This window comes from Streptomyces griseosporeus, assembly GCF_014656055.1.
In the GTDB taxonomy this organism is placed as follows: Bacteria; Actinomycetota; Actinomycetes; order Streptomycetales; family Streptomycetaceae; genus Streptomyces; species Streptomyces griseosporeus.
Genome location: NZ_BNBR01000010.1, coordinates 1 through 227515 on the forward strand (window position 1 = coordinate 1; position 227515 = coordinate 227515).

Annotated in this window: 205 protein-coding genes, 1 pseudogene and 1 riboswitch (1 of these 207 cut by a window edge); of the genes and pseudogenes, 114 read left to right on the forward strand and 92 right to left on the reverse strand. The window is 72.5% G+C overall.

Going from position 1 to position 227515, the window contains the following annotated elements; genetic code table 11:
- From IE308_RS37530 to IE308_RS35185, 7 genes are all read left to right on the forward strand, one after another.
- Window positions 1–67 (forward strand): adenosylhomocysteinase (locus IE308_RS37530; protein WP_190221139.1); only part of this gene is annotated, 67 nt, incomplete at its 5' end.
- Window positions 68–364: 297 nt separating this feature from the next.
- The gene (locus tag IE308_RS35160; protein WP_110627842.1) at window positions 365–1573 is read left to right on the forward strand and encodes a sensor histidine kinase; all 1209 of its coding nucleotides are present in this window, start codon (window positions 365–367) and stop codon (window positions 1571–1573) included.
- Window positions 1570–1971 carry a roadblock/LC7 domain-containing protein gene (locus IE308_RS35165; protein ID WP_110627841.1) on the forward strand — a complete coding sequence of 134 codons (402 nt, stop codon included), beginning with the start codon at window positions 1570–1572 and terminating at the stop codon, window positions 1969–1971. The genes IE308_RS35160 and IE308_RS35165 overlap by 4 nt, the downstream gene beginning before the upstream one ends.
- Window positions 1968–2345, forward strand: coding sequence for a DUF742 domain-containing protein (locus IE308_RS35170; protein ID WP_110627840.1), 378 nt, complete (start codon window positions 1968–1970; stop codon window positions 2343–2345). The genes IE308_RS35165 and IE308_RS35170 overlap by 4 nt, the downstream gene beginning before the upstream one ends.
- Window positions 2320–3033, forward strand: coding sequence for a GTP-binding protein (locus IE308_RS35175; RefSeq protein ID WP_229909367.1), 714 nt, complete (start codon window positions 2320–2322; stop codon window positions 3031–3033). The genes IE308_RS35170 and IE308_RS35175 overlap by 26 nt, the downstream gene beginning before the upstream one ends.
- Before the next feature lie 82 nt (window positions 3034–3115).
- Entirely contained in the window at window positions 3116–4468 is a 1353-nt protein-coding gene (locus tag IE308_RS35180) for a cytochrome P450 (RefSeq protein WP_190220996.1), read from the forward strand.
- 121 nt (window positions 4469–4589) lie between these two features.
- Window positions 4590–5843 (forward strand): tryptophan dimethylallyltransferase family protein, encoded by a 1254-nt coding sequence (locus tag IE308_RS35185; RefSeq protein WP_268256500.1) that lies wholly within the window; start codon window positions 4590–4592, stop codon window positions 5841–5843.
- A 72-nt stretch (window positions 5844–5915) separates the two neighbouring features.
- On the opposite strand, the gene IE308_RS35190 is transcribed toward IE308_RS35185, so the two are convergent.
- From IE308_RS35190 to IE308_RS35200, 3 genes are all read right to left on the reverse strand, one after another.
- On the reverse strand, window positions 5916–7205 hold the full coding sequence (locus tag IE308_RS35190) for a flavin-containing monooxygenase (protein WP_190220997.1): 1290 nt from the start codon (window positions 7203–7205) through the stop codon (window positions 5916–5918).
- 133 nt (window positions 7206–7338) lie between these two features.
- The gene (locus IE308_RS35195; protein WP_229909369.1) at window positions 7339–7746 is read right to left on the reverse strand and encodes a MazG-like family protein; all 408 of its coding nucleotides are present in this window, start codon (window positions 7744–7746) and stop codon (window positions 7339–7341) included.
- Window positions 7747–7814: 68 nt separating this feature from the next.
- Complete coding sequence (locus IE308_RS35200; protein WP_110627836.1) at window positions 7815–8372, reverse strand: DoxX family membrane protein; 558 nt, start codon at window positions 8370–8372, stop codon at window positions 7815–7817.
- Between the two features lie 160 nt (window positions 8373–8532).
- Here IE308_RS35200 and IE308_RS35205 point away from each other — a divergent pair.
- A pseudogene (locus tag IE308_RS35205) lies at window positions 8533–8700 on the forward strand (nuclear transport factor 2 family protein); the annotation flags it as partial.
- 252 nt (window positions 8701–8952) lie between these two features.
- Here IE308_RS35205 and IE308_RS35210 read toward each other — a convergent pair.
- On the reverse strand, window positions 8953–9732 hold the full coding sequence (locus IE308_RS35210; RefSeq protein WP_190220998.1) for an SDR family oxidoreductase: 780 nt from the start codon (window positions 9730–9732) through the stop codon (window positions 8953–8955).
- Between the two features lie 73 nt (window positions 9733–9805).
- Window positions 9806–10858 carry a Gfo/Idh/MocA family protein gene (locus IE308_RS35215; protein WP_190220999.1) on the reverse strand — a complete coding sequence of 351 codons (1053 nt, stop codon included), beginning with the start codon at window positions 10856–10858 and terminating at the stop codon, window positions 9806–9808.
- 85 nt (window positions 10859–10943) lie between these two features.
- Here IE308_RS35215 and IE308_RS35220 point away from each other — a divergent pair, with 85 nt between their 5' ends.
- The 6 genes from IE308_RS35220 to IE308_RS35245 all read left to right on the forward strand — a co-directional run bounded on the left by IE308_RS35220 (window position 10944) and on the right by IE308_RS35245 (window position 16661).
- Window positions 10944–12293, forward strand: coding sequence for a multidrug effflux MFS transporter (locus tag IE308_RS35220; RefSeq protein ID WP_190221000.1), 1350 nt, complete (start codon window positions 10944–10946; stop codon window positions 12291–12293).
- Window positions 12290–13429, forward strand: a complete 1140-nt coding sequence (locus tag IE308_RS35225) for a serine hydrolase domain-containing protein (protein WP_229909388.1) — start codon at window positions 12290–12292, stop codon at window positions 13427–13429. The genes IE308_RS35220 and IE308_RS35225 overlap by 4 nt, the downstream gene beginning before the upstream one ends.
- Before the next feature lie 107 nt (window positions 13430–13536).
- Window positions 13537–14529, forward strand: coding sequence for a small ribosomal subunit Rsm22 family protein (locus tag IE308_RS35230; RefSeq protein ID WP_190221001.1), 993 nt, complete (start codon window positions 13537–13539; stop codon window positions 14527–14529).
- 99 nt (window positions 14530–14628) lie between these two features.
- Entirely contained in the window at window positions 14629–15048 is a 420-nt protein-coding gene (locus IE308_RS35235) for a hypothetical protein (RefSeq protein ID WP_190221002.1), read from the forward strand.
- 46 nt (window positions 15049–15094) lie between these two features.
- Window positions 15095–15733 (forward strand): TetR/AcrR family transcriptional regulator, encoded by a 639-nt coding sequence (locus tag IE308_RS35240; protein WP_190221003.1) that lies wholly within the window; start codon window positions 15095–15097, stop codon window positions 15731–15733.
- A 190-nt stretch (window positions 15734–15923) separates the two neighbouring features.
- Window positions 15924–16661 (forward strand): bifunctional DNA primase/polymerase, encoded by a 738-nt coding sequence (locus tag IE308_RS35245; RefSeq protein WP_110627829.1) that lies wholly within the window; start codon window positions 15924–15926, stop codon window positions 16659–16661.
- A 15-nt stretch (window positions 16662–16676) separates the two neighbouring features.
- On the opposite strand, the gene IE308_RS35250 is transcribed toward IE308_RS35245, so the two are convergent.
- From IE308_RS35250 to efeO, 4 genes are all read right to left on the reverse strand, one after another.
- Window positions 16677–17681, reverse strand: a complete 1005-nt coding sequence (locus IE308_RS35250; protein WP_110627828.1) for an SCO2278 family lipoprotein — start codon at window positions 17679–17681, stop codon at window positions 16677–16679.
- A gap of 74 nt (window positions 17682–17755) precedes the next feature.
- On the reverse strand, window positions 17756–18613 hold the full coding sequence (efeU, locus tag IE308_RS35255) for an iron uptake transporter permease EfeU (RefSeq protein ID WP_229909370.1): 858 nt from the start codon (window positions 18611–18613) through the stop codon (window positions 17756–17758).
- A 4-nt stretch (window positions 18614–18617) separates the two neighbouring features.
- Window positions 18618–19904, reverse strand: a complete 1287-nt coding sequence (efeB, locus tag IE308_RS35260; protein WP_190221004.1) for an iron uptake transporter deferrochelatase/peroxidase subunit — start codon at window positions 19902–19904, stop codon at window positions 18618–18620.
- A 20-nt stretch (window positions 19905–19924) separates the two neighbouring features.
- Entirely contained in the window at window positions 19925–21067 is a 1143-nt protein-coding gene (gene efeO / locus IE308_RS35265) for an iron uptake system protein EfeO (RefSeq protein ID WP_110627826.1), read from the reverse strand.
- 230 nt (window positions 21068–21297) lie between these two features.
- Here efeO and IE308_RS35270 point away from each other — a divergent pair, with 230 nt between their 5' ends.
- Complete coding sequence (locus IE308_RS35270; protein ID WP_190221005.1) at window positions 21298–21942, forward strand: PhzF family phenazine biosynthesis protein; 645 nt, start codon at window positions 21298–21300, stop codon at window positions 21940–21942.
- Between the two features lie 21 nt (window positions 21943–21963).
- Here IE308_RS35270 and IE308_RS35275 read toward each other — a convergent pair whose 3' ends face one another.
- Together IE308_RS35275 and map are read right to left on the reverse strand one after the other, a co-directional pair.
- Complete coding sequence (locus IE308_RS35275) at window positions 21964–22611, reverse strand: biliverdin-producing heme oxygenase (protein ID WP_110627824.1); 648 nt, start codon at window positions 22609–22611, stop codon at window positions 21964–21966.
- 22 nt (window positions 22612–22633) lie between these two features.
- On the reverse strand, window positions 22634–23491 hold the full coding sequence (gene map, locus IE308_RS35280; RefSeq protein WP_190221006.1) for a type I methionyl aminopeptidase: 858 nt from the start codon (window positions 23489–23491) through the stop codon (window positions 22634–22636).
- A 58-nt stretch (window positions 23492–23549) separates the two neighbouring features.
- On the opposite strand from map, the gene IE308_RS35285 reads away from it, so the two are divergent.
- Window positions 23550–23783: a hypothetical protein gene (locus IE308_RS35285; RefSeq protein ID WP_110627822.1), complete on the forward strand. Its 234-nt coding sequence runs from the start codon at window positions 23550–23552 to the stop codon at window positions 23781–23783.
- Here IE308_RS35285 and IE308_RS35290 read toward each other — a convergent pair whose 3' ends face one another.
- Both IE308_RS35290 and IE308_RS35295 read right to left on the reverse strand, forming a co-directional pair.
- Window positions 23784–25112: an MFS transporter gene (locus tag IE308_RS35290; protein ID WP_190221007.1), complete on the reverse strand. Its 1329-nt coding sequence runs from the start codon at window positions 25110–25112 to the stop codon at window positions 23784–23786. It lies immediately after the preceding gene.
- Window positions 25113–25186: 74 nt separating this feature from the next.
- A complete protein-coding gene (locus IE308_RS35295) occupies window positions 25187–25792 on the reverse strand; it encodes a hypothetical protein (RefSeq protein WP_110627820.1) in 606 nt (201 codons plus the stop codon).
- A 117-nt stretch (window positions 25793–25909) separates the two neighbouring features.
- On the opposite strand from IE308_RS35295, the gene npdG reads away from it, so the two are divergent.
- Both npdG and IE308_RS35305 read left to right on the forward strand, forming a co-directional pair.
- Entirely contained in the window at window positions 25910–26623 is a 714-nt protein-coding gene (gene npdG, locus IE308_RS35300) for an NADPH-dependent F420 reductase (RefSeq protein WP_190221008.1), read from the forward strand.
- Window positions 26624–26627: 4 nt separating this feature from the next.
- Window positions 26628–26888: a hypothetical protein gene (locus tag IE308_RS35305; RefSeq protein ID WP_190221009.1), complete on the forward strand. Its 261-nt coding sequence runs from the start codon at window positions 26628–26630 to the stop codon at window positions 26886–26888.
- 4 nt (window positions 26889–26892) lie between these two features.
- Here IE308_RS35305 and IE308_RS35310 read toward each other — a convergent pair whose 3' ends face one another.
- Window positions 26893–27693, reverse strand: a complete 801-nt coding sequence (locus IE308_RS35310; RefSeq protein ID WP_110627817.1) for a site-2 protease family protein — start codon at window positions 27691–27693, stop codon at window positions 26893–26895.
- A gap of 168 nt (window positions 27694–27861) precedes the next feature.
- On the opposite strand from IE308_RS35310, the gene IE308_RS35315 reads away from it, so the two are divergent.
- Window positions 27862–31299 carry an AfsR/SARP family transcriptional regulator gene (locus IE308_RS35315; protein ID WP_190221010.1) on the forward strand — a complete coding sequence of 1146 codons (3438 nt, stop codon included), beginning with the start codon at window positions 27862–27864 and terminating at the stop codon, window positions 31297–31299.
- Between the two features lie 17 nt (window positions 31300–31316).
- Here the strand turns inward: IE308_RS35315 and IE308_RS35320 are convergent, their stop codons facing one another.
- Window positions 31317–32156 (reverse strand): ABC transporter permease, encoded by an 840-nt coding sequence (locus tag IE308_RS35320; protein WP_110627816.1) that lies wholly within the window; start codon window positions 32154–32156, stop codon window positions 31317–31319.
- Window positions 32153–33178 carry an ATP-binding cassette domain-containing protein gene (locus tag IE308_RS35325; protein ID WP_110627815.1) on the reverse strand — a complete coding sequence of 342 codons (1026 nt, stop codon included), beginning with the start codon at window positions 33176–33178 and terminating at the stop codon, window positions 32153–32155. Before IE308_RS35325 ends, IE308_RS35320 begins: the two co-directional genes overlap by 4 nt.
- A gap of 178 nt (window positions 33179–33356) precedes the next feature.
- Here IE308_RS35325 and IE308_RS35330 point away from each other — a divergent pair, with 178 nt between their 5' ends.
- A complete protein-coding gene (locus IE308_RS35330) occupies window positions 33357–33800 on the forward strand; it encodes an ester cyclase (RefSeq protein WP_190221011.1) in 444 nt (147 codons plus the stop codon).
- A 35-nt stretch (window positions 33801–33835) separates the two neighbouring features.
- Here IE308_RS35330 and IE308_RS35335 read toward each other — a convergent pair whose 3' ends face one another.
- A complete protein-coding gene (locus tag IE308_RS35335; protein ID WP_190221012.1) occupies window positions 33836–34735 on the reverse strand; it encodes an alpha/beta hydrolase in 900 nt (299 codons plus the stop codon).
- A gap of 117 nt (window positions 34736–34852) precedes the next feature.
- Between IE308_RS35335 and IE308_RS35340 the strand changes: the two genes are divergently transcribed.
- Genes IE308_RS35340 through IE308_RS35350 form a run of 3 tightly spaced genes read left to right on the forward strand, consistent with a single transcriptional unit; the run spans window position 34853 to window position 37030 of the window.
- Entirely contained in the window at window positions 34853–35905 is a 1053-nt protein-coding gene (locus IE308_RS35340) for a helix-turn-helix domain-containing protein (protein ID WP_190221013.1), read from the forward strand.
- Between the two features lie 18 nt (window positions 35906–35923).
- On the forward strand, window positions 35924–36493 hold the full coding sequence (locus IE308_RS35345; RefSeq protein ID WP_190221014.1) for a hypothetical protein: 570 nt from the start codon (window positions 35924–35926) through the stop codon (window positions 36491–36493).
- A 3-nt stretch (window positions 36494–36496) separates the two neighbouring features.
- A complete protein-coding gene (locus tag IE308_RS35350) occupies window positions 36497–37030 on the forward strand; it encodes a GNAT family N-acetyltransferase (protein ID WP_190221015.1) in 534 nt (177 codons plus the stop codon).
- 122 nt (window positions 37031–37152) lie between these two features.
- Here the strand turns inward: IE308_RS35350 and panB are convergent, their stop codons facing one another.
- Entirely contained in the window at window positions 37153–38028 is an 876-nt protein-coding gene (gene panB / locus IE308_RS35355; RefSeq protein ID WP_110627809.1) for a 3-methyl-2-oxobutanoate hydroxymethyltransferase, read from the reverse strand.
- A gap of 179 nt (window positions 38029–38207) precedes the next feature.
- Between panB and IE308_RS35360 the strand changes: the two genes are divergently transcribed.
- The 7 genes from IE308_RS35360 (at window position 38208) to IE308_RS35390 (ending at window position 47758) form a co-directional block, all read left to right on the forward strand.
- Window positions 38208–39797 (forward strand): MFS transporter, encoded by a 1590-nt coding sequence (locus tag IE308_RS35360; RefSeq protein ID WP_190221016.1) that lies wholly within the window; start codon window positions 38208–38210, stop codon window positions 39795–39797.
- A gap of 52 nt (window positions 39798–39849) precedes the next feature.
- Window positions 39850–40485 carry a TetR/AcrR family transcriptional regulator gene (locus tag IE308_RS35365; RefSeq protein WP_229909372.1) on the forward strand — a complete coding sequence of 212 codons (636 nt, stop codon included), beginning with the start codon at window positions 39850–39852 and terminating at the stop codon, window positions 40483–40485.
- Between the two features lie 182 nt (window positions 40486–40667).
- On the forward strand, window positions 40668–41714 hold the full coding sequence (locus tag IE308_RS35370; protein WP_110627807.1) for an endonuclease/exonuclease/phosphatase family protein: 1047 nt from the start codon (window positions 40668–40670) through the stop codon (window positions 41712–41714).
- 116 nt (window positions 41715–41830) lie between these two features.
- A complete protein-coding gene (locus IE308_RS35375; RefSeq protein WP_190221017.1) occupies window positions 41831–43054 on the forward strand; it encodes an MFS transporter in 1224 nt (407 codons plus the stop codon).
- A gap of 221 nt (window positions 43055–43275) precedes the next feature.
- On the forward strand, window positions 43276–43767 hold the full coding sequence (locus IE308_RS37135; protein ID WP_229909374.1) for a hypothetical protein: 492 nt from the start codon (window positions 43276–43278) through the stop codon (window positions 43765–43767).
- Window positions 43768–43974: 207 nt separating this feature from the next.
- Window positions 43975–45915, forward strand: a complete 1941-nt coding sequence (locus IE308_RS35385) for a S53 family peptidase (protein WP_190221018.1) — start codon at window positions 43975–43977, stop codon at window positions 45913–45915.
- Between the two features lie 88 nt (window positions 45916–46003).
- Entirely contained in the window at window positions 46004–47758 is a 1755-nt protein-coding gene (locus IE308_RS35390) for an NAD+ synthase (RefSeq protein WP_110627804.1), read from the forward strand.
- 9 nt (window positions 47759–47767) lie between these two features.
- Here the strand turns inward: IE308_RS35390 and IE308_RS35395 are convergent, their stop codons facing one another.
- The gene (locus tag IE308_RS35395; protein ID WP_190221019.1) at window positions 47768–48394 is read right to left on the reverse strand and encodes a DUF305 domain-containing protein; all 627 of its coding nucleotides are present in this window, start codon (window positions 48392–48394) and stop codon (window positions 47768–47770) included.
- Window positions 48391–49071 carry a thioredoxin-like domain-containing protein gene (locus IE308_RS35400; protein ID WP_190221020.1) on the reverse strand — a complete coding sequence of 227 codons (681 nt, stop codon included), beginning with the start codon at window positions 49069–49071 and terminating at the stop codon, window positions 48391–48393. The genes IE308_RS35395 and IE308_RS35400 overlap by 4 nt, the downstream gene beginning before the upstream one ends.
- A 146-nt stretch (window positions 49072–49217) precedes the next feature.
- On the opposite strand from IE308_RS35400, the gene IE308_RS35405 reads away from it, so the two are divergent.
- The gene (locus tag IE308_RS35405; protein ID WP_110627801.1) at window positions 49218–49652 is read left to right on the forward strand and encodes an RrF2 family transcriptional regulator; all 435 of its coding nucleotides are present in this window, start codon (window positions 49218–49220) and stop codon (window positions 49650–49652) included.
- Here IE308_RS35405 and IE308_RS35410 read toward each other — a convergent pair whose 3' ends face one another.
- Window positions 49653–50840 (reverse strand): globin domain-containing protein, encoded by a 1188-nt coding sequence (locus IE308_RS35410; RefSeq protein WP_190221021.1) that lies wholly within the window; start codon window positions 50838–50840, stop codon window positions 49653–49655. It abuts the gene before it with no gap.
- Window positions 50841–51149: 309 nt separating this feature from the next.
- Between IE308_RS35410 and glnA2 the strand changes: the two genes are divergently transcribed.
- Window positions 51150–52511, forward strand: a complete 1362-nt coding sequence (gene glnA2, locus IE308_RS35415) for a gamma-glutamylpolyamine synthetase GlnA2 (RefSeq protein ID WP_110627799.1) — start codon at window positions 51150–51152, stop codon at window positions 52509–52511.
- Window positions 52512–52535: 24 nt separating this feature from the next.
- Here the strand turns inward: glnA2 and IE308_RS35420 are convergent, their stop codons facing one another.
- Entirely contained in the window at window positions 52536–53612 is a 1077-nt protein-coding gene (locus IE308_RS35420; protein ID WP_190221022.1) for a hypothetical protein, read from the reverse strand.
- A 245-nt stretch (window positions 53613–53857) separates the two neighbouring features.
- On the opposite strand from IE308_RS35420, the gene IE308_RS35425 reads away from it, so the two are divergent.
- Entirely contained in the window at window positions 53858–54100 is a 243-nt protein-coding gene (locus IE308_RS35425) for a hypothetical protein (RefSeq protein WP_190221023.1), read from the forward strand.
- Window positions 54101–54106: 6 nt separating this feature from the next.
- On the opposite strand, the gene IE308_RS35430 is transcribed toward IE308_RS35425, so the two are convergent.
- From IE308_RS35430 to IE308_RS35455, 6 genes are all read right to left on the reverse strand, one after another.
- Window positions 54107–55126, reverse strand: a complete 1020-nt coding sequence (locus IE308_RS35430; RefSeq protein ID WP_190221024.1) for a TolB family protein — start codon at window positions 55124–55126, stop codon at window positions 54107–54109.
- Window positions 55123–56403 carry an MFS transporter gene (locus IE308_RS35435; RefSeq protein WP_190221025.1) on the reverse strand — a complete coding sequence of 427 codons (1281 nt, stop codon included), beginning with the start codon at window positions 56401–56403 and terminating at the stop codon, window positions 55123–55125. The genes IE308_RS35430 and IE308_RS35435 overlap by 4 nt, the downstream gene beginning before the upstream one ends.
- Window position 56404: 1 nt before the next feature.
- Window positions 56405–57295, reverse strand: coding sequence for an alkaline phosphatase family protein (locus tag IE308_RS35440; RefSeq protein WP_190221026.1), 891 nt, complete (start codon window positions 57293–57295; stop codon window positions 56405–56407).
- A gap of 110 nt (window positions 57296–57405) precedes the next feature.
- Complete coding sequence (locus tag IE308_RS35445; protein WP_190221027.1) at window positions 57406–57858, reverse strand: VOC family protein; 453 nt, start codon at window positions 57856–57858, stop codon at window positions 57406–57408.
- Window positions 57859–57950: 92 nt separating this feature from the next.
- Window positions 57951–58427, reverse strand: a complete 477-nt coding sequence (locus IE308_RS35450; RefSeq protein ID WP_110627792.1) for a carboxymuconolactone decarboxylase family protein — start codon at window positions 58425–58427, stop codon at window positions 57951–57953.
- An 89-nt stretch (window positions 58428–58516) separates the two neighbouring features.
- Window positions 58517–59917, reverse strand: coding sequence for an aminopeptidase P family protein (locus IE308_RS35455; protein ID WP_190221028.1), 1401 nt, complete (start codon window positions 59915–59917; stop codon window positions 58517–58519).
- Between the two features lie 150 nt (window positions 59918–60067).
- On the opposite strand from IE308_RS35455, the gene IE308_RS35460 reads away from it, so the two are divergent.
- The 8 genes from IE308_RS35460 to IE308_RS35495 all read left to right on the forward strand — a co-directional run bounded on the left by IE308_RS35460 (window position 60068) and on the right by IE308_RS35495 (window position 71732).
- Window positions 60068–62389, forward strand: a complete 2322-nt coding sequence (locus IE308_RS35460) for a collagenase (protein WP_373314676.1) — start codon at window positions 60068–60070, stop codon at window positions 62387–62389.
- A gap of 68 nt (window positions 62390–62457) precedes the next feature.
- Window positions 62458–63690: an NAD(P)/FAD-dependent oxidoreductase gene (locus IE308_RS35465; RefSeq protein WP_190221145.1), complete on the forward strand. Its 1233-nt coding sequence runs from the start codon at window positions 62458–62460 to the stop codon at window positions 63688–63690.
- Window positions 63687–63998 (forward strand): (2Fe-2S)-binding protein, encoded by a 312-nt coding sequence (locus IE308_RS35470; protein WP_190221030.1) that lies wholly within the window; start codon window positions 63687–63689, stop codon window positions 63996–63998. The genes IE308_RS35465 and IE308_RS35470 overlap by 4 nt, the downstream gene beginning before the upstream one ends.
- Window positions 63982–65394: an NAD(P)/FAD-dependent oxidoreductase gene (locus tag IE308_RS35475; RefSeq protein WP_190221031.1), complete on the forward strand. Its 1413-nt coding sequence runs from the start codon at window positions 63982–63984 to the stop codon at window positions 65392–65394. Before IE308_RS35470 ends, IE308_RS35475 begins: the two co-directional genes overlap by 17 nt.
- Complete coding sequence (locus IE308_RS35480) at window positions 65391–66335, forward strand: dihydrodipicolinate synthase family protein (protein ID WP_190221032.1); 945 nt, start codon at window positions 65391–65393, stop codon at window positions 66333–66335. Before IE308_RS35475 ends, IE308_RS35480 begins: the two co-directional genes overlap by 4 nt.
- Complete coding sequence (locus tag IE308_RS35485; RefSeq protein ID WP_190221033.1) at window positions 66335–67339, forward strand: proline racemase family protein; 1005 nt, start codon at window positions 66335–66337, stop codon at window positions 67337–67339. Before IE308_RS35480 ends, IE308_RS35485 begins: the two co-directional genes overlap by 1 nt.
- A gap of 81 nt (window positions 67340–67420) precedes the next feature.
- A complete protein-coding gene (locus tag IE308_RS35490; RefSeq protein WP_190221034.1) occupies window positions 67421–68089 on the forward strand; it encodes a GntR family transcriptional regulator in 669 nt (222 codons plus the stop codon).
- A 631-nt stretch (window positions 68090–68720) separates the two neighbouring features.
- On the forward strand, window positions 68721–71732 hold the full coding sequence (locus IE308_RS35495) for a bifunctional [glutamine synthetase] adenylyltransferase/[glutamine synthetase]-adenylyl-L-tyrosine phosphorylase (RefSeq protein ID WP_190221035.1): 3012 nt from the start codon (window positions 68721–68723) through the stop codon (window positions 71730–71732).
- On the opposite strand, the gene IE308_RS35500 is transcribed toward IE308_RS35495, so the two are convergent.
- On the reverse strand, window positions 71729–72628 hold the full coding sequence (locus IE308_RS35500; protein WP_190221036.1) for a phosphatase PAP2 family protein: 900 nt from the start codon (window positions 72626–72628) through the stop codon (window positions 71729–71731). The two genes, IE308_RS35495 and IE308_RS35500, sit on opposite strands and share 4 nt — an antisense overlap.
- Before the next feature lie 86 nt (window positions 72629–72714).
- On the reverse strand, window positions 72715–73749 hold the full coding sequence (locus IE308_RS35505) for a LacI family DNA-binding transcriptional regulator (RefSeq protein ID WP_110627780.1): 1035 nt from the start codon (window positions 73747–73749) through the stop codon (window positions 72715–72717).
- 382 nt (window positions 73750–74131) lie between these two features.
- Between IE308_RS35505 and IE308_RS35510 the strand changes: the two genes are divergently transcribed.
- From IE308_RS35510 to IE308_RS35525, 4 genes are all read left to right on the forward strand, one after another.
- The gene (locus tag IE308_RS35510; protein WP_190221037.1) at window positions 74132–75403 is read left to right on the forward strand and encodes an extracellular solute-binding protein; all 1272 of its coding nucleotides are present in this window, start codon (window positions 74132–74134) and stop codon (window positions 75401–75403) included.
- A gap of 103 nt (window positions 75404–75506) precedes the next feature.
- Window positions 75507–76460, forward strand: coding sequence for a carbohydrate ABC transporter permease (locus IE308_RS35515; protein ID WP_110627778.1), 954 nt, complete (start codon window positions 75507–75509; stop codon window positions 76458–76460).
- Window positions 76461–76475: 15 nt separating this feature from the next.
- A complete protein-coding gene (locus IE308_RS35520; RefSeq protein WP_190221038.1) occupies window positions 76476–77384 on the forward strand; it encodes a sugar ABC transporter permease in 909 nt (302 codons plus the stop codon).
- Between the two features lie 157 nt (window positions 77385–77541).
- Window positions 77542–79221, forward strand: coding sequence for a glycoside hydrolase family 13 protein (locus tag IE308_RS35525; protein WP_190221039.1), 1680 nt, complete (start codon window positions 77542–77544; stop codon window positions 79219–79221).
- Window positions 79222–79302: 81 nt separating this feature from the next.
- Here IE308_RS35525 and IE308_RS35530 read toward each other — a convergent pair whose 3' ends face one another.
- Window positions 79303–79833, reverse strand: a complete 531-nt coding sequence (locus tag IE308_RS35530) for a hypothetical protein (protein WP_229909376.1) — start codon at window positions 79831–79833, stop codon at window positions 79303–79305.
- A gap of 248 nt (window positions 79834–80081) precedes the next feature.
- On the opposite strand from IE308_RS35530, the gene IE308_RS35535 reads away from it, so the two are divergent.
- Together IE308_RS35535 and IE308_RS35540 are read left to right on the forward strand one after the other, a co-directional pair.
- Window positions 80082–81455, forward strand: coding sequence for an alpha-amylase (locus tag IE308_RS35535; RefSeq protein ID WP_190221040.1), 1374 nt, complete (start codon window positions 80082–80084; stop codon window positions 81453–81455).
- Window positions 81456–81587: 132 nt separating this feature from the next.
- Entirely contained in the window at window positions 81588–83066 is a 1479-nt protein-coding gene (locus IE308_RS35540; RefSeq protein WP_190221041.1) for a hypothetical protein, read from the forward strand.
- Here IE308_RS35540 and IE308_RS35545 read toward each other — a convergent pair.
- The gene (locus tag IE308_RS35545; protein WP_190221042.1) at window positions 83044–84117 is read right to left on the reverse strand and encodes a hypothetical protein; all 1074 of its coding nucleotides are present in this window, start codon (window positions 84115–84117) and stop codon (window positions 83044–83046) included. The genes IE308_RS35540 and IE308_RS35545 overlap by 23 nt on opposite strands.
- Window positions 84118–84657: 540 nt before the next feature.
- Here IE308_RS35545 and pulA point away from each other — a divergent pair.
- Window positions 84658–90054 carry a pullulanase-type alpha-1,6-glucosidase gene (pulA, locus tag IE308_RS35550; RefSeq protein WP_190221043.1) on the forward strand — a complete coding sequence of 1799 codons (5397 nt, stop codon included), beginning with the start codon at window positions 84658–84660 and terminating at the stop codon, window positions 90052–90054.
- A 55-nt stretch (window positions 90055–90109) separates the two neighbouring features.
- Window positions 90110–90466, forward strand: a complete 357-nt coding sequence (locus tag IE308_RS35555; RefSeq protein ID WP_190221044.1) for a 5-carboxymethyl-2-hydroxymuconate Delta-isomerase — start codon at window positions 90110–90112, stop codon at window positions 90464–90466.
- Between the two features lie 4 nt (window positions 90467–90470).
- Here IE308_RS35555 and IE308_RS35560 read toward each other — a convergent pair whose 3' ends face one another.
- The 5 genes from IE308_RS35560 to IE308_RS35580 form a co-directional block, all read right to left on the reverse strand.
- The gene (locus IE308_RS35560; protein ID WP_110627770.1) at window positions 90471–91160 is read right to left on the reverse strand and encodes a TetR/AcrR family transcriptional regulator; all 690 of its coding nucleotides are present in this window, start codon (window positions 91158–91160) and stop codon (window positions 90471–90473) included.
- Window positions 91161–91216: 56 nt separating this feature from the next.
- Window positions 91217–92260, reverse strand: coding sequence for a PDR/VanB family oxidoreductase (locus tag IE308_RS35565; RefSeq protein WP_190221045.1), 1044 nt, complete (start codon window positions 92258–92260; stop codon window positions 91217–91219).
- Entirely contained in the window at window positions 92260–93168 is a 909-nt protein-coding gene (locus IE308_RS35570; RefSeq protein ID WP_190221046.1) for a metal-dependent hydrolase, read from the reverse strand. Before IE308_RS35570 ends, IE308_RS35565 begins: the two co-directional genes overlap by 1 nt.
- A 92-nt stretch (window positions 93169–93260) precedes the next feature.
- Window positions 93261–95171 carry a hypothetical protein gene (locus IE308_RS35575; RefSeq protein WP_190221047.1) on the reverse strand — a complete coding sequence of 637 codons (1911 nt, stop codon included), beginning with the start codon at window positions 95169–95171 and terminating at the stop codon, window positions 93261–93263.
- A 50-nt stretch (window positions 95172–95221) separates the two neighbouring features.
- Entirely contained in the window at window positions 95222–95722 is a 501-nt protein-coding gene (locus IE308_RS35580) for a tetratricopeptide repeat protein (RefSeq protein WP_190221048.1), read from the reverse strand.
- A 99-nt stretch (window positions 95723–95821) separates the two neighbouring features.
- On the opposite strand from IE308_RS35580, the gene IE308_RS35585 reads away from it, so the two are divergent.
- Window positions 95822–96223: a hypothetical protein gene (locus IE308_RS35585; RefSeq protein WP_190221049.1), complete on the forward strand. Its 402-nt coding sequence runs from the start codon at window positions 95822–95824 to the stop codon at window positions 96221–96223.
- Window positions 96224–96301: 78 nt separating this feature from the next.
- On the opposite strand, the gene IE308_RS35590 is transcribed toward IE308_RS35585, so the two are convergent.
- The 7 genes from IE308_RS35590 to IE308_RS35620 form a co-directional block, all read right to left on the reverse strand.
- Entirely contained in the window at window positions 96302–97870 is a 1569-nt protein-coding gene (locus tag IE308_RS35590) for a DUF1996 domain-containing protein (protein ID WP_110627764.1), read from the reverse strand.
- Window positions 97871–98002: 132 nt separating this feature from the next.
- The gene (locus IE308_RS35595; RefSeq protein ID WP_190221050.1) at window positions 98003–98656 is read right to left on the reverse strand and encodes a LuxR C-terminal-related transcriptional regulator; all 654 of its coding nucleotides are present in this window, start codon (window positions 98654–98656) and stop codon (window positions 98003–98005) included.
- Window positions 98641–99918, reverse strand: coding sequence for a sensor histidine kinase (locus tag IE308_RS35600; protein ID WP_190221051.1), 1278 nt, complete (start codon window positions 99916–99918; stop codon window positions 98641–98643). Before IE308_RS35600 ends, IE308_RS35595 begins: the two co-directional genes overlap by 16 nt.
- A gap of 53 nt (window positions 99919–99971) precedes the next feature.
- Entirely contained in the window at window positions 99972–100994 is a 1023-nt protein-coding gene (locus tag IE308_RS35605) for an SDR family oxidoreductase (RefSeq protein WP_190221052.1), read from the reverse strand.
- Between the two features lie 74 nt (window positions 100995–101068).
- Complete coding sequence (locus IE308_RS35610; RefSeq protein ID WP_110627761.1) at window positions 101069–101626, reverse strand: winged helix-turn-helix domain-containing protein; 558 nt, start codon at window positions 101624–101626, stop codon at window positions 101069–101071.
- A 359-nt stretch (window positions 101627–101985) separates the two neighbouring features.
- Window positions 101986–103017: a glutamine synthetase gene (glnII, locus tag IE308_RS35615; protein ID WP_110627760.1), complete on the reverse strand. Its 1032-nt coding sequence runs from the start codon at window positions 103015–103017 to the stop codon at window positions 101986–101988.
- 157 nt (window positions 103018–103174) lie between these two features.
- On the reverse strand, window positions 103175–103678 hold the full coding sequence (locus IE308_RS35620; RefSeq protein WP_190221053.1) for a MarR family winged helix-turn-helix transcriptional regulator: 504 nt from the start codon (window positions 103676–103678) through the stop codon (window positions 103175–103177).
- A 76-nt stretch (window positions 103679–103754) separates the two neighbouring features.
- Here IE308_RS35620 and IE308_RS35625 point away from each other — a divergent pair, with 76 nt between their 5' ends.
- The gene (locus IE308_RS35625; RefSeq protein WP_190221054.1) at window positions 103755–104609 is read left to right on the forward strand and encodes an alpha/beta fold hydrolase; all 855 of its coding nucleotides are present in this window, start codon (window positions 103755–103757) and stop codon (window positions 104607–104609) included.
- A 24-nt stretch (window positions 104610–104633) separates the two neighbouring features.
- Here IE308_RS35625 and IE308_RS35630 read toward each other — a convergent pair whose 3' ends face one another.
- The 3 genes from IE308_RS35630 to IE308_RS35640 all read right to left on the reverse strand — a co-directional run bounded on the left by IE308_RS35630 (window position 104634) and on the right by IE308_RS35640 (window position 106762).
- Window positions 104634–105368, reverse strand: coding sequence for an SCO2207 family protein (locus IE308_RS35630; RefSeq protein ID WP_190221055.1), 735 nt, complete (start codon window positions 105366–105368; stop codon window positions 104634–104636).
- 120 nt (window positions 105369–105488) lie between these two features.
- The gene (locus tag IE308_RS35635; RefSeq protein ID WP_190221056.1) at window positions 105489–106325 is read right to left on the reverse strand and encodes a hypothetical protein; all 837 of its coding nucleotides are present in this window, start codon (window positions 106323–106325) and stop codon (window positions 105489–105491) included.
- A 74-nt stretch (window positions 106326–106399) separates the two neighbouring features.
- A complete protein-coding gene (locus IE308_RS35640) occupies window positions 106400–106762 on the reverse strand; it encodes an arsenate reductase family protein (RefSeq protein ID WP_110627755.1) in 363 nt (120 codons plus the stop codon).
- Window positions 106763–106990: 228 nt separating this feature from the next.
- On the opposite strand from IE308_RS35640, the gene IE308_RS35645 reads away from it, so the two are divergent.
- Window positions 106991–107281, forward strand: coding sequence for a hypothetical protein (locus IE308_RS35645; protein WP_110636351.1), 291 nt, complete (start codon window positions 106991–106993; stop codon window positions 107279–107281).
- Window positions 107282–107362: 81 nt separating this feature from the next.
- Here IE308_RS35645 and IE308_RS35650 read toward each other — a convergent pair whose 3' ends face one another.
- The 6 genes from IE308_RS35650 to glnA all read right to left on the reverse strand — a co-directional run bounded on the left by IE308_RS35650 (window position 107363) and on the right by glnA (window position 113495).
- The gene (locus IE308_RS35650) at window positions 107363–108556 is read right to left on the reverse strand and encodes a winged helix DNA-binding domain-containing protein (protein ID WP_190221057.1); all 1194 of its coding nucleotides are present in this window, start codon (window positions 108554–108556) and stop codon (window positions 107363–107365) included.
- Between the two features lie 110 nt (window positions 108557–108666).
- Window positions 108667–109251, reverse strand: coding sequence for a PspA-associated protein PspAB (gene pspAB, locus IE308_RS35655; RefSeq protein WP_190221058.1), 585 nt, complete (start codon window positions 109249–109251; stop codon window positions 108667–108669).
- 1 nt (window position 109252) lies between these two features.
- Entirely contained in the window at window positions 109253–110167 is a 915-nt protein-coding gene (gene htpX, locus IE308_RS35660; protein ID WP_110636348.1) for a zinc metalloprotease HtpX, read from the reverse strand.
- A gap of 107 nt (window positions 110168–110274) precedes the next feature.
- Window positions 110275–111726 (reverse strand): hypothetical protein, encoded by a 1452-nt coding sequence (locus tag IE308_RS35665; RefSeq protein WP_190221059.1) that lies wholly within the window; start codon window positions 111724–111726, stop codon window positions 110275–110277.
- Window positions 111727–111972: an SCO2583/SCO2584 N-terminal domain-containing protein gene (locus IE308_RS35670; protein ID WP_190221060.1), complete on the reverse strand. Its 246-nt coding sequence runs from the start codon at window positions 111970–111972 to the stop codon at window positions 111727–111729.
- 113 nt (window positions 111973–112085) lie between these two features.
- The gene (gene glnA / locus IE308_RS35675; protein ID WP_110627730.1) at window positions 112086–113495 is read right to left on the reverse strand and encodes a type I glutamate--ammonia ligase; all 1410 of its coding nucleotides are present in this window, start codon (window positions 113493–113495) and stop codon (window positions 112086–112088) included.
- Window positions 113496–113703: 208 nt separating this feature from the next.
- Between glnA and IE308_RS35680 the strand changes: the two genes are divergently transcribed.
- On the forward strand, window positions 113704–114171 hold the full coding sequence (locus IE308_RS35680) for an RDD family protein (RefSeq protein WP_190221061.1): 468 nt from the start codon (window positions 113704–113706) through the stop codon (window positions 114169–114171).
- A 72-nt stretch (window positions 114172–114243) separates the two neighbouring features.
- Here IE308_RS35680 and IE308_RS35685 read toward each other — a convergent pair whose 3' ends face one another.
- From IE308_RS35685 to lipB, 4 genes are all read right to left on the reverse strand, one after another.
- Window positions 114244–114945, reverse strand: coding sequence for a DUF4191 domain-containing protein (locus tag IE308_RS35685; RefSeq protein WP_110627728.1), 702 nt, complete (start codon window positions 114943–114945; stop codon window positions 114244–114246).
- A gap of 104 nt (window positions 114946–115049) precedes the next feature.
- Window positions 115050–115250, reverse strand: a complete 201-nt coding sequence (locus tag IE308_RS35690; RefSeq protein ID WP_110627727.1) for an SCO2195 family GlnR-regulated protein — start codon at window positions 115248–115250, stop codon at window positions 115050–115052.
- A 257-nt stretch (window positions 115251–115507) separates the two neighbouring features.
- Window positions 115508–116473 (reverse strand): lipoyl synthase, encoded by a 966-nt coding sequence (gene lipA, locus IE308_RS35695; RefSeq protein ID WP_110627726.1) that lies wholly within the window; start codon window positions 116471–116473, stop codon window positions 115508–115510.
- A gap of 73 nt (window positions 116474–116546) precedes the next feature.
- On the reverse strand, window positions 116547–117347 hold the full coding sequence (gene lipB, locus IE308_RS35700) for a lipoyl(octanoyl) transferase LipB (RefSeq protein ID WP_110627725.1): 801 nt from the start codon (window positions 117345–117347) through the stop codon (window positions 116547–116549).
- Window positions 117348–117600: 253 nt separating this feature from the next.
- Here lipB and IE308_RS35705 point away from each other — a divergent pair, with 253 nt between their 5' ends.
- Entirely contained in the window at window positions 117601–119061 is a 1461-nt protein-coding gene (locus IE308_RS35705) for an NsdA family TPR-like regulatory protein (RefSeq protein WP_190221062.1), read from the forward strand.
- Between the two features lie 82 nt (window positions 119062–119143).
- Here the strand turns inward: IE308_RS35705 and IE308_RS35710 are convergent, their stop codons facing one another.
- Both IE308_RS35710 and IE308_RS35715 read right to left on the reverse strand, forming a co-directional pair.
- Window positions 119144–120541, reverse strand: coding sequence for an NAD(P)/FAD-dependent oxidoreductase (locus tag IE308_RS35710; RefSeq protein ID WP_190221063.1), 1398 nt, complete (start codon window positions 120539–120541; stop codon window positions 119144–119146).
- A 204-nt stretch (window positions 120542–120745) separates the two neighbouring features.
- Complete coding sequence (locus IE308_RS35715) at window positions 120746–121639, reverse strand: TIGR01777 family oxidoreductase (RefSeq protein WP_190221064.1); 894 nt, start codon at window positions 121637–121639, stop codon at window positions 120746–120748.
- A gap of 69 nt (window positions 121640–121708) precedes the next feature.
- Between IE308_RS35715 and IE308_RS35720 the strand changes: the two genes are divergently transcribed.
- Complete coding sequence (locus tag IE308_RS35720) at window positions 121709–122197, forward strand: GNAT family N-acetyltransferase (RefSeq protein WP_190221065.1); 489 nt, start codon at window positions 121709–121711, stop codon at window positions 122195–122197.
- A 22-nt stretch (window positions 122198–122219) separates the two neighbouring features.
- Here IE308_RS35720 and IE308_RS35725 read toward each other — a convergent pair whose 3' ends face one another.
- Window positions 122220–123404 carry a MarP family serine protease gene (locus IE308_RS35725; protein ID WP_190221066.1) on the reverse strand — a complete coding sequence of 395 codons (1185 nt, stop codon included), beginning with the start codon at window positions 123402–123404 and terminating at the stop codon, window positions 122220–122222.
- A 187-nt stretch (window positions 123405–123591) separates the two neighbouring features.
- On the opposite strand from IE308_RS35725, the gene IE308_RS35730 reads away from it, so the two are divergent.
- A complete protein-coding gene (locus IE308_RS35730) occupies window positions 123592–124503 on the forward strand; it encodes a peptidoglycan recognition protein family protein (RefSeq protein WP_229909378.1) in 912 nt (303 codons plus the stop codon).
- Window positions 124504–124509: 6 nt separating this feature from the next.
- Here the strand turns inward: IE308_RS35730 and IE308_RS35735 are convergent, their stop codons facing one another.
- From IE308_RS35735 to IE308_RS35750, 4 genes are all read right to left on the reverse strand, one after another.
- Window positions 124510–125031: a DUF4240 domain-containing protein gene (locus tag IE308_RS35735; protein WP_162655711.1), complete on the reverse strand. Its 522-nt coding sequence runs from the start codon at window positions 125029–125031 to the stop codon at window positions 124510–124512.
- Window positions 125032–125106: 75 nt separating this feature from the next.
- Entirely contained in the window at window positions 125107–126081 is a 975-nt protein-coding gene (locus tag IE308_RS35740; protein ID WP_190221068.1) for a helix-turn-helix transcriptional regulator, read from the reverse strand.
- A 239-nt stretch (window positions 126082–126320) separates the two neighbouring features.
- Window positions 126321–129023, reverse strand: a complete 2703-nt coding sequence (gene aceE, locus IE308_RS35745; protein ID WP_190221069.1) for a pyruvate dehydrogenase (acetyl-transferring), homodimeric type — start codon at window positions 129021–129023, stop codon at window positions 126321–126323.
- A 284-nt stretch (window positions 129024–129307) separates the two neighbouring features.
- Window positions 129308–129937 carry a GntR family transcriptional regulator gene (locus IE308_RS35750; RefSeq protein ID WP_110627715.1) on the reverse strand — a complete coding sequence of 210 codons (630 nt, stop codon included), beginning with the start codon at window positions 129935–129937 and terminating at the stop codon, window positions 129308–129310.
- 246 nt (window positions 129938–130183) lie between these two features.
- Between IE308_RS35750 and IE308_RS35755 the strand changes: the two genes are divergently transcribed.
- From IE308_RS35755 to IE308_RS35780, 6 genes are all read left to right on the forward strand, one after another.
- Window positions 130184–130555, forward strand: coding sequence for a WXG100 family type VII secretion target (locus IE308_RS35755; RefSeq protein ID WP_268256501.1), 372 nt, complete (start codon window positions 130184–130186; stop codon window positions 130553–130555).
- Window positions 130556–130636: 81 nt separating this feature from the next.
- Complete coding sequence (locus tag IE308_RS35760) at window positions 130637–130951, forward strand: WXG100 family type VII secretion target (RefSeq protein WP_190221070.1); 315 nt, start codon at window positions 130637–130639, stop codon at window positions 130949–130951.
- Window positions 130951–132696 carry an RNase A-like domain-containing protein gene (locus IE308_RS35765; protein ID WP_190221071.1) on the forward strand — a complete coding sequence of 582 codons (1746 nt, stop codon included), beginning with the start codon at window positions 130951–130953 and terminating at the stop codon, window positions 132694–132696. The genes IE308_RS35760 and IE308_RS35765 overlap by 1 nt, the downstream gene beginning before the upstream one ends.
- 17 nt (window positions 132697–132713) lie before the next feature.
- Window positions 132714–133277: a hypothetical protein gene (locus IE308_RS35770; protein WP_190221072.1), complete on the forward strand. Its 564-nt coding sequence runs from the start codon at window positions 132714–132716 to the stop codon at window positions 133275–133277.
- A gap of 40 nt (window positions 133278–133317) precedes the next feature.
- On the forward strand, window positions 133318–133617 hold the full coding sequence (locus tag IE308_RS35775) for an RNase A-like domain-containing protein (protein WP_190221073.1): 300 nt from the start codon (window positions 133318–133320) through the stop codon (window positions 133615–133617).
- Window positions 133618–133633: 16 nt separating this feature from the next.
- The gene (locus IE308_RS35780) at window positions 133634–134284 is read left to right on the forward strand and encodes a contact-dependent growth inhibition system immunity protein (protein WP_190221074.1); all 651 of its coding nucleotides are present in this window, start codon (window positions 133634–133636) and stop codon (window positions 134282–134284) included.
- A gap of 81 nt (window positions 134285–134365) precedes the next feature.
- Here IE308_RS35780 and sucB read toward each other — a convergent pair whose 3' ends face one another.
- From sucB to IE308_RS35795, 3 genes are all read right to left on the reverse strand, one after another.
- Window positions 134366–136177, reverse strand: a complete 1812-nt coding sequence (sucB, locus tag IE308_RS35785) for a 2-oxoglutarate dehydrogenase, E2 component, dihydrolipoamide succinyltransferase (protein WP_190221075.1) — start codon at window positions 136175–136177, stop codon at window positions 134366–134368.
- Window positions 136178–136237: 60 nt separating this feature from the next.
- On the reverse strand, window positions 136238–137626 hold the full coding sequence (gene lpdA, locus IE308_RS35790; RefSeq protein WP_162655493.1) for a dihydrolipoyl dehydrogenase: 1389 nt from the start codon (window positions 137624–137626) through the stop codon (window positions 136238–136240).
- A gap of 284 nt (window positions 137627–137910) precedes the next feature.
- A complete protein-coding gene (locus tag IE308_RS35795; protein WP_110627712.1) occupies window positions 137911–139437 on the reverse strand; it encodes a leucyl aminopeptidase in 1527 nt (508 codons plus the stop codon).
- A 375-nt stretch (window positions 139438–139812) separates the two neighbouring features.
- Between IE308_RS35795 and IE308_RS35800 the strand changes: the two genes are divergently transcribed.
- From IE308_RS35800 to IE308_RS35820, 5 genes are all read left to right on the forward strand, one after another.
- Window positions 139813–141855, forward strand: coding sequence for a hypothetical protein (locus IE308_RS35800; RefSeq protein ID WP_190221076.1), 2043 nt, complete (start codon window positions 139813–139815; stop codon window positions 141853–141855).
- Window positions 141856–141948: 93 nt separating this feature from the next.
- Window positions 141949–143472 carry a GT4 family glycosyltransferase PelF gene (pelF, locus tag IE308_RS35805; RefSeq protein ID WP_110627710.1) on the forward strand — a complete coding sequence of 508 codons (1524 nt, stop codon included), beginning with the start codon at window positions 141949–141951 and terminating at the stop codon, window positions 143470–143472.
- Complete coding sequence (locus IE308_RS35810) at window positions 143469–144983, forward strand: hypothetical protein (protein ID WP_190221077.1); 1515 nt, start codon at window positions 143469–143471, stop codon at window positions 144981–144983. The genes pelF and IE308_RS35810 overlap by 4 nt, the downstream gene beginning before the upstream one ends.
- A complete protein-coding gene (locus IE308_RS35815; protein WP_190221078.1) occupies window positions 144980–145630 on the forward strand; it encodes a spherulation-specific family 4 protein in 651 nt (216 codons plus the stop codon). Before IE308_RS35810 ends, IE308_RS35815 begins: the two co-directional genes overlap by 4 nt.
- Window positions 145627–146475, forward strand: a complete 849-nt coding sequence (locus tag IE308_RS35820; protein WP_190221079.1) for an endo alpha-1,4 polygalactosaminidase — start codon at window positions 145627–145629, stop codon at window positions 146473–146475. The genes IE308_RS35815 and IE308_RS35820 overlap by 4 nt, the downstream gene beginning before the upstream one ends.
- Here IE308_RS35820 and IE308_RS35825 read toward each other — a convergent pair.
- Together IE308_RS35825 and IE308_RS35830 are read right to left on the reverse strand one after the other, a co-directional pair.
- Window positions 146435–147049 carry an RDD family protein gene (locus IE308_RS35825; RefSeq protein WP_190221080.1) on the reverse strand — a complete coding sequence of 205 codons (615 nt, stop codon included), beginning with the start codon at window positions 147047–147049 and terminating at the stop codon, window positions 146435–146437. The two genes, IE308_RS35820 and IE308_RS35825, sit on opposite strands and share 41 nt — an antisense overlap.
- Before the next feature lie 64 nt (window positions 147050–147113).
- On the reverse strand, window positions 147114–147908 hold the full coding sequence (locus IE308_RS35830) for an adenosylcobinamide-GDP ribazoletransferase (RefSeq protein ID WP_110627706.1): 795 nt from the start codon (window positions 147906–147908) through the stop codon (window positions 147114–147116).
- Between the two features lie 71 nt (window positions 147909–147979).
- On the opposite strand from IE308_RS35830, the gene IE308_RS35835 reads away from it, so the two are divergent.
- Window positions 147980–148747 (forward strand): hypothetical protein, encoded by a 768-nt coding sequence (locus IE308_RS35835; protein WP_190221081.1) that lies wholly within the window; start codon window positions 147980–147982, stop codon window positions 148745–148747.
- Here the strand turns inward: IE308_RS35835 and IE308_RS35840 are convergent.
- The 3 genes from IE308_RS35840 to cobT form a co-directional block, all read right to left on the reverse strand.
- Window positions 148645–149388, reverse strand: coding sequence for a hypothetical protein (locus IE308_RS35840; RefSeq protein WP_190221082.1), 744 nt, complete (start codon window positions 149386–149388; stop codon window positions 148645–148647). The genes IE308_RS35835 and IE308_RS35840 overlap by 103 nt on opposite strands.
- The gene (locus tag IE308_RS35845) at window positions 149385–151103 is read right to left on the reverse strand and encodes a phosphatidylglycerol lysyltransferase domain-containing protein (RefSeq protein WP_190221083.1); all 1719 of its coding nucleotides are present in this window, start codon (window positions 151101–151103) and stop codon (window positions 149385–149387) included. The genes IE308_RS35840 and IE308_RS35845 overlap by 4 nt, the downstream gene beginning before the upstream one ends.
- A gap of 69 nt (window positions 151104–151172) precedes the next feature.
- Entirely contained in the window at window positions 151173–152237 is a 1065-nt protein-coding gene (gene cobT / locus IE308_RS35850) for a nicotinate-nucleotide--dimethylbenzimidazole phosphoribosyltransferase (RefSeq protein ID WP_190221084.1), read from the reverse strand.
- Window positions 152238–152399: 162 nt separating this feature from the next.
- On the opposite strand from cobT, the gene IE308_RS35855 reads away from it, so the two are divergent.
- A complete protein-coding gene (locus tag IE308_RS35855; RefSeq protein WP_190221085.1) occupies window positions 152400–153305 on the forward strand; it encodes a class I SAM-dependent methyltransferase in 906 nt (301 codons plus the stop codon).
- Between the two features lie 117 nt (window positions 153306–153422).
- Here IE308_RS35855 and IE308_RS35860 read toward each other — a convergent pair whose 3' ends face one another.
- The gene (locus tag IE308_RS35860) at window positions 153423–154631 is read right to left on the reverse strand and encodes a bifunctional adenosylcobinamide kinase/adenosylcobinamide-phosphate guanylyltransferase (RefSeq protein ID WP_190221086.1); all 1209 of its coding nucleotides are present in this window, start codon (window positions 154629–154631) and stop codon (window positions 153423–153425) included.
- 112 nt (window positions 154632–154743) lie between these two features.
- Between IE308_RS35860 and IE308_RS35865 the strand changes: the two genes are divergently transcribed.
- Window positions 154744–154956 carry a hypothetical protein gene (locus IE308_RS35865; RefSeq protein ID WP_110627700.1) on the forward strand — a complete coding sequence of 71 codons (213 nt, stop codon included), beginning with the start codon at window positions 154744–154746 and terminating at the stop codon, window positions 154954–154956.
- Between the two features lie 93 nt (window positions 154957–155049).
- Here IE308_RS35865 and IE308_RS35870 read toward each other — a convergent pair whose 3' ends face one another.
- The 3 genes from IE308_RS35870 to IE308_RS35880 form a co-directional block, all read right to left on the reverse strand.
- Window positions 155050–156138 (reverse strand): S1C family serine protease, encoded by a 1089-nt coding sequence (locus tag IE308_RS35870; RefSeq protein WP_190221087.1) that lies wholly within the window; start codon window positions 156136–156138, stop codon window positions 155050–155052.
- Between the two features lie 74 nt (window positions 156139–156212).
- Window positions 156213–156953: a class I SAM-dependent methyltransferase gene (locus tag IE308_RS35875; RefSeq protein WP_190221148.1), complete on the reverse strand. Its 741-nt coding sequence runs from the start codon at window positions 156951–156953 to the stop codon at window positions 156213–156215.
- Window positions 156954–157033: 80 nt separating this feature from the next.
- Window positions 157034–157663: a DUF3043 domain-containing protein gene (locus IE308_RS35880; RefSeq protein WP_162655491.1), complete on the reverse strand. Its 630-nt coding sequence runs from the start codon at window positions 157661–157663 to the stop codon at window positions 157034–157036.
- A gap of 282 nt (window positions 157664–157945) precedes the next feature.
- On the opposite strand from IE308_RS35880, the gene IE308_RS35885 reads away from it, so the two are divergent.
- From IE308_RS35885 to IE308_RS35910, 6 genes are all read left to right on the forward strand, one after another.
- On the forward strand, window positions 157946–158740 hold the full coding sequence (locus IE308_RS35885) for a PspA/IM30 family protein (protein ID WP_190221088.1): 795 nt from the start codon (window positions 157946–157948) through the stop codon (window positions 158738–158740).
- Window positions 158741–158762: 22 nt separating this feature from the next.
- Window positions 158763–159047: a PspA-associated protein PspAA gene (gene pspAA / locus IE308_RS35890; protein ID WP_190221089.1), complete on the forward strand. Its 285-nt coding sequence runs from the start codon at window positions 158763–158765 to the stop codon at window positions 159045–159047.
- Window positions 159048–159224: 177 nt separating this feature from the next.
- On the forward strand, window positions 159225–160505 hold the full coding sequence (locus tag IE308_RS35895; protein ID WP_190221090.1) for a sensor histidine kinase: 1281 nt from the start codon (window positions 159225–159227) through the stop codon (window positions 160503–160505).
- Window positions 160502–161185, forward strand: coding sequence for a response regulator (locus IE308_RS35900; RefSeq protein WP_190221091.1), 684 nt, complete (start codon window positions 160502–160504; stop codon window positions 161183–161185). The genes IE308_RS35895 and IE308_RS35900 overlap by 4 nt, the downstream gene beginning before the upstream one ends.
- Before the next feature lie 141 nt (window positions 161186–161326).
- Window positions 161327–164422: an efflux RND transporter permease subunit gene (locus IE308_RS35905; RefSeq protein ID WP_190221092.1), complete on the forward strand. Its 3096-nt coding sequence runs from the start codon at window positions 161327–161329 to the stop codon at window positions 164420–164422.
- A gap of 107 nt (window positions 164423–164529) precedes the next feature.
- Entirely contained in the window at window positions 164530–166749 is a 2220-nt protein-coding gene (locus IE308_RS35910; protein ID WP_229909380.1) for a protein kinase domain-containing protein, read from the forward strand.
- Window positions 166750–166771: 22 nt separating this feature from the next.
- Here the strand turns inward: IE308_RS35910 and nadA are convergent, their stop codons facing one another.
- A complete protein-coding gene (nadA, locus tag IE308_RS35915) occupies window positions 166772–167956 on the reverse strand; it encodes a quinolinate synthase NadA (protein ID WP_190221093.1) in 1185 nt (394 codons plus the stop codon).
- Window positions 167957–168199: 243 nt separating this feature from the next.
- Between nadA and erpA the strand changes: the two genes are divergently transcribed.
- A complete protein-coding gene (gene erpA / locus IE308_RS35920) occupies window positions 168200–168556 on the forward strand; it encodes an iron-sulfur cluster insertion protein ErpA (protein WP_009337669.1) in 357 nt (118 codons plus the stop codon).
- An 89-nt stretch (window positions 168557–168645) separates the two neighbouring features.
- Here the strand turns inward: erpA and IE308_RS35925 are convergent, their stop codons facing one another.
- Window positions 168646–170394, reverse strand: coding sequence for a hypothetical protein (locus IE308_RS35925; RefSeq protein WP_229909382.1), 1749 nt, complete (start codon window positions 170392–170394; stop codon window positions 168646–168648).
- Between the two features lie 156 nt (window positions 170395–170550).
- Window positions 170551–170760, reverse strand: coding sequence for a hypothetical protein (locus tag IE308_RS35930; protein WP_190221094.1), 210 nt, complete (start codon window positions 170758–170760; stop codon window positions 170551–170553).
- Between the two features lie 130 nt (window positions 170761–170890).
- On the opposite strand from IE308_RS35930, the gene IE308_RS35935 reads away from it, so the two are divergent.
- A complete protein-coding gene (locus IE308_RS35935; protein ID WP_110627689.1) occupies window positions 170891–171865 on the forward strand; it encodes a carbohydrate kinase family protein in 975 nt (324 codons plus the stop codon).
- Window positions 171866–171931: 66 nt separating this feature from the next.
- On the opposite strand, the gene IE308_RS35940 is transcribed toward IE308_RS35935, so the two are convergent.
- Window positions 171932–173314 carry a cysteine desulfurase/sulfurtransferase TusA family protein gene (locus tag IE308_RS35940; RefSeq protein ID WP_190221095.1) on the reverse strand — a complete coding sequence of 461 codons (1383 nt, stop codon included), beginning with the start codon at window positions 173312–173314 and terminating at the stop codon, window positions 171932–171934.
- Between the two features lie 260 nt (window positions 173315–173574).
- On the opposite strand from IE308_RS35940, the gene ctaC reads away from it, so the two are divergent.
- The 4 genes from ctaC (at window position 173575) to IE308_RS35960 (ending at window position 178037) form a co-directional block, all read left to right on the forward strand.
- Window positions 173575–174534, forward strand: coding sequence for an aa3-type cytochrome oxidase subunit II (gene ctaC / locus IE308_RS35945; protein WP_190221096.1), 960 nt, complete (start codon window positions 173575–173577; stop codon window positions 174532–174534).
- Complete coding sequence (ctaD, locus tag IE308_RS35950; RefSeq protein WP_190221097.1) at window positions 174531–176270, forward strand: aa3-type cytochrome oxidase subunit I; 1740 nt, start codon at window positions 174531–174533, stop codon at window positions 176268–176270. Before ctaC ends, ctaD begins: the two co-directional genes overlap by 4 nt.
- On the forward strand, window positions 176267–176665 hold the full coding sequence (locus IE308_RS35955) for a cytochrome c oxidase subunit 4 (RefSeq protein WP_110627685.1): 399 nt from the start codon (window positions 176267–176269) through the stop codon (window positions 176663–176665). Before ctaD ends, IE308_RS35955 begins: the two co-directional genes overlap by 4 nt.
- A 109-nt stretch (window positions 176666–176774) precedes the next feature.
- Window positions 176775–178037: a L,D-transpeptidase gene (locus tag IE308_RS35960; protein ID WP_190221098.1), complete on the forward strand. Its 1263-nt coding sequence runs from the start codon at window positions 176775–176777 to the stop codon at window positions 178035–178037.
- A gap of 97 nt (window positions 178038–178134) precedes the next feature.
- Here IE308_RS35960 and IE308_RS35965 read toward each other — a convergent pair whose 3' ends face one another.
- Window positions 178135–178536, reverse strand: a complete 402-nt coding sequence (locus IE308_RS35965; protein ID WP_110627683.1) for a response regulator — start codon at window positions 178534–178536, stop codon at window positions 178135–178137.
- 145 nt (window positions 178537–178681) lie between these two features.
- Here IE308_RS35965 and ctaE point away from each other — a divergent pair, with 145 nt between their 5' ends.
- The 7 genes from ctaE (at window position 178682) to IE308_RS36000 (ending at window position 188811) form a co-directional block, all read left to right on the forward strand.
- A complete protein-coding gene (ctaE, locus tag IE308_RS35970) occupies window positions 178682–179302 on the forward strand; it encodes an aa3-type cytochrome oxidase subunit III (protein WP_110627682.1) in 621 nt (206 codons plus the stop codon).
- An 80-nt stretch (window positions 179303–179382) separates the two neighbouring features.
- On the forward strand, window positions 179383–180195 hold the full coding sequence (qcrC, locus tag IE308_RS35975) for a cytochrome bc1 complex diheme cytochrome c subunit (protein WP_190221099.1): 813 nt from the start codon (window positions 179383–179385) through the stop codon (window positions 180193–180195).
- The gene (gene qcrA / locus IE308_RS35980; RefSeq protein ID WP_110627680.1) at window positions 180192–181250 is read left to right on the forward strand and encodes a cytochrome bc1 complex Rieske iron-sulfur subunit; all 1059 of its coding nucleotides are present in this window, start codon (window positions 180192–180194) and stop codon (window positions 181248–181250) included. The genes qcrC and qcrA overlap by 4 nt, the downstream gene beginning before the upstream one ends.
- Complete coding sequence (gene qcrB / locus IE308_RS35985; RefSeq protein ID WP_190221100.1) at window positions 181247–182884, forward strand: cytochrome bc1 complex cytochrome b subunit; 1638 nt, start codon at window positions 181247–181249, stop codon at window positions 182882–182884. Before qcrA ends, qcrB begins: the two co-directional genes overlap by 4 nt.
- Before the next feature lie 180 nt (window positions 182885–183064).
- Window positions 183065–184129 carry an anthranilate phosphoribosyltransferase gene (trpD, locus tag IE308_RS35990; RefSeq protein ID WP_190221101.1) on the forward strand — a complete coding sequence of 355 codons (1065 nt, stop codon included), beginning with the start codon at window positions 183065–183067 and terminating at the stop codon, window positions 184127–184129.
- Between the two features lie 75 nt (window positions 184130–184204).
- Window positions 184205–184322: riboswitch (SAM riboswitch) on the forward strand.
- Window positions 184323–184467: 145 nt separating this feature from the next.
- Window positions 184468–185829 carry an aminotransferase class V-fold PLP-dependent enzyme gene (locus IE308_RS35995; protein WP_190221102.1) on the forward strand — a complete coding sequence of 454 codons (1362 nt, stop codon included), beginning with the start codon at window positions 184468–184470 and terminating at the stop codon, window positions 185827–185829.
- A 66-nt stretch (window positions 185830–185895) separates the two neighbouring features.
- On the forward strand, window positions 185896–188811 hold the full coding sequence (locus IE308_RS36000) for a protein kinase domain-containing protein (RefSeq protein ID WP_190221103.1): 2916 nt from the start codon (window positions 185896–185898) through the stop codon (window positions 188809–188811).
- Window positions 188812–188814: 3 nt separating this feature from the next.
- Here the strand turns inward: IE308_RS36000 and IE308_RS36005 are convergent, their stop codons facing one another.
- Both IE308_RS36005 and IE308_RS36010 read right to left on the reverse strand, forming a co-directional pair.
- The gene (locus IE308_RS36005) at window positions 188815–189096 is read right to left on the reverse strand and encodes an Lrp/AsnC family transcriptional regulator (protein WP_190221104.1); all 282 of its coding nucleotides are present in this window, start codon (window positions 189094–189096) and stop codon (window positions 188815–188817) included.
- On the reverse strand, window positions 189093–189836 hold the full coding sequence (locus IE308_RS36010) for a rhomboid family intramembrane serine protease (protein WP_190221105.1): 744 nt from the start codon (window positions 189834–189836) through the stop codon (window positions 189093–189095). Before IE308_RS36010 ends, IE308_RS36005 begins: the two co-directional genes overlap by 4 nt.
- Before the next feature lie 156 nt (window positions 189837–189992).
- Here IE308_RS36010 and IE308_RS36015 point away from each other — a divergent pair, with 156 nt between their 5' ends.
- The 5 genes from IE308_RS36015 to IE308_RS36035 all read left to right on the forward strand — a co-directional run bounded on the left by IE308_RS36015 (window position 189993) and on the right by IE308_RS36035 (window position 195453).
- Window positions 189993–190256 carry a hypothetical protein gene (locus IE308_RS36015; protein WP_110627674.1) on the forward strand — a complete coding sequence of 88 codons (264 nt, stop codon included), beginning with the start codon at window positions 189993–189995 and terminating at the stop codon, window positions 190254–190256.
- A 72-nt stretch (window positions 190257–190328) separates the two neighbouring features.
- A complete protein-coding gene (locus IE308_RS36020; protein ID WP_190221106.1) occupies window positions 190329–191672 on the forward strand; it encodes an NYN domain-containing protein in 1344 nt (447 codons plus the stop codon).
- Between the two features lie 212 nt (window positions 191673–191884).
- Entirely contained in the window at window positions 191885–192919 is a 1035-nt protein-coding gene (locus IE308_RS36025) for a C40 family peptidase (protein WP_190221107.1), read from the forward strand.
- Window positions 192920–193162: 243 nt separating this feature from the next.
- A complete protein-coding gene (locus tag IE308_RS36030) occupies window positions 193163–194185 on the forward strand; it encodes a C40 family peptidase (protein ID WP_190221108.1) in 1023 nt (340 codons plus the stop codon).
- Window positions 194186–194262: 77 nt separating this feature from the next.
- A complete protein-coding gene (locus IE308_RS36035; RefSeq protein WP_190221109.1) occupies window positions 194263–195453 on the forward strand; it encodes a hypothetical protein in 1191 nt (396 codons plus the stop codon).
- A gap of 30 nt (window positions 195454–195483) precedes the next feature.
- Here the strand turns inward: IE308_RS36035 and IE308_RS36040 are convergent, their stop codons facing one another.
- Together IE308_RS36040 and IE308_RS36045 are read right to left on the reverse strand one after the other, a co-directional pair.
- A complete protein-coding gene (locus tag IE308_RS36040; protein ID WP_190221110.1) occupies window positions 195484–196863 on the reverse strand; it encodes a glycoside hydrolase family 10 protein in 1380 nt (459 codons plus the stop codon).
- A gap of 158 nt (window positions 196864–197021) precedes the next feature.
- Entirely contained in the window at window positions 197022–198059 is a 1038-nt protein-coding gene (locus IE308_RS36045; RefSeq protein ID WP_110627668.1) for a LacI family DNA-binding transcriptional regulator, read from the reverse strand.
- A gap of 146 nt (window positions 198060–198205) precedes the next feature.
- On the opposite strand from IE308_RS36045, the gene IE308_RS36050 reads away from it, so the two are divergent.
- From IE308_RS36050 to IE308_RS36065, 4 genes are read left to right on the forward strand one after another with little or no spacing between them, the layout of a single operon-like run.
- On the forward strand, window positions 198206–199507 hold the full coding sequence (locus IE308_RS36050; protein ID WP_190221111.1) for an ABC transporter substrate-binding protein: 1302 nt from the start codon (window positions 198206–198208) through the stop codon (window positions 199505–199507).
- Window positions 199508–199514: 7 nt separating this feature from the next.
- Window positions 199515–200468: a carbohydrate ABC transporter permease gene (locus IE308_RS36055; RefSeq protein WP_110627667.1), complete on the forward strand. Its 954-nt coding sequence runs from the start codon at window positions 199515–199517 to the stop codon at window positions 200466–200468.
- Window positions 200465–201283, forward strand: coding sequence for a carbohydrate ABC transporter permease (locus tag IE308_RS36060; protein WP_110627666.1), 819 nt, complete (start codon window positions 200465–200467; stop codon window positions 201281–201283). Before IE308_RS36055 ends, IE308_RS36060 begins: the two co-directional genes overlap by 4 nt.
- Window positions 201284–201290: 7 nt before the next feature.
- Complete coding sequence (locus IE308_RS36065) at window positions 201291–203642, forward strand: beta-xylosidase/alpha-l-arabinosidase (RefSeq protein WP_190221112.1); 2352 nt, start codon at window positions 201291–201293, stop codon at window positions 203640–203642.
- Between the two features lie 45 nt (window positions 203643–203687).
- Here IE308_RS36065 and IE308_RS36070 read toward each other — a convergent pair whose 3' ends face one another.
- Window positions 203688–204218 (reverse strand): PadR family transcriptional regulator, encoded by a 531-nt coding sequence (locus IE308_RS36070; protein ID WP_110627664.1) that lies wholly within the window; start codon window positions 204216–204218, stop codon window positions 203688–203690.
- 92 nt (window positions 204219–204310) lie between these two features.
- Here IE308_RS36070 and IE308_RS36075 point away from each other — a divergent pair, with 92 nt between their 5' ends.
- Window positions 204311–205645 carry an MATE family efflux transporter gene (locus IE308_RS36075; protein WP_190221113.1) on the forward strand — a complete coding sequence of 445 codons (1335 nt, stop codon included), beginning with the start codon at window positions 204311–204313 and terminating at the stop codon, window positions 205643–205645.
- On the opposite strand, the gene IE308_RS36080 is transcribed toward IE308_RS36075, so the two are convergent.
- Entirely contained in the window at window positions 205606–206847 is a 1242-nt protein-coding gene (locus IE308_RS36080; RefSeq protein WP_190221114.1) for a glycosyltransferase 87 family protein, read from the reverse strand. The genes IE308_RS36075 and IE308_RS36080 overlap by 40 nt on opposite strands.
- 114 nt (window positions 206848–206961) lie before the next feature.
- On the opposite strand from IE308_RS36080, the gene IE308_RS36085 reads away from it, so the two are divergent.
- Window positions 206962–208104 carry a glycosyltransferase family 4 protein gene (locus IE308_RS36085; RefSeq protein ID WP_190221115.1) on the forward strand — a complete coding sequence of 381 codons (1143 nt, stop codon included), beginning with the start codon at window positions 206962–206964 and terminating at the stop codon, window positions 208102–208104.
- Window positions 208105–208203: 99 nt separating this feature from the next.
- On the opposite strand, the gene IE308_RS36090 is transcribed toward IE308_RS36085, so the two are convergent.
- Window positions 208204–210000, reverse strand: coding sequence for an AMP-dependent synthetase/ligase (locus tag IE308_RS36090; protein ID WP_190221116.1), 1797 nt, complete (start codon window positions 209998–210000; stop codon window positions 208204–208206).
- A gap of 317 nt (window positions 210001–210317) precedes the next feature.
- On the opposite strand from IE308_RS36090, the gene IE308_RS36095 reads away from it, so the two are divergent.
- The 6 genes from IE308_RS36095 (at window position 210318) to IE308_RS36120 (ending at window position 215618) form a co-directional block, all read left to right on the forward strand.
- On the forward strand, window positions 210318–211136 hold the full coding sequence (locus IE308_RS36095; protein WP_110627659.1) for a metallophosphoesterase family protein: 819 nt from the start codon (window positions 210318–210320) through the stop codon (window positions 211134–211136).
- A gap of 112 nt (window positions 211137–211248) precedes the next feature.
- The gene (locus IE308_RS36100; protein ID WP_190221117.1) at window positions 211249–211695 is read left to right on the forward strand and encodes an SRPBCC family protein; all 447 of its coding nucleotides are present in this window, start codon (window positions 211249–211251) and stop codon (window positions 211693–211695) included.
- A 179-nt stretch (window positions 211696–211874) separates the two neighbouring features.
- Complete coding sequence (locus IE308_RS36105; protein WP_190221118.1) at window positions 211875–213047, forward strand: ArsA family ATPase; 1173 nt, start codon at window positions 211875–211877, stop codon at window positions 213045–213047.
- Between the two features lie 87 nt (window positions 213048–213134).
- Window positions 213135–213656, forward strand: a complete 522-nt coding sequence (locus IE308_RS36110) for a DUF5304 domain-containing protein (protein WP_190221119.1) — start codon at window positions 213135–213137, stop codon at window positions 213654–213656.
- Between the two features lie 122 nt (window positions 213657–213778).
- A complete protein-coding gene (locus tag IE308_RS36115) occupies window positions 213779–214732 on the forward strand; it encodes an ROK family glucokinase (protein WP_110627655.1) in 954 nt (317 codons plus the stop codon).
- A gap of 133 nt (window positions 214733–214865) precedes the next feature.
- A complete protein-coding gene (locus IE308_RS36120) occupies window positions 214866–215618 on the forward strand; it encodes an endonuclease/exonuclease/phosphatase family protein (RefSeq protein WP_110627654.1) in 753 nt (250 codons plus the stop codon).
- A gap of 33 nt (window positions 215619–215651) precedes the next feature.
- Here IE308_RS36120 and IE308_RS36125 read toward each other — a convergent pair whose 3' ends face one another.
- Together IE308_RS36125 and IE308_RS36130 are read right to left on the reverse strand one after the other, a co-directional pair.
- Complete coding sequence (locus tag IE308_RS36125; protein WP_190221120.1) at window positions 215652–216251, reverse strand: hypothetical protein; 600 nt, start codon at window positions 216249–216251, stop codon at window positions 215652–215654.
- Window positions 216244–217023 carry an alpha/beta hydrolase gene (locus tag IE308_RS36130; protein ID WP_110627652.1) on the reverse strand — a complete coding sequence of 260 codons (780 nt, stop codon included), beginning with the start codon at window positions 217021–217023 and terminating at the stop codon, window positions 216244–216246. Before IE308_RS36130 ends, IE308_RS36125 begins: the two co-directional genes overlap by 8 nt.
- A 161-nt stretch (window positions 217024–217184) precedes the next feature.
- On the opposite strand from IE308_RS36130, the gene IE308_RS36135 reads away from it, so the two are divergent.
- The 5 genes from IE308_RS36135 to IE308_RS36155 all read left to right on the forward strand — a co-directional run bounded on the left by IE308_RS36135 (window position 217185) and on the right by IE308_RS36155 (window position 222148).
- Window positions 217185–217931: a lysophospholipid acyltransferase family protein gene (locus IE308_RS36135; RefSeq protein ID WP_162655710.1), complete on the forward strand. Its 747-nt coding sequence runs from the start codon at window positions 217185–217187 to the stop codon at window positions 217929–217931.
- Window positions 217932–217979: 48 nt separating this feature from the next.
- Complete coding sequence (macS, locus tag IE308_RS36140) at window positions 217980–219209, forward strand: MacS family sensor histidine kinase (protein ID WP_190221121.1); 1230 nt, start codon at window positions 217980–217982, stop codon at window positions 219207–219209.
- Window positions 219210–219256: 47 nt separating this feature from the next.
- On the forward strand, window positions 219257–219910 hold the full coding sequence (locus tag IE308_RS36145) for a response regulator (RefSeq protein ID WP_190221151.1): 654 nt from the start codon (window positions 219257–219259) through the stop codon (window positions 219908–219910).
- A 95-nt stretch (window positions 219911–220005) separates the two neighbouring features.
- Window positions 220006–221019, forward strand: a complete 1014-nt coding sequence (locus tag IE308_RS36150; RefSeq protein WP_110627648.1) for a 6-phosphofructokinase — start codon at window positions 220006–220008, stop codon at window positions 221017–221019.
- Window positions 221020–221152: 133 nt separating this feature from the next.
- Entirely contained in the window at window positions 221153–222148 is a 996-nt protein-coding gene (locus IE308_RS36155) for a 2-hydroxyacid dehydrogenase (RefSeq protein ID WP_190221122.1), read from the forward strand.
- On the opposite strand, the gene IE308_RS36160 is transcribed toward IE308_RS36155, so the two are convergent.
- The gene (locus IE308_RS36160; protein ID WP_190221123.1) at window positions 222100–223980 is read right to left on the reverse strand and encodes an anthranilate synthase family protein; all 1881 of its coding nucleotides are present in this window, start codon (window positions 223978–223980) and stop codon (window positions 222100–222102) included. The genes IE308_RS36155 and IE308_RS36160 overlap by 49 nt on opposite strands.
- Window positions 223981–224075: 95 nt before the next feature.
- Window positions 224076–224132 carry a trp operon leader peptide gene (locus IE308_RS37535; protein WP_078912442.1) on the reverse strand — a complete coding sequence of 19 codons (57 nt, stop codon included), beginning with the start codon at window positions 224130–224132 and terminating at the stop codon, window positions 224076–224078.
- A gap of 99 nt (window positions 224133–224231) precedes the next feature.
- On the opposite strand from IE308_RS37535, the gene IE308_RS37140 reads away from it, so the two are divergent.
- The 3 genes from IE308_RS37140 to IE308_RS36180 all read left to right on the forward strand — a co-directional run.
- Complete coding sequence (locus IE308_RS37140) at window positions 224232–225710, forward strand: hypothetical protein (protein WP_229909384.1); 1479 nt, start codon at window positions 224232–224234, stop codon at window positions 225708–225710.
- Window positions 225711–225818: 108 nt separating this feature from the next.
- Window positions 225819–227171 carry a class II 3-deoxy-7-phosphoheptulonate synthase gene (locus tag IE308_RS36175; RefSeq protein ID WP_110627644.1) on the forward strand — a complete coding sequence of 451 codons (1353 nt, stop codon included), beginning with the start codon at window positions 225819–225821 and terminating at the stop codon, window positions 227169–227171.
- 128 nt (window positions 227172–227299) lie between these two features.
- Window positions 227300–227515, forward strand: partial view of a (2Fe-2S)-binding protein gene (locus tag IE308_RS36180; RefSeq protein ID WP_110627643.1) — the 5' portion only. It continues 33 nt past the right edge of the window; the window shows 216 of its 249 coding nt (coding positions 1–216); its start codon is at window positions 227300–227302; its stop codon lies beyond the right edge, outside the window.

A 227515-nucleotide genomic window follows, 5' to 3' on the forward strand; every position in this document is an offset into this window, starting at 1 on the left:
GGAGCAGGCCGCGTACATCGGTGTCGACGTCGACGGCCCGTACAAGCCCGACCACTACCGCTACTGACCGGCCCACCCCACCCGACGACGAGAGCACCACGGTCTGACGGCCCCGGCCCGCCGGCACTCCCCTTGTTGCCCTCGCCGCCCTCGCTGCCCCCGCACCGGACAGGTTCCGGCGCGGGGGCCTTTTTTGCGTGCCCGCCGGCGGAAGAGTTCACTCAACTTTTCGCCCAGCGCGCCTCGTTGACGGTCGGTCACATGTTCCCCCAGTGATACGATCACCGCACTCGCGGCGCGGGCGGACGCATGCGTTCCCGTGGTGGATTCCCCCAGCTGCCGTCAGTCGCCTGAAGAGAGTCTTATGACGGAATACATACAGAACCCTGTGCTCTGGGCTGTTGTCGTCGTCCTCGTCGCCGCCATCGCCGTCATCGTCCGCCAGCGCAAGTCGGCGCAGGCCCTGCGGCACGAGATCGACGGACTGCGCAGTCACTACTCCGATCTGGAGAACCACTACGCGCAGTCCGTCGCAGCGGCCCAGGAGCAGGCCGAGGACGCCACCAAGACCGTGCTGAAGTCCGCCATGCGGACCCTGCAGGGCCTCGCCGCCGAGCAGCAGCTCGTCGTGTCGCGGCTGCAGACCAAGTACGGCGACTCGACGATCCTCCAGGACCTGCTGGAGATCGACCACACGAACTCGCAGTTCGGGCGGCGGGCGCAGTCCATCGCCGTGCTGTGCGACGGGTGGCTCGGGCGGCACCGGGACGCCGCGTCCGTGTACGACGTGGTCAGGAGCGCGCAGGGGCGGATCCGGCACTACCGGCGCGTGGAGATCCTGTCGCAGGTCGACTTCGGGATCACCAGCCGGGCCGTCGAACCCGTCGCGCTCGCCCTCGCCGAGCTGCTCGACAACGCCACCAGCTACTCGAGCCCGGACAGCGTTGTCGAGATCAACATCCGTACCGTGCCCAAGGGCATCTGCATTGTCGTCGACGACGCCGGCGTCGGGATGAACGACGAGGAGCGGGCGCGGGCCGAGAAGTTGCTGTCCAGCGAGCGGGTGTCCGGTGTGTCGGGCCTCGGCAACCCCCCGCAGTTCGGGTTCGCCGTGATCGGTGTGCTCGCCGAGCGGTTCGGCTTCGAGGTGTCCGTCGACTCGTCCTCCCCCTACGGAGGCGTGCGCGCGGTCGTCCTGCTGCCGCACGATCTGCTCACCGCCATGCCCGAGCAGAAGGTGCAGGCCCCTGCCGTGTCCGCTGCCGCCGTACCCCACCCTGCCGGACCCGAGCCGTCGCTCACCGCGGCCACCACCGCCGACGGGCTGCCGCGCCGCCGCCGCAAGCGGCCGATGGCGATCGTCCCCGGAAGCGCCGGAGGCGCGGGAGGCACCGGAGGCGGCACCGCCGGGCGTGGCTCCGGCTCCCGCTCCGGGGCCGAGACCGCCGCGATCATGGGTGCCTTCCAGCGGGGCACGCAGTCCGGGCGGGCCGCGCACGACGACCGCGCGGGCCGCACGGACCAGACGAGCGGCACCACCGGTGCCAGCAGTGAAGGACATGAGGTCTCGTGAACGACGATCTGTCATGGATGCTCGACAGCGCCCTGGAGATTCCCGGGGCCCTGCACGCGGTCCTGATCTCCGCCGACGGGCTGCTGATGGCCCGTACCAAGGACTTCGACAAGGACAACGCCGACCGGGTCGCCGCCGCGATGAGCGGGGTGCAGTCGCTCAGCCGTTCCCTGGGCTTCTTCTGCGAGGACCCGCGGCAGGCCTGGCGGCAGACCCTGGTGGAGTTCGACGGCGGCTGGGTCTTCCTGATCTCCGCCGGTGAGGGCGCCTACCTCGGCGTCTCCGCCAGCCCGGACGTCGACATGCAGGACATCACCTTCCGGATGCAGCAGCTGGTCGGCCAGCTCGGCAAGGCGCTCGCCGCGCCGCCGCGCGAGAACCTCGGCGCGCGCTCATGACCGGGCCGGGGGAGTGGGAGCCCGAGGCCGCCGAGTTAGTACGGCCCTACGTCATCACCAAGGGCCGCGGCCTGCCCGACGAGGCGGAGCTGTCCCTGATCACGCTCGTCACGGCGGCACCCGAGGGACCGCGGCGGCCCACCCGGCTGTCCCCCGAGGAACAGCGGCTGCTGGACATCTGCTCCGCCGGCTACCTGTCGGTCGCCGAGATCGCGGGGCACACCCGGCTGCCGCTGGGCGTGGTGAAGATCCTCCTCGCCGCGCTCACCGAGGGCGGCTACCTCATCACCCGCCCGCCCGTCGCCCGCGCCCCCCTCGCCGACCGGGAGATCCTGGAGGAGGTACTGAATGGCCTTCGCGCCAAATTCGGTTGAGCCGCCACACGCGGTCGAGCCGCCGCACGCGGTCGAGCCACCGCATGCGGTCGAGCCGGACACCGCCGGGGATCCGCCCGCTCCGCACGCCGGGCCGGGCACCTCGCCCCGGCTCGGCGCGCAGGCCTACGTCCGCGGCGGCGCCACCCAGACCGCCGTCAAGATCCTCGTCGTCGGACACTTCGCGGTGGGCAAGACCACCTTCATCGGCACGATCTCCGAGATCGAGCCGCTGTCCACCGAAGAGACCATGACCCGGGCCGGCGAGGAGATCGACGACCTCAAGGGCGTCACGGGCAAGACCACCACCACGGTCGCCATGGACTTCGGCCGCCTCACCATCAGCGACCGGGTCGTCCTCTACCTCTTCGGCACGCCCGGCCAGCAGCGGTTCGTGCAGATGTGGGAGGACATGGCCCGCGGCGCGCTCGGCGCGCTGGTCCTCGTCGACCCCGAGCGGCTCGCGGACTCCTTCCAGGTCATCGACCTGATCGAGCAGTACAGCCTCGACTACGCCATCGCCGTCAACCACTTCGACGGCGCCCCGCTGCGCGACGAGGCCGCCCTGCGCGAGGCCCTGGACCTGCTCGACGACACCCCCGTCGTCACCTGCGACGCCCGCGACGAGAAGTCGTCGGCCGCCGCCCTGACCACCCTGGTCCGCTACCTGCTGGACCGCGTCCGCTAGGACACGCCCCAGAGGCCCCCAGGACGATCAGAGACACCCGAGGACGACGGTCCTCCGGCTCCCCCGAGAACTGAGAGCAGACATGGACGCTCACACCCCCGCCCCGGTCCCCCCGCCGGGGTGCCCGGCCCATGGTTCCGGCGGCCGGGTGCCGCTGTACGGGCCGGAGTTCGCGGCCGACCCGCAGGCGTACTACGCCTTCATGCGGCACTACGGCCCCACCGCCCCCGTGGAGATCGCCCCCGGCGTCGAGGCGACCCTGGTCACCGACTACCAGGCCGCGCTCCAGCTCCTGCAGGACTCCGGCACCTTCCGCAAGGACGCCCGCCGCTGGCGCGACTTCAACGAGGGTCGCATCCCCGCCGACAGCCCGGTCGCGCCTGTGCTCGCCTACCGGCCGAACTGCATGTTCGCCGACGGCGCCGAGCACCTCAGGCTGCGTCAGGCCGTCACCGACAGCATGGCCCGCGTCGACTCGCGCCGCCTCAGCCACACCGCCGAGCAGGTCTCCGACTACCTCATCGAGCAGTTCGCCGCCCGCGGCTCGGCCGACCTGCTCGGCGACTACGCCAAGCAGCTGCCGCTGTTCGTCTTCAACGAACTCTTCGGCTGCCCCGCCGACATCGGCGACCGGGTGCTGTTCGGCATCTCCGGGATGTTCGACGGTGTCAACGCCGAGAAGGCCATGGGCGTGATGTTCGGCGCCCTCGGCGAACTCGTCGCGCAGAAGCGGGCCCGGCCCGGCGAGGACGTTACGTCCTGGCTGATGGCCCATCAGGCACGCCTCACCGATGAGGAGATGGTCCACCAGCTGGCCCTGCTGATGGTGGCCGGCAACGAACCGCTGCGGAACCTCATCGGCAACACCCTGCACCGGCTGCTCACCCACGACGCGTACGCCCACCGCGGCGGACTCATCGACGAGGCGCTCGACGACACGCTGTGGGAGAACCCGCCCATGCAGAACCTCGCCGCGCACTACCCGGCCGCCGACATGGAGTTCGCCGGGACCAAGCTCCAGGCCGGCGACCTGGTCCTGGTGAGCTTCGCCGCCGCCAACACGGGCCCCACGCTCACCGCTGCCCGGCAAGCCGGCAGCAACCGCGCCCACCTCGCGTGGAGCGCCGGCCCGCACGCCTGCCCCTCCAAGGATCCCGCCCGGCAGATCACCGTCACCGCGGTCGAGAACCTGCTCAACCGGCTCCCGGACGTCGAACTCGCCGTCCCCGAGGACACCCTGGCCTGGCGCCCCGGCCCCTTCAACCGCGGCCTGACCACCCTGCCGGCCCGGTTCACCCCGGTGGAGTCCGTCCGCCGCGCGGCCCCCGAGCCGCGTCCGGCGGCGCCCGCGCACCCCGGCCCGGCCCCGGCCGCCGCCCGCAAGGGCGAACGCGGCGGCCTGTGGAGCCAGTTCCTGAACTGGCTCATCAAGTGAGACGACCTGTCAAGTGATTCACACAACACCCACCAACCCCCCTTGATCGCATGACGGTTCAATCACAGGGGTAGTCAGGAACGCGGCGTTCCGTGTTGCTGACGAGGCAAGGGAGGGTGTCGTGGACCACATATCCGCGTACTCCACTACCAGACCGCACCCCTGGCACCCCCCGATACCCGCCCCCGCAGGCGGGTATCTTCATGCGGGCCCCGAGACGTCCGGCATCGCAGACCACATCGGGAACCCAGGCACCCTGGGCTCGCTCACCGCCGGTCAGCTGCGGCGGCTGTGCGCCGTCGCGGGACTGGGCCCGGCCGCCGCCGACGGCTACGCCCGTACCCTCGTCGGGGCGCTGGGCCCGGTCGCCGACCGCCCGCTGGACCTGCCGCCGGTCACCCCGACGTTCCTCTCCGACGACCACACCCCGGTGGAGTACTCCCTCTCCTTCACCCCGGGCGCGGCCCCCGCTCTGCGCGTGCTGCTGGAACCGGGCTGCGGCGCAGGCAGCCTGGCTCGCAGCGGTCGCGCGGGACTCGCGGCCGTCCGGGAGATGGCTCGGCGCTGGAACTTCTCCACCGCCGTGCTCGACGAGCTGGAGGACCTCTTCCTGCCGCCCGCGCCCGAGGGTCCGCTCGCCCTGTGGTGCGCGCTGGAGCTGCGGCCCGGCGGCGTACCGAAGGTGAAGGTCTACCTCAATCCGGCGGCCCGGGGCGCGGGCCGCGCCGCCGCGACCGTGCGGGAGGCCCTGCGGCGGCTCGGTCACCGGCGGGCGTTCGACGCGCTGCCTGCGGCCGACGGACATCTGTTCTTCGCGCTGGACCTCGGCGACTGGGACGAACCCCGGCTCAAGGTCTACCTCGCCCACCAGGACCTGACCGCCCGTGCGGCGGGCGGGCTGAGCCGGATGGACCCCGGCCCCGGTGAGGCGGAGATCCGCGCGTTCTTCCACCTGGCCACCGGCACCGGCACCGGTCCCGACCTCGGTGCCGGCACGGTCGGCGGAACCGGCGCCGTACGGCTCGACCGGCGGCCCGGCCAGTCCTGCCACGCCTTCACCGAGACCGCGAGCGGCCGGCCGAGCGGCTTCACCCTCTACATCCCGGTACGGGACTACGCCCGCGACGACGAGGAGGCGCTGGCACGGGCGGAGGCCGTCCTGGACCGCTACGGCATGGACCCCGTTCCGCTGCTCGCCGCCGTGCCGGCCCTCACCGCCCGCCGCCCGGCGGACGGCGTCGGGCTCGTCGCCTACCTCGGCCTTGCCCACCAGCAGGGCCGCCCGCCGCGCGTGACCGTCTACCTGTCGGCGGAGGCCTACGCGGTCCGGCCGCCCGCGGGCACGCCCACCGCCTGTCCCGAACCCGTGTCCTGAGCCGCGCCCCGAACCGGTGTTCTGGGCCGCCGCGCGGCTCCCGGTGGGACCGGGAGCCTCAGCGGCCGGGCCTCACGCGTCCTGCAACTCCCGCAGATACGCGCCGACGTCGACCTGGATCGACGTACCCTCCGTCCTGCCGTACCGCTCCTCGATCCCGCTGAGATACGCCGCTATCTCCTTGCGCATGACGTCCGCGGAGGGCAGGGACGCCTCCCCGGCGACGAGCCGCGCCACCCAGCGGGCCTGGGCCTCGACGAGGCGGGTGATGGAGCCGTGCGGGCGGATCAGGCCGAGGAAGTACAGGCCGGGACGGTCCGGGGCGACGACACGGCGGTACAGCTCGACCGGGCCGCCGTCACCCGCCGGGCAGCCGGCCGGCAGGAACGGGAAGGACATGCGGAAGCCGGTGCAGTAGACCACCGCGTCGGCCTCCTCCGCGGTCCCGTCCGCGAAGAGGACCCGGCCGCCGTCGAAAGCCTCGATCGCGGGCTTGGGGACGACCGCGCCGTGCCGGATCCGGCTGAGGATCTCGTCGGAGATGGTCACGGCCGAGGAGAAGACGGGGTGGTCGGGCTCGGGCAGCCCGTAGTCTGACAGCCTGCCGCGCGCCACCAGCAGCGCCTTCTCCACCCAGGCGCGTTGCTCGGGGAAGGACATCGCGGTGAACCACGGGGCGTCCGCGATCAGGTCCACGGGTATGCCGAAGAGCTGCTTGGGGATGATGTGCAGTCCCCGGCGCACCGACAGCAGGGTCCGCGCGGCGTGCCGCGACAGGTCCGCGGCGATGTCCACCGCGGAGGCGCCGAGCCCTACGACGACCACGCGCTGTCCGGCGAAGTCGGCGCCGTCCTGGTAGTCCATCGAGTGCAGGATCGTTCCGGCAGAGGTGTCGGCACCCGGCGGCAGCGGGTCGGGCAGGGCCGGTCGGGTGTTGTGTCCGGAGGCGACGATCACGTGCTCGAAACTCCGCGTCCGCTGCGCGCCTTCGGCATCCCGGCTGACCACGGTCCATGAACCGTCCACTTGCTGACGTACCGTCAACACCTTGGTGCGCAGCTCGATCCGGTCCAGCAGCGTCGCCCACTCGGCGAACGACCGCAGGTAAGCGGCGACATCGCTGTGCCGTGGGTAGAGGGGCAGGGAATCCGGCATCGGAAAGTCGGTGTAACCCGTCAGCTGCCGGGCGCTGTTGAGATGCAGGGCCCGGTAGGCCGGGCCGCGCTCACCCGCTTCCGGCTGCCGCCAGATGCCGCCGACGTCCGGCGCCTTCTCCAGGCAGACCACGTCGACACCCCTCGCCTTGAGCGCGTGTGCGGCCGCCAGTCCGGACAGGCCTGCACCGATCACGCACACGCTCACGCCGCCCCCCACACTTCGAACACGGTTTCTCTATGCACGGCCATTGACTGCCCAACGCGCTCACGGCTCACACCGGCACCAGGGGCCACCGGCTGAGGCGTACGCCACGCCCGAGAAGGACAGTTGGGGCGTGCTACGACGCTTCGGGCGGCGCCGGCTGCGGGGGCGCCGTCGGCCCCAGGGTGCGCCGGGCCACCCGGTCCAGATGCCGGGCGAAGACCTTGCGGGCGTCGGGGGTGAGGGTACGCAGCGCGATCAGGGCCGTGAACACCACGTCGCACAGCTCGGCCTGCACGTCGTCCCAGCTGTGCGTGGTGCCCTTGCGCGGGTTCTGCCCGGTCGCGCCGATCACGGCCTGCGCGGTCTCGCCGACCTCCTCCGACAGCTTCAGCACGGCCAGCAGCAGTCCTTCCCGGCCGCCGATGGGCTGCCGTGCCTCCAGCGAGGCCCACAGGGCGTCGACGGTGTCCCACAGACCGGCTGCGGCGTCGGCTGCCGCTGGGGTGGTGGCGGTGGCATTGGCGGTGTCGTCGTGACTCATGCGGGGCAGCCTGCCACGAGCGGTCCAGTGGCCGGCCGGCTGCCGGCCCCCGGTCGCCCGTCCCCGGCCTACTCCGCCAAGTCCTCCTCGAACAGCGCCTCCTGCTCGCCCTGCTTCTGCCGGCGCACCCGCTGGACGCGCAGGCCCACGGCCACCGCGGTGGCCAGCCCGGTCGCCGCGAAGGCGAACGGCACCATCCAGCCCCGGTCGACGGTGTGGCCGAGGGCGTGGTCCAGGGAGAGCCGGCCGGGTCCGGTGACGGCGAGACCGGCCGCGGTCAGGCCGAGGGAGGCGGCGTACTCGTATCCGCCCTCCTGGTTGAAGAAGCCGTTCGGGGCGTGCACGGAGGCCGCGCCCGCCATCGCGCCGGCCGCCGCCGCACCGGCCGCCGGGGTGGCCAGGCCCAGCGCGAGCAGCGTGCCGCCGCCCGCCTCCGCCAGGCCCGCGGCCATCGCGCTGACCTTGCCCGGGCGATAGCCGACGGACTCCATGAACTGGCCCGTGCCCTCGATGCCGTGGCCGCCGAACCAGCCGAACAGCTTCTGCGCGCCGTGCGCGGCCAGCACGCCGCCGGTGCCCAGCCGGAGCAGCAGCAGGCCCAGATCACGTCGGTCGTACAAGGTCATGGTGGCTCTCCCAGGCAGACGGCCGGCCGTGCGGCGCGCTCGACAGCAGGAACAGGTCCCCTCCGGTGGCTCCCTCCCCTGCTCCACCGTCGCACCGGGGGCGGCCGGCCACCCCGCGCGGAGGGCCGTTCGGGTGGGAGAGGCCCCGGCCGGGCCCGGAGAGATCTTCACGACCCGCGGTCATCTGGAGGTCGACAGCGAGTCCGACGGGGGCCGCGCGCTGCCGGCCCGCTACGGCAACGACGCCTGGGGCGAGATGCGTACCCGCCGGCGCTTCACCGTCGAGGACGACGGCCGTATCTCCCGCTTCGAGACGGGCCAGGCCTGACGCCGGTCCGTGGTGTCCGGCAGCCGTCCCGCCCCCCGGTGCGCACCTCGCGGTCCCTCGCGAGGTCCACCCCCACCCGGTACGGCGGGACGGCTGCCGCTTCCCCCCCTCGGTATGGCTTGCGGAATACCAGTGCTCCAAGTGTGAAGTTCTGGTGGAGGAGAGTTGAGCATAAGTCCTCTACCGGCCGCAATACCTCGGAAGTTCACATTCCGCTTGTGCAGATCGTGGCGGTTGTGGAAGGCGCCCTGATCAGCCGCGCCCCACGTACGGCATCGTCGTCGCGAGCACCGTCGCGAACTGCACGTTCGCCTCCAGCGGCAGCTCGGCCATGTGCCGCACCGTCCGCGCCACGTCGGCCACGTCCATCACCGGCTCCGGCGCGATCTCCCCGTTGGCCTGGAGCACGCCCTTCTGCATACGGGCCGTCATGTCGGTCGCCGCGTTGCCGATGTCGATCTGCCCGACGGCGATCCGGTACGGCCGCCCGTCCAGCGCCAGCGACTTGGTCAGCCCCGTCAGCGCGTGCTTGGTCGCGGTGTACGGCGCCGAGTGCGGGCGGGGCGTGTGGGCGGAGATGGAGCCGTTGTTGATGATCCGGCCGCCCTGCGGATCCTGCTCCTTCATCTGCCGGTAGGCCGCCTGCGCGCACAGGAACGCCCCGTTGAGGTTGGTGTCCACCACGTGCCGCCACGCGTCGAAGGACAGCTCCTCCACCGGCACCCCGCCCGGCCCGAACGTGCCCGCGTTGTTGAAGAGCAGGTCGACGCGGCCGAACCGCTCGACGGTCGCCGCGAAGAGCGCGGCCACGTCCTCGGGCCGCGCCACATCGGTGCGTACGACGAGACAGGTGCCCTCCGGCACCAGCGCCGCCGTCTCCTCCAGCGTCTCGGTACGGCGCCCGGCCAGGGCCACCGACCAGCCGGCGCGCAGCAGCTCCACGGCGACCGCGCGGCCGATGCCGGAGCCGGCGCCGGTCACCACCGCGATCCGGGAGCGCGGGGGGCGTTCGGGGTTTCGCTCGGTGTTCATGGCCTGGCAGCGTAGGCGAAGGTCCACAGTGTGAAACCCGGCATTCCGCCATCCGGGCACCCCCGGCGTCGGCTCAGAGGGAGAGCAGTGCCCCGGCGCCGTCCTCCTCCGGGCTCTCCGGGTTCTCCGGGTTCTCGCCCGGATAGCGCACCCCGACCCGCTCGCGGATCGCGTCCAGCGTGCGCATCACCGCCAGCGTGCCGTCCAGCGGCACCAGCGGCGACTCCGTCTCCCCGGCCCGCAGCGCCCGCATGACCTCCCGCGCCTCGTGCCGGAACGTGCCGCGCGGCCCGTCGGCCGGGTCCGCCGTGAACTCCTCGGGGTCACGGCCGTCCCGGTGCAGCACGAACCGCTCCGGGTGGAAGAACCCGTCCGGCACGTCGATCCGCCCGTGCGAGCCGGTCACCGACGCCGTCACCCCCGTACCGCCGACGATCGAGCAGTGCACCGACGCCAGCGCCCCGCTGTCGAACGACAGCAGCGCCCCCGTCTGCAGGTCGACGCCCTCCGGGGACAGCACGGCCCGCGCCGCCACGTCGGCCGGCTCGCCGAGCAGCAGCTGGGCGAAGGAGACCGGGTAGACCCCCAGGTCGAGCAGGGCGCCGCCGCCCTGGTGCGGGTCGCGCAGCCGGTGCGCGGGCGGGAACGGGCCGGCCAGGCCGAAGTCGGCCTGCACGGTGCGCACCTCGCCGATGGCCCCGTCGTCCACGAGCGCCTTCAGCCGCCGTACCAGCGGATGGCAGTACATCCACATGGCCTCCATCAGGAAGCTGCCGTGCTCGCGGGCGAGGGCGACCAGCTCCTCCGCCTGGCGGACGTTCAGCGTGAACGGCTTCTCGCACAGCACGTTGCGCCCGGCCTCCAGCAGCAGCCCGGCCGCCGCGCGGTGCGCCGCGTGCGGGGTGGCGACGTACACCACGTCGACGTCGTCGTCCGCCGCGAGGGAGGCCCAGTCGCCGTAGGCGCGCGGGATGCCGAAGCGGTCCGCGAACGTCTTCGCCGAGGCCTCGCTGCGCGACGCCACCGCCACGACCTCGGCGTCCGGCAGATCCACCAGATCCGCGGTGAACGCGGCGGCGATCCCGCCCGTCGCCAGCACGCCCCACCGCACCGTGTCCGCCGTCATACCCGCCCCACCCTCTGTTGCGTCTTCAAGCAGCCTGTACGAGCTGAGAGCATAGGGGCCGCATCTGTCGAAGAGGGAGGGCCGCATGCCCGAGGGTGGGGCACACAGACCGCAGACGACGCGGAGGGGGCGGGCCGAGCCGGCGGCCGGGACGCGGCCGGCCGCCCCGGGACCGCACCGCCGAACCGGACTGCTCGTCACCCTCGTCCTCGGCGGACTGACCGCCACACCCCCGCTGGCGATGGACATGTACCTGCCGTCGCTGCCGGAGGTGACCCGCACCCTGCAGGCCCCCGCCGCCACCGTCCAGCTCACCCTCACCGCCTGCCTTCTCGGCATGGCACTCGGGCAGCTGGTCGTCGGACCCATGAGCGACCGCTGGGGCCGCCGCCGCCCGCTGCTGGCCGGCCTCGCCGTGTACGTCCTCGCCACCGCCCTGTGCGCCTTCGCCCCGACCGTCGGGACGCTGGTCGCCTTCCGGCTCGCGCAGGGCCTCGCCGGGGCGGCCGGGATCGTCATCGCCCGCGCGGTCGTCCGCGACCTGTACGACGGTGTGGCCATGGCCCGCTTCTTCTCCACCCTCATGCTCATCTCCGGCGTCGCCCCCGTCGTCGCCCCGCTCATCGGCGGGCAGATCCTGCGGGTGACGGACTGGCGGGGCGTCTTCGTCGTGCTCACCGTGGTGGGGGCGCTGCTCGGCACGCTGGTGTGGTTCCGGCTGCCGGAGACGCTGCCGCCCGCGGACCGGCACTCCGGCGGCGTCGGCGAGGCCCTGCACTCGATGCGCCGGCTCCTCACCGACCTGCCCTTCACCGGCTACCTCCTCGCGGGCGGCTTCGCCTTCGCCGCCCTGTTCGCCTACATCTCCGCCTCGCCCTTCGTCGTCCAGGAGATCTACGGCGCCTCCCCGCAGACCTTCAGCCTGCTCTTCGGGCTGAACTCCGTCGGACTGGTCGTCGTCGGCCAGATCAACGGCAAGGTCCTCGTCGGCCGGGTCCGCCTGGACCGGGTCCTCGGCGCGGGCCTCGCCGTGGTGATCCTCGCGGCGACGGCCCTGCTGCTCATGGCGACCGGCGCCTTCGGCGACGTGGGCCTCGCCCCCGTGGCCGCCGCCCTGTTCGTGCTGATGTCCGCGATGGGCGTCACGCTGCCCAACACCCAGTCCCTCGCGCTGCTGCGCACCCGGCACTCCGCGGGGTCGGCGTCCGCGCTGCTCGGCACGTCGTCCTTCCTCATCGGCGCGATCGCCTCCCCGCTCGTCGGCGTCGCCGGGGAGCACACGGCCGTGCCCATGGCCGTGGTCCAGCTGACGGCGGGGGTGGTGGCACTGGCCTGCTTCCTGGGCCTGTGCCGCCCCTGGCGGACGGGTACGGACGGCGGGGACCGGGGCGCCCCGGGCGCCGTCGGGGCCGAGAACGCGGGAGCGGGACACTGAGCGCGCCGAGACTGCGCCGGGACACCCCCGAGCGGGCCGGACTCGACCCCGACGAGCTGGGACACCTGGTGCGCGAGGTCCGCGACCTCACCACCGGGCCCCGCCCCTGGGCGGCGGGCGCCGTCGTCGTCGCCGGACGCGGCCCCGTCGTGGCGGTCCACGAGGCGGCGGGCCACGCCGTCCGGTACGCCGCCTACGACCCCGCCACCGACACCGGCGTCGAACTCCCCCCGGCCGACCGGGTGCCCATGACCGTCGACACCCCCTTCGATCTGGCCTCCCTCACCAAGCTGTGCACCGCGGTCGCCGCCGTGCAGCAGATCGAGCGGGGCACGCTCGGCATCGACGCCCTGGTCGGCGCGTACCTGCCGGAGTTCCGCGGGGCCGCCGGCGCGGGCGTCACCGTACGGCAGCTGCTCACCCACACCTCCGGGCTGCGGCCGGAGCTGCCCCTGTACGACTGCGCGGACGACGCGGAACGCCTGGCGCTCCTGCGCGCGGAGGCCCCGTCCGCACCCCCCGGCACCTACCTCTACTCCGACCTCAACCTGCTGCTCCTCCAGCACCTCCTGGAGCGCCTCACCGGCCGCCCCCTGGACGTGCTGGTCCACGACGGCATCACCCGCCCCCTCGGCATGACCGCCACCCGCTTCGGGCCGTGCCCCGGCGCGGCCGCCACCGAGGACCAGCGCAGGCCCTGGGCCAAGGCCGACCGGGGCATGCTGCGCGGCGAGGTGCACGACGAGAACGCCTGGGCGCTCGGCGGGGTCGCCGGGCACGCGGGCCTGTTCTCCACCGCGTGGGACCTGGCGGTGTTCTGCCGGACCCTGCTCGCGGGCGGCTCCTACGGCCCGGCCCGCATCCTCGGCCCCGACTTCGTGGAGCTGCTGCTCACCCCGCCGGGCCTGGGCTTCGCCGTGGACCAGCGCTGGTTCATGGGCGACCTGGCAGGCCGGGGCGCGGCGGGCCACACGGGCTTCACGGGCACGTCGCTGGTCCTGGACCCGGCGACGGACACCTTCCTCGTCCTGCTCGCCAACACGGTCCACCCACGCCGCCGCACCCCCGACAGCGGCCCCAGGGCAGCGGCGGCGACGCGACTGGCGCGGGCGGTGCGGGGGGTGGGTGCGGCCTGAGGGACCCGGAGGGGACGGCCTGCGGGAGCGAGGCTGTGACCGGCTGATGAAACCAGGGTCTGACCGCCTGATGAAACCAGGGTCGGACCGCCTGAGAGAATCGTCCGGTGAACGTCCCCGTGTCCTCCTCGCCCGCCGACACCCTGCGCACCGCGCTCTCCGGCCTGCTCGACGGCCTGCCGCCCCGGCAGGCCGCGCAGGCCGTGGAGCGGCTGATCGGCCACTACCGGGGGGCCACCCCGACCGACGCGCCGATCCTGCGTGACCGGGCGGACGTCGCCGCGTACGCCGCCTACCGGATGCCGGCGACCTTCGAGGCGGTGCGCTCGGCGCTGGCGGCGCTCGCCGGCGCCGCGCCGGAGTGGACGCCCTCCGGGCACGTGGACGTGGGCGGCGGCACGGGCGCCGCGACCTGGGCGGTCACCGCGGTCTGGGACGGCACCCGGCCCACCACCGTCCTCGACTGGGCCGAGCCCGCGCTCGCCCTCGGCCGGGAGATCGCCGCGGCCAACCCGGCCCTGCGGGACGCCCGCTGGCAGCGCTCGCGCATCGGCACGGCGCTCACCCTGGCCCCCACGGACCTGGTGACCGTCTCCTACGTCCTCAACGAACTCACCGCCGCCGACCGGGCCGCCCTCGTCGACGCCGCCGCGACCGCCGCGCAGGCCGTCGTGATCGTCGAACCCGGCACCCCCGACGGCTACACCCGCGTCCTGGAGGCCCGCGACCGCCTGATCGCGGCCGGCTTCCAGGTGGCCGCCCCCTGCCCGCACAGCGCGGCCTGCCCGATCGCCCCCGGCACGGACTGGTGCCACTTCTCGGCGCGCGTCAGCCGGTCCTCCCTGCACCGCCAGGTGAAGGGCGGCTCCCTGCCCTACGAGGACGAGAAGTTCGCCTACGTCGCCGCGACCCGCTTCCCGGCCACCCCGGCCCCGACCCGCATCATCCGCAAGCCCCAGATCCGCAAGGGCCAGGTCCTGTTGGACCTGTGCGAGCCGGCGGAACGGCTGGACCGGGTGACGGTGACGAAGCGGCACGGGGATCTGTACAAGGCGGCCCGGGACGCGGAGTGGGGGGACGGCTGGCCGGCGGCCGACTGACCCGGTGCCGCCGTGGGCCTCTCGCCGCATCCCGCGTCCACGGCCCGCCCGGACCGCTACCGTCGCCCTGCACACGACAGCGACGAGGGGCGGTGGGCGATGGCGCCGGTGGGTGCGGCTCAGGTGTGGGTGTGGGTGACGGCGGTGGCGGCCGGGGTGGTGACGGTCGGGCTGGTCCTCGTCATGGTGCTGGTGGACATGGACACGGCCGGGCAGGTCGCCACCGTGACCGGCACCGTCCTCAGCGCGGCGGCGCTGCTGGTGTCGGTCCTCGCCCTGGCGGGCGGCGGCGGGAGCGGGCGGACCGTACGGGCCGGCCGGGACGGCATCGCCGTCGGCGGCCATGTGACGGGCTCGGCACTCGGCAGGGACGCGAAGGTCTCCGGCGCGGCGACACCCCCCGCGGCCACCGCGCCCGCCCCGGACGCCGACGTCCGCTCGGCCCGGGGCGGCGTGGCCACGGGCGGCGACGTCACGGACGGCGCGCTGGGGCCGGGCAGCCGGCGGGACATCACCTGACGTCCTCGCGAGACGACGCGTCTTGTGGGGCTGGTATGTTCGGGACATGCCCGACCCGCAGCCCCGCAAGCAGGCCCCGGACGCCACTCGCCGCAGCCAGCGGTCCCGGCAGGCGATCTACGACGCCGCCCTCGCGCTCGTCGCCGAGGTGGGGTATCCGAAGACCACCGTCGAGGGCATCGCCGCCCGGGCCGGGGTCGGCAAGCAGACCATCTACCGGTGGTGGCCCTCCAAGGCGGACGTCCTGCTGGAGGCCTTCCTCGACCTCTCCGCGCAGGCCGCCGAGCAGGCCGGGGCGCAGCCCGGGGAGCCGTACGCCCTCCCCGACACCGGTGACCTCGCCGCCGATCTCAAGGGCGTGCTCCGCGCCACCGTCGACGAGCTGCTCGACCCCCGCTTCGAGACCCCCGCCCGCGCGCTCGCCGCCGAGGGACTGGTCAACGAGCAGGTCGGCCGGGAGTTCGTGGCCAAGCTCCTCGAACCGCAGCTCCAGCTCTACGTCGACCGGCTGCGCGCCGCGCAGGACGCCGGGCAGGTCCGCCCCGAGGTCGATCCGCGCATCGCGCTGGAGCTGTTCGTCTCACCCCTCGCCCAGCGCTGGCTCCAGCACACCGGCCCGATCTCCTACGACTACACGGACACCCTCGTCGACTACGCCCTGTACGGCCTCGCCCCGCGCGTCTAGGGGGTGCCTCGCCGATCAGGCCGGATCAGCGAGCGGTGCCAGACACCGGGAGCCCGGCATGATCGGCGAGGCACCCCCTAGGGGGCGTCTCGTCCCACCTGCCCGGAATTGAGCACTCCGGACCCCCGATGGCCCGGAAGGTGCGACCATAGGGCATGCTGTTCCGCACGACAGCGAGGCGAGGGGATAGATGAGCCAGGAGTTCGGTGGCCGGACCGGCCTGCGGGGCAAACTCACCCAGTGGCTGCGCGGAGGCGGGCCGAAGGAGGCTGCCGGTGACGGCGGCCGTGAGGCCCTGCTGCTCGCCGCCGCCAAGGCCGGACTGCCGCTCGCGCCCGCCGCCCACCCGGCGCCCGGCTACCGCTGCTCCTGCGACCGCGTCGGCTGTCCCACCCCGGCCCGGCACCCGGTGTCGTTCGCCTGGCAGACGCAGTCCACCACCGACCGCGGCCAGATCGAGCGCTGGGCCCGCCACCAGCCGCTGGCCAACTTCATCACCGCCACCGGCATGGTCCACGACGTCCTCGACGTCCCGCTGGAGGCCGGACGCGAGGCGCTGGAGCGTCTGCTCGCCGCCGGGATCGACGTCGGGCCGGTCGCCGAGAGCGACGACGGCCGCATGCTGTTCTTCACCCTCACCCGCGGCACCCCCGAGGACGAGGACGAGTGGTGGCCGTGCGAGCTGGACTGCCATCCGGAGACCATGGACGAGCATCCCGGCCTGCGCTGGCACTGCCGGGGCTCCTACGTCCTCGTCCCGCCCGCCCGGCTCCCCGGCGACGACGGACAGGCCGTGCACTGGGTACGCGGCCCCGAGCATCCGCTGCCCGACCCGCTGACCCTGCTGGAGGTCCTCACCGACGCCTGCGCGCGGTACGTCGGCGAGGAGCCCGACCACGCGAACGCGGCCTGGCCCCTGCGCCACTGAGATCCGGCGGCCCGCTCAGCTGCCCTGCGCCGACGTGAGGCCCTGCACCCGGCCCAGCACGTCCACCTGCCCCTGTCCCGAGCCCTTCTTCGGGTCCAGGGCCACCTCGTTGGAGACGAACTCCATCAGCAGCGACTGCTTGATCTCACCCTTGGTCAGCGCCAGCACGGCCTCGTTCGGGGTGGGGACGGTCGCGCCCGCCGCCGCGGTCTGCTTGCGGTAGTGGCGGCTGGCGAAGAACACCAGCGCGCCGCCGTCCGCGGTGCGCAGCGCCAGCGGCGCGTAGTCGCCGGCCGTCGCCGCCTCGTCGATGTACTGGGTGACCAAGCCCGGCTTCTTCGCGTTCTTCTCCCGCTGAGCGCGCCACACGCTGGTGTGGGTGCCGTCCGCGAAGGACGTGCCGCCGCTGCGCAGGTAGTCGGTGTAGCCCTTGCTCAGGTCCTCGGGCGCGGCGGCGAGGTCCGGCGAGTCGGCGGGGACGGCCTCGGCGAACCCGTCGGCGTCCTTCTTGAACCGCGGTACGTCGGACGGCTCGACCAGCGTCAGATACGCCACCTGCCACGGCTCGTCGAGGTCGTGCCGCAGGAACACCAGCAGCCAGCGGGCCGAGGTGCTCTTGTTCGACTTGGTGTCGGCGACGAACCAGCGCGGCCAGCCGGCCTTCTTGGGGATGGTGTACTTCGCGTCCGACAGTTCCAGCGGCGCGTGCTCGGGGTTGCCGCCCGGGTTGTTGGCGTGCCCCGCCGTCAGCCGGGCCGCGTCGATGTCGCCCAGCGGGCCGGTGGTGTAGTCGGCGTCCAGGGAGTTGTCGTAGGCCTTGTCGGCCCGGTTGTACGCGCTCGTGAACTGCTCCAGCGCCTTGGCCGCCTCGGCGGGCGTCGCCGCAGGCAGCACCTCGCGCTCGCCGTGCACCACCACGCACCCGCCGGCCGTCAGCGACAGGGCGGTCACCACCGCCGCCGCCATGAGTGCGTTCCGCTCACGCCTACGAAGCCAGCGCCGGCTGCGTTCCCTGGTCATCGGGCTCCTTCACCTTCCCCTTCCCGGAGGCGAACCCTACCGGGAGGCGAGGAGCCGCCGACGCCGGGTCCCCGTCAGGCCTTCTCCCGTACCGCGGGGGAGGGTTGGGCGGGCTTCTGGGGGCCCGAGCCGAAGCCCAGCGGGGACAGGAACAGCGCCAGCGTCGGCACCAGGTACAGCAGCCAGACCGTGACCTGCAGGACCGTCGGGTCGGGCTGGAAGTTGAAGACGCCCTTGAGCAGGGTGCCGTACCAGCTGTCCGGCGGGATGGTGTCGCTGATGTCGAAGGCCTGGTTCGTCAGGCCCGGCACCCAGTCGGCCTCCTGCAGGTCGTGGAAGCCGTACGCCAGCACGCCCGCCGCGACGACGACCAGCATGCCGCCGGTCCACGTGAAGAACTTCGCCAGGTTGATCTTCAGCGCGCCCCGGTAGAACAGCCAGCCCAGGAGAACGGCCGTGGCCAGGCCGAGCGCCACGCCGATCAGCGGGCGCGGCGTGCCGTCGGAGGCCGCGTGCACCGACGCCCACACAAACAGGGCGGTCTCCAGCCCCTCCCGGCCCACCGCGAGGAACGCGGTCGCCACCAGCGCGGCCGTGCCCATCTGCAGGGCCGCGTCCAGCTTGCCGTGCAGCTCGGACTTCAGGTGCCGGGCGGTGCGCCGCATCCAGAACACCATCCACGTCACCAGGCCGACCGCGACGATCGACAGCGACCCGCCGAGCGCCTCCTGCGCCTCGAACGTCAGCTCCTGCGAGCCGAACTCCAGCGCGCAGCCGAAGGCGAGGGCGATCGCCACCGCGATGCCGATGCCCACCCAGATCGGGCGGATGGCGTCCCGGCGGCCCGTCTTGACCAGGTAGGCGATGAGGATGCAGACGACGAGCGAGGCCTCCAGGCCCTCCCGCAAACCGATCAGGTAGTTGGAGAACACGGCCCTACGCCTCCTCGGAGAACAGCGTCCGCCCCCACCAGTCGCCGGAGTCCCGGACGCCCGGCGGGACGGCGAAGACGGCCGAACCCACGTGCTGGATGTACTCGTTCAGCGCGTCCATGCGCGCCAGGTTGCGCTGGATGGGGATGAAGCCCTTGCGGACGTCCCGCTGGTAGGCGAGGAAGAACAGCCCCGCGTCGAGCCGGCCCAGTCCGTCCGTGCCGTCGGTGAAGCTGTAGCCGCGGCGCAGGATCGTCGCCCCGTTGTTGGAGTCGGGGTGCGCGAGCCGGACGTGCGCGTCGGGCTTCATCGCCTTCAGGAACGGCTCGTCGCGCTCCTTGGCCTTGCCGACGGGCGCGCCCTCGCCCTTGTCCCGGCCGAAGACGTCCTCCTGCTCCTGCAGCGAGGTGCGGTCCCAGGTCTCGATGTGCATCCGGATGCGGCGGGCGACGAGATACGAGCCGCCGGTCATCCAGGTGGGCCCGTCCTTCTCGCCGACCCACACGAACTTGGCGAGCCGGTCGGTCTCGGTGCCCGCGATGTTGCGGGTGCCGTCCTTGAAGCCCATCAGGTTGCGCGGGGTCTGCGCGTCCGGCGTGGTGGAGGAGGTCTTGCCGAAGCCGAGCTGGGACCAGCGGATGGAGACCTTGCCGAAGCCGATGCGGGCGAGGTTGCGCACGGCGTGCACCGCGACCTGCGGGTCGTCGGCGCAGGCCTGGATGCACAGGTCGCCGCCGCTGCGGTTCTTGTCGAGGTTGTCGCCGGGGAACTGCGGCAGGTCGACCAGGGCGGCCGGCCGCTTGTCCTTCAGGCCGAACTTCTCGAAGAGGGACGGGCCGAAGCCGATCGTCAGCGTCAGCCGGGACGGCTTGAGCCCCAGCGCCTCGCCGGTGTCGTCCGGCGGCGCCTCGGCCAGTCCGCCGTAGGCGCCCTCGCCGACCGCCCTGCCCGCGGTCATCCGCCGGGCCGCCTCGGTCCAGTCCTTCAGCAGCTGCACGAACGCGGCGCGGTCGTCGGTGTCCACGTCGAACGCGGCGAAGTGCAGCCGGTCCTGCACGGGCGTGGCGATGCCCGCCTGGTGGGCGCCGTGGAACTCCACGGCGCCGCCCACCTCGGCGGCGGCCGGGTCGACGTCGTTGCCGGTGCGGGTCATGGCGACGGCACCGCCGGCCGCGGCGGCGCCGAGCGCGAGGCCGGCCCCGCCCCAGCCGATCAGCGCGCGCCGGCTGGGCGCGGCGGCCGTGGCGCGGGCCGTCTCGGTGCCCTCGGTGGCGTCCTGGGGGTCGGTCATGGGTGCGTCCCTTGCTTCCCTTACTTCGCTACGGCGGCGGCGAGCTTGGACAGCGGCTCGGCGAGCGCGTTCACCGCGTCGGAGAGCTTCTTGCGGTCGGCGTCGGCCACCTTGTCGTAGGAGGTGAAGTCGTAGGAGTTCTTGTCCGCGCGGTAGTCGTCGAGCAGCGTGTTCAGCGCGGCGAACTGCTTGTCCAGCTCGGCGGTGAGCGCCTTGTCGTTCTCCTGCGCGACCGGCTTCAGCAGGTCGTAGGACTGCTGGGCGCCCTCGACGTTGGCCTTGAAGTCGACCAGGTCGGTGTGCGAGTAGCGCTCCTCCTCGCCGGTGACCTTGCCGGTGGCGACCTCGTCGAGCAGCTCCTTGGCGCCGTTGGCCATGGAGGTGGGGGTGATCTCGGCCTTGCCGACCCGGCTCTGCCAGTCCTTGAGGTCGGTGATCAGCTGGTCGGCGAGGGCCTTCTCGGCGGTGCCGATCTTGCCGTCCTTCCACAGGGCCTTCTCCAGCCGGTGCCAGCCGGTCCACTTCTGGCCGGGCTCCAGGCCGTCCTCGCGGACGTCGACCTTGGGGTCGATGTCGCCGAAGGACTCGGCGACCGGCTCGGTGCGCTCCCAGCCGATGCGGGAGGGGGCGTAGGCCTTCTTGGCGGCGGCGACGTCGCCGGCCTTGACCGCCTTCACGAACGTCTCGACCTTGGGCAGCGTCTCGTCCGCCTGCGCCTGCGCGTACGCCCGGTAGGCGGCGACGGCCTTGTCCAGGCGCGGGTCGCGCTGGGCGGCGGCGCCGGCGCCGGTGACCTTCAGGGCCTGGCGGATGCCGGCGCCCTTCATGCCGGGCTTGCAGGCGATCTTGTAGTCGCCGGCCTTCACCTCGGCGGTGACCTTCTGCTTGGTGCCGGGGCCGATGTTCTCGCGCTCGGTGACCACCCGGTCGTCCGGGAAGAGGACGTAGACCTCGGTGACCTTGGAGCCCTTGTTCTCGATGGCCAGCTCGACGTGGCCCGCGGAGATCTCCTTCTTGGAGGTCTCGCACGCGGTGTCCGTGGCCGTCACCTCGATGACGCGGTCGTCGCCCTCGGCGCTGCTCTTCTCCGTGCAGCCGGTGACGGCGGTCAGAGCCGCGGCGGTGGCTACGGCGGTGACGACGGACAGTCTGGCGGCTCGCATGCGGGCTCCTGGCGGATGGCTGAAAAACGTCGTGACGGGCCTCACAGGGATTGGTGAGGCTCGCCTAACTTATCTAAGCCTTGCCTGCCTGAGACCCCGGTGTGCCGTGATTCAGCTCTCATAGACGGCGTATGGGAACGGTGCGATCTCAATGACCTAAAAGCCACGCAAAGAACAGACCAAGAGAAGTCCAAGGATGACCAGGTGGACCGGGATGTTTCAATGCCCGCGTGACTGACTACGACGTACTGCGCGTCTTCTGTGCGCCGAACGGCGGATACGGCAATGAGCTGGGCGTCGTCCGCGACGGATCCGTCCTGCCCCGGCAGGACGACCGGCAGGCCCTCGCCGCGAAGCTCGGCTTCAGCGAGACGGTGTTCGTGGACGACCCCGAGCGCGGGGTCGTCGACATCTACACGCCCACCCTGCGCCTGCCGTTCGCCGGTCACCCCTGCGTCGGCACGGCCTGGCTGCTGGACGTGCCCGAACTGGTCACGCCCGCCGGGGTGGTGGGCGCCCGGCAGGACGGGGAGTTCTGCTGGATCGAGGCCCGCCCGGAGTGGGCGCCGCCGCGCACCCTGCGGCAGTACGCGAGCGCGGCCGAGGTCGACGACCTGGCCGTGCCGCCGCCGGGGGAGTGGATCTACGCCTGGGCCTGGGAGGACGAGCCGGCCGGCCGGGTCCGCGCCCGCGCCTTCCCCGGCCGCGACGACGGCATCGAGGAGGACGAGGCCACCGGCGCCGCGGCCCTGCTCCTCACGGCCCGCCTCGGCCGCGCCCTCAACATCACCCAGGGCTCCGGCTCCCAGATCCTCACGGCCCCCCAGCCGCACGGCTGGGTGGAGATCGGCGGCCGGGTCGTCCTCGAACGCTGAAAGCCTGTGTGCCCGCGGGGTTCACGCGGTCACCCGGAACTCCTCGCCCAGCGCCCGGAACACCGCCGTGTTCAGCGCGAACGCCCGCTCGCACTCCGCCACCACCCGCCGCCTCTCCACCGCGTCCGCCCGGAGGCCGTCCAGCAGCGCCCGGTAACGCCGCTTGAAGGCGGCCGGGTTGGGGATCTCCTCGAACACGTAGAAGCGGACCCCGTCGCCCTTGCGGGCGAAGCCCCAGGTCCGCTCCGCCGAGTCGCGGATGATCTGGCCGCCGGACAGGTCGCCCAGACAGCGGGTGTAGTGGTGCGCCACATATCCGGCGGGCCAGCGCTCGGCGCACTCCCGCACCCGCGCCGCGTACGCCCGCGTCTGAGGCAGCGCCTCCAGCCCCGCCCGCCAGCCGGGGCCCCGCAGATGCGCCAGGTCCCGCGCCAGCGCGGGCAGCCGGAACAGCTCCGGCCGGACGAACGGACCCGCCACGGGATCCGCCGCCAGCCGCTCGGCGCCGGCCTCCAGCGCCTCGTACACGAACCACAGCTGCTCCGTGTACCGCGCGTACGCGTCCACGCCGAGCCGTCCGCCGAGCAGGCCGCTCATGAACGCCGAGGACTCCGCCTCCGTGTGCCGCGCGCGGGACGCGGTGCGGAGGACGGCCGAGAAGGACTCCATGGCGCCCATCCTGCGCAACGGATCACGGCAGGGTGAGGATCTCCGCGCCCGTGTCCGTCACGACCAGCGTGTGCTCGAACTGCGCCGTGCGCTTGCGGTCCTTCGTCACGACCGTCCAGCCGTCGTCCCACATGTCGTACTCGTGCGTCCCGAGCGTCAGCATCGGCTCGATCGTGAACGTCATCCCGGGCTGCATGACCGTCGTCGCGTGCGGGCTGTCGTAGTGCGGGATGATCAGGCCCGAGTGGAAGGAGGAGTTGATGCCGTGGCCCGTGAAGTCACGGACCACGCCGTAGCCGAAGCGCTTGGCGTACGACTCGATGACCCGGCCGATGACATTGATCTGCCGGCCCGGCCGGACCGCCTTGATCGCCCGGTTCAGCGCCTCCCGCGTGCGCTCGACGAGCAGCCGGCTCTCCTCGTCCACGTCACCCACCAGATAGGTGGCGTTGTTGTCGCCGTGCACCCCGCCGATGTACGCCGTCACGTCCAGGTTGACGATGTCGCCGTCGCGCAGGACCGTCGAGTCCGGGATGCCGTGGCAGATCACCTCGTTGACCGAGGTGCACAGCGACTTGGGGAAGCCGCGGTAGCCCAGCGTGGAGGGGTAGGCGCCGTGGTCGCACATGTACTCGTGCGCCACCTTGTCCAGCTCGTCCGTGGTCACGCCCGGCGCGATCAGCTTCGCCGCCTCCTCCATCGCCTGCGCCGCGATCCGGCCGGCGACCCGCATCGCCTCGATCGTCTCGGGCGTCTGCACCTCCGGTCCGGTGTACGGCGTCGGCGCCGGCTTGCCGACGTACTCGGGGCGGCGGATGTTTCCGGGCACGGAACGGGTGGGGGACAGCTCCCCGGGCACAAGCAGCGACTGGCCAGACATGCCAGCGAGTCTAACCAGCGGGCATGCGGGAATATGTTCGTGGCGAGAGGAGCTGGTCATGGCCCTGTTCAAGAAGCGCACGGCCGGAAAGCCGGGCGAGTGGTACTACTGCCTGGAGCACAAGAAGGTCGAGGAAGGCCCCGACTGCCCGGGCAAGGACCGGTTCGGGCCGTACGCCTCCCGGCAGGAGGCCCAGCACGCGATGGACACCGCCCGCGAGCGCAACCTCCAGTGGGAGAACGACCCGCGCTGGCACGACGCGCCGGCCGGCCCCGCGGCCGACGACGACTGATCAGGCGCCGCCCGCCGCAGCCGTGGACGCGGACGGGGCCGCGGCTGCGCGCCGCTCGCGCAGCCGCGCCGCGTGCTCGCTGGTCCGCACGTCGTACGTCATCAGCTTCGGCAGGCACAGCGCCAGCACCCCCACCGCGCCCGCGCAGGCCAGCCCGCCCGACCACACCGACGCCCGCACGCCCCACCACGCGGCGAAGGAGCCCGAGCGGACCTGACCGAGCGTCGGCCCCACCGAGTACGACAGCAGCTCGATCCCGGCGAGCCGGCCGCGCAGCTCGTCCGGGATCGTCTGGTTCCACATCGCCCCGCGGAAGATCCCGCTGACCATGTCGCAGCCGCCGGCCACGGTCAGGAACAGCAGGACGAGCCACACGTTCCCCACGACCCCGGCCGCCGCGATCGCCAGCCCCCACAACGCCGCCGCCAGCACCACCATCCGGCCGTGCCGGTGCACCCGCGAGGCCCAGCCGCTCGTCACGCTCACCAGCAGCGACCCCAGCGGCACCGTCGCGTACATCAGGCCCAGCGCCCACTCGGCGTCCAGCTCGTCCGCGAGGAACGGCAGCACGGTCAGCGGCATCGCCAGGAACATCGCCGCCAGGTCGACGGCGTACGTCCCCAGCAGCTCCTTGCGGCGCCAGGCGTACCGGGCGCCCTCGGCGACGGCCCTGAGCGACGGCTTCGCCGCCTCGTGGGACGCGGGGGAGGAGGCGATGCGCGCGATGTACGCCAGCGACACCGCGAACGTCGCCGCGTCCGCCGCGTACGCCCAGCCCAGGCCCGCGTACGCCACCACCACGCCCGCCAGCGCCGGTCCGGCGACACCGCCGACCGTCCAGCGCAGCGAGTTCAGCGCGGTCGCCGCCGGCATCTGCTCATGGGCGACGATCCGCGGCCACAGCGAGTCCAGCGCGGGCCGCTGCACCGACGTCAGGGCGGAGGACAGCGCGGCCACCGCGTACAGCGGCCAGACCGCCGGGTCCGGCAGCAGCGCGTTCACCAGCAGCGCCACGCTGAGCAGCCCGAGCCCCGCCTCCGTCCACACGATCAGCGTCCGCTTGTCGAAGGCGTCGGCGAGCGCCCCGCCGTACAGCCCGAACACCACCAGCGGCACCAGCTCGACGGCCCCGATCGCACCGACCGCGGCGGCCGACCCGGTCAGCTCCTTCGCCTGCACCGGCAGCGCCACGAACGTCAGGAACGTCCCGAAGTTCGACACCAGCCCCGCCATCCACAGCCGCCGGAAGTCGGCGGACGCCCGCCAGGGGGAGAGGTCGGGCAGGAGGGAGCGGAGGCGCGAGGAGGGGGCGGGGGCGTCGTCGGTCACGAAGGGGAATGGTCGGCGCCCGGCTCAGCGCGGAGCAACCGGTTTTCCGCCCGCCGTTCCCGCCTGTCCCGCCGTCACCAGGGCGCGGGCGGCGGCGCGGTCAGGGACTCCGCCAGCCGGGCCAGCCGGTCCCGGAACCGGCGCCGCCCCCGGGGCGCGCCCGGCACCGGGTTCTCCCCGGCCGCCGCGCTCACCAGGTGCTGCACGGTGTCCAGGTCCAGCTCGGCGCCCTCCGGCACGGCCAGCGACTCGTGCGCCATGCCCGCCAGCTCCCCGGACGTGCCGCTCAGCGACAGCACCGTCACCCCCGCGCGCCGGGCGTCGTGCACCCGTTCCAGCAGCGGAGCGGCCGGCTCCTCGGGTGCCACGACCAGCAGGGTCTCCCCGCGCCGCGCCGCCTCGATCCGCCCCGGCCCGACCGCGAGGTGCGCCGGGTCCGAGGGGCGCGCGGCATGCCGTACCAGCGTCGGCGCCAGCTCCGGCGTACCCGACCAGGCGGCCTCGTCCGCCAGGTGCGCCGCCAGATGCCACGGCTCGTACGCCGGAGTCCCCACGAGCAGCAGCCCGCCCCCGTGCGACACGACCGACCCCCGCAGCACCCCGGCGAACCTGCGCGTGGCCCCCAGCCACTCGGTCCCGGCGAGCACTTCCCGCAACAGCGCGACCCGTACGGCGTCCATGGCGCCGCATCCTGCCGCACCACGCCCCCGCCGGCGCCGCGTTCCCCCCGAATTCGCCCGACGTGGGGAACCACCCGCGGCCGCGGCGGCACGGCGGCGCGGACGTAAAGTCGGCGCATGACCTCTTCCGACAGTGCACAGACCCCCGCCAAGGCACCCGCCAAGGACCCCTGGGACCTGCCCGACGTCTCCGGGTACGTCGTCGGCGTGCTCGGCGGGACCGGGCCGCAGGGCAAGGGCCTCGCCTACCGGCTCGCCAAGGCCGGACAGAAGGTGATCATCGGCTCGCGCGCCGCCGAGCGCGCCGAGGCCGCCGCCGCGGAACTCGGCCACGGCGTCGAGGGCGCCGACAACGCCGAGTGCGCCCGGCGCAGCGACATCGTGATCGTCGCCGTGCCGTGGGACGGCCACGGCAAGACCCTGGAATCCCTGCGCGAGGAACTGGCCGGCAAGCTCGTCGTCGACTGCGTCAACCCGCTCGGTTTCGACAAGAAGGGCGCCTACGCGCTGAAGCCGGAGGAGGGCAGCGCGGCGGAGCAGGCCGCGGCCCTGCTGCCCGGGTCGCGGGTGACCGCCGCCTTCCACCATCTGTCCGCCGTCCTCCTGCAGGACCCGGAGATCGACGAGATCGACACCGATGTGATGGTCCTCGGCGAGGAGCGCGCCGACGTCGAGATCGTCCAGGCCCTCGCCGGCCGCATCCCCGGCATGCGGGGCATCTTCGCGGGACGGCTGCGCAACGCCCACCAGGTGGAGTCGCTCGTCGCCAACCTGATCTCCGTCAACCGGCGCTACAAGGCGCACGCGGGGCTCCGCATCACCGACGTATGAGCCCATGGGGGACACTGGGGGCGACAGCAGTACCCGCAGTGTCCCCCGACAGGAGCCGACCCCCATGCCCCGCCTCGCCGTCTACCCGCTGATCGTCTGCGTCCTCGCCGTCGCCGCGGCCGTGGTCTCCTTCGTCCAGGGCAACTGGCTGGGGATCGTGTGGGTGCTGCTCGCGGGGCTCGCGTCCAACATGACCTGGTACTACGTGAAGCGGGACAAGGCCGCGAAGGCCGCCCGGGCCGGTGGGGCAGCGAAGACCGTCTGACGCGTCAGGGGCCGACGGAGCAGAACTCGTTCGTGCCGCGCCAGAAGCGGAACAGTTCGTAGCCGCAGGACCTGTCGAAGCCGCTGATGCCGAGGCCCTTCAGGATCGCGTCGATCACATCGAAGAACGCGCCGTTGATCGCCGGCACCCACAGCACCGCGAACACGAACAGCAGACCGAACGGGGCGAACGGCTCCACCTGCCGGCGCACGTTGTACGACAGCCACGGCTCGATCACGCCGTAGCCGTCCAGGCCCGGCACCGGCAGGAAGTTCAGGATCGCCGCCGTGACCTGGAGCAGCGCGAGGAACGCGAGCGCGTACCGGAAGTCGGCCGGGACGCCGTCCAGCGCGTCCAGCCAGAACGGAGCCGTGCACACCACCGCGAACAGCACGTTCGTCAGCGGGCCCGCCGCCGAGATGAGGCTGTGCCGCCAGCGGCCCCGGATCCGGCCGCGCTCGATGAAGACCGCGCCGCCGGGCAGACCGATCCCGCCCATGATCATGAACAGCACCGGCAGCACGATGCTCAGCAGCGCGTGCGTGTACTTCATGGGGTTGAGCGTCAGATAGCCCTTGGCGCCGACCGTGATGTCGCCGCTGTGCAGGGCCGTGCGCGCGTGCGCGTACTCGTGCAGGCACAGGGAGACGATCCAGGCCGCCGTCACGAACAGGAACACCGCGACGCCGGGCTGCTCCGCGAACCCGGTCCAGGTGGCCCAGCCCGTCACCGCCGTCACGGCCAGGATCCCGACGAAGACGGGACTGATCCTTCGGTCGCTGTGGCGGGCGGCGGTGGTGGTCATGGGGCTCCCTGACTCGTCGTACACGTGTCGGACACGCGGGGACTGCCCGACCGTACCGGGCGCGCACGGAAAACGTCTCGCCAAGGGGTGCGGGTTCCCGGAAGGCTGGGGGGCTTGCGTGCCCGCTGCACGTGACCCGGCCCCCGTCCCGCCCGATCACCGGAGACAATGAACCCCGTGCGCTACCGCATCCTCGGCACCACGCAGGCGTTCCGCCCCGACGGCACGGCCGTCGCCCTCGGCGGGGCGCGGCTGCGCGCCCTGCTGACCGTGCTGGCGCTGCGCGCCGGCCGGACCGTACCGGCGGGGCTGCTGGTGGAGGAGGTGTGGGCCGGGGACCCGCCCGCCGACGCGACCGGCGCGTTGCAGGCGCTGGTCGGGCGGCTGCGGCGGGCGCTGGGCGCGGACGCGGTGCTCTCCGCCGAGGGCGGCTACCGGCTGGCCGCCGGGCCCGACGAGGTCGACCTGCACCGGTTCGAGAGGCTCACCGCCGACGGGATGCGCGCCCTGGCCGACGGCGACGCCACGAAGGCCGCCGGCCTGCTCGACGACGCCCTCGCCCTGTGGCACGGGCCGTGCCTCGCCGACCTGCCCGACCGCGCGGCGGAGGCCGCGCGCTGGGAGACACGGCACCTGGACGCCCGGCGCAGCCGCCTCACCGCCGCGCTCGCCCTCGGCGAGGCCGACCAGGCGCTGCCCGAGCTGACGGCGCTGTGCGACACCCACCCCCTGGACGAGCCGCTCCAGGCCCTGCGCCTGCGCGCCCTGCACGCCACCGGCCGCACGGCCGAGGCCCTCGCCGGATACGACGCCGTGCGCCACCTCCTGGCCGACCGCCTGGGCTCCGACCCGGGCCGCACCCTGCGCGACCTGCACGCGGAACTGCTGGCCGCGGGGGCGGAGACGGACGGACAGGCTGCGAAGGCCGGCGCAGACTCCGCACTGACGCCCCCCGGCGGCGAGCGCGAAAGGCCGGCGGCGCGGAACGACGGCAGGCACCCGGCCCCGCCCGCCTCCGCCGCCCCGTCCCCCACGCACCTTCCGAGAGCCCCCTTCGACCCTGGAACGACCGCCGCTCACCCCAACGGCACCCCCCACCACCCCCCGGGCAACCTCCGGGCCCGGCTCACCTCCTTCGTCGGGCGGGAGGGGGACATCGAGCGGATCCGGGAGGATCTGCGCGGGGCGCGGCTCGTGACGCTGCTCGGGCCCGGTGGGGCCGGGAAGACGCGGTTGTCGCAGGAGGCCGCCGAGCGGGTGCGGGACGCCGCACGGGACGGCGTGTGGCTCGCCGAGCTCGCGCCCGTGGACACCCCGGAGGCCGTCCCCGAGGCCGTGCTCACCGCCGTGGGCGCCCGCGAGACCGTGCTGCGCGGCGCCGGCGCGGAGGAACTGCGGGCCGTGGCCGAGCGCTACGACGACCCGGTCGTCCGGCTCACCGAGCACTGCGCCCGCCGCCGCATGCTGCTGATCCTCGACAACTGCGAGCACGTCGTCGACGCGGCGGCCCGCCTGGTGGAGGAGCTGCTGGCCCGCTGCCCCGGACTGACGGTGCTCGCCACCAGCCGCGAACCCCTCGGCGTGCCCGGCGAGGTGCTGCGCCCGGTGGAGCCGCTGCCCGAGCCGGTCGCGCTGCGGCTGCTCGCCGACCGGGGTGCCGCCGCCCGGCCGGGCTTCCGCGTCGAGGAGGACCCGGAGGCGTGCGCGGAGATCTGCCGCCGCCTGGACGGCCTGCCCCTCGCCATCGAACTGGCGGCGGCCCGGCTCAGGATGCTGACGCCCCGGCAGATCGCCGACCGCCTCGACGACCGGTTCCGCCTGCTCACCTCCGGCAGCCGTACCGTCCTGCCCCGCCAGCAGACCCTGCGGGCCGTCGTCGACTGGTCCTGGGACCTGCTCGACGCCGACGAACGCGACGTCCTGCGCCGGCTGTCGGTCTTCGCCGGCGGCTGCGACCTCGCCGCCGCCGAGGCGGTGTGCGGTCCGGCCGCCTTCGACGCGCTCGCCTCCCTCGTCGACAAGTCCCTGGTCGTCACCGCCCCGTCCGGCGACGGCGCGATGCGCTACCGGCTCCTGGAGACCGTCGCCGAGTACGCCGCCGAACGCCTCGACGAGGCCGGACAGCGCCCCGAGGCCGAGCGCGCGCACCTGACGTACTACCGCGAACTGGCCCGCACCACCGACCCGAAGCTCCTCGGCCCCGAGCAGCGCGCCGCCATCGAACTCATCGAGCGCGAGTACGAGAACCTGCGCACCGCGCTGCGGCACGCCGTCGCCGAACGCGACGCGCAGGAGGCGCTGTGCCTGGTGCTGTCCCTCGGCTGGTACTGGCAGATACGCGACCTGCGGCTGGAGGCCCGCAACTGGTCCGCCGAGGTCATGGCCCTCGGCCCCGACCCGTTCGCCGGACCGGTGGTCCCCGCCGAGCCGGTTTGGGAGCGCTGCACCGCCACCCCGCCGCCGTACACCGGCGAGGTCCTCGCCGAGGCGTGGCGCGGCGTCCACATGATCCACCTCGCCTGCATGGACACCGAGCTGGACGCCTGGCAGAGCCCACGGGCCCAGGAGAAGCTGCGCATCATCACCGAGACCTACCGCCCCGGCCTGCCCCAGACCTGCCGCGCCCCCGGTGCGGCCTGGTTCTTCGCGGTGCTGCTCACCGCCGACATGGACCGGGTGCGCACCATCTTCGACGAGGCCGTGCGCACCTGCCGCAGCCGCCCCGACTTCGAGTGGGAGCTGGCCGTCTGCCTGAGCACCCGCGCCAACCTGATGGCCAACCGCACCGACTGGGCGGGCGATGCCACCGGTGACGCCGACGAGGCACTGGAGATCTTCCAGCGGCTCGGCGACGCCTGGGGCGCCGCGGAGGCCCTCTCGGCCCGCGGCGAGGCCCGTGAGCGCCGCGGCGAGTACACGCTGGCCGCCGCCGACTACGAGGCCGCCATCGCCCAAGCCGAACGGCTCGGCGCCCGCGCCCAGGTCGCGGTCCTCACCGCCCGCCTCGGCACCGCCCTCCTGGAGGCGGGCGAGCCCGAGCGCGGCGAGGCGCTGCTGCGTCAGGTCGTGGAGCAGCAGGACGTCGCCCAGAACGAGGCCATGCCCGCCGCCCGGCTCTTCCTGGCCGGCTGGCTGAGCACCACCGGCCGCACCGAGGAGGCCCGCGAGCAGATCCGGCGGCTGCGGGCGGACTTCAGCGCCGCCATGTTCGTCGTCTTCGACGGGTTCATCCTCACCGCCGAGGCCTGGCTGGACGTGGTCGACGGCGACCACGAGGCGGCGCTGGACAAGACCCGGCAGGCGCTGACCCGGGCCGGTGAACCGCTGACCCGCACGATCGTGCCGCACATGCACGCCCTGTGCCTGATCCTCGCCGCGACCGCCCTGGCCGGCGCCGACGGCGGCGCCCGCGCCCGGGACGCCGCCCGCTGCCTGGGCGCCGGCACCGCGCACCTGCCGCCCGGTCATGTCTCCGGCTTCCAGGAGCGCGCCGCCCGCGACCGCGCCGAACGGACGGTACGGGCGGCACTGAGCGAGGAGGAATTCGCCGCGGCGTACGCCGAGGGCGCCGGCCTCTCTCCCGAGGAGGCCGCCGCCCTCGTCTGAGAACCGCCCATGCGGGGTCAGTTCTTGGTGCGGAACTTGTGGATCGCCACCGGCGCCATCACCGCGGTGATCACCACCGACCAGCCCACCGTCACCCACAGGTCGTGGGCGACCGGACCGCCGATCATCAGGCCGCGCGCCGCGTCGGCGAGCGTGGACAGCGGGTTGTAGTCGGTGAAGTGCTGCAGCCAGCCCGGCATCGACTGCGTCGGCGCGAAGATCGACGAGCCGAACTGCAGCGGGAACAGCACCAGGAAGCCCATCGCCTGCACGGACTGCGCGTTCTTCAGCACCACACCGAGGGTGAGGAACACCCACATGATCGACGAGGCGAACAGCGCGGACAGGCCCACCGTGGCGAACAGCCCCGGCCAGCTGGTGATGTCGAACCCGACCAGCACGGCGACGATCATCAGCACGGCCGTGGCGAACAGCATCCGCCCCAGCTCGACGGTGATCTTCGCGAAGAGCACCGAGCCGCGCCCGATCGGCAGCGAGCGGAAGCGGTCCATGACGCCCTTGTTGAAGTCCTCGCTGAAGCCGGTGCCGACGCCCTGCGACAGGGTCATGCTCATCATCGCGACCATGCCGGGGATCACGTACTGCACGTACTGGTCCTGGCCGCCGCCGAGCGCCTGGCCGATCGAGCCGCCGAAGACGTACACGAACAGCAGTGTGAAGACGACCGGCATCAGCAGCGCGTCGAACATCGACTCGGGGTCCTGCCGGATCCACAGCAGGTTGCGCCGTACGAGCGCCCCCGTGTGCCGCAGGTGTCCGCGCAGCGTGATCCGCGCGTCGCCCGGCACGGCGGCGGTGGTAGCGGTGGAGGACGGAGTGGCGGTGGCGGTGCTCATACGGCGACCTCCTGGCGATCGTCGGCGGGCCGGGCGTCCTGCGGGGCACCGGCGCGGTGGCCGGTGAGGGAGAGGAACACCTCGTCGAGGCTGGGCAGTTCGGTGGTGATGGAGGCGAGCGTGACGCCGCGCGCGGTGATCGCGCCGACGACGGCGGTGAGCTGCTCGTCGCTGAGGATCGGCACCAGCACGGCACCGCCCTCGGCGTCCACGGTGGTCGAGGCGAGCCCGGTGATGCCCAGCTCGTCGAGCCATCCGGCGAGCGGCCGCAGCTGGACCGGGTCGGCCGGCTTGATCCGCAGGGTCCGCCCGCCGACCTTCGCCTTCAGCTCGTCGATACCGCCGCCCGCGATGACCTTCCCGCGGTCGACGACCGTCAGCTCGTGCGCGAGCTGCTCGGCCTCCTCCATGTACTGCGTGGTCAGCAGCACGGTCACGCCCTCGCCGACCATCCGCTTCACCTCGTCCCACACCTCGTTGCGGGTGCGCGGGTCGAGACCGGTGGTGGGCTCGTCCAGGTAGAGCACCGCCGGGTGCCCGATCATCGACGCCGCCAGGTCGAGCCGGCGTCGCATGCCGCCGGAGTAGGTGCTCACCGGGCGGCGGGCCGCCTCGGTCAGCGAGAACCGCTCCAGCAGTTCGTCGGCGCGGGCCCGGGCGTCCTTGCGGGACAGATCGAGCAGCCGGCCGATCATGTACAGGTTCTCCCAGCCGGGGATCTTCTCGTCCACGGAGGCGTACTGCCCGGTCAGCCCGATCACCCGGCGCAGCTGCCGGGGCTGCCGTACGACGTCGTAGCCGGCGACGGTCGCCTGCCCCGCGTCGGGCGTGATCAGGGTCGACAGGATCCGCACGAGGGTGGTCTTGCCGGCGCCGTTCGGCCCCAGCACCCCCATCACGGTGCCCTCCCGCACGTCCAGGTCCACCCCGTCCAGCGCCTTGGTCTCGCCGTAGTGCTTGACCAGCCCCCGCACGGTGACGGCGCTTCCCGCACCGCTGGGCTTGTTGTCGATTCGCGTCATGACCACGACCTTGCCAACCCCCGCTGACAAACCACCGACAGACCACCGACAGCGCACCCACGGCACCGACAGACCACCGACAGGGCCGCCGACACCCGCCTCCCTGTCACAACCGGGCGGCCCGGATCGTCATCCGGGGGAGACCCACAGACCGGCCCACCGACCAGGGAGGACCCCCATGTCCACGCACCCGGCCGTCCACGGCGGCACCGCCACCGCCCGGCTCCACGACGCCGTCAACACCGGCGACCTCGACCACGTCCTGGAGACCATCGACGAGGTCGTCCACCCCGACCTGCGGTTCCACGCCCCCGTGCCCCTCGGCCTGACCGGCGTGCAGGCGCTGAAGCAGGTCTGGACGGTGCTGCTGCGCGCCTTCCCCGACCTCCGGGTCGAGACCGAGGACGTGATCACCGAGGGCGACAAGGCGGTCGTCCGGAACACCGTCACCGGCACCCACCTCGGCGAGTACCGGGGCCTGCCGCCCACCGGACGGGCCGTCCGCTACCAGGAGATCTTCATCCTCCGCCTCGCGGACGACGGCCGTATCGCGGAGATCTGGGGCGTCGTCGACGTCCTCACCCAGCTGAGGCAGCTCGGCATGCTGCCGGACGGAGTCTGAGCCCGGCCCGGGCCCGGTCGTCCCGCCAGGTCCCGTCAGCCCGCGAGGGCCCGCCGCACCGCCTCGCACATCCCGGCCAGCTGCCGCTGCGACACGTCGGCGGACAGGATCGCCTGCGAGCCGTGGAAGGTGCCGGGCCACTGCCGCAGTTCCACCGACACGCCCGACTGGAGCAGCCGCTGCGCGTAGGCGATGCCCTCGTCGCGGTTCGGGTCGAACTCCGCCGTGGCGACGTACGCCGCCGGCAGACCGGTCAGGTCGGCGGCCCGGGCCGGCGCGGCGTACGGCGTGGCCGGCCGGGAGCCCAGGTAGTGCCGGTACGCCGCGATGCGCACCGCGCGGTTGTTCCAGGGCGTGGCGGTGAAGTTCCGCGCCGACCAGGTGTCGTGCCGGTCGTCGAGGATGGGCTCGTTGAGCAGCTGGAAGCAGACCTGCGGGCCCTGTTCGTCGCGCGCCCGCAGCGCGATCGCGGCGGCGAGGTTGGCCCCGGCGCTGTGCCCGCCGACCGCGATCCGCCCGGGCTCGACGCCCAGCTCGGCCGCGTGCTCCGCGACCCAGGCGAGGACGGCGTACGCGTCGTCGAAGGCGGCCGGGAACGGGTGCTCGGGCGCCAGCCGGAACCCCACGGAGATCACCACCGCGCCGGACGCGGCCGCGATCCGGGCGGCCCAGTGCCGGTCGGTGTCCAGGTCGCCCATGACCCAGCCGCCGCCGTGCAGCCAGACCAGCGCGCCCCGCGCTCCCCGCTCCGGCCGGTAGACCCGCACCGGCACGTCCGGGTCGGCGGGCACCGTACGGCTCTCGGTGCGCAGGCCCTCGGTGGCGGGCGCCGGGGCGGAGGCGGCGAGGGCGGCGTAGTTCTTGCGGGCGGTGACGGGGTCGCCGAGGTCCTCGGCGGGAAGCAGCGCGACGAAGGGTTCGAGTTCGGGATCCATGCCGCTCATCCTCACCGCCAACCGGCGCTGCTTCAGCCGCCGTTCGTCGCGCGTCCGGGCGGGATCACGCGCCGGGCGGCGCGCCCGGCCCGCCGCAGGGTTCTCTATCCTTCGGGCATGGAGGCACTGGCGGTACGGCTGTCGGGGCTCGACTCGTACGTCGAGGGCGCGCTCCGCGTCGTCGGGTTCTACGACACCCTGATGCGCCGCCGGGTGGACCTCCCGGCACTCGCCCGGGCCTCGGCGGGCCTGGCCGAGTGCGTGGCCGGCATCCGCCTGCACGGCACCGGCCGGGTGATCCGCTGCACCCCCGACGGCGGCCCGGCCCCCGTCCCGCCGCTGCCCGAGTCCACCGGCGCGCCGGTCACCCTGGACGACGAGGTGATCGGCACGGTGTGGCTGGAGCGCCCCGGCCCGCCCCTGCCACTCGACGAGGTCCTCCTCGACCGTTTCGGCCTCGCCGTCGCCGCGGCCGTCGAGCGGTACGGTCCCGCGCACACCACGATGGCCGACCCCGCCCTGGTCGAGCTGGCGATCAGCGCCGACGCGGACGACGCGGCCCGCGCCCGCGCGTTACGGCTGCTGGGCTTTACCGCGGGCCGGCCGGTGCGGGTCGCCGCCGTACGCACCGCCCTGCCGCTCGACCGGATCGGCGCCCTGCTGTGTCCGTCCCGCCCGGTGCGGGCGGCGCCCCTCGCCGGGATCGGGGCCGTCCTCGCCACCGGTCTCGACCCGGCCGGGCTGCCGTCCGGCGTCCGCGCGGGCATCGGCGCCGCGGACCACCCGGCCCGCGCCTGGCACGAGGCCCGCACCGCCCTCCGCTTCACCACCCCGCGCGAACCCGTCCTGCACCACGCCGGCCTCGGCGCGGCGGCACTCCTCGCCGACCTGCCGCCGGCCACCCTGCGGCACAACCCCGACGTGGCCGCGATCGCCCGTCTGGCCGCCGCCGATCCCGAGGCCCTGGACACCCTCGACGCCTACTGCGCCACCGGCACCCTGCGCCAGGCCGCCGACCTCCTCCACCTCCACCACAGCAGCGTGGCCCGCCGCCTCGACCAGATCGCCGCTGCCCTGCGCATCGACCTCACGCCCCCGGCGGGGCTGGTGCGGGCGAGCCTGGCGCTGCGGGCGTGGCGGCTGCTGGACGACGAGCCCTCACCCGCCTGATCACCTGATGGAGCCACCATGCGGATACGTCCCCTGCTCGCCGTCGCCCTGGCGGCCCTGCCCCTGACGGCGGCGTGCACGACGTCCGACGACCCGGTTGCGGCCCCCACGCCGCCGTCGTCCTCACCACAGGCCTCCTCACCCCCGGCCTCCTTACCGTCGGCCCCGGCGTGGGACGGCAAGGCGGACGAGGAAGACGCCCTGCGTCGCGCCACCCGCGCCCTGAACGCCGCCCGGCCGGAGGATGCCGAGCGCCTGGACGAGGGCGTGACCCGGCTGGCCCAGGGCCTGGAGCGCACCTTCGCGGCGACGGAGGACCGCCCCCGCGCCCTCACCGTCGCCTGCCAGGCCCCGGCCACCCGCTCACTGACCCTGACGCTCGCGCGGGGCACCACGTCCGCCGACTGGGAGGTGACCTGCGGGGACCGCGAGGCGGACCGCTTCGACATCCCGGCCGGCACCCGCTTCACCGCCCGCGTCACCCCCGCGGACGCGGCCACCCAGGGCGTCCTCCTGTGGCGGCTCGACGCGGTGGCCCCCGGCGGGGTGGAGGGGTGCGGGGACGACGTCGAGGGATGCGAGGACTGAGTGATGCCGGCGGACATCCCCGGAACCGTGACCCTGCGCTCCGTCCGCGAGGACGACCTCCCCCTGCTGGAACGGTTCCTGACCGACCCCGAGGCCTGCGGCCCCTTCCAGTGGTACGGCTGGAGGGACCCGCACCGCTTCCGGCGCCGCTGGGCGGAGAACGGCCTGCTCGCCGAGGACGGCGGACAGCTGATGGTCACCACCGGCACCGAGCGTCACGGATTCGTGGCGTGGCGGAAGATCACCGTCTCGGCGACCTCGTACCACTGGAACATCGGCATCCAACTGCTGCCGGACTCCTGCGGCCGGGGCATCGGCACCCGGGCCCAGCTCCTGCTCGCGCGGTACCTGTTCGCCCACACGCCGGTCGTACGGATCGAGGCGGACACCGAGGCGGACAACATCGCGGAGCAGCGTGCCCTGGAGAAGGCGGGCTTCCGGCGCGACGGCGTCCTGCGCAGCATCGTCTTCCGCGACGGGCGCTGGCGGGACGGGGTGCTGTACAGCCTGCTGCGGGGCGAGAGCCCGGCCGGCTGACGACGCGCGCCTTGTGGAGCCGCGCAAAAGGGGCAGCCCGCCGACGGGGGACGATCGGCGGGCTGCCGCGGTGGTGCCGCTGTGGCTCGGTGGGTGGTGCCGGTGCGGCCCCTCGGGGTGGATCAGTGGACGGAGTGCGCCTCCGTCGGGAACGTCCCGCCGACCACGTCCTCGGCGAACGCCTTCACCGCGTCGCCCATGACCGTGCGCAGGTCGGCGTACTGCTTGACGAACTTCGGCACCCGGCCCTGGGTCAGTCCCAGCATGTCCGTCCAGACCAGGACCTGCGCGTCCGTCTCCGGCCCGGCGCCGATGCCGACCGTCGGGATGTGCAGGACCCGCGTCACCTCGGCCGCCAGTTCCGCCGGGACCAGCTCCAGGACGACCGCGAAGGCGCCCGCGTCCTGCACGGCCTTGGCGTCGCGCAGCAGCTGCTGGGCCGCCTCCTCGCCGCGGCCCTGGACGCGGTAGCCCATGGCGTTGACCGACTGCGGGGTGAGGCCGATGTGGGCCATCACCGGGATGCCGGACTCGACCAGGAGCCGGATCTGCTCGTGGGAGCGCTCGCCGCCCTCCAGCTTGACCGCCTGCACCCCGGCCTCCTTCACCAGCCGGGTCGCCGAGCGCAGCGCCTGCACCGGACCCTCCTGGTAGGAGCCGAACGGCAGGTCGCCGACGATCAGCGAGCGCTTGGTGCCGCGGACGACGGCCGCGGAGAGCAGGGTCATCTCGTCGAGGGTGACGGGCACGGTGGTCTCGTAGCCCAGATGGCAGTTGCCCGCCGAGTCGCCCACCAGGATCACCGGGATGCCGGCCTCGTCGAACACGGAGGCGGTCATCGCGTCGTAGGCGGTGAGCATGGGCCACTTCTCGCCCCGCTCCTTGGCGAGGGCGATGTCGCGGACGGTGATGCGACGGCTGCTCTTGCCCCCGTACAGCGCCCTGCTGCCGTCGGAGGACTGGGGCTGCGCGTTCTGGGCAGCCGGAAGCTGCGTCATGGCAACGGCTCCTTACGTCATCTCGAGGCGCCCTGACGGCGTCCCCGGACCGTCTCCATGGTGGCACCTCGTGCCAGAGGAGGCCAGAGGCGGTCCTCCGCTACGGCATGTGGGTAAGGCCTCAGTAAAGAATTCCGATACGAGACGGTGCCGTATCGGAAATGGCCTAGGCTCGTCCCATGACCACTCCAGCCGTCTCCTCGGGCCGCATACCGGAAGCGGTGCACCGGCGCCGCTGGGCGATCCTCGGCGTGCTGATGCTCAGCCTGCTGATCGTCGTCCTCGACAACTCCATCCTGAACGTCGCCATCAAGACCATCTCCACCCCCGCCCCGACCGGCCTGGGTGCCACCCAGAGCGAGCTGGAGTGGGCGATCAACGCCTACACGCTGGTCTTCGCCGGCCTGCTGTTCACCGCGGGCCTGCTCGGCGACCGGCTGGGGCGCAAGAAGGTCCTGCTCGGCGGGCTCGCCGTGTTCGGCATCGGATCCGCGCTGGCCGCCGAGTCCGGCTCGCCCGCGCAGCTGATCCTCTTCCGCGCGCTGATGGGTCTGGGCGCCGCCTTCGTGATGCCCGCCACGCTCGCCGTGCTGATGAACGTCTTCGAGCGCGACGAGCAGCCCAAGGCCATCGGCCTGTGGGCCGGCGGCGTCGGCATCGCCATCGCCATCGGGCCCATCACCGGCGGCGTGCTGCTCGACCACTTCTGGTGGGGGTCCGTCTTCCTCGTCAACGTGCCGATCGTGCTGATCGCGCTCGCGCTGATGATGTGGCTGGTCCCCGACTCCCGCGATCCGAACCCCGGCCGGATCGACCCGATCGGCGTCGTCCTGTCCATCGTCGGCCTGGTCCTGCTGGTCTACGGCATCATCAAGGGCGGCGAGCTGGCCGACTTCACCGACACGACGGTGCTCGCCACCATCGCCGCCGGCCTCGCGGTGCTGGCCGCCTTCGTGATCGTCGAGAAGCGCAGCGACCACCCGTCCATCGACGTCACGTACTTCAAGAACAAGGTCTTCTCCGCCGCGATCGCCGCCATCGCGCTGGTCTTCTTCGCGGCCATGGGCGTGACCTTCTTCTCCGTCTTCTACACCCAGAGCGTGCGCGGCTACTCGCCGCTGGAGACCGGCGTGCTCCTGCTGCCGCTGGCCGCCGCCCAGCTCGTCTTCGCGCCGCGCGCCCGGCTGCTCGTCGACCGCTTCGGCAACCGGGCCACCACCACCGCGGGGATGTTCGTCCTCGCCGTCACCCTGGCCGCGTTCGCCGTCCTGGACGCCGGCACCCCGATCTGGGCGCTGGAGGTCGTCTTCTTCCTCATGGGCACCGGCATGGCCCACATCATGACCCCGGTCAGCGTCGTCATCATGCAGGCCCTGCCCCGCGAGAAGGCCGGCTCCGCCTCCGCGCTCAGCAACACCTTCCGCCAGGTCGGCGGCGCCCTCGGCATCGCCATACTCGGCTCGGTGCTCTCCACGTCGTACCGCAACGGCATCGAGGACAAGCTCGGCCTGGTGCCGCCCGGCCTGCGGGACACCGCCGGCGAGTCCATCGAGGCCACCCTCGGCGTCGCCGCGCGGCTCGGTCCGCGGGGCGAGGCGCTGATCGGCCCGGCCAACGACGCCTTCCTGCACGCGATGCACGTCACCGCGCTCTGCGGCGCCGTCGTCGCCCTGCTCGGCACGGTCCTCGTGGCGGTGTTCCTGCCGGGCCGGGCGGAAGGGCCGAAGCAGGGGGAGGAGCAGCGGGAAGCGGTGGTCGCCGCCGAGTAGTCGTCCATGCGGGGGGAGAATCTCTCCAGCACAGACGAAGGGACCGAGTGACGTGAGCCTCGCCGACAACCACGGTCTGGCCGCGGTAACGCCGCCCGCCCGGGGCCGCCCCCGCAGCGAGGCCGTGGAACACGCCATCCTGGAAGGCGCGATGAAGCTGCTGGAGGACGGTGTGCCCCTGGCCGAGCTGTCCATCGAGCGGATCGCCCGCACCGCCGGTGTCGGCAAGGCCACCATCTACCGCCGCTGGAGCGGCAAGGAAGAGCTGTTCGTCGACGTCATACGGGCCGCCGAGCCCGAGGACCCCGAACTGCCCGGCACCTCCCTGCGCGACGACCTCGTCGTGCTGCTGGAGTCGCTGCGGCAGCGCGGCGTCGCCAGCCGGGCCTCGGCGATCCTGCACAACGTCCACGCCCAGGTGAAGAGCCATCCGAAACTGTGGGCGGCCTACCACGCCAACGTCATCGCCCCCCGCCGCAAACTCGGCCTGGAGGTGCTGCGGCGGGGACAGCTCAACGGCGAACTGCGCGCCGACGTCGACCTGGAACTCGCCAACGACCTGTTCGTCGGCCCGATGCTGCTGCGCGCGGTCATGCGGGCCGACGCCGACCTGCCCGAGGGACTGGCCGAGGAGATCGTCGACGCCGTGCTGTCCGGTCTACGGCCCGTCAGCCGGCCGTCGCAGTAGCCCCGATGTGCGGTTTTCGTCACAGAACACGCTTGCAGCGGTGACAGCCGGAACTCCCCGGACCACGGCGGACGTCCTGGTGGCCGTACGGCCGTCGCGGGACGGCGGAACGGAACCGATCATCCCCTAGGGTCGTAAGTCACGGGGGCGACGGTGTGCACGGCAGGTAGTGAGGCGACGGTATGGCGCAGCAGGCATACGTGACGGAGAAGGACGAGGGCGGCTCGGGCGACGAGCGACCGGGCTCCCGACTCCGGCGCCTGGCGGCCCGTCTGACCGGGCCCTGGCGCGGCGACCCGCGGATCTGGCGGCGCGGCCTCGTCCTCGCGGCGGTCGCCGGCGTCCTCGCCCTGGTGATGCTGGTCCACTCGCGCATCCCCAACCGGATCGGCAACCTCGGCAGCCTGACCGAGACGTTCCTGCCCTGGTGCGGGCTGCTGGTGCCGGTGCTGCTCGGCCTCGCGCTGCTGCGCCGGTCGGCGACCGCGCTGATCGCGGTGGTGCTGCCCGCGGTGGTCTGGCTGAACCTCTTCGGCGGGCTGCTCACCGACAAGACCGCGGGCGGCGGCGACCTGACGGTGGCCACGCACAACGTCAACGCCGACAACCCCGACCCGTCCGGCACCGCCCGCGCGGTGGCCGCCTCCGGCGCGGACGTCGTCGCCCTGGAGGAACTGAAGGCCTCCGCGGTCCCGACGTACACGCAGGCGCTGGCGTCGGCCTACCGGTACCACTCGGTGCAGGGCACGGTCGGGCTGTGGAGCAAGTACCCGCTCGGCGACGTCCGGGCCGTCGACATCAAGCTGGGCTGGACCCGCGCCATGCGCGCCACCGTGACCACGCCCGCCGGGCCGGTCGCGGTGTACGTCGCCCATCTGCCGTCGGTGCGGGTGAAGATCGAGGCCGGGTTCACCGCCCGGCAGCGCGACAAGAGCGCCGACGCGCTCGGCGAGGCCATCGCCCACGAGACGCTGACCCGGGTCATCCTGCTCGGCGACCTCAACGGCACCATGAACGACCGCTCCCTCAACGCCGTCACCTCGCAGATGCGCTCCACGCAGGGCGCGGCGGGTAACGGCTTCGGCTTCAGCTGGCCGGCGTCGTTCCCGATGGCCCGGATCGACCAGATCATGGTCAAGGGCATCGAGCCGGAGAGCTCCTGGACCCTGCCGGAGACCGGCAGCGACCATCTGCCGGTCGCCGCTCGTGTGAGCGTCACCACGTCGTAACCCGCCGGAATACCGGCCCGGGAAGAGTTTGTTCCGAACGAGAACATAAGCTGTACGGATTCTCGCGTCCGGACTTCCGGCTCGCGGACGCCCGCTCTCCCCGTGAAAGGTGCTTCATGCCCCTGGCCCTGCTCGCCCTGGCCATCGGAGCTTTCGGCATAGGTACGACCGAGTTCGTGATGATGGGCCTGCTGCCCGACGTCGCGGACGACCTGCACATCTCGATCCCCACCGCCGGGCACCTGGTCTCGGCGTACGCGCTGGGCGTCGTCATCGGCGCCCCGCTGCTGGCCGCGGCGACCGCGCGGATGTCCCGCCGTACGGTCCTGATCGCCCTGATGGCCCTGTTCGTCGCGGGCAACGCCCTCTCGGCGCTCGCGCCCGGCAACACCTCCCTCCTGGCCGCCCGCTTCCTCAGCGGACTGCCGCACGGCGCCTTCTTCGGGGTCGGCGCGGTCGTCGCGACGACGCTGGTGCCGCCGGAGCGCAAGGCGCGCTCGGTGTCGCTGATGTTCCTCGGCCTGACCGTCGCCAACATCGCGGGCGTGCCCGCCGCCACGCTGCTGGGCCAGCACCTGGGCTGGCGGGCCACCTTCCTCGGGGTGAGCGTGATCGGCCTCGCCGCGATCGCGTCGCTGGCCCTGCTGATCCCGCGCGACGGCGGCGGCAGCGCCCCCGCCGGCGGCCTGCGCGGCGAACTGGCCGCGCTGCGGTCCCTGCCGGTGTGGCTGGCGCTGGGCACGACGGTGGCCGGTTTCGGCGCGCTCTTCGCGGCCTACAGCTACGTGACCCCGATGCTGACCGACGCGGCCGGCTACGCCGACACCAGCGTCACGGCGCTCCTGGCCCTGTTCGGCGTCGGCGCGACCATCGGCAACCTGCTCGGCGGCCGCCTGGCCGACCACGCCATGCGGGCCACCCTCTTCGGCGGCCTGGCCTCGCTGGCCGTGGTGCTGGCCGCCTTCCCGCTGCTGATGCGGAACCCGGTCACGGCCGCCCTCGCCGTCACCCTCCTCGGCACGGCGGCCTTCGTCACCGGCTCCCCGCTCCAGCTGATGGTCATGGAGAAGGCCGCCGCGGCGCCCTCCCTGGCCTCCTCCGCCAACCAGGCAGCCTTCAACCTCGCCAACGCGGGCGGCGCCTGGATCGGCGGCCTCGCCCTGGCGGCGGGCTTCGGTACGACGTCCCCGGCCCTGGCGGGCGCGGTCCTGGCGGTGCTGGGCGTGGGCGTCGCGTCGGTGGCGTACGGGGTGGACCGGCGCCGGACACCGGCGCCGGCCACGCGGGAACGGGTGGTCGCGGGGCACGTGCCGCAGGACGCGGAGGCGGTGCGGTCCTGAGGGCGGGACGGCCGGGGGTGCCGCGTCGCCAGGACGGGCGGGGCGCCGCGTCACCTGGACGGGCGGGGCGCCGCGTCCAGTCCTCGCACCCCTTGACGCCGTCCTCGCATCCGTCCTGGCAGGCCGTCAGTTCCCCGTCGGCCGTACCGGACGGACGGTGGTCCCGTACCGTGAGGGCGATCCGCGTACCCACAACGGCCGGGCCTTATGGGAGAGATGACATGCCCTTACGCACCCGCGGCCGCCTGGGCGTCCTCTGCCTGGCCGCCGCCCTGTCCCTGCTCGCCGCCTGCACCTCGGACGACACCGACGACCGGCGGCCGGTGGCCGGCAGCCACCCGTCTCCCCGTACGGCGGCCCGGTCGCCGCAGGAGCCGCCCGAACTGGACGCGGGGGAAACGGTCGCGGGCCGCCGGGGCGCGACGAGCGGCAACGCCGAGGTCCCGTACGCGAGCGGCGGGAAGGGTGACGCGCTGATCGTCGCGGTGCGCTGCGAGGGGGAGGGGACGGTCAAGGTGTCGGTGTCGTCCGTCCATGTCTCGTTCCCGCAGAAGTGCCTCCCCGGCGAGGTGAGTACCACCTACAACCAGGTGGCCGTCAGCGGCGCCGACCGCGGCGGGACGGTCGCCGTCGAGGCGCCGTCGCCCGTGCGGTGGTCGCTGACCGTCGGGCGGGGTGCGCCGGCGCAGGAGGAGCCGCCCGGGACGGGGTGAGGCCGGTCGTGTCGTGAGGGACAGCGGCCTGACGGGAGCGACCATCGCACCCCCCGCACCAAAACCCCCGCCCCCAAACCCACTTGGCCTGCTCTTGGTCATTCGAGGGCTCTTCTTGGCCTGCCCATTCCCCTGACATGAACGGTTCAGAGAAAGAGTGGCCACCGTCGAGTGATCACTCGCAGCGAACCGCACACAGGGGGTTCTATGAGATCCAATCGCGCCAAGGTGCGCGCCGGAGTGAGCCTGGCAGCCACCCTGCCCATGCTCGCGGGCGCGCTGGCGCTCGGGATACCCGCGGCGCACGCCGCCGGCGGGGCGCACCGGGACGCGCTGGCCGGGACCAAGCCGGCGTGGGCCACGGCCGGGGCGGACAAGGGTGCCGCCCCGGACAGTGCCCCGGTCAACGCCCGCGTCTACCTGGCCGGCAAGGACGCGGCCGGACTCGCGGCGTACGCCAGGGCCGTCTCCGACCCGTCGTCGGCCGCCTACGGCAAGTACCTGACGGCCGCTCAGGCCCAGTCCCGCTTCGGTGCCACGAAGGCCCAGGTCGCCGCCGTGAAGTCCTGGCTGACCTCCGCCGGACTGAAGGTCACCGGCGTCACCGCGCACTACGTCTCCGTCACCGGTGACGTGGCCGCCGCCGAGCAGGCCTTCGGCACCCAGCTGCACAACTACAAGAAGGGGAGCGGGACTTACCGGGCGCCCGCGGCCACCGCCTCCGTCCCCGCGAGCCTCGCCGGTGCCGTCCTGACCGTCACCGGTCTGGACAACGCCCCGCACAAGGCGAACCACAAGGACCAGCTCCCGCCGCCGGACGCGGTGTTCAAGAACGCCGGGCCGTTCTCGTCGTACTACGGCTCCAACCTCGCCACGACGCTTCCCACCGCCTACGGGCAGACGATCCCGTACGCCCCCAAGGGCTACACCGGCCGGCAGCTGCGTGCCGCGTACGGCGCCGGCGGCTACACCGGCAAGGGCGTCCGCATCGCCATCACCGACGCCTACGCCTCGCCCACCATCGCCTTCGACGCGGGCAGCTACGCGAAGAAGCACGGTGACGCCGCCTGGACCACCGGGCAGCTGCGCCAGGTGCTGCCGGACAAGTACACGAAGACCAAGGAGTGCGGCGCGGCCGGCTGGTACGGCGAGGAGACCCTCGACGTCGAGGCCGTGCACGCCGTCGCGCCCGCGGCCCAGGTGACCTACGTCGGCGCCGCGTCCTGCTACGACGACGACCTGCTCGACTCGCTCAGCAAGATCGTCGACAACCACCTCGCCGACATCGTCTCCAACTCCTGGGGCGACATCGAGGCCAACCAGACCCCGGACCTGGCCGCCGCCTACGACCAGGTGTTCCAGTTCGGCGCGGTCGAGGGCATCGGCTTCTACTTCTCCTCCGGCGACAACGGCGACGAGGTCGCCAACACCGGCACCAAGCAGGTCGACACCCCCGCCAACTCCGCCTGGGTGACCGCCGTCGGCGGCACCTCCCTCGCGGTCGGCAAGGGCGACGCGTACCTGTGGGAGACCGGCTGGGGCACCGAGAAGGCCGTCCTGTCCGCCGACGGCAAGAGCTGGACGGGCTTCCCCGGCACCTTCACCTCGGGCGCGGGCGGCGGCACGAGCAAGACCGTCGCCCAGCCGTACTACCAGAAGGGCGTCGTCCCCGACGCGCTCGCCAAGGCCAACAGCGCCGACGGCAACCGCGTCGTGCCGGACATCGCGGCGATCGCCGACCCCAACACCGGGTTCCTCGTCGGGCAGACCCAGACCTTCCCCGACGGCACCGAGCAGTACAGCGAGTACCGCATCGGCGGCACCTCGCTCGCCGCGCCCGTCATCGCGGGCGTCCAGGCCCTCGCCCAGGAGGCCCACGGCGGCCAGGCCCTCGGCTTCGCCAACCCGGCGATCTACGCCCGCCACGGCTCGAAGGCCTACCACGACGTCACCGACAACCCCACGGGCAGCGGCCTCGCCGTGGTCCGCGTCGACTACGTCAACGGCCTCGACGCCGCCGACGGCCTGAGCACCTCCGTGCGCAGCCTCGGCAAGGACAGCTCGCTGCAGGCGGTCAAGGGCTACGACGACGTCACCGGCGTCGGCTCGCCCGCCTACGGCTACGTCCAGTCGTACCGCAAGCGGTAACCCGCGACGGGGGCGGCGTGGCGCGGCCCACTGCGGCCGGGTCCCGCGCCGCCCCCCATAACGTCGCTCTGACGATTACACTGGGCGCGTGCCTCAACTTCGACTCGCCCTGAATCAGATCGACTCGCGCGTCGGCGACCTCGCCGGGAACACCGAGACGATCGTCCGCTGGAGTCGGCACTCCGCCGAGCAGGGGGCGCATCTCGCGGCCTTCCCGGAGATGGCCCTCACCGGCTATCCCGTCGAGGACCTGGCCCTGCGGTCCTCCTTCGTGGAGGCCTCCCGCGCCGCCCTGCGCGCGCTCGCCGCCCGCCTCGCCGACGAGGGGCTCGGCGAACTGCCGGTGCTCGTCGGCTACCTCGACCGCTGCGAGACCGCCCAGCCGAAGTACGGCCAGCCGGCCGGCGCCCCGCAGAACGCCGCCGCGCTGCTGCACCGCGGCGAGGTCGTGCTCACCTACGCCAAGCACCACCTGCCGAACTACGGCGTCTTCGACGAGTTCCGCTACTTCGTGCCCGGCGACACCATGCCCGTAGTCCGACTGCACGGCGTCGACATCGCCCTCGCCATCTGCGAGGACCTCTGGCAGGAGGGCGGCCGGGTCCCCGCCGCCCGCTCCGCCCGGGCCGGGCTGCTGCTGTCCGTCAACGCCTCGCCCTACGAGCGCAACAAGGACGACACCCGCCTGGAACTGGTCCGCAAGCGCGCCCAGGAGGCCGGCTGCACCACCGCCTACCTCGCCATGACCGGCGGCCAGGACGAGCTGGTGTTCGACGGCGACTCGATCGTCGTCGACCGCGACGGCGAGGTCGTCACCCGTGCCCCGCAGTTCTCCGAGGGCTGTGTCGTCCTCGACCTCGACCTGCCGGCCGCCGACCCCGGCGCCCCCACCGGGACCGTCGACGACGGCCTGCGCATCGACCGCGTCGTGCTGTCCGAGGATCCCCTCCCGGCCTACGCCCCGGAGCACACCGGCGGCTACGCCGAGCGCCTGGACGACGAGGAGGAGGTCTACTCCGCCCTGGTCGTGGGCCTGCGCGCGTACGTTCGGAAGAACGGCTTCCGGTCCGTCCTCATCGGCCTGTCCGGCGGCATCGACTCCGCGCTCGTCGCGGCGATCGCCTGCGACGCCGTCGGCGCGGAGAACGTCTACGGCGTGTCCATGCCCTCGAAGTACTCCTCCGAGCACTCCCGCGGCGACGCCGCCGAGCTGGCCCGCCGTACCGGACTGAACTTCCGCACGATCTCGATCGCGCCCATGTTCGACGCCTATATGGCGGCCGCCGAGCTGACCGGGCTCGCCGAGGAGAACCTCCAGTCCCGGCTGCGCGGCACGCTGCTGATGGCCCTCTCCAACCAGGAGGGCCACATCGTCCTCGCCCCCGGCAACAAGTCGGAGCTGGCGGTCGGCTACTCCACGCTCTACGGCGACTCGGTGGGCGCGTACGGCCCGATCAAGGACGTCTACAAGACGTGGATCTGGCGGCTGGCCGAGTGGCGCAACCGCGCCGCCCACGAGCGCGGCCAGACCCCGCCCATCCCGGAGAACTCCATCACCAAGCCGCCCAGCGCCGAGCTGCGCCCCGGCCAGGTGGACACCGACTCGCTGCCGGACTACCCGGTCCTCGACGCGATCCTGGAGCGGTACGTCGACCGGGACCAGGGCGCCGACGAGATCGTGGCCGCCGGGTACGACCGGGACCTGGTGACGAAGACGCTGCGGATGGTGGACACCGCCGAGTACAAGCGCCGCCAGTACCCGCCGGGCACCAAGATCTCCGCCAAGGGCTTCGGCAAGGACCGCCGCCTGCCGATCACCAACGGGTGGCGCGAGACGGCGTAGCCCCCGTGCTCAGGCCCGCGGTGTCGCGCCGCGGGCCTTCAGCATGTCGGCCATCAGCGCGATCTCCGACTGCTGCGCGTCGACCATGCCCTGCGCCAGCCGCTTCTCCACGCCGACCGCGCACCGCTCCACGCAGCCCTCGGCCATGTGGATGCCGCCCTTGTGGTGGTCGGTCATCAGCTGGAGGTAGAACACCTCGGCCTGCCGGCCGCTGAGCGACTGGAGCTTCCTCAGGTCGCTGTTGGTGGCCATGCCCGGCATCAGCGCGCCGTCCTTGGCCTCGGGCATGCCGCCCATGCCCATCCACGTCATGGGCGGCTCGGCCGACACCTTCGGCAGCTCCCACAGGTCGAGCCAGCCCAGCAGCATGCCGCGCTGGTTGGCCTGCGTCTGCGCGATGTCGTAGGCGAGGCGCCGCACCTCCTCGTCCTTCGTGCGGTCGCGCACCAGGTACGACATCTCCACGGCCTGCTGGTGGTGGACCGCCATGTCCCGGGCGAACCCGGCGTCCGCGGAGTCCGCGGCCGGCACCGCCGTCGCCGGACCGCGGTCCTCCGCGACCGCGTAGGTGATCGCCCCGGCCGCGACGAGCGCCGCCGCGGCGGCCCCGGCGACCAGTCCGACGTGCGGCCTCACTGCATCGTCCCGCCGCTGCACGAGGCGCCCGGCTCCGGCGTCTGCTTGCCCTGCACGTACGTCTGGAGGAACGCGTCGACCGCCGGGTCGCTCGCGCTCTTCACCGTCCGCTGGTGCCCCCACGCGGACAGCACGATCGGCGCGTCCTGGTTCTCGTAGGGGCTCATCAGCGTGTACGGCGTCTTCTTCACCTTGGCGGCCAGCGCCTCCACGTCGGCCTTGGCCGCCTTGTCGGTGTACGTCACCCACACGGCCCCGTGCTCCAGCGAGTGCACGGCGTTCTCGTTCTTGATCGCCTTGGTGTAGACGGTGCCGTTGCAGTCGGCCCAGATCGGGTGGTGGTCCCCGCCGACCGGGGGCTGCATCGGGTAGTCGACGCTCTTGGTGACGTGGTTGCGCGACAGCGTGCCCTGCCAGGTCTTCACCCCGTCGGCGCCCGTGACGAACTGCCCGGAGGCGTTCTTGGCCTCGCCGGTCTTGCCGGCGGCGGAATCGTCCGAGGCGTCGGACCGGTTGTTGACCACGAACACACCGCCGACGACGAGCGCGGCGACCGCCACCACGCTCGCGCCGATGACGAGGACCCGGTTGCGCCGCTCGCGGGCCTGCTCGGCGCGCCGCATCTCCTCTATGCGCGCCTTGCGCGCCGCGCTGCTGCTCGTGTTGCCGGAGCCCATGGGGTGTCCTTCGGGGGAGAGGGGACGGACGGGTGCGGCTGATCGTAGTGGGGAAGGAGGGGCGCGCTGTAGAGCGACCCCGGCCATCGGCCGCAAGGCCCGGGGATAAGTGGTATCGGAGATGCGAATTATCTAGGCTGGCCGGTATGCGGCTCCTGCGCTCCACCGACCTCGCGCTGCGCTTCCTGATGCGGCTCGCGGTCTCCGACACCCCCCTCCCGACGACCCGCGAGGTCGCCGCGGACATGGACGTGCCCTACACGCACGCCGCCAAGGTCGTCGCCGAGCTGCAGCGCCTGGGCCTGGTCGACGCCCGCCGCGGCCGGGGCGGCGGCCTCGCCCTGACCGAGAAGGGCCGTACGGCGTCCGTGGGCGCCGTCGTACGCACCTTCGAGGGCGACGGCGACGTCGTCGACTGCGAGGGCGCCACCCCCTGCCCCCTGCACACCGCCTGCCGCCTGCGCGGAGCACTGCGCCGGGCCCAGGAGGCCTTCTACGCCGCCCTGGACCCGGTCACCCTGGCGGACCTCGTCGCGGACCCGACGGGACCGCTGCTCCTCGGCCTGCCCAGGGCGCGCTGATCAGCCCCGGGCCAGCCAGAGGTCCGGCCCGAACACCTCGTAGTGGATGTCGGCCGGGGCGACGCCCCTGGCGAGGAGCTGCTCCCGCACCGACCGCATGAAGGGCAGCGGTCCGCACAGGTACGCGCGCGTGCCCGCCGGTACGGCGACGCCGGTGAGGTCCACCAAGCCGGTACGGGCACCGGCCGGGGCGTCCTGCTCGTACCAGAGGTGCAGGGCGGCGTCGGGCAGCTTGGCCGTGTAGGCCTCGTGCTCGGCGCGCAGGGCGTGGTCGGCGGGGGAACGGTCGCCGTGCACGACGGTGACCGGGGCGCGGTGCCCGTCCTCCGCGAGCTGCGCCAGCATGGCGATCATCGGGGTGACGCCGATGCCGGCGGAGGCGAGCAGCACGGGCGCGTCCGGGGCGTCGTCGAGGACGAGGTCGCCGTAGGGGGCGGACAGCTCCAGGACGTCGCCCTCCCGTACGCGCGCGTGCAGGTGGTTCGAGACCTCGCCGTCGGGGGAGGTGCCGTCGCCGGGCACGCGCTTGACGCTGATCTGCCGGATCGTCTCGGCGGGCGCGCCCGAGAGGCTGTACTGGCGTATCTGGCGGGCGCCGTCGGGCAGCCCGACGCGGACCGAGACGTACTGGCCGGCGCGGAAGGCGGGCACCGGGCCCCCGTCGACTGGGCGCAGCCGGAAGGTGGCCACGTCGGCGGTCTCCTCGACGCGCTCGACGACCTCCCACTGCCGCAGGCCCGGCTCGCCGCTCTCCTCGTACAGCCGCTTCTCGATCGCGACCAGGGCGTTCGCCATCAGCCAGTACACCTCGTCCCAGGCCGCGGCGACCTCGGGCGTGACGGCCTCGCCGAGGACGCCGGCGATCGCCGCGAACAGGTGCTCGTGGACGACGGCGTACTGCTCGGGGGCGACGCCGAGGGAGGCGTGCTTGTGCGCGATGCGGTGCAGCATCGCGTCGGGCCGCTGCTCGGGGTGGTCCAGCAGGTGCGCGGCGAACGCGGCGATGGAGCCGGCCAGGGCCTGGCGCTGGGTGCCGGCGGCCTGGTTGCCGCGGTTGAACAGGTCCCGCAGCAGGCCGGGGTGGGCGGCGAACAGGCCGGCGTAGAAGCGCTCGGTGATCTCGTCGAGGTGCGCGCCGACGGCGGGCAGGGTCGCGCGGACGACGGCGGCGGACGGGGCGGACAGCATCAGGCCTCCTCGGGGCGGGCTGGGCGTCGGCACCGTATTAAAAGTTGCATCTGAGATGCAAATTAAAGGCGCGGATCCGGCCAGGGGAGCGGCGGCGGGGACCGGCCATTACGGATGTCGGTGCGAGCAGGCAAGATGGGCCTGAGCGGTACACCTGCCGTACGCGGGGCGTTCAGCCCCCGGTCGGTCGGCCGATCATGGTCCGCAACGCGCATGAAATGGTGTTGTGGTGGGATGCTCAGGTGCCCGACCGCCCGCCCGCGGGACGTGGGACAGGCGGCCTGACCAGCAAGGATGGGGAAGCGGAAGATGGACAAGCAGCAGGAGTTCGTGCTCCGGACGTTGGAGGAGCGCGACATCCGGTTCGTACGCCTGTGGTTCACGGACGTGCTGGGCTTCCTCAAGTCCGTCGCCGTGGCCCCCGCCGAGCTGGAGCAGGCCTTCGACGAGGGCATCGGCTTCGACGGCTCCGCCATCGAGGGCTTCGCCCGGGTCTACGAGTCCGACATGATCGCCAAGCCGGACCCGTCCACCTTCCAGATCCTGCCGTGGCGCGCGGAGGCCCCCGGCACCGCCCGCATGTTCTGCGACATCCTGATGCCGGACGGCTCCCCGTCCTTCGCCGACCCGCGGTACGTCCTCAAGCGTGCCCTGGCCCGCGCCTCCGACCTCGGCTTCACCTTCTACACCCACCCCGAGATCGAGTTCTTCCTGCTGAAGGACAAGCCGGTCGACGGCACCCGGCCGACCCCCGCCGACAACTCCGGCTACTTCGACCACACCCCGCAGAACGTGGGCATGGACTTCCGCCGCCAGGCCATCACCATGCTGGAGTCGATGGGCATCTCGGTGGAGTTCTCCCACCACGAGGGCGCCCCCGGCCAGCAGGAGATCGACCTGCGGTACGCCGACGCGCTGTCCACCGCCGACAACGTCATGACGTTCCGCCTGGTGATGAAGCAGGTGGCGCTGGAGCAGGGCGTGCAGGCCACCTTCATGCCGAAGCCGTTCTCCGAGCACCCCGGCTCCGGCATGCACACCCACCTGTCGCTCTTCGAGGGCGACCGCAACGCGTTCTACGAGTCGGGCGCCGAGTACCAGCTCTCCAAGGTCGGCCGCTCCTTCATCGCGGGCCTGCTGCGGCACGCGGCGGAGATCTCCGCCGTCACCAACCAGTGGGTCAACTCCTACAAGCGCATCTGGGGCGGCACCGAGCGCACCGCGGGCGCCGGCGGCGAGGCCCCCTCCTACATCTGCTGGGGCCACAACAACCGCTCGGCGCTGGTCCGCGTGCCCATGTACAAGCCCGGCAAGACCGGCTCGGCCCGCGTCGAGGTCCGCTCCATCGACTCCGGCGCCAACCCCTACCTGACCTACGCCGTCCTGCTGGCCGCCGGCCTCAAGGGCATCGAGGAGAGCTACGAACTCCCGCCGGGCGCCGAGGACGACGTCTGGGCCCTCTCCGACGCCGAACGCCGCGCCCTCGGCATCGAGCCCCTCCCGCAGAACCTCGGCGAGGCCCTGAGCCTGATGGAACGCAGCGACCTCGTCGCCGAGACCCTCGGCGAGCACGTCTTCGACTTCTTCCTGCGCAACAAGAGGCAGGAGTGGGAGGAGTACCGCTCGGAGGTCACCGCGTTCGAGCTGCGGAAGAATCTGCCGGTGCTGTAGGCGGGGCCGGGCAGGGCCGGTGGCTCATTGGATCAGGTCGGTGTGCGGATGTCCGGGAGAGGCCGGGCAGACGTAGATCTGCAGGTTGTCCGTGCTGCCGACCTCGACCTTGGTCGGCTGCGAGGGGCTCTGGCCGCAGCAGTTGCCCGTGCTGTGGGCGGCGGCCTGGTCTTCCTGCGGCGCCCAGCTGCGTCCCCCGCCGCCGTCCCATTCGTAGGAGGCGACGGTCAGGAGCGGGACCATCCGGGCCTCACAGGCCTCGCAGTACCGGGGGATGGGGTCGGTGCGGCCCCAGGGGGGCCAGCCGCCGACCTTCCAGCCGGGCGCGTCCGCCAGATGGGTGTCGTAGAACTCCAGAGGGTAGTCCGCGTCGACGTCGGCCACGTCGGCGCCGGCCGCCCGCCACCGGCTCCGGTCCTCCAGCACCCGCCGTGTCTCGGGGCTCAGGTCGAGGCTGTGGGGGTACTCGGTGATCGCTTCCGGTGCCAGGACGCACGGATCCGGCACATAGCCCTCGTAGTTCACCTCGTACGGCTCCGGCGGGGTGCCGAGGACGTCGACGACCGCGGCGGCGGACCGCCAGAACAGCGCGGTCGCCGGCTTGTAGTCCGGATCGTGGTCGTAGGGACACCACAGGACCTGGAGCAGATCGGCCTGCCCGGGCGGCCGCAGCAGGGGTATGTCGCGTACGTACAGCTGGGCCACGGGCAGCAGGGGGACCGGGCAGTCCGCGGGCAGCGGAGGCCCGGCGCCGAGTCGCTCCGCGAGCACGGCGGCGTTGCGCTCCTTGATCGCCGCCTCCTCGGGGGTCGTCCCGGGACCGCCGTGATCGCTGTGCCACCGGACCCGCATGCGCCTCAGCAGCCGCACGTCGGCCGGCGACTGGCGGAACCCGCTGTCGCGGTGCAGGTGGAAGGCCTCGCAGTGCGGCCACGGCTCGTCGGCCGGCCACAACAACGGCCCCCCGACCGAGCTCTCTTCGACGGAAGGCGACCCGGGACGGGGGTGCAGCCGGATCGCGGGCCGGGCGAGCGGCGCCAGTTCGGGAAAGACCGCGCTCACGTCCACGGGCCGCGGCGGAGTAGTGCGTACGAGAACCATGCGGGTGATCCTGTCACCCGGCACTGACAGACCCCGGCCGCCCCAACCGGCCTGTGGAGCATCGGGGTTCAAGCCGCCCGGGCCTAACGCGAGAGGTGGGAGTGGCAGGAGTGGCGCCCCAATAATTGTAATTAGGCGCTAATTGCACCTTTTGTCTTGACCTGATCTCCCCTCCCGCGCAGCGTGGGGGAGAGATGCGACAGTTGCTGCTCTGCCGCACCACCGCAAGGACTGGAGGCGAGCGGATGACGACCAGACTGACCGTCCGGCGGATCGCGACAGGTATCGGAGCCGGCGCGGCCGTGTGCGCGCTCACGCTGGGCGGCGCCAACATCGCCGACGCGAAGATACAGCCGGTGGACACCAGCTGTACCAACAACGGCGGCCAGCAGCCAGGAGGCCAGCAGCCGAGCTGCACCGGTGGCGGCCTGACCCAGAACTCCGAGAACCAGAACCCCGCCGGGCACGCCCCGCCCGGGCAGAACTGACCGTTTCTAGGGAAGAAAGGCAGGGGACACCGCCGCGGTGCTGACGCGCCGCGGCTTTCCCGTGCCGTCGGACGGGAGTTCGTACAGGTCGGCGCCGTAGTCGCCGGGGAGGGCGTACAGGAGGGTGTGGGTGTCCTTCCAGACCGCCTGGTCGTCCACGCTGCGCGGCTCGGCGAGCGGGGTCTCGCGCAGGGTGCGCAGGTCGAGGACGTACAGGCGCCAGGGGGCGTCGGCCGGCAGGCCCGGGACGCGCTTCTTGAAGGCGATCCGGGTGCCGTCGGGGGACAGGGAGGGGCACTCCACGTTCGTCCGCAGCGTCGTCACCGTGCGGGTGCGCAGGTCGCCGCGGACCAGGTGGGTCCGGCCCCGCGTGGCCAGCGTCGCGTAGAACGTGCGGTCGTCCGCCGCGAACGTCACGCCCCAGAAGTTCACGTCCGCCGCCCGGTAGGCCCGCCCGTCCTTCAGGATCCGGAACGACTCCAGGGACGGGATCAGCTCGCCCGTGCGGACGTCCGCGATCGCCGCCCGCGTGGAGAAGTCCGTCCCCGCGTAGGAGTCGCCGCCGACGAACGCCGTCCAGGCGGCGTAGTGCCCGCTGGGGGAGACCCGGGCGCGCGACGGGATGCCGGGTACGTCGTAGCGGCGGGTGACGTGCAGGTTCTCGTCCAGGATCACCGCCCGGTAGGTGTCGGTGACCGGGCCGTGCACCGCCTGGAGGCACACACCGGTGCCCGAAGCGGCGTGGAAACGGAGGCACTTGACGCCGGACGCGGTGCGCGGGGCCGCCGGGTCCGCCGCCGGGACGCTGGTCAGCTCGTCGCGGTGCGGGCCCCACGCCATGTTCCGGAACACCATCCGGCCGGGCGCGGTGAGCGTGACCCGGCCGGCGGTGACCCGGGGCCCGCCCGGCTGGACTTCGTCACGGCGGTCCGCCCGCGCCGACGCGTGCAGCACCGACGCCAGCGCGACCGCTGCGAGCCCGGCGACGGCCGCCACCAGGACGAGGACGCGGGTACGGAACGTCATACGGCGGCCTCCCGGGCCGGACGCAGGGTCAGGGAACACCAGGCCGCGCAGACGCCCAGCGCCACCGCCGACGCCAGCAGCGCCGTACGGTCGCCCCACACCGTCCACGCCGCCCCGAAAAGCAGCGAGCAGGCGAACCGGGCCAGCGCCTGCCCGGTCTGCACCACGGCCAGGCCGGTCGAGCGCAGCCCCTCGGGCACGCGGTCCGAGGCCGCCGCCATCAGCACGCCGTCGGTCGCGGCGTAGAACGCGCCGTGCAGCAGCAGGACGGTGTACGGCAGCGCCGTACCGTGCCACGAGGTCAGCAGCAGGCCGTACGCCGCGAGCAGCGCGACATGGCCGGCGAGGAACACCCGCCACCGGCCCAGCCGGTCGGCCAGCCGGCCCGCCCCCACCGCCAGCAGCAGGAACGCCGCCGCCGTGCCCAGCGGCAGCAGCGCGAACCAGCGGTCGGGCACGCCGATCCGGCGCTGCAGCAGCAGGTAGACGAAGGAGTCGCTGACCGTGGCCAGGCCGAGCAGCACCGCGCAGACGGTGATACGGCGCAGGTCGCGCGTCCGCAGCAGCGCGAGCGCCGCCCGCAAGGTGGGGCGCCGGAGGCCGGCCGCGGTCACGGCCCCGGATCTCCCGCCCGGCACGAACAGCACCAGCACCAGCACGCCCACCACGGCCACGCACGCGCTGACCGTGAACACCGCGTCGTAGCCGTCCACCGTCGCCCGCAGGATCCAGAACGCCACCAGCGGGCCCAGCAGCGCACCCGCCGTGTCCATGGCGCGGTGCACGCCGAACGCCCGCCCGCGGCTCTCCGGCGGCGACGACAGGGAGATCAGCGCGTCGCGCGGGGCGGTGCGCAGGCCCTTGCCGGTGCGGTCGGCGGCGAGGATCAGGCCGATGGGGGTGAGGGTGTGCGCGAGCAGCAGCAGCGGCTTGCACAGCGCGGAGACGCCGTAGCCGAGCCCCGCGACCCATTTGTGCCGGCCGCCGCCCCGGTCGGCCAGATGGCCCCCGGCCAGGCGTACGACGGCGGAGAAGCCGTTGTAGACGCCGTCCAGGAGGCCGAAGCCCAGCGGGGACAAACCGAGCCCCGCCACCAGGTACAGCGGGAGGACCGCCGTCACCATCTCCGAGGACACGTCGGTGATCAGGCTGACCGTGCCGAGCGCGAGGACCGTGGGCGCGACCGCGGCGCGGCGCCGCCCGGCGGGGTGCCGGACGGCGCCGTCCGCGGACGCCGGCGCCGGGGTCCCGGCCGCGCGGCTGTCCGCTACGTACATCTCAGGACGCCCAGATGCCGGTGATGTCCTGGGCGGAGGCCGCGTTGCCCGCGTGGGTCGCGAGCCCCTTCATGTCCTCCAGGGTGCGCAGCAGGTCGTAGTGGTTGTACGTCGTCGAGGAGGACGCGCCCGCGGTGACCGGCTGGCCGTAGAACACGGTCGGGATGCGGTTGCCGGAGAGCCGGTTGTCCTCGTCGAAGGTGACGACGAGCAGGCTGTTGTGGGTCCTGGCCCAGGTGGCGTACGCGCCGAGGTTGTTCTTCAGCCACGTGTCCCCGGTGGACACCGAGCAGTCGTGCATGTCGCTGCACAGGTTCGGGACGACGAAGGAGACGTCCGGCAGCTTGGTGTAGTCGGTGGGGAACTGGGCGAACGTGTACGCCGACGAGGTCGGCACGTTGCCGAAGCCGAACCACGGGTTGTGCTTGCGGGCGTACGTACCGCTGCTGCACGTCGTCGAACCCTGGCCGGGCAGCGACTCGTTGTAGCTCGCCCAGGTCTTCCCGGCCGCGAGCAGTTCGGAGGCGAGGTTGCGGGCGGAGGAGAAGCCCGGCGTGTAGCAGCTGTCGTCGGTGATGCCCTGGGTGGAGCCGGAGAACAGCGCGAAGTAGTTCGGCTGGCTCGGGTGGGTCTCGGCGTACGACTGGGTCAGGCTGGCGCCGCCGGACTTCAGCGAGTTGATGTACGGGGCGCTGGAGGAGCCGATGACCTGGCTGTAGGCGTGGTTCTCGAAGACCACGACGACGACGTGGTCCGGGGTCGGCACCCCGGTCGCCGCCTGGGCGGGAGAGGAACCGCCGAGACCGGTCCACAGGCCCACGGCGGCGGCCGCGAGGGCGAACGCGGACGCCAGCGCGGCACGGCTGCGGCGGTACACGGAACTGCCGGACACATCAACCTCCGGTGAGGGGCGGGGGAGCGGCGGTGCGCACGTAGCATGCTCACGCCAACATTCCGCCGCCCCACGCCGCCCGGCCCGGGGGGTGAACTCCCGGTGAATCCCTAGCCCTGCCCCTGCCGAGCCGCCAGCTCGGCCAGCACCCGGTGCAGCGGCTCCGTGGCGCGCCTGCGGTACTCCTGGACCGCCCAGCCGTTGCCGTCGGGGTCCTTGAAGTACAGGAAGGTGGCGCCGTCGTCCGGGGCGTAACTCACCGGCTCGGAGACGTCCAGGCCCCGCTCGGTCAGCTCCGCGTGGGCGGCCTTGATGTCGGCCACGCACAGCTGGAGGCCCTGGTAGGAGCCGGGGGCCGGGCGCGGGCCGCCGGCCATCTCCCAGATGCTGTCGCCGAGCGCGATCGAACAGCCGGAGCCCGGGGGCGTCAGCTGGACGATCCGCATCCCCGGCATGACCTCCGTGTCGATGTCGACGTGGAAGCCGACCTTGTCGCGGTAGAAGTCCCGGGCCCGGTCGATGTCGCTCACCGGCAGGGGGATCACTTCGAGGGTGAAGTCCATCGTTCCGCCTCCTGGAGGCTCGTGGTGGTCCCCTTCACCGAAGCGGAAAACCGGGCCCGGCGCCACCGCATCGGCCTGCCGGCCGCGTGGATCTACGCCGCGAACATGCCCGGCTCGTACCAGCCGGCCGGTGTGCGCACGACGACGTTCGCCCGGTTGTAGGCGTTGATCACGCCGATCAGGCAGATCAGCGCCACCAGCTGGTCCTCGTCGTAGTGCCGGGCGGCCCGCTCCCAGACCTCGTCGGACACCCCGCCCGCCGCGTCGGCGATCCGGGTGGCCTCCTCGGTCAGCTCCAGGGCCGCGCGCTCGGCGTCGGTGAACAGCGTCGCCTCCCGCCAGGCCGCGACCAGGGCGAGGCGGGTGGAGTCCTCGCCGGCCGCGAGCGCGTCCTTGGTGTGCATGTCGGTGCAGAAACCGCAGCCGTTGATCTGGCTGGCGCGGAGCACCACCAGGTTCCCGGTGCGCTCCGGCAGGCCGGCCTCGGCGACCACCGCCGCGGCGGCGTTGAGGCGCTTGAAGAACTTGGCGGCGATCGCGTTCTCGTGCAGGTTCAGTCGGGCGTCCATCGCGGTGTTCCTCCGTCGTCGTGCGAGTGGGTACGCCGGTGTGACGGAGGAACCCGACGCGATGTGACGGCCGAGCGATGTGACCTGGGTCACTGTGTGGTGGTGCTGTCGAGGAGCGTCCCCATCCACTCCTCCACCGCGTCCGGTGTGCGCGGCAGCGCCGAGGACAGCAGCCGTGCGCCGTCGGAGGTGACGACCAGGTCGTCCTCGATCCGCACGCCGATGCCGCGCAGCTCGGGCGGCAGGGTGAGGTCGTCGGGCTGGAGGTAGAGGCCGGGTTCGACGGTGAGCACCTGGCCCTCCTCCAGGACGCCGTCCAGATAGGCGCCGGCCCGCGCCTGGGCGCAGTCGTGCACGTCCAGGCCGAGCATGTGCCCGCTGCTGCACAGGGTGTAGCGCCGGTGCAGATCGCCCTCGGCGTCCTTCAGGACGCCCCACTCGGCCAGCCCCTCCGCGATGACCCGCATCGCGGCCCGGTGGAAGTCGCGGAAGAGCGCGCCGGGCCGCAGCGCCGCGATACCGGCCTCCTGCGCGGCGAGGACCAGCTCGTACACCTGGCGCTGGACGGGGGAGAAGCGGCCGGAGAGGGGGAGCGTGCGCGTGATGTCGGCGGTGTAGAGGGTGTCGGTCTCCACGCCCGCGTCGAGCAGCAGCAGGTCGGCCGGGTTCAGCGCGCCGTCGTTGCGGGTCCAGTGCAGCACGCACGCGTGGGCGCCGGACGCCGCGATCGTCTCGTACCCGAGGCCGTTGCCCTCGGCGCGGGCGCGCAGCCCGAAGACGCCCTCGATCCAGCGTTCGCCGCGCGGGTGGGCGAGGGCGCGCGGCAGGGACCGTACGACGTCCTCGAAGCCGGCCGTCGTGTGGTCGACGGCCTGCTGCAGCTGGTCGATCTCCCAGTCGTCCTTGATGAGGCGCAACTCCGACAGTACGGCGGCCAGTTCGGGGTCCGTGGACGGTTCGCGGCCCGGCGGCAGGGTGCCGCCCGGCTCGTCGAGGTCGGCGCAGCGGATACCGGTCAGGCGCTCGGTCTCGGCCAGGTCGGGGCGGCGGCCGACCCAGAACTCGCCGTGGCGGCGGTCCCGGTAGAAGGCGTCGGCGGGCCGCTCGGCCCGGCCGGTGCGCGGCGAGCGGGGGCGTATGTACAGCACCGCCTCGTGGTCGTGCGGGCCCGACGGCTCCAGGACCAGGACGTGGCCGGGCTGGTCCTCGCCGGTGAGGCCGGTCAGCCAGGCGTAGGCGCTGTACGGCCGGAAGCGGTGGTCGCAGTCGTTGGAGCGGACCTTCAACTCGCCGGCGGGGATCACCAGTCGCTCGCCGGGGAACCGCGCCGACAGCCGGGCCCGGCGGGCCGGGGTGACCGCGCGGGCGGCGACGCGGGCGTCCTGCGGCAGCGGTGTCGGCGCCCAGTCGCGGCCCATGAAACGGGCCAACTCCGTGGACACGGACAGGTCGTGGCTGCCGGTGCGCAGGGGCGGGGCGGTGTCGGACATGACGGCTCCTGAAGCGAGGACTCCTGAGGGGTTGTCAGTGCAATTTCACATTACTATGTTACAGCTCACATGACAGTGGCATGGACGCATCAAGCTGATCGCTGTCGGTCCGTGCCCTGGTCGAGCCACTCCCCACACGAGGAGCCGCTGGTGTTTCATCAACGCACCGCCCTGCTCGCCGCGGCGGTCATCACCGCGACCGCGACCCTGCTCGGCGCGTCGGGCCCGTCCGCCGCGCACGCCGTCGGCAACGGCCTCGGTCCTGCCCTCTCCGTCCCCGCCGGCCGCCAACCGGGCGACGACGTCGACCACTTGGGCAAGGCGCCGGCCCGCGTCGCCCCCACCGCCCAGGCCCCCGGCGCACACCGCGCCGACGGCCGCGTCCCCGGCGCCGCCGCCCCGCGGACCGCCGGTGCCCGCACGGCCGCCGCCCCGCGGACAGCCGTCGCCCCCTGCACCCTCGATGGCGTCACCGGTCTCGCCCCCGAGCCGTTCGCCGACTTCCTGGCCGCCCCGGACGTCACCGCCGACGGTTGCCTGCGCGACATCCTGTGGACCTGGGACGCGCGCCTCGCGCCCGTCATGGACGACGCCCACGTGCAGGCCGTCGCCCGCCGCGCCACCGCGCTCGCCGCCCGCCACGACGGCCGCGACTCCAGCCACCTACTGGAGATGTTCACCTACCTGCACGCCGTCGCCTACCACGACTTCGCGCGCGACGAGGTCGACATCAGCGACGCGCCCACCCTGGAGGCCGTGCGCCGCGCCGTGTACTACTTCGGCACCGCGCCCCGCACCTTCGACGCCACCCGCGCCAACGCCGAGACCCTCCGCGAGGCCCTGTACACCGGCAGCGCGCCCGGCCTGCGCCAGTCCCAGCTCGACCTGATCCGCAAGGTGCTGGCCACCCTCGACCGCCACCACACGAGCACCTACGCCGACCCGTCCTGGGGCGGCGCCGCGCTCGCCGCGCTCAGCGTCAACTACCTCGGCTTGTACGAGGGCAACCACGACACCGCCTTCCGCACCCTCGCCGCCCGCAACGACGCCTACCGCGACGCCTTCCGCCGCTTCGCCGAGTACACCCACCTCAAGGGCACGCCCAACGAGTGGGCCGTCCGCGACGCCCTGTCCGAGTACGCCCGCTTCGGCACCGTCGCCTCCCTGCGCGGCCGGATCGTCGCCGACCTCGGCGCCCTCCTCGCCCCGGTTACGGACGACTGGGGCCGGGGCAGCGCCCCCTGGGCCAAGGTCGTCTCCTGGCTGATCCACTACGAGGCCTGCGCGCCGTACGCCGTCTGCGCGGACGACATCGAGCGGCAGCTGTTCCCGCAGACCTACCGCTACGACAACGGCGCCCTCACCGTCCGCACCGCCCTCGACCGCGCCACCGTCGACCAGCTCTACTACGCGAGCAAGCAGGTCAAGGCGCAGTTCCACCGCGTCCTCGGCGCCCGGGCACCCCTGGCCGGCGACACCAACACCGTGCTCACCGTCGTGCTGTACGCCTCCCGCGCCGACTACGAGAACTACCACCCGCTGCTCACCGGCATGGGCACGAACAACGGCGGCATCTACATCGAGCGCGGCGCCACCTTCTACACCTACCAGCGGCGCGTCCCGCAGGACTCCCGGCTGACGCTGGAGGAGCTGTTCCGCCACGAGTACGTGCACTACCTCAACGGCCGCTGGGCCGTGCCCGGTTACTTCGGCGAGGGCCCCTGGTACCAGGGCGACCGCACCACCGCCATGGACGAGGGCACCGCGGAGTTCTTCGCCGGCTCCACCCGCGCCGACGGCGTCGCCGTCCGCAGATCCCTGGTGGAGGGGATCATCCGGGACACCGCCAACGGCGGACCGCGCATGACCGTCGACCGGCTCCTGCACGCCACCTACGACGGCGACGGCTTCCGCTTCTACGACTACGCCGGCACGTTCTTCGATTACCTCTGGACCGAACACCCCTCCCTGCTGCGGGAGATGTACCGCTACCTGCGGGCGGACGACCCCGCCGCCTTCGACGCCTGGCGGGACCGCGCGGGCCGCGACGCCGCCCTCCAGCAGGGCTACGACGCCTTCCTGGACCGGCAGATCGCCCGCGTCACCGACCTGTACGTGCCCCGCACGTCCTTCACCCCGAACGACGGGCTGCGCGAGGCCACCGCCGACGCCGTGCGCTCCGCCTTCGCCGCCGCCACCTCCGCCGACCCCGCGTGCGCGGCCGACGGCGACCCCGGCATGCCCCGCTTCGCGTGCACCGGTCGCATCACCGCCCGGCTCACCGACGCGGGCAGCGCCGACCTGGTGTTCCGGGACATGACGGAGACCGTCGACGCCTACCTGCTCGACCGGGCCGCGCCCGCCTCGCCCAACCTCGCCGACATGACCTGCTCCTTCGGGGAGGTGACGATCTGGTCCGACCGCACGGGCGGGACGGCCGACTACACCTGCGAGGGGCCGCTGCGGCGGTGACCGGGACGCGGGCACGGGCTCTTGTGAGGCACAGTGCCATGTGAAATATTACTGACGTGCCCACGAAGATGTCCGCACCCTCTCTCGACGCCGTGATCGTCGGCGCCGGAGTGGTCGGCGCGGCGTGCGCGTACTACGCCACCCGCGCCGGCCTCTCCGTCGCGGTCGTCGACCGCGGCCCCGTCGCCGGCGGCACCACCGGAGCCGGCGAGGGAAACCTCCTCGTCTCCGACAAGGAGCCGGGACCCGAACTCGAACTCGCCCTGCTGTCCACGCGGTTGTGGCGGGAACTGGCCGCGGCCCTCCCGCCCGAGGACGCCGTCGAGTACGAACCCAAGGGCGGCCTCGTCCTCGCCCCCGACGAGACCGCCCTGACCGCGCTCCGCGCCTTCGCGGCCGGACAATGCGCCGCCGGAGTCGAGGCGCGGGAAGTCGACGAGCACGAACTGGCCCACCTCGAACCGGAGTTGACCAAGGGACTCGCCGGCGGCTTCCACTACCCGCAGGACGCCCAGGTCCAGCCCGCCCGGGCCGCCGCCGCCCTGCTGCGCGCCGCCCGGAGCCGCGGCGCCCTCGTCCGGCTCGGCGAGGAGGTCACCGCCGTCCTCACCGGCCCGCACGGCGCCGTCCGCGGCGTGCGCACCCCGCGCGGCGAGCTGCACGCCCCCGCCGTCGTCAACGCCACCGGCACCTGGGGCGGCCGGCTCGCCGCCCTGGCCGGCACCCGCCTGCCGGTCCTGCCGCGGCGCGGCTTCGTCCTCGTCACCGAACCCCTGCCGCCCGGACTGATCCGGCACAAGGTGTACGCCGCCGACTACATCGCGGACGTCGCCAGCGACTCCGCCGCTCTCCAGTCCTCCGCCGTCGTCGAGGGCACCCCCGCCGGACCCGTCCTCATCGGCGCCACCCGCGAACGCGTCGGCTTCGACCGCACCCTGTCCACCGAGGCCCTGCGCCGCCTCGCCGGCCAGGCCACCGCCCTCTTCCCCCGCCTCGCCGACGTCCACGCGATCCGCACGTACTGCGGCTTCCGCCCCTATCTGCCCGACCACCTGCCCGCGATCGGGCCCGACCCCCGCGTCCCCGGCCTCCACCACGCCTGCGGCCACGAAGGCGCCGGCATCGGCCTCGCCCCGGCCACGGGACTGCTGGTGACAGCGGCCCTGACCGGGGACGAACCGCCGGTCGGGGCCTGGCCGTTCCGGCCTGAGCGATTCGACAGCCGGGGCCCCGCCGACGACTTCTCCGACCCCTTCGACCGTCCCGACGGCCCCCCGCCCTCCCCAGGAGCCCGCACATGAGCCAGACCCCGCTCGGCCTGGTGCGCGCCGCGCCGGCAGCGCCGTACACCTTCACCTTCGACGGACGCATCCTCACCGCCCTGCCCGGCCAGACCCTGGCCGCCGCGCTGTGGGCCGCCGGGATCATGTCCTGGCGCACCACCCGCGGCGGCGGCGCCCCGCGCGGGGTGTTCTGCGGGATCGGCGTCTGCCACGACTGCCTCGCCACCGTCAACGGCCGCCCCAACCAGCGCGCCTGCCTGGTCGCCGTGCAGCCCGGGGACGTCGTCACCGTGCAGGAGGGGACCGGGCATGACGCCACCCGTTGACCTCGCCGTCGTCGGCGCCGGACCGGCCGGCCTCGCCGCCGCCGTCCGCGCCGCCGGCCTCGGGCTGAGCGTGGCGCTGCTGGACGCGGGGGAGCGGCCCGGCGGCCAGTTCCACCGGTACCCCGCCCCCGGCCTGCGCGCCGCTCGGCCCGAGGCCCTGCACCACGGCTGGCGGCACTTCGCCCGGCGGCTGCGGCAACTGGAGACGGGTGGTGTGACGTACCTGCCCCGCCACCACGTGTGGACCGTCGCCCGCGGGGACGGCTGCTGGCTGCTGCACGCCGTCGTCGGCCCCGACGAGACGCCCGCCACGGTCCGCGCCCGTGCCGTCCTCCTCGCCACCGGCGCCTACGAGCGCCAGCTCCCCTTCCCCGGCTGGACCCTGCCCGGAGTCGTCGGCGCGGGCGGCGCCCAGGCCATGCTCAAGTCCGGGCTCGTGCTGCCCGGCCGGCGGGTCGTCGTCGCCGGCAGCGGCCCGCTCCTGCTCGCCGTCGCCGCGTCGCTCGCCGCCGCCGGGGCCCGCGTCCCCGCCGTCGTCGAGGCCGCCGACTACCGCGCGTACGGCCGCAGCCTGCCGGCCGTGCTGCGCACCCCCGCCAAACTCGCCGAGGGCGCCCGCTACGGCGGCGGTCTCCTGCGCCGCTCCACCCGGCTGCTCACCCGGCACGCCGTCACCGCCGCCCACGGCACCGCCCGCGTCGAGGCCGTCACCGTCACCCGCCTCGACGACCACTGGCGGCCCGTGCCCGGCACCGGCCGCCGCGTGCCCTGCGACGCGCTCGCCGTCGGCCACGGCCTCGTCCCGCAGCTCGACCTCGCCGTCGGCCTCGGCTGCGCCACCCGCCGCACCGCCGACGACACCCACGCCCTCGTCGTCGACGCCGACCAGGCGACCACCGTGCCGGGCATCTGGGCCGCCGGCGAGTCCTGCGGCATCGGCGGCGCCGACCTCGCGCTCACCGAGGGCGAGATCGCCGCCGACGCCGTCGCCCGCACCCTGCACGACGTCCCGGCCGACCCGCGCCGCCACGCCGCCCTCACCCGCCGCCGGACCCGGCTGCGCGCCTTCGCCGACGCCATGGCCGCCGCCCACCGGCCCGGCCCCGGCTGGGCCGACTGGCTCGACGACGCCACCGAGGTGTGCCGCTGCGAGGAGGTCACCGCCGGACGCGTCCGGGAGGCGGTCGCCGGGTACGGCGCCCACGACACCCGCACCGTCAAGCTGCTCACCCGCGCCGGCATGGGCTGGTGCCAGGGCCGCATGTGCGGCCAGGCCGTCGCCCGGCTCGCCGGGGGAGAGGGGGCCGCCGCCGTGGAGAGCCGGCCGCTGTCCTGTCCCGTACCGCTGCGCCCCCTCGCCCAACTGCCGCCCGAAGCCGAGGAGTTCCGAGCATGACCGTTCCCGACACCCGCCCCCGCCCCTGGCACGGCGTCATGGTCGCCACCGCCCTGCCGCTGCGCCCCGACCTCGGCGTCGACTACGACGCCTACGCCGCCCACGTCGCCCGCCTCGTCGACGCCGGCTGCGACGGCGTCGTCCCCAACGGCTCCCTCGGCGAGTACCAGACCCTCACCGACGACGAACGCGCCCGCGTCGTGCGCGTCGCCGTCGAGGCCGCAGGCGACGGCGCCCGCGTCATGCCCGGCGTGTCCGCGTACGGCGGCGCCGAGGCCCGCCGCTGGGCCGAGCAGGCCGCCGAGGCCGGCTGCGGGTCCGTGCTGCTGCTGCCGCCCAACGCCTACCGGGCCGACGAGAGGGCGGTACGGGCCCACTACGCCGAGGTGGCGCGGGCCGGCCTGCCGGTCGTCGCGTACAACAACCCGTACGACACCAAGGTCGACCTCACGCCGGAGCTGCTCGCCCGGCTGCACGGCGACGGGCACATCGTCGCCGTCAAGGAGTTCAGCGGCGACGTCCGCCGCGCCTATGAGATCGCCGAACTCGCGCCCGAGCTCGACCTGTTGATCGGCGCCGACGACGTGCTGCTGGAACTCGCCCTCGCCGGGGCCGTCGGCTGGATCGCCGGCTACCCCAACGCGCTCCCGCACGCGTGCGTGGACCTCTACCGGGCTGCGGTCGCCCGCGACCTGGAGCGGGCGCTGCCGCTGTACCGGGCGCTGCACCCGCTGCTGCGCTGGGACTCGAAGACCGAGTTCGTGCAGGCCATCAAGTTGTCCATGGACCTCGCCGGGCTGCCCGGCGGACCCACCCGGCCGCCGCGGGGCCCGCTGGGGGAGGCGGAGGCGGCGGCTGTGCGCGCCGCCACGGAGAAGGTGCTGGCGGAGGGGTTCGGTGAGGCTTCCGGCCTCTCGGGTCTCTCGGGGGAGGTGCGGTAATGCGGACCCGGCACGTCTACCACGCTGTCGACTCGCACACCGAGGGCATGCCCACGCGGGTCGTCACCGGAGGAGTCGGGGTGCTGCCCGGGGCGACTATGGCCGAGCGCCGGCGGTACCTGGTCGAGCATCTCGACCACGTCCGCACCCTGTTGATGTACGAGCCGCGCGGCCACGCCGCCATGAGCGGCGCGATCCTCCAGCCGCCGACCCGGCCCGACGCCGACTGGGGCGTCCTGTTCATCGAGGTGTCCGGCGCGCTGCCGATGTGCGGGCACGGCACGATCGGCGTCGCCACCGTGCTCGTGGAGACCGGGATGGTGCCCGTCGTCGAACCGGTCACCACGGTACGTCTGGACACCCCGGCCGGGCTGGTCTCGGTGGACGTCCGGGTCGCGGACGGCGTGGCCGAGTCGGTCACGCTGACGAACGTGCCGGCGTACTGCGCCGGGCTGGGGCGGACGGTGGAGGTGCCGGGGTACGGCACCGTCGCCTACGACCTCGCCTACGGCGGGAATTTCTACGCCTTCGTGGAACTGGACGCGCTCGGGCTGCCGTACGAGCGGGAGCGCAAGGGGGAGCTGCTGGCGGCCGGGCTTGCCATCATGGACGCGGTGAACGGCGGGGCCGACCGGCCCGTCCACCCGGAGAACCCGGACATCGCCGGGCTCAAGCACGTGTACCTGATCGCGCCCGGCTCCGACGCCAAGCACTCCCGGCACGCCATGGCGATCCACCCCGGGTGGTTCGACCGGTCGCCGTGCGGCACGGGGACGTCGGCGCGGATGGCGCAGCTGCACGCGCGCGGTGAGCTGCCGCTCGGGGCGGACTTCGTGAACGAGTCGTTCATCGGTACGCGGTTCGTGGGGCGGTTGATCGGCGACGCGGCGGTCGGGGGTGTGCCGGCGGTGGTGCCGGCGGTCACCGGGCGGGCCTGGATCACGGGGACCGCGCAGTACTTCCTGGACCCGGAGGATCCTTTCCCGGCGGGTTTCCTACTCTGAGGTGCCCGAGAGCCCGAGAGCCCGAGAGCCCGCGAGACCCGTACCGAGCCGAGACCTGCAAACCCCCCGGAGGCAGACACCATGGGTGGCCACCTGAAGCAAGCCAACCTCATCACCGCGCAGGAGCGGCTGCGCGACCAGGTGGCCCATGCCCTGCGCGCCGCGCTGATCTCCGGGGAGCTGCAGCCGGGGCGGGTGTACTCGGCGCCGGCGCTCGCCTCGGACTTCGGCATCTCGGCGACGCCCGTGCGGGAGGCGATGCTCGACCTGGTGCGGGAGGGGCTGGTCGAGCCCGTCCGGAACAAGGGGTTCCGGGTGACCGAGGTGAGCGAGAAGGACCTCGACCAGTACAGCGAGCTGCGGGCGCTGATCGAGGTGCCGACGGTGGGGGCGGTCACGCGGTCGGCGAGCCGGGAGCAGCTGGAGGCGCTGCGGCCGGTGGCGGAGGAGATCGTGGCGACGGCGCGGGAGCACGACCTGATCGGGTACCTGGACGCCGACCGCCGCTTCCACCTGTCCCTGCTGGCGCTGCACGGCAACGACCGGCTGGTGGAGACGGTGGGGGACCTGCGCAAGCGGTCCCGGCTGTACGGGCTGACGGCGCTGGACGAGCGGGGGTTGCTGGTCGCGTCCGCGGAGGAGCACCTGGAGCTGCTGGAGCGGATGCTGGCGGGGGACGGGGAGGGGGCGGAGGCGGTCATGCGACGCCATCTGGGGCATGTGCGGGCGCTGTGGGCGGCGGAGTCGTGAGGCGTCTGGGGGTGGGTGGTTGCTCGCGCAGTTCCCCGCGCCCCTGAATGCCTGCGGCGGCCCGTTTCTGTCCGTGGGTGGTTGCTGTAGCGCCTGCGGCTGGTGGTGGGGTCGGGGCCGCGCCGGGGGGTATCCGTCCTCGGTGCGCCGCTGCGTCGGTCAAATTCTTACCGCCACTTTCCGCCGCCCGCTGCGGGCGGACACCCCCCGACACGTCCCCTGCTCGCCGTACGCGTCTACCGGCCGCCGTGACTACGGCAGCGCCGCCCCGCTTGGGTAGCGGGTAGCCGGCGCCGCCTCGCGACTTGGCTGCGGGCAGCCGCCCCGCTGGGCCGGCGCCCACCCCGCGGCGGCGGGCCGCACGCCGACCTAGCTGCGGGCGGCCGCACGCATGGACGCCCCTCCGACGTAGCTGCGGGCAGTCGTGCCGCTGGGGCGGCACGGTGGGCGCAGCGGCACCCCGTCGCGCCGGGTTGCGCCACCCACCCCCGGCCCGCACCAGCGCTGGGTGCCCCCGCAGTGCCGGTCCACGTGCCGCCCCGGCCCCCGGCCTCCGCGTCCCACCCGCCCACCGTCCCCGCCCTCCGGTTAGGCTCTGGCCAGGACGACCTGAGGGAAAGGGAGGCCGGACATGACGGCGCCGGGGCGCAGGAGCAGTACCTTCTCTCGGCTGCTGCGGCACGGCTTCACCGACGCCTCCGCCGCCGAACGCCTCCTCGACGCACCCGAACTCGCCCCCGTCCGCAACGACCCCGTCCTGCTGGAAGCACTGGGCGCCACCGCCGACCCCGACCTCGCCCTCCGCGGCCTCGTCGGCCTGCTGGAGGCCCAGTCCGCCCCCGCGGCCCGCAGGGAACTGCTCGACACGGTGATAGCCGCCAAGCCCCTGCGCGACCGCCTCCTCGGCGTCCTCGGCGCCTCCGTCGCGCTCGCCGACCACCTCGCCCGCCACCCGCAGGACTGGCGGGCGCTCGTGATGTACGAGCCGCAGGATCTGCACCCGGGGGTGGAGGAGTTCGAGCGGGGGCTCGCCGAGGCCGGCGACCCCGTCGCCCTGCGCGTCGCCTACCGCCGCTGCCTGCTCTCCGTCGCCGCACGGGACGTCTGCGGCACCACCGACGTCGCCCAGACCGCCGCCGAGCTGGCCGACCTCGCCACCGCCACCCTGCGCGCCGCCCTCGCCCTGGCGAAGGCCGCCGCGCCCGAGGACGCGGCGCTGTGCCGGCTCGCGGTCATCGCGATGGGCAAGTGCGGCGGGCACGAGCTGAACTACGTCTCCGACGTCGACGTCATCTTCGTCGGCGAGGCCGTCGACGGCGCCGACGAGGGGAAGGCGCTGCGGGCCGCCACCCGGCTCGCCTCGCACATGATGCGGATCTGTTCCGAGACGACCGTCGAGGGCTCCATCTGGCCCGTCGACGCGAATCTGCGGCCCGAGGGGCGCAACGGGCCCCTGGTGCGGACGCTGAGCAGTCATCTCGCCTACTACCAGCGCTGGGCCAAGACCTGGGAGTTCCAGGCGCTGCTCAAGGCCCGGCCCGTCGCCGGCGACCTGGAGCTGGGCGAGGAGTACGTCGCCGCGGTCGAACCGCTGGTGTGGAAGGCCGCCGAGCGGGAGAACTTCGTCGCCGACGTGCAGAAGATGCGGCGCCGGGTCGTGGAGAACATTCCCGTCGCCGAGGTGGAGCGGGAGCTGAAGCTCGGGCCCGGCGGACTGCGGGACGTCGAGTTCGCCGTGCAGCTGCTGCAGCTCGTGCACGGCCGGGCCGACGCCTCGCTGCGCAGTGGCAAGACGCTCGACGCCTTGCAGGCGCTCGCCGCCGGCGGGTACGTCGGCCGCGCCGACGCCACCCAGCTCGACGAGGCCTACCGCTTCCTGCGCTCCATGGAGCACCGCATCCAGCTGCACCGGCTGCGCCGCACCCACCTCGTCCCCGAGGACGACGCCGACCTGCGCCGTATCGGACGCTCGCTCGGGCTGCGTACCGACCCGGTGACCGAGCTGACCCGCGAGTGGAAGCGGCACACCAGCGGCGTACGGCGGCTGCACGAGAAGCTGTTCTACCGGCCGCTGCTCGACGCCGTGGCGCAGCTGCCCTCCGGCGAGGTCCGGCTCAGCCCGGAGGCGGCACGGGAGCGGCTCGTCGCGCTCGGGTACGCCGACCCGGCCTCCGCGCTGCGCCACCTGGAGGCCCTGGCGTCCGGCGTCACCCGCAAGGCCGCCATCCAGCGCACCCTGCTGCCGGTGCTGCTCGGCTGGTTCGCCGACTCCGCCGACCCGGACGCCGGACTGCTCAACTTCCGCAAGGTGTCCGACGCCCTGGGCAAGACGCCCTGGTATCTGCGGCTGCTGCGGGACGAGGGCGCCGCCGCCGAGAACCTGGCGCGTGTGCTGTCCGCCGGGCGGCTCGCGCCCGACCTGCTGATGCGGGCGCCGGAGGCCGTCGCGCTGCTCGGCGACGGCGACGGGGGCGGCCTCGCGCCCCGGTCCCGGGCCCATCTGGAGCAGGAGATCCTCGCCGCGGTCCGGCGGGCCGACGACGCCGCCCAGGGCGTCACCGCCGCCCGTGGCGTCCGGCGGCGCGAGCTGTTCCGTACGGCCGCCGCCGACATCGTCGGCTCCTACGGCACCGAGACCCAGCCCGCCGAGGCCGACCAGGGCGCCCTCGTGGACCGGGTCGGCGCCGCCGTCTCCGACCTGACCGCCGCCACCCTCGCCGGGACGCTGCGCGCGGTCGTGCGGGAGGGGTGGGGGGACACCCTGCCGACCCGGTTCGCCGTGATCGCCATGGGCCGCTTCGGCGGGCACGAGCTGGGCTACGGCTCCGACGCCGACGTCCTCTTCGTGCACGAGCCGCGCGACGGCGTGGACGAGCGGGAGGCCGGTCAGGCCGCGAACAAGGTCGTCGCCGAGATGCGGCGGCTGCTGCAGATCCCCAGCTCCGACCCGCCCCTGCTGATCGACGCCGACCTGCGGCCCGAGGGCAAGTCCGGGCCGCTGGTGCGCACCCTGAAGTCGTACGAGGCCTACTACCGCCGCTGGTCCCTCACCTGGGAGTCGCACGCCCTGCTGCGGGCCGAGCCGGTCGCCGGGGACGAGGACCTGGGGCGCCGGTTCATCGAGCTGATCGATCCGCTGCGCTACCGCCGGGGCGGGCTGGGCGAGGAGGCCGTACGGGAGATCCGGCGGCTCAAGGCCCGTATGGAGTCCGAGCGGCTGCCGCGCGGCGCCGACCCGAAGCTGCACACCAAGCTCGGGCCGGGCGGGCTGTCGGACGTCGAGTGGACCGTGCAGCTGCTGCAGCTGCGGCATGCGGCGGAGGTCCCCGGGCTGCGCACGACCCGTACCCGTGAGGCCCTGGCCGCCGCCCGCGAGGCCGGCCTGATCGGCGCCGAGGAAGCCGGGATCCTCGACGAGGCCTGGGTGCTCGCCACCCGTGTCCGCAACGCCGTGATGCTGGTGCGGGGGCGGGCCGGGGACACCTTCCCCACCGACGGCCGCGAGCTGGCGGCGGTGGGCCGCTACCTCGGCCACGGCCCGGGCCACGTCGGCGACATGCTCGACGCGTACCGCCGTACGACCCGCCGGGCGAGGACGGTGGTGGAGGCCCTGTTCTACGGCAGCGGGGAGCAGCGGCTCTAGGCCGCGCGGCGCCCCGTCGTGGCGCGCGGCGGGGTCTCCGAGGGCGTGTCCCCGGTGTCGTCGCGCGGCCTCCGGGCGGGGACGTGTCGCGGCAGCGCGTACGGCTGGGCGCCGTACCACAGGCGGGCCACCGTGAAGCCGAACGCCAGGCACAGCGCGCCGCCCACCGCGTCCAGCCAGAAGTGGTTGGCCGTCGCGACGATGACCACCAGCGTCGCCACCGGGTAGAGCGCGCCCAGGACCCGCACCCACGGCACCCGGGCCAGCGCGACGACCGTCAGGCCGCACCAGAGGGACCAGCCGATGTGCATCGACGGCATCGCGGCGTACTGGTTCGACATGTGTTTCAGGTCGCCGGAGGCCATCGAGCCCCAGGTCTGGTGGACCAGCACCGTGTCGATGAAGTGTCCGCCGGTCATCAGGCGGGGCGGGGCGAGCGGATACAGGTAGTAGCCGGCCAGGGCCACCGCCGTCGTCGCGAAGAGGGCGAGACGGGTCGCCGCGTACCGGCCGGGATGGCTGCGGTAAAGCCACACCAGGACACCGATCGTCACCACGAAGTGCAGCGTGGCGTAGTAGTAGTTCATGCCGACGATCAGCCAACCCACCGAGTTGGCCGCGTGGTTGACGGACCGCTCGACGGCGATGCCCAGGTGCTGCTCGGCCTGCCAGATCCAGTCGGCGTTGCGCAGCGCCTGGCCGCGCTGTTCGGGGACCGCGTTGCGAACGAGCGAGTACGTCCAGTAACTGACCGCGATCAGCAGGATCTCGAACCACAGCCGCGGCGCCCGCGGCGTGCGGAACCGGCTGAGCGGTCCCGGCCCCGGGCCGGCCGCGACAGGCCGCCGAACGGCCTCTGCGCGGCCCTCCGGGGTCGTCACGGTCGTGTCACCCATGAGGACAGAGTCTGCCAGAAAAGCCTTCTCCGACCGATCATCCCCTGGTCGGGTCCATCCCGCACCTTCTCCGCCCTATGGAGGAGTTACGGGCGATTCCGGTCCCCAGGGGCCGAAGCGGTCGAACCACGCACCACCAGCTCCGGCATGAACACGAACTCACTGTGGGGCGCGGGCGTCCCGCCGATCTCCTCCAGCAACGTGCGCACCGCGGCCTGCCCCATCGCCGGCACCGGCTTGCGGATCGTCGTCAGGGGCGGGTCGGTGAAGGCGATCAGCGGGGAGTCGTCGAAGCCGACCACCGAGATGTCCTTGGGGACGTCGAGGCCGCGCTGCCGGGCCGCGCGTATCGCGCCGAGCGCCATCATGTCGCTGGCGCAGACCACGGCCGTGCAGTCACGGTCCATCAGCGCCGTCGCGGCGGCCTGGCCGCCCTCCAGCGTGTAGAGGGAGTGCTGGATCAGCTCGGTCTCGATCGTGTCGGCGGGCAGGCCCAGCTGCTCCTGCATCGCCCGCACGAACCCCTCGATCTTGCGCTGCACCGGCACGAACCGCTTGGGGCCGAGGGCCAGGCCGATGCGGGTGTGCCCGAGGGAGGCCAGGTGCGTGACCGCCAGCGTCATCGCGGCCCGGTCGTCGGGGGAGATGAAGGGCGCCTGCACCTTCGGGGAGAAGCCGTCCACCAGCACGAACGGCACGCCCTGCGCGCGCAGCTGCTCGTAGCGCTGCATGTCCGCGGTGGTGTCGGCGTGCAGTCCGGAGACGTAGATGATGCCGGCGACGCCGCGGTCGACGAGCATCTCCGTCAGCTCGTCCTCCGTCGAGCCGCCCGGCGTCTGGGTGGCCAGCACCGGCGTGTAGCCCTGCCGGGTCAGCGCCTGCCCGATGACCTGGGCGAGCGCCGGGAAGATGGGGTTCTCCAGCTCCGGGGTGATCAGGCCGACCAGACCCGCGCTGCGCTGCCGCAGCCGTACGGGGCGCTCGTACCCGAGGACGTCGAGCGCGGCCAGCACGGACTGGCGGGTGGTGGCGGCGACTCCCGGTTTCCCGTTGAGGACCCGGCTGACGGTCGCCTCGCTCACCCCCGCCTGCGCTGCGATGTCGGCAAGCCGTGTGGTCACGGCACTGGACTGTACCGGCCGGAAGGTTCCTTGCACACCGATCGGTCGCCGGGTGCGGGCGGTGGGGCGGCCCGCGGTGGGCTGCTGCGGCATTGCGCTCCCTCGTGCAATCGATGGCAAGAGCTTGCAGAGTCTTGCACAGGACGTGCCCCGCCCGCTCGTGTACGGGGAAGAACGGTGTCAGGGCCAGTGCGCACAACGGTCGCACAGTGGTCTCGCAGTGGTCGAGAGCCGGTCACGCCCGGGTAACTTCCGAGATCTCTTGCACTTTTTTTCTGCAAGGTCTTTCGCGCCGCTTACATGGCTGTTACGTTCCCTGTCGCCCGGCCGCGGCAAAGGCGCAGTCGGCACCACTCGGGCTTTTCACCCTCAAGGAGAACTCATGCGGCGTGGCATAGCGGCCTCCGCGCTGGTGGCGTCCTTCGCCCTGGCGGCGACGGCGTGCGGCGGCAGTGACAGCGGCGACAAGGCCGACGGGCCGGTCACCATCACCTGGTGGGACACCTCGAACGCCACGAACGAGGCGCCGACCTACCAGGCGCTGATCAAGGAGTTCGAGGCCGCGAACAAGGACGTCAAGGTCAAGTACGTCAACGTCCAGTTCGACCAGGCACAGAACAAGTTCGACACCGCCGCCGGCTCCAAGGGCGCGCCCGACGTGCTCCGCTCCGAGGTGGGCTGGACCCCGGCCTTCGCCAAGAAGGGCTACTTCCTGCCGCTGGACGGCACGGAGGCCCTCACCGACCAGGCGAAGTTCCAGCCGAGCCTGATCAAGCAGGCCCAGTACGAGGGCAAGACCTACGGCGTGCCGCTGGTCACCGACACCCTCGCGTTCGTCTACAACAAGCAGCTCTTCGCCAAGGCCGGCATCAAGGAAGCGCCCAAGACCTGGGACGACCTGAAGAAGGCCGCTGCCACCATCAAGGACAAGACCGGCGTCGACGGCTACTGGGGCTCCACCGCGAGCTACTACGCGCAGCCGTTCCTGTACGGCGAGGGCACCGACCTCGTCAACGCCGACGCCAAGAAGCTCACGGTCGCCTCCGCCGAGGCGAAGAAGGGCTACGGCACCTGGCTGAGCCTGTTCGACGGCAAGGGCCTGCACAAGGCCGACACCACCGCCGACGCCTACGCGCACATCCAGGACGCGTTCGTCAACGGCAAGGTCGCCGCGATCATCCAGGGCCCGTGGGAGCTGACGAACTTCTACAAGGGCTCCGCCTTCAAGGACAAGAACAACCTGGGCATCGCCACCGTCCCGGCCGGCTCCACCGGCAAGGCGGGCGCCCCGACCGGCGGCCACAACCTCTCGGTCTACGCCGGCTCCGACGAGGCCCACCAGAAGGCCGCGCTGAAGTTCGTGAACTTCATGACGTCCGCGAAGTCCCAGACGGCGATCGCCCTGAAGAACTCCACGCTGCCCACGCGTGACGACGCCTACACCGCCGAGGTCAAGGCCGACCCGGGCATCGCCGGCTACCAGACCGTGCTGCCCGCCGCCCAGCCGCGCCCGGCGCTGCCCGAGTACAGCTCGCTGCTCGCCCCGCTCGACACCGAGCTGGCCAAGGTCGCGGCCGGCAAGGAGTCCCTGGACAAGGGTCTGAGCAACGCCGAGGTCGCCCTCGCCAAGCTGGTGCCGGACTTCAGCAAGTGAGCCCGTGTGGCCGCCGGATCCCCCTGACCGGTGGGGGGAGGGATCCGGCGGCCACCGGCCTGTGCGCCGTACTCCCTGATCGTCTTCGAAGGTGCCGAGAACCATGACAGCAGTGGCCCAACGCCTCAAGCACAGCTACCAGAAGAACTGGTACGCCTACGCCATGATCGCCCCCGTGGTCGTCGTGCTCGGCGTCCTCGTGGTGTATCCGCTGGTGTACGGCCTGTATCTCACGCTCACCGACGCCGACAGCCTCAACAGCGCCCGCACCATCGGCGTCAACCACATCGACGCCACCTACAAGTTCATCGGCCTGGACAACTACCAGGACATCCTCTTCGGCGACACCGCCTACGACCGCTTCTGGTCGCACTTCATCTGGACGATCGTCTGGACGGCCCTGTGTGTCGCCCTGCACTACTCGATCGGTCTCGGCCTCGCCCTGCTGCTCAACCAGAAGCTGCGCGGGCGCACCTTCTACCGGCTGATGCTGATCGTGCCGTGGGCCGTGCCCACCTTCGTCACCGTCTTCGGCTGGCGGATCATGCTCTCCGACAGCGGCGTCATCAACACCGCCCTGGACAGCATCGGCCTGCCCTCGCCGGGCTGGCTGGAGGACACCTTCTGGCAGCGGTTCGCCGCGATCATGGTGAACACCTGGTGCGGTGTGCCGTTCATGATGGTCTCGCTCCTCGGCGGCCTGCAGTCCATCGACTCCTCGCTGTACGAGGCGGCCGAGATGGACGGCGCGAGCGCCTGGCAGCGGTTCCGCTACGTCACCCTGCCCGGCCTGCGGTCGGTCAGCTCCACCGTGGTCCTGCTCGGCATCATCTGGACCTTCAACCAGTTCGCCGTGATCTTCCTGCTGTTCGGCCGGACCTCCGCCCCGGACGCGCAGATCCTCGTCACCTGGGCCTACTTCCTCGGCTTCGGACAGCAGCCGCGTGAATTCGCCGAGTCGGCCACCTACGGCATGCTGCTGCTGGCCATCCTCATCGTCTTCACCTCCTTCTACCGCCGCTGGCTGAACCGCAACGACCAGCAGCTCACGATCTGAGGCAGGAGTTCCCCCATGAGCACGACCACCGCCCCGGACTCCGCCGCCGTGGAGAAGACCGCGCCGGCCACCCCGCCCCGCAAGGTGCGCGGCCGCGGCGAGCGCGGCCTCGCCGCCTCCCTCGCCTCCCACGGCCTGCTGATCGCCGCCAGCGTCATCGCCCTCTTCCCGGTCGCCTGGCTGGTCTTCCTCTCCCTCGGCCCGGACAAGGACGACTATCTGCACCCCGGCAAGATCTGGGGGAAGATGACGCTGGACAACTACTCCTACGTCCTGCAGAACACGAGCTTCTTCGACTGGCTGAAGAGCTCCCTCATCGTCTCCCTCGGCACCACCGTGATCGGCGTCCTCATCGCCGCCACCACCGGTTACGCCGTCTCCCGCATGCGCTTCCCCGGCTACAAGAAGTTCATGTGGGTGCTGCTGGTCACCCAGATGTTCCCGGTGGCCGTGCTGATGGTCCCGATGTACCAGATCCTGTCCGAGCTGCAGCTCATCGACAGCTACCTCGGCCTGATCCTCATCTACTGCTCGACCGCGGTGCCGTACTGCGCCTGGCTGCTCAAGGGCTACTTCGACACCATCCCGTTCGAGATCGACGAGGCCGGACGCGTCGACGGCCTGAACCCGTTCGGCACCTTCCTGCGCCTCATCCTCCCGCTGGCCCGGCCGGGCCTGGCGGTGGCCGGCTTCTACAGCTTCATCACCGCCTTCGGTGAGGTCGCCTTCGCCACCACCTTCATGCTCGACGACAGCAAGTACACGCTCGCCGTCGGCCTGCAGAGCTTCATCAGCGAGCACGACGCCCAGCGCAACCTGATGGCCGCCACCGCGGTGCTCATCGCGATACCGGTCTCGGCCTTCTTCTACCTCGTGCAGAAGAACCTGGTGACCGGCCTCACCGCGGGCGGCACGAAGGGCTGACGCCACGTCGGCAGACGACTCCCGCGCGCCCGTCGCGCGGGTAGGCGGTCGCGGTGCCCATCCGACCCCGCTGACACCGCGACCGCCTCGTCCCCCTCCTGACGCGGCCCCCGCACACCGACCGATGACCGTGACTCCCTTACGCATCAAGGACGCCATGACCCAGCACACCGCCGACCCGGCACCGAACAGCGCCCTCGCCACCGTCGCCCAGCGCCGCGACTGGTGGCGGGACGCGGTGATCTACCAGGTCTATCCGCGCAGCTTCGCCGACAGCAACGGCGACGGCATGGGGGACCTGGAGGGCGTACGCTCCCGGCTCCCCTACCTGCGCGACCTGGGTGTGGACGCCGTGTGGCTCAGCCCCTTCTACGCCTCCCCGCAGGCCGACGCCGGTTACGACGTCGCCGACTACCGGGCCGTCGACCCGATGTTCGGCAACCTGCTCGACGCCGACGCGCTGATCCGCGACGCGCACGAGCTGGGCCTGCGCATCATCGTCGACCTGGTCCCCAACCACTCCTCCGACCAGCACGAGTGGTTCAAGCGCGCCGTCGCCGAGGGCCCCGGCTCCCCGCTGCGCGACCGCTACCACTTCCGCCCCGGCAAGGGGAAGAACGGCGAACTCCCGCCGAACGACTGGGAGTCCATCTTCGGCGGCCCGGCCTGGACCCGCGTCACCGAGCCCGACGGCACCCCCGGCGAGTGGTACCTGCACCTCTTCGCCCCCGAGCAGCCCGACTTCAACTGGGAGCACCCGGCGGTCGGCGACGAGTTCCGCTCGATCCTGCGCTTCTGGCTGGACATGGGCGTCGACGGCTTCCGCATCGACGTGGCCCACGGCCTGGTCAAGGCGGAGGGCCTGCCGGACCTGGGCTCGCACGACCAGCTGAAACTGCTGGGCAACGATGTCATGCCGTTCTTCGACCAGGACGGCGTCCACGCCATCTACCGGCAGTGGCGCACGATCCTCGACGAGTACGCGGGCGAGCGGATCTTCGTGGCCGAGGCCTGGACGCCGACCGTCGAGCGCACCGCGAACTACGTCCGCCCGGACGAGCTGCACCAGGCGTTCAACTTCCAGTACCTGGCGACGGAGTGGGACGCCGAGGCGCTGCGCGCGTGCATCGACCGCACCCTGGACGCGATGCGCCCGGTCGGCGCCCCCGCGACCTGGGTGCTGTCCAACCACGACGTCACCCGCCACGCCACCCGCTTCGCCAACCCGCCCGGCCTCGGCACCCAGATCCGCCTGGCTGGCGACCGCGAGCTGGGCCTGCGGCGCGCCCGCGCGGCCACGCTGCTGATGCTCGCCCTCCCCGGTTCGGCGTACGTCTACCAGGGCGAGGAGCTGGGCCTCCCGGACGTCGTCGACCTGCCGGACGAGGTCCGCCAGGACCCGGCGTACTTCCGCGGCGCGGGCCAGGACGGCTTCCGCGACGGCTGCCGGGTGCCGATCCCGTGGACCCGCGAGGGCTCCTCGTACGGCTTCGGCGACGGCGGCAGCTGGCTGCCCCAGCCCGCCGAATGGGCCGACCTGAGCGTGGAGGCCCAGACCGGCGTCCCCGGCTCGACCCTGGAGCTGTACCGCGCGGCCCTGGCCGCCCGCCGGGAGCACGCCGACCTCGGCGCCGGCGACTCGGTCGAGTGGCTGCGCGCCCCGGAGGGCGTCCTGGCCTTCCGCCGCGGCGACTTCGTGTGCGTGGCCAACACGACGGGGGAGTCGGTGACGACTCCGGCGTACGGCCGTGTGCTGCTGTCCAGCGGTGAGGTGACGGAGGCGGACGCGGAGACGAAGGTCCCGGCGGACACGACGGTGTGGTTCACGACGGCCTGACACCGGCCCCGACCCGCCCAGGGCCCGCCACCGCCTGCACCGGTGGCGGGCCCTGCCGCTGCCCGCGCCGAGGACCGTGCGTCACCCGTCCGGGCAGGCCCTCGCCGCGAACTCCGCCATGGTGACCGTGACCGCGGATTCATCCCCCTTGTCCGAGACCTCGATGTACCGCACCTTTCCCGGTGCGAGCCGGTCCAGGTCGCCCGGAGTGAAGGAAACGCTGCTCGACGACCACGAGTTGTCCTTGGTCCAGCCGTAGAGGGCGTACGTGGTCCGCGCGTCGAGCGGGGCGAGGGGCCTGCTCACGGTCCAGCCGGCGGCGGGCGCGTCCAGCGTCCAGGTGGTGAGGCCGGCGCCGAGCGGGCGGGCGGCGGTCCACATACCGACCGTGACCTCCTTGTCGACGTCGTCGCTCTCGACGTACAGGGTCGCGCCGTCGATCCGGTGCCCGCAGACCATCATGACGCCGAGCAGCCGGCCGTCCTCGGTCACGGAGATGCCGGCGACGGCATCGACGGGAACCGTGCACGCCGAGGCAGCCGCCAGGGCCGTGCCGGCCGCGACCAGGCCGACGAAGCGCCGGAGCCCCGCCCACGGAACAGTCGTCCGCACAAGACCCCCTTGATCGAGGGGATCGCTCTCCGCGCCCCCGTACCGCCGGATCGTAGACCGGGCCGGGTGCGGTGGACGCCGGAGGGGAGATCTGGCGGGTTTGCCGCCTCATGCCCGCTAAATTCCGCCGCCCGCCCCGCTGCTTTTCCGCCCGCCGCCCCTTAACATCTGCGTCACCGCAAGTTTGCAGTCATGTTTCAGCAAGAGCTTGCGGGCCCCACGCACCTTCAAGGACGAAGGAACCCCACATGGCACGCAGAGCCTTCGCCGGGGCCGCCGCCCTCACCGCGGCCCTTGTCATGACCCCTGCTACCGTCGCCCAGGCCTCCCCGCCCGGCACCAAGGACGTCACCGCGGTCCTCTTCGAGTGGAAGTACAGCTCGGTCGCCGCGGAGTGCACCAACACCCTCGGCCCGGCCGGTTACGGATACGTCCAGGTCTCCCCGCCCGCCGAGCACATACAGGGCGCGCAGTGGTGGACGTCGTACCAGCCCGTCAGCTACAAGATCGCCGGGCGGCTCGGTGACCGCGCCGCCTTCCAGAACATGGTGAACACCTGCCACGCGGCGGGCGTGAAGGTGGTCGTCGACACCGTCATCAACCACATGTCGGCCGGCAGCGGCACCGGCACCGGCGGGTCCTCGTACAGCAAGTACAACTACCCCGGGCTGTACTCCTCGTACGACTTCGACGACTGCACCAGCCAGATCAGCAACTACGCCGACCGCTGGAACGTCCAGCACTGCGAGCTGGTCGGCCTGGCCGACCTCGACACGGGGGAGTCATACGTCCGCGGCGCGATCGCCGGCTACATGAACGATCTCCTCTCCCTCGGCGTCGACGGCTTCCGCATCGACGCCGCCAAGCACATCGACACCGCCGACCTGGCGAACATCAAGTCCCGGCTGACCAACCCGTCCGTCTACTGGAAGCAGGAGGTCATCTATGGCGCCGGTGAGGCCGTCCAGCCCACCGAGTACACCGGCAACGGGGACGTCCAGGAGTTCCGGTACGCCTACGACCTCAAGCGGGTCTTCAACAACGAGAACCTCGCCTACCTCAAGAACTACGGCGAGGGCTGGGGCTACATGAACAGCTCGGTCGCCGGCGTCTTCGTCGACAACCACGACACCGAGCGCAACGGTTCCACGCTCAACTACAAGGACGGCGCCAGCTACACCCTGGCCAACGTCTTCATGCTGGCCTGGCCCTACGGCGCCCCGGACATCAACTCGGGCTACGAGTGGTCCGACGCCGACGCGGGCCCGCCCAACGGCGGCACGGTCAACGCCTGCTGGCAGGACGGCTGGAAGTGCCAGCACAAGTGGCCCGAGATCCTGCGCATGGTCGCCTTCCGCAACGCCACCCGCGGCCAGGCGGTCACCGACTGGTGGGACAACGGAGGCGACGCCATCGCCTTCGGACGCGGCTCCAAGGGGTTCGTGGCCATCAACCACGAGTCGTACGGCCTGAGCCGCACCTACCAGACGTCCCTGCCTGCGGGGACGTACTGCAACGTGCAGAACAACACCACCGTGAGCGTGAACAGCTCCGGGCAGCTCACCGCCACCCTCGGCGCGAACACCGCCCTCGCGATCTACGCCGGCAAGTCCAGCTGCTGATCCCCCCGGGGGGCGGCCGGGCCTACGGCCGGTGCACTGCCGCCGTGGGCCCGGCAGGAGGCGCCAGGGGGCGTCTGGCCAAGCGGAGCAACAGCGCATGCGCGTGTCCCGCCCAGGTCGGAGGCTGGCGTCATGAACAGCCGTCCCTGGGTCGTCGTCGAGGCGCCCGACGACCGCGGCCTTCGCCGCGTCACCGTCGGGGGCAGTGCCGCGGGCAGCGTCTGGTCGCTGCGCGAGCTGCGGAAACTGCTGGCCCGCCTCGGTCACCCGGACGTCGACGTGGAGGACCCCGCGTCGGTGTGCTGGCACGGAGAGGGCAGCGCCACCTGGCCCGACCGGCCCGTCAGGCGGCGCGCGACCATGGCCGTCATGATGGCCGGGCTGCTCGCCTCCGGGATGCTCAGCGCGCTCATCGGCTGGCCGGACGCCTCCGGCGCGCTGACGTTTGCCCAGCGCATCATCGGGGCCGGGCTCGTGCTGGCCGGCGTGGTCCAGGTCGCCGGGGCGGTCCTGGCGCTCGACCACTGGGGCCGGCGGGAGTACAGGGCCTCCGGTGCGGTCGTCCTGCTCGGCGTCTTCATCGCACTGGCCACGGACAGTCTCCTTTTCCTGCTGTGGCTGGAGGAGAAGGAGGTCACGCCCTACCTGTTCGCCTTCGTACCGCTGGGCTGCTGGGCGGTGTGGGCGTTCACCGTGTTGATCAGGGAGAAAGCCTGGAAAGGGCTGCCGCACCCCGGCAGATTCGTGGCCGGATTTTATGCGACGGCTCTGCTGTCCGCGGTCAGTCTCGCGTACTCCACGCTGTACCAGCCTGCGACGGCTCCCCTGCGTTTCACACTGAACGCGGAATTCGGGAGGGCGCGGCAGGACCGCTCGCGGGACTATATCCACATTCCGCTGAAAGTCTCCGTGAAGAACACCGGGGACGTGTCGGTTTACGTCGTCGTCAACGACGTCAGCGTGTACGGCAGAGACGCCAGGTACTCCGGGGATGTGTCCAAGGGGGCCTTCCTGCGGGCCTGGGAGAAGAGCGTCGGTGAGAAGGGGAAGGAGGGGGAGGAAGCGGAGCGTCACGTCGATGGATTCACCTTCAAGACACTGAGCAGCACGCGCCTGTACGAGCCTGGAGACGTGCTGGAGGCCGGGCAGGAGGACACCTTCGTGCACGTCTTCCAGATTCCCAGGGATGCGTCGTACGACCTGATCGACGTCGACGTGCAGTTCACGTACATGCGGAAGGACCGGGGCCGGATCGACGTGGAGCAGTACAGCAAACCCCACCAGTCGTGGCGGCATCCCCGGTTCGCCTGTCGCGCCGTCGTCGCCGACGACGTCGACGAATGCCCGCTGGACCCGCTCACCTATCACGGCAGGGTGCGGCACAACAACAACCTCGTCAACGTGACCCGGGCTCCGCTCTATGTCACGGCTTTCTGGGCCCCCATCGGCCTGCCGAGGTACTCCATCTCCTCTTTCCACTTCACGGGCGGCCGGATCAATGGAGCGGCGGACAAAAGGGAACTGAAGAAATTCGGCATCTCCAGCCGGCATGCCACTGCCGAGGTGTCCGTGGCGGAGTTGCTGAGGTTCATACCCGCTGCGCCTCGCTGAGCCAGCTGCCCGACTGGACGCCCATTTCGTTGTCGAGCCGTGAAGCGGCCTGAAGGCAGTCGCGCGCGCCCATGCCGAGCGACGAGTAGAGATCATCCGCCGGGAGCGAGTCGGCAAGCTGGGGGATCATGCGCTTGATGGCCAGCGCGGTGTTGTCATACGTGTCGTCCTGCAACTGGGCGATCACGTCCAGGGAGTCGTTCGCCGCCTCCCGCGACTTCCAGAAGTCCCGGATGCCCTCACTGTTCCAGGTTTCCGGCGTCAGCGTCTGCAGATCGTCGGCGAGGGTCGTGTCCAGGACGGATTCGAAGACCGAGTTGGTGCAGAGCTCTGCCGCCCTCCCGAGCGGTTCGTCCGGCAAGCCCTGCTCGGAGATCGCCTCCCGCAGGTCTTTCTTCAGCCGAAGCTTCTTCTGCTGCGCCTCGGGGTCGCCCGGCTGAGTCTCACTGCCCTCGTGCGCGCTCTTCGCGAGGCCTTTCCGCTCGTCCTCCGAGGTGTTGGGGTCCCCCGCGGTCTCCAGCCCGTTCGACACGAGCATCTTCCACTCCAGCTGACCGTCGTCTTCGCCCCTGCCGGCCGCGGCGTTGGCGCCCTCGTTCCCGATCGGCGCGCCGTTCTGCACGGCCGACAACAGGTTCTCCGCGCCGTCGACGAGGCTCGCCTCCACGTCCGGCGGCGTGTCCTGGTCTTCTACGACTCTCAGCACGGACGCCGTCCTGGCCACGATCAGGCCGAGGGCGCCGCTCTCGGGCGGTGTCTGAGACTCGTTCGCCGTGTGCAGGGCGGCGCTCACCTGGGGCACCAGCGCGGTCAGCCGGTCCCGTACCGCGGCCGGTGTCCCCGGGTTGGCGATCGCGTCCAGCGCGGAGTCCACCTGCCGCGCGCTGCGGACGGCCCCGTCGCGCTCCTGCGGCGGGGTCTGCGTGTCGTTGACCGCCTCCAGCACGCCGGTCAGCTGATCCACACTCGGCACCAGGTCTTCGGGCACGTCGGCCTTCTTGTCGTCCAGTTCCGTCGCGAGATTGCCGGCCTCTGCCTGCTGCTGCTTCACGGCGGCGGTGGCCGGTGTGCCGCCGTCGTCGGAACCGGAGGACGCGGTGTCGTCCGGCGTGGGCGACGGGGAGGACGACGTGTCCGTCGCCGACGGGCTGGGCGGTGTGCTCGACCCCGACGCGTCCGAGGAGGGCTGTGGACCGGGAGTCGAGGAGTCCGCCCGTATCGAGAAGGGAAGCCCGGCCACCCCGGCCGGGCCCGGCGTCGCGGTCGCCGGTCCCACGGTCAGCGCGAGCGCTGTGACCACGGCCGATGCACCGGTCAGGGGGAGGATGTGTCGTCGAGTGGTCCTGGTCATGATCGATCCAGAGGGAGGGCTTCGCGCACCATCTACGCCACACCAGCCACTCTTCCCCCATCCGGCGCACTCCGCAACGTCGGCCCCGAGCCCAGGTGAAAGTTCTTGCTGGGTGTTTCACACCTCTTGCTGTAAGTCTTTCGTCGGCGATACGGTCCCCCGCGGGCGCCCGCAGCGCAGCCCGCGCCAGGACGCCGGGGTCGGACCCGAATGAGCCGCAAGCACAAGGAGTTTCCGCCTGTGATACCGAGATGGCCGGCGCCCGGGACGCGCCGCAGTACACGGGGAAGGCGGGTCGCGGCCGTCACCGCCGCCGCCCTCGCGACAGCGGTGGTGCAGCCGCTCGCCGCCCACGCCGACACCCCGCCCCCGCCGCCGTCGGACAAGGCCCTGGCCGCGCAGCCCGCCCGGCACGACGACACCCGGGAGCAGTTCTACTTCGTCCTGCCGGACCGGTTCGCCAACGGGGACACGTCCAACGACCGCGGCGGCCTCACCGGCACCCGGCTCACCACCGGCTACGACCCCACCGACAAGGGCTTCTACCAGGGCGGCGACCTCAAGGGCCTGACCCAGCGGCTCGACTACATCAAGGGCCTCGGCACCACCGCCATCTGGATGGCGCCCATCTTCAAGAACCGGCCCGTGCAGGGGACGGGGAGCAACGCCTCCGCCGGCTACCACGGGTACTGGATCACCGACTTCACCCAGGTCGACCCGCACTTCGGCACCAACAAGGACCTGGAGACCCTCATCTCCAAGGCGCACGCCAAGGGCATGAAGGTCTTCTTCGACGTCATCACCAACCACACCGCGGACGTCGTCGACTACGAGCCCAAGTCCTACGACTACCTCTCCAAGGGCGCCTTCCCCTACCTCACCAAGGACGGCCGGCCCTTCGACGACGCCGACTACGCCGCCGGCGGCAAGGGCTTCCCCGCCGTCGACGCCGACTCCTTCCCGCGCACCCCGAAGGTCACGAGCAACAGCAAGGTCCCGGCCTGGCTCAACGACCCGACCATGTACAGCAACCGGGGCGACTCGACGTACGCCGGCGAGTCCACCACCTACGGCGACTTCTCCGGCCTCGACGACCTGTGGACCGAGCGTCCCGAGGTCGTCAAGGGCATGGAGAGGATCTACCAGCGCTGGGTGCGCGACTTCGACGTCGACGGATTCCGCATCGACACCGTCAAGCACGTCAACATGGAGTTCTGGACCCAGTGGGCCACCGCGCTCGACGCGTACGCCAAGAAGCAGGGCCGCGACGGCTTCTTCATGTTCGGCGAGGTGTACTCCGCCGACACGTCGATCACCTCGCCGTACGTCACCCAGGGCCGCCTCGACGCCACCCTCGACTTCCCCTTCCAGGAAGCCGCCCGCCAGTACGCCTCCCAGGGCGGCAGCGCGAAGAAGCTCGCCTCCGTCTTCGGTGACGACTACAAGTACACGACCGACAAGGCCAACGCGTACGAGCAGGTCACCTTCCTCGGCAACCACGACATGGGCCGCATCGGGACCTTCCTCAAGCAGGACGACCCGAACGCCACCGACGCCCGGATCCTCGCCAAGGACAGGCTCGCCAACGAGCTGATGTTCCTCAGCCGCGGCAACCCGGTCGTCTACTACGGTGACGAGCAGGGCTTCACCGGCGCCGGCGGCGACAAGGACGCCCGGCAGACCATGTTCGCCTCGAAGGTCACCGACTACCTCGACGACGACGAGATCGGCACCGACCGCACCCACGCGACCGACGCCTACGACACCTCCGCCCCGCTCTACCGGCAGATCCGCGCCCTCGCCGACCTCCGCAAGGCCAACCCGGCCCTCACCGACGGCGTCCAGACCGAGCGCTACGCCGCCGACGGACCCGGCGTCTACGCCTTCTCCCGCACCGACGCGAAGAGCGGCCAGGAGTACGTCGTCGCCTTCAACAACGCGGACGAGGCGAAGACCGCCACCTTCGCGACCGGTTCGGCGGACATGGCCTTCCGCGGTGTCTACGGCACCCAGGCCACGGTCACGTCGAACGCCGACCGTCGGATCACCGTCACCGTCCCCGCCGGTTCCGCCGTCGTCTACAAGGCCGCCGGCCGGCTCGCCGCCCCCGCGACCAAGCCGACGCTGACCCTGACCGCCCCCGCCGTCGGCGCCACCGGCACCGTCGAGGTCACCGCGGACGTCGCCGGCGGGCAGCTCAACCGTGTCGTCTTTGCCGCCCAGACCGGCAACGGCCCCTGGCGCGTCCTCGGCTCCGCCGACCATGCCCCGTACAAGGTCACCGACGTCATCGGCAAGGACGCCCCCGCCGGAACGGCCCTGCGCTACAAGGCCGTCGTCGTCGACCGCGCGGGCCGTACCGCCGGTGCCACCGCCGCGTCCGTCACCGGCACCCCGCCCGCCGAGGAGAAGCCCACCGCCTCCTCCCGCGACTACGCGGTCGTCCACTACAAGCGCGCCGACGGCGACTACGGCAACTGGGGCCTGTACGCCTGGGGCGACCTCGCCGACGGCGAGGCCACCAACTGGCCGGACAGCCACCCCTTCACCGGCCGTGACGCCTACGGCGCCTTCGCCTGGGTCAAGCTGAAGCCCGGCGCCTCCAACGTCGGCTTCCTCGTCATCGACCACCAGGGCAACAAGGACGTCTCCGCGGACCGCACCATCGACGTCACCAAGACCGGCGAGGTGTGGATCGAGCAGGGCAAGACCGACGTCCTCACGCAGAAGCCGGACGGCCCCGCCCAGGACACCACCAAGGCCGTCCTGCACTACCGGCGCGCCGACGGGAACTACGACGGCTGGGGCCTGCACGTGTGGACCGGTGCCGCCAACCCCACGGAGTGGTCCAGCCCGCTCAAGCCGGTGCGCACCGACGCCTATGGCGCCCGCTTCGAGGTGCCTCTGGCCGCCGGCGCGACCAGCCTCAGCTACATCCTGCACAAGGGCGACGAGAAGGACCTGCCCACCGACCAGTCCCTCGACCTCAAGGCGAACGGCCACGAGGTGTGGCTGCTCGCCGGCCAGGAGAAGTACCTGCTGCCGCAGCCGGCCGGGTCCTCCGCCGCGCTCGACCTGACCACCTCCAAGGCGGTCTGGATCGACCGCGACACCCTCGCCTGGAACGGCTCCGAGGCCGCCGCCTCCACCCAGCTCCTGTCCTCCCGCGACGGCTCCATCACCGTCCAGGACGGCGCACTGACCAGCGACGACGAGCGCTGGATCCGGCTGACGAAGACGACCCTCACCGACGCCCAGAAGGCGAGGTTCCCGCACCTGGCGAAGTACACCGCGTACGCCGTCGACCCGCGGGACCGCGACCGCGTCCCCGAGGCGCTGCGCGGCCAGCTCGTCGCCTCCCAGCGCGCCGCCAACGGCGCCGTCCTCGCCGCGACCGGCGTGCAGATCGCGGGCGTCCTCGACGACCTGTACCCGGGCGCCGCGAAGGCGCAGCTGGGTCCGGTCTTCCACCAGGGCCGCCCCACGCTGTCCGTGTGGGCGCCGACCGCGCAGTCCGTGCGGCTGGAGATCGGCGGCACCACCGTGCCGATGCGCCGTGACGCCGCCACCGGCGTCTGGTCCGTGACCGGCCCGGCCTCCTGGAAGAACAAGCCGTACCGGTACGTCGTCCAGGTCTGGGCGCCCAGCGTCCGCAAGGTCGTCACCAACAAGGTCACCGACCCGTACTCCGTCGCCCTCACCGCGGACTCCGCGCGCAGCCTCGTCGTCGACCTCGCCGACAAGGCGCTCAAGCCGAACGGCTGGACGACGTACACCAAGCCCAAGGCGGTGCCGCTGAAGGACGCGCAGATCCAGGAGCTGCACATCCGGGACTTCTCGGTCGCGGACAAGTCCGTCCCGGCGCAGGACCAGGGCACCTACCTGGCCTTCACCGACAAGCTCAGCGATGGCTCCAAGCACCTGCGCGAGCTGGCCGCGGCCGGCACCTCGTACGTGCACCTGCTGCCCGCGTTCGACATCGCCACCATCCCCGAGAAGAAGGCCGACCAGGCGACGCCCGACTGCGACCTCGCCGCCCTCGCCGCCGACTCGGACAAGCAGCAGGAGTGCGTCGCCGCGGCCGCCGCGAAGGACGCCTACAACTGGGGCTACGACCCCTACCACTACACGGTCCCCGAGGGCTCCTACGCCACCGACCCCGACGGCACCGCCCGCACGGTCCAGTTCCGCCAGATGGTCAAGGCGCTCAACGAGGACGGCCTCCGGGTCGTCATGGACGTCGTCTACAACCACACCGCGGCCGCCGGACAGGCCGACACCAGCGTCCTCGACAAGGTCGTACCCGGCTACTACCAGCGGCTGCTGCCCGACGGCTCCGTCGCCAACAGCACCTGCTGCGCCAACACCGCCACCGAGAACGCGATGATGGGCAAGCTGGTCGTCGACTCGATCGTCACCTGGGCGAAGCAGTACAAGGTCGACGGGTTCCGCTTCGACCTCATGGGCCACCACCCCAAGGCCAACATCCTCGCGGTCCGCAAGGCCCTCGACGCGCTGACCGTCGCCAAGGACGGCGTCGACGGCAAGAAGATCATCCTGTACGGCGAGGGCTGGAACTTCGGCGAGGTCGCCGACGACGCCCGCTTCGTGCAGGCCACGCAGAAGAACATGGCGGGCACCGGCATCGCCACCTTCTCCGACCGGGCCCGTGACGCCGTCCGCGGCGGCAGCCCCTTCGACGCCGACCCCGGCGTCCAGGGCTTCGCCTCCGGGCTGTACACCGAGCCCAACTCCTCGGCCGCCAACGGCACTCCCGCCGAGCAGAAGGCCCGGCTGCTGCACTACCAGGACCTGATCAAGGTCGGGCTGAGCGGCAACCTGGCGGGCTACCGGTTCACCGGCACCGGCGGCAAGGAGGTCACCGGCGCCGGCGTCGACTACAACGGCCAGCCCGCGGGCTACGCCGCCGCCCCCGGCGACGCCCTCGCCTACGCCGACGCGCACGACAACGAGTCGCTCTTCGACGCCCTGGCCTACAAGCTGCCCGCGTCGGTGAACGCCTCGGACCGGGCCCGGATGCAGGTCCTGGCGATGGCGACGGCCGCCCTCTCGCAGGGCCCGGCGCTCTCCCAGGCCGGCACCGACCTGCTGCGCTCGAAGTCCCTGGACCGCAACTCCTTCGACAGCGGCGACTGGTTCAACGCGATCCACTGGAACTGCGCCGACGGCAACGGCTTCGGCCGCGGCCTGCCGATGGCCGCCGACAACGCCTCCAAGTGGCCGTACGCCAAGCCTCTGCTGACCACGGTCGGCGTCGGCTGCGGGCAGATCGACGGCGCCTCGGCGGCCTACCGGGACCTGCTGCGGATCCGTACGACGGAGCGGGCGTTCTCCCTCGGCACGGCCGAGGAGGTGCAGCGGCAGCTCGCCTTCCCGCTGTCCGGCGCCGACGAGACGCCGGGCGTGATCACCATGCGCCTCGGTGACCTGGTCGTCGTCTTCAACGCGACGCCCGAGCGGCAGCAGCAGCACGTCGGCTCCCTCGCGGGCACCGCGTACCGGCTGCACCCGGTGCAGGCCGCCGGGTCGGACCCGGTGGTGAAGACGTCGTCGTACAGCGACGGCACGTTCACCGTGCCGGCCCGCACGGTGGCCGTCTTCACCCGCGCCGGCTGACACGCCCTGCGGTTAGGGTGCTCCTGTCCCGACCAGTACCGGAGCAGGAGCACCCATGCCGCAGATCACCGTCGACTACTCCGCGCCCCTCGCCGAGGGCTTCGACCGGCGTGGTTTCGCCCTCGCCGTGCACGACGCGGCGGTGGAGATCGCGGCCGCCAAGTACGAGGCGTGCAAGACGCAGTTCCGGGCCACCGAGGACACCACCGTCGGCCGGGACGAGGACGGCCACGCCATCGTGCACGTCACCATCGGCCTGCTGGCCGGCCGCACCGACGAGACCAAGGCCCGGCTCACCGAGGCCGTCCTTCAGGCGCTGCGCACCCATGTGAAGCCCGCCGCGGGCCTCGCCCTGCACGCCTCCGCGGAGGTGCGGGACCTGGACGCCTCCTACCGGAAGTTCGACGCCTGAGACGTCAGGACGCCAGCGCGACGATCCGGCCGACCAGGTCCGCGAAGGGGCCGTCGGCCGGCTCGTCCTTCAGGATGCGGCGCAGCAGGGCGCCCATCTCCTCGTCGTAGGCGGCGCTCACCGCGGCCAGCGCGGCGAAGTCGTGCACCAGCTGCTTCTCCAGCTCGGCGCGCGGGATGCGCCGCCCGTCCAGCCAGATCAGCGCGGTCGACTCGGCGAGCGAGATCCAGGAGCGGATCACCAGCTCCAGCCGCGCCGGCGGGTCCTGTACGTCCAGATGCGACAGGATCTGGACGTACGCCGCCTGCCGTACGGCGTCGATGAGCGCGTTGGTGGTGGAGGAGCCGACCGCCGGGCCGCCCCGCATCAGCGCGGAGAATCCGGGGCCGTGCTCGTCCACGAAGTCGAAGAAGCGGCCCATCACGCGCAGCAGCCGCGCGCCCAGCGGGCCCTCGCGCGGCTCCACGAACCGGGCCGCGAGATCGTCCGAGGCACGCTTCAACGCCGCCTCGTACAGGCTGAGTTTGCCGGGGAAGTAGTGGTACACCAGCGGGCGGGAGATGCCCGCGGCGGACGCTATCTCGTCGATGGAGACCTCGTCGGGCGAGCGGCGGCTGAACAGTTCGAGGGCGACGCCGATCAACTGCTGCCGCCGCTCCTCGACGCCCATGCGGCGGCGTACCCCGGTAGTCATGCGAACACCTTACCGATCGGATCCGGCCGTGAACGGACCCGAACGGTCTCGGATGTTCACATGTCCAGGACCAGACGATCACTCCGGGCGCGGGAGACACAGATCAGCATCGAGTCGCCACGCTCCGCGTCCGTCAGCAGCTCGTCCCGGTGGTCCACCTCGCCCTCAAGCACCCGCTGCTGGCAGGTCCCGCAGAAGCCCTGCGCGCAGGAGTAGGCGGTGTCCGGCAGTTCCTCGCGCACCGCGTCCAGCACGGTGGTGTCCGCCGGCACGGTCAGCACCCGTCCGCTGCGCCGCAGTTCGACCTCGAAGGCGACGTCCCCGCCGGCCGTCGTACGCGCCGCGAACCGCTCCAGGTGGACCCCGGGCACCCGCTCCTCCACCGCGGCCATCAGCCCCTCCGGACCGCAGCAGTACACCGCCGCCCCCTCGGGCAGCTCCCCGAGCCACGCGTCGAGGTCCGGCAGTCCGGCCTCGTCCTCGGCCACCACGGTCACCCGGTCGCCGCCGAGCTTGACGACCTCCTCCAGGAACGGCATCGACGCCCGCGTCCGGCCCCCGTACAGCAGCCGCCACTCGGCGCCCCGGCCGGTCAGCGCCCGCAGCATCGGCAGGACCGGCGTGATGCCGATGCCGCCGGCGACGAAGACGTACGACTCCGCCTCGACCAGCGGGAACCGGTTGCGCGGGCCGCGCACCGTCAGCTCCATGCCCTCCCGCACCTGCTCGTGCACCTCACGGGAGCCGCCCCGCCCGTCCGTCACCAGCCGCGTGGCGACCGTGTACGAGGAGGTGTCCTCCGGGTCCCCGCACAGCGAGTACTGCCGCACCAGCCCCGACGGCAGCACGAGGTCCAGGTGCGCGCCGGGCTCCCAGCGCGGCAGGCCGTGGCCCTCCAGACGCAACTGGACGACCCCGTCGGCTATCTCCTCGTGCGCGGTCACCAGCAGTGTCAGCGCCCGCGACCGCGGCCGGCCGCTCACCGGCTCCTCCAGCGCGGGCATCGGCCACAGCGGCGAGGCCTGGATCCGGCGGCGCAGCGCCCGCCGGGCGAGCAGCGCGGCACCCGCGACCAGGGCGACGGTCCGCAGCTTCGGCATCACGCGGTCCTCTTCTCTGCCGCGAGCGCGGCGGGGGAGGCGGCCAGATAGGCCACGGCCTGCTCGGTGGAGCCCTCCTGCGAGGGGTGGTACGTGCGGCTGAGGTAGGTGGGGATGGACCTCAGCATCGCCCCGGTGGACGGCAGCAGCCCGTCCCGGCCGCGCCGGTGGAAGTCCTTCAGGGAGCCCTTGGCGGCCGGCAGCGTCGGGTCGTTCTCCAGGAAGAAGCGGATTCCGCGCTGCCACAGGAACACCAGCGTCGCGAACGCCGTCGCCCAGGTCCGCGCCCGCCGCCGGTAGCCGCCGTCGACGTGCAGGAACAGGTCGAAGGCGACCGAGCGGTGCTCGACCTCCTCGGCGCCGTGCCAGCGCAGCAGGTCCAGCATGGTCGGGTCGGCGCCGCGCCGGTCCAGTTCCTCGGCGTTGAGCACCCAGTCACCGAGGAAGGCGGTGTAGTGCTCGATGGCGGCGATCAGCGCCACCCGCTCCATCAGCCACCAGCGGCGCGCCCGGCCGGGCGGCAGCGTCCGGTCGCCGAGCAGCTTCTCGAACATCCAGTCCACCTGCGCGGTGTACGGCGTCGGGTCCAGACCCAGCTCCCGCAGGCGCGGCAGCACCTCGTCGTGGGCCTGCGAGTGCATCGCCTCCTGCCCGATGAACCCGAGGACGTCCTCGCGCAGTTCCTCGTCCCGGATGTACGGCAGGACCTGCTTGTAGACATGGACGAACCACCGCTCACCGGCGGGCAGCAGCAGATGCAGCACATTGATGGTGTGCGTGGTGAACGGGTCACCGGGCACCCAGTGCAGCGGTGTGTCCTCCCACGAGAAGGACACCTTCCGCGCCTTGAGCGGAACCCGCTCGGATGCGACCGGCTGGGGCGCACGGGCGGCCTGCTTGTTAGACATGGCGTCAATGTACTGACGGGTAAGCGACAGGGGAACCCCTCGCGCACCACCTTGTTGACGCCACTGTCAGCAAGAGGGGGGTCGGTGGGTGCTCAGCGCAGCCCGCTGATCGACCGCCCGTCCTCCAGCGTCCCCTCCAGCTCCGCCTGCGCCCCCTCCTTGGCGCGCACCGCCAGCACATGGCCCTGCGCCGAGCCGCTGATGCCGCCCGTCGCGCGGATCGAGGCGGTGTCCCGGCTGCCCGCCGCTAGCAGGTACCAGTGGCCGCCCTCCGACTTCCACAGCACCCCGGCCAGCACGTGCGGATCCCGCGGTCCGCACGCCGGACCGCCCTCCGCCTTCGCCACGACCGCCCCGTAGGCGCCGCCCGGCGTGTGGAACTGCGCCAGCGTCCGCGACCCGTCGCCGCGCCAGGTCTCCGCGCGCGTGCACGCCCAGTCGCCGGTGCCGCTGCCGTCCGGCAGCTCCTGCTCGGCGAACTGCCACGCGTTCACCGACCGCACCCCCTGCGACCGCACCGCGCCCAGCGAGCACGCGTACGGCGCCCAGGCGTGCAGCGCCTGCGACCCGTTGGCGTCCTTCTCCTTCGCCGGGCGGCCCGTGGTCAGCCGGGCGGGCACCAGCTCGCCCAGGTCGGACAGCACATGGGTGCCCGTGTCGTCGGTCAGCTGGAGCACGTTCCACGAGGTGCAGGCGCCCGCCCTCGTCGCCGGGCTGGCCAGCGGCGAGGTGATCCCGTCGGTCACCGTGAGGTCCATCGCCCCGGCGCCCGGCTTCATCAGGTCCCGCTCGGCGGCCTTCTTCACCCAGGGTGCGGTCAGGTAGCGGACGTTGCCGTCGGCGCGGTCCAGCACGATCGCCGCGGCCTCGGCGCCGCTCGCCCCGTCGACCCGGGCGAAGTCCAGGGCCGCCCCGGCCGTGCCGTCCTTCGGCTCGGCGTAGCGGGCGATGCGCAGACCGTCGTAGAGGATCACCACGCGCGCGTTGTCCACCGTGCCCGCGTACAGCAGCTGGGGCGGGCCCGCCGGGCCGCCGGTCTGGGTGCCGGGCGTGAAGGAGAGCCGCACCTTCTCCCCGGGCCGCGCCCAGACCGCGAGCGCGCGGCGCAGCAGGCCGTCGTCGTCGACCAGGTCACCGCGCGCCGGCCACGCCGAGAAGTCCGTGCGGGCCGCCGACTCCCACGCGGTCCCCGTGACCCGCACCAACCGGCCCGGGTCCAGGGCGGCCTCGGCGGCCGGGTTCTGCGCGTACACGGGCGCGGCGGCGCCGTCCGGTCCCCAGCCGTCGCCGGGCAGCGCGACCAGCGCCCCGCACACCGCGATCGCCGCGGCCGCCGCGAGCGCCGCCTTGGTGTGCTGGCGGCGCCGCATCAGATCGGTGGGCCGCGCCTGCAGCGAGCACGCGTCGAACTCCGGGGAGGACAGCAGCTCGTACCGGGCCGGCACCCGGTCCGCCGCCCGCAGCGCGGCGTCCGCGTCGGCGGCCCCCGCCTCGGTGAGGATGCGGCGTACGTCGCCGTCGGGGAGCTTCTCCAGGCCGCGCAGCACATACGCCGCCCGGGCCGGGCCGGACAGCGCCGACAGCTGCTGGTCCAGGGCGAGCTCGTCCGCGCCGCCCGAGCGCGGGAACAGCTTCAGCCCCCACACCTGCGGCAGCAGCGGCGGCAGCTGGGACCGCTTCGGCAGGCCGCGCCGCTTGCCGCCCGCCTCCAGCGCCGCCCGCAGCACCCGCAGGCGGACGAAGGCATAGCCGGGGTCGCCGTCCCGCCCGTTGGCCTGGGCCGGGATGACCGGGCTCGCCGCCCGGCCGCGGGGCAGCGCCCGCTGGGCGAGCGCGTGGGCGGTCATGACCCGCCGGCCCCGGCCGAGGCCGGGGGGCAGCACCAGGTAGGCGATCCGGACGAGCCGCGGGTAGTGCTCGACGAGTGCGGCCTCGGCCTGTTCGACGTCGACGACCGGGTCGGAGGCGGGTGTGGGGCGCGGGGCGACATCCTGTGACTGCACGTCCAGCGCAACGAGCGACCCGGCGGTAGGTCACCGCCGTACGGGTGACCTCAATCCCCGGGGTTGACGAGGGCGCGCGCGTAGTTCGCCATCGACCGCTGGTAGCGCGGCAGATGTGGGGCGAGCGCGCCGAGGACGAGGGACAGGCCCTCCCGGTCGCGGCCCAGGCTGGACAGGCACAGCGCGAGCGCCGCCCGCACCGCGTCGTCCAACTCGTCCGAGGGGGCGTCCAGTTCGGGGGTGAGCAGCTTCACGCCCTCCTCCGGCTGCCCCACGTTCCGCAGCGAGCTGGACAGCTGGATCTTCGCGCGCCGCCCGCGGTAGCCGTCCAGGCCGCGCGCCAGCGCCTCCCGGTACAGCGGGACGGCCTTGTCCGACCGGCCCGTCGAGTCCCACGCGCACGCCTGCTCGAAGGGGCCGACCGGGCTGTCGTCGGGCAGTTCGGCGACGAGCGTGTCGATCACGGCGCGGAAGTCGGCGGCCCGCTCCTCGGGGTAGTCGTCGAAGGCGGCCCATGCGGCGGCCACCCGGTCTTCCCAGTCCTTGGTCATCGGGCTACTTTCGCACGGGTGTACCCCCGTGTGCAGCGGATTTGAGCGGCGGCGGCCCGGGAGCCGTATCGAGGGGGAGGCCCCTGCAGGGAGGAACAGATGAGGTTGACATCAGCGGTGACCGGGTGCGCCGCCGCGCTGCTCGTGCTGACCGGCTGCGGATCCGGCGACGGGCCGCGGGCCGCGGTGCCGCCGACGGCCACCGGCAGCCTGGAGCGGCTGGCCGCCGAGGTGAAGTGCCGGCCGGACATGCAGACCGACGCCGACGAGATCCGCCAGGCCCTGTGCCGCACCTCCGACGGCCGGTTCGTCCTCGCGACCTTCGCCACCGACCGCGGCCAGCGCGAGTGGATCAACGAGGCCAAGGACTACGGCGGCCACTACCTCGTCGGCCGCAAGTGGGTCGCCGTGGGGGAGACCGACGTGGTGACCGCGCTGCGCGCCACGCTCGGCGGGGACATCGAGGAGGGCACGGACCACTCGGCGCACCACGGGCACTGAGCGGTCCCCCTGCGACAGGAAAACCGGCGGTGGGAGGGGGGTCCACCGCCGGTTTCCGTCTGTGCGGGCCGGGCTGCGTCAGGCGCAGCGCTGGCCGCGGTTGAGGCAGTTGGCGATCTTGTTCGCCAGGCCGCCGGTCGTGATGCTGATGAAGTCGTCGTGGTCGGTGGCCGCCTTGTGCAGCTGCTCGGGGAAGCCGTCGACCGCGTAGGCGTTCTTCACCTGGCCGTTCTCGATCACCGGCCGCGGCACGTCGTACACCAGGCGCATCGTCAGCTGCGGGATGGCCTTGAAGCCGTTCCTGCAGTTGCCGTTGGCGTCGGCGAAGTCCACGTGCGTGCGGTGGTTGGCGCTGTCGATGTTCTGCCCGTCCCAGCAGCTCTGGAAGGCGAACGTGCGCACGACGCTGCTGCCCTCGGGGCAGATCGGGTACTGCTCGGTCAGCTGCACCTTGTTCTCGAAGCCCGTGCAGCTCCAGTGCGCGTTGGCGTTGGCCAGACCGTTGGTGGTGGTCTTGGCGTCACCGGTGATGATCCGCAGGAACTGCGGCATGGCCACGACCTTGCTGGTCGGGCTGCCGACGTACTTGATCTGGGCCTGCTTGACGGTCAGGATCTTGCCGACGTTGCCCTCCTTGCCGCCGCCGTCCCGGTTCTGGTCGAACTCCTGCGTGCCGTCCTGCAGGCGCAGCACGGGCCAGTAGTACGACGACAGGTCGTTCTTGTTCTGGCAGCTGGTGCCGCCCTGCAGGAACGTGTCGTTGCTGGAGAACGCGTTGATCTTCTGGTTGCCGACGTAGTCGTGGGTGTGGTGGGCGCCGTTGGTCACGCCGGGGGCCACGATGACGTTGTCGGTGTTGAAGTTCTTGTTGGCGTTCACGCCGCAGCGGGTGGTGAAGGTGCCGGTCGAGGCGTTGCCCGTGCGGCGCGGCTTGGCTTTGACGTTCGGCTGGACCTGGGTGATGTCGACGAAGTCGGCCGCGGTGGGGCCGTTGCCGGCCTGGCCGCCGTTGCCGCCGCCCTGCTGGCCGCCGTTGCCGTTCTGGTCCTGGCCCTGGTCCTGGCCGCCGCCGTCCTGCTGGCCGTCGCCGTTCTGGCCGTCGTTGTTCTGCCCGTCCCCGTTCTGGTTCTGGCCGTCGCCGTTCTGGTTCTGGCCGTCGGTCGTCTGGGGCTGCTCGGCGGGCGTGCCGGTGCAGGGGGCGAGCTGGTCCAGGCTGTCGGGGGCGTTGCCGCCGACCCGGTTGATCTCCAGCTGGATGCGGTCGATGATCGCCTTCCGCCGGTCCTTCAGCGGGCCCAGGATGGTGTTCTGCACGAAGCTCGCGTCCTTGGCCTGCGCGTCCCGGGTGCTCGCCAGCCGCTGGTAGAACTCGGTGATCTGCCGGTCCAGCGTGGCCAGTTCACCGTCCACCTCGCCGCGCGCCCGGTCCGGCACGTCGGTGAGCTGCTGGCCGACGTCCGGACACGCGATCGTCGCCACCTGGCCGGCGGCGGACTTCGTCCAGTTCGGCGCCGAGTTGTTCGACTCGTGCGCCGAAGCGTAGAAGTTCGCCCAGATCAGCCCGCCCCCACCGAGCGCTAGGGCCGCCGACGCGGCTATGGCCTTGGTGGCCATCGACGAACGGCGTTTTCGTGTGTTGCGTCCCATGGAACTCCTCTGACTTCCTTGCGGGCTTGTGGGGCAGCAGCGTGGCGCCCGACAGGAGTGAAGCGGCTCCCATGGATACGCAAGGGGTTCCTGGGGTGTTCAAAGCCCTTGGAGAATCAGCGGAGTTGCAGGTCAGCGCCCGTGATCGAGATAGGCGAGCACGGCCAGCACGCGCCGGTTGTCGTCGTCCGACACCTCGAGTCCCAGCTTGGCGAAGATGTTGGCGGTGTGCTTGGCGACGGCCCGTTCCGTCACCACCAGCTTGGCGGCGATCGCGGTGTTGGTGCGGCCCTGCGCCATCAGCTCCAGCACCTCCCGCTCCCTCGGGGTCAGCCGGGCCAGCGGCCGGTCCTCGCCCGACCGGCGGGCCAGCAGCTGCTGGATGACCTGCGGATCCATGGCCGTACCGCCCGCCGCGACCCGTCGTACGGCGTCCACGAAGCTGTCCGCGTCGAACACCCGGTCCTTCAGCAGATAGCCGACCCCGCCGCTGCCGTCGGCGAGCAGCTCGCGCGCGTACAGCTGCTCCACGTGCTGGGAGAGCACCAGCACCGGCAGTCCGGGCTTGTTCCGGCGCGCCTGAAGCGCGCACTGCAGGCCCTCGTCGGTGTGCGTGGGCGGCAGCCGTACGTCCACCACGGCGACGTCCGGCTCCAGTGCGGCCAGGGCGGCGGCCAGTTCGGGGCCGGACTCGACGGCGGCCGCGATCTCGAAGCCGTAGGCCTCGAGAAGCCGGACCAGGCCGTCGCGCAGCAGGAACAGGTCCTCGGCTAGGACAACACGCACGGAATCTCCATGGTGACCATGGTGGGACCGCCCGCGGGGCTGCTGACGGCCAGGACGCCGTCGAATGTACCCAGTCGGCGTTCGACGCCGGCCAGGCCCGAACCGGGCCGGACCGCCGCACCGCCCGTGCCGTTGTCGGTGACCGTGATCCGCAGCCGGCCGTCGGCGTGGTGCAGGTCCACCCAGATCCGGTCGGCGCCGGAGTGCTTGACCGCGTTGGTGAGCACCTCGCTGACCGCGAAGTACGCCGCCGACTCCACCGGCGCGTCCGCCCGCCCCGGCAGCTCCACCGACACCTCTGTCTCCACCGGCAGCCGCAGCGCCAGCGCACGTACGGCGTCGCCCAGTCCGCGTTCGGCGAGCACCGGCGGGTGGATGCCGTGGACCAGGTCGCGCAGCTCGTTCAGCGCCTCGGCGCTGTTGCGGCGGGCCTGCGCGAGCAGCGCCTTCGCCTGCCCCGGATCCTTGTCGAGCAGCATCTCGATCGTGCCGAGGTCCATGCCCATCGCCACCAGCCGCGCCTGCGCCCCGTCGTGCAGGTCCCGCTCGATGCGGCGCAGCTCGGCGGCGGAGGTGTCGACGGCGTCCCGGCGGGTCTCGGTCAGCACCCGCACCCGCTCGGCCAGTTCGGCCTGGGTCGGGATGAGCAGGGCCCGGGTCAGCGTGAAGTGGGCGCGCAGCAGGCGGGGTGCGTAGCGCAGGCCGGCCACCAGCACGGCGGCGGCCAGGGCGGCCGCCGCGAACGCCGACAGCTGGCCGGTGACCGGGACGAAGCCGTACCAGTAGGTGCCGTGCTCACCGCCGGCCAGGACCCGCCACAGCCCGGCGGCGAGCGCGAACCCCTCCAGCGGCCACAGCACCAGCACCGCCGGGAACAGCGCCGTGACATAGCCGGCCGACATGTCGAGGTACAGCCACCGCATGTCCCGCCAGGTCTGTGGGTCGCCCAGCACCACCATCAGGCGCGTCCAGGGGTTCGCGTCCTCGGGGACCGGCCGGTACACGGCCGGGATGCGTATCCCGGCCCATTCCTCGGCGAGTTCGCGGCGCTTGTCGGCGAAGGCGCGCACGGCGCCCAGCAGCGGCGGGGTGGTGACGATGCCGATGCCGAGCGGGATCGTCGCGAGGGAGCAGACGGCCAGGGTGGAGATCAGCACCGCGACCGGCAGCATCGCCGCCGCCAGTGCCAGCCCCCGTACGCCGGCGAGCAGCGCCTCCCGGGCCCCCGCGCGGCCGCCGGCGTTGTTCTTGTCGGTGTTCATGCCGTCAGTCTCGCCGAGCCCGTGGCCGCCGGTCACTGGGCTCAGCCCGCCGGTCAGGGGGTGGTGTCAGGTACACCCCCGGCCAGGCCGAGGACCTTCGCCTCCACCTCCGCATCGAGGCCCTTCACGGCGCGCGGCGAGAACGGCGGCTCCCCGTCGAGGCTCTGCACCCAGCGCCAGGTGTCCGCCACGGTCTCGGTCACCGGCCGGCAGCCGAGCCCCGTCGTCAGCGCCGCCGAGACGTCGGCCGCGTGCAGCGCGTCGTGCATGTCGGTGCCCGGCGGCACCCACACCGGCAGCTGGGTCCACGGTTCGATGCCCGCGTCGAGGATCACCTGCGGGTCGGTCCAGCGCAGGTCCGCGCGGCCGCCGGTGACCTCGGCGCAGGTGTCGAGCAGTTCGCCCATGGTGGTGTGCCCCTGCGGGCTCATCAGGTTGTACGGGCCGCTGAGCTGCTGCTCGACCGCCCCGAGGATCCACTCGGCGAGGTCGCGCGCATCGATGTACTGCAGGGGCAGTTCGCGGGGGCCGGGCGCGAGGACCGGCCCGCCGCGGGCGGTCCGGGTCAGCCACCAGGGCAGCCGGCCGACGTTCTCGTACGGCCCGAGGATGAGCCCGCAGCGCACCAGCACCGACCGCTCGGCCCCGAACACGTCCACGGCCGCCAGCTCGCCGCCCCGCTTGTCGCGGGCGTAGTCGGTCTCCCCGGCGTCGGGTGCGGCGCCCTCGACGACGGGCGCGCTCTCGTCGTACCCGGCGGGCGGCGCCCACGTGTACACCGAGCAGCTCGACACGTACACGTACCGTCCGGCGCGGTCGCGCAGCAGCCGTGCCGCCTCGTGCACCGCGCGGGGCGCCTGCGACCAGGTGTCGACCACGGCGTCCCAGGTCTCCTCGCCCTCCAGCGCCGCGAGCCCGCCGGCCGCGGTGCGGTCGCCGGTCAGCGCGCGCACCCCGGGCGGGGGTTCGGCGAGCCGGCCCCGGTTGAAGACCGTCACCTCCCAGCCGCGCCCGAGGGCCGCCTCGACCACGGACCGCCCGACGAAGTTCGTCCCACCCAGCACCAGAAGTCTCATACGGCGACTGTGCCAGGGCCGGGCGCGGCGGGGAACGGTGCTCTGCTGTCGGCAGAGGCGGTACGCCAGGTACCTCAGCGGCCGGTCGGCGGGGTGTACTTGTAGCCGACGCGGCGGACGGTCTGGATGGTGCCCCGGTGTTCGGCGCCCAGCTTGCGGCGCAGCCGGGCGATGTGGACGTCGACGGTGCGGCCGTCGCCGACATGGCCGTAGCCCCACACCGTGGTGACCAGCTGGTCGCGGGTGTGCACCCGGTGCGGGTGCGCCACCAGATGCGCGAGCAGCTCGAACTCCAGGTAGGTCAGGTCGAGTTCACGCCCGTCGACCCGCGCGGTGCGCTGCACGGGGTCGATCCGCACCAGCGGGTCGGCGGTCTCCGCCGGCTGCTCGGGCACGGCCGCCACCGCGGCGAACGGCGGCTGCTGGTCGGCCGGCACGAGCACCAGGTAGCCGACCATCGGCGGCCGGCCGGGCAGCGTGGGCAGGGTGTGCTCGGGCGCGGGCAGCCAGGTGGCGCCCGGGGGCAGGAAGTCCGCGACGTCGAAGGCGTCGTCCGGTACGGCGCGCAGCCGGTGCCGGGACGGCGCGGGGGCGGTCGGGGCGGCGGGGGAGAGGGAACGAGTGGTCGCCATGAGAGGTCAGCTCTTTCGCGCGAGAGGATCGTCGTTCGTCGGAAGGGACGACGGCCGCGATTCGTGGTCGGACCGCCGAGGACGTACGGCTTGTCGCGCTGGCCGAAGGCCGGGGGTTACGGCTTTAGAGGGCCGGCGCGTTCATCGCGCGGCAACACACCCGGTCGAAGTCGTGGTGCTGACGGGAAGGCCAGAAGGGCTCGAGGTCATGGCGACCTGTCGCGGAGTGCTTCTGGATGCTGGCCATGCCCCCATTGAACCAGACACCCGCCCGTCACAGGACCCTCCTCTCACTGGTTGGACGCGAAAAAGGCGCCCACCGACGGGTGGGCGCCTTTTCCGGTGCGAGCGGGGCCGGATCAGACCTGGCCGGCCTTCTCCAGCGCGGCGCAGCAGGTGTCCACGAGCAGCCGCGTCACGACGTACGGGTCGACGTTGGCGTTCGGGCGGCGGTCCTCGATGTAGCCCTTGCCGTCCTTCTCGACCTGCCACGGGATGCGCACGGACGCGCCGCGGTTGGAGACGCCGTAGGAGTACTGGTCCCACGGGGCGGTCTCGTGCAGGCCGGTCAGCCGGTCGTCGATGCCGGCGCCGTAGTTCTTGACGTGGTCGAGCGGCTTGGAGCCCTCACCGAGCGCCTCGCACGCGGTGATGATCGCGTCGTAGCCCTCGCGCATCGCCTTGGTGGAGAAGTTGGTGTGCGCGCCGGCGCCGTTCCAGTCGCCCTTGACCGGCTTGGGGTCGAGGGTGGCGGAGATGTCGAAGTCCTCGGCGGTGCGGTACAGCAGCCAGCGGGCCACCCACAGCTGGTCGGAGACCTCCAGCGGGGCGAGCGGGCCGACCTGGAACTCCCACTGGCCGGGCATGACCTCGGCGTTGATGCCGGAGATGCCCAGGCCCGCCTTCAGGCAGTTGTCCAGGTGCGCCTCGACGACGTCACGGCCGAAGATCTCGTCGGCGCCGACACCGCAGTAGTAGCCGCCCTGCGGGGCCGGGAAGCCGCCCTTGGGGAAGCCGAGCGGGTAGCCGTCCTTGAAGAAGGTGTACTCCTGCTCGATGCCGAAGATCGGCTCCTGCGCCGCGAACCGCTCCTCGACCTCGGCCAGCGCGGCACGGGTGTTGGACTCGTGCGGCGTCATGTCGATGTTCAGGACCTCGCACAGCACGAGGATGTCGTCGCCGCCGCGGATGGGGTCCGGGCAGGTGAAGACCGGCTTGAGGACACGGTCCGAGGAGTGACCCTCGGCCTGGTTGGTGGAGGACCCGTCGAAGCCCCAGATCGGCAGCGCGTCCAGACCGGCGGGCTCGCCCGCGATGATCTTCGTCTTGGAACGGAGCTTGGCGGTCGGCTGGGTGCCGTCGATCCAGATGTACTCAGCCTTGAAGGTCACGGGCCACTTCCTTCGGGTGGGGCGGACGCAGGTGCGGGTGCTGCGGCGCTGCGGCACTGGGGCGCCGCGCTTGTTGCCCGCGAGCCTGTCAACAGGCGATTTCCCGTCGATTGCTCGAATGTGAACCCCGTGTTACCTGGCGGTGGTGTGGCGCGGCTCACCCTGTGAGGCCGGCGCTCCCCCGGGCCGCGCCCGCCGCCGCGTCCCGCACGCCGGTGAGGAAGCCCCGGATCGCCGCCCGTTCCCGCTCGTCGTATGCCGTCAGCAGGTCCACCGTCCGCGCGATCAGCGGCCCGAAGAAGTCCTGCCCGAGCCGTACGGCCCGCTCCTCCACCTCGACGACCACCTTGCGCCGGTCGTCCGCGCCGCGCACCCGCCGCACCAGCCCCGCCCGCTCCAGCCGGTCCACCACGGAGGTCGTCCCGGCCGAGTTCAGCCCGAGCGCGGCACCGAGCCGCCCGGCCGTCGTCTCCTCGCCCGCGCGCCGCGCGTCCATCAGCGCGATCAGGGCACGCACGTCGGTGGCGTGCATGCCGTTGGCCTGCGCGAACCGGGCACTGTGCAGGCCCAGTTCGACCGTGACCGCGCGCAGGAGGTGGACGATCTCCAGCTCCGCCGCCCGGTCGGCCGACTCCGGTTCGCCGCTCTCACGGGGTGCCATGGGAACCGTCCTCTCCTGCTGCTATCTTGCTCAGCGTGTATCTCGCTCAACGAGATAATAGGGGAGGGCGTTGCCGATGGGTTCCTATGACCCCGAGGACTTCCGGGCCGCGTACGACAAGGTCATGGCCAAGTGGCCGGCGGAGCGCGAGGCGGTGACCGTCCCGACGCCCTTCGGCGTCACCCACCTCAACGTCTGCGGGCCCGCCGGCGCGCCCCCGCTCCTGCTGCTGCCGGGCGGCGGCGGAGCGACCTCGGCCTCCTGGTACGCCCAGGCCGCCGAGCTGGCCCGGCACCGCCGCGTGTACGCCGCCGACCTCATCGGCATGCCCGGGCTCAGCGAACCCGCCGGCGACCGCCGGCCCCGCACCATTGCCGACCTCGCCGCCTGGCTGGACGCGGTGCTCGACGGGCTCGGCGTGGGGGAGACCGACCTCGGCGGGCACTCCTACGGCGCCTTCGTCGCCCTGCACTGCGCGCTGCGCGCGCCCGGGCGGGTGCGCCGCCTGTTCCTCCTGGACCCGACCCAGTGCTTCGCCGGGTACAAGGCGGCGTACCTGCTCCACGCGCTGCCGACGCTGCTGCGGCCCGCGCCCCGCCGCACCCGCGCCTTCCTGGCCTGGGAGACCGGCGGCGCACCGCTGGACCCGGACTGGCTGCGCCTGCAGGAGGCGGCCACCGGCTTCCCCTCCGTCAAGCCGGTGACCGGCCCCCGGCCGGCCCGCGAGGCGCTGCGGGGCCTGGACGTGCCGGTCCTGCTGCTCCTGGCCGGGAACAGCGGGACCCACGACGCGGCCGAGGTGGCGGCCCGGGCGGAGGCGTGGCTGCCGCGCGGGGAGACGGAGGTGGTCGCCGGTGTCTCCCATCACGCGCTGCCGCACGCCGCACCCGCCGGACTGGGCCGCCGCCTCAGCGCTTTCCTGAGCGACTGACTCCTCGGGTTCGGTTCCCGGGCCTCACCCCACCTTCTCGATCACGGCCCGGCGGATCAGGAACTTGCCGGGCTCCCGGACCTGTTCGAAGGCCGCGTTGTTGAGCAGGACGCAGCTGCCGGAGACCGAGGTCACCTCCACGGTCGTGGACTTGTTGTTGTCCAGGTTGGTGACCTTCAGCTTGGTGCCCGCCGGGAACTGGTTGCTGGACGCGGCGGGCGCGCCGCCCTCACCGGAGAGCGTCACGGTCGACCCCTTGCAGACCTGCTCACCCGAGGCCGCGGCACCTGCGCCGGCGTTCCCCGCGGGGGCGGTCTGCTGGCCACCGGCCTGCTGCCCGCCGGCCTGCTGTCCACCCGCCTGCTGCCCGCCGGCCTGCTGGCCTCCCGCCTGCTGTCCGGCCTGCGCGCCCGCGCCCTGCTGTCCGTTCTGCGCGGACTGGGAGTCCTGAGCCGACTCCCCCACCACGCATCCGGACGCCTCCTGCTTGCGCTTGATCTCGTCGATCACCGCCTGCCGGTTGGCGATCCGCGCCTCCGACTGGGCGTCGGGATTGGCCCGCTGGCCGTCGATGAAGCGCTGGTTGTTGCCGAGGGCGGTGGCCAGCCCCTGGCAGACCTGCGACTCCGCGGCCGTCTTGGCCGGCTGGGCGGCGTTCGAGGTGCTCGCCATGACGAAGGCACCGCCGCCCGCCACCGCCGCCGCGCTGACGAACAGCGCGATCTTCTTCTTCGTGCCGAGAGTTCTCCTGCGCGACATGCGCGCCTCCTGAAGAGGTAGGGGAGCGTACGCCGCTATGTACGAGATACCGAACGAAGTGACTCAGCGGTCGCGCGGTTTCTCGCAAGTAACTTACGTCACAAGGAAGTTGAGCCCCGCTCACCCTTGCTCGTACGCCACCACCGTCTCGTCGGCGTACCCCAGCAGCCCCTGCGTCTGGCGGGTCAGCTCCGCCTCCCCGGTCTCCGCGCCGTCGCCCCACTGCCCGTTGGCGAACACCACGGAACGGACCGTCATCACCCGGCGGAACACCCCCGCCGACCCCGGCGGCACCGTCGGCAGCCCCGCGCCGGGCGGCGGGTCGAGCGAGACGACCTGGTAGGTCACCGGGTCCAGGGAGGCCATCATGAACACCCGCGAGGCGTCCTCGACGCGCTGGAAGCTCACCACGGTCACCGTCACCTGCGACCGCCGCGCGGCGTCCGTGAACAGGGCCGCGGTCAGCCGCAGACACGGACCGCCCTGCTCGATCAGCTGCGCCAGCTCCGGCGCCATGCCACGGTCGCACTCCGTCGTACTGGCCAGATCGACCCGGCGGAACCGCGACCCGTCCTTCAGGGTCACGTCCTTCTCGGGGAACGCCTGCGCCGGGCCGATGACCGGCCGGGCGAGGAGGGAGGGCAGCGAGCTCGGGGCGTCGGAGGGCAGGGTGACGTCGACGCGGGGCGCGGAGGGACCGGCGGACGGCGTGGCGGCGGCGGCCGGAGTGCCGGAGGAGTCCGGGGTGCCGGCGGCGGCCGAGGGGCTGTCCCCGCCCCCGCCCAGGGCCATCACCGCACCGGCGGCGACGGCGACGGCCAGCACGGCACCGGCCGCGCCGCCCACCACCCGCCGGGTCCGCCTGGCCCGGCGTATCCGCTCCTGCTCGGCCGCCCAGGCGGCGTAGGGGTCGGGCTGCTGCGCCCCGTACGGCATTCCGTGATCACCGAAGGTCATGGCGGCGGAGGGTAACAGCGCGGGACCCCTGCCACCGCCTCACCCGACAAACCGTCACCAAGCGGGCGAAAGTGTCACTTGCGGGACAGGGCGTCCCGTACGGCGTCCTCGGTGCGGCCGACGACCGCCGTGCCGTCGTCGGCGGTGATGATCGGCCGCTGGATCAGCTTCGGGTGCGCGGCGAGCGCGGCGATCCACCGGTCGCGCGCCCCGGCGTCCCGCGGCCACTCCTTCAGGCCCAGCTCCTTGGCCGCGTCCTCCTGGGTGCGGGTGATGTCCCACGGCTCCAGCCCGAGCCGGTCGAGTACGGCCCTGATCTCGTCCTCGCTCGGCACGTCCTCCAGGTAGCGGCGGACGGTGTAGTCGGCGCCCTCGGCGTCGAGCACGGTCAGGGCGCTGCGGCACTTGGAACAGGCCGGGTTGATCCAGATCTCCATGCGGCCACGGTACGACACCCGCGGCCACCCCCCTCTGTTCGAATTCGGCGCACCTCACACGCCCCTCCCGAAGCTGCTGTGACGCACCGCCAATTCCCGCGTCCACCAGGGCGTTTGTGCCCTGTCGGCGCCCCCCGATTGTCAGTGCCGGGCAGTAGAATGAACGTAGTGTTCGAGGGCGTCGCCGGAACCCCGGCAGACCGTCCTGACCGCGACAGGAGGATGCCCGTGCCCGCTGCCGCACTGAAGCCGCTGCCCGTCCAGTCCACGCTCGACCTGCCCTACGCCCCCGTGAAGAAGCGGCCCCTGCCGCCCGGACGCCCCCGCGAGTGGTACATCACCCACAACCGCCGTCTGAAGGCCATGCGCCTCGCCATCGCGCTGCTGGACTCCGGTGTCTACGTGCCGAACCAGGCGCGCAACGAGACGATCCGCAGCACGGCGCAGACGATCGGGATACACCCGCCGTCGGACACCACGTGCCACATGGTCCGCGCCCTGATGCGCTACGCCCGCTGAGCGGCCGTACCGGCGACGACCCGACGGCCGCACCACCGGTGACCGGGCGCCCCCGCCGGCCGGGGGCGCCCGGCGCTGCCGTCAGGCGCTCAACTCCTTCTCCAGGGGCGTCCGGAACCGCGGCGTCACCCGGGTCGTCCCGACCCACCCCCGCAACCGGTCGGCCTCCGCCGCGACCGCCGTCTCGGCCTCCCGGCCCACGCCCTCGCGGTCCAGCAGCCGCCAGACGATCTCCCCGTCGGGCCGCTGGGCCCAGCCGCCGATCACGCGTCCGTCCCACCACACCGTGGGGCCCACGTTCCCACTGCGGTCGAACAGCGCGCCGCGCAGCTCCGGCGCCAGATACCAGTCCCGCTCCTGCCAGCCCATCGCCGTCGGATCGAGCGCCGGCAGCAGCGCGGCCCACGGCTCGCGCACCGACGCGGCCGGCGGCCCGGCGTCGCCCTCCACGACGTACCCCGTACCGCCCCCGTCCAGCGTCACCGCCTCCGCGCGGATCGCCGCCAGGGCCCGCCGCACCGCCGTCACCGTCCAGCCGGTCCACCACTTCAGGTCCGCCTCGGTCGCCGGCCCGCACGCCCCCAGCCAGCGGCGCAGCAGCTCCGCCTGGGCCTCGCCGGCGTCCAGCTCGGGATGGGGCGGGGCGACGGCCCAGCGGAACTGGCTGGACGTCCACGAGCCCAGGGGCCGGCCCCGCACCACCTTGCCCTCGACGCCCAGCACTCTCAGCAGCCGCGACGAGACCGTGTGCACGCCCTCGTAGCTCTTGCCGGCCGCGTACGCGAACTGCTCCTTCAGCCGCGGCTCGTCGCGGGCCAGTTCGCTCGCCGTCGCCTGCCCGCGCCGCGCCAGCGCCGCCAGCGCGGACTCCTCGACGTCCTTCAGCCAGGCCGCGTCCGGCGCCCCCGCGGCCGCCATGTCGTTCAGCAGCTTGGCCCGCTCCCGCGCGGCGACCGTGAGCCCCGTCGAGGCGTGCACCACCGCGGTCAGCGCCGTGGGGAAGACGAACACGGTGTGCCGCATGCCGTGCATCCGGACCAGGCAGCGGTCCTCGTACAGCGCGCGGTCGGTCTCCGCCACCGTCACCGACGCGTCCGCCAGGCGCGCGCCCACCGCCAGGTACACCGTCGACGGGTCGCTGCCGTGCAGCGCGACCAGCGCGTCGGCGACCTCCTCGGGCGCCCCGGCCCGCGCCGAGGGCGCCAGCCGGTGCCGCAGCGCCAGCCGCGCCCGCCGCTCGTCCGCCCCGATGTGCCGCCGCGCCCCGTCACCCATGTGCCGCCTCCGCCGTCGCGCCCGACTCGACTCCCTGCGGGCATCTTGCCCGACAGCACTGACAACGGGCCCCACACCACCGGCCCCACGACCGTCGCCCTGCTCTCGCCTCACAGGCCGGGCGCGCCCCAGACAGGGAACCAGCGGCCGAGGTCGGGTTCGATCCGCAGGTCGTTCCCGAGGACCGCCTTCACCCGCAGCTCCAGCGCGTTGTCGCGCCGCTGCGCCTCGCCGGGCAGCGGCGCGAACGGGTAGAAGGTGCCGCGCTTGTACAGATAGACCAGCGCCAGGCCGCGCCCGCGGTCGTCGCGGAAACCGGCCAGGGAGCACAGCAGCTGCGGGCCGAAGCCGTTGACCTCCATGGAACTGTTCACCGCGTGCAGGTCGTTGACGAGCTGGGGCAGCTCTTCGGGGGAGCGGTGCGACACCAGCCAGGAGTAGCCGTAGTCGTCCTGGGTGAGCCGCACCGGCGGCCCGGTGCGCTCGGTGTCGGCGTCCAGCAGCGCCTGCACCTCCCGGTGCGTCTGCTCGAAGGCCGCGCCCTCGACCGTCGCGAAGCACACCGCGCCCCGCCCGGTCGGTGTGAACCCGGCCGCGGCCTGCAGCGTCACCGCCGCCGACGGCAGCGCGAACAGCTGGTCGAGATCGGGCGTGACCGGTTTCGTCCGGCCGAGCAGGATGTCGAGCAGCCCCATGTCAGCCCTCTCCCGGCACCATCGGCTCGCCCAGTTCGGCGGAGATGCGGCCCAACTGCTCAAGGCGCTGCTGGAGCGGCGGATGGGTGGCGAAGAACCGGGACAGCCCCGGCTCGCGGCCGTCGGCCGGGGTGAAGTAGAAGGCGTTGAAGGCCTGCGCGGTCCGCAGGTCCTTCGACGGGATGCGGGCGATGTCGCCGGAGACCTTCGTCAGCGCCGACGCCAGCGCCGAGGGCCGACCGGTCAGCAGCGCCGCCGCGCGGTCCGCGGCCAGCTCCCGGTACCGGGACAGCGCCCGGATCAGCACGAAACTCGTCGCGTACACGGCCAGCGACACCCCGAGCACCCCCGCGAAGATCACCGCGGTGTTCTGGTCCTTGCGGCCGCCCAGCAGCCCCGAGTAGAGCGCGAACCGCACGATCAGCCCCGCGAGGACGCCGAGGAAGGAGGCGACCGTGATCACGGCGACGTCCTTGTGCGCCACGTGCGACAGCTCGTGTGCGAGCACCCCCTCCAGCTCGGCGGGCTCCAGCCGCCGCAGCAGCCCCGTGGTCACGCACACCACCGCGTTGTCCGGGTTCCGCCCCGTCGCGAACGCGTTGGGCATGTCCATCTCGGACACGGCGACCACCGGCTTCGGCATGTCCGCGATCGCGCACAGCCGGTCGACGACGGCGTGCAGCTGCGGGTACTCCTCCCGCTCCACGACCCGCCCGCGCATCGCGAACAGGGCGATCCGGTCGGAGAACCAGTACTGCGCGCCGAGCATCCCCGCAGCGACCAGGGCGACCAGCACCCACGACTTCAGCAGCACGATCAAGGCGGCCACGAAGCCCACGTACAACAGCCCGAGCAGAAACAGCGTGACCGTCATCCGCACGGTCAGCCGCCGATCACTCCGAAACCTGCTCCGCATGAGCACCACCCCGCAGTCGGGCACTCGCCCCACTGCCAGTGTGCACCCGGCGTTCCCCATGAAAGGGTCCCGATCGGCCCTGGACGCAGCAAAAGGTCCCGGCCGGGTCAGCCCCGGACGCCCGCCCCCCACTTGCGCCGCTTCAGCACGTGGTCGCTGAACAGGTGCCGCGCCCGGTCCAGCAGCCGACCCACCTCCGCGGCACCGGCCGGCACATCCGCGGAGGGAGTCCAGGCCTGCACGGACTGCCCGGCCCAGTGCCGCAGCTTCTCGTCCGGATCGTCCAGCGACGCCACCGCGGCCCGCAGCCGCACGAGTCCGCCGCAGGCGTCCAGCAGCCGGAACGCGGCGACCCGCTGGTGCCGGGGCCGCTCCGCCGCCAGCAGCCCGGTCAGCCGGCCGGCGTCCAGCGACCGCGCAGACGGCAGCAGCGCAGCCGTCACCTCCCGCACCACACCCGGTGCCGGATCCTCCAGCAGCGGCTCCAGCCGCCGCGCCTCGGCCACGTCCAGCAGCCGCAACCCGGCCACCGCCCGGGCCCGCACCCCCGGCACGGGATGCCCGACCAACGGCCACAGCAGCACGGCGTCCGCGCGCTCCCCGCACTCGGCGAGCCCGACGACGGCCCCCGGCGGCAGCGCCTCGTCCCGCGGACCGGCACACCGGGCCCGGTACCAGGCGGCCGGATCACCGCCGTACTGCCGCACGACGTACCGCGCACACGCCCGCACCATCGCCGCCCGGTCCGCGAGGAACGCCTCGGCCTGCTCCGGCCGCCCCGCCCGCCGCAGCGCGGTGACCCCGGCGGAGCGCACCCCCGGGTTGCGGGCCGCCAGCAGGAGCGCGAGGACGTCGTCGTCCGTGCGGCCACCGGCCAGGGCGGCGTCCGTGCACAGCGTCTGTACGACGGTGTCCGCGTCCTCGGCGGCCGCGCGGGCCAGCTCGACGGGGGAGAGGGCACCGCGCTCGACGGCGAGGCGGTACGTGAAGCGCCGTACGGCACGGTCGGGGTGGGCGAGCAACGGGCTCAGCCGCTCCGGCGGCGCCGCGCGCAGCACCTGCCCGAGCAGGTCCACCGCGAAGTCACCGCGGTCCCGGCGCCCGAGGAGCAGCACCAGCGGCGCGAGCGCGACGGCGGCCTCGGCGTCCAGGTGCGCGCGCAGCAGCTCCCGGGCCCGGTGACGCACCGGCTCCGCCCAGTCGGTCGTACGGACGACGACCAGCGCCAGCAGCCCGGGCCGCCCCGCGGCCCGCCCCAGCGCCCGCTCCCGGAGCCGTCCGTCACGGTGACACAGGACGAGCGCGAGCCGCGCCTCGTCGAGCAGTTCGAACGCCCCGGGCAACCGCAGGCGGGCGGGCAGCGGGGCGGCGGCCTCCCAGGCCGGAATGAATTCGGGCCGGTACCCATGGCGCACGACCCGCGCCCCGAGGTCCAGCGCCAGCCAGGCGCGCGGATCACCGACGTCGAGCGCCTCCCGCAGCGGGACGCCCTCCGCCAGCCGGAGGGCCGCGGCCTCACCGGCCTGGATCTCCTCGCTGGTGCTCTCGGGGCCGCGCATCTAGTACGCCGCCCACACCAGCGCCACGACCCCCGCCGCCACGCACGCCAGGACCAGCACCGTCTTCCACCACGAGGAACGGCGCGACCGGCCGGGCCCCGGCTCGGGGCGGAACGGAACCGGCTCCGGCGGGTTCTCCTTCCACCGGGCGGCGAGCATCCGGGCCCGAGCAGAGGGCTCCTTGTGCTCGGCGGAGTCCGCCCACCTGAGATCGAACTCCCGCTCGAACTCGTCCTGTTCGGGCATCTGCGACCACCCCCGTGTCCCCGATGTCGTCTCCCCCTCGCATCGTACATTCGTACGCACAAACGACGGCGCCCCCGCCTCCGGGAGGAGACGAGGGCGCCGGCGTGGTCCGGTCACACGTCGAAGTACAGCTCGAACTCGTGCGGGTGCGGACGCAGCTGCAGCGGGGCGATCTCGTTCGTGCGCTTGAAGTCGATCCACGTCTCGATCAGGTCGGACGTGAACACGTCGCCCTGGAGGAGGAACTCGTGGTCGGCCTCCAGCGCGTCGAGGACGGCGTTGAGGGAGGTCGGGACCTGGGCGACGTTCGCGTGCTCCTCGGGAGCCAGCTCGTACAGGTCCTTGTCGATCGGCTCGGCCGGCTCGATCTTGTTCTTGATGCCGTCCAGGCCCGCGAGGAGCAGGGCCGAGAAGGCCAGGTACGGGTTGCCGGAGGAGTCGGGCGCGCGGAACTCGACGCGCTTGGCCTTCGGGTTCGAGCCCGTGATCGGGATGCGCATCGCGGCGGAGCGGTTGCGCTGCGAGTACACCAGGTTGATCGGCGCCTCGAAGCCCGGGACCAGGCGGTGGTACGAGTTCACCGTCGGGTTGGTGAAGGCCAGCAGCGACGGCGCGTGCTTGAGGATGCCGCCGATGTAGTAGCGGGCGGTGTCCGACAGGCCGGCGTAGCCCTGCTCGTCGTAGAAGAGCGGCTCGCCGCCCGCCCACAGCGACTGGTGGACGTGCATGCCCGAGCCGTTGTCGCCGAAGATCGGCTTCGGCATGAAGGTCGCGGTCTTGCCGTTGCGCCACGCCACGTTCTTCACGATGTACTTGAAGAGCTGGAGGTCGTCGGCCGCGGCGAGCAGCGTGTTGAAGCGGTAGTTGATCTCCGCCTGGCCGGCCGTGCCCACCTCGTGGTGCTGGCGCTCGACCTTCAGGCCGACCTTGGCCAGCTCCAGGGAGATCTCGGCGCGCAGGTCGGCGAAGTGGTCGACCGGCGGGACCGGGAAGTAGCCGCCCTTGTAGCGGACCTTGTAACCGCGGTTGTCCTCCAGGGCGCCGGTGTTCCAGGCACCCGCCTCGGAGTCGATGTGGTAGAAGGACTCGTTCTCCGACGTCTTGAAGCGGACGCTGTCGAAGACGTAGAACTCGGCCTCGGGGCCGAAGAACGCGGTGTCGGCGATCCCGGTGGAGGCCAGGTACGCCTCGGCCTTCTTCGCCACGTTGCGCGGGTCACGGGAGTACTGCTCGCCCGTGATCGGGTCGTGGATGAAGAAGTTGATGTTGAGGGTCTTGTCCCGGCGGAACGGGTCCACCCGCGCGGTCGACAGGTCGGCGCGCAGCGCCATGTCGGACTCGTGGATGGCCTGGAAGCCGCGGATCGACGAACCGTCGAACGCCAGCTCCTCGTCGGGGTCGAACGCCTCGACGGGCAGCGAGAAGTGCTGCATGACGCCCGGCAGGTCGCAGAACCGGACGTCGATGAACTTGACGTCCTCGTCCGCGATGAACTTCTTGGCCTCGTCGGCGTTCTGGAACATCCAGCTCCTCCTACTCCCGACCGACTGCCGGGGTGGTAGATCGTTCGTGCGGCCAGTGCGGTGGCACACGCTGTCCTCGACCCTAGGGACGGGTGATTTCTCGGGCGTGACCCATTTGTTTCGCAGAAGTTAACCGGCCTCCGTTCGAGCCTAGCCCCGGGACACCCCGAAGTGCAGGGGGCATATACGGGCGCAGTACCGTGGACGGGTGGACAACAGGCAAGCAATCGGATCGTGGCTTTCCGGACCCCGCGCGGCCATGGAGGACGCGGGCGCGGACTTCGGATACCGCGGCGAGCAGCTGGGACTGCCGCAGGACGGCCCGGACTCCCTCGCCCGTCCGGGCCGGCGGCTCGGCGCCCTCGCCGTGGACTGGGCGCTGAGCGTCTTGATCGCATACGGTCTGATCACCGACGGCTACACCCCGGCCACCAGCAACTGGGCGCTGCTCGTCTTCCTGGTGATGAGCCTGCTCACCGTCGGCACCATCGGCTTCACCCCGGGCAAGCGCCTCTTCGGCGTCCGCGTGGTCAGCCTGGAGACCGGCACGGTGAACCCCCTGCGCGCCGCCCTCCGCACGGTCCTGCTCTGCCTGGCCGTCCCCGCCCTGATCTGGGACCGGGACGGCAGGGGCCTCCACGACAGGCTGGCCCGCACGGTGGAAGTCCGGATCTGAGCCGACCAAAACGACAAGAGCCCCGGCGAACCGCGAACGGTTCCCGGGGCTCAGGCCACTCTGGAGGCGGGGCTAGCGCCCCTTCGGCCCGCCCTTCGGCAGCTTCATGCCCTTCGGCATGGGCCCCTTCGGCAACGGCATGTTGCTGAGCAGGTCACCCATCGCCCGCAGCCGGTCGTTGGTCGCGGTCACCTGGGGACCGGGCAGTACCCGCGGCAGCTTCAGCATCGTCGTACGCAGCTTCTTCAGCTCGACGAGCCCCTCGCCGTTGCCGACGATGATGTCGTGCACCGGCACGTCCGCGACGACACGGTTCATCTTCTTCTTCTCGGCGGCCAGCAGGCTCTTCACCCGGTTCGGGTTGCCCTCCGCGACCAGCACGATGCCGGCCTTGCCGACGGCCCGGTGCACCACGTCCTGGCTGCGGTTCATCGCCACCGCGGGGGTCGTCGTCCAGCCCCGGCCGATGTTGTCCAGCACCGCCGCGGCGGCGCCCGGCTGGCCCTCCATCTGCCCGAAGGCGGCCCGCTCGGCCCGGCGTCCGAAGACGATCGCCGTCGCGAGGAAGGCCAGCAGCAGGCCCAGGATGCCGAGATAGACCGGGTGGCCGATCAGGAAGCCGATCGCGAGGAAGACACCGAGCGTGCCGATGCCGACGGCCGCGAGTACAAGACCGATCATCTTGTCGGCCTTGCGGGTCATCTTGTACGTGAGAGCGATCTGCTTCAGTCGCCCTGCGTTCGCGGCGTCCGCCGCGTTGTCCTTCCTCGCCATGGCACGAAGTCTACGTGGCGCCGGGAGCGCCTTCGACGCCAGTGCCCGGCGCAGGCCCCGGGGACCCGGCTCCCCGGAGTGGGTCGGGTCTCGGGGATCGCGTCTCAGGGACGGACGGACAGGGTCTCTTCGAGGACGCGCTGCGCCTCGACCCGGTCCTTGGCGCGGCGGCGGTCCTCCAGGACGGAGGTCCAGGCGTTGCGCCGGGCGGTGCGCTGGCCGCTGCTCATCAGCAGCGACTCGACGGCGCGCAGCGCGTCGGTGAAGGACGGGATGGCGGTGGCGCGTACGGGCGCTGCCTGCATGGGCGAGGTCCCCCCTCGGTCCGGAGGTACGTGGAGTGATACCAGGGTCACTGATTGGTGTTACCAGGGCGTGACCGACCGGTCAAACGCCAGTGAAGCCTCGCTACAGGGCCGCGCAAGACCCCGGAACGTACGACGCGGCCCCGGCGCCGTCCTCATCAGCGAGGACGGGCGGGACCGCGTCACCTCGGCCATTACTGGCCGGTAGTTGCTTGTGCGTGAATTCACACGCTTGGCTCACGCCCCGGTGGGCGAGTTCACACCGCCTGCGCCGCCACGAAGTCGCCGCGCTTCTCGATCGCCATCTGGTACAGACGGCCGGCCCGGTAGGAGGAGCGGACCAGCGGCCCGGACATCACGCCGGAGAAGCCGATCTGCTCGGCCTCCTCCTTCAGCTCCACGAACTCGTGCGGCTTCACCCAGCGCTCCACCGGGTGGTGCCGCACGGACGGCCGCAGGTACTGGGTGATGGTGACCAGCTCGCAGCCCGCGTCGTGCAGCTGCTTCAGCGCCTCGCTGACCTCCTCGCGGGTCTCGCCCATGCCGAGGATCAGGTTGGACTTGGTGACCAGGCCGAAGTCGCGGGCCTCGGTGATGACCTTCAGCGAGCGCTCGTAGCGGAAGCCGGGGCGGATGCGCTTGAAGATCCGGGGCACGGTCTCGACGTTGTGCGCGAAGACCTCGGGGCGGGCGCCGAAGACCTCGGCCAGCTGCTCCGGGACCGCGTTGAAGTCGGGGGCCAGCAGCTCGACCTTGGTGCGGCCGCCCTCGCGGTGCGCGGTCTGCGCGTGGATCTGGCGGACCGTCTCCGCGTACAGCCAGGCGCCGCCGTCCTCCAGGTCGTCGCGGGCGACGCCGGTGATGGTGGCGTAGTTCAGGTCCATGGTGACCACGGACTCGCCCACGCGGCGCGGCTCGTCGCGGTCGAGGGCCTCGGGCTTGCCGGTGTCGATCTGGCAGAAGTCGCAGCGCCGGGTGCACTGGTCGCCGCCGATGAGGAAGGTCGCCTCGCGGTCCTCCCAGCACTCGTAGATGTTCGGGCAGCCGGCTTCCTGGCAGACCGTGTGCAGGCCCTCGCTCTTCACGAGGTTCTGCATCTTGGAGTATTCGGGGCCCATTTTCGCCCGGGTCTTGATCCACTCGGGCTTGCGCTCGATGGGGGTCTGGCTGTTGCGGACCTCCAGGCGCAGCATCTTGCGTCCGTCGGGTGCGACTGCGGACACGACCGGCTCCCTAGCGATTGATTCTTCGGCGCCCTCAAGGGTACGCCCGTGGTTTTGAAAGCCCGGCGCCGCGTCAGGCCGCAGGCTGCTTCTCGACGGGGCGCGGCTTGAGGTCCGCGTTCTCCAGTACGTCCTTCAGGTGCCGCTCGGCCACGGGCAGCACGTCCTCGATGGTGACCTCGCGGCCGAGTTCGTACGAGAGCGAGGTCACGCCGGCGTCGCGGATACCGCACGGGATGATCTTGTCGAAGTTGGAGGTGTCCGGGTTCACGTTCAGGGCGAAGCCGTGCATCGTGACGCCCTTGGCGACGCGGACGCCCATGGCGCAGATCTTGCGGTCCTCGCGGCGCTGGCCGGCGTTGGAGGGCGCGTACTCCGGGCCGTTCAGCCGCGGGTCGAACTCCGGGTCGGTGGTCCGCGGGTCGAAGTCCAGGGTGAGCCCGCCGAGCGCGGGGCGCTGCTCAACCGGGTCGCCCAGCACCCAGACGCCGGCCCGGCCCTCCACGCGCGAGGTCTTGACGCCGAACTCGGCGCACACCCGGATCATCGCCTCCTCCAGGCGGCGCAGGTGCGCGACCACGTCGACCGGGCGGGGCAGCTTCTGGATCGGGTAGCCGACGAGCTGGCCGGGGCCGTGCCAGGTGATCTTGCCCCCCCGGTCCACGTCGATCACCGGCGTGCCGTCGAGCGGCCGCTCCTCGGGCGCGGTGCGGCGGCCCGCGGTGTACACCGGCGGGTGCTCCAGGAGCAGGCAGGTGTCGGGGATCTCGTCCGCGAAACGGGCGGCGTGCACCCGGCGCTGCTCGTCCCAGGCGACCTGGTAGTCGACCCTGTCCGCGCCGAACCCCATCCGGACGAACCGCAGCTCACTCACGGCAAGCGCCTCCTCGAAGTCGTAAGGCATGAAACGCGCCCACGCCACTGTACGACCGCCGGGTGCGCCGGTGGTGCGCCGGATCTGCGTCAGCCCGACGGGGCAATCCTCACACGATCGGATGAATGCCCGTCAAAGGGTGCGATCGGGTGCTCACTCTCCGCTACATTCGCGCCGTTCGCGAGGCCATCAGGGCTGCTCACAGGTAATTCCGGCACTTCAGGGGCCCGGAAGGCAGGAGACCACACCGCAGATGACGGAACGACCCGCGCAGCGCACCCCCAACCGCCAGCTCGCCGCGCTCATCGCAGAAGCGGGGTTCTCCAACGCAGGTCTGGCCCGTCGCGTGGACCAGCTCGGCCTCGAGCACGGACTGGACCTCAGATACGACAAGACCTCGGTGACCCGGTGGCTGCGCGGGCAGCAGCCGCGCGGCACCACCCCGGCACTGATCGCCGAGGTCTTCACCCGCCGCCTGGGCCGCCGGCTCACCGCGCAGGACCTCGGCCTGGACGCCTGCGCGCCGGTCTACGCGGGCCTGGAGTTCGCCGGCAGCCCCGAGGAGGCCGTCGACATCGTCAGCGGCCTGTGGCGCAAGGACTCCGGCAGCCACGCCGAACTCCGCAAGATCGCCTTCACCCCGGCCGGGCTCGTCGTGCCCAGCCGGGACTGGCTGATCGGCCGCCCCGACGAGAAGGTCGCCCGCGGCGAACAGCCCCGCGTCCCCGCCCAGGGCCGCCCGGTCGTCCCCCGGCCCGCAGCCGTCCCCGCCGAAACACGCCGGCGCACCGCCGCCGAGCGCGGGCCCGGCCACCGGGTCACCGGCGGGGACATCGCCGCGCTGCGCTCGGTCGCCGAACTGTTCCGCACCCTCGACAACACCTACGGCGGCGGCCACGCCCGCCAGGCCCTCGTCCGCTACCTGGAGCACGAGTGCGAGCCGATGCTGCGCGGCGTCTACGGCGAGCAGACCGGCCGCCGCCTGTTCGCCGCCGCGGCCGACCTGACCCGGCTCGCCGGCTGGACGTCGTACGACATCGCCGCGCACGGCCTCGCCCAGCGCTACTTCGTGCAGGCGCTGCGGCTCGCCCAGGCCGCCGGGGACCGGGCCTACGGCGCCTACGTCCTCGTCACCATGAGCCGCCAGGCCGTCTACCTCGGGCACGGGCGCGAGGCCGTGCAGCTGGCCAGGGTCGCCCAGCAGGGCGTCGGCAGCGGCGCCCCGCCCACCGTGCAGGCGCTGCTGCACGCCGCCGAGGCGCGCGGGCACGCGGTCCTGGGCGAGGTCCGCGCCTGCACCGCCTCGCTGGTGCGCGCCGAGCGGGCGCTGGAGGCGGCGCGCGCCGGTGACGAGGTGCCGTACTGGGCGCGGTTCTTCGACGAGGCGCAGCTCGCCGACGAGTTCGGCCACTGCCACCGCGACCTGCAGCAGTTCCGCGCCGCCGCGCAGCACGCCGAGCGGTCCCTGCAGCTGCGCGGCGCCGGGTACGCGCGCAGCAAGCTGTTCTGCAAGGTCGTCCTCGCCACCGCCCGCCTCGGCCTCGGGGAGCTGGACCAGGCGTGCGCGCTGGCCGCGGAGGCGGCGGGGCAGGCGGCGGAGATGCGGTCGGTGCGGGCGGTGGAGTACGTGAAGGACTTCGAGCGGCGGCTGGAGCCGTACAAGGACGCTGCGCCGGTTCGGGGGTATCGGGACCGGGTCGCTGCTCTCGGGTGAACGTGCTGGGTGGTGCTGTGGTGTGCCGGGTGCCGCGCCGTTGTGGCGTGTCGCGCAGTTCCCCGCGCCCCTGGAGGCCGGCTCAGGCGGCCTGCGTCGTGGAGAGCGGGTCCGCCTGGTGCATCGAACCCGTCGCTCCCAGGTCCCTGAGGATCGCCGTCGACGCCCGGTGGCCCGAGTGCAGGGCGCCCTCGGGGCCGCTGGTGTCGCGGTGGTCGCCGCACACGTACAGGCCGGCCAGGAGGCGGACCGGGCGGCGCGGGTCGTGCGGGGCGCGCATGACCGGGACGGCCTCGGCGGTGCGGTGCACGGCCAGGGTCTCCCAGCGTGCCGTGGAGGTGCCGTAGAGGCGGGCCAGGTGCATGCGGACGGCCGTGTCGACGCCGTCGGGCGGGCTGCCGAGGACCGTGGACGAGATCAGCGCGCGGCCCGCGGGGGCCCGGCTCGGGTCGACCCGGCTGATCACCGCCGTGTGCGCGACCGGGCCGCCCCGGTCGGCGTCCAGGAGCAGGGAGGTGCCCGTCGCGGGCGGGTCGTCCGTCGTGTGGTGGACGACCGTCACCGGGTGGAAGTCCGGCACACGCAGCCCCGGCAGCAGCTCCGCGGCGCTGCGGGCGTCCGTGGCGACCAGGACCGCGCGGCAGCGGAACACACCGTGCTCGGCGGTGGTCACCGCGGTGGTGGACACCGAGGTGACCCGCACCCCGGTGCGCACGGTGCCCGGCGGCAGCGCCCGCGCCAGCAGCTCCGGGACCATGTCCGCGCCGCCCTCCGGCAGGCACAGCCGGCCCGCCGCGAAGGTGCGCAGCGCGAGGTCGGCGCAGCGGCTGGAGGTGGTCAGCTCCGGGTCGCACAGCAGGGCCGCGAGGAGCGGACGCAGGAAGCCGTCCACCGTGCGGGCGGGCAGCCCGCGCGCCGCCAGGGCCTGGCCGGCCGGCAGCTCGGGCCGGGACAGCAGCCGCTCGACGGGCAGCTGGGCGAGCCGGGCCAGCGCGGCGTCCAGCCGGACCTGGTCGACGGGGGTGCCCAGCGGGGCGCCGGTGCGGGCCCTCGGCACGGCCCCCTTCGGCACCGGCGGGCGGGGCGCCGACCGGGGGGCGCTCGCCAGCGCGCGCACCACATGCAGTGCGCCCCTTGTGCTGCCCCGCGCGCTTCGTGCGCCCCCTGCGCCGGCCACGGCGCCCGCCCGGTGGCGGCGGCCGTCGCTGTGCAGCAGGACGCCCGGGGCGAAGGGGCGCAGCACGAGCGCGTCCAGTCCCGGGGTGCGGCGTAGTTCGGGGTGGGCGGTGGACAGCAACTGCCCGATGCGGTCCAGCCGGAAGCCGTCCACCTTCTCGGTCGCCATCCGGCCGCCCACGCCCGGGGCGGCCTCCAGTACCGCGGTCGTCACTCCTGCGCTGGTCAGCCGAAGCGCCGCCGAGAGGCCGGCGAGACCGGCTCCCACCACGACGACGTCTGCCTGGTACGCGGGCTCAAGCACGTGCCCCTCCTCAGGGTTGCGCGGCCGGTGGAGACGTCATGCCCCCAACGGCCGCCGGGGATACCCGAGTTCGGGACGAGGTTAGGGCCGCGACCGGTCAGGGACAGTCGCGCATGAACAGGGCACGGTCGCACGCCGGTCGCATACGGTCACTCCCGACCGTCCCGCCGCGCGGACGAGGGAGCGCGCGCGACCCCGCGACCGTCACGCCGCGCGGATCGCCCCCTCGATGTCCGGGAACGCGAACACGAACCCCGACTCCAGCAGCCGTGTCGGCAGCACCCGCGCGCTGCCCAGCACATCGCCCGCCAGCTCGCCCAGCGCGGCCCGCAGCACCGGTGCCGGCACGCTGAACAGCGTCGGCCGGTGCAGGACCCGCCCCATCGCCGCCGTGATCTCACGGTTCGTCAGAGGCTGCGGGGCGGTGAGGTTGAAGGCGCCGGACAGGTCGTCGCGGTCGACGAGGTGCCGGATCGCGGCGACCTCGTCGTGCAGCGAGATGTACGACCAGTACTGCCGCCCGTCGCCCAGCCGCCCGCCGAGCCCGGCCGAGAAGAGCGGGAACAGCCGGCCCCACGCCCCGCCCCGGCGGGACACCACCAGGCCGGTGCGCACGCACACCGTCCGCACCCCGGCCTCCCGCGCCGGTCCGGCCGCCGCCTCCCACTCCACGCACAGCTCCGGCAGGAAACCGTGCCCGTGCGGCGCCCGCTCGTCGACGGCCCGGTCGCCCGTCTCGCCGTACCAGCCGATCGCGCTGCCGTTCACGAAGACCCGCGGCGGGCTGCTCAGGGCGGCGACCGCCTCGGCCAGCGTCCGCGTGCCCTCCACCCGGCTGGAGCGGATCAGCGCCTTGCGCTCCTCGGTCCACCGCCGGTCGCCGATCCCGGCGCCCGCGAGGTTCACCACCGCGTCGCAGCCCTCCAGCCCCGCCGCGTCCACCGACCCCCGCCCCGGGTCCCAGCGCACCTCGTCCGCGCCCCGGGGCGCCCGCCGTACCAGGCGCACCACCTCGTGGCCGTCCGCGGCCAGCGAGCGGGCCAGGGCGCCGCCGATCAGCCCGGACGCCCCGGCCACCGCGATCCTCGAACGTTGCATGACCTCATCCTGCCCGGTGCGAGCGGAAACCCCGGTGAGACACCTGCGTTCCCGCCGTAGGGTGACCGCATGCCCGAGCCGTCCATACGCACCGCCCGCCCCGAGGACGAGGAGGCGCTGCGCCGACTCGACCACGCCTCCTGGTCGCATCTGCACGCGGTCACCCCGCGGCCCGCGCCCGAGGACCCCTTCTTCCGGGAGGCCGGCCGCCCCGAGGACCACCTCGTCGCCGAACTCGACGGCCGCGTCGTCGGCTATGTCCGCCTCGGCTTCCCCACCCCGCTCGACACCAACCGGCACGTACGCCACATCCGCGGCCTCGCCGTCGCCGAGGAGGCCCGCGGCCGGGGCGTCGGCCGGGCGCTGCTGCGCGCCGCGGTCGAGGAGGCCCGCGCGAACGGCTTCCGCCGGATCAGCCTGCGCGTCCTCGGCCACAACACCGCCGCCCGCAAGCTGTACGAGTCCGAGGGCTTCGTCGTCGAGGGCGTGCAGCCCGAGGAGTTCCTGCTCGACGGCGCCTATGTCGACGACGTGCTGATGGGGATGGCGCTGCGCTGAGGTCCGCCGCGCCGACGCCCCGTCAGGACGTCACCAGCTCGCCCGTGTCCACCGCCTCCGTCGCGTCCGCCGCCCGCCGCGCCGCGTCCGCCACCTCGGCCGCCGTCAGCACGTACCCGGTCTCGTCGTCGGAGGTGGAGCGGGCGAAGACCACCCCGAACACCCGGCCGTCCGTGGTCAGCAGCGGCCCGCCGGAGTTGCCGGGGCGGACCGTGGAGCGGATCGCGTAGATCTCCCGGGTGACCGCCCCGTCGTTGTGGATGTCCTGCCCGGTCGCGTGCACCCGGTTCGCCACCGTCGCCGCCTGCAGGTCCAGGTCGCCGTCCTGCGGATAGCCCGCGACCACCGCCGCCGCGCCCCGCGGGGCGTCGTCCTCGAAGCGCAGCACGGGCGCGCTCAGACCGGGCACGTACAGCACCGCCACGTCCCGGTCCGGGTCGAACAGCACCACCCGGGCGTCGTACGACCGCCCCACCCCGCCGACGCGCACGGTCGGGGCGTCGATGCCCGCCACCACGTGCGCGTTGGTCATCACATGCCGCGGCGCGTACACGAACCCGCTGCCCTCGCGGCCCTGGTCGCCCGAGACGCCCTCGATCTTGACGGTGCTCAGCTTCGCCGCGTTGGTGGCGGCCGCGGTCACGTTGTCGCCGGAGGGGCGGGCGACCTCGGCCGTCGACTCGTTCTCGAACGGGTTGAACACCTGCGGGAAGCCCGCCTCCGTCAGCGCGGACGTGGCCCGCGAGAACCAGGCCGGGGTGGTGTCCGGCATCGCCTTCTGCACCGCGCCCAGCAGCCGCGAGTCCCGTATCGCGCCGGTCAGCGGCGGCGCGGAGGAGACGGCCAGCACGCTGCCCGCCACCCACGCCACGATCAGCACCGCGACCGTGTTCGCGACCGCGCCGCCCACCCCGTCGGCCACCCTGAGCGGCCCCCGGTCCAGCTCCCGGCGCAGCCGCAGCGCCAGCCGCCCCGCGCACTCGTGGCCCAGCACGGCCGGCACCAGCACCGTGAACACCGCGGTCACCGTCGCCGCCGTGGAGCCCGGCGACACCAGCTCCGTCACCCAGGGCAGCACCCACACGCCCAGCGCCGCGCCGCCCACGAACCCGGCGAGCGACACGCAGCCCGCCACCAGTCCGCGCCGCCAGCCGGCACCGGCGTACACGAGGATCACCAGCAACAGCAGGATGTCCAGCAGGTCCACGGAGCCGCCTTTCTCTCGGACCCTTGATACGTGGGGGACGGGCCCGGTGATCAGCCACGCGCGGACGGCCGGCCACGACCGGACACCTGCGCGTGTACCCCGGGAAACGTCGCGGACCGGGACGATGGTTCCACCGGGTGGCACAGCACACATCGCGGGCGGAGCGGATCCGGCCGAGAGTGGGACCATGCGTGTCCGAAGAGCCCGGCAGCCGCGGAAACGCCGCTGCGGCCCCATAGCCGACCGCCCCGCACGCCGCGGGCCGGGCCTGCCCGGCCCGTTCGTCGCGGCGCTCGGCTGTCTCCCCGGCCTCGCCGCCGTCGTCGCGCTCGGGGTGTGCGCGAACGGCGTCGAGCGCGCCGCCGACCGCGCCGGCACCGCCCGCCGCGCCGGGAGCGCCCAGCAGGCCGCCCGGGCCTCGGGGCCGCACACCGCGCCCCGGCCGCGCATCGTCCCCCGCTCGGTATGGCTGCGCGGCACCGCGGCCGCCCACCGGCCGCCCCCGCGCTACGACGACAAGGTGCTGGCCGTCTTCGTCCACCACACCGACTCGCCCAACGACTACGACTGCGCCGACACCCCCCGCATCATCCGCTCCCTGTGGACCGGGCAGACCCGCGACCGCAGCTGGGACGACATCGGCTACAACTTCCTCGTCGACAAGTGCGGCACCCTCTACGAGGGCCGCGCCGGCGGTGCGGACCGCCCGGTCACCGGCGCCCACACCCAGGGCTTCAACCACCGCACCACCGGCATCGCCGCCATCGGCACCTTCACCGACGGGGCCGCCGTGCCGGCCGCGATGACCGAGGCGATCGCCGCGCTCGCCGCCTGGAAACTGGGCCTCGCCGGGCTCGACCCGCGCGCGGAGGTCCGGCTGGTCTCCAGCAACAGCAACAGCCGCTACCCGCGCGGTACGACGGCCACCCTGCCCGCCGTCGCCGCCCACCGGGACGCCTACATGACCCGCTGCCCCGGCCCGGCCCTCGTCGCCCGGCTGCCCGCCATCCGCCAGCGGGCCGCGGCCCTCCAGGGCCGTACCGCCGCACGCGATACCGCCGCACACGACGGGACCGCGCAGGCCCGGCAGGCCGGCTGAGCGGGCTCACTCGCCCCGGAAACGCTCCCACAGCTTCGGGAACCGCTCGGCCAGGGCCCGCTCGTCCTCGAAGTCCAGCGGGGTGCCCGCCGGTTCCGCGGGCTGCGGCGGCAGCCCCAGGTCAGGGGCGACCCCGCCGGTCAGCTCCTCGTAGGCCTCGTCGGCCGCGTAGCCGATCTCCTCGCCGTCACCGTCGACCTCCTCGTCGAAGTCGTCGAGCAGGTCGGCGAGCGAGTCCGGGTCGTGCAGCGCGCCCTCGAACACCTCCCGGCCCTGGCCGATCAGCCAGCAGCGGAAGAAGTCGAAGGCGTCGTCGCTGGCCCCGTCGAGCAGCACCCAGGCGGCGCCCCACAGGTCCCAGCGGTAGGCCCGGTTGTAGCGGGCCTCGAAGTGACGGGCGAAGTCCAGGACCGCCTCGGGGTCCAGCTGCCGCAGCCGCTCCACGAGCACGTCGGCCTGCTCCTCGGGATCACCCTCGGCGGCCTCCCGGCTCGCGTCCACCAGCTCCCAGAACTCCGTCTCGTCCATCACGGGTTCCAGCATCGGTCCATCGGATGCCGGACGCACGCGGAGTCGGCGGATCGTTACCCCCCGGCCGCCCGCTCAGCCCCCGTACAGCGCCGCGAGCCGTCGCGCGTCCCGGCCGAACCGCTCCCGCAGCCCCTCGGGGGCCAGTACCTCCGCCTCCGGGCCCAGTGCCGTGAGCTGGGTGTGGGCGACCTCCTCGGACTCCACCGGCAGGGTCACCGTCAGCCGGCCCTCGGCGTCCGCCTCGCCGGCCGCCGCCAGGGCCTCGCGTGCGGCGAGCGGGTCGACGACGTGCGGGAGCCGCCGTACGCCCTCCGCGGTGAGCCGTACGACGGCCTCGGAGCGCCAGATCGACCGGGCGAAGCGTTCGGCCTGCGCCGCCCAGAAGCCCGGCAGGTCGAACTCCTCGTCCCGCGCGAAGGTCTCTGCGAGCGGCGCGACCCCGGTGAACCGGTCGATGCGGTACGTGCGGAAGGAGCCCGCCCGCGGCACCCGCGCGGCGAGGTACCAGACGCCCGCCTTCAGCACGAGGCCGTACGGTTCCAGCTCCCGCTCCACCTCGCGCTCGTGCCGCAGATAGCGGGCGGTGATCCGGCGGTCGTCCCACACCGCCTCGGCGACGGCCGGCAGCAGCTCGGGCGTCCTCGGCTCCTGGAACCAGTTCGGGGCGTCCAGATGGAACCGCTGGGCCGCCGTGCGCGGGGCGTCCCGCAGGGAGGGCAGCAGCGCCGCCGACACCTTCAGCCGGGCCGCCGAGGCCGCGTCCTCCAGCCCCATCTCCCGCAGCGCCCCCGGCACCCCGCTCAGGAACAGCGCCTCGGCCTCGCCGCGGTGCAGCCCGGTCAGCCGCGTGCGGTACCCGCCGACCAGCCGGTAGCCGCCGGCCCGCCCCCGGTCGGCGTAGACCGGCACGCCCGCCTCCGACAGCGCCTGCGCGTCCCGGGTCACCGTCCGCTCCGACACCTCCAGCTCCCGCGCCAGCTCGGCGGCGGTCATGGAGGGGCGGGACTGCAGCAGCAGCACCATCTTGATCAGTCGTGCGGCACGCATGGGCCCATCATGCAGGAGGCCCCCGCCCTTAGGGCCTGTTGCGAGAGTCCCGCCTGCTCGGCGACGCCCGGCACGCGCGCTCGCCGCGTTGCCGGAGCGCCCACGTGACTCCGCCACGCGGGCGCTCCGGCGCCTTGCGATCGCACGCACCGGACGCCGCCGAGCCCGCCCTTCGGGCGGACGACGGGACTCTCGCAACAGGCCCTGGCGAGGGCCTCCCTCCACGAGAAACAGCCGGACTACAGGCCGTACTTCTCCCGGGCCTCCTTGACCGCGGTGGCCTTCACCTCGCCGCGCCGGGCGAGCTGGGCCAGCGCCGCGACGACGATCGACGGGGCGTCGACGCCGAAGTGGCGGCGGGCGGCCTCACGGGTGTCCGACAGGCCGAAGCCGTCGGCGCCCAGCGAGGACCAGTCCTGCTCGACCCACTGCGCGATCTGGTCCGGGACCTGGCGCATGTAGTCGGAGACCGCCAGCACCGGGCCCTCGGCGCCCTGCAGCGCCTGGCGGACGTACGGCACGCGCTCCTCGCCGCGCAGGAGGGCCTCGTCGGCCTCCAGCGCGTCGCGGCGCAGCTCCGTCCAGGAGGTGGCCGACCAGACGTCGGCGGCCACGCCCCACTCCTCGGCGAGCAGCTTCTGGGCTTCCAGGGCCCAGTGGATCGCCGTACCGGAGCCGAGCAGCTGGATGCGCGGGGCGTTGGCCGGGACGGTGACGCCCGCGGACTCCGCCGTGTTGAAGCGGTACAGACCCTTGATGATGCCCTCGTCGATGCCGAGGCCCTGCGGCTTGGCGGGCTGCGGCAGCGGCTCGTTGTAGACCGTCAGGTAGTAGAAGACGTCCTGGTCCTCGCCCGGCTTCGCCTCGCCGTACATCCGGCGCAGACCCTCACGGACGATCACCGCGATCTCGTACGCGAAGGCGGGGTCGTACGTCAGCGCGGCCGGGTTGGTCGCGGCGATGACGGGGGAGTGGCCGTCGGCGTGCTGCAGGCCCTCGCCGGTCAGGGTCGTCCGGCCGGCCGTGGCGCCGACGAGGAAGCCGCGGCCGAGCTGGTCGCCGAGCTGCCACATCTGGTCGGCCGTGCGCTGCCAGCCGAACATCGAGTAGAAGATGTAGAACGGGATCATCGCCTCGCCGTGCGTCGCGTACGACGTCGAAGCGGCGATGAAGTCGGCCATCGAACCGGCCTCGGTGATCCCCTCGTTGAGGATCTGGCCGTTCTTGGCCTCCTTGTAGTACATCAGCTGGTCGCGGTCGACCGGCTCGTACGTCTGGCCCTTGGGCGAGTAGATGCCGAGCGACGGGAACAGCGACTCCATGCCGAAGGTGCGCGCCTCGTCGGGGACGATCGGCACCCAGCGCTTGCCGGTCTCCTTGTCGCGGACCAGGTCCTTGATCAGACGGACGAAGGCCATGGTGGTGGCCACGTTCTGGGAGCCGGAGCCCTTGTCGAAGGAGGCGAACGCCTTCTCCGCCGGGGCGGGCAGCGCCGGCAGCGGGTGCGTACGGCGGGCCGGGGCGGGACCGCCGAGGGCGGCGCGGCGCTCCTGGAGGTAGCGGACCTCGGGGGAGTCGGCGCCCGGGTGGCCGTAGGGGACCACGCCGTCGACGAAGTCGCTGTCCTTGATCGGCAGGCCGAGCAGGTCGCGCATCGCCTTGAACTCGTCCACCGAGAGCTTCTTCATCTGGTGGTTGGCGTTCTTGGAGGCGAAGCCCTCACCGAGGGTGTGGCCCTTGACCGTCTGGGCCAGGATCACGGTCGGCGCGCCCTTGTGCTCGACGGCGGCCTTGTACGCGGCGTAGACCTTGCGGGGCTCGTGGCCGCCGCGCGAGACGTGGAAGATCTCCAGGATCTTGTCGTCGCTCAGCAGCTTCGCCATCTCGGCGAGCGCCGGGTCCTTGCCGAAGAAGTCCTCGCGGATGTAGGCGGCGTCGCGGGTCTGGTACGTCTGGACCTGCGCGTCCGGTACCTCGCGCAGCCGGCGTACCAGCGCGCCGGTGGTGTCGAGCTGGAACAGCTCGTCCCAGGCCGAACCCCACAGCGTCTTGACGACGTTCCAGCCGGCGCCGCGGAACTGGGCCTCCAGCTCCTGCACGATCTTGAAGTTGGCGCGGACCGGGCCGTCGAGGCGCTGCAGGTTGCAGTTGATGACGAAGGTCAGGTTGTCCAGCTGCTCGCGGGCGGCGAGCGCGAGGGCCGCGGTCGACTCCGGCTCGTCCATCTCGCCGTCGCCGAGGAACGCCCACACGTGCGAGGCGGAGACGTCCTTGATGCCGCGGTTGGTGAGGTAGCGGTTGAAGCGCGCCTGGTAGATCGCCGACAGCGGGCCGAGGCCCATGGACACCGTCGGGAACTCCCACAGCCAGGGCAGGCGCCGCGGGTGCGGGTAGGACGGCAGGCCGTTGCCGCCGGCCTCCTGACGGAAGTTGTCCAGGTGCTGCTCGGTCAGGCGGCCGTCGAGGAACGCGCGGGCGTAGATACCGGGGGAGGCGTGGCCCTGGATGTACAGCTGGTCACCGGAGCCGTCCCCCTCCTTGCCCTTGAAGAAGTGGTTGAAGCCGGTCTCGTACAGCCAGGCCGCGGAGGCGAAGGTGGCGATGTGGCCGCCGACGCCGTGCTTGGCGCCGCGGGTCACCATCGCGGCCGCGTTCCAGCGGTTCCACGCGGTGATGCGGGCCTCCATCTCCGGGTCGCCGGGCAGCTCGGGCTCGGCGGCGGTCGGGATGGTGTTGACGTAGTCCGTCTCCAGGAGCTTCGGCAGCGCGATGCCGGCGCCCTCGGCGCGCTCCAGCGTGCGGCGCATCAGGTACGCGGCACGGTGCGGCCCGGCCGCCTTGGCAACGGCGTCCAGGGAGGCCTGCCATTCGGCGGTCTCCTCGGGGTCGCGGTCCGGGAGCTGGTCGAGCTCGCTCGGCTGGATGGCGTTGGGGTCGGTCATGTCGCCGCCTTCCTCAGTCGAAGGGGGTTCCCTCACAGGCAAGGGTTCGGGGGTGCCCTAGGTCTTTGGCAGGACAGGGCGTCGGGCTTCGGTAGAAGTCCGTCGGCGACTGTAACTCCCTGATCGATGATCGATCAAAGGGTTGAGGGCGAAAACCTCTTGATCACCAGAAAATAGGCACCGGGTGCCTCGCCAGGAGACACCCGGTGCCGTGTTTTCGAATGGTTTTCGCAGGTGAGGCCACGTATGAGCGAACGCCCGCTCACCACGCGCAGGCGGTACGCTCAGCCCTCGTGGCGCGGGGCGCAGCCGAGGACGTGACCCTTCACCAGCTCCGCGATCCGGGGGTCCCGGCGCCGGAACGCCTCCACCAGCTCCTGGTGCTCCTCCGCGTACGACTGCTGCACGGTGCCCAGCCAGCGGATGGACAGGGCCGTGAACACCTCGATGCCGAGGCCCTCCCAGGTGTGCAGCAGCACCGAGTTGCCCGCGGCGCGCACCAGCTCCCGGTGGAAGGCCACGGTGTGCCGCACCTGCGCGGTGCCGTCGGCGTTGCGGTCGGCCTCGTACAGGGCCGCCACGTGCGGCTCCAGCGCCGAGCAGTCCACCGCCAGCCGCTCGGCCGCCAGCTCGGCCGCGATGGCCTCCAGACCGGCCCGGACGGGGTAGCTCTCCTCCAGGTCCGCCGCGGTCAGGTTGCGCACCCGCACGCCCTTGTTCGGCGCCGACTCGATCAGCCGCAGCGACTCCAGCTCCCGCAGCGCCTCCCGCACCGGCGTCTGGCTGACCTCCAGCTCGGTGGCGATCCGGCGCTCCACGATCCGCTCACCCGGCTGCCAGCGCCCGCTGATGATCCCTTCCAGGATGTGCTCGCGGATCTGCTCGCGCAGCGAGTGGATGACGGGCGCGGTCATGAGGGCTCCTTAGGGCGCGGCTGACGTTTAGACAATACGGCCGATGCGCTCCGGGGGAGGGGCGCGCGGGGGCCCTTTCATGCAGGTGAGACGAGACTTACACAGGCCCGCCGCAAGGGCAGCCCCCGCGGCGCCCGCCGTCGGGCGACCGATGCGGCGCCTGGCGAATTACGCACCTGTCGAACGGCACTTCGATTAGGTTGCCTGGCAGGCGAACGGAACGGGGATGCAGTGGCTCAGAAGGACTTGGCAGCCAAAAGGGACGATCTGACCCGCCTGGCGGATGATCTCGACACCATGCAGGAGCATCTGATCCGGCAGGTCCGGCGCATGGACCGCATCGTCGACGAGATCGAGCAGGGCTGGCAGGGCCCTGCCGCCGCCGAGTACCGCAAGCTCCACCGCTCGGTGGCGAAGGACGCGGTCCGGATCCGCGAGGTCATGCGGAGGCTGGAGGAGGCCGTGCGACTGAGCCGGGACGGGTTCACCGAGACCGAGCTCGACATACTCGCCCGCGTGCGTGCCGTCAGGGTCGATGTCGACGCGGAGGCGGACAGGCTGTCCACTCCGGCCGAGGCCGAGCCGACGCGTCCGCGCAGCAGCCTCGACGGCATGTAGGCAGCGGGCGCAGCGGCGAACGACGCGACAGAGGAAGGGGCGGGGTGCGGTGGCGCCGCCGTCCGGAACGGGGAATGAAGGATGCAGGGCGACAGCGCCGAGTACGACTACATAGCGGTCTCTTTCGGAACGCTGGAACATCTCACGGCCGAGCTCGACGACATCCTCAGACAGCTCGACGGTCAACTCGAAGACCTCTACACGCGCCTGGCGCCGGTCGTGGCGTCATGGCGGGGAGAGGCCCGCGACGTGTTCCTTGGCGAACTCGACGCCTGGGACGCCTCGGCCAGGGATCTGCAGGCCGCCCAGAAGTGGCTGCACGAGGTCGTCACCAGTGCCCACCTTGGGTACGCGGCCGCGCACCGAGCGGTAATGCGGGGATGGGGCGGCGCCTGATGGCCGAGCGGCGACCCACCGACGAGCAGCGCCAGAAGGAGCGGGCCGAGGCCCGGCCCCGCTCGCCCAAGACGAGCGGCGGCGGATTCGACGTCCAGCCGCCTCACCTCTACTACACCTCGCTCGTCGTCCGTGACGGGCAGTTCGACTACGACAAGGGCGCCACGGCGCTGGTCGAGGTGCTGAATGGGTACAGCCAGTCCGCGGGGGCCGGCTGGGGCGCGGATGCCTTCGCGGCGGCGTACAAGTCGGTGACCGAGAAGTTCCTGGAGCTCTGGGCGAAGAGCGTGGTCAGCGTCGGCGGTGTCGCCGTCGGTCTGACGCACACGGCGAACAAGTACGTCCAGGCCGACTGGCAGGCGCGCCGAATGTACGGCCCGCCGCCCGTCGACAAGGCGCCGCCCGCCGTCATCGAGAACCCGCCCCGCTATGGCCCGGTCAACGACATCAAGTGGTCCGGCACGGGCGAGGACGCGGACTCCTCCGAGTTCGCCGGCATCGCCGGTGAGATACCCGACTTCCTCGCCGACGTCATCCGGCCGGCCATCGAGCACGGCCTCAGGCTCGGCAAGATGCACGAGATCACGCCAGGATGCCGGGACGAGGAGTTCCAGGCCATGGCCACCGCCTGGGGCGCGGCAGCCAAGGCAGCCAAGGCGGCGTCCGACGACTTCAACGGTGCCGTCAAGTTCATCAGCAACAACAAGGGAAACGACGAGTGGCAGGGTGCCATGAAGGCCTTCTGCCAGACCATCTGGGGCACCACCGAATGGGGCCGTACGTACGACAAGCAGATGAACCGGGTCTCCATCGGCCGTACCTGGAAGACGGACCGGAAGGTGGTGCCCGCAAAGCGGCGGCCCATCATCGACGTCCTCCGCGAGACCGCGGAAGCCGTGCAGAAGCAGCTCGACGAACTGGCCGGGGTGGCGGTCACGACCCGAGAGACCACGACCCGGCTCGGCAAGGATGCCGCGAAGGCCACGGTCCGGGATCTGACCACGGACCTCGACCCGTTCGAGATGACGAGGCTGGCGGCGACGCTCGCGTTCGGGGAGATCGTGCTGACCTTCCGCTCGCACATGGACAAGGCGGCTGCCGACGCAGCGGTCGAGAAGTATCACCAGGCTTTCAGTGACGCCGCCGCAGCGCTGAAGGCGCTGGAACCCGAACTGGACGAGGCGCTGCTCAGCGTGCCCACGTTCGTGGCGGAGGAGGCCCGCGCCGAGGCGTACGGGGCGCGCTCCCTCAACGACTTCAAGAAGGAGCACAGCTGGCAGCGGCCGGAGAGCACCATCCCCTACAGATACTCCCTCGACCTCGCGACCGAGGAAGAGCTGCACGGCGGGCACAGCATCGACAAACATGTGGGGCTTACGGATCTGCAGCTGACACAGCGGTTGCGGGACGAGTCGTCGGGGTCCGGCCATATCAATATCCCCGCCGCTTCCACGTTTACCGATCTGGAATCGGCACAGAATTACACACAGTACAATATCCGGAGCAATACTGCCGCAATCGAAACCTGGCTGAAAGGCAACCCTCCGGATCCGCGGCAAAAGGAATTCACGGTCGGAGCGGTCGGCGCCGGCAATCAGGCGTTTCCGGTCGCGACCGGGCGTACAGCGCAAGTGGTGGGCGGCCACCCGACGCCTGCCAAGGACGCCTACGGGGTCTCTACGGTGCTCAAGTATGAACCCAGCCTGGACCCGCCGTTCGTCGTCCTGACGTCCATGCCGCAATGATGAGTGAGGAGACAGTGATGGCCGACCTTGACGAGCGGTCATGGTCCGAGGCGATCGGCATGTACGAGCGTCGCGCGACGATTGCCAAGGTGACGAGCCGTACTCATGAGAACTGGCTGCTCGACCTGCCCGCCCTGATGCGCGGTGACACCCGCGACACCCGCGGCTGGCGCACCGTTGACATCTGGGACGGCGAGCTTGAGAGGTTCGACGATCCCTCCTACCCCTTCGCTGTACCTCCGGAGGTCTTCGCGACGGCGGAATCGTGGAAATCCTATTTGCATGAAATTCCGCGTTCGCAGGCCTTGCGGTTCCTCGTGGCGCTTTCGACGCCCTGGATCGATGTCACCAAGGAGCCGGATTTCCAGGAGCGCAGGGCGGGTCTTGAAGAGAAAGCCAGCATCATCCTGTTGCGCTTCCCCGAGGGCTCACGGTTCTATGCGAACACGGGGCGTGACAGCAGTACCCTCGACTACTACGAGCGGGTTTCTGGTTGGAACCCCTTTTCCGTCCGCACCTTCGACTTCGGCCTGGTGCTCGTGTCGGAGACGGAAGTCGGAATGGTCTGGTCATTCCGTTGATGTGATTCGATCGTCCGTGCCGCCACCATGGAGAAACACCTTGCGCACCCGCACCGCCACCTACCCCGACCGGGCGACCGCCCAGTGGGCGACCCAGCACGTGGTCAACCGCAACGAGCAGGTCATTCACCGCTGGCTGGCCCAGTCCACCCGGCAGCGGCTGACGATCGAGGCGGCCTGGCCGTCCCGGGACGAGCCCGTCGGACGGGTGCTGCTGCAGGCCATGATGCTGGCCGGGCGGGAAGCCGTAGACGTGCGGGCCGCCCGGGTCGTGCTCCGCCGCGAGCCCTCCGCCGCGCATGGATTTGCCGTGCACGCCAGCTTCCCCGTCTACCTGTGAAGGCAGTGGTTCCCCCGTGGCGCTGACCCCTATCGAGCACGACCGCAGACACGGCGAAATGGACCAGGTGCTGCGCGCTTACGTAGGCCTGCCCGCCGACGACACCCCGGACAGCCCGGGCGTGGCCCTGACCGCCTACCTCCGGCACACGTGGCACACCCGGCCCTGGGCGCTCGCCGCCGCCGAGAGCCAACTGCGGGAGTACGCCCGTACCCCGCCGGGGCGGCTGAGGGTCCGGCTCGGTGAGTTCTATGACCTGCCGGACGTCGGGCCGGCCGACGCGGAGATCCTGGACTGGCTGACGCTGGTCGCCGACCACATCCGACGCAGCGTCGAGGAGGGACGCGTGCCGTCCCCGGCACCTCCGCAGACGCACTGGGAGTGGCATGCCCGGTTCCCCGAGCTCGGGCAGTTTCTCGGTGGCTGGTTCTCGCAGGACATGCCCGACGAGTTCGACGGGCACGAAGCCGCCGTGGCGGACTACGTCGCCACCACGGACCCCCAGCTTGTCGCGCGTCTCACAGGGGAGATCCGGGAGCTGCTGGCGCTCGGCCTCGACGAGAGCGAGTACGCCGTCGGAGCCGCCGAGCTGGGCCTGGAGGTCGAGGCCCCGGACCGGCTCACCGTGAGCGGCTGGCTCGCGCTGGTGGCGGCCCGCCTCGCCTAAGCGGCCCTCTGTACACGAGCGGAGCCCCCACCCGGAAACGAACTCCGGACGGGGGCTCCGTCGTACTGCGCTGAGCGGCGATTACAGGCCGAGCTCGACCTCGAACTCGCCCGCCTCCAGGATCGCCTTGACCGCCGTCAGGTAGCGGGCCGCGTCGGCGCCGTCGACCAGGCGGTGGTCGTAGGACAGGGTCAGGTAGGTCATGTCGCGGACGCCGATGACCGTACCCTCCTCCGTCTCGATGACGGCCGGGCGCTTGACCGTGGCGCCGATGCCGAGGATCGCGACCTGGCCCGGCGGCACGATGATCGTGTCGAAGAGCGCACCGCGCGAACCGGTGTTGGAGATGGTGAAGGTCGCGCCGGACAGCTCGTCGGGCGTGATCTTGTTGGCGCGGACCTTGCCGGCCAGCTCCGCCGTGGCCTTGGCGATGCCCGCGATGTTGAGGTCGCCGGCGTGCTTGATGACCGGGGTCATCAGGCCCTTCTCGGAGTCCACCGCGATACCGATGTTCTCGGTGTCGAAGTAGGTGATCGTGCCCTCGGCCTCGTTGATCTTGGCGTTGATGACCGGGTGGGCCTTCAGCGCCTGGGCGGCGGCCTTGACGAAGAACGGCATCGGGGAGAGCTTGACGCCCTCGCGCGCCGCGAAGGAGTCCTTCGCCGCGGCACGCAGCCGCATCAGCTTGGTGACGTCGACCTCGACGACCGACGACAGCTGGGCCTGCTCGTGCAGGGCCTTGACCATGTTGTCGCCGATGACCTTGCGGATGCGCGGCATCTTGACGGTCTGGCCGCGGAGGGGGGAGGCCTCCAGGGTCGGCGCCTTCTTGGCGGCCGGCGCGGCCGCGGCCGGGGCCGGGGCGGCGGTGGCGGCCTTCGCGGCCTCGGCGGCGGCGATGACGTCCTGCTTGCGGATACGGCCGCCGACGCCGGTGCCCTTGACGGTGCCCAGGTCGACGCCGTTCTCGGCGGCGAGCTTGCGCACCAGCGGGGTGACGTAGGCGCCCTCGTCGGTCGCCTGGGCGGCGGCCGGAGCCGCGGCCGGGGCCGGGGTGACCGGGGCCGGAGCCGGAGCGGCCGGCTGGGCCGGGGCCGCGGGCTGGGCCGGAGCCGGGGCGGCAGCGGCGGGCGCGGCCGGAGCGGCGGGGGCCGGGGCCGGGGCGGCCGGCTGGGCCGGGGCGGGAGCCGGGGCCGCGGGGGCGGCCGGGGCCTCGGCGGCGGGCGCCGGGGCAGCCGGGGCCGGGGCGGACGCCGGAGCGGCACCCGGGGCGCCGATGACGGCGAGCTTGGCGCCGACCTCGGCGGTCTCGTCCTCACCGACCACGATCTCCAGGAGCACGCCGGAGGCGGGCGCCGGGATCTCGGTGTCGACCTTGTCCGTGGAGACCTCGAGCAGCGGCTCGTCGGCCTCGACGCTGTCGCCGACCGACTTCAGCCAGCGGGTGACGGTGCCCTCGGTGACGGACTCGCCGAGCGCCGGCAGGACCACGTCGGTGCCCTGTGCGGAGGAGGCGCCGGAGGCGGCCTCGGCGGTCGGGGCCGGAGCCGGGGCGGCCTGCTCGGTGGAGGGGGCGGCAGCGGCGGGCTCGGGGGCCGGCTCGCTGGCCGGGGCGGGCTCGGCGGCCGGGGCCGGGGCAGCGGCGGGGGCGCCGGAGCCGTCGTCGATGATCGCCAGCTCGGCGCCCACCTCGACGGTCTCGTCCTCGGCGACCTTGATGGAGGCGAGGACGCCGGAGGCCGGGGCCGGGATCTCGGTGTCGACCTTGTCGGTCGAGACCTCGAGCAGCGGCTCGTCGGCCTCGACGCGCTCACCCTCGGCCTTCAGCCAGCGGGTGACGGTGCCCTCGGTGACGCTCTCGCCGAGCGCCGGAAGGGTTACGGAAACCGCCATGGTTTCGGTTGCTCCTTACGAGTTGCGGAAGTCTGTGTCGTCGCTTCGTCGACCGAGGGATCAGTCGTGCGCGTGCAGCGGCTTGCCGGCCAGGGCCAGGTGGGCCTCGCCGAGCGCCTCGTTCTGCGTCGGGTGGGCGTGGATGAGCTGGGCGACCTCGGCCGGCAGCGCCTCCCAGTTGTAGATCAGCTGGGCCTCGCCGACCTGCTCGCCCATGCGGTCGCCGACCATGTGGACGCCGACCACGGCACCGTCCTTGACCTGGACGAGCTTGATCTCGCCCGCGGTCTTCAGGATCTTGCTCTTGCCGTTGCCCGCCAGGCTGTACTTCAGAGCGACGACCTTGTCCGCGCCGTAGATCTCCTTGGCCTTGGCCTCGGTGATGCCCACGGAGGCGACCTCGGGGTGGCAGTACGTCACCCGCGGGACACCGTCGTAGTCGATCGGGACGACCTTCAGACCGGCCAGCCGCTCCGCAACCAGGATGCCCTCCGCGAAGCCGACGTGCGCGAGCTGGAGCGTCGGAACCAGGTCACCGACCGCCGAGATGGTCGGGATGTTGGTGCGCATGTACTCGTCGACGAGGACGTAGCCGCGGTCCATGGCGACCCCGGCCTCCTCGTAGCCCAGGCCCTGCGAGACCGGGCCGCGGCCCACGGCCACCAGCAGCACCTCGGCCTCGAACTCCTTGCCGTCGGCGAGGGTGACCTTGACGCCGTCCTGGGTGTACTCGGCCTTCTGGAAGAAGGTGCCCAGGTTGAACTTGATGCCGCGCTTGCGGAACGCGCGCTCCAGGAGCTTGGAGCTGTTCTCGTCCTCGACGGGGACGAGGTGCTTCATGCCCTCGATGATCGTGATGTCGGCACCGAAGGACTTCCACGCCGAGGCGAACTCGACGCCGATGACACCGCCGCCCAGGATGATCGCGGACTTCGGCACGCGGTCCAGGACGAGGGCGTGGTCGGAGGAGATGATGCGGTTGCCGTCGATCTCCAGACCCGGCAGCGACTTCGGCACGGAGCCGGTCGCCAGCAGGATGTGGCGGCCCTGGATCCGCTGGCCGTTCACGTCCACGGAGGTGGCCGACGACAGGCGGCCCTCACCCTCGATGTAGGTCACCTTGCGGGAGGCGACGAGGCCCTGCAGGCCCTTGTACAGGCCGGAGATCACCTCGTCCTTGTACTTGTGCACACCCGCGATGTCGATGCCCTCGAAGGAGGTCTTGACGCCGAACTGAGCGGCCTCACGGGCCTGGTCGGCGATCTCGCCCGCGTGCAGCAGGGCCTTGGTGGGGATGCAACCCCGGTGCAGGCAGGTGCCGCCGACCTTGTCCTTCTCGATCAGGGCGACGTCCAGGCCCAGCTGCGCCCCGCGCAGGGCCGCGGCGTAACCACCGCTACCACCGCCGAGGATCACTAGGTCGAAAACGGTGCTGGCGTCGTTCGCCACGTCACGTCCTCCATGCATGTGCGCCACCGGTCTCCAGTGACCGGCAGGCGGCTGGTGTCCGGCCGCTCGTTCTTCGGCCCTTCGGTGGGGCCCTGTCCTGCCGAGCCCCATCTTCGCACTAGTCAGTGGCGAACGAGACGCCGGGCCGGGGTGTGAGACACCCCACTGCAACGCCCCAGGGGCGCGGGACCGCATCGATATGCGGCTGCGCCGCGTGGGGCGAGACCAGCCCCCACGCGGCGCAGCCGCCGTACGACGGGTCGGACCCCGTCAGTGGCCGAACGTCAGCCCAGGTCACCCGCGGCCGTCAGCTCCGCCAGCCGCACCAGCGTCCGCACGGCCGTACCCGTGCCGCCCTTCGGCGTGTACCCGAACGGGCCGCCCTCGTTGAAGGCGGGACCGGCGATGTCGAGGTGCGCCCAGGTGATGCCCTCGCCCACGAACTCGCGCAGGAACAGGCCGGCGACCAGGCCGCCGCCCATCCGCTCGCCCATGTTCGCGATGTCGGCGACCTGCGAGTCCATGCCCTTGCGCAGGTGCTCCGGCAGCGGCATCGGCCACGCCGGCTCGCCCACCTCCTCGGCGGCCTCGTGCACCGCGGAGCGGAACGCGTCGTCGTTGGCCATGATCCCGAAGGTGCGGCTGCCCAGCGCCAGCATCATCGCGCCGGTCAGGGTCGCCACGTCCACGATCGCGTCGGGCTTCTCCAGCGAGGCGGCCCACAGCGCGTCGCCCAGGACCAGCCGGCCCTCGGCGTCGGTGTTGAGCACCTCCACCGTCTTGCCGCTGTACATGCGCAGCACGTCACCCGGACGGACGGCGGAGCCCGACGGCATGTTCTCGGCCAGCGCCAGCCAGCCGGTGACGTTGACCTCCAGGCCCAGGCGGGAGGCGGCGACGACCGCGGCGAACACGGCGGCGGCACCGCTCATGTCGCACTTCATGGTCTCGTTGTGGCCGGCCGGCTTCAGCGAGATGCCGCCCGAGTCGTAGGTGATGCCCTTGCCGACGAAGGCGAGGTGCTTCTTCGCCTTGGAGTGGGTGTACGACAGCTTCACCAGCCGGGGCGTCGACGCGGAACCGCCGCCGACGCCGAGGATGCCGCCGTAGCCGCCCTTGACCAGGGCCTTCTCGTCCAGCACCTGGATCTTGATGCCGTGTTCCTTGGCCGCGGCCTGGGCGATCGCGGCGAAGGCCTCGGGGTTGAGGTCGTTGGGCGGGGTGTTGATCAGGTCGCGGGCCCGGTTCAGCTCCTCGGAGACCGCGGTGGCGCGGGCGAGCGCCGCCTTGTACGCGGCGTCGCGCGGCTTGCCGCCGAGCAGCGCGGCCTCGCCGAGCGGGGCCTTGCCGTTCTTGGCCTTGGCGTCCTTGGCGGTGTCCTTGTAGGCGTCGAAGGAGTACGCGCCGAGCAGCACGCCCTCGCCGATCGCACCGGCGTCGGCCGGGTCGGTCAGCGGCAGCGCGAACGCGGCCTTCTTCGAGCCGGCGAGGGTGCGGGCGGCGACGCCGGCGGCCCTGCGCAGCGCCTCGCCGTCGTAGCCGGCGTCCTTCTCGGGCTCGGCGCCCAGGCCCACCGCCACCACGAGGGGAGCCTTGAAGCCGGACGGGGCCGGCAGCTTCGTCACCTCGCCCTCGGCACCGGAGGCCCCGAGGGTCTCCAGGATTCCGGCGAGCCGGCCGTCGTAGGCCTTGTCGACAGCCTCGGCGCCGGGCGCGACGACCGGTCCCTTGGCGCCCTTGGCGACGCCGATCACGATCGCGTCGGCCCGGAGACCGGGCGCCGCGGCGGTGCTGAGAGTGAGAGCAGTCACGGTGGTGAATTCTCGCTTCCGATGTGAAGTTTCTGCGGCCGATCGGTGTGGGTCGGCCGGACCCGACGGCCGACACTAGATCCGGCCTGCAGGAGCGGTCCGACCGGGGTCCGGCACCAGCGCGGCGAACTGGGACGGGACACCCGGCACGAGACTACGCGCGGTTGAGCGTTCGCTCATTCCTGCGAGCGTTCACCTGTGGGTGGCGTCGTGGCCATTTCCCGATCCTCGCACTCCATGACCTGAGTCACACTCATCGGGTTCCGGTGAGCCGGGGGCTCACCGCTTTGCATGATTTCCACGGATCCTCCGCGATTCGGCCATTACGTGTCGATCATCGGGCGGGGGGTCCTCTTGGGGGGAAGGAACCGAACCATGGCGCGAAGTGCGCGCAGAACGAGGACGGCCGCTGCCCTGCTGGCGGCGGGGGGACTGACGGCACTGTGTCTCGCGGTGCCCGCAGCGTCGGCCGCGACGGAACCGCGGATCGACCTGAAGGTGCTGGTGGTGGACAACGGGGACAGCTCCGTGCAGGCCATCGCCGCCCAGCTGAAGAACACGGGAATCCCGTACACCACCGTCAACCTGAACGACCCGGGCCGCCCGGTCGTCGACGCGGCGTTCCTCGCCGACACGGTGAACGGCACACCGAGGGCGAAGTACCAGGGCGTGGTGCTGCCCAACGAGACCCCGTTCGGCGCGGGTTCCGCCGAGCAGACCGCGCTGGAGGCGTACGAGCGGACGTACGGCGTCCCGCAGGTCGACGCCTACACCTGGGCGCACCCCGAGGTGGGCCTGGACTACACCAGTGAAGGCGGCTGGGCCGGCAGCCTCGACGGCCGGCAGGCGACCGTGACCGCGGCCGGCAAGGCGGCGACTTTCGGCTATCTCGACGGCGCCTTCGCCTTCGAGGACAACTCGCCGACGGTGCAGGAGAGTTACGGCTACGTGGCCCGCCCCCGCACCGGCTTCACCAGCTACGTCGACATCCCGGTGCCGGGCGGCTCGGGCACCGGCAGCCTGCTCGGCGAGTACGCCCACGACGGGCGGCGGGAGCTGGTGGTGACCTTCGCCTACAACCAGTACCAGGAGCAGTTCCGCGTCCTCGCCCGCGGCGTCGTGGAATGGCTGACCGGCGGCGTACACCTCGGGCAGGCCCGCAACTACTTTGCCGTCCATGTCGACGACGTCTTCGCCCCCGACAGCCGCTGGGACACCGCACGCAACTGCACCCCCGGCGACTTCGACTGCGCGGGCGGTGACGGCGAGGGGACCACGCCGATCCGCATGAGCGCCGACGACGCGGCCTACGCCGCCCAGTGGCAGAAGGACCACGGCTTCACGCTCGACATGGTCTACAACGCCGGCTCGGGGGAGGAGTGGAAGAGCGAGCACGGCGGCACCGACGCGCTCGCCGACCGCCTCCTCGCCGACAAGGCGCAGTACCGGTGGATCAACCACACCTACACCCACCAGTACCTGGGCTGCGTCCAGGACACCACCACCGTGCCGTGGAGCTGCGCGAAGAACGCCGACGGCGCCACGCAGTGGATGAGCCGCTCCGCCATCTCCGGGGAGATCGGGAACAACCACAGCTGGGGCGTCCAGCACGGCCTCCCGCTCGACCGCTCCGAGCTGGTCACCGGCGAGCACTCCGGCCTGAAGTCGCTGCCGCAGCAGCCGCAGGACAACCCCAACCTGGCCGGCGCCCTCGCCGACAACGGCATCAAGTGGACCGGCTCGGACAACTCCCGCGAGCCCGAGCAGCGCGCCGTCGGCAGCAGCACGCTGACCGTGCCGCGCTACCCGATGAACGTGTACTACAACGTCGGCACCGAGGCAGAGATGGCCGACGAGTACAACTGGATCTACACCGCGCGGGCCGACGGCGGCAGCGGCGTCTGCGAGAACAACGCCTCCTCCACCTGCCTCGACGCCCCGCTCGACGCCGCCACCGGCTACGAGACGTACATCGTGCCCCAGGAGGCCCGCACCGACCTCGGCCACGCCATCTCGAACGACCCCCGGCCGCACTACGCCCACCAGTCCAACCTCGCCGAGGACCGGATCCTCTACCCGGTCCTGGAGAAGGTGCTCACGGACTACCGCGCCCTGTTCGCCGACAACACCCCGCTGGAGAACCTGCGGCAGAGCGCCATCGGCACGGAGCTGAAGCGCCGCGCCGACTGGCAGGCCGCGATCGCGAACAACAAGGTCACGGCGTACCGCGTCGGCAGCACGGTGACGATCACCGCCCCGTCCGGGATGCAGATCCCGTTCACCGCACCGGAAGGCACGAAGAAGCAGCTCCTGATCGGCACGGCCACCTTCGGCACCGCGTACGCGGGCAAGCGCTCGGGCTGGGACAAGCCGGCCGCCCTGCAGTCCGCGCTCACACTGAGGCTGCCCTCGGCGTAAGGCGCACCGCACCAGCGCACCACGCGCACCCCGGCTCACGACCCGCCGGGGTGCGCTTTCGAGCCGTACATGTTCCACAGGGGGGAACCGCGCATGATGCGCTCGGGCCGTCAGGTCACCATGCTCACCGAAGGCACCTATCCACACGTCCACGGCGGGGTCAGCACCTGGTGCGACCAGCTCGTCAAGGGCATGCCCGAGGTCGACTTCCATCTCGTCTCGCTCACCGGCACCGGCCGCGAACCGGTCACCTGGGAGCTGCCGCCCAACGTCGTCCGCCACCACTCCGTGCCCACCTGGGGCCCGCGCCCCGGCCGCCGCCGGCCCCCGTACGGCCGTGCCCGCCGGCGCTTCACCGACGCCTACGAGCGGCTGCTGCTGTCCTTCCTCGACCCCGAGGCACGCTGCGACTTCGGCGAGGCCCTGTACGAGCTGGCCGAACTCGCCCGCGCCGGGAACCTCACCCCGGCCCTGCGCACCGAGACCGCGCTGCGCTCCCTGATGTGGATATGGACCATGCCGCACCTGCCGACGGCCGCGGCCCGGCCCACCGTGCACGACGCGCTGACCGCCACCGACCTGCTGGAACACGCCCTGCGCCCGCTCGGCGTGCGCATCCCCGAGGAGTCCGTGGCGCACGCCGTCAGCAGCGGCCTGGCCACCCTGCCCGCGCTCGCCGCCCGCAAGCTCGACGGCGTGCCCTTCCTCCTCACCGAGCACGGCATCTACCTGCGCGAGCGCTACCTCGGCTACCGGCGCGACGCCCAGCGCTGGCCGGTGAAGGCGTTCATGCTCGGCTTCTACCGCGAACTGAACTCCCTCGGCTACCGCGCCGCCGACCTGATCACCCCCTGCAACCAGTACAACCGCCGCTGGGAGGAGCGCGGCGGCGCCGACGGGAACAAGATCCGCACCGTCTACAACGGCGTCGATCCCGCCGCCTTCCCGCACGCCGGCCCCGAGCCGGACGTCCCCACGCTCACCTGGTGCGGCCGCGTCGACCCGATCAAGGACCTGGAGACGCTGCTCCACGCCTACGCGATGGTCCGCGCCGAACTGCCGGAGACCCGGCTGCGCCTGTTCGGACCCGTGCCACCGGGCGGCGAGGCCTACCGCACCCGCCTGGAGAAGCTCGCCGCCGAACTCGGCGTCACCGACGGCCTCACCTTCGAGGGCCGCATCACCGAGGTCTGGCGGGCCTACGCCGCCGGCCACATCGTGATGCTCTCGTCCATCTCCGAGGGCTTCCCGTTCTCCATCATCGAGGCCATGTCCTGCGGCCGTACGACCGTCTCGACGGACGTCGGCGGGGTGCGCGAGGCCGTCGGCGACACCGGTCTGGTCGTCCCGCCGCGCGAACCGGAGAAGATGGCCGCCGCCGCGCTCACCCTGCTCCGCGACGACCGCCGCCGCCTGGACCTCGGCGCGCTCGCCCGGCAGCGGGTCATCGACCGGTTCACCCTGCGCCGCTCGGTGGACAACTTCCGCACCATCTACCAGGAACTGGCCGGCCAGCCCGAGGTGTACGAGCCGACGATCGAGACGGTCGCCGACTGGACGCTGGAGCTGCGCGACCCGTGGTACGCGGCCGTCGCGACGGACGGGACCGGCTGGTGAGCGGCAGCGTCTGGCTGCCTCCCGGCGCCCGCCCCGACACCCTGCCCGCCATCCCCCGCCAGCGCACCCCGCAGTGGGCCGAGCCCGACCCCGTCGACGAACTCGCCCACCGGCTGGAGGAGTTCATAGCGGCGGCCGTCCACCCGGACGAGATCGCCGCGCTGCTGGAGTCCGACGGGCTCTCCGACGACCAGATACGCGAGCGGTACGGCGTGCGGAACTCCTTCGCGCTCGCCGAGACGCTGTACGAGCGGGTGGAGCGCCGCTACCCGGAGCCGGACGGCCCGCTCCACGACCCCTGGCAGGCGGGCCTGCTCGGCTGTCTGCTGCGCGGCGTCGTCTTCGCCCTGCCCGGCTTCGCCTACGTGCTGGGCGCCCCGCTGCTGGCCGGCCCGAAGGACCTCGGCCTGCCGGCCGGCACGATCCCGCTGCTGGCGGGCGCGCTGACCGGCTGGACCTGGAACCAGGGCCTCGCCCACCGCGCGTACACCTGGCTCGGCCTGGGCGACCGCTCCGCCGCCCGGCGCTGCCTGCTCGTCGGCGCGCCGGTGGGCGCGCTGCTCGGCTCCCTCGTCGCGTTCGCCGCCGCGGGGCAGGTGGGCCCTGCCGCGGTCGCCTTCGCCGCCGGGCAGTCCTGCTACCTGGGCGCGGCCACCGCCCTGCTGGTCATGGGCCGCGAACGGGCCCTGCTCGCGGCGCTGCTGCCGATGGCCGCGGGCGCCACGGTCTCGCTGGTGGCGCCCGTCCCGCAGGCCGCGCGGCTCGTGCTGCTGCTGGGCTCGCTCGCCGCGGTGCTCGTCCTCGGCCTGCTGGAGGTCGCACCGGCCGTCAGGGACCTGGGGGAGGGCAGCTGGACCGCGGGCCTGGCCGCGCTGCTGCCCTTCGGCGCCCTCGGCGCCACCGTCGATCAGGACCGCGCCGCGCCCCTGTGGCTCACCGGCTCGATGCCGTACGCCCTGTTCGGGCTGGGCAGTGGCGTCCTGGTGCTGTACGCGGCGCTCGGGGACGTCCTCGCGGGCCAGGAGCACAGCGCGGTCGCCGCCCCGGCCGCGGTGGCGCTGACGCTCAGCATGGGCCCGGCCGAGTGGCTGCTGCACCGCTTCCGCAGCGGCAGCCTCGCCGGTCTGCGCTCCACCAGCACCCCGCGCGCCTTCTGGCGGACCACCGCCCGCACGGTCGTCGAGTGCCTGGGCGCCTACCTGACCGTCCTGTGCCTCCTCGGCCTGACCACCTCCGCGCTGTGGCCGCACACCCCTGGCATGAGCGCCCTGCGCCTGACCGGACTGCTGCTGCTCGGGGTGGTGCTGTGGACCGGCCTGCTGCTGCAGTCCTTCGGCGCCGTGCTCAGCGCGGCGGCGGTGTGCTGCCTGGCCGCCCTCGCCCAGACCGTGGCCCTCGCGACGCACGCCGCGGGCCCGCACACGGTGGCGGCCGCGGTGTACGGCACGGCCGCCGCGGCGCAGGCCGCGCTGGTCTGCGCCCTGCTGGGAAGGGCGACCGCGCACCGATGAGCACCCTGCTGGTCCCGTACTACGAGCACCCGTCCGTCCGCCCCGCCGAGTGGGAGGCGGTCCTCGCCGCCGCGCCCCGCCTGTACGGCGTGGTCCTCAACCCGGCGAGCGGCCCCGGCGACCGGCCCGACGGGGCCTTCGCCGAGGTCGCCGCCCGGCTGAAGGAGGCGGGCGTGCGGGTGCTCGGGTACGCCGACACCGGCTACGGCCGCCGCCCGCACACCGACGTCGTCCGCGACCTGGCCCGGCACCGCGACTGGTACGGCACCGACGGCTTCTTCTTCGACCAAGTGGCCTCGGGGCCGGAGGAGTTCGCGCACTACCAGCGGCTCGCGGTCGCCGCCTGGGGCGTCGGCTGCACCACCCTCGCCCTCAACCACGGCACCGCGCCCCACCCCTGGTACGCCCGCGTCGCCGACGTCCTCGTCACCTTCGAGGGCACCTGGGCGACGTACCGCACCCTGCGCCCGCAGCGGGTCGCGGGGGCGGGCGGCGTGCGCCACTGCCACCTCGTGCACGGGGTGCCGGCCGGGGTCGACTGCGCGGGCCTGGCGCGGGCACGGGGGGCCGATATCCACTGTGCGGTGCCGGGCACGGGAGATCATCCTTGGGGTACGTTGCCGCACACCCTGGAGCCCGCCCGGTGAGACGCCCCCTCCTCCTCGTCGCCCTGCTCCTGCTGGTCGCCGCCTGCTCGACGGCCGGCCCGGACGACAAGCCCACCGGGCCCACCACACCGGCGCCGACCGCGCCCACCACACCGGCGCCGACCGCGCCCACCGGGCCGTCCGGCGGGCGCTGGCAGCCGCGGCCCGGTACCCCCTGGCAGTGGCAGCTCAGCGGCCGGCTGGACACCTCCGTGGACGTGCCGGTGTACGACATCGACGGCTTCGACCACTCCGCGGCCACCGTCGCGGCCCTGCACCGCCAGGGCCGCCGGGTCATCTGCTACCTGTCCACCGGCGCCTGGGAGGACTGGCGGCCGGACGCCGCCGAGTTCCCCCGGTCGCTCCTCGGCAAGGGCAACGGCTGGGACGGCGAGCGCTGGCTGGACATCCGCCGCACCGACGTCCTGGCCCCGCTGATCGCGGCCCGGCTCGACCTGTGCCGGACCAAGGGCTTCGACGCGGTGGAGCCGGACAACATGGACGGCTACCACAACGCCACCGGCTTCCCGCTCACCGCCGCCGACCAGCTGCGCTACAACCGGCTCGTGGCCCGGCTCGCCCACGAACGGGGTCTGGCCGTCGGCCTGAAGAACGACCTCGACCAGATCCCGGACCTCGTCGGCGACTTCGACTTCGCGGTCAACGAGCAGTGCGCCCAGTACGGGGAGTGCCGGGCCCTGGAGCCGTTCGTGCGGGCGGGCAAGGCGGTCTTCCACGTCGAGTACGAGCTGCCCACCGGCCGCTTCTGCGGCCAGTCCCGCGCGCTGCGGCTCAGCTCGATGCTCAAGAAGTACGAACTGGGGGCGTGGCGCCGGCCGTGCTGAGGCCGCCCAGCCCCAGCCCGGTCACCGCCGTCCCGGCGATCCGGTCGGCGAGCGAGCGGCGCCGGGGCCCGAACACGGGCAGCGCGTTGACCAGGAACAGCACCACGGCCAGCGCCCACACCAGCACCGACAGCGCGAACTGACCCTCGATCAGCAGGACGCAGGCCACCGCGTACACGGCGACGTCGGCGGCGGTGGTGACGGCGGCGCGCAGCGCGGCCCGGCCGGGTGCCGCGCCGGTCACCTTCAGGGCGAGCAGGCCCTTGCCGACGGTCCGGCCGAGCAAAGCGAGGCAGATCCACTGGTAGAGGAAGGTGGCCAGCACCAGCAGCGCGAACGCCTCCTCCACGTCCAGGACCACCTTGTCCCACAGCCCCAGTCCCAGCTGCCCGGAGGCGTCGAGGACGTCGCCGCGCGAGGTCAGCAGGTCCCAGCCGCCGCGGGTGGCCAGCTCGGGCACGTCGGTGACGAGCGCGGATATCCGCTGGAAGGTGAGCACGGCGAGCGCTGCGGCCGCCGCGACGATCAGCGCGAAGTCGATGAACCAGGCCGTGGCACGGCGCAGCTTGGGCATGGATGTCCCCCGGTCTCCATGTGCTGTCGGACCAACCGTGGTTGTCCGTGTACGGCCCAGCAGCCTAGCGACCGAGGGCGAAGATCAGGAGCCCCGTCGTCGCCGCCGTCTCCGCGAGCGCGCCGAAGACGTCGCCGGTGACCCCGCCGAAGCGGCGCAGGCAGTGCCGCAGCAGCAGTTCGGCGGCGGCCAGGGCGGCCAGGACGGCGACGGCGGCGCGGACGGCGTCGTACGCCCCGAGCGCCGCCCCGCAGAGCGCCGCCAGCGCGGTCACGCCGAGCACGGTGCCGGCCGCCGCGCCCACCGGGACCACCCCGGCGACCGCTGCCCCGAGCCCCTCCGGTCGGGCCGCCGGCACCCCGGTACGGGCGGCCAGCGTCAGCGCGAGCCGGGCCGCGGTGCCCGCGACGACCGCCGCGAGCGCGCCGCGCGCCCAGGAGTCGCCGTACGCCTCGGCCAGCGCGGCCACCTGTGCCGCCAGCACCAGGACGAGGGTGATCACCCCGAACGGGCCGATGTCGGACTGCTTCATGATCGTGAGGGCGTCCTCGGCGGGCTTGTTGCTGCCGAGTCCGTCGGCGGTGTCCGCCAGCCCGTCCAGGTGCAGCCCCCGGGTCAGCACGGCCGGTACGGCGGTCCCGGCGACCGCGGCGAGCAGCGGCCCCGCGCCGAGGAACAGCAGCAGCAGGCCGAGCCCGGCCGACAGGGCGCCGACGACGGCCCCGGCGAGCGGCGCGCACAGCATGCCGCCGCGTGCCGCCGCGCGGTCCCAGCGGTGGACGCGGACCGGCAGCACGGTCAGGGTGCCGAAGGCGAAGCGGACGCCGTGCAGGGCGGAGGGCGCGGGGGTGGTGGACACCGGCGCAGGTTACCCGCCGGTCGGGACCGTGGGGAGAGGCAGCCGCCACAGGCCGTGGATAAAGTTCACATATGGGAGATTGGTGGCAGCGCAACATCACCGAGCCGGGCAAGCTCCCGCTGCTGCTCGCCCTCACCGCCTTCGTCCTCACCTTTCTGATCACCCGGGCCATCACCCGGCTCATCCGGGCCGGCAAGGGCCCGTTCGGCAACGTCCAGGCCGGCGGGGTCCACATCCATCACGTCGTCCCCGGCGTCGCCCTCACCATCGTCGGCGGCTTCGGCGCGGTCGCCGGGGGACGTCACGGCTTCGGCTCGTGCCTCGCCGCCGTCGTCTTCGGCGTCGGCGCCGGTCTCGTCCTGGACGAGTTCGCGCTGATCCTGCACCTCGACGACGTCTACTGGACCGAGGCCGGCCGCAAGAGCGTCGAGGCCGTCGTCCTGACCGCGGCCCTCGTCGGCCTGTGGCTGGTCGGCTTCGCCCCGTTCGGCGTCAACGACATGAGCCAGGACGAGCTCCAGGACCGCGGCAGCGTCATCTCGTCCGTGGCGGTCAGCTTCCTCTTCGCGCTGGTGATCCTCGCCAAGGGCAAGCCCCGCATGGCCGTCTTCAGCGTGATCGTCCCCCTCGTCGCCCTGTGGGGCGTGATCCGGCTGGCCCGCCCCGGCTCCCTGTGGGCCCGGCGCTTCTACCGGCGCCGCCCCCGCGCCCGCGCCAGGGCCGCCCTGCGCGCCTATCACCACGACCGGCGCTGGTCCCGCCCCCGCCGCGCGCTGCAGGACTGGCTCGGCGGCCGGCCCGACCCGGAGGAACCCCGCCGGGCCGTCGAGCGGAACTGACCCACCGCGCACACCACCAGCACGGCCGCGATCGCCGCCAGATGCTCCTTGCCGGCCAGGTTCTCCTTCAGCGCCACCTCGACCACCATCGCCAGCACCACCACGCCCGCGGTGACGTACGCGCCGTAGCGCCACCCCAGGAACACCGCGAGGCCCACCACCGCCGCCGACGGCCCGGTGTCCACCACCCACGCGTCGGAGGGGGGCAGCCCCAGCGGACTGTCCGGGCCCAGCCAGATGCCGAGCCGCGCGTACAGGGTGCCGGCCAGCGTGGCGGCGTAGGCCACGGCCAGGGTCCGCCACCAGCCCAGGCAGATCTCCGCGACGCCGAAGGCGAGGAGGATCTGCGCGAGCGCGCCCCACACCGGCAGGTCGAGCGCGGGCACGAACAGCGACAGCGGGGTGCGCAGCAGTGCCAGCCACAGCGGGTCCTCGGCCCGCACCGCCCCGAGGTCCTGCACCGGCCGGTACCCCCACGGCTGGTTCTGCACGAGCTGTATCAGCCCGGTCAGGCACACCGCCGCGAGGGTCATCGGCATCGCCCGCCAGCGCCAGCGCCAGCGCCTGCGCAGCAGCGGCTCGCGCACGGCGACGTACAGCGGTCCCCATTCGGCGCGCGCCCAGCGGGCGAGGCGGTTCATCGACGTGTCTCCAGGTCTGTGCGGTGCAGCCGGCCCGGCAGCAGGCCCGGCACCTCCAGGAACCCCTCCGCGCACGCCGAGGCGACGCCGATGCGGGGCAGGTCCGCGCTCTTCTCGAAGAGCAGGAACCGCGGTTCCCAGATGGGCCGGTACTTGGCGTTGGCCCGGTACAGCGACTCGATCTGCCACCAGCGGGAGAAGAAGCTGAGCAGCGACCGCCACAGCCTGAGCACCGGCCCGGCGCCGAGCCGGGCGCCACGTTCGAAGACCGAACGGAACATGGCGAAGTTGAGCGAGACCTGCGTGATCCCGATCTCGGGGGCGCGCCGCAGCAGCTCGATGACCATGAACTCCATCAGGCCGTTCTCGCCGTCGCGGTCGCGCCGCATCAGATCGAGCGACAGCCCGTGCGGCCCCCACGGCACGAACGACAGCAGCGCCCTCGGCTCACCCCGGCCGTCGGCGCACTCCAGCATCACGCACCGCCCGTCCTCCGGATCCCCGAGCCGCCCCAGCGCCATGCTGAACCCGCGCTCGGTCGCCCCGTCCCGCCAGGCGTCGGCCCGCCGCACCAGGGCCGCCATCTCCGCGGCCGGGATCTCCTCGTGCCGCCGGATCCGCACCGTGTAGCCGGCCCGCCGCACCCGGTTGTACGCCTGCCGCACGGTCCGCATGGCGCGTCCCTCCAGGGTGAACTCGGCGACGTCCACGATCGCCTCGTCGCCGAGTTCGAGGGCGTCCAGGCCGTGCCGGGCGTACACGGTCCCGGCCTCCTCGCTCGCCCCCATCACCGCCGGGATCCAGCCGTGCGCGCGGGCCTGCGCGAGCCACGGCTCGATCGCACCCGGCCACGCCTCGGGGTCGCCCAGCGGATCCCCGGAGGCCAGCGCCACCCCGCCGACCACCCGGTAGGCGACGGCCGCCTTCCCGGTCGGCGACCACACCACGCTCTTCTCCCGGCGCAGCGCGAAGTAGCCGAGCGAGTCCCGCTCGCCGTGCCGCTCCAGCAGCTCCCGCAGCCGCTTCTCGTCCTCCGCGGTGAGCGGGTCGACGGCCCGCCGGGAGCGGAACGCGGCGTACAGCACGGCGAGGACCAGGGCGGTGCTGAGCGCGTTGACGGTGACGTCCACCCAGGTCGGCGCGGCGATCCGGGCGACACGCGCCTCGTCCGGCGCGACCGAGACCAGCCGCAGCGTGCCGTACCACCAGCGGTCGAGGAAGCCCGCGCCTCCCGGCCCGCGGTCGGTGGCCGTCACCAGCAGGCCGGCCAGCAGCGAGCAGACGAGCAGCCCGGCCCCGGCGACGGCCGCGGCGAGCTTCGGGTTGGCCCGGTCGCCCTTGGCGTAGAACTCCCGCCGTCCGAGCAGCAGCGCGGCCACGAACGCGGCGGTCAGGCCCAGCGACACCCAGTTCTGCGCGTACTGCCGGACCTCCGGGAAGGCCATCGCCACGCTGAACAGCGCGAGGAACGCCCCGCTCAGCACCAGGTTGAGGATCCACGCGGCCCGTTTGCGGCGCCGCATGGTGACGGCCAGGAACGCGGTGAAGACCCCCGACGCGAACCCGGCCGTCAGCAGGTACGGCGTGAAGAGGTTCTCCTGGTTGTGCTGCCGTACATCCTGGCCCAGCCAGACCCACACCGCACTCAGGAAGTTGACGAACGCGACGACCCGCAGGTACCAGACGGCGAAGGAGGCGGCTCGGGCATTTCCCATGAAGCGCGATCATATGGGCGCCCTCGCCGCAAATCGTGCACCTCGCCCATGGCCCCCGGGCCCGCGCCGCTACTCCTTCTCGTCGTCGCCGGGCTTCTCGGGCAGCTCCGCCGCCAGCGCCGCCGCGGCCTGCACCAGCGGCAGCGCCAGCAGCGCCCCGGTGCCCTCACCGACCGTCACCCCGTGGTCGAGGAGCGGCTCCAGCGCCATCCGGTCCAGCGCCTTGGCCTGCCCCGGCTCCCCGGAGGCCTGCCCGGCCAGCCACCAGTCCGGCGCCCGGAACGCGATCCGCTGCGCCACCAGCGCGCAGGCCGCGCCGACCACGCCGTCCAGGATCACCGGCATCTTCCGTACGGCCGCCTGGAGCAGAAAGCCCGTCATCGCCGTGAGGTCGGCCCCGCCCACCGTCGCCAGCAGCTGCAACTGGTCGCCGAGCACCGGCCGGGCCCGCCGCAACGCGTCCCGGATCGCCGCGCACTTGCGCATCCACGCCAGGTCGTCGATGGCGATGCCGCCCCGTCCGGTGACCACGGACGCGTCCGTCCCGCACAGCGCGGCGACCAGCACCCCGGCCGCCGTGGTCCCGCCCACGCTGAGATCGCCGAGGACCACCAGGTCCGTCCCCGAGTCGGCCTCCTCGTCGGCCACGGCGACCCCGGCCCGGAACGCCGCCTCCGCCTCCTCGGCGGTCAGCGCGTCCTCGATGTCGATACGGCCGCTGCCGCGCCGCACCCGGTACCGCACCACCTCGGCGGGCAGCGCCTCCGCGTCGCAGTCCAGCGCCATGTCGACCACCCGCACCGGCACCCCGAGCCGCCGCGCCAGCACGGACACCGGCCGCGCGCCCTCCAGCACGTCCCGCACCAGCTCCACCGCGCTGCCCGCGGGCCGCGCCGACACCCCGAGCCCGGCGACCCCGTGGTCACCGGCGAACAGCACCACCCGCGGACGGTCGACCGGCCGCACCGGTACGGCCCCCTGCGCCGCGGCCAGCCACTCACCCAGGTCGTCGAGGCGCCCGAGCGAACCGGGCGGCACGATCTGACGTTCCCGGCGCGCCTCCGCGTCACGGCGCGTCCCGCCGTCCGGGCGCTCGATCAGATCCGTGAAGTCGTCGAGATTAAGCGAGCTCATTCGCCGAACAGTACCGGCAGCGCTCGAACACCCCGCCGCCACACCGGCACCACACCGTCACGACGTCGTTGCACCCAAGATCGGTATCCCATACGTTCCGTTTTGCTGCGGATCGTCACGTGATGGTCGCGCGTCCCTCTCGTCCCCCACCGGGAGCCGCCCATGCCCACCAGGCCCATCCACGAGCCCCGCCGCGAGGACTGCCCCTGGTGCGGCGCGCCCGGCCCGCGCACCCGGCTGCGCGCACCCGACCTCCGGCACGGCAGACCCGGCATGTTCACCCTCGACGAGTGCCGCGCCTGCGCCCACGTCTTCCAGAACCCCCGCCTCACCCCCGAGGGCCTGGCCCTGTACGGCGCGGCCGAGGCGGACGCCGCGCGCCGCCGGCGCCACCGGGGGACGGCCCGGGCGATCCAGCGGCGCTGCGCGGAACCGGAGAGCTGGCTGGACGTCGGCACGGGCGACGCCGCCTTCCCCGAGGCGGCGAAGGAGCTGTTCCCCTACACGTCCTTCGACGGCACCGACCCCACGCCACGGGTGGTGGCGGCGGCCGAGGCGGAACGGGTCGAGGAGGCGTACGTCGGACACCTCGCGCACCCGGCCGTGCTGAGGCACGTGCGGGGGCGGTACGACGTGGTCAGCGTCCTGCACCACCTGCCGCACGTCCTCGACCCGCGCGCCGAACTCCGCGCGGCGGTGGCGGCCCTGCGCCCGGGCGGCCATCTGATCCTCGAACTGCCGGACCCGGCCAGCGCGTTCGCGTCCCTGCTCGGCAAGTGGTGGCACGCCCACGGCCAGCCCCACCACGTCCATCTGCTGCCGCCGGCCAATGTCCGGGCGGAACTGGAGGACCAGGGCTGCACGATCCTGACGGCGGACCGCTCGGCGGCGCACCTGCCGACCGACCTGACGACGGCGACGTCCCTGTCCCTGCACCGCTCGGTGCCGGCTCCGCTGGCCGGCACGCTGACGGCGGCGGCCCGCACGGCTGACGTGATGCTGGCTCCCGTCCTCAGCCACACCCGCCTGGCGAACAGCTACCGGATCATCGCCCAGAGGCGTGCCTGAGGGGCCGTTCGCCGTGGGGGTGCGGGCCGTCGCCGGGTGCGCCACGCCGTCGGCCGGTCGCGCAGTTCCCCGCGCCCCTGGGTGGGCACATCCACCCTGCGCCGAAAACAAGCCGCTTCAGCCCCGTAGCACCAGAGCCTGCCCCGCCACCACCAGCACCACCGACTCGCACTCCGACGCCACCGCCGCGTTCAGACGGCCCAGCTCGTCTCGGTACCGCCGCCCGGACGCCGTCGCCGGCACGATCCCCGAGCCCACCTCGTTCGACACCAGCACCACCACCCGCCGAGCCTCCCGCACCGCCGTCACCAGCCCGGCCACCCGCTCGCGCAGCGCCCGCTCGCCCCCGTCCGCCCACTCCGCGTCGTCCCACGCCCCGACGGAGTCCATCGCGTCGGTCAGCCACAGCGACAGACAGTCCACCAGCAACGGCGGCCCCTCCTCCGCCAGCAGCGGCAGCACCTCGCACGTCTCCACCGTCCGCCACGTACCCGGCCGCCGCTCCCGGTGCAGCGCGACCCGCGCCGCCCACTCCTGGTCCCCGCCCCGCAGACCCCCGGTCGCCACGTACACCACGTCCGGAAAGGCCTCCAGCCGCCGCTCGGCCTCCACCGACTTCCCCGACCGCGCCCCGCCCAGCACCAGCGTCCGCCGCGGCACGTCAGGGACGTCCTCGTACGCCCCCACCACCAGCGTCGCCCCGTCCGGCACCGCCCGGGCGCCGGCCGCGGCCAGCCGCCGCCGCACCTCCGAGCCCGGCGGCACGTCGTGGTCGAGGTGGACGGCGACGACGTCCGTCGTCGGCCCGACCGCCCCCGCCGCCCGCAGCTTCGCCAGCGCGTCCGGCCGCCCCACGACGTCCGCGAGGACCATGTCGTACGCCGCCGCGGCCGCCGTGCCCTCCTCCAGACCCGCCGGCGCCCCGCCCGGCGGCAGATACAGCAGCCGCTGCCCGTCCGGCCCGGTCACCGCGTACCCCGTGCCCGGCGCGTCCATCGCCACCGCCCGCACCCGATGCCCCGTCAGCAGCGCCAACTCCCGCCCGTCCGGCACCCGCCCGGGCTGCGGCAGCCCGGCCGGCACCTCCACCGCGGGCCCGTTGCCCGGGTGGGTGAGCAGCACCTGCCGTACGCCGCCGAGCGACCGCCCGGCCCGCGCCGCCGCGAACGCCGCACCCGGCGTCAGGTCCAGCAGCAGCGTGTCGTCAATGAGCAGCGCGGTCGCCGCCCGGGCGTCGTCGCCGAGGGCGGTCGCGCAGGCCGCGCAGGGACAGTCGGGGCGGGGGAGTCCCGCGGGGGCACCGGTGCCGAGCAGAGTCACTTCCACGCCCCGATTTTCCCTTGTCGCCCCTGGTCTTGCGCGTCCGGCTAGGCTCGGTGCGGGAGCCGGACCAAGATCCGGCTCGCGCTCTGCATGTGCTCACACCTGGGAGGCGTACATGGCGGCATGGACGTGGCGGTTCGAGAAGGCCGACGGGACGGAGGTCCCGCCCGCGGTGCAGCCCGAGGAGTTCACCACGCAGGGGGACGCCGAGTCCTGGATCGGTGAGAACTGGAAGGCGCTCCAGGAGGGCGGCGCGGACCAGGTCCGGCTGTTCGAGGACACCACGGAGATCTACGGCCCGATGAGCCTGCACGCCGACGCGTCGTAGCCGTACCGACGCCTCACGGCCGTACCCGTCGCGTCACGGCCGTACCCACGGCGTCCCGGCACGGGCGGCCGGTCGTGTCCCCGGCCGCCCGGCTCACTGCTCGCCCAGGGTCACGTCCACCGTCGTGGACTTGCCGTCGCGGGTGTAGGTGACCGTCGTGCGCTGTCCCGGCTTGGCGCCCGCCAGCGCCTCGGCGAGCGAGGTGATCGTGGTGATGTCCGTGCCGCCGAGCCCGGTGATGACGTCCCCGGGCCGCAGCCCCGCCTTGTCGGCGGCCCCGCCGTCGGCGACGTCGACCACGGCGACGCCCGCGGCCTGGTAGTCCTCGTTCACCACCGTGCGGCCGGTGATGTTCAGCGCCGCCCGGCCCGAGTCGGTGACCTTGCCGTCCTTCACGATCTGGCCGGCGATCGTCTTCACCATCGACGAGGGGATCGCGAACCCGATGCCCGGCGCGGCGCTGTTGCCCAGGTTCGGGTCGACCGCCGCGAGCGTCGGGATGCCGACGACCTGCCCCTCCAGGTTCACCAGCGCGCCGCCGCTGTTGCCCGGGTTGATGGCGGCCGAGGTCTGCACCATGTTGCCGAGGGTGGCGCCCGTGGCGCCGCCCGAGCGGCCCTCCGTGACGGTCCGTCCGGTCGCCGAGACGATCCCCTGGGTCACGCTGGACGCCAGCCCCAGCGGGGAGCCCATGGCCAGCACGATCTGCCCGACCTGCACGTTCGCGGAGTCCGCGAACGTCGCCGCCCGCAGCCCCTTCGGCGCCCGGTCCAGCTTCACCACCGCCAGGTCCTGCTGCGGGTACGACGCGACGAGCGTCGCCGAGAGCAGGTCCTCGCTGTTCGCGGTCGTCACCCGGAACCGCTTCTCGTCGCCGACGACATGCGCGTTGGTGACGATGTGGCCCCGGGTGTCGTACACCACGCCCGAGCCCAGCTCGTTGCGCCCCTGGATCTGTACGACCGACGGCAGGACGTCCTTGATGACCTTCTGGTAGTCGTTCTCCAGGTCGGAGCCCTGCCGCACCGCGGCGGGCTGCGCCGCCTGCCGGGTGGGTTCCTCCGCCTGCTCCGAGGAGCCGGAGCACGCCGACAGCGAGGGGAGCAGGACCGCGGCACAGGCCACAACGGGCAGCACCCGGAGACGGGCGGCGGCACGGGTGCGGGGAACGTGAACGTCCATGCGCCGAGTCTCACGTCGGGGTGACGGCCCGGCCCGCGCAGCTCACCCGACCGGGTGAGACCGCCGCGCGGCCGTCAGCCGCGTACCCCGCACAGGTGCAGCAGCGCCGCCACACCCCGGTAGGGGTCGGTCCGCCCGGCCTTCTCCTCCACCGCCAGCAGTGCCTCCACGTCGTCCGGGACCGCCGCCCCGTCCGCCGCCGTGTCCGTGAACACCCGCACGCCGTACCAGGCGTGCAGCGGGGCGCCGATCCCGGCGAGCGTCGCGGTCAGCGCCTCGCGCCGGTCCGCGCGCACGTCGAGGCCGAGCCGGATGGGGGTCCCCCCGTTCGAGTCTGTTCGAGAATGGGGGAGGTAGGCGGTGGTGTCGAACGCGGCGAGCGCGCCCGCCCAGTCGCCGGACAGGCCCGGCCGCATCGCCAGCGCGTCGCCGTTGCGCACCAGCAGCGACAGCAGACCGCCCGGCGCGAGCACCCGTGCCAGGCCCGCCAGCAGCGGGTCGGGATCCTCGACGTACATGAGGACGCCATGACAGAGCACGACGTCGAAGCTGCCGGGCAGGAAGTGCACGCCGGTCTCCCGGCCGTCGCCCTCCATGATCCGCATCCGCTCCCGGATGCCCTCGGGCTCGCCGGCCAGCGCCGCACGGGCCGCGGCGATCATCGTCGCGTCCTGCTCCAGGCCGGTCACCTGGTGACCGGCGCGGGCCAGCCGCAGCGCCTGCGTGCCCTGGCCCATCCCGACGTCGAGCACCCGCAGCCGCTGCCCGACCGGGAACCGCCCGGCTATCTGCTCGTCGAGCTGGCGCGCGACCAGCTCCTGCCGTACGACGTCACGCAGCCCGCCGAGCCTGCTCAGCCAGGCGTGCGCCGCACCCCCGGAGAACGACGTCGTGCTCAGGGCCGCTCTCCGCGCTTGACCTGCGGCTTGGGCAGCCGGAGCCGGCGCATCTGCAGGGAGCGCATCAGGGCGTAGGCGACCGCGCCGCGCCGGTTCTGGTCGGGGAAGCGCTCGCTCAGCCGCTTCTTCAGACGGAAGGCGGAGACGATCGAGTCCAGCACGATCAGCACGATCACCACGAGCCACAGCAGCAGCGCGATCGCCTGCATCTGGCCGACCTTCACCACGCTCAGCACGAGGATGACCACGGCCATCGGCAGGAAGAACTCCGCCACGTTGAACCGCGAGTCGACGAAGTCCCGGGCGAAGCGCCGCACCGGTCCCTTGTCACGGGCCGGCAGGTATCGCTCGTCGCCGCTCGCCAGCGCCTGACGCTGACGCTCCAGCGCCTGGCGCCGGTCCTCGCGGGCGCGCTTGGCGGCCTCCTTGCGGTTCGTCGGCGTGTGGGCCACGCTGCGGCGCTGGGCCTGGGCCTGGCTGCGCTTGGGCGTTGGCCGGCCCTTCGGGGCCTGCGGGTCACGGGGCTGCTTGGAGTCGGTCAGCGTCGCCTTGTCGGCGACCGCGGCCTTCTCTTCCTTGGCACGGCTACGGAACACAAAAGCCAAGGGTACGGGGTCCGGCCGCATGGACCCATGCCCCATGGGGAACGATCCGGCAACACCATTCGTCTGTAGTGGGGACAGAACAACCCGGAAAGACCCGGCACGACCCTTGTACGACCCGAGTACGGCCCGCGCACGACCCCGAGGACCACCTACTCCCTACGCCGGACCGGATGCGTACGCAGTCGTCCTTGGGGAGGAGCGCATCCGTCCCCGAACAGTGCGGTAATGGATGCAGGGCCCGTACTGTGGGTTCTGTCGCAGGTGCTGGAGCTGGAGTCCGTCAGAAGGGGGCGCGCGAAGCCCATGAGCGGTGTCATGAAGCGTATGGGGATGATCTTCCGCGCGAAGGCGAACAAGGCCCTTGACCGGGCCGAGGACCCGCGCGAGACCCTCGATTACTCGTACCAGAAGCAGCTGGAGCTGCTGCAGAAGGTCCGCCGCGGCGTGGCCGACGTGGCCACCAGCCGCAAGCGCCTGGAACTCCAGCTGAACCAGCTGCAGCAGCAGTCCTCCAAGCTGGAGGACCAGGGCCGCAAGGCGCTCGCGCTGGGCCGTGAGGACCTGGCCCGCGAGGCGCTGTCCCGCAAGGCCGCGCTCCAGCAGCAGGTGACGGACCTCGAGACGCAGCACGCCACGCTCCAGGGCGAGGAGGAGAAGCTCACCCTGGCGGCCCAGCGCCTGCAGGCCAAAGTCGACGCCTTCCGTACGAAGAAGGAGACCATCAAGGCCACGTACACCGCGGCGCAGGCCCAGACCCGGATCGGCGAGGCCTTCTCCGGCATCTCCGAGGAGATGGGCGACGTCGGCCTGGCCATCCAGCGCGCCGAGGACAAGACGGCGCAGCTCCAGGCGCGCGCCGGGGCCATCGACGAACTCCTCGCCTCGGGCGCCCTGGACGACCAGTCCGGCATGCACAAGGACGACATCCAGGCCGAGCTGGACCGGCTCTCCGGTGGTACGGATGTAGAGCTGGAACTGCAGCGCATGAAGGCCGAGCTGGCCGGAGGCGCGACCGACCGCCAGGCCATCGAGGGCGGCAACGACCAGGGGCAGTCCCAGCAGCAGCCGCAGGACACCCCGCGCTTCGACAAGCAGTAGGGGCCACGCCTAGGAGGGCGACGTGATCGTACGGATCATGGGGGAGGGCCAGGTGAGGCTGGACGACAGCCACCTCGCCGAACTGAACAGGCTCGACGACGAGCTCCTCGCCGAGATCCAGAACGGCGACGGCCCCGGCTTCCGCCGCACGCTGGCCGCCCTCCTGACGAGGGTCCGCGACCTGGGCACGCCCCTTCCCGACGACGCCCTGGAACCGTCGGAACTGATCCTCCCGTCCCTGGAGGCGACGCTGGAGGAGGTCCGGGAACTCCTGAGCGGCGACGGGTTGATCCCCGGCGGAGCCTGATGAGGGGCAAGGGTTGGCGAGTGGCCGGCCCGACATAGCTGCGGGCAGTCGTGCCGCTGGGGCGGCACGGGTGGGCGCAGCGGCACCCCGTAGCGCCGGGCCGCGCGACCCGCCCCCGCCCAGCACCAGCGCCGGGCACGTACTCAGCGACCCCCGCCCCGGCTACCGTAAACCCCCGTGACCCGCATCGACCGCGCCCGCTGCCGCCTGAAGGCGCACCCCCTCGCCCTCGACGCGGCCCTCGCCGCAGGCGTGCTCGGCTGCATGGTCGCCGGATCCTTCGTCGACCCGCACGGCGAGCACGGCGTGACCTGGGGCGTCCGCACCCCCGACCCGCTCAGCATCGTCCTCATGGCGCTCGGCGCCGCCGCCCTGGTCTTCCGTCGCCGCGCCCCCCTCACCGTCCTCGCCCTCACCGGCGCCGTCTCCCTCATCGAGTGCGTCACCGGCGACCCCCGCGCCCCCGTCGCGATGTCCGCCGTGATCGCCCTCTACACCGTCGCCTCCACCACCGACCGCCCCACCACCTGGCGGGCCGGCCTGCTCACCATGACCGTGCTGACCGGCGCCGCGATGCTCGCCGGCCCCCTGCCCTGGTACGCGCAGGAGAACCTCGCGATCTTCGCCTGGACCGGCATCGGCGCCACCGCCGGCGACGCGGTCCGCAGCCGCCGCGCAGTCGTCCAGGCTATCCGCGAACGCGCCGAGCGCGCCGAGCGCACCCGCGAGGAGGAGGCCCGCCGCCGCGTCGCCGAGGAGCGCCTGCGCATCGCCCGCGACCTGCACGACGTCGTCGCCCACCACATCGCCCTGGTCAACGTGCAGGCCGGCGTCGCCGCGCACGTCATGGACAAGCGGCCCGACCAGGCCAAGGAGGCCCTCGCGCACGTCCGTGAGGCCAGCCGCTCCGCGCTCAACGAACTGCGCGCCACCGTCGGCCTGCTCCGCCAGTCCGGTGACCCCGAGGCGCCCACGGAACCGGCCCCCGGCCTGGACCGTCTCGACGAACTCGCCGGCACCTTCCGCAGCGCCGGCCTCCCGGTCGAGGTCGCCCGCGCCGACCAGGGCACCACCCTCCCCGCCGCCGTCGGCCTGGCGGCGTACCGCGTGATCCAGGAGGCCCTGACCAATGTGCGCAAGCACGCGGGCCCGGAGGCGAAAGCCGAGGTCAGCGTCGTACGGGTGGGGCCGAACATCGAGATCACCGTCCTCGACGACGGCGCCGGCCCGGACGACCGCCCCCCGGGGGACGAGGGCGGCGGCCACGGCCTGCTCGGCATGCGCGAACGCGTCAGCGCGCTCGGCGGCTTCCTCACCACCGGCCCCCGCTTCGGCGGCGGCTTCCGCGTCCATGCGATCCTGCCGGTCAAGGCCCGTACCGCCGCGCCGGGTGAACCCGGCGGACCCGGGAGACCGGGTGGACCGGGAGAACCGGGAGAACCGGGGGAGACCGTATGACGATCCGTGTCCTGCTCGCCGACGACCAGGCGCTGCTGCGCAGTGCCTTCCGGGTGCTGGTCGACTCCGAGCCCGACATGGAGGTCGTCGGCGAGGCCTCGGACGGCGCGGAGGCGGTCCGGCTGGCCAAGGAGCAGCGCGCCGACGTCGTCCTCATGGACATCCGCATGCCCGGCACCGACGGCCTCGCCGCCACCCGCATGATCAGCGCCGATCCGTCCCTTGCCGGGGTCCGGGTGGTCATCCTGACGACCTTCGAGGTCGACGACTACGTCGTGCAGTCGCTGCGCGCGGGCGCCTCCGGCTTCCTCGGCAAGGGCAGCGAGCCGGAGGAGCTGCTGAACGCGATCCGGGTCGCGGCCGGCGGCGAGGCGCTGCTGTCCCCGGCCGCCACCAAGGGCCTGATCGCCCGCTTCCTCGCGCAGGGCGACACGGGCGACGGCGATCTTGACCCGGCCCGCTCCGAACGCCTCGCCGCGCTCACCGGGCGGGAGCGTGAGGTGCTGGTGCAGGTCGCCGGAGGCCACTCCAACGACGAGATCGCCGAGCGCCTGGAGGTCAGCCCGCTGACCGTGAAGACCCACGTCAACCGGGCCATGGCGAAGCTGGGCGCACGGGACCGGGCGCAGCTCGTGGTGATCGCCTACGAGTCGGGGCTGGTCCGTCCGAGGGTGGAGTGAACTCCACCTCGCCGTACTGCGCCCGGAGTATGCGCCGGATAAGGAACGGGACCTGGGGCCTACGGATCACGGGATCCGCATGGAACAGGGTGTAGGGGCCACCACCACTTCTGCCGCTCACAGAAGAGAGACCCCCAGAACATGTCCTGGCTGTCCCGATTCAGCCTCGCACAGCGGGCCCTTATAGGCCTGATGTCGATCATCGCGCTGGTCTTCGGCGCGATCGCGATCCCGCAGCTCAAACAGCAGCTGCTGCCCACCATCGAACTGCCCATGGTCTCCGTGCTGGCGCCCTATCAGGGTGCCTCCCCGGACGTGGTCGAGAAGCAGGTCGTCGAACCGATCGAGAACAGCCTCGAAGCGGTCGACGGGCTGACCGGCGTCACCTCCACGGCGAGCGAGGGCAACGCCGTGATCATGGCGTCCTTCGACTACGGCAACGACACCCAGCAGCTCGTCGCCGACGTGCAGCAGGCCGTCAACCGGGCCCGCGCCCAGCTCCCGGACGCGGTGGACCCGCAGGTCGTGGCCGGTTCCACGGACGACATGCCGACCGTCGTCCTCGCCGTCACCTCCGCCAAGGACCAGCAGGCCCTCGCCGACCAGCTCGACCGGACCGTCGTCCCGGACCTGAAGGAGATCGACGGCGTCGGCCAGGTCACCGTCAACGGCGTCCGCGACCTCCAGGTCACCGTCACCCCGGACGAGGCGAAGCTGGCCAAGGCGGGCCTGACCACCCAGAACCTCGCCCAGGCCCTCCAGGCGGGCGGCGCCACCGTCCCGGCCGGCTCCTTCGACGAGGCCGGTGGCAACCGCACCGTGCAGGTCGGCGGCGGCTTCACCAGCCTCAAGCAGATCCAGGACCTGGCCGTGCGCGGCACGGGCAAGCCGGTGCGCCTCGGCGACGTGGCCCAGGTGCGCGAGCAGGAGGCCCCGGCGGACTCCCTCACCCGCACCGACGGCAGGCCCAGCCTCGCCGTGATGGTCACCATGGACCACGACGGCAGCGCCGTCGCCATCTCGAACGCGGTCGAGGACAAGCTGCCCGAGCTGCGCGCCGACCTCGGCTCCGGCGCCACGATCACCGTCGTCAGCGACCAGGGCCCGGCCGTGTCGAAGGCCATCTCCGGCCTGACCACCGAGGGCGCGCTTGGTCTGCTCTTCGCCGTGCTGGTGATCCTCGTCTTCCTCGCGTCGATCCGCTCCACCCTCGTCACCGCGGTCAGCATCCCGCTGTCGGTCGTCCTCGCGCTGATCGTGCTGTGGACGCGCGACCTGTCGCTGAACATGCTGACGCTGGGCGCGCTGACCATCGCGATCGGCCGGGTCGTCGACGACTCGATCGTGGTCCTGGAGAACATCAAGCGTCACCTCGGCTACGGCGAGGAACGCCACGCGGCCATCCTCACCGCGGTCCGCGAGGTCGCGGGCGCGGTCACCTCCTCCACCCTCACCACGGTCGCCGTCTTCCTGCCGATCGGCCTGGTCGGCGGCATGGTGGGCGCGCTGTTCGGCTCGTTCAGCATCACGGTGACGGCGGCCCTGCTCGCCTCCCTGCTGGTGTCGCTGACGGTCGTCCCGGTGCTGTCGTACTGGTTCCTGCGCGCCCCGAAGGGCACCCCCGAGGACGCCGCCGAGGCCCGCCGCAGGGCCGAGGAGAAGGAGGCGAACAGCCGCCTGCAGCGGTTCTACGTCCCCGTCCTGCGGTTCGCCACGCGGCGCCGCCTGACCAGCGTGGCCATCGCGGTCGTCGTGCTGGTCGCCACCTTCGCGATGACCCCGCTGCTGAAGACGAACTTCTTCGACCAGGGCGAGCAGAAGGTCCTCACCGTCAAGCAGGAGCTGAAGCCCGGCACCAGCCTGGCCGCGACCGACGCCCAGGCGCGGAAGGTGGAGAAACTCCTCGCCGCCACCGACGGCGTGAAGGACTATCAGGTCACCGTCGGCTCCTCCGGGTTCATGGCCGCCTTCGGCGGCGGCACCGACACCAACCAGGCGTCGTACCAGGTGATGCTGGAGGACTCCGCCGCCTACGCGGAAGTGCAGGACCGCATCGAGGCCGGGCTGAAGAAGCTCGACGGCATCGGCACCACCACCGTCGCCGCCGGTGACGGCTTCGGCAACCAGGACCTCAGCGTCGTGGTGAAGGCGGCCGACGCGGACGTGCTGCGCACGGCGGCCGAGCAGGTCCGCAAGACCGTCGCCTCCCTCGACGACGTCACCGACGTCACCAGCGACCTGTCGCAGAGCGTCCCGCGGATCTCGGTCCGGGCCAACTCCAAGGCCGCCGCGGCCGGTTTCGACGAGCAGACCCTCGGCCTGGCCGTCGCCCAGGCGGTGCGCGGCACCCCGGCCGCGAAGGCCGTCCTGGACGACACCGAGCGCGACGTCGTCATTAGCTCGGCGCACCCGGCGACGACCCTGCGGCAACTGCGCGACCTGCGCCTCGGCGCGGTGAGGCTCGCCGACGTGGCGGACGTGAAGCTGGTCGACGGCCCGGTCTCGATGACCCGGATCGACGGACAGCGCGCCGCGACCGTCACGGCGAAGCCGACCGGCGACAACACCGGTGCGGTCAGCCAGGACCTGACGGCCAAGCTGGACGCGCTGAAGCTCCCCGCGGGCGCGACCGCCGAGATCGGCGGGGTCACCCAGGACCAGGACGACGCGTTCAAGAACCTGGGCCTGGCGATGCTCGCGGCGATCGCGATCGTCTTCATGCTGCTGGTCGCGACCTTCCGCTCGCTGGCCCAGCCGCTGATCCTGCTGGTCTCCGTGCCGTTCGCGGCCACGGGCGCCCTCGGCCTGCTCATCGCCACCGGCACCCCGATGGGCGTCCCGGCGATGATCGGCATGCTGATGCTGATCGGCATCGTGGTGACCAACGCGATCGTCCTGATCGACCTGATCAACCAGTACCGCAGGCAGGGGTACGGCGTCGTCGAGGCGGTCGTCGAGGGCGGCCGGCACCGCCTGCGCCCGATCCTCATGACGGCCCTGGCGACGATCTTCGCCCTGCTCCCGATGGCCCTGGGCGTCACCGGCGAGGGCGGCTTCATCGCTCAGCCGCTGGCGGTCGTGGTGATCGGCGGCCTGGTCAGCTCGACGCTGCTGACCCTGCTGCTGGTGCCGACGCTCTACGCGATGCTCGAACTCCGCAAGGAGCGCCGCGCGAAGAAGCGCGCGGCCAGGCGCGAGGCGAAGCCGGCGGACGTGCCGGAGCCGGCGGGGGTGTGACACCCCGGCCATGACGGGCCGCCCGGCCACCGTGCCGGGCGGCCTTACCTATCCTGTGATCTCGAACTGCTCTACGGGGGAGCTCCACGGGGGAAGGGGACGGGGCGGTGCTGCACAAGGACGATCCCCGGTCGGTCGGCGGCTATCGGCTGCTCGACCGGCTGGGTGCCGGCGGCATGGGTGTGGTCTACCGGGCGCGGGCGCGCTCGGGGCGTGAGGTCGCCGTGAAGGTGGTGCACGCGCAGTACGCCGAGGACGCGGTCTTCCGGGCCCGGTTCCGGCAGGAGATCGACGCCGTCCGCAAGGTGAGCGGCGCGTTCACCGCGCCGGTGGTGGACGCCGACGCGGAGGCGGTACGGCCGTGGATGGCGACGCAGTTCGTGCCGGCGCCGTCGCTCGCCGACCGGATCCGCGCCGGGGGCCCGCTGCGCGGCGCCGAGCTGCGGCGGCTGGCCCTCGGGCTGGTGGAGGCGCTGCGGGACATCCACCGGGCCGGGGTGGTGCACCGGGATCTGAAACCGGCCAATGTGCTGATGGCCGAGGACGGGCCGCTTGTCATCGACTTCGGCATCTCGCGGGCCGCGGAGAACCAGACGCTGACCGAGACGGGGCTGCTGATCGGCACCCCGCCGTTCATGTCGCCGGAGCAGCTCGCCGACTCCCGGTCGGTCGGCCCGGCCTCGGACGTGTTCTCGCTGGGCGCGCTGCTGGCGTTCGCGGCGACCGGGCGGGGGCCGTTCGACGCCGACAGCCCGTTCGTGGCGGCGTACCGGGTGATGAACGAGGCGCCCGCGCTGGACGCCGTACCGCCGCCGCTGCGGGACCTGCTCGGCCGGTGCCTGGCCAAGGAGGCGGACGAGCGGCCTGACCTTGAGGAGCTGGGGCGGGAGTTCGCCGAGGCGCTGCCCGAGCCGGACCCGGACGACTCGATGACGGTGACCCTGCGCCGCCCCGACCCCGGCGCGACCCGCCCGGTGACCCTGACGCCCGCCCGCCGCCGCCGACGGCTGCGCCCGCTGCTGGTGGCGACGGCGGCCGCGGTGGCGCTGGCGGCCGGAGTGACGTCCTGGCTGGTGCTGGGCGAGCCGGACACCACGGCGACCGGCGCGACGCACGGCCCGGACAAGCCCGCTGCCTCCACCGCCGCGCGGTGGGCGGCGCTGCCCAAGGGGTTCCGGCCCTGGGAGTCGTCGGTGTACGCGAAGGCCGCGCACGGCCCCGGACCGCTCAGCCTCGGCGACGGCGGCCCGACCTGCCGACTGAGCGGGGCGGAGCTGTACTGCGGGGGCTCCGGTATGCAGGTGGTGCGCGTCGACACGGTCACCGGCCGGGTCCTGTGGCGGGCGGACCTCGCGCCGAAGGGGGCCACCTGGGACACCTACGACGGCGACATCGTCGGCGTGCACGCGGACGTGGTGGTCGTCCGCGAGACGCTCGGCGGCGGCGGCCTCAGCAGCGTGGCCCCCACCTACCGCCTCTCCGCCCTCGACGCCACGAGCGGCCGGAAGCTGTGGTCACGCCCCCTGCCGGACGACAGCCGCCTCCAGGAGCAGGCCGTGGCCGGGGGATCCGTCCTGATGTCGAGCGAGGACGGGCGCTCGGTGGTGGCACGGTCGCCGCGTGACGGCTCCGCACGCTGGACCCTGCCCCTGCCCCTGCCCGCCGGCTTCACCTGCCTCTTCTACGACGTCGACCACCGTCCGTTCGGTGTCTGCGACAGCTTCGGCGACCGGCCCACCGACAGCGTGTACCTCTCCGTCGACCCGTCGGACGGTTCGGCGCGGCGGTTCTCCGGGCCGCTGCTGAGCCCCGCGTTCGCCGGTGTGCTCGACGGCCGGCTGCTCTTCCTGGAGTCGGAGGAGAGCGGGGAACTCCTCTCCGGGGACACGCCGATCACCCGGATCGTGAGTCTGGACCCGCTCACCGGAACCCAGCGCACGACGAAGCTGGCCCGGCCGTTGCAGGGCCAGGGGACTCTTGTGGACGGCACGCTGTACGTCGCCACCACCGGCGAGGTCGCCGCCCTGTCCCCGGAGACGGGAAAGGAGCTGTGGCACACCGGGACCACCCTGGAGCAGCCGGGCACGCCCGCCGTCGACCGGTGGGGCCGCACGGTGTACACGGTCAGCCCCACCGGTCGGGTCGCCGCTCTCGACGCCGCGAAGGGCAAGCTGCTGTGGGAGTCCTTCCCGCGCGCGCCCCAGTCCACCAGCGGCAGCCTGGGCGAGGCCTACCCGGTGGAGGGCGCCCTCGTCGTGCTCACCGGGGACGGCAAGCTCTTCGGCATCGACCCGGGCCACCCCGAGCGCAAGCCCGCCTCGGGGTGACCCGGCACCGAAACCGCCGGGGCTACGGCAGCGCCAGCATCCGCTCCAGTGCCAGCTTCGCGAACGCCTCGGTCTCCTTGTCGACCTCGATGCGGTTGACCAGGTTGCCCTCGGCCAGGGACTCCAGGGCCCAGACGAGGTGGGGCAGGTCGATGCGGTTCATGGTCGAGCAGAAGCAGACCGTCTTGTCGAGGAAGACGATCTCCTTGCCCTCGGGCGCGAAACGGTTCGCCAGACGGCGGACCAGGTTCAGCTCGGTGCCGATGGCCCACTTGGAGCCGGCCGGGGCGGCCTCCAGGGCCTTGATGATGTACTCCGTCGAGCCCACGTAGTCCGCCGCGGCGACGACCTCGTGCCGGCACTCGGGGTGGACCAGGACGTTCACGCCGGGGATGCGCTCGCGGACGTCGTTGACCGAGTCCAGGCTGAAGCGGCCGTGCACCGAGCAGTGGCCGCGCCACAGGATCATCTTCGCCGCGCGCAGCTCGTCGGTGGTCAGGCCGCCGTTCGGCTTGTGCGGGTTGTAGACCACACAGTCGTCCAGGGACATGCCCATGTCGCGGACGGCGGTGTTGCGGCCCAGGTGCTGGTCCGGCAGGAACAGCACCTTCTCGCCCTGCTGGAAGGCCCACTCCAGGGCCCGCTGGGCGTTGGAGGAGGTGCAGATGGTGCCGCCGTGCTTGCCGGTGAACGCCTTGATGTCGGCCGAGGAGTTCATGTACGAGACGGGGACCACCTGCTCGGCGATGCCCGCCTCGGTCAGCACGTCCCAGCACTCGGCGACCTGCTCGGCCGTCGCCATGTCGGCCATCGAGCAGCCGGCGGCGAGGTCGGGCAGGACGACCTTCTGGTCGTCGCTGGTCAGGATGTCCGCGGACTCCGCCATGAAGTGCACACCGCAGAAGACGATGTACTCCGCCTCCGGCCGCGCGGCTGCGTCCCGGGCCAGCTTGAAGGAGTCGCCCGTGACATCGGCGAACTGGATGACCTCGTCGCGCTGGTAGTGGTGGCCGAGGACGAAGACCTTGTCGCCGAGCTTCGCCTTGGCGGCGCGGGCGCGCTCGACCAGGTCCGGGTCGGACGGCGAGGGCAGGTCGCCGGGGCACTCCACGCCCCGCTCGCTCTTCGGGTCGGCCTCGCGGCCGAGCAGCAGCAGGGCGAGCGGAGACGGCTGCACGTCGAGCTCCGTGGTGTGGGCGGTGGTCACGACACGCACCCTTTCTACTTTTCGTCGATCTGACGCTATCTATCATAACCGGTTCACGTCAGTTTGACGATGGCCATTGTGTCGATGTGACATGAATCCCTCCGGGCCGGTTCTTGTTCCGCATCTCGTGTGCGAGCATGAGAAAGGAGCCGAAAAAACAGGCGCCCGGCCCGGAATGAATCCGCGGCCTTGCCGGTTGCACCCGTCGGCAAGCAGTCTCCGTACAACCCGGGAGAGATGTAGATGTCCGTATCGGACGAGACCACCACCGTCACCGACGGCATCATCCTGACCGACGCCGCCGCGGCCAAGGTCAAGGCCCTGCTCGACCAGGAAGGCCGCGACGACCTCGCGCTGCGGGTCGCCGTCCAGCCCGGCGGCTGCTCCGGCCTGCGCTACCAGCTCTTCTTCGACGAGCGCTCGCTCGACGGTGACGTGGAGAAGGACTTCGACGGCGTCAAGGTCGTCACCGACCGCATGAGCGCCCCCTACCTGGGCGGCGCCACCATCGACTTCGTGGACACGATCGAGAAGCAGGGCTTCACGATCGACAACCCGAACGCGACGGGCTCCTGCGCCTGCGGCGACTCCTTCAGCTAAACCGCCGGTGGCGCACGCCACGGCACCGGAAGCACGAGAAGGCGGCGGTCCCCCTCGGGGGGCCGCCGCCTTCGTCGTACGGGCGCTCCCTACCGCGGCTGTCCCGACTCGGCCGGCAGCCGCGCCCCCGGCTTCTCCAGCGGCACGCCCCGGCCGTCCTTCCCGACCACCTTCCGGCCGCCGAGCGGCTCGTCGAGCCGCACGGTCTTGTGGAACACCTTGGCGATCTCGATGCAGACCTTGCCCGGCCACGGCGTCCCGGTGACCGTCACCGTCACCCGGTCGGCGTTCTCCTCCGCCGTGACCTCGTAGTCCGCGCACACCCCGCCGGTGAAGGCCACGGTCAGCTCCCGGCCCTCGGCCGTGTAGCCGTCCACCGGCACGTCCCGGGGCGCCGGGGCCGCCGTCGGCTCGTCACCCGGCCCGGTCGGCCGCGGGCTGGGCTGCTCGGTCGGCGTGCCCGCGGGCGGCGCGCTGAGGTACTTCGGCTCGACCGCCGGATACGTCACCGTGAAGGGCTCCTTCGCCTCGGGCGCCCGCACCTCGAACAGCCAGGACGGCACCAGCGCCTGCCCGCCGTTCGCGTACCGCATCGCCAGCCCGAACGTCGCGTCCTCGACCTTCAGGGTCTGCCGCGCCGGAGCCGGAGCCGGGGAGTCACCGCACGGCTGCTCCAGCCGGTCCTTCAGCGGTACGGGACTGGCGCAGCCACCGATGCCCATCCGGTGCTGCTGCTCCGCGCCCGGCCCCGCGTTCAGCGCCGCCAGCGCCTCCTCGGCGCCGACCACCGGATACGTGTCGCCCTTCACCGGAGCCTTCAGCTGGCCGCTGCCGCCGACCACCTCGCCCTGCGGCGAGACGATCACCCCGGTGGTCCACCCGTAGGTGGGCAGCCCACCGACCTCGGGCTCGGCGTTGACCACCCGCCGGGAGCCCATCAGCTGGCTCGCGTCCACCTCCGCGCCGTCCTGCCCGACCGCCTTCAGCACCGGCGCGGCCGCCTTCTTCGCCGCGTCCGGGCTCACCGGGTCGGCGGACGCGGACCCGGACCCGGACGTCTGCGGGCACACCGGCTTGCCGCTCACGCAGTTGTCGCTGCCGGGCGCGTACCGGCTGAACGTCCATGCTCCCGGCGCCTTCCGGTTCACCTGGAGCATCGGGCCCTGCCCGTCCTTGCCCTGGCCGACCCGCCAGGTCTGACCCTCAGCCACCGGCGCCCCGTCGATGCCGAGCGCCTGCGCCAGACGGGCCACCTCGTCCCGGCCGACCTCGCCCTTCGCCCAGTACACGGGCGCCGAGGCAGGGCCGTCCGGGAGCGGGCCGGCGGCCTGGTAGGCCACGCCGTACGGGTTCGGCTCGCCGGGTGCGATGCCGTTCGTACCGCCGGTGCCGCCCGGGCCGCCCGTGCCGCCGGAACCCTCCGAGTAGCCGTCCAGCACCAGCGGCGCGGGGCTGCCGTCGCCGCCCGGCGCGCCGGAGCCGGTGCCACCGCCGGAGCCGCCGGACGCGCTCGCGGTCAGGTACGCCCCGCCGCCACCGACCAGCAGCACGGCGGCGACGACCGAGGCGACGACCACGGGGGAGCGCCGCCGGGCCGACCGCGTGCCGGAATCCCCGGCACGCGTGCCCGAGTCGTCGGCATGCGTGCCGGAGTCCTCACCACGCGTGTCGGATGCGGAGTCCTCGGGACGCGTCCCGGACGCGGAGTCCTCGACGCGGGCGCCGGACGCGGGCTCCTCGGGGCGGGCCCCCGGTGCCTCCCGCGCGGCGTCCTTCCCGGCCGCCGACTCGGTGGTGTCGGCGGCCGCGTCGTCGTTGTCGGGTCGCTCGGTGTTCACCGCATTCGCTCCTTCGGCTGCACAGCTGTCCCGGTGACCCTGACCCGGCCCTGTCAAAAACGCGGGCCGACGGGTCGTATGCCGTATCCCCTCCACGGGGGACAGCGATGGGACGCAGCGGGGGAGCGCACGGTTCCCTTCGAACGCCGGTACGGGTCAGTCGCCGTAGTCCGACATCGCGTCCAGCAGCCGCGCCGAACGCACCGGGACGCTCACCCCGTGGATCAGCGAGGGCGGGACGGGCCGGGACGCGGTGGGCTCGGGAGCCGTCCAGTGCGGCACCATCCGGGCGCAGTCGCCGCGCAACGACGCCCAGTCGCCGTCCGGGTCGACCGGGGCGGGGGAGGAGACCTCAAGGTTCGTCATGGCGGAACCGTAGGCACGGCAGAGCCTGCGAAGAAAGATCTACTATCGGGTAGTTTCGTTCACTTCAGCGGTGCCGCGCGACCGGGTAGCGTGAACTGTCAATCCGCCTCCCCGCAGGAGAGTCCACGCCGTGCGCATCGCAGTCACCGGCTCCATCGCCACCGACCACCTCATGACCTTCCCCGGCCGCTTCGCCGACCAGCTCGTCGCGGACCAGCTGCACACGGTCTCGCTGTCGTTCCTGGTCGACAAGCTGGACGTGCGGCGCGGCGGCGTCGGCGCCAACATCGCCTTCGGCATGGGGCAGCTCGGCACCCGGCCGATCCTCGTCGGCGCGGCAGGCTACGACTTCGACGAGTACCGGGCCTGGCTGGACCGGCACGGCGTCGACACCGCCTCCGTCCGGATCTCCGAGACCCTGCACACCGCGCGCTTCGTCTGCACCACCGACGCCGACCACAACCAGATCGGCTCCTTCTACACGGGCGCGATGAGCGAGGCCCGCCAGATCGAGCTGAAGACCGTCGCCGACCGCGTGGGCGGCCTCGACCTGGTCCTCATCGGCGCCGACGACCCCGAGGCGATGCTCCGCCACACCGAGGAGTGCCGCTCCCGCAAGATCCCCTTCGCCGCCGACTTCTCCCAGCAGATCGCCCGCATGGACGGCGAGGAGATCCGCATCCTGCTGGAGGGCGCCACGTACCTGTTCTCCAACGAGTACGAGAAGGGCCTCATCGAGTCCAAGACCGGCTGGTCCGACGAGCAGATCCTGGAGAAGGTCGGCCACCGCGTCACCACCCTCGGCTCGCGCGGCGTGCGCATCGAGCGGACCGGCGAGCCGGTGATCGAGGTCGGCTGCCCCGACGAGGAGCGCAAGGCCGACCCGACGGGCGTCGGCGACGCCTTCCGCGCGGGCTTCCTGTCCGGCCTGGCCTGGGGTGTCTCCCTGGAGCGGGCGGCGCAGGTCGGCTGCATGCTGGCGACGCTCGTCATCGAGACGGTCGGCACGCAGGAGTACCAGCTGCGCCGGGCCCACTTCATGGACCGGTTCACCAAGGCGTACGGGGTCGACGCGGCGGACGAGGTCCGGGAGCACCTGGGCTGACCGGCACGTCGCCGTCCGCGGGCGCGCGGGGGCCGGCCTGCCGGTTCCCCGCGCACCGGAAGGACGTCAGCCGGACCGGCGTACCAGGTACGCGGTCCCCTTCTCCGCCTGCTCCTCGCCCACGTACTCCTGCCCCCGCATCTCGCACCACGCGGGGATGTCCAGGCGGGCCGCCTCGTCGTCGCTGAGCACCCGCACCGTGCCCCCCACCGGCACGTCCCCGATCACCTTGGCCAGCTCGATGACCGGGATGGGGCAGCGCTTGCCGAGGGCGTCGACCACGAGTTCGTCCCGCTGGACGGCAGCGGCGACGGCCGGCGTCGGCGCCCCCAGCTTCTCCCGCACCCCGGCGACCGCCCCCGGCAGCACCTGGAGGAACCGCTCCACGTCCTCCTCGGCCGTCCCCGGCGGCAGCGACACCCGGACGTTGCCCTCGCTGAGCACGCCCATCGCCTTCAGCACATGGCTCGGCGTCAGCGTGCTGCTCGTGCAGGACGATCCGGACGAGACGGAGAAACCCGCCCGGTCCAGCTCGTGCAGCAGCGCCTCACCGTCGACATAGAGACAGGAGAAGGTGACCACGCCGGGCAGCCGGCGCTCCGGGTCGCCCACCACCTCCACGTCCGGCACCAGCCGCGGCACCCGCGCCCGGATCCGCTCCGTCAGCTCGCGCAGCCGCTCTGCCTCCCGGTCCGCCTCGGCCCGCACCGCCCGCAGCGAGGCCGCCGCCGCCACGATCGCCGGGATGTTCTCGAAGCCGGCCGCCCGGCCCGACTCCCGCTCGTCCGCCGGCCCCCGCACCGCGAACCGCACACCCTTGCGCACGACGAGCAGCCCGACGCCCGAGGGCCCGCCCCACTTGTGCGCGCTCCCCGCCAGCACCGACCAGCCGCCCGCCACCGGCCCCCACCCCAACGACTGGGCCGCGTCCACCAGCAGCGGCACCCCGGCCGCCCGGCACACCTCGGCGACCTCCGCCACCGGCTGCACGGTCCCCACCTCGTGGTTCGCCGACTGCAGGCAGGCCAGCGCGGTGTCGGGGCGCAGCGCCACGGCGTACGACGCCGGATCCACGGCCCCCGACCGGTCCACCGCCACCCGCGTCATGGTCCCGCCGTCGGCCTCGTGCGCCTCGGCCGAATGGAGTACCGAGGAGTGTTCGACCGATGACACGATCAGGTGACGCCCGACCCGCCGCCGCCCCGCCAACACGCCCGAGACGCCCGCGTGCACGGCCCGCGTCCCGGACGACGTGAACACCACCTCGTCCGCCCGGCACCCGACCCCCTCCGCGACGGCCTCCCGCGCCGCGTCGAGCAGCATCCGCGCCCGCCGCCCCTCCCGGTACAACCGCGCGGGATCGGCCCACCCCTCATCCAGAGAGGCCAACAGCGCCTGACGGGCAACGGGGTGGAGGGGAGCGGCGGAAGCGGCATCGAAGTAGGCCATACGGCAACGCTAAACCGCAGGATGACTGTGCCTGCCAAGGGGCGCGGGGAACTGCGCGAACGACCCCCACCGGCCCCCCAGCCGCCAATCCAGCGAACCACCCGAGCTACTAGGCACCCCTCCCCGCGAACCCCCGGAGGGCGTCGGCTAGGGTTTGGTCCGCATAAACATCCAAACCCCTGCCCGACGCAGGGCGGCGACCGACCAGCGAGAAGGCCGCAGCCATACACGCGCGGGCGAGACTCTCGGGAAGGCGCTACGTGAGTCCCAACGGCTCCGACCGCTCGCCGCGGCGCCCGATGCGGCGGAAGCTGCTGCAGGCACTGACCGCGGGCCTGGTCCTGGCGACCGCAACCGGTTGCACATACAAGGACTTCCCCCGCCTTGGTATGCCCACCCCGACCACGGAAGAGGCTCCGCGGATCCTCTCCCTGTGGCAGGGCTCCTGGGCTGCCGCGCTCGCCGTTGGCGTGCTGGTGTGGGGTCTGATTCTGTGGAGTGCCATCTTCCACCGGCGCAGCCGCACCAAGATCGAGGTTCCTCCGCAGACCCGGTACAACCTCCCCATCGAGGCCCTGTACACGGTCGTTCCGATCCTCATCGTCTCGGTCCTGTTCTACTTCACGGCCCGCGACGAGTCGAAGCTGCTCAGCTTGGACAAGAAGCCCGACGTCACGGTCAACGTGGTCGGCTTCCAGTGGAGCTGGTGCTTCAACTACGTCGAGCAGGTCGACGGCTCCACGGGTGACGCGAAGACCGCCAAGGAACTGGACGGCGTTCCGGACAAGTTCAAGAAGGCGTTCCCGGCGAACGCCGGCGGTGTCTACGACTGCGGCATCCCCGGTCAGCGGAACCCCCAGACCAACAACCCCGGCCCGACCCTGTGGCTGCCCAAGGGCAAGACGGTCCGTTTCGTCCTCACGTCGCGTGACGTCATCCACTCCTTCTGGGTGGTGCCGTTCCTGATGAAGCAGGACGTCATCCCGGGCCACCCCAACGCCTTCCAGGTGACCCCCAACCGTGAGGGCACCTTCCTGGGCAAGTGCGCCGAGCTGTGCGGCGTCGACCACTCCCGGATGCTGTTCAACGTGAAGGTCGTCTCCCCTGAGCGCTACGAGCAGCACCTCAAGGACCTCGCCAAGAAGGGGCAGACCGGTTACGTTCCCGCCGGCATCGAGCAGACGCCGCACGAGAAGAACCGGGAGTCGAACGTACTGTGAGCATCGTCAACGAACCCCAGGGAGCCTCGGCGGCTGAAGAGCCGTACTACGAGGACGAGCTGCCGGTCCGGCGCAAGCAGCCCGGCAACACCGTGGTCAAGTGGCTCACCACCACCGACCACAAGACCATCGGAACGCTCTACCTGGTCACGTCGTTCGCGTTCTTCTGCATCGGTGGCGTCCTGGCGCTGTTCATGCGCGCCGAGCTCGCCCGCCCGGGTCTGCAGATCATGTCGAACGAGCAGTTCAACCAGGCGTTCACGATGCACGGCACGATCATGCTGCTGATGTTCGCGACGCCGCTGTTCGCCGGCTTCGCGAACTGGATCATGCCGCTGCAGATCGGCGCCCCGGACGTCGCCTTCCCGCGGCTGAACATGTTCGCCTACTGGCTGTACCTGTTCGGCTCGCTCATCGCGGTCGGCGGCTTCCTCACCCCGCAGGGCGCGGCCGACTTCGGCTGGTTCGCCTACGCCCCGCTGTCGGACGCGATCCGCTCGCCCGGCATCGGCGCCGACATGTGGATCATGGGTCTGGCCTTCTCCGGCTTCGGCACCATCCTCGGCTCGGTCAACTTCATCACCACGATCATCTGCATGCGTGCCCCCGGCATGACCATGTTCCGCATGCCGATCTTCGTGTGGAACGTGCTGCTGACCGGTGTCCTGGTCCTGCTCGCCTTCCCGGTCCTCGCCGCCGCGCTGTTCGCGCTGGAGGTGGACCGCAAGTTCGGCGCCCACATCTTCGACCCGGCCAACGGCGGCGCACTGCTGTGGCAGCACCTCTTCTGGTTCTTCGGACACCCAGAGGTGTACATCATCGCCCTGCCGTTCTTCGGCATCATCTCGGAGATCATCCCGGTCTTCTCGCGCAAGCCGATGTTCGGCTACATGGGCCTGATCGCCGCGACGATCGCGATCGCGGGTCTGTCCGTGACCGTGTGGGCGCACCACATGTACGTCACCGGCGGTGTGCTGCTGCCGTTCTTCTCCTTCATGACCTTCCTGATCGCCGTCCCGACCGGTGTGAAGTTCTTCAACTGGATCGGCACGATGTGGAAGGGCAGCCTGTCCTTCGAGACGCCGATGCTGTGGGCGACCGGCTTCCTGATCACCTTCACCTTCGGTGGTCTGACCGGTGTCATCCTGGCCTCGCCGCCGATGGACTTCCACATCTCGGACTCGTACTTCGTGGTGGCGCACTTCCACTACGTCGTCTTCGGCACCGTCGTCTTCGCGATGTTCGCCGGCTTCCACTTCTGGTGGCCGAAGTTCACCGGCAAGATGCTCGACGAGCGCCTCGGCAAGATCACCTTCTGGACGCTGTTCGTCGGCTTCCACGGCACCTTCCTGGTCCAGCACTGGCTGGGCGCCGAGGGCATGCCGCGCCGGTACGCCGACTACCTCGCGGCCGACGGCTTCACCGCCCTGAACACGGTCTCCACGATCGCCTCGTTCGTGCTCGGCGCGTCGATCCTGCCGTTCCTCTACAACGTGTGGAAGACGGCCAGGTACGGCAAGCCGGTCGGCGTCGACGACCCGTGGGGCTACGGCCGCTCCCTGGAGTGGGCCACCTCCTGCCCGCCGCCGCGGCACAACTTCCTCACCCTGCCGCGGATCCGCAGCGAATCCCCGGCGTTCGACCTGCACCACCCGGAGATCGCCGAGCTGGAGCAGCTCGCGCACGCCGGTCACGGTGAGAAGGCCATCGCGGGCAGCAAGGAGGCCGGCAAGTGAAGGTCCAGGGCAAGATGTTCTTCTGGCTGAGCATCTTCATCCTCGCCATGGCGGTCGTCTATGGCGTGTGGTCGAAGGAGCCGGCCGGTACCACCGCCCTCTTCCTGGCGTTCGGCCTGGCCATCATGATCGGCTTCTACCTCGGCTTCACCGCCAGGCGGGTCGACACCGGTGCCCAGGACAACAAGGAGGCCGACGTCGCGGACGACGCGGGCGAGCTGGGCTTCTTCAGCCCGCACAGCTGGCAGCCGCTCGCCCTCGGCATCGGTGGCGCGATCGCCTTCCTGGGCATCGCGGTCGGCTGGTGGCTGCTGTACTTCGCCGCCCCGATCATCCTCATCGGCATCTGGGGCTGGGTCTTCGAGTACTACCGCGGTGAGAACCGCACCCAGTAACACGCGCTGAGCCCCGCACGAGCCCGGACACTCCGTCAGGAGGGTCCGGGCTCACGCGTTCGGCCCACTCCGCCGCGCCGTCGCCGACGGCGCTTCTTAGCGTGAGGGCATGAGCACGACTCCCCGCCCCCGCACCGCCGTCAGCTGCACGCTGCTGGTGATCGCCCTCTGCGCGGGCGCCACCGCCTGCGGCTCGGACGGCAACCCGCTCTCCGCCCGTCCCTACGACGCGGCGGACCAGATCGCCTTCAACGGCCCCTCGGGCGACAAGAAGAAGGCCGACCCGGACAAGCCGCTGGAGATCACCACCGAGGACTCCGACGGCCGGATCACCGACGTCACCGCCCAGGACGCCACAGGACGCCATGTGGCGGGCGAACTCTCCGCCGACGGCACCCGCTGGCACAGCACAGAGCCGCTGGCCGCCGAAGCCCACTACACGGTCAGGGTGAGCACCGAGGACGAGGACGGCGCCCCCGGCCGCAAGGTCCTCACCTTCGACACCGGCAAACCCTCCGGAAAGACGACCCTGGACGTCGCCTTCGGCCCCAAGGCCGGCACCTACGGCGTCGGCCAGCCCATCACCGCGAAGCTGAACAAGCCGGTCAAGGACCCCCGGCAGCGCGCCGTCGTCGAGCGCGCCCTGAAGGTCGACTCCACGCCCGCCGTCGAGGGTGCCTGGCACTGGGTCGACGACAAGGAGCTGCACTACCGGCCCAAGGAGTACTGGCCGGCCCACGCCACCATCAACGTCCGCAGCAACCTGGCGGGCATCAAGATCGGCGACCGCCTCTGGGGCGGCAAGGCCAAGCCGCTGACGCTGACGACCGGCGACCGGGTCATCGCGGTCACCGACGCCGCGGCCCACTCGATGACGGTCTACAAGAACGACGAGGAGATCAACCAGATCCCCGTCACCACCGGCAAGCCCGGCTTCGACACCCGCAACGGCGTCAAGGTGGTCCTCGCCAAGGAGTACTTCGTACGCATGCGCGGCACCAGCATCGGCATCGCCGAGGGCAGCTCGGAGTCGTACGACCTGCCGGTGTACTACGCCACCCGCGTCACCTGGAGCGGCGAGTACGTGCACGCCGCCCCCTGGTCCGTCGGCTCACAGGGGTACGCCAACGTCAGCCACGGCTGCACCGGCATGAGCACCTCCAACGCCGAGTGGTTCTTCGACCACGTGCGCGAGGGCGACGTCGTCCAGGTCGTCAACAGCGCCGGCGACACGATGGAGACGTTCGGCAACGGCTTCGGCGACTGGAACCTCACCTGGGCGAAGTGGCGCGACGGCAGCGCCCTGACCGGCGGCAAGCCGGAAACCCCGAGCGCGGCCCAGAGGGCCCGCCTGAGGCCGCAGAACGTCTAGAGCGGCCCAGCGGCCGCGGGCCCGAAGGGGCGCGGGGAACTGCGCGATCAACCCCCACCGGCCCGCACGCCGCCGTACTGCCGTCGGAATCGAGTTGCTAGGCGCTAGCCAACCGCTCCCGCCGCAGCAGGGACGCCAGAGCCGAGGCGAACTCCACCGGATCCACCGGCAGGGTCACCGCCGCGTCGGAGCGACTCCACGTCGCCAGCCACGCGTCCTGCGGCCGCCCCATCAGCAGCAGCACCGGCGGGCACTGGAACACCTCGTCCTTGAGCTGACGGCACAGGCCCATGCCGCCCATCGGCACGGCCTCCCCGTCCAAGACGCAGACGTCGATCCCGCCCTTGTCCAGCTCCTTCAGCACCGCCCCCGGCGTCGCGCACTCGACGAACTCCACCAGGGGCACATCGGGAGCCGGCCTGCGGCCGGCGGCCAGCCGCACCTGCTCCCTTGTGTTGGAGTCGTCGCTGTAGACCAGCACCGTGGCGGTCGGCCGCATGGTTCCTCCGAGACGTCAGCGTCGTAGAGACAAGCCCGTTGCGCCGGATGCTACTCCTTGGAACACCACGTCAACACCGGTCCGGAGGGGAGCAACACTCCGAACGGCACCCCCCAGAGTGAGGGCGGGATAAGCGACCGACATAATGTCGGTCGTGGCGACAGCAACGACAGTAGAAACCGGGCACGCGCACCCGTCGGTCAACCGGCCGAACCTCACCAGCGTCGGAACCATCATCTGGCTGAGTTCCGAGCTGATGTTCTTCGCGGCCCTCTTCGCGATGTACTTCACCCTGCGATCGGTGACCGGTCCCGAGCACTGGAAGGAAATGGCCGAGGCCCTGAACTTCCCGTTCTCGGCCACCAACACCACGATCCTGGTGCTCTCCTCCCTCACCTGCCAGCTCGGCGTGTTCGCCGCCGAGCGCGGTGACGTCAAGAAGCTCCGATCCTGGTTCATCGTCACCTTCATCATGGGTGCGATCTTCATCGGCGGTCAGATCTTCGAGTACACCGAGCTGGTGAAGAAGGACGGGCTCTCCCTGTCCTCCGACCCGTACGGTTCGGTCTTCTACCTGACCACCGGCTTCCACGGCCTGCACGTGACGGGCGGTCTCATCGCCTTCCTGCTGGTCCTCGGCCGGACGTACGCGGCCAAGAGGTTCACCCACGAGCAGGCGACCGCCGCCATCGTCGTGTCCTATTACTGGCACTTCGTCGATGTCGTCTGGATCGGCCTCTTCGCCACGATCTACATGATCAAGTAGCCGGAACCGATCCGCGCGCGTCCCTGGCGACGCACCACCCAGAAGCATCGACGCAGAAGATCCTGACACCGGGGTAATCCGTGAAAAAGCTCTCCGCACGACGACGCCATCCGCTGGCGGCGGTCGTCGTCCTACTCCTCGCGCTGGCGGCCACGGGGGGCCTCTACGCCGCGTTCGCGCCTGCGGGCAAGGCGCAGGCCGACGAAGCCTCCCAGTCCCTCGCCATCGACGAGGGCAAGAAGCTCTACACCGTGGGCTGCGCCAGCTGCCACGGCACCGGCGGTCAGGGCACCTCCGACGGTCCTAGCCTGGTCGGCGTGGGCGCCGCGGCCGTCGACTTCCAGGTCGGCACCGGTCGTATGCCCGCCGCCACCTCGCAGGGCGCCCAGGTCCCGCGGAAGAAGAACATCTACTCGCAGGCCGAGATCGACCAGCTCGCCGCGTACATCGCCTCCCTCGGCGCCGGCCCCGCCGTCCCGACGAAGGAGCAGTACGGCCCGGAGGGCGCGGACATCGCCAAGGGCGGTGAGCTCTTCCGCACCAACTGCGCGCAGTGCCACAACTTCACCGGCAAGGGCGGTGCGCTGACCAAGGGCAAGTACGCCCCGTCGCTCGAAGGTGTGGACCCCAAGCACATCTACGAGGCCATGCAGACGGGCCCGCAGAACATGCCGTCGTTCCCCGACACCACCATGTCGGAGCAGAACAAGAAGGACATCATCGCGTACCTGAACGCGGTCAACAGCGATGAGACGGAGAACCCGGGCGGTCTGGAGCTGGGCGGCCTCGGCCCGGTCAGCGAAGGCCTCTTCGCCTGGATCTTCGGTCTCGGCGCCCTGATCGCGGTCGCCGTCTGGGTCGCCGCTCGGACCGCAAAGGCCAAGAAGTCATGAGTAGCCAAGACATTCCAGAAGAGAACCTGCCCGCTGAGCAGGAGCACGCGCACGGCGCGGTAAGCGTCGCGGACGAGAAGAACCCGTTCGCCGACCCGGGCCTGCCGCCCCACGAGCACCGGATCCAGGACATCGACGAGCGGGCCGCCAGGCGGTCCGAGCGCATGGTCGCCCTGCTGTTCACGGTGTCGATGCTGGCCACCATCGGCTTCATCGCCTCGTACGTCGCGATCCCGCACGACAAGTCGATCTTCGTCTTCCCGATCGGCCACCTCAGCGCGCTGAACTTCGCGCTGGGTCTGACCCTCGGCCTGGCGCTGTTCTGCATCGGCGCGGGCGCGGTCCACTGGGCCCGCACCCTGATGTCCGACGTCGAGATCGCCGACGAGCGTCACCCGATCGAGGCCCCGGCCGACGTCCGCGAGAAGGTCCACGCGGACTTCAAGCAGGGCGCCAAGGAGTCGGCGATCGGCCGGCGCAAGCTGATCCGCAACACGATGCTCGGCGCCGTCGCCCTCGTGCCGCTCTCCGGCGTCATGCTGCTGCGCGACCTGGGTCCGCTGCCCGGCACCAAGCTGCGCCACACCATGTGGTCCAAGGGCAAGCTGCTCGTCAACATGAACACGAACGAGCCGCTGCGTCCCTCCGACGTGGCCGTCGGCTCGCTCACCTTCGCCAAGCCCGAGGGCCTGGAGGAGCACGACGAGAACTTCCAGACCGAGATCGCCAAGGCCGCCCTGATGATCGTCCGGCTGCAGCCGGAGAACATCAAGGACAAGCGCGAGCTCGAGTGGTCGCACGAGGGCATCGTGGCGTACTCCAAGATCTGCACCCACGTCGGTTGCCCGATCTCGCTGTACGAGCAGCAGACGCACCACGTGCTGTGCCCCTGCCACCAGTCCACCTTCGACCTCTCCGACGGTGCCCGCGTGATCTTCGGTCCCGCCGGTCACGCCCTTCCGCAGCTGCGCATCGGCGTGAACGACGAGGGCTACCTCGAGGCGCTCGGCGACTTCGAAGAGCCCGTCGGTCCTGCTTTCTGGGAGCGCGGATGAGCACTACCACCAGCACCGAGTCCCGCTCTCGCGGGAAGGCACCGGCCGGCGAGCGCATCGCCGACTGGGCCGACGGCCGGCTCGGGATCTACTCCCTGGCCAAGGCCAACATGCGCAAGATCTTCCCCGACCACTGGTCGTTCATGTTGGGCGAAGTGTGCATGTACAGCTTCATCATCATCATCCTGACGGGTGTCTATCTGACGCTGTTCTTCCACCCGTCGATGAACGAGGTGGAGTACCACGGCAGCTATGTCCCGCTCCAGGGGCAGATGATGTCCGAGGCGTTCAGCTCGACCCTGCACATCTCCTTCGACGTGCGCGGTGGCCTGCTCATCCGGCAGATCCACCACTGGGCCGCGCTGATCTTCCTCGCGGGCATGTTCGTGCACATGATGCGCGTGTTCTTCACCGGCGCGTTCCGCAAGCCGCGTGAGGTCAACTGGCTGTTCGGCTTCCTGCTGTTCGTCCTGGGCATGTTCACCGGCTTCACCGGTTACTCGCTCCCGGACGACCTGCTCTCCGGCACCGGTGTCCGCTTCATGGAGGGCGCGATCCTGTCCGTGCCGATCGTCGGCACGTACCTGTCGTTCTTCCTCTTCGGCGGCGAGTTCCCGGGCGGCGACTTCGTGGCCCGCTTCTACTCGATCCACATCCTGCTGCTGCCGGGCATCATGCTGGGCCTGATGGTGGCCCACCTGATCCTGGTCTTCTACCACAAGCACACGCAGTTCGCGGGCCCCGGCAAGACGAACAAGAACGTCGTGGGCATGCCGCTGCTGCCGGTGTACATGGCGAAGGCGGGCGGCTTCTTCTTCCTGGTCTTCGGTGTCATCGCGGTCATCGCGGCGATCGCGCAGATCAACCCGATCTGGGCGATGGGCCCCTACCGGCCGGACCAGGTGTCCACCGGCGCCCAGCCCGACTGGTACATGGGCTTCGCCGAGGGTCTGATCCGCTTCATGCCGGGCTGGGAGGTCAACTTCTGGGGTCACACGCTGGTCCTCGGCGTGTTCATCCCGCTGGTGCTCTTCCCGCTGGTCCTGGCGCTGATCGCGGTCTACCCGTTCATCGAGTCCTGGATCACCGGCGACAAGCGCGAGCACCACATCCTGGACCGTCCGCGCAACGCCCCGACGCGTACCGCGTTCGGCGTCGCCTGGATCACCGTCTACATGATCACGCTGGTCGGTGGTGGCAACGACCTGTGGGCCACCCACTTCCACCTGTCGATCAACGCGGTGACCTGGTTCGTCCGGATCGGCTTCTTCGTCGGCCCGGTGATCGCCTTCATCGTCACCAAGCGGATCTGCCTCGGCCTGCAGCGCCGGGACAAGGACAAGGTGCTGCACGGTCGCGAGACCGGCACCATCAAGCGCCTGCCGCACGGTGAGTTCATCGAGGTCCACGAGCCGCTGTCGCAGGAGGCCCTGCACACCCTCACCGCACACGAGCAGTACCAGCCGCTCGAGATCGGCCCGACGGTCGACGAGAACGGCGTCGAGCGCAAGGTGAAGGCCACCGAGAAGCTCCGCGCCAAGCTGAGCGAGGCGTACTACGGCGAGGAGTCCCAGATTCCGAAGCCGACGGTGGAGGAGTACAAGGAGATCACGAGCGGCCACGGCCACCACTGATCAACCCCTGAGCGTCGCCACGCTGCGAAGGGCCCCGTCCGGTCACCGGGCGGGGCCCTTCCGCGTGCGCGGACGCGGCTGCGGGGCGGTGTCGTCCGGTCTTCGGACGGGGACCGTCGGGGTGGCGTGGGCTGGATAGGCTGGACGGCACACTCTGTTTACGACACTCAGGAGCGGCTGATGAGCGCTGTGACCCCCGCTGGAGGCGACACCGCGGCGGGCCGTTCCTGGCCCGAGGTGCTGAACGCCCTGCTGGACGGGCGCGACCAGAGCGCGGACGCGACGGCCTGGGCGATGGACCGGATCATGCGCGGCGAGGCCACCGACGCGCAGATCGCCGGGTTCGCGGTGGCGCTGCGCGCCAAGGGCGAGACGGTGGAGGAGATCACCGGCCTCGTGCGGGCGATGTACGAGCACGCCAACGTGATCGACGTCCCCGGCGACACCGTCGACATCGTCGGCACCGGCGGCGACGGCGCCCGCACGGTGAACATCTCCACCATGTCCTCCATCGTCGTGGCCGGCACCGGCGCGAAGGTCGTCAAGCACGGCAACCGCGCCGCGTCCTCCGCGTCCGGCGCCTCGGACGTGCTGGAGAAGCTCGGTGTCAACCTGGAGCTGACCCCGCAGCGGGTGGCGGAGGTCGCCGAGGAGGCCGGCATCACCTTCTGCTTCGCGGTGAAGTTCCACCCGGCGCTGCGCCATGTCGCCGCCGCCCGCGGCCAGCTCGGCATCCGCACCACCTTCAACTTCCTCGGCCCGCTCACCAACCCGGCGAAGGTACGGGCCCAGGCGGTCGGCGTCGCCGACGCGCGCATGGCGCCGATCGTGGCCGGCGTCTTCGCCGAGCGCGGCAACTCCTCCCTCGTCTTCCGCGGCGACGACGGCCTCGACGAGCTGACCACCACCTCCACCTCCCGGGTGTGGGCCGTCCGCGACGGCAAGGTCACCGAGGAGACCTTCGACCCGCGCGAGGTCGGCCTCGACCTGGTCCCGGTGGAGGCCCTGCGCGGCGCCGACGCCTCCTACAACGCCGAGGTCGCCCGCCGCCTCCTGGACGGCGAGCAGGGCCCGGTCCGCGACGCCGTACTGCTCAACTCGGCGGCCGCGCTGGTCGCCCTGCACCCGACGGACGCCCCGCTGGCCGAGCAGATCCGCGCCGGCATGGCGAAGGCGGCGGAGTCGATCGACTCGGGCGCGGCCCGCCGCACCCTCGACCGCTGGGTGGCGGCGAGCAACGCCTGACGCACGACAGCAGCGGTCCCGCGATCCGGACACGGGTTGCGGGGCCGCGATCGTTTCGCATAAGTTCCTGTACCAGGTCATGAGTGACAGTCATGAGGCCCCGGCCGACTGTCCGGCAACCCTCCGTCCGTGGCGGGGTGCCCCGGGTGAAGACCAGGTCGTACGGCAGCAAGGCCTACGGCAAGCGCGGACCCCTCGCGAAACCAGGGGTCCTGGGTCGTTCGAGGGAGTGTCTTCCGTGAGCAAGCGAATGCGTTAGGGCCGCCGAGCCCCGCCTCCGCGCACCCTTTTCTCACCTTTCCCGTGCCCGGCACGGGCGTCTCTCACGGAGTTCCGCCATGTCTGTCTTCACCGCTGCCGCCGATCAGTCCGTTTGTGCCCCGCTGCCCGTTCTGGGGCGGGATGTCACCGTGCCGCTCGTCACCGGCGGTGAGGTCACCTACGCCGCGCTCGACTACGCCGCCAGCGCCCCGGCACTCCAGCGGGTCTGGGACGACGTCGCCGCCTACGCGCCGTACTACGGCAGCGTCCACCGCGGGGCCGGGTACCTCTCCCAGCTCTCCACCGACCTGTTCGAGAACGCCCGCCGGACGGTCGCGGAGTTCCTCGACTGCCGCGACGGCGACCAGCTGGTCTTCACCCGCTCCACCACCGACTCGCTCAACCTGCTGGCCCGCGCGATCCCCGCCGGCTGCCAGGTCTTCGTCTTCGAGACCGAGCACCACGCCTCGCTGCTGCCCTGGCAGGACGCCCGAGTCACCTACCTCAACGCGCCCCGCACGCCGCGGCAGGCCGTCGAGACCCTGGAGCGCGCCCTCGCCGACCGCGACCCCCACGGCCCGGCCCTGGTCTGCGTGACCGGCGCCTCCAACGTCACCGGCGAACTGTGGCCGGTGCGCGAACTGGCCGCCGCCGCGCACGCGCACGGCGCCCGGATCGTCCTGGACGCCGCCCAGCTCGCCCCGCACCACCCGGTCAGCGTCCGCGACCTCGACGTCGACTGGGTCGCCTTCTCCGGGCACAAGCTGTACGCCCCGTTCGGCTCCGGCGTCCTCGCCGGCCGCGCCGACTGGTTGCAGGCCGCCGAGCCGTACCTCGCGGGCGGCGGCGCCAGCCGGAAGGTGACGCGGCGTGAGGACGGGGGAGTGGACGTGGAGTGGCACGAGACCGCCGCCCGCCACGAGGCCGGCTCCCCGAACGTCATCGGCGCCTACGCCATCGCCTCCGCCTGCAAGACCCTCACCGAGGCCGGCTGGGACGGCCTGGTCGCCCGCGAGCGGCACCTGATCGAGAAGGTCCGCACGGGCCTCGCCGACGTCCCCGAGGTGCGCATCCTCTCGCTGTTCGGTGACGACGCCCCGCGCGTCGGCGTGATCTCCTTCGTCGTCGAGGGCTGGAACAGCTCCCACTTCGCCGCCGCGCTCTCCGCCGAGTACGGCATCGGCGTCCGCGACGGCCTCTTCTGCGCCCACCCCCTGGTCCGCACCCTGCTCGGCAGCGACCCGCAGACCCAGGGCGAGTGCGGCGCCCCCGAGGCGGCGCCGGGCGAGAAGTCCCTCAACGCCATCCGGGTCAGCTTCGGCGCGGGCACCCCCGACGAGCACGTGGACCGCTTCGTGCGGGCGGTGCGGGAACTGGTCACGGACGGGGCGCGGTGGAAGTACCGCACCGAGGACGGCCGTTGCGTGCCCGCCGTCTGACCGCCGGGCGCGGTTGACGATACGCTCCCTGTCGGCAGCCGAAGGGCGAAACAGGGGGAGTACGGGGTGCAGGCGCTGCGTGCGACGGATCCGCGGCGGATCGGGCCGTACGAGGTCCTCGGCAGACTCGGCGCGGGCGGCATGGGCGAGGTGTACCTCGCCGCGTCCCGCAGCGGACCGAGAGTCGCGGTGAAGGTGGTGCGCGCCGAGCACGCCGAGGACCGGACCTTCCGGGCCCGGTTCCGGCACGAGGTGCGGGCCGCGCAGACCGTCGGCGGGACCGGCACCTACACCGCGCGGGTCGTCGACGCCGACACCGAGGCCGAACGGCCGTGGATGGCCACGGAGTTCGTGGACGGGCCGAACCTGCGCGACGCCGTGCTGGACGGCGGCCCGCTGCCCTCGGACGCGGTGCGGGCGCTGGCGGGCGCGCTCGGCGAGGCGCTCGCCGCCATCCACGCCAAGGGCATGGTCCACCGGGACCTCAAGCCGTCCAACATCCTGCTGGCGCAGGACGGTCCGCGCGTCATCGACTTCGGGATCGTACGGGCCCTGGAGGCGACGTCGCTCACCCGGACCGGGACGGTCGTCGGCTCCGTCGGGTACGTCTCGCCCGAGCAGATCCGCAACGGCGGCGCGGTGGGACCGCCGAGCGACGTGTTCTCGCTGGGCGCCGTCCTCGCCTACGCCTCCGCCGGTCGCGAGCCGTTCGGCGAGGGCCAGGACTCGGTTGTCCTGCTGCGCATCCTGACCCGCGACTACGACCTGACCGGCGTCCCCGACGGCATCCGGGCCCTCGTGGAGGCCTGCTTCGCCGAGGACCCGCACAAGCGGCCGACCCCCCACGGGGTGGTCGCGCTCGTCGGCCACACGAGCAGCTCTCTGCGCGCGAGCCTGCGCCCCGGCTGGTACGGCCCCGCCGGGGCCCCGCCGTCCGCCGCACCGGAACGGTGGATGCCGGCCCGCGACTCAGGCGAGCGCCTGAGCGGCGTGGAATACGTGGCCCCGCTGACAACCACGGACACCCCGCCCCCGGCCACCGCCACGCCGACTGCGGAGCCACCCCCGTCCCCCACACCACAGCCCACCCCGCCAGAACCGTCGGCCCCCGCCCCCGCCCTGCAGGGACCGTCGGCCCCCGCCCCCGCACCCGACCGGCACCCGCCCGCCCCGCAGCACCCCGCGGCCGCTGCCGCCCCGGCCCCTGCCGCCGCCGACGCCCCTGCCGCTCCGGCCGTCGTTGACGCCCCCGCCCCTCCGGACCCCGCTGTCGCTGACGCAAGCCCCTCGCCCGTGCGCCCGGCGCCGAGCCCCGGCACACCAAGGCCGCCCCAGGCCCCGGAGCCGTCCCCGGCCGACGCACCGACCCCGTCCGGGCGACCGGTGCCCACCTCAGCCTCCGCACCGGAGCCCGACGCGCCGGTCACGCCGCCCGCCTCAGCCTCGGAGCCCGACGCGCCGCAGGCCCCGGCCCCGTCCGGGCGACCGGTGCCCGCGCCTGCCTCCGCGCCGGAGCCCGACGTCCCGGCCAGGTCGCCCGCCACGGGCCCGCACCCCGCCGCGCCGCACGCCTCGGCCCCGCACCCCGCCGCGCCCCCCGTCCCGGCCCCGTCCGGGCGGCCGGCGCCCGCGCCCGCCTCCGCGCCGGAGCCCGACGTCCCGGCCGGGTCGTCCGCCACGGGCTCGGAGCCCTCCGCGCCGCAGGCCCCGGCCCCACACCCCGCCGCGCCGCAGGCCCCGCCGTCCCGGCAGGGTGCCCCCGTCGGGTCTTCCGCGTCCGCGGCCGCGGCCGGGGGCGTCTCCGGTTCCGTGGCCGTGGACACCCCCGGTCCTCCCACCGCCGTACAGCCCGGGCGGCGGCGGGTGCTCGGGCTGCTGGCCGGGGGTGCGGTGACCGCGGCGGCGGGGGCCGGCGGGTGGTGGTGGGTGAGCCGGTCGGACGACAAGGACCGCGACCATGGCTACGCCAACAGCGGCGGTGGGGCGGCCGGGGAGCCGGCCGTGTTGCGCTGGCAGTACGACGTAGGTGGCCTCGGCGGGCTCACCGGGCCCTGCGCCGCCGTGTCCCCGGACGGCACGACCGTCTACGTCGGTGGCGTCAACGGCACCCTGCACGCCGTGACGGCCGCCGGCGCCAAGCGCTGGTCGGTGCGGCTGGGCGACGAGACGTCCACGCCGGTGGCCACCGCCGGCGGCGTCTTCTGCCTCGCGTGGGAGAACGACCGCGGCCTGCGCAAGCTGCACGCGCTGGGCGCCGACGGCACCCGCCGGTGGGAGCGGACCCTCGGCGACAACGGCTACGACCGGCCGCTCCTCCTCGACGACCACATCCTCGTGGCGCTCGGCAACACCGACGCCGGCGGGCTGCGCTGCGTCGCGGCCGACGGCAGCACCCGCTGGACCGCGACCACGCCCGCCGGGCCCACCGACACCCCGCTCGTGGCGGGCGGCGTGGTCTACACGGGCTGCTACGGGGACCGGCTGCTGGCGCTGGACGCGTCCGACGGCAGGCGGCTGTGGTCGGTGCCCGGCGGCATCGATGTCGGCGGGCCCGTCCTGGTCGGCACCACCCTGGTCGCCGACTCCGGCGGCGTGCGGAACCGGCACGGCTTCCGCAGCCGGGACGGCAAGCTGCTGTGGGAGAAGGAGGTGTCCTCCGGCCCGCTGGTCGCGGGCGACGACGCGCTCGCCGTCGCCGTCTCGGGCGGCACCTTCGAGGGCATCCGGGCCGCCGACGGCTCGACCGCGTGGACGTACGAGAGCCCGTACCGGGACCGGGACCCCGCCCTCACGGTGGCCGGCGGTCTCGTCTACGTACGGGCCAGGGCCGAGCTGCTCGCCCTCGGCGTGGACGGCAGGCTCCGCTGGACCGTGACGGTCGGCCGCGACGCAGGCGAGGACGTCCACGCCCCCCTGGTCGGCGGCCGCCGCCTCTACATCCCCTCGGGCACCGGCATCGCCGCGGTGGACGTCACGGCGTAGGGCTCAGCTGTCCAGGCCGATCGCGAACGCCGCCTCCAAGTCGTGCTGGGAGTACGTGCGGAACGCCACGTGCGTGTCCGTCGCCTCCACGCCCGGGATCTTGCTGATGCGGCCGGGGATGACCTCCGCCAGGTCCTCGTGCTGCTGGACGCGGACCATCGCGATCAGGTCGTAGGTGCCGGTGACCGAGAAGACCTCGCTCACGCTCTCCAGTGCCGCGATCCGCTCGGCGATCTCGGGGATCCGGTCCACACTGGTCTTGATGAGGACGATCGCGGTGATCACGGCTGGTTCTCTCCCTCGGGGGCCGGAGCAGGGGCGGCTTTCACTCTAGTCGTACGGCGGAACCGGGCCCACGCGTACGCGAGGCCCAGCCCGAACCCCACCAGGTGCGCCAGATACGCCACCCCGGGGCCCGCGCTCGCCCGCCCCGCGGCCAGCCACTGCAGCGCCGCCCAGAAGGGCAGCACGACCCACGCCGGCAGCCGCACCGGCAGGAAGAACAGGAACGGCAGGAGACTGGTCACCCGGGCGCGGGGGAACAGATAGAGGAAGGCACCGAGGACCGCCGAGATCGCCCCGGACGCACCCACCAGGGACTGCTCGGAGGAGGCGTTGGCGGCCGCGTAGCCCAGCAGGGCGAGGTAGCCGCAGCCGACGTAGAACAGGGTGAACTGCACCCGGCCCATGCGCTCCTCGGTCATCGCGCCGAAGACGAAGAGGAAGAGCATGTTGCCCAGCAGATGCACCCAGCTTCCGTGCACGAACAGGGCCGTGGCCGGCGTCAGGGCCGATCCCGCGGCGCCCTCGAACAGCTCCGCCGGGACCACGCCCCAGCGGCGGAAATAGGCCCGCTGCGCGGCGAGCAGCTCGTCCCCGGTGCCGTACACCGGGTTCAGGCCCGCGGCCGGGCCGAGGAGGAAGAGCAGACAGCACAGGGCGATCAGCCCGTACGTCACCGGTGCCGTGGGCCGCCGGACGGCTCTGCTCAGGGGGCTCAGGGGTCCGCGCCAGTTGCCGATCATGAACACAGAGCATGACGTAACGGGACGCACCTGCCCAGACCGCCTCGCCGCCGTGGACGGACCAGCGGCGAGTCGCCCCCAGGCCGTAGGGTTACGAGCCACACGCACCGGGGAGTCCGGTGCGTCACGGACACTGGAAGAAAGCGAACAGCCACGATGACGGTTCCCCTGCCGACCGCCACGACGCGATGGCGCTGCACCCTCTGCGGCAACCTCACGCGCTTCGACGTGACCCGCTCGTCGAAGGTCGTGGAGTACGTCCACCTCGACCTCGCCGGGGAGCCGAACGTGGAGGAGCGCGAGGTGCTCAGTGAGACCATCGAGTCCGTGCGCTGCCGCTGGTGCAACGCCGTGGACCAGGTGGAGCTGGTGGACCGCCCGGGCAGCGAGTCCGCGCAGGGCGAGGCCGGCGCGTCCTGAGGGACCGCGCCGGACGGTACTCGTACAGGTGATCCCCGTACGGGATCGGCACGACAGGTGATGAGGTGACGGATGGTGGAGACCGCTGGCGGGGGGCCGGGCGACGGCGCCGCTGAGGTGCTCGACCGTCCGCTGCCCGACGGCGTGCGCCGCAGGGTCGTCCAGATCGTCGCGGACGGCTTCGGCGGGCTGACCCTGGGCGAACTGCCCGCCCAGTTGCGGCAGTACGCCCGGTTCGCCCCGAACCGGCGGGCCAAGTTCGCCGGGAACGCGATGGCCGCCGCGCTGGAGACCGATCCGCTGTTCCGGCAGCGCATCGGGGAGAAGTTCAGAGAGGCCCAGCCGGAACTGGCCGGCGCCCTCGACTCCGGCTCGCCGCCCCCGGCCGCGGACCCGCTCGACGTCGCGGCCGCGGCCTATGTTCTGCGGCCCGCGGGCTGGGTGAAGCTGGTGACCGCGGCCGGCGAGGAGGCGCAGCGCGCGGACGCCGAGCGCGCCGACGAGGAGAACCGCGCCGAGCTGGAGCGGCTGCGCACCCGGCTCGACCAGGCCCGCGAGCACGCCCGTACCGAGACGGAACGGCTGCGGACGGAGCTGGACGCGGCGAAGAAGGAAGCGGAGTCGCTGCACCGGAAGCTGCGCGCCGCCCTCAGCGACGTCAAGCGCGGGGAGGCGGCGCTGCGCAAGGCGCAGGCCGAGATGGAGGCCCACCGCGCCGAGTCGCACGCGCAGGTGTCCGCCGCGGAGAGCGAGTCCCGGCGCCTCAAGGCGCGTCTCGCGGAGGCCGAGGCCGCCCTGGAGGCCACGCGCAGAGCGGCGCGCGAGGGGCGCAGTGTCGAGGACATGCGCGTCCGTCTGCTCCTGGACACCCTTCTGGACGCCACCCAGGGTCTGCGCCGGGAACTGGCGCTGCCGCCGGTGTCCGTGCGGCCCGCGGAGACCGTGGACGCCGTCGAGCCGGGCCGGATGACGCCGAAGGACATCGCCGCGCGCGCCCTGTCCGAGCACGACCCCGCGATCCTCGACCAGTTGCTGGCGCTGCCCCAGGCCCATCTCGTCGTCGACGGCTACAACGTCACCAAGACCGGCTATCCGCAGATGCCGCTGGAGAAGCAGCGGTTGCGGCTGCTCGGGCAGCTGTCCGCGCTCGCCGCGCAGACCGGCGCCGAGGTCACCTGTGTCTTCGACGGGGCCGAGCTGGCCGCGCCGGTGCTGCTCGCCCCGCCGCGCGGGGTGCGGGTGCTGTTCTCCAAGCCCGGGGTGACCGCCGACGAGCTGATCCGGCAGCTGGTGCGTGCGGAGCCGCCCGGCCGACCCGTTATCGTCGCCTCCACCGACCGTGAGGTGGCCGACGGGGTCGCCCGCGCCGGTGCCCGACCCGTGGCTTCTGCGGTGCTCCTGAAGCGACTGTCCTGAAGGTGCAACTCGCGTAAGCGATGTCCGAATTGACGGAACCGTCACGCAACGTAGTGTCAATCCGGCATCACTGCTCGTGAGTTGAGGGCAAAGAATGCGGGCTGTCACCGAGATTTTTGGGATCAGGATTTGAACTGATCACAACTGGGTCACTAGGGTCGGGGCTCGAACCTCCGAACGGGTGATCACTCACAAGAAGGAGTTCGCCTCCAGTGGCGTCCCACCGTCGACCCAAGCAGCCGAGTCGTGCACGCGTGACCGTGCTGACCACCGCAGCAGCCGCCGCCGTCGCCTTCAGCGCCCAGGCCGCCAACGCAGCCCCGAGCGAGAAGCCGACCAAGGACGAGGTGAAGGCCAAGGTCGACAAGCTGTACGAGCAGGCCGAGCAGGCCACCGAGAAGTACAACGGCGCCAAGGAGAAGCAGGAGAAGCTCCAGAAGGAGATCTCCACGATCCAGGACAACGTCGCCCGCGGCCAGGAGGAGCTCAACGAGCTGCGCGACTCCATAGGCATGGCGGCGGCCGCCCAGTACCGCACCGGCACCATCGACTCCTCCCTCCAGCTCTTCCTGTCGTCGAACCCCGACGACTACCTGGACAAGGCGTCCACCGCCGACCAGCTCAGCGCCCAGCAGGTCGAGGCGCTGAAGAAGATCCAGGAGAAGCAGCGCGAACTCGCGCAGGAGCGCTCCGAGGCCTCCGAGAAGCTCAAGGACCTCGCCTCCACGCGCACCGAACTCGGCAAGAAGAAGCAGGAAGTCCAGGGCAAGCTCGCCGAGGCGCAGAAGCTGCTCAACTCCCTGACGGCCGCCGAGAAGGCCGCCCTCGCCGCCGAGCAGGACCGCGCCAACCGCTCCTCCAGCTCCCGCGTCGACCTGGGCGACGCCCCGGCCGGCTCCAGCCGCGCCATGGCCGCCTTCCAGGCCGCCCAGAGCAAGATCGGCTCCCCGTACGTCTACGGCGCCTCCGGCCCGTCCTCCTTCGACTGCTCGGGCCTGACGAGCTGGGCCTACGCCCAGGCCGGCGTCTCCATCCCGCGCACCTCGCAGGCGCAGGCCAACGCCGGTACGCGCATCTACAGCCAGTCCGACCTGCGCGTCGGCGACCTGGTGATCTTCTACGGCGACCTGCACCACGTCGGCTTCTACGCCGGCAACGGCCAGGTGCTGCACGCCCCGCGCACCGGCACGACCGTGCGCTACGAGTCCATCAACAACATGCCGTTCCAGTTCGGCGTCCGTATCTGACGGCAAGATCAACACACCGTGCCGCCCGAACGGGCGAATTGCACGGACGGGTTCTCACCCCGCGCCCCGCCGGTGACCTGCGTCAGTGGCGGGGCGTCACCGTGTGTGGCCGCGGAGGTCTTTGGCCGGGCCCCGGTCGCGGGGCTACTGTCTGCCGCGTTTCCCCCCGCCGCCGGGGCGTGCCTTGCCCCGCCCCGGCACCGGGGAACTCCCTGTCCCCCAGTGGAAGGAGTGCGGCTCCCCGTGGGCTCCCATCGCCGCCTTGCACCAACCGGGTTCGACAAGGGCGCCGTCGCCGCCCTGGGTCTGCTGTCGGCCGCGGCCGCCGCCCTGGGCGCCGTACCGGCCGGCACCGCCGCGGCCGCGCCGCACGACGACACCCGCGCCGAGGTGGACCGCCTCTACGAGGAGGCCGAACAGGCCACCGAGGCCTACAACAAGGCCGACGAGAAGGCCGACGCGCTGCGGCAGAAGGTCACCACCGCCCAGGACCGCATCGCCCGCCAGCAGGAGCGCATCAACACCATGCGCGAGGCGCTGGGTTCACTGGCCGGCGCCCAGTACCGCGCCGGCGGCCTCGACCCCGCCCTGGCGCTGCTGTTCTCCGACGACCCGGACGACTACCTCGACAAGGCCGCCGCCCTCGACCGCATCAACGCCCACCAGGCCGGGCAGCTGAGGGAACTTCAGACGGCGATGCGCGAACTCGCCCAGGAGCGCGCCGAGGCGACCCGGGCCCTGGGGGAGCTGGAGAAGAGCCGTACGGCCGTCGCCCGGCACAAGAAGACCGTCGAGCAGAAGCTCGCCCGCGCCCGGCAGCTGCTCAACGCCCTGGCGCCCGCCGAACGCGCCGCCTTCGACCGGGCCTCCCGCTCCGGCCGCACCGACCTGCCCGTCCTCGCCGGGGGAGTCCCGGCCTCCGGCCGCGCGGCCGCCGCCCTCGCCGCCGCCCGCTCCGCCCTCGGCAAACCGTACGTGTGGGGCGCCAACGGTCCCTCCGGCTTCGACTGCTCGGGCCTGATGCAGTGGTCGTACGCCCAGGCCGGGGTCTCCCTGCCGCGCACCTCGCAGGCCCAGCGGTACGCCGGCCGCCAGGTCCCGCTCTCCCAGGCGCGGCCCGGGGACCTCGTCGTCTACCGCTCCGACGCCGGCCATGTCGGCATGTACGTCGGCAACGGCCAGGTCATCCACGCCCCCTACCCGGGCGCGCCGGTGCGCTACGACCCGGTCGGCATGATGCCGGTCGCGTCGGTGACCCGGGTCTGACCGCGCCGGTCCGCCGGGCCGTCCGCGCGCCGTACGCCATGTTCGCCCACCGAGGTCTTCGCCGTACGATCGGGAGGATGGCTGGTCGACGGCGGGCGTGGAGATCCCCGGTGGTGGGGCTGTGTCTGCTGCTCGTCGCGCTGGTGGGCTGCGGCGGACGGCCCGCCGCCGACACCGCGCGTGCCGAGGTGCAGCGGCTGCTGGACCGGCGGGCGGCGGCCCTCCTGGGCCACGACCGGGCGGCGTACGGCGCCACCGGCACCCTGGCCGGGTACGCCGAGCTGGGGCAGGTGCCGTTCGCGGAGTGGGACTACCGGGTCACGACCGTACGGACCGGCGACGGGAGTGCCACCGCCGAGGCCGAGCTGCGCTACCGCATCCGCGGCTACGACACCGCCCCCGTCGTCGCCGGCCGGACGCTGCGGCTGGCCCGGGCCGCGGACGGGCGGTGGTCGGTGGCCGCCGACCGGCCCGCCGGCAAGGGTGGGCAGCAGCTGTGGGACCAGGGCGCGGTGAGCGTCGTGCGGGGCGCGCACAGCCTGGTGCTCGGCACCGGGCAGCCGCAGGGCCAGCTGCGCTCGTACGCGCGCCTCGCGGACCGTGCGGTGCCCGCGGTGTCGGACGCGTGGGGCACCGGCTGGAGCCGGCACGTCGTGGTGCTCGTGCCGAGGTCGCTGGAGGGCATGGCCGCGCTGCTCGGCTCGCCCGCCTCCTCCTACCGGGGCATCGCCGCGGTGACGACCGGCGAGACCGGGGCCCCGGCGAAGGCGCCCGCCGACCGGATCATCGTCAACCCGGAGGCGTACGGCATGCTCGGCTCGCTGGGCCGGCAGGTCGTCCTCACCCACGAGACCACGCATGTCGCCACCCGCCGCGCCACCAACGCGGCCACCCCGCTGTGGCTGTCCGAGGGCTATGCCGACTGGGTCGGCTACCGGGGCACCGGGCGCACTCCCGAGCAGGCGGCGCCGGAGCTGCAGCGGGCGGTGGCCGAGGGGCGGGTGCCGGCCGCGCTGCCCGTGGACGGCGACTTCTCCTTCTCCGGCGACGCGAACAAGCTGGCGCGGGCCTACGAGGGCGGCTGGCTGGCGTGCCGGATGATCGCCGAGCGGTGGGGCGAGGCGCGGCTCGGCGAGTTCTACCGGGCGGTCGGCGCGCACCGGCAGCGGGCCGGGGCGGTCGAGGACGCGCTGCGCACGGTGCTCGGCACGACGTCCGGGGAGTTCACCGCGGACTGGCGGGAGTATCTGCGGCTGCAGTTGGGGTGAGAGCCCGGGCGGCTCCCACCCCGTGTGCGGTCAGGAGGCCGTGCAGGCGCCGACGACGGGCGGCGTGGTGGTGCCGTTGGTGGTCACCGTGAAGCCGAAGGTGGTGGAGGCGCCGGCCGCCAGGCTGCCGTTCCAACTGGACTTCATGGTCATGACATTCCCGGAGCTGTCGAAGGACGGGGTGCCGTTCCAGGTGGCGGTGACCTTCTGCGGGGAGGTGACGGTGACCGTCGTGGACCAGGCGCTGATCGCGCTGCTGCCCGCGGTGATGGTGACCTTGCCGTTGAAGCCGCCGGACCAAGACTCGGCCGTGGTGTAGGTCGCCGTGCAGGCGGCCGTGCCGCCGCCACCGCCACCGCCACCGCCGCCGCCGTCGCTCGTGCCGCCCAGCTCGTTGAGGACCGAGTAGTACGCCGGCTTCTTGCCGTAGTCGGAGTCGAACAGCAGCGGGGTGCCGCTGCTGCGCCAGGAGTACTTGTCGGTGATGCCCCAGACCGTGAGGCCGGTACAGCGGGTGACCGCCAGGCACGCCTTGACCACGTTGGCGTAGTTGGTGGCCTGCGCGCTGCCCGAGCCCTCGATGTCCAGCTCGGTGATCTGGACGTCGACGCCGAGGTCGGCGAAGCGCTGGAGGTTGGCCTGGTAGTCGCTCGGCACCGGGGAGGCGCTGTTGAAGTGGGACTGGAAGCCGACGCAGTCGATCGGGACGCCGCGCGCCTTGAAGTCCTTGACCATCGCGTAGACCGCGTTGCTCTTCGCGTTGATCCCGTCGGTGTTGTAGTCGTTGTAGCAGAGCTTGGCGTCCGGGTCGGTGGCCCGCGCGGTGCGGAACGCCTCCTCGATGAAGCCGTTGCCCAGCTTGTCCTGGAAGGGCGAGCTGCGGCGGGCGCCGCTGCCCCCGTCCTGGAACGCCTCGTTGACCACGTCCCAGGCGTAGATCTTGCCCTTGTAGTGGGTCATGAGCTGGGTGATGTGGTTGTTCATCGCGGTGCGCAGGTCGGTGGCGCCCAGACCGCTCACCCAGCCCGGCAGCTGCGAGTGCCAGACCAGCGTGTGGCCGCGGATCTTCATGGACTTGCCCTGCGCGTGGCTGACGATCTGGTCGGCCGCACCGAAGCTGAACGAGCCGCGGGTGGGCTCGGTGGCGTCCCACTTCATCTCGTTCTCGGGCGTGACGGCGTTGAACTCGGTGTCGAGCGTGTTCGCGTAGGCCGCTTCGCCCAGGTGGCTCGCGGCCACCGCGGTGCCGAAGTAGCGGCCCTTGCCGGCCGCCGCGGAGCCGAGGGTGGTCGCCGCGTCGGCCGGCGTGGCCAGGGCGGCCAGGCCCGCGGTGGCGAGCAGGCCGGCGGTCAGCGCGGACAGCGCCGTGCGGCCCCGTGTTCTGGGGGGTGCGGAGGACGTGCGGGTCATTGCTGCGTCCCTTCTCAGAGGCTTTCTCGGAGAGGCGGTTCGAAAGATTCGAACCCCTTTCGGAAGAGCGTGCAGACCCTAGAGCCAGTTGTTTCCGCGGTCAACGGGGAGTGCGTGATCGCGTCGGAAACGCCAGTTGACCCGCGCGAAACCGAAATTTACCGAACGCTTTCGAGGTCGTTCGGTGCCGTGCTCTGGCGGACGACGAGCTTGGTGGCCAGCTCCATGCGCAGGGTCGGCCGCGCCGCGTCCCGCGGCGCGAGCAGCATCCGGGCCGCCTCCTCGGCCATCTGACGCAGCGGCTGGTGCACGGTCGTCAGCGGGGGAGAGGACCACTGGGCCGCCGGCACGTCGTCGTACCCGACCACCGACAGCTCGCCGGGCACGCTCAGCCCCCTGCGCCGGGCCGCCTCCAGCACGCCGAGGGCCTGCAGGTCGCTGCCCGCGAAGATGGCGGTCGGCCGGTCGGGCCCGTCGAGCAGCTCCATGGCATGGGTGAAGCCGCCCTGGACGTGGAAGTCGCCGTAGCGGATGTGGCGCGGGTCGGGCTCCAGGCCCGCCATGGCCATCGCCGAGCGGTAGCCGTCCAGCCGGGCCAGGGAACACATCAGGTCGGCGGGGCCGGTGATGATGGCGATGCGCTCGTGGCCGTGGTCGAGCAGATGCCGGGTGGCGGCCATGCCGCCGGACCAGTTGGCCGAGCCCACCGAGGGGACGTCGGGCTCGGGGTCGCCGGCCGGGTCCACGATGACGAACGGGATGGCCCGGGAGCGCAACTGCTTCTTGACGTGGTCCGGCAGCGCGGAGAAGACCAGCACCACGCCGCGCGGGCGGCGCTGGAGCACCCCGTCCAGCCACTCGCGGCCCGGGGCGTGCCGGGTGCCGCTCTCGGTGACGACGACGCTGAGCCGGCTGCGCTGCGCGACGTTCTCCACGCCGCGGATCAGCTCCATCGCCCAGACGCTCTCCAGCTCGTGGAAGACCAGCTCGATCAGCGGCGCGTGCGAGGAGGTGGCGCTGCGCCGGCGGTAGCCGTGCTCCGCCAGCAGGCGTTCGACCCGGGTGCGCGTCGCCGATGCCACGTCCGAACGCCCGTTGAGGACCTTCGAAACTGTCGAGAGGGAGACCCCCGCCTGTGCCGCGACCTCGGCGAGGGTCACCCGACCGGCCGTTTCGTCCTCGTCTCTCGCTCGCATGGGCGCAGCATACGACACCGCCGGGTAACGGTTCGATCGCGTCCGTACCACTCCGTTGACCGCGAAAGGGGGCTCGTTTAATGTCCCGGCAACAACAAATTTCGCGCTTGGCATCGAAACTTTCGAGCGGAAAGGGGTGGGGCGCGATGCGGACACGCGTGCGGTTCTCCCGGGTACTTGCGTGTGGTGTGGCCCTGGCGGCGGCGCTGACGCTGACGGCGTGCGGGGGCAACGGGGCGTCGGCGGGCGGGGACGACAAGATCCACGTCCTGGTCTACGGCGACGCCACCAACAAGGTCGAGAAGGCGGTTGTCGACAAGTTCAACAAGACCTCCAAGGTCAAGGTGGTCCTGGACACCATCCCCGGTGCCGACTACCAGCAGAAGCTCCAGACGATCATCAACACCCCCCAGGCCCCGGACGTCTTCTTCAACTGGGGCGGCGGCAGCATCCAGCCCTTCGTCAAGGCCGATCTGCTGCTGCCGCTGGACGACTTCATCGCCAAGGACGCGAAGCTGAAGGACGCCTTCCTGCCGTCCGTCTTCGACTCCGCGGTGCTCGACGGCAAGGCGTACGGCGTCCCGATGCGCGGCACCCAGCCGGTGCTGCTCTTCCACAACAAGAAGGTCCTCGCCGACGCGGGCGTGCAGCCCCCGAAGACCTGGGCCGAGCTGCTCGACGCGGTCAAGACGCTCAAGGCCAAGGGCATCACCCCGATCGCGCTGGGCGGCGGCGACCAGTGGCCGACCCTGATGTGGTTCGAGTACCTCTACGACCGGATCGCCGGCCCCGAGCTGTTCAAGAAGGCCCTCTCCGGCGACAAGGACGCCTGGGCGAGCGAGGACAGCAAGAAGGCCCTCGGCATGCTCAAGGAGCTGGTCGACGCGGGCGCCTTCGGCACCAACTTCGACTCGGTGAAGTTCACCGACCAGGGCTCCCCGACGCTGCTCGCCCGCGGCAAGGCCGGCTTCGAGCTGATGGGCTCCTGGGAGTACTCCACCATCCAGGACTTCGACAAGGCCTTCGCCGAGAAGAGCCTCGGCTACACCGCCTTCCCGAGCGTGCCCGGCGGCAAGGGTGACGCGGCCGCCCTGGTCGGCAACACCAACAACTTCTACTCGGTGATGAAGAAGACCAAGCATCCCGAGGCCGTCGCCGAGTTCCTGAAGCTGATGTACTCCGACGACTTCGTCAAGCAGCAGCTGGCCATCGGGAACCTGCCCACCACCACCAACACCGAGCAGTACCTCGACACCTCGGCGAGCCCCGCCTTCTCGCACTTCCAGTTCGACCTGGTGAAGAAGGCGCCGACCTTCCAGCTCTCCTGGGACCAGGCCTACCCGCAGTCGGCCGCGACGCCGATGCACCAGGCGGTGCAGCAGTTCGTCAACGGACGGCTGGACGCCGACGGGTTCATCAAGGCCATGCAGGCCCTGCCCACCGAATGAGCACCCCATGACCACGCAGATGACACGCGCGTCCGCGCCCCGCACCGTGACCGGCAAGTCCAGCCGGCCGGCGCGGGGGTCGGCCGCCCACGTGGGCCGCCCGGGCTTTGCCTGGGCGGTCCCCGCCACACTGTTCTTCGCCCTGTTCGCCATCGCCCCGCTGGTGATGGTCGGCGTGCTGTCCTTCATGAGCTGGAACGGGTTGTCCGAGCCGGAGTTCGTCGGCCTGGACAACTGGACCCGGATCTTCGACGACCCGGTGATGATCCAGTCCATCTGGCTGACGCTGCTGCTGACCCTGCTCGGCGTCGCCCTGCAGACACCGCTCAGCATCCTGCTGGGCGTGTGGGCCGCCGGTGAGCAGCGCAACCGCGCGGTGCTGTCGGCGATCTACTTCGTCCCGCTGCTGCTGTCCTCCACCGCCGTGTCCGTGCTGTGGCGGGCGCTGCTCGACCCGAACTTCGGCGTCCCGGCCCAGGCGACCTGGCTGTTCGGCGACGGCAACCTGTTCGGCAAGCAGTCCACCGCGATCGGGGTCCTCGCCTTCGTCAGTACCTGGCAGTTCACCCCGCTGCACACGCTGATCTACCAGGGCGCCGCGCGCGCGATCCCCCAGGTGCTCTACCAGGCCGCGGAGATCGACGGGGCGGGCCGGTTCCGGCAGTTCTTCCACATCACGCTGCCCCAGCTGCGCAACTCGATCATCACCTCGATGATCCTCATGGTGGTCGGCGGCCTCACCACCTTCGAGACCGTCCTCATCCTGACCCAGGGCGGCCCCGGCACCGACACCACCATCAGCGCCTACTACATGTACCAGAAGGCCTTCAAGAGCTTCGACTTCGGCGCCGGCGCGGCCATCGCGCTCGTGCTGGTCGTCGCCGCCACGATCATCTCGCTCGTCGTCGTACGCCTGTCCGGCTACGACAAGATGCGCGGCACCATGGAGGGCATGTCATGAGGCGACGCCCCAACTACCTGGCCGGCGCGGCCTCGCTCGCCTGGCTGTTCATCGTGGGCCTGCCCCTGTACGTGATGCTGGCCGCGACCGTGCAGTCCCGCTCGGACTACTCCAAGGGCGGCCCGCTGTCCTGGCCCGAGGGCTTCACCCTGGACAACTTCACCAGCGCCTTCGACGAGGGCTTCGGCGAGTACTACCTCAACACGGTGATCGTCACGGTCGCCGTGGTGGGCATCGTCCTGCTGCTGGTGCCGCCGCTCGCCTACGCCATCGTGCGCAGCCGCTCCAAGGTCACCTCGCTGGTCTTCCGGCTCTTCCTGCTCGGCCTCGCCATCCCCGCCCAGGCCGTGATCGTGCCGATGTTCTACCTGATCAGCGAGGCGGGGCTGTACGACAACCTGATCGGCGTCATCCTGCCCACGGCCGCCTTCTGCCTGCCGGTCTCCGCGCTGGTGCTCAGCGGCGCCATGCGGGACATCTCGCCGGAGCTGTTCGAGGCGATGGCCATGGACGGGGCGACGCCGCGCCGGATGTTCTTCCAGCTGGTGCTGCCGCTGTCCCGGGGCGGGCTCTCCACGATCGTGGTGTTCTCCGCGCTGCAGGCCTGGAACGGCTTCCTCTTCCCCCTCGTCCTCACCCAGTCCGACTCCACCAAGGTCATCACGCTGGGCCTGTACAACTTCCAAACCGAGCACGGCATCAACATCCCCGGCCTGCTGGCCGCGGTGGTGCTGTCGATGGTGCCCGTCCTGCTCGTCTACCTGTTCGCCCGTCGCGCCCTGGTCCAGGGTCTGATGGGCGTCGGAGGAAAGTGACCGCCACGTGGCCGTTGAGACAACCACACCCGTCACCCCTGTCTGGAACGACCCCGCCCACGACACCGACACCCGCGTCACGGCTCTGATCGAGGCGATGACCGTCGAGGAGAAGATCGCCCAGCTGTTCGGCGTCTGGGTCGGCGCCTCCGCCGAGGGCGGTGAGGTCGCCCCGCACCAGCACGACATGGAGGAGGCGGTCGACCTCGACGCCCTGCTGCCGGCCGGGCTCGGACAGCTCACCCGGCCCTTCGGCACCGCCCCCGTCGACCCGGCGCTCGGCGCGCTGTCCCTGCTGCGCACCCAGCGGCGCATCATGGCCGCCAACCGGTTCGGCATCCCGGCCCTCGCCCACGAGGAGTGCCTGGCCGGGTTCGCCGCCTGGGGCGCCACCGCCTACCCGGTCCCGCTGTCCTGGGGCGCCACCTTCGACCCCGACCTGATCCGCCGGATGGCCGCCGCCATCGGCCGCGACATGCGAGAGGTCGGCATCCACCAGGGCCTCGCCCCCGTCCTGGACGTCGTCCGCGACACCCGCTGGGGCCGCGTCGAGGAGACCATCGGCGAGGACCCCTACCTGGTCGGCACCATCGGCACCGCCTATGTGCAGGGCCTGGAGTCCGCCGGGATCGTCGCCACGCTCAAGCACTTCGCCGGGTACTCCGCCTCCCGCGCCGGCCGCAACCTCGCGCCCGTTTCGATGGGGCCGCGCGAACGCGCCGACGTGCTGCTGCCGCCGTTCGAGATGGCTCTGCGCGAGGGCGGCGCCCGCTCGGTCATGCACGCCTACACCGACACCGACGGCATCCCCTCCGCCGCCGACGAGGAGCTGCTGACCGGCCTGCTGCGCGACACCTGGGGCTTCACCGGCACGGTCGTCGCCGACTACTTCGGCATCGCCTTCCTGAAGACCCTGCACGGTGTCGCCGCCGACTTCACCGACGCCGCGGCCACCGCGCTGCGCGCCGGCGTCGACGTCGAGCTGCCCAGCGTGAAGACCTTCGGCCCGGCGCTCGTCCAGGCCGTCACCGAGGGCACCGTGCCCGAGGAGCTGGTCGACCGGGCCCTGCGCCGCGTGCTGGCGCAGAAGGCCGAACTCGGCCTGCTCGACGCGGACTTCGACCCGGTGCCGGCCGCCCTGCGGGAGCACGGCACCGACGACACCGTCGCCCTGCGCGGCACGGTCGACCTGGACTCGCCGGAGAACCGCGAGCTGGCCGCCCGGGCCGCCGACGAGGCGGTGATCCTGCTGGCCAACAACGGCGTCCTGCCGCTGACCGCGCCCCGCCGGATCGCCCTGATCGGCCCTCAGGCCGACGAGCCGACCGCGGTGCTGGGCTGCTACTCCTTCCCGCTGCACGTCGGCGTCCACCACCCCGACGTGCCGGTCGGCATCGAACTGCCCACGCTGCGCGAGGCGCTGGTGAGGGAGTTCCCGGGCGCCGAGATCGTCACCGTGCGCGGCGCGGACGTCGACACCGCCGACACCTCCGGCTTCGACCAGGCCGTCCGCGTCGCCCGGGACGCCGACGTGGTCGTCGCCGCGCTCGGCGACCGCGCGGGCCTGTTCGGCCGCGGCACCAGCGGCGAGGGCTGCGACGCCGAGTCGCTGGCGCTGCCCGGCGTGCAGCAGGCGCTGCTCGACCGGCTGCTGGACACCGGCACCCCGCTGGTGGTGGCGCTGCTGGCCGGACGGCCCTACGCGCTCGGCCGGGCGGTGACCGAGGCCGACGCGATCGTGCAGTCCTTCTTCCCCGGCGCCGAGGGCACCGGCGCCGTCGCCCGCGTGCTCAGCGGCACCGTCAACCCCTCAGGCCGGCTGCCCGTCAGCGTGCCCGCCGGGTCCGGGGGCCAGCCCTCCACCTACCTCGCCGCCCCGCTCGCCGGGCGCAGCGACGTCTCGGCGGTCGACCCGACCGCGGCGTTCGCCTTCGGGCACGGCCTGTCGTACACGTCGTTCGACTGGAGCGACCTGGTGGTCGCGGCCGAAGAGACCACCACCGACGGGGAGTTCACGCTCTCCTTCACCGTGCGCAACACCGGCGACCGGCACGGCACCGAGGTCGTCCAGCTCTATCTGCACGACCCGGTCGCCTCCGTCGTCCAGCCCGTGCAGCGGCTCGTCGGCTACCGCAGGGTGCCGCTCGGGCCGGGCGAGGCACGCCGGCTGTCCGTGACGGTCCCGGCCGACCTCGCCTCCTTCACCGGCCGCGACGGGCGGCGCGTGGTCGAGCCGGGCGAGCTGGAGCTGCGCCTGTCCGCCGCGAGCGACGCGCCGCGGCTGACCGCCCGGGTCCGGCTGACCGGGCCCGCCCGGCACGTGGACCACACGCGCAGGCTGCACGCCGACTTCCGCTGACGCGGAGCGAGGAGAGCCCCGGCCCGTAGGGGAGGGCCGGGGCTCTCACGCGTCCCGCTCCAGCTCGGCCACGGCCTCCGCCAGCCACGCCCGCTCCGCCTGCCCGGTCGCCCGGGCCACCCGCAGCATGCCCTGCCGGAACAGGTCCCCGGCCTCCTCGGCCGCGACGGGCCGGCCGCCCCGGTAGAAGAAGCTCGACGGCTCCTGGAGGAAGTCCAGCCGCCGCCGCAGTACGGCCGCCTGCTCCCGCCGGTCGGGCAGGTGCCGCAGGAACGCCAGGACGGTGTTGAAGCGCGCCTGGTCGCTGATCTCCACCGGCTTGGGCGTCCGCAGCCGCCGCAGCAGGTCTGCCCGCCCGGCCTCGGTCAGGGACAGCATCCGGCGCGGGGCCGCGCTCACGCCCTCCTCGATCCGCTCGGCCAGCAGTCCCGCCGCGACGAGCCGCTTGATCGCCGGGTACAGCGCACCGTCGCTCACCGGGCGGACATGCCCGCTCAGAGCGGCGATGCGCTCCTTCAACTCGTAGCCGTGCAGCGGCTGTTCGGCCAGGAAGCCGAGGATCGACAGCTCCAGCACTTCACTTTCCTCCTTGTGGACGCCCTGGCGGCATGCTACCTCTTATCGAGCTACCTCGAATCGAGGTACCGTCGACTTCAGGGGGACACCGCGTGAACGCCCACCGCAAACAGCTCATCTCCCTCGCCCACCCCGTCTACTTCTCCCTCCTCGCCTCCGTCGCCGCCGGGATCATCAACACCGTCTGGGTCTCCCGGCTCGGCGGCGACGCCGTCGCCGCCGTGGCCGTCGCCACCAACACCGAGAACGTGCTGCTCGGCGTGGCGCTGGTGTTCGCCTCCGGCACCACCGTGCTGGTCGCCCACGCCCGCGGCGCCCGCGACCCGGCCGCGGTCCGGGCGGCCGTCCGCGGCGGCTGGACCCTGTGCGCGCTGATCACCCCGGCCGTCGCGATCGGCGGGTACCTGCTGCGGGAGCCGCTGGCCCGGCTCGTCCTCGGCGACCAGGAGGGCGGCGCCCTGCCGCTCGCCGTCGCCTACTTCGCGATCTCCCTGCCCGGCACGGCCGTCTTCTTCGTCCAGCAGCTCGTCGACGGCCTGCTCAAGGGCACCGGCGACACCCGCACCCCGATGCGGCTCGCCCTGCTCGCCAACGGCCTGATCCTCGTCTGCGACCCGCTGTTCATCCACCTCTACGGCGTCCGAGGCGCCGCCGCCTCCACCGTGCTGTGCCGGACGGTCGCGCTCGCCGCCGGGCTGCTCGCGCTGCGCCGCAACACCCTGCTGCGCGCGGCGGCAGGGGAACGAGCCCCCTGGTCCCCCACGGCGGTGCTGCGCACCGGGCTGCCGATGGCGGCCGACTTCACGATCCGGCAGGGCGGGGCGCTGGTGCTGGTCGCGATCGTGGCGCGGATCGGCGTGACGGCGGTGGCCGCGTACGCCATCGCCTACAAGGTGCTGTACATCGCGACCATGGCCTTCTACTCCGTGCGCCAGGCCGCCTCCATCCACACCGCGCACACCCGCGGCACCGGCACCGACGCCCGCCGGGCCATCGCACGGCAGGCCGTGCTGGTCTCCGGCACCACCGGCCTCACCGCGGCCGCGCTGCTCGCCCTCACCGCGCCCTGGATCATGGCCGCCTTCGGCGCCGGACCCGCCGTCGCCCACGAAGGCGTCCTCTTCCTCCGCGGCATCGGCCCCTACCTGCTGCTGATGGCCTGCTTCATCGCGCTCGGCGGGGTCTTCGAGGGCAGCGGGGGAGCGCCGCTGCTGCTGCGGGTGACCGTCGTCGGCACCGCCCTCCAACTCCCGCTCGCCTACGCCCTGTCGGGCCTCGGCCTGCCCGGGATCTGCCTGGCGATGGCGCTCGCCATGGCCGGCCAGTGCGCGGCGGTGACGGTCGCGCTGCTCAGGAGCGGCACCCGGCGAGCGGAGCCGGCCAGGGCTCAGGAGGAGACCGGCGTCTCCTCGGCCCGCTCCGCCTGAGCGGGCAGCGGCGCCCGCGCCGACGACGGCACCGTCGACCGCCACAGCCGTACGGCCGCCGTCACCGCGGCGGCCACCAGCAGGCCGTTGCGCGCGAACAGCAGGGTCACGCCGAGCGTGTCACTGGCGACGACGTGGGCGAACCAGACCGGGAACTCCAGCACCGTCACCAGACAGGCCGCCAGCACCAGCGCCGCCGGCCACCGCATCCGCGTCGCCCGGAAGCACAGGCACACCGCGGCCAGCCCCACCAGCCACACCAGGTACTGCGGGCTGATCACCCTGCTGGTCACGGTGAACAGCAGCACCGCGGTGAAGGCCGCGTCCACCGCCGTGGACGAACGGAACCGCACCGCCACCAGCCGCCACAGCAGCAGCCAGCTGAAGGCCGCCCCCGTCAGGAACAGGGCGGCCGTGGAGACGATGTCGACGTGCGGGCCGAGGAACTCCACCGAGCCGTAGTTGAGCAGCACCTGCCCGTCCCAGCCGTGGTGCCGGGCCACATGGAAGACCAGCGAGCCCAGCGACTCCACCTCGGTGCCCCGGTCCCGCTGGAACGTCAGGAACGCGAAAGCACCCGGCATGGCCAGCCAGAACACCCCCGCGACCACGGCCACGGTCACCCCGGCCGCCACCCAGGAGGTCCGCCGCCGCACCCCGATCAGCAGCAGCACCGGCCAGACCTTCAGCATCGCCCCGAACCCGGCCAGCGCCCCCATCACCCGCGGATGCCGGGCCCCGGCGAGCAGCGCCGCGACGGCCACCGCGGTCACCATCACGTCGTAGCGGGCGTACACCGTCGGCCCGAGCAGCGGTACGCCCACCACCCAGACCCAGGCCCCGGCGAGCGTACGGCCGGGCCGCCGACCCGCGTACCCCAGCAGCGCGAACGCGGCCAGGTCGGCGAGGAACGCCAGCACGAAGAAGGCCTCGGCGTAGCCGAGGAACGGCAGCAGGCCGGGGGAGAGGATGGCCAGCGCGGCGGCGGGCGGGTACTGCCAGGTCACGTCCTCAAGCGGGAACGTTCCGCCGCGCAGCACGTCGTACCAGCCGTGATAGATGACCGACACGTCGCTCGTGACGTCCGGGCCGGGGAAGACGACCACCTTGAAGACGAACAGCAGCAGCATCACGCGGGTCGCGGCCCAGACCACCCCCAGCATCAGCCACAGCAGGGGCCGCCTCGCCACCGTCGTCTCCACCAGATCCCCTGCCGTTCGATTCCCCGCCATGTGCGATTGAGGGGAACATGATGTCCTGCCCCCCTGTGCGCGTGCCACAACCCTCGCCGGGACGGTTCGGTAGGGTCGGCGACGATGCACAAGACCCTGATCGTGACCAACGACTTCCCGCCCCGCCCAGGCGGCATCCAGGCCTTCCTGCACAACATGGCGCTGCGCCTGGACCCCGCGAGCCTCGTCGTCTACGCCTCCACCTGGAAGCGGAGCCGCGAGGGCGTCGAGGCCACCGCCGCCTTCGACGCCGAGCAGCCCTTCACCGTCGTACGCGACCGTACGACGATGCTGCTGCCGACCCCGCAGGCGACCCGGCGCGCGGTCGGCCTGCTGCGCGAACACGGCTGCACGTCGGTGTGGTTCGGGGCGGCGGCCCCCCTCGGCCTGATGGCACCGGCGCTGCGCAGGGCCGGCGCCGAGCGGATCGTCGCCACCACCCATGGCCACGAGGCCGGCTGGGCCCAGCTGCCCGCCGCCCGGCAGCTGCTGCGCCGGATCGGCGAGACCACGGACACGATCACCTACCTCGGTGAGTACACCCGCTCCCGCATCGCCACCGCGCTGACCCCGCGGGCCGCCGCCCGCATGGTCCAGCTGCCGCCCGGCGTCGACGAGAAGACCTTCCACCCGGCCTCCGGCGGCGACGAGGTCCGCGCCCGCCTCGGCCTCACCGACCGCCCGGTCGTGGTCTGCGTCTCCCGGCTGGTCCGCCGCAAGGGCCAGGACACCCTCATCCAGGCGATGCCCCGCATCCTCGCCGCCGAGCCGGACACGGTCCTCCTCATCGTCGGCGGCGGCCCCTACGAGCAGGACCTGCGCCGCCTCGCCCACGACACGGGCGTCGCGAAGTCGGTCCGCTTCACCGGCGCCGTCCCCTGGTCCGAACTGCCCGCGCACTACGGCGCCGGCGACGTGTTCGCCATGCCGTGCCGGACGCGCCGCGGCGGCCTGGACGTCGAGGGCCTCGGCATCGTCTACCTGGAGGCGTCCGCGACGGGCCTGCCGGTGGTGGCCGGCGACTCGGGCGGCGCCCCGGACGCGGTCCTCGACGGAGAGACGGGCTGGGTGGTGCGGGGCGGCTCCCCGCAGGAGGCGGCCGAGCGGATCACCACGCTCCTCGGAGACCCGGAGCTGCGCCGCAGGATGGGGGAGCGGGGCAGACAGTGGGTGGAGGAGAAGTGGCGCTGGGACCTGCTGGCGGAACACTTGAAAACGCTGCTGTAGAGCAACGCCCTTAAGGGGCGCGGGGAACTGCGCGGCAAGCCACAGACGACCGAAAGCCGCCGACGCACAGCACCCCGCACCCCAATAGGCGCCCTGCTTCTACTTGGCGTAAATCGCCTCGATCTCCTCGGCATAGTCCCGCGCGACAACATTCCGCTTCAGCTTCAGCGACGGAGTCAGATGCCCCGACTCCTCCGTGAACTGCGCCGGCAGAATCCGGAACTTCCGCACCGACTCCGCCTTGGACACGGCCGCGTTCCCGTCATCGACCGCGGCCTGGATCGCGGCCAGCAGATCCGCGTCCTCGCACAGCGACGCCGCCGTCGAGCCGGCCGGCTTCCCGTGCTCCGCGGCCCACCGGCCCAGGAACTCCTCGTCGATCGTGATGAGCGCGCCGACGAACGGCCGCCCGTCGCCGACCACCATGCACTCGGCGACCAGCGCGTGCGCCCGGATGCGGTCCTCGATCACCGCCGGGGCGACGTTCTTGCCGCCCGCGGTGACGATGATCTCCTTCTTGCGGCCGGTGATGCGCAGGTAGCCGTCCTCGTCGAGGGTGCCGATGTCACCGGTGTGGAACCAGCCGTCGGCCAGCGCCTCGCCGGTCGCGCCCGGGTTGTTCCAGTACTCCTTGAACAGGTGCTCGCCGTGCAGCAGCACCTCGCCGTCGTCGGCGATGCGCACCACGGAGCCGGGCAGCGGCTGTCCGACGGTGCCGATCTTCTGCCGGTCCCACGGGTTGAACGCGGTGGCCGCGCAGGACTCGGTGAGGCCGTAGCCCTCCAGGACGGTGAAGCCGATGCCGCGGAAGAAGTGACCGAGGCGCTCGCCGAGCGGGGCGCCGCCGGAGATGGCGTACTCGCCGCGCCCGCCGAGGACCGCGCGGAGCTTGCTGTAGACCAGCCGGTCGAAGACCTTGTGCTTGATCTTCAGGCCCAGCGACGGACCGGACGGCGTGTCCAGCGCCTTGCTGTAGGCGATCGCGGTGTCCGCCGCCTTGTCGAAGATCGCGCCCTTGCCGTCGGCCTGCGCCTTGGCCCGCGCCGAGTTGTAGACCTTCTCGAACACGCGCGGCACACCGAGGATCAGCGTCGGCCGGAAGGCCGCCAGCTCGTCGGTGAGGTTCTTGATGTCCGGGACGCAGCCCAGCTTGATCGGCGCCATCATCGGCGCGACCTGCACGAGACGGCCGAAGACGTGCGCCAGCGGCAGGAACAGGAGGACCGAGCACTCACCGGTGCGGAACAGCGGGCGCAGCCGCTCGACGACGTTGCCGCACTCGGCGAAGAAGCTGCGGTGGGTGAGCACGCAGCCCTTGGGGCGGCCGGTGGTGCCGGAGGTGTAGACGATGGTGGCCGGGTCGTCGGCCTTCGCCAGCGAGCCGCGCTCCTCGACCGTGGCGTCCGAGACGTCCTTGCCGAGCCGGCCCAGCTCCTCCAGCGCACCGGCCTCGATCTGCCAGACGTGCTTCAGGGCGGGCAGCTTCTCGCGCACCGACTCCACGGCGGCCGTGTGGGTGTCCAGCTCGGTGATGCAGGCGGTGGCGCCCGAGTCGGACAGGATCCACTGCACCTGCTCCGGCGAGCTGGTCTCGTACACCGGCACGGTGATCGCGCCCGCGCTCCAGATCGCGAAGTCGAGCAGCGTCCACTCGTAGCGGGTGCGGGACATCAGGCCCACGCGGTCGCCGGGCTGCACACCGGAGGCGATGAGTCCCTTGGCGGCGGCGTGCACCTCCGCCAGGAACGCCGTGGCCGTGACGTCCTGCCACGTGCCACCGACCTTGCGGGCGATGACGGCGACGTCGGGGTGCTGCGCGGCGTTTCTGCGGACGATGTCGGTCAGATTGCCGTCCGCAGGGACCTCGTACAAAGCCGGAAGGCTGAACTCGCGCAAGACTGCTGCTCCTCATAGGGCGCCGGCGCCACGACGTTGTGTGATGCGACGGTGCGGTCCAAGGCTCGGGCAGGTGCTCGGGAGGCCGCCAGGAGGATGGGGAGCCCACTGGTTGAAATCCTGAGCACGACTGGACTGCCCGGACGTTACCCGCCGGTATGGCTTCTCCGACAGGGGGTCCCGGCGAGATGTTCGCTGCGTCACACAGATTGGTGTTCCTTCGCGCACAGTAGTCCACGGCCTTCCTGACTAGCCAGTAACCGCAGGTGGGACCGCCACTGTTCACAAGGGCCCCGCGCCTCCTACGCTTGATCGCCATGCGCTCCACACCGGACGGAAACCGTACGGGCCGCGCCCGCCGCACCCACCGCGTCCACGTCGTCAGCGACGTCCACGGCAACGCCCGTGACCTGGCGCGCGCCGGGGACGGCGCGGACGCCCTGGTCTGCCTCGGCGACCTCGTCCTCTTCCTCGACTACGCCGACCACTCGCGCGGGATCTTCCCCGACCTGTTCGGCACGGAGAACGCCGACCGCATCGTCGCGCTGCGCACCGCCCGCCGCTTCGAGGAGGCGCGCGAGTTCGGCCGGCGCCTGTGGTCGGGTATCGAGGGCGACCGGGCTGCGGTGATCGAGCAGGCGGTGCGCAAGCAGTACGCCGAGCTGTTCGCCGCCTTCCCCACCCCGACGTACGCCACCTACGGCAATGTCGACATGCCGCCGCTGTGGCGGGAGTACGCCGGGCCGGGCACGACCGTGCTGGACGGCGAGCGGGTGGAGATCGGCGGCCGGGTCTTCGGCTTCGTCGGCGGCGGCCTGCGCACGCCCATGCGCACGCCGTACGAGATCAGCGACGAGGAGTACGCCGCGAAGATCGAGGCGGTCGGCGAGGTCGACGTGCTCTGCACGCACATCCCGCCGGAGGTGCCGGAGCTGGTGTACGACACCGTGGCGCGCCGCTTCGAACGCGGCAGCCGCGCGCTCCTGGAGGCGATCCGCCGCACCCGCCCCCGGTACGCGCTGTTCGGCCACGTCCACCAGCCGCTGGTACGGCGGATGCGGATCGGCGCGACGGAGTGCGTCAACGTGGGGCACTTCGCGGGGACGGGGAAGCCGTGGGTGCTGGAATGGGGGTGAAGTCGCCGGGTCGGCCGCGCGGTAGCCTTCACGCTGCATACCTGCACCACCTGCACGGCCTGCACACCTGCTGACCCTTTCTTACCGGCCCGCATCTGGAGGAGCCACGGCGATGGCGGAACACACCAGCTCGAGCATCACGATCGAGGCGGCACCGGCCGACGTCATGGCGGTCATCGCCGACTTCGCCCGTTATCCGGACTGGACCGGTGAGGTGAAGGAGGCGGAGGTCCTCAAGACCGACGAGCAGGGCCGCGCCGAACAGGTCCGGCTCGTCATGGACGCGGGCGCGATCAAGGACGACCAGACGCTGGCGTACACCTGGAGCGGCCCCGACGAGGTCTCCTGGACCCTCGTCAAGTCCCAGATGCTGCGCTCGCTGGACGGCTCCTACCTGCTGAAGCCGGCGGGCGTCGGCGCGACCGAGGTCACCTACCAGCTGACCGTCGACGTCAAGATCCCCATGCTCGGCATGATCAAGCGCAAGGCGGAAAAGGTCATCATCGACCGAGCCTTGGCGGGCCTGAAGAAGAGGGTGGAGTCGGAGAAGCCTGCGTAGCTGCGGGCAGTCGTGCCGCTGGGGCGATGGGGGTCCCCCCTGCTCGAGCGAAGTCGAGAGCTTGGGGGAGGGTGGGCGCAGCGGCACCCCCGTAGCGCCGGGCCGCGCGACCCACCCCCGCCCGGCACCGGCGCCGGGCACCCCCGCAGCCCGCGCAGCCTTCTGTACCGTTCACCCCCATGCGCACCCTCATGATCACGGGCCCCGGCGGCAGTGGCCGTAGCACGGTCGCGGCCGCCACCGCGCTGCAGGCGGCAGCCGAGGGCACCCGCACCCTCCTCCTCAGCACCGACCGCACCGACACCCCCGGCGCCCTCCTCGGCACCCCCACCGGCCCGGTCCCCGCCCGCGTCACCCCGCACCTGACCGTCTGGCGCCCCGACGCCCCCGCCGCCTTCCGGCAGGACCTCGCCGCGTTCCAGGAGCGCGCCGCGAACGTCCTCGACCTGCTCGGCGCCTCCCGCCTCGACCCCGAAGAGGTCACCCCCCTCCCCGGCGCCGAGGAACTCGCCCTGCTCCGCGCGATCCGCGACGCCGCGCTCTCCGACGCCCACGACCTGCTCGTCGTCGACCTGCCCCCCGCCCCGCAGGCCCTCGCCCTGCTCGCCCTCCCCGAGGAGCTGCGCCGCTACCTGCGCCGCCTGCTCCCGCCCGAGCGGCAGGCGGCCCGCGCCCTGCGCCCCGTCCTCGGCCGGCTGGCCGGCGTGCCCATGCCCGCCGAGTGGCTGTACGACACCGCCGCCCGCTGGGACGTGGAGCTGGCCGCCGTCGAGGCCGTCCTCGGCGACCGCCGCACCGCCGTACGCCTCGTCGCCGAACCCGGTCCGGCCGGCACCGACGCCCTGCGCGCCGCCCGCCTCGGCCTCGCCCTGCGCGCCCTGCCCGTCGAGGCCGTCGTCGCCAACCGTGTCCTGCCCGAGGACACCGCCGGCTCCTGGCTGGCCGGCCCCGTCGCCCAGCAGCGCAAGGCCCTGGACGCCTGGCGGGAGGAGTACGGCGAGCTGCGGACCGCCCCCCATCTCGGCCACGACCCGCGCGGCCTGGACGACCTCACCGCGCTCGCCGTCCCCGCCCCCGCACCGGACACCCCGCCCGCCGACTGGCCCGTCACCGACCGGATCGCCGACGACGGCGTCCTCGTCTGGCAGATCCCGCTGCCCGGCGCCGTACGCGAGGACATCGACCTCGTCCGGCGCGGCGACGAACTCGTCGTCACCGCCGGCCCCTGCCGCCGCATCGTCCCGCTGCCCTCCGCGCTGCGCCGCTGCGCCGTCGAAGGCGCCGGACTGCGCGACGGCGACCTGCGCGTCCGCTTCACGCCGGATCCCGCCCTGTGGCCCCGCACCCCCTGAGCGCGCGCCGCACGCCCCCGCACCCCGTGAACCCGGTACCCCCGTTCGGGTAACGTCGGAGAGACGAACCGTAGTCAGGAGTCCGTCATGAGCGAAGAGCGCCCCGCCCCCGAGCCGCCCGAGCCCGCGGAACCCCAGGTGCCCCTCGCCGACGACACCGACGCCGACGCCTGGGCCACCGCGTGCGCCGAGGACCTCGCCGCCGAGAAGGCCCGCCGCCGCACCGCGTACGGCCCGCCGCCCGGCTCGGCCGCCGAGGAGCTGAAGAAGCTCGTCGACACCGTCGCCGAGAAGCTGTCCGGCCTGCAGTCGCCGCTGTTCGGCGCGGTCGCCGGGCCCGCCGCCCAGCAGGTGGTCCGGCAGGTCGTGGAGCAGGCCAAGGCGGCCGTCGAGCCGGTCATCGAGCGCAACCCGGACGTCTTCGACCACCTCGCCGCCGCCGGCGGCGAACTCCTCGCCGCCTACCGCTCCGCCGTGCAGGCCCAGGAGCGCCGCTGGACGGCCGGGGACCGCGGCGAACCCGACGACCCCCGTGACCGCGGCGACCGCGGTGACCGCGGTGACCGCGGTGACGACGGCGGACCGGGGCAGCGCATCGACCTCGACTGACCGGTCCCGGCCCACGCCCACCCCGGACGACGGCGAGTCCACCGGGCGGACGACGGCGACCCGACGGCAAACGCCTCGGGTACCGTTGGCCGTAGCGGGGCTCGACCGAAACTGAGGGATTCATGGGACTCACCATCGGCGTCGACATCGGCGGCACGAAGATCGCGGCCGGCGTGGTCGACGAGGAAGGCAACATCCTCTCGACCTTCAAGGTGCCGACCCCCACCACGCCCGAGGCCATCGTGGACGCCATCGCCTCGGCCGTGGAGGGCGCACGCGCGGGGCACGAGATCGTGGGCGTGGGCATCGGCGCCGCCGGATACGTCAACCGTCAGCGCTCGACGGTCTACTTCGCGCCGAACATCCACTGGCGCAACGAGCCGCTCAAGGCCGAGGTCGAGGAGCGCACCGGCCTGCCCGTCGTCGTGGAGAACGACGCCAACGCCGCCGCCTGGGGCGAGTACAAGTTCGGCGCCGGCAAGGGCCACCGGAACGTCATCTGCATCACGCTCGGCACCGGCCTCGGCGGCGGCATCATCATCGGCAACAAGCTGCGCCGCGGTCACTTCGGCGTCGCCGCCGAGTTCGGCCACATCCGCATGGTGCCGGACGGCCTGCTGTGCGGCTGCGGCTCGCAGGGCTGCTGGGAGCAGTACGCCTCCGGCCGCGCCCTCGTGCGCTACGCCAAGCAGCGCGCCAACGCCACCCCCGAGCGCGCCGAGCTGCTGCTGTCGCTGGGCGACGGCACCCCCGAGGGCATCGAGGGCAAGCACATCTCCATGGCCGCCCGCCAGGGCGACAAGGTCGCCGTGGACTCGTACCGGGAGCTGGCCCGCTGGGTCGGCGCCGGCCTCGCCGACCTCGCCTCCCTCTTCGACCCGTCCGCGTTCATCGTCGGCGGTGGCCTCTCCGACGAGGGTGAGCTGGTCCTGGACCCGATCCGCAAGTCGTACAAGCGCTGGCTGGTCGGCGGCAACTGGCGTCCCGTCGCCGAGGTCCGCGCCGCGGAACTCGGCAACAAGGCCGGCCTGGTGGGCGCGGCGGACCTGGCCCGCGAGCCCGACCCGATCATGTAGGCGGCATCCGCCGTGCCCACTCGGGGGCGCGGGGAACGGTGCGACCGGCCACGCAGGACGGCCGGTCGCACATGTCCCCCGCGCCCCCGAGTCATACGCCGCCGCGCCGCGCCCGGCTGCTTAGAGTGAGGGCATGGCAACCGCGCTGCTCCCCAACTCCCGCACCGAACCGGACGGTTCAGTCGTCCTGCGCGTCCTCAGCTACAACATCCGCTCCATGCGCGACGACACCCACGCCCTCGCCCGTGTCATCAAGGCCTGCGCCCCCGACCTGGTCCTGATCCAGGAGGCGCCCCGCTTCTTCCGCTGGCACAAGAAACTCGCCCGCCTGGCCCGCGCCAGCGACCTGGTGATCCTGGCCGGCGGGGCCACCGCGTCCGGACCCGCCCTGCTGTGCGACCTGCGGGCCACCGTCGAACGCACCGAGGACATCCTGCTGCCGCTCACCCCCGGCCTGCACCGACGGGGCCTGTCCACCGCGGTCGTCCGCTTCGGCGGGGTCCGGCTCGGCGTGGTCGGCTGCCATCTGTCCCTCGACGACGCCGAGCGGTACGAGCAGGGCGGCATGTTCCTCGACCGGATCGCCGCGCTGGGCGTGCCGCACGTGATCGCGGGCGGTGATCTCAACGAGGAGCCCGACGGCCCCACCTTCCGGCGGATCGCCGCACAGCTCCAGGACTGCCGGGCCGTCGCCCCCTGGGGCGGGGAGGAGACCTGGACGCCGGCCGACCCGCACCAGCGCATCGACGCGATCTTCGCCACCGAGGGCATCGAGGTCCTCGGCTGCGGTGTGCCCTACGGCCACCCCGGCGTCACCGACGCGGACCTGCGGGCGGCCACCGACCACCTGCCGGTCCTGGCCGCCGTCAGGATCCCGGCGCGGTAGGGAGAGCCCCGGAGCGGTGGGGGAGCCGGTGCCTCAGACCACGGCTCCCCGGCCCGGGTCGTCGCCGTCCTCGTCGTCCGTGCGCATCCGCATCACCAGCGTCGCGAACCCGCCGAGGAAGCCGCCGATGCCCAGCGTCGTCAGCCACCACGTCATGTTCCAGCCGAGCACCACCGCGAGCAGCAGCAGGACCGGGCCGCCGAGCACGCCCAGCCACGCGAACTTCGCGGTCGCGTCCGACTCGGGCAGCGGCGGCGGCTCCGGCGGGACGAAGTGGCCCTCGTCGTCCTCGTCGAAGTCGTCGTCGGCCGGCTCGGGCGCCGTGTAGTCGCGCGGGCCGCCGACGCCGGGCGCGAACGACACCGAGCCGCCCAACGGCGCCGCCGGCTTGTCCTTGTCGTCCTTCTTGTCCTTCGTGGCCTGCGGGGTGCCGGCCGGGTCGTCGTCGCCCACCGTCGGCTCCAGCAGCGCCAGGTCCTCCACCGACCGGAACGGCCGGGCGCCCGGCGGGTCCGCCGGCTCCTCGCCGTATCCCGCGACGATGGCCGCCCAGGCCGCCTCCTCGTCGAAGGGCACGCTCTGCTCCTCCGGCTCGTCGAGACCGTCCCCGCGCTCCGAGTCGTGCTCAGCCACCTGCCGTCGTCCCTTCCTTGCCGACACTGGGAGCGAGCCGGCCGATGAAGGCGAGGCTCTCCTCGAAGATCCGCTCCGCATCGTGGTCCAACGTCGCCACGTGGTAGCTCTGTTCCAGCAGGACCTCCCGGACGTCGAGGGAGGAGACCCGGGACAGGATCCGCGCCGAGTCCGCGGGCGGCACGACATGGTCCTGCGGGCTGCGCAGCAGCAACAGCGGCTGCGTGACCTGCGGCAGCTCGCCGTCGACCAGCCGGAAGAAGGTCCGCACCGAGTGCGCGCAGTGCAGCGGCACCCGGTCGTACCCCAGCTCGGCGCTGCCCGGCTTGGCGATGTCGCTGGCGATGCCCTTCGTCGTGCGCACCAGGTGCCGGGCCACCGGCAGGGCGTACGCGGACAGGCCGTGGACCTTGTTCGCCGGGTTCACCACGATCACACCGCTGACCGCGTCGCCGTGCTTCGCCGCGAGCCGCAGCGCCAGCGCGCCGCCCATCGACAGGCCCGCGACGAACACCCGCGCGCAGCGCTCACGGAGGGCGCGCAGCTCGCGGTCCACCTCCGCGTACCAGTCCTGCCAGCCGGTGACCTGCATGTCCTCCCAGCGCGTGCCGTGTCCGGGCAGCAGCGGGAGCGACACGGTCAGCCCGTGCCCGGCGAGGTACTCCGCCCACGGGCGCAGCGACTGCGGGGAACCGGTGAAGCCGTGACAGAGGAGAACCCCGACCTCCCCGCCCTCATGGCGGTACGGCTCGGCTCCAGGAAGGACCGCCACTTCGGTCTCCTGTTCATGAGAGAGGCATGAGCAACGTCCAGGTGTGGGTTCACCGTACGCGACCGCACTGACACCGACCAGGGCCGTCGGGCTGTTCGGCGTCCTTGGGGTTAAGGTCTGATCGACACACATCAGGAGGCACTCGGTTGTTGTACGGCGCGATGAAGGTCACCGTCGGGGGTTCGCTGAAGCTCGTCTTCAGGCCCTGGGTGGAGGGCCTGGAGAACGTTCCCGCCGAGGGCCCGGCGATCCTGGCGAGCAATCACCTGTCGTTCTCCGACTCGTTCTTCCTGCCCGCGGTGCTCGACCGGAAGGTCACCTTCATCGCGAAGGCCGAGTACTTCACCACGCCTGGCGTGAAGGGCCGGCTCACCGCCGCCTTCTTCAAGGGCGTCGGCCAGCTGCCCGTGGACCGCTCCGGCGCGCGCGGCGCGGGCGAGGCGGCGATCAAGAGCGGCATCGACGTGCTGGAGCGCGGTGAGCTGTTCGGGATCTACCCCGAGGGCACCCGCTCGCCCGACGGCCGCCTCTACCGCGGCAAGCCCGGCGGCCTCGCGCGCGTGGCGCTCGCCACCGGCGCGCCCGTGATCCCCGTCGCGATGATCGACACCGAGAAGATCCAGCCGCCTGGGAAGGTCGTCCCGAAGGTGATGCGGCCCGGCATCCGCATCGGCAGGCCGCTGGACTTCTCCCGCTACCAGGGCATGGAGCACGACCGGTTCGTGCTGCGGGCGGTGACCGACGAGGTCATGTACGAGATCATGAAGCTCTCCGGCCAGGAGTACGTCGACATGTACGCGACGGCCGCCAAGCGGCAGATCGCGGAGGCGGCGAAGGCGGAGAAGGAGGCCAAGGCCGCGCTCGCCAAGGCCGAGAAGGAGCAGGCGAAGAAGGAGAAGGACGCCTAGGCCGCGGAGACGGCCTGAACACGGCGGACCGACGGGGGGCTGGGGGACATGGCGGCACGCGAGAAAGTCATGCGCATGTCGGTCGAGCTGCCGCTGTGGCGTGCGCTGACCGCCTACCGCGTCCTCACCATGCTGTACGCGGTCGGCCTGTTCGCCACCGCCTACGACCGCTTCCCGCGCCCCTGGGTCGCCATCGCCTACTACTGCGTCCTGTGCGGATGGACGCTGGCCACCCTGCCCAAGGTCGCCAACGAGGCCAGCTGCACCCGCCGCTTCCTCGCCGTCGACCTGACGATCGCGCTCACCGGCGTCCTGCTCACCCCGGTCGCCGACTCCCACCAGCGGATCATGGAGGGCGGGCCGACGCTGCCGTCGATATGGACGGCGGGCTCGGTGCTGGCCTTCGCCATCAAGGGCGGCTGGCGCTGGGCGGCGTACGCCTCGACCACCGTCGCCGTCGCCAACCTGATCGAACGTGGGGCCCCGGTCCGCGACACCGTGCACAACGTGATCCTCGTCTGGGTCGCCGCCATCGCCATCGGCTACGTCGTCGAGGTCGCCCGCGCCTCCGAGCGCACCCTCGCCCGCGCCCTGGAGATCGAGGCCGCGACCCGGGAGCGGGAGCGGCTCGCCCGGGACATCCACGACAGCGTCCTGCAGGTGCTGGCCATGGTGCAGCGGCGCGGAGCCGTCATCGGCGGCGAGGCGGCCGAGCTGGGCCGGCTCGCCGGCGAGCAGGAGGTCGCGCTGCGCACCCTCGTCTCCGGCGGCCTGCGCCCCGTCTCCCGGGTCTCCGAGGACACCGCCCAGGGCGCCGTCGTCCGCGTCGTCGACGACGAGCCGGACCGTGCCGACGGCCCCGTCGACCTGCGCTCCCTGCTCGCGCCGTACTCGGGCGCCCGGGTCAGCCTCGCCGAGCCCGGCGCCCCCGTGGAACTGGCACCGGCCGCCGCGCGGGAGCTGGCCGCCGCGGTCGGCGCCGCGCTGGACAACGTCCGTGTGCACGCGGGCGAGCAGGCACGCGCGTGGATCCTCGTCGAGGACGAGCCCGACGCGGTCATCGTGACCGTACGCGACGACGGGCCCGGCATCCCCGAGGGCCGGCTGGCGCAGGCCGAGGGCGAGGGGCGGCTCGGGGTGGCCCTGTCGATCCGCGGGCGGCTGCGCGACCTCGGCGGCAGCGCCGAGTGGATCTCCGTGCCGGGGCAGGGCACCGAGGTCGAACTGACGGTACCGAAGGACAGCACGACGGCACGGGGGAAGGCGGAGCAGCGGTGAGCGACGACGCAGGGCGGGACGGACAGGTGAACGGCCCGATCAAGGTCATGGTGGTCGACGACCACCCCATGTGGCGCGACGCGGTCGCCCGCGACCTGGCCGAGTCCGGGTTCGAGGTGGTCGCCACCGCGGGCGACGGCGACCAGGCCGTCCGCCGCGCCAAGGCCGCCGCGCCCGATGTGCTCGTCCTCGACCTCAATCTGCCCGGCAAGCCCGGCGTGCAGGTCTGCAAGGAGGTCGTCGCCGACCGCCCCACGCTGCGCGTGCTGGTGCTGTCGGCGAGCGGGGAGCACGCCGACGTGCTGGAGGCGGTCAAGTCCGGCGCCACCGGCTACCTGGTGAAGTCGGCGTCCACCGAGGAACTGCAGGACGCGGTGCGCCGTACCGCCGCCGGCGACCCGGTGTTCACGCCGGGCCTGGCCGGACTCGTCCTCGGCGAGTACCGGCGCCTCGCCGCCGAGCCGCTGTCCGCCGCCGGGGCCGGACCGGAGGAGCCGAAGGCGCCCCGGCTGACCGACCGGGAGACCGAGGTGCTGCGCCTGGTCGCCAAGGGCCTGAGCTACAAGCAGATCGCCGAACGCCTCGTCATCTCCCACCGCACGGTCCAGAACCACGTCCAGAACACCCTCGGCAAGCTCCAGCTGCACAACCGCGTCGAGCTGGTCCGCTACGCCATAGAGCGCGGCCTCGACGACGAGTGATCCGGCGCGCACGGCGGCGCGTGAGTCGGCCGCGCGGGGGGCCCTCGTCCCGCTAGCGTGGGAGGAGCAGCCACGCTCTCGCGGAGGGACACCCCATGCGCGTCGGAGTACTGACCGGAGGCCGGGACTGCCCTGGCCTCAACGCCGTGGTGCGGGCCGTGGTCCGCAAGGGCGTCCAGCATTACGGCGACGAGTTCGTCGGCTTCGTCGACGGCTGGCGCGGCCCGCTCGACGGGGAGACGGTGCCCCTGGACATCCCCGCGGTGCGCGGCACCCTGCCCCGCGGCGGCACCATCCTCGGCACCTCGCGCACCCACCCCCTGGACCACCCGGAGGGCGTCCGCCGGATCCGTGAGAACCTCGCCAAGCACGAGGTCGAGGCGCTGATCACGATCGGCGGCCGGGACACCCTCGGTACGGCGGCCCGCCTCGCGGACGAGTACGGACTGCCCATCGTCGGCGTCCCGAAGACCATAGACAACGACCTGTCGGGCACCGACTGCACGATCGGGTACGACACCGCGGTCGGCGTCGCCACCGGGGCGATCGACCGCCTGCACACCACCGCCGAGTCCCACAAGCGGGTCCTGGTCGTCGAGGTGATGGGCGGCGACACCGGCTGGATCGCGCTGCGCTCCGGGCTGGCCGGCGGCGCCAACGTCATCCTCATCCCCGAGCAGCCCTTCGACGTCGAGCAGGTCTGCGCCTGGGTCACCTCGCGCTTCCGGGCGTCGTACGCGCCGATCGTGGTCGTCGCCGACGGGGCGTACCCCAAGGACGGCTCGATGCGGCTGGGGCCCGGATCCGGGGTGCGGCTGTCGGGCGTGGGGGAGTGGCTGGCCCGGGAGATCGAGCACCGCTCCGGCAAGGAGGCCCGCACGACCGTCCTCGGCCACCTCCAGCGCGGCGGCTCGCCCAGCCCCTTCGACCGCTGGCTCGCCACCCGCTTCGGCCTGCACGCCATCGACGCCGTCCACGAGCAGGACTTCGGCACGATGGTCGCCCTGCGCGGCACCGATGTCGTCCGCGTCCCGATCGCCGAGGCCACGGCCCGGGTGAAGCGGGTCGACCCGAAGCTGTACGAGGAGGTGGGGGTGTTCTTCGGCTGAGGGGGGCTGACGGCCGGCGGACGCCGGCGGCCGGCAGGGCCCTTCGGCCTGGCCTCCAGGACCTCCGGCCGACCGGCGACGGGCGGTGTCCGGCCGTATATTCGCCCCGTAGCCGACCCGAACGGGAGAATCCATGGAGATCCTGGCCTTCGGCGTGCAGGCCGACGAGCAGCCGCTGCTGGAACGGGCCTTCGCCGGTCACCACGAGGTCCGCTGCCTGGACGTGTTCCTCAACGAGGACACCGCCCCCATCGCCACCGGCTACGAGGTGATCTCCACCAGCGTCAACGCCGACCTGGACGGCCGCGTCCTGGAATCCCTGGCGGCCGGCGGCACCCGGATGATCGCCCAGCGCTCCACCGGCTTCAACAACATCGACCTGGCCGCCGCCGAGCGGCTCGGCCTGACGGTCGCCCGGGTGTCGTACTACTCGCCGTACTCCGTCGCCGAGTTCGCCTGGACGCTCGCCATGGCGGTCAACCGGCGCGTCGTCCGCGCCTCCACCCGCACCCGCGACTTCGACTTCCGGCTCGACGGGCTGATGGGCCGCGACATGCACGGCCGCACCGCCGGCGTCCTCGGCACCGGCAAGATCGGCGAGGCGTTCACCCGGATCGCGCACGGCTTCGGCATGCGGCTGCTCGGCTGGGACATCGCCGAGAACCCCGCCTGCGCGGAGCTGGGCATGAAGTACGTGCCCAAGGAGCAGCTGCTCGCCGAGTCCGACCTGGTCACCCTGCACGTCCCGCTGATGGCGGAGACCCGGCACCTGATCGACGCCGCCGCGCTGAAGTCGATGAAGGACGACGCGATCCTCGTCAACTCCAGCCGCGGCGGGCTGATCGACACCGCCGCCCTCGTCGACGAGCTGCGCGCCGGGCGGTTCACCGGCGTCGGCCTCGACGTGTACGAGGCCGAGGCGGGCCTGTTCTTCCTCGACAGGTCGCTCCAGGCCATCGAGGACGACACGCTGGCCCGCCTGGTCACCTTCCCGAACGTGCTGGTCACCTCGCACCAGGCGTACTACACCGAGGACGCCGTCGGGCAGATCATCGAGACGACGGTGGGCAACGTCCTCGACTACACGGCGGGCCGCCGCTCGGAGAACGTGCTGGTGCCGCGCAGCTGACCGATCAGCTCCCGCACGATCGCGGCGCCGTCCAGCGTCAGCACCGACTCCGGGTGGAACTGGATGCCGGCGAACCCGGCGCCGCGCACCGCGTGCACCTCGTACGCCGTGCTGCGGCTGACCTCGACGCCGTGCGCGGCCAGCTCCGCGGCCGCCTCGTCGTCGCAGCGGGCCACGAAGCTGTTGTAGAAGCCGACCGTCTCGGGCCGTCCGAACAGGTCGATCACCGTCTGCGCCCCCTGGTACGGCACCTCCTTGCGGACGATGTCGAGGCCCAGCTCCGCCGCGATCAGCTCGTGCCCGAGGCAGACCCCGAGGACGCCGTGCCGGTGCTCCCGCAGGACCGCCGCGGCCAGCTCGCGCAGGACGCGCATCTTCGGGTCGTCCGCGTCGCGCGGGTCGCCCGGCCCGGGGCCGAGGACGACCGGGCCCTCGTGGGCGAGGACCGTCTCGCGCAGCCCCGGCTCGTCGTAGCGGCGGACGGTCACCTCCAGACCGCTCGACCGCAGCACGTGCGCCAGCATCGCCGTGAACGTGTCCTCCCCGTCCACGACCAGGGCGTGCCCCTCCAGGTCCTGCGAGCGCTCCTGCATCCGCAGCCAGAACGGCGCGAGGGCCGAGCGGCGCCCGTCGAGCGCGGCCCGCACCCGCGGGTCGTCGGCGAGGCCCACGCGCGCGTGCTCCGCACGGGGCCGGGACGGCCGTACCCCCAGCGCAGCGAGCACCCCCGCCGCCTTGGCGTGGGTCTCCGCCACCTCGCTCGCCGGGTCCGAGCCGCGCACCAGCGTCGCGCCGACCGGCACCCGCAGCGTGCCGTCGGCACCGATGTCGGCGGTGCGGATCAGGATCGGCGAGTCGAGGGTCTGCGCCCCGCCCGCGTCACAGCCGAGCAGCGCCAGCGCGCCCGCGTAATAGCCGCGCCCGCCGACCTCGTGCCGCTCGATGACCCGGCAGGCGTTCTGCACCGGCGAGCCGGTCACGGTCGCCGCGAACATGGTCTCCTTCAGCACCTCCCGCACGTCCAGCGAGGACTTCCCCCGCAGCTCGTACTCGGTGTGCGCGAGGTGCGCCATCTCCTTCAGCCGGGGTCCGACGACGACGCCGCCCATGTCGCCGACGGTGCACATCATCTTCAGCTCCTCGTCGACCACCATCGACAGCTCCTCGATCTCCTTGCCGTCGGCGAGGAAGCCGAGCAGGTGCTCGGGGGTGGGCCCCTCGGCGGGATAGCGGTACGTGCCGCTGATCGGGTTCATCACGACCGTGCCGCCGGACATCCGCACGTGCACCTCGGGGCTGGCCCCCACCAGGGTGCGCTCCCCGGTGTGCACGACGAACGTCCAGTACGCGCCCCGCTCGCCCTCCAGCAGCCGCCGGAACAGCGCGAGGGCGTCGGCGCGGGAGAAGCCGGGGATCCGCCCCCGGTACGTCCGCCGGATCACGAAGTTGGCGCCCTCGCCCCGCCCGATCTCCTCGTCGAGCACCCGCCCGACGATCCCGGCGTACTCCTCGTCGCCCACGTCGAAGCCGCCGCCCTCGACCCGGACGTCGTGCCCGGGAAGCCCGTCGAGGACCTCCTCCAGGGCAAGGGTGTGCGACTCCTCGGGGACGAGCACCGCGAGCGGGGTGCCGTCGTCGCGGACGTCGAAGCCGCGCTCCCGGATCTGCCGGAACGGCACCAGCGCCAGGCACCGCTCGGGCAGGTCGGCGAGCCGGTCGTACTCGGCCACCGGGCCGAGGAACAGCTCCACCGTGTTCTCGTCGTGGCCCGGCGTGCGGCGGCGCAGCAGGGCGAAGGGGCGGGGATCGTCGAGCAGATCGGGCAGACGCATGGGTCCGTGTCCTTCTCGTGGGAGGAACGGCCCGGCCCCGGAAACGCCGAAGGCCGCCCCTCGGGCGGCCTTCGCGAAGTCTTGCGTACGCGCAGTCAGTGGGCCGCCGGATGAGCGGTCCACCACCAGTTCTGGGTCGAAAGCGCGAACATGCCCGCCACCCTACCGCGAAACACCGGACACCGTGCGGGGCTTACGATCTTCGTCTGCTGTTTTTGGCATGTCCCACTCGACTTCACGAAAGGACGTCCATGGGACGGATACGGGGATCCAGGCTGCTCGCCTGGATCGCGGCCGGCGCGGCGCTGCTCACGGGTCTGACGGCGCAGCCCGCCACGGCCGCGGACTCGCCGACGATGACGAAGCTCTCGCTCGGCGCCGACCAGTTCAAGCTGACCGACACGAGCTACGTGTCGGCCACGAACAACCTCTACAACAACTACCTCACCAGCCACGCCAACCTCACCGACGTCGTCACCACGAACTACACGACGAACTCGTCCGGTGCGGCCGACAGCTGGATGAACCTGCGCTCGATGCGCTCCTGCACCGGCACCGAGACCAAGGCGCTGCCCCCGGTGGGCACCAAGAACGCCTGGTGCTGGTCGAACGCGCACACCGACGACACCACCCCGCACTGGTGGCCGCAGGGCATGAGCACCACCGGCACCGCCGACGGCGGCGACGGCGCCATCCAGGACCGGCACGTCGCGGCGGTCTCCTGGCACTACCGGACGCTCAGCGACGAGACCTCGGCGGGCTGCAAGACCAACAACCTGCTGAAGCTGACCTTCCTCGACCGGGACACGCTCAAGTACCGGCACGTCCTGCTCGCCGAGCCCAACAGCTCCGGCACGGACTTCTCGTTCGTGACCGGCCACGGCGGCGGCATCGTCTGGTACGCGAACTACATCTACGTCACGGACACCGCGCACGGCATCCGCGTCTTCGACATCAACAAGATGGCCAAGGTCGACACCTACGGCTCGGGCGTCAGCTCCTACGGCATCGACGGCAGCGGCCGCTCCAGCGCCTGCGGCTACCCGTACGTGCTGCCCGAGGTGCACTACTACAAGCAGGCGGGCACCCCGTCCGACTGCTCGGGCAACACCATCGACCCCGAGCAGCTGTGCTTCTCGTGGCTGTCCCTGGACAAGACCGGCGGCGCCCCGTACAAGCTGGTCGCCGGTGAGTGGCAGGGCTACATCGACGGCGGCCGGGTGGTGCGCTACCAGCTCAACCCGACCGGCTCCGCCTCCTACCCGGGCCTGCTGAACATGTCCGGCGGCAAGACGGTGATCCAGGACGCGTACGCCGCCTCCCGCTACCGGGGCCTGCAGGGCGGCATGACCTGGACCGACGGCCAGGGCGTGCTGAACTTCGGCTTCCACAAGGGCTGCGGCACCAAGCCCGGCGTGTACTCGCACACCTGGGTGGGCGACACCCGCGCCTCCACGAGCTGCGCGGCCGGCGGCAACTGGTCGGCGGGCCCGCCGCAGGCCCTGAGCCACTGGCCGAAGCTCGGCACGGAGACCGTCGACGAGCTGTGGGGCCTGACCGAGGGCATCTGCGCGGGCAGCACCCTGCGGGCGCAGCACCCCGAGTTCAAGGCCGTCCCCGAGGAGGAGAAGACGGACGTGTGCTGGCACTACGCGGGCACGGACAACCTCTCCCTGCGGGCCGTCTTCTCCGTCGGCTTCACCGACCCGGCGGTGCAGGACCTGCACTGACGGCCGGAGGCCGAGCAGCAGGACGGGGCCCGCGCGCGGCGGGCCCCGTCCGTCTCATCTGTTGAGCCACGGCATGGACGCGTGCACCGACCCCGTAATGTTGTAGGGGTGACCGTGAACGCTAAGACCAGCCCCAGCGCTGGCAACACCTGGCGAAACCTGCCCGCGGCGCAGCAGCCCGAGTACCCCGACGCCGAGGCTCTGCGCGCAGTGATCGCGGACCTCGAGTCGTATCCGCCGCTCGTCTTCGCGGGCGAGTGCGACCAGCTGCGCGCCCGGATGGCGGCCGTCGCCAAGGGAGAGGCGTTCCTCCTCCAGGGCGGCGACTGCGCCGAGGCCTTCGACGCGGTGTCCGCCGACCACATCCGCAACAAGCTCAAGACGCTGCTCCAGATGGGCGCCGTGCTGACGTACGCCGCGTCCGTCCCCGTGGTGAAGGTCGGCCGGATCGCCGGCCAGTACTCCAAGCCGCGCTCGAAGCCGACCGAGACCCGCGACGGCGTGACGCTCCCGACGTACCGGGGCGACTCCGTCAACGGCTTCGAGTTCACCGAAGAGGCCCGCATCCCGGACCCCGAGCGGCTCAAGCGCATGTACCACGCGTCGGCCTCGACGCTGAACCTGGTGCGCGCCTTCACCACCGGCGGCTACGCCGACCTGCGCCAGGTGCACGCCTGGAACCAGGACTTCGTGAAGTCGTCCCCGTCGGGCCAGCGCTACGAGCAGCTCGCGCGCGAGATCGACAACGCGCTGAACTTCATGCACGCCTGCGGGGTGGACCCGGAGGAGTTCAAGACGGTCGAGTTCTTCTCCTCGCACGAGGCGCTGCTGCTCGACTACGAGACCGCGCTGACCCGCGTCGACTCGCGCACCGGGCAGCTGTACGACGTCTCGGCGCACATGGTGTGGATCGGTGAGCGCACCCGGCAGCTGGACCACGCGCACATCGAGTTCGCCTCGCAGATCCGCAACCCGATCGGCATCAAGCTCGGCCCGACCACGACGGCCGAGGAGGCGCTGCGCTACATCGACCGCCTCGACCCCGACCGGGAGCCGGGCCGGCTGACCTTCATCGTCCGGATGGGCGCGGACAAGATCCGCGACAAGCTTCCCGAGCTGGTCGAGAAGGTCACCGCCTCCGGCGCCACCGTGGCCTGGGTGACGGACCCGATGCACGGCAACACCTTCGAGGCGGCCTCCGGCCACAAGACGCGCCGCTTCGACGACGTGCTCGACGAGGTCAAGGGCTTCTTCGAGGTGCACAAGGGCCTCGGCACGCACCCGGGCGGCATCCATGTGGAGCTGACCGGTGACGACGTCACCGAGTGCGTCGGCGGCGGCGACGAGATCTTCGTCGACGACCTGCACCAGCGCTACGAGACGGCCTGCGACCCGCGGCTCAACCGCAGCCAGTCGCTGGACCTGGCGTTCCTGGTCGCGGAGATGTACCGGGACCAGTAGTCGCTCTGGGGCGCGGATCACACAGGATTCGCGCCCCTCGCACTGTTGCACCCCGACGGGGATGGGTAAGGTTAGGTTTGCCTCACCGAGAAACGGGATGGCAGTACATAGAGCAATCCCGTCGGGAGGTGAACCGCGTGTACATCTGCAGCTGCTTCGGCATCACCGAGGCCCAGGTCCAGCAGCACGCGGCAGACGGTGCCTGCACCCCCCGCCAGATAGCCTCCGCCTGCAAGGCCGGCACGGACTGCGGGTCGTGCGTCCGCCGCATCCAGGCCCTGCTGGGCCGCGGCGCCTGCCCCCGGCGCGAGCTGGCCGACGAGGGCAAGCCGGTCCTCGCCTCC

What these genes read in the sequence shown, in the direction of transcription:
- IE308_RS35160 (WP_110627842.1), top strand. Translation starts at nt 365, where the DNA reads ATGACGGAATACATACAGAACCCTGTGCTCTGGGCTGTTGTCGTCGTC.
- IE308_RS35170 (WP_110627840.1), top strand. Translation starts at nt 1,968, where the DNA reads ATGACCGGGCCGGGGGAGTGGGAGCCCGAGGCCGCCGAGTTAGTACGG.
- IE308_RS35175 (WP_229909367.1), top strand. Translation starts at nt 2,320, where the DNA reads ATGGCCTTCGCGCCAAATTCGGTTGAGCCGCCACACGCGGTCGAGCCG.
- IE308_RS35180 (WP_190220996.1), top strand. Translation starts at nt 3,116, where the DNA reads ATGGACGCTCACACCCCCGCCCCGGTCCCCCCGCCGGGGTGCCCGGCC.
- IE308_RS35195 (WP_229909369.1), bottom strand. Translation starts at nt 7,746, where the DNA reads ATGAGTCACGACGACACCGCCAATGCCACCGCCACCACCCCAGCGGCA.
- IE308_RS35200 (WP_110627836.1), bottom strand. Translation starts at nt 8,372, where the DNA reads ATGACCTTGTACGACCGACGTGATCTGGGCCTGCTGCTGCTCCGGCTG.
- IE308_RS35210 (WP_190220998.1), bottom strand. Translation starts at nt 9,732, where the DNA reads ATGAACACCGAGCGAAACCCCGAACGCCCCCCGCGCTCCCGGATCGCG.
- IE308_RS35215 (WP_190220999.1), bottom strand. Translation starts at nt 10,858, where the DNA reads ATGACGGCGGACACGGTGCGGTGGGGCGTGCTGGCGACGGGCGGGATC.
- IE308_RS35220 (WP_190221000.1), top strand. Translation starts at nt 10,944, where the DNA reads ATGCCCGAGGGTGGGGCACACAGACCGCAGACGACGCGGAGGGGGCGG.
- IE308_RS35235 (WP_190221002.1), top strand. Translation starts at nt 14,629, where the DNA reads ATGGCGCCGGTGGGTGCGGCTCAGGTGTGGGTGTGGGTGACGGCGGTG.
- IE308_RS35240 (WP_190221003.1), top strand. Translation starts at nt 15,095, where the DNA reads ATGCCCGACCCGCAGCCCCGCAAGCAGGCCCCGGACGCCACTCGCCGC.
- IE308_RS35245 (WP_110627829.1), top strand. Translation starts at nt 15,924, where the DNA reads ATGAGCCAGGAGTTCGGTGGCCGGACCGGCCTGCGGGGCAAACTCACC.
- IE308_RS35250 (WP_110627828.1), bottom strand. Translation starts at nt 17,681, where the DNA reads ATGACCAGGGAACGCAGCCGGCGCTGGCTTCGTAGGCGTGAGCGGAAC.
- efeB (WP_190221004.1), bottom strand. Translation starts at nt 19,904, where the DNA reads ATGACCGACCCCCAGGACGCCACCGAGGGCACCGAGACGGCCCGCGCC.
- efeO (WP_110627826.1), bottom strand. Translation starts at nt 21,067, where the DNA reads ATGCGAGCCGCCAGACTGTCCGTCGTCACCGCCGTAGCCACCGCCGCG.
- IE308_RS35275 (WP_110627824.1), bottom strand. Translation starts at nt 22,611, where the DNA reads ATGGAGTCCTTCTCGGCCGTCCTCCGCACCGCGTCCCGCGCGCGGCAC.
- map (WP_190221006.1), bottom strand. Translation starts at nt 23,491, where the DNA reads ATGTCTGGCCAGTCGCTGCTTGTGCCCGGGGAGCTGTCCCCCACCCGT.
- IE308_RS35285 (WP_110627822.1), top strand. Translation starts at nt 23,550, where the DNA reads ATGGCCCTGTTCAAGAAGCGCACGGCCGGAAAGCCGGGCGAGTGGTAC.
- IE308_RS35295 (WP_110627820.1), bottom strand. Translation starts at nt 25,792, where the DNA reads ATGGACGCCGTACGGGTCGCGCTGTTGCGGGAAGTGCTCGCCGGGACC.
- npdG (WP_190221008.1), top strand. Translation starts at nt 25,910, where the DNA reads ATGACCTCTTCCGACAGTGCACAGACCCCCGCCAAGGCACCCGCCAAG.
- IE308_RS35305 (WP_190221009.1), top strand. Translation starts at nt 26,628, where the DNA reads ATGGGGGACACTGGGGGCGACAGCAGTACCCGCAGTGTCCCCCGACAG.
- IE308_RS35310 (WP_110627817.1), bottom strand. Translation starts at nt 27,693, where the DNA reads ATGACCACCACCGCCGCCCGCCACAGCGACCGAAGGATCAGTCCCGTC.
- IE308_RS35315 (WP_190221010.1), top strand. Translation starts at nt 27,862, where the DNA reads ATGAACCCCGTGCGCTACCGCATCCTCGGCACCACGCAGGCGTTCCGC.
- IE308_RS35320 (WP_110627816.1), bottom strand. Translation starts at nt 32,156, where the DNA reads ATGAGCACCGCCACCGCCACTCCGTCCTCCACCGCTACCACCGCCGCC.
- IE308_RS35325 (WP_110627815.1), bottom strand. Translation starts at nt 33,178, where the DNA reads ATGACGCGAATCGACAACAAGCCCAGCGGTGCGGGAAGCGCCGTCACC.
- IE308_RS35330 (WP_190221011.1), top strand. Translation starts at nt 33,357, where the DNA reads ATGTCCACGCACCCGGCCGTCCACGGCGGCACCGCCACCGCCCGGCTC.
- IE308_RS35335 (WP_190221012.1), bottom strand. Translation starts at nt 34,735, where the DNA reads ATGGATCCCGAACTCGAACCCTTCGTCGCGCTGCTTCCCGCCGAGGAC.
- IE308_RS35340 (WP_190221013.1), top strand. Translation starts at nt 34,853, where the DNA reads ATGGAGGCACTGGCGGTACGGCTGTCGGGGCTCGACTCGTACGTCGAG.
- IE308_RS35345 (WP_190221014.1), top strand. Translation starts at nt 35,924, where the DNA reads ATGCGGATACGTCCCCTGCTCGCCGTCGCCCTGGCGGCCCTGCCCCTG.
- IE308_RS35350 (WP_190221015.1), top strand. Translation starts at nt 36,497, where the DNA reads ATGCCGGCGGACATCCCCGGAACCGTGACCCTGCGCTCCGTCCGCGAG.
- panB (WP_110627809.1), bottom strand. Translation starts at nt 38,028, where the DNA reads ATGACGCAGCTTCCGGCTGCCCAGAACGCGCAGCCCCAGTCCTCCGAC.
- IE308_RS35360 (WP_190221016.1), top strand. Translation starts at nt 38,208, where the DNA reads ATGACCACTCCAGCCGTCTCCTCGGGCCGCATACCGGAAGCGGTGCAC.
- IE308_RS35370 (WP_110627807.1), top strand. Translation starts at nt 40,668, where the DNA reads ATGGCGCAGCAGGCATACGTGACGGAGAAGGACGAGGGCGGCTCGGGC.
- IE308_RS35375 (WP_190221017.1), top strand. Translation starts at nt 41,831, where the DNA reads ATGCCCCTGGCCCTGCTCGCCCTGGCCATCGGAGCTTTCGGCATAGGT.
- IE308_RS37135 (WP_229909374.1), top strand. Translation starts at nt 43,276, where the DNA reads ATGCCCTTACGCACCCGCGGCCGCCTGGGCGTCCTCTGCCTGGCCGCC.
- IE308_RS35385 (WP_190221018.1), top strand. Translation starts at nt 43,975, where the DNA reads ATGAGATCCAATCGCGCCAAGGTGCGCGCCGGAGTGAGCCTGGCAGCC.
- IE308_RS35400 (WP_190221020.1), bottom strand. Translation starts at nt 49,071, where the DNA reads ATGGGCTCCGGCAACACGAGCAGCAGCGCGGCGCGCAAGGCGCGCATA.
- IE308_RS35405 (WP_110627801.1), top strand. Translation starts at nt 49,218, where the DNA reads ATGCGGCTCCTGCGCTCCACCGACCTCGCGCTGCGCTTCCTGATGCGG.
- IE308_RS35410 (WP_190221021.1), bottom strand. Translation starts at nt 50,840, where the DNA reads ATGCTGTCCGCCCCGTCCGCCGCCGTCGTCCGCGCGACCCTGCCCGCC.
- glnA2 (WP_110627799.1), top strand. Translation starts at nt 51,150, where the DNA reads ATGGACAAGCAGCAGGAGTTCGTGCTCCGGACGTTGGAGGAGCGCGAC.
- IE308_RS35420 (WP_190221022.1), bottom strand. Translation starts at nt 53,612, where the DNA reads ATGGTTCTCGTACGCACTACTCCGCCGCGGCCCGTGGACGTGAGCGCG.
- IE308_RS35425 (WP_190221023.1), top strand. Translation starts at nt 53,858, where the DNA reads ATGACGACCAGACTGACCGTCCGGCGGATCGCGACAGGTATCGGAGCC.
- IE308_RS35430 (WP_190221024.1), bottom strand. Translation starts at nt 55,126, where the DNA reads ATGACGTTCCGTACCCGCGTCCTCGTCCTGGTGGCGGCCGTCGCCGGG.
- IE308_RS35435 (WP_190221025.1), bottom strand. Translation starts at nt 56,403, where the DNA reads ATGTACGTAGCGGACAGCCGCGCGGCCGGGACCCCGGCGCCGGCGTCC.
- IE308_RS35445 (WP_190221027.1), bottom strand. Translation starts at nt 57,858, where the DNA reads ATGGACTTCACCCTCGAAGTGATCCCCCTGCCGGTGAGCGACATCGAC.
- IE308_RS35450 (WP_110627792.1), bottom strand. Translation starts at nt 58,427, where the DNA reads ATGGACGCCCGACTGAACCTGCACGAGAACGCGATCGCCGCCAAGTTC.
- IE308_RS35455 (WP_190221028.1), bottom strand. Translation starts at nt 59,917, where the DNA reads ATGTCCGACACCGCCCCGCCCCTGCGCACCGGCAGCCACGACCTGTCC.
- IE308_RS35465 (WP_190221145.1), top strand. Translation starts at nt 62,458, where the DNA reads ATGTCCGCACCCTCTCTCGACGCCGTGATCGTCGGCGCCGGAGTGGTC.
- IE308_RS35470 (WP_190221030.1), top strand. Translation starts at nt 63,687, where the DNA reads ATGAGCCAGACCCCGCTCGGCCTGGTGCGCGCCGCGCCGGCAGCGCCG.
- IE308_RS35475 (WP_190221031.1), top strand. Translation starts at nt 63,982, where the DNA reads ATGACGCCACCCGTTGACCTCGCCGTCGTCGGCGCCGGACCGGCCGGC.
- IE308_RS35480 (WP_190221032.1), top strand. Translation starts at nt 65,391, where the DNA reads ATGACCGTTCCCGACACCCGCCCCCGCCCCTGGCACGGCGTCATGGTC.
- IE308_RS35485 (WP_190221033.1), top strand. Translation starts at nt 66,335, where the DNA reads ATGCGGACCCGGCACGTCTACCACGCTGTCGACTCGCACACCGAGGGC.
- IE308_RS35490 (WP_190221034.1), top strand. Translation starts at nt 67,421, where the DNA reads ATGGGTGGCCACCTGAAGCAAGCCAACCTCATCACCGCGCAGGAGCGG.
- IE308_RS35495 (WP_190221035.1), top strand. Translation starts at nt 68,721, where the DNA reads ATGACGGCGCCGGGGCGCAGGAGCAGTACCTTCTCTCGGCTGCTGCGG.
- IE308_RS35500 (WP_190221036.1), bottom strand. Translation starts at nt 72,628, where the DNA reads ATGGGTGACACGACCGTGACGACCCCGGAGGGCCGCGCAGAGGCCGTT.
- IE308_RS35510 (WP_190221037.1), top strand. Translation starts at nt 74,132, where the DNA reads ATGCGGCGTGGCATAGCGGCCTCCGCGCTGGTGGCGTCCTTCGCCCTG.
- IE308_RS35515 (WP_110627778.1), top strand. Translation starts at nt 75,507, where the DNA reads ATGACAGCAGTGGCCCAACGCCTCAAGCACAGCTACCAGAAGAACTGG.
- IE308_RS35520 (WP_190221038.1), top strand. Translation starts at nt 76,476, where the DNA reads ATGAGCACGACCACCGCCCCGGACTCCGCCGCCGTGGAGAAGACCGCG.
- IE308_RS35525 (WP_190221039.1), top strand. Translation starts at nt 77,542, where the DNA reads ATGACCCAGCACACCGCCGACCCGGCACCGAACAGCGCCCTCGCCACC.
- IE308_RS35535 (WP_190221040.1), top strand. Translation starts at nt 80,082, where the DNA reads ATGGCACGCAGAGCCTTCGCCGGGGCCGCCGCCCTCACCGCGGCCCTT.
- IE308_RS35540 (WP_190221041.1), top strand. Translation starts at nt 81,588, where the DNA reads ATGAACAGCCGTCCCTGGGTCGTCGTCGAGGCGCCCGACGACCGCGGC.
- IE308_RS35555 (WP_190221044.1), top strand. Translation starts at nt 90,110, where the DNA reads ATGCCGCAGATCACCGTCGACTACTCCGCGCCCCTCGCCGAGGGCTTC.
- IE308_RS35560 (WP_110627770.1), bottom strand. Translation starts at nt 91,160, where the DNA reads ATGACTACCGGGGTACGCCGCCGCATGGGCGTCGAGGAGCGGCGGCAG.
- IE308_RS35565 (WP_190221045.1), bottom strand. Translation starts at nt 92,260, where the DNA reads ATGCCGAAGCTGCGGACCGTCGCCCTGGTCGCGGGTGCCGCGCTGCTC.
- IE308_RS35570 (WP_190221046.1), bottom strand. Translation starts at nt 93,168, where the DNA reads ATGTCTAACAAGCAGGCCGCCCGTGCGCCCCAGCCGGTCGCATCCGAG.
- IE308_RS35580 (WP_190221048.1), bottom strand. Translation starts at nt 95,722, where the DNA reads ATGACCAAGGACTGGGAAGACCGGGTGGCCGCCGCATGGGCCGCCTTC.
- IE308_RS35585 (WP_190221049.1), top strand. Translation starts at nt 95,822, where the DNA reads ATGAGGTTGACATCAGCGGTGACCGGGTGCGCCGCCGCGCTGCTCGTG.
- IE308_RS35590 (WP_110627764.1), bottom strand. Translation starts at nt 97,870, where the DNA reads ATGGGACGCAACACACGAAAACGCCGTTCGTCGATGGCCACCAAGGCC.
- IE308_RS35600 (WP_190221051.1), bottom strand. Translation starts at nt 99,918, where the DNA reads ATGAACACCGACAAGAACAACGCCGGCGGCCGCGCGGGGGCCCGGGAG.
- IE308_RS35605 (WP_190221052.1), bottom strand. Translation starts at nt 100,994, where the DNA reads ATGAGACTTCTGGTGCTGGGTGGGACGAACTTCGTCGGGCGGTCCGTG.
- IE308_RS35610 (WP_110627761.1), bottom strand. Translation starts at nt 101,626, where the DNA reads ATGGCGACCACTCGTTCCCTCTCCCCCGCCGCCCCGACCGCCCCCGCG.
- IE308_RS35620 (WP_190221053.1), bottom strand. Translation starts at nt 103,678, where the DNA reads ATGGCACCCCGTGAGAGCGGCGAACCGGAGTCGGCCGACCGGGCGGCG.
- IE308_RS35625 (WP_190221054.1), top strand. Translation starts at nt 103,755, where the DNA reads ATGGGTTCCTATGACCCCGAGGACTTCCGGGCCGCGTACGACAAGGTC.
- IE308_RS35630 (WP_190221055.1), bottom strand. Translation starts at nt 105,368, where the DNA reads ATGTCGCGCAGGAGAACTCTCGGCACGAAGAAGAAGATCGCGCTGTTC.
- IE308_RS35635 (WP_190221056.1), bottom strand. Translation starts at nt 106,325, where the DNA reads ATGACCTTCGGTGATCACGGAATGCCGTACGGGGCGCAGCAGCCCGAC.
- IE308_RS35640 (WP_110627755.1), bottom strand. Translation starts at nt 106,762, where the DNA reads ATGGAGATCTGGATCAACCCGGCCTGTTCCAAGTGCCGCAGCGCCCTG.
- IE308_RS35650 (WP_190221057.1), bottom strand. Translation starts at nt 108,556, where the DNA reads ATGGGTGACGGGGCGCGGCGGCACATCGGGGCGGACGAGCGGCGGGCG.
- pspAB (WP_190221058.1), bottom strand. Translation starts at nt 109,251, where the DNA reads ATGGGGCTGCTCGACATCCTGCTCGGCCGGACGAAACCGGTCACGCCC.
- htpX (WP_110636348.1), bottom strand. Translation starts at nt 110,167, where the DNA reads ATGCGGAGCAGGTTTCGGAGTGATCGGCGGCTGACCGTGCGGATGACG.
- IE308_RS35665 (WP_190221059.1), bottom strand. Translation starts at nt 111,726, where the DNA reads ATGCGCGGCCCCGAGAGCACCAGCGAGGAGATCCAGGCCGGTGAGGCC.
- IE308_RS35670 (WP_190221060.1), bottom strand. Translation starts at nt 111,972, where the DNA reads ATGCCCGAACAGGACGAGTTCGAGCGGGAGTTCGATCTCAGGTGGGCG.
- glnA (WP_110627730.1), bottom strand. Translation starts at nt 113,495, where the DNA reads ATGTTCCAGAACGCCGACGAGGCCAAGAAGTTCATCGCGGACGAGGAC.
- IE308_RS35685 (WP_110627728.1), bottom strand. Translation starts at nt 114,945, where the DNA reads ATGGCGAGGAAGGACAACGCGGCGGACGCCGCGAACGCAGGGCGACTG.
- IE308_RS35690 (WP_110627727.1), bottom strand. Translation starts at nt 115,250, where the DNA reads ATGCAGGCAGCGCCCGTACGCGCCACCGCCATCCCGTCCTTCACCGAC.
- IE308_RS35705 (WP_190221062.1), top strand. Translation starts at nt 117,601, where the DNA reads ATGACGGAACGACCCGCGCAGCGCACCCCCAACCGCCAGCTCGCCGCG.
- IE308_RS35715 (WP_190221064.1), bottom strand. Translation starts at nt 121,639, where the DNA reads ATGCAACGTTCGAGGATCGCGGTGGCCGGGGCGTCCGGGCTGATCGGC.
- IE308_RS35720 (WP_190221065.1), top strand. Translation starts at nt 121,709, where the DNA reads ATGCCCGAGCCGTCCATACGCACCGCCCGCCCCGAGGACGAGGAGGCG.
- IE308_RS35730 (WP_229909378.1), top strand. Translation starts at nt 123,592, where the DNA reads ATGCGTGTCCGAAGAGCCCGGCAGCCGCGGAAACGCCGCTGCGGCCCC.
- IE308_RS35735 (WP_162655711.1), bottom strand. Translation starts at nt 125,031, where the DNA reads ATGGACGAGACGGAGTTCTGGGAGCTGGTGGACGCGAGCCGGGAGGCC.
- IE308_RS35740 (WP_190221068.1), bottom strand. Translation starts at nt 126,081, where the DNA reads ATGCGTGCCGCACGACTGATCAAGATGGTGCTGCTGCTGCAGTCCCGC.
- aceE (WP_190221069.1), bottom strand. Translation starts at nt 129,023, where the DNA reads ATGACCGACCCCAACGCCATCCAGCCGAGCGAGCTCGACCAGCTCCCG.
- IE308_RS35750 (WP_110627715.1), bottom strand. Translation starts at nt 129,937, where the DNA reads ATGACCGCGCCCGTCATCCACTCGCTGCGCGAGCAGATCCGCGAGCAC.
- IE308_RS35760 (WP_190221070.1), top strand. Translation starts at nt 130,637, where the DNA reads ATGCAGGGCGACAGCGCCGAGTACGACTACATAGCGGTCTCTTTCGGA.
- IE308_RS35765 (WP_190221071.1), top strand. Translation starts at nt 130,951, where the DNA reads ATGGCCGAGCGGCGACCCACCGACGAGCAGCGCCAGAAGGAGCGGGCC.
- IE308_RS35770 (WP_190221072.1), top strand. Translation starts at nt 132,714, where the DNA reads ATGGCCGACCTTGACGAGCGGTCATGGTCCGAGGCGATCGGCATGTAC.
- sucB (WP_190221075.1), bottom strand. Translation starts at nt 136,177, where the DNA reads ATGGCGGTTTCCGTAACCCTTCCGGCGCTCGGCGAGAGCGTCACCGAG.
- IE308_RS35800 (WP_190221076.1), top strand. Translation starts at nt 139,813, where the DNA reads ATGGCGCGAAGTGCGCGCAGAACGAGGACGGCCGCTGCCCTGCTGGCG.
- pelF (WP_110627710.1), top strand. Translation starts at nt 141,949, where the DNA reads ATGATGCGCTCGGGCCGTCAGGTCACCATGCTCACCGAAGGCACCTAT.
- IE308_RS35815 (WP_190221078.1), top strand. Translation starts at nt 144,980, where the DNA reads ATGAGCACCCTGCTGGTCCCGTACTACGAGCACCCGTCCGTCCGCCCC.
- IE308_RS35825 (WP_190221080.1), bottom strand. Translation starts at nt 147,049, where the DNA reads ATGCCCAAGCTGCGCCGTGCCACGGCCTGGTTCATCGACTTCGCGCTG.
- IE308_RS35835 (WP_190221081.1), top strand. Translation starts at nt 147,980, where the DNA reads ATGGGAGATTGGTGGCAGCGCAACATCACCGAGCCGGGCAAGCTCCCG.
- IE308_RS35840 (WP_190221082.1), bottom strand. Translation starts at nt 149,388, where the DNA reads ATGAACCGCCTCGCCCGCTGGGCGCGCGCCGAATGGGGACCGCTGTAC.
- IE308_RS35845 (WP_190221083.1), bottom strand. Translation starts at nt 151,103, where the DNA reads ATGGGAAATGCCCGAGCCGCCTCCTTCGCCGTCTGGTACCTGCGGGTC.
- cobT (WP_190221084.1), bottom strand. Translation starts at nt 152,237, where the DNA reads ATGAGCTCGCTTAATCTCGACGACTTCACGGATCTGATCGAGCGCCCG.
- IE308_RS35855 (WP_190221085.1), top strand. Translation starts at nt 152,400, where the DNA reads ATGCCCACCAGGCCCATCCACGAGCCCCGCCGCGAGGACTGCCCCTGG.
- IE308_RS35865 (WP_110627700.1), top strand. Translation starts at nt 154,744, where the DNA reads ATGGCGGCATGGACGTGGCGGTTCGAGAAGGCCGACGGGACGGAGGTC.
- IE308_RS35870 (WP_190221087.1), bottom strand. Translation starts at nt 156,138, where the DNA reads ATGGACGTTCACGTTCCCCGCACCCGTGCCGCCGCCCGTCTCCGGGTG.
- IE308_RS35880 (WP_162655491.1), bottom strand. Translation starts at nt 157,663, where the DNA reads ATGCGGCCGGACCCCGTACCCTTGGCTTTTGTGTTCCGTAGCCGTGCC.
- IE308_RS35885 (WP_190221088.1), top strand. Translation starts at nt 157,946, where the DNA reads ATGAGCGGTGTCATGAAGCGTATGGGGATGATCTTCCGCGCGAAGGCG.
- IE308_RS35900 (WP_190221091.1), top strand. Translation starts at nt 160,502, where the DNA reads ATGACGATCCGTGTCCTGCTCGCCGACGACCAGGCGCTGCTGCGCAGT.
- IE308_RS35905 (WP_190221092.1), top strand. Translation starts at nt 161,327, where the DNA reads ATGTCCTGGCTGTCCCGATTCAGCCTCGCACAGCGGGCCCTTATAGGC.
- erpA (WP_009337669.1), top strand. Translation starts at nt 168,200, where the DNA reads ATGTCCGTATCGGACGAGACCACCACCGTCACCGACGGCATCATCCTG.
- IE308_RS35930 (WP_190221094.1), bottom strand. Translation starts at nt 170,760, where the DNA reads ATGACGAACCTTGAGGTCTCCTCCCCCGCCCCGGTCGACCCGGACGGC.
- IE308_RS35940 (WP_190221095.1), bottom strand. Translation starts at nt 173,314, where the DNA reads ATGGCCTACTTCGATGCCGCTTCCGCCGCTCCCCTCCACCCCGTTGCC.
- IE308_RS35960 (WP_190221098.1), top strand. Translation starts at nt 176,775, where the DNA reads ATGAGCACGACTCCCCGCCCCCGCACCGCCGTCAGCTGCACGCTGCTG.
- IE308_RS35965 (WP_110627683.1), bottom strand. Translation starts at nt 178,536, where the DNA reads ATGCGGCCGACCGCCACGGTGCTGGTCTACAGCGACGACTCCAACACA.
- ctaE (WP_110627682.1), top strand. Translation starts at nt 178,682, where the DNA reads ATGTCGGTCGTGGCGACAGCAACGACAGTAGAAACCGGGCACGCGCAC.
- qcrA (WP_110627680.1), top strand. Translation starts at nt 180,192, where the DNA reads ATGAGTAGCCAAGACATTCCAGAAGAGAACCTGCCCGCTGAGCAGGAG.
- qcrB (WP_190221100.1), top strand. Translation starts at nt 181,247, where the DNA reads ATGAGCACTACCACCAGCACCGAGTCCCGCTCTCGCGGGAAGGCACCG.
- trpD (WP_190221101.1), top strand. Translation starts at nt 183,065, where the DNA reads ATGAGCGCTGTGACCCCCGCTGGAGGCGACACCGCGGCGGGCCGTTCC.
- IE308_RS35995 (WP_190221102.1), top strand. Translation starts at nt 184,468, where the DNA reads ATGTCTGTCTTCACCGCTGCCGCCGATCAGTCCGTTTGTGCCCCGCTG.
- IE308_RS36010 (WP_190221105.1), bottom strand. Translation starts at nt 189,836, where the DNA reads ATGATCGGCAACTGGCGCGGACCCCTGAGCCCCCTGAGCAGAGCCGTC.
- IE308_RS36015 (WP_110627674.1), top strand. Translation starts at nt 189,993, where the DNA reads ATGACGGTTCCCCTGCCGACCGCCACGACGCGATGGCGCTGCACCCTC.
- IE308_RS36020 (WP_190221106.1), top strand. Translation starts at nt 190,329, where the DNA reads ATGGTGGAGACCGCTGGCGGGGGGCCGGGCGACGGCGCCGCTGAGGTG.
- IE308_RS36035 (WP_190221109.1), top strand. Translation starts at nt 194,263, where the DNA reads ATGGCTGGTCGACGGCGGGCGTGGAGATCCCCGGTGGTGGGGCTGTGT.
- IE308_RS36040 (WP_190221110.1), bottom strand. Translation starts at nt 196,863, where the DNA reads ATGACCCGCACGTCCTCCGCACCCCCCAGAACACGGGGCCGCACGGCG.
- IE308_RS36045 (WP_110627668.1), bottom strand. Translation starts at nt 198,059, where the DNA reads ATGCGAGCGAGAGACGAGGACGAAACGGCCGGTCGGGTGACCCTCGCC.
- IE308_RS36050 (WP_190221111.1), top strand. Translation starts at nt 198,206, where the DNA reads ATGCGGACACGCGTGCGGTTCTCCCGGGTACTTGCGTGTGGTGTGGCC.
- IE308_RS36055 (WP_110627667.1), top strand. Translation starts at nt 199,515, where the DNA reads ATGACCACGCAGATGACACGCGCGTCCGCGCCCCGCACCGTGACCGGC.
- IE308_RS36060 (WP_110627666.1), top strand. Translation starts at nt 200,465, where the DNA reads ATGAGGCGACGCCCCAACTACCTGGCCGGCGCGGCCTCGCTCGCCTGG.
- IE308_RS36085 (WP_190221115.1), top strand. Translation starts at nt 206,962, where the DNA reads ATGCACAAGACCCTGATCGTGACCAACGACTTCCCGCCCCGCCCAGGC.
- IE308_RS36095 (WP_110627659.1), top strand. Translation starts at nt 210,318, where the DNA reads ATGCGCTCCACACCGGACGGAAACCGTACGGGCCGCGCCCGCCGCACC.
- IE308_RS36100 (WP_190221117.1), top strand. Translation starts at nt 211,249, where the DNA reads ATGGCGGAACACACCAGCTCGAGCATCACGATCGAGGCGGCACCGGCC.
- IE308_RS36105 (WP_190221118.1), top strand. Translation starts at nt 211,875, where the DNA reads ATGCGCACCCTCATGATCACGGGCCCCGGCGGCAGTGGCCGTAGCACG.
- IE308_RS36110 (WP_190221119.1), top strand. Translation starts at nt 213,135, where the DNA reads ATGAGCGAAGAGCGCCCCGCCCCCGAGCCGCCCGAGCCCGCGGAACCC.
- IE308_RS36115 (WP_110627655.1), top strand. Translation starts at nt 213,779, where the DNA reads ATGGGACTCACCATCGGCGTCGACATCGGCGGCACGAAGATCGCGGCC.
- IE308_RS36120 (WP_110627654.1), top strand. Translation starts at nt 214,866, where the DNA reads ATGGCAACCGCGCTGCTCCCCAACTCCCGCACCGAACCGGACGGTTCA.
- IE308_RS36135 (WP_162655710.1), top strand. Translation starts at nt 217,185, where the DNA reads ATGAAGGTCACCGTCGGGGGTTCGCTGAAGCTCGTCTTCAGGCCCTGG.
- macS (WP_190221121.1), top strand. Translation starts at nt 217,980, where the DNA reads ATGGCGGCACGCGAGAAAGTCATGCGCATGTCGGTCGAGCTGCCGCTG.
- IE308_RS36145 (WP_190221151.1), top strand. Translation starts at nt 219,257, where the DNA reads ATGGTGGTCGACGACCACCCCATGTGGCGCGACGCGGTCGCCCGCGAC.
- IE308_RS36150 (WP_110627648.1), top strand. Translation starts at nt 220,006, where the DNA reads ATGCGCGTCGGAGTACTGACCGGAGGCCGGGACTGCCCTGGCCTCAAC.
- IE308_RS36155 (WP_190221122.1), top strand. Translation starts at nt 221,153, where the DNA reads ATGGAGATCCTGGCCTTCGGCGTGCAGGCCGACGAGCAGCCGCTGCTG.
- IE308_RS36160 (WP_190221123.1), bottom strand. Translation starts at nt 223,980, where the DNA reads ATGCGTCTGCCCGATCTGCTCGACGATCCCCGCCCCTTCGCCCTGCTG.
- IE308_RS37140 (WP_229909384.1), top strand. Translation starts at nt 224,232, where the DNA reads ATGGGACGGATACGGGGATCCAGGCTGCTCGCCTGGATCGCGGCCGGC.